Origin of the sequence: Leucobacter sp. USHLN153 (genome assembly GCF_037145615.1) — a bacterium.
GTDB lineage: Bacteria > Actinomycetota > Actinomycetes > Actinomycetales > Microbacteriaceae > Leucobacter.
Genome location: NZ_JBBCXE010000003.1, coordinates 229946 through 460631 on the forward strand (window position 1 = coordinate 229946; position 230686 = coordinate 460631).

The 230686-nt window shown below is 67.2% G+C and carries 207 protein-coding genes and 3 tRNA genes (2 of these 210 cut by a window edge); 92 read left to right on the top strand and 118 right to left on the bottom strand.

What is annotated here, in order from left to right:
* Nucleotides 1-261, top strand: partial view of an alpha/beta hydrolase gene (locus WFH00_RS06860; RefSeq protein WP_336659970.1) — the final stretch only. It extends 633 nt beyond the left edge of the window; 261 of the gene's 894 nt are visible here — the last part of the coding sequence; the start codon falls outside the window, past its left edge; its stop codon occupies nt 259-261.
* 31 nt (nt 262-292) lie between these two features.
* Nucleotides 293-1348: a lipoate--protein ligase family protein gene (locus tag WFH00_RS06865; RefSeq protein WP_336659971.1), complete on the top strand. Its 1056-nt coding sequence runs from the start codon at nt 293-295 to the stop codon at nt 1346-1348.
* A 124-nt stretch (nt 1349-1472) separates the two neighbouring features.
* On the opposite strand, the gene WFH00_RS06870 is transcribed toward WFH00_RS06865, so the two are convergent.
* The 4 genes from WFH00_RS06870 to WFH00_RS06885 form a co-directional block, all read right to left on the bottom strand.
* Nucleotides 1473-2444 (bottom strand): quinone oxidoreductase family protein, encoded by a 972-nt coding sequence (locus WFH00_RS06870; RefSeq protein WP_336659972.1) that lies wholly within the window; start codon nt 2442-2444, stop codon nt 1473-1475.
* A gap of 116 nt (nt 2445-2560) precedes the next feature.
* Entirely contained in the window at nt 2561-3532 is a 972-nt protein-coding gene (locus WFH00_RS06875) for a quinone oxidoreductase family protein (protein WP_336659973.1), read from the bottom strand.
* Between the two features lie 169 nt (nt 3533-3701).
* Nucleotides 3702-5924, bottom strand: coding sequence for a YhgE/Pip domain-containing protein (locus tag WFH00_RS06880; RefSeq protein ID WP_336659974.1), 2223 nt, complete (start codon nt 5922-5924; stop codon nt 3702-3704).
* Nucleotides 5921-8746, bottom strand: a complete 2826-nt coding sequence (locus WFH00_RS06885) for an MMPL family transporter (protein ID WP_336659975.1) — start codon at nt 8744-8746, stop codon at nt 5921-5923. The genes WFH00_RS06880 and WFH00_RS06885 overlap by 4 nt, the downstream gene beginning before the upstream one ends.
* A 389-nt stretch (nt 8747-9135) precedes the next feature.
* Between WFH00_RS06885 and WFH00_RS06890 the strand changes: the two genes are divergently transcribed.
* Nucleotides 9136-9870: a TetR/AcrR family transcriptional regulator gene (locus WFH00_RS06890; RefSeq protein WP_336659977.1), complete on the top strand. Its 735-nt coding sequence runs from the start codon at nt 9136-9138 to the stop codon at nt 9868-9870.
* A gap of 232 nt (nt 9871-10102) precedes the next feature.
* Entirely contained in the window at nt 10103-10708 is a 606-nt protein-coding gene (dcd, locus tag WFH00_RS06895; RefSeq protein WP_336659978.1) for a dCTP deaminase, read from the top strand.
* Nucleotides 10709-10844: 136 nt separating this feature from the next.
* On the opposite strand, the gene WFH00_RS06900 is transcribed toward dcd, so the two are convergent.
* From WFH00_RS06900 to WFH00_RS06940, 9 genes are all read right to left on the bottom strand, one after another.
* Nucleotides 10845-12845 (bottom strand): cytochrome c oxidase assembly protein, encoded by a 2001-nt coding sequence (locus WFH00_RS06900; RefSeq protein WP_336659979.1) that lies wholly within the window; start codon nt 12843-12845, stop codon nt 10845-10847.
* A gap of 119 nt (nt 12846-12964) precedes the next feature.
* Nucleotides 12965-13243 carry an HU family DNA-binding protein gene (locus WFH00_RS06905; RefSeq protein WP_053351518.1) on the bottom strand — a complete coding sequence of 93 codons (279 nt, stop codon included), beginning with the start codon at nt 13241-13243 and terminating at the stop codon, nt 12965-12967.
* Between the two features lie 307 nt (nt 13244-13550).
* Nucleotides 13551-13856, bottom strand: a complete 306-nt coding sequence (gene rpsN, locus WFH00_RS06910) for a 30S ribosomal protein S14 (protein ID WP_025134217.1) — start codon at nt 13854-13856, stop codon at nt 13551-13553.
* A 2-nt stretch (nt 13857-13858) separates the two neighbouring features.
* A complete protein-coding gene (gene rpmG / locus WFH00_RS06915) occupies nt 13859-14026 on the bottom strand; it encodes a 50S ribosomal protein L33 (RefSeq protein ID WP_017884003.1) in 168 nt (55 codons plus the stop codon).
* Nucleotides 14026-14262 (bottom strand): 50S ribosomal protein L28, encoded by a 237-nt coding sequence (gene rpmB / locus WFH00_RS06920; protein ID WP_141887184.1) that lies wholly within the window; start codon nt 14260-14262, stop codon nt 14026-14028. The genes rpmG and rpmB overlap by 1 nt, the downstream gene beginning before the upstream one ends.
* A 194-nt stretch (nt 14263-14456) precedes the next feature.
* Nucleotides 14457-15104 (bottom strand): variant leucine-rich repeat-containing protein, encoded by a 648-nt coding sequence (locus WFH00_RS06925; RefSeq protein ID WP_336659981.1) that lies wholly within the window; start codon nt 15102-15104, stop codon nt 14457-14459.
* Between the two features lie 2 nt (nt 15105-15106).
* The gene (locus tag WFH00_RS06930) at nt 15107-16669 is read right to left on the bottom strand and encodes a variant leucine-rich repeat-containing protein (RefSeq protein ID WP_336659982.1); all 1563 of its coding nucleotides are present in this window, start codon (nt 16667-16669) and stop codon (nt 15107-15109) included.
* A 15-nt stretch (nt 16670-16684) separates the two neighbouring features.
* Complete coding sequence (locus WFH00_RS06935) at nt 16685-17761, bottom strand: DivIVA domain-containing protein (protein WP_336659983.1); 1077 nt, start codon at nt 17759-17761, stop codon at nt 16685-16687.
* Nucleotides 17762-17813: 52 nt separating this feature from the next.
* On the bottom strand, nt 17814-19331 hold the full coding sequence (locus WFH00_RS06940; RefSeq protein ID WP_336659984.1) for a hypothetical protein: 1518 nt from the start codon (nt 19329-19331) through the stop codon (nt 17814-17816).
* Between the two features lie 22 nt (nt 19332-19353).
* Here WFH00_RS06940 and WFH00_RS06945 point away from each other — a divergent pair, with 22 nt between their 5' ends.
* Both WFH00_RS06945 and WFH00_RS06950 read left to right on the top strand, forming a co-directional pair.
* Nucleotides 19354-20004 (top strand): hypothetical protein, encoded by a 651-nt coding sequence (locus WFH00_RS06945; protein ID WP_336659985.1) that lies wholly within the window; start codon nt 19354-19356, stop codon nt 20002-20004.
* Entirely contained in the window at nt 19992-20159 is a 168-nt protein-coding gene (locus tag WFH00_RS06950; protein ID WP_336659986.1) for a hypothetical protein, read from the top strand. The genes WFH00_RS06945 and WFH00_RS06950 overlap by 13 nt, the downstream gene beginning before the upstream one ends.
* Nucleotides 20160-20487: 328 nt before the next feature.
* On the opposite strand, the gene WFH00_RS06955 is transcribed toward WFH00_RS06950, so the two are convergent.
* The 6 genes from WFH00_RS06955 to WFH00_RS06980 all read right to left on the bottom strand — a co-directional run bounded on the left by WFH00_RS06955 (nt 20488) and on the right by WFH00_RS06980 (nt 35534).
* The gene (locus tag WFH00_RS06955; RefSeq protein WP_336659988.1) at nt 20488-21366 is read right to left on the bottom strand and encodes a class C sortase; all 879 of its coding nucleotides are present in this window, start codon (nt 21364-21366) and stop codon (nt 20488-20490) included.
* Nucleotides 21367-21684: 318 nt separating this feature from the next.
* Nucleotides 21685-23160 carry a SpaH/EbpB family LPXTG-anchored major pilin gene (locus tag WFH00_RS06960; RefSeq protein WP_336659989.1) on the bottom strand — a complete coding sequence of 492 codons (1476 nt, stop codon included), beginning with the start codon at nt 23158-23160 and terminating at the stop codon, nt 21685-21687.
* 753 nt (nt 23161-23913) lie between these two features.
* Nucleotides 23914-30981: a DUF7927 domain-containing protein gene (locus WFH00_RS06965; protein ID WP_336659990.1), complete on the bottom strand. Its 7068-nt coding sequence runs from the start codon at nt 30979-30981 to the stop codon at nt 23914-23916.
* A gap of 1046 nt (nt 30982-32027) precedes the next feature.
* The gene (locus WFH00_RS06970) at nt 32028-32273 is read right to left on the bottom strand and encodes a hypothetical protein (RefSeq protein ID WP_336659991.1); all 246 of its coding nucleotides are present in this window, start codon (nt 32271-32273) and stop codon (nt 32028-32030) included.
* Between the two features lie 173 nt (nt 32274-32446).
* Nucleotides 32447-34108 carry a thiamine pyrophosphate-dependent enzyme gene (locus tag WFH00_RS06975; RefSeq protein ID WP_336659992.1) on the bottom strand — a complete coding sequence of 554 codons (1662 nt, stop codon included), beginning with the start codon at nt 34106-34108 and terminating at the stop codon, nt 32447-32449.
* Nucleotides 34109-34190: 82 nt separating this feature from the next.
* The gene (locus WFH00_RS06980) at nt 34191-35534 is read right to left on the bottom strand and encodes an MFS transporter (RefSeq protein WP_336659993.1); all 1344 of its coding nucleotides are present in this window, start codon (nt 35532-35534) and stop codon (nt 34191-34193) included.
* 281 nt (nt 35535-35815) lie between these two features.
* On the opposite strand from WFH00_RS06980, the gene gcvPA reads away from it, so the two are divergent.
* From gcvPA to WFH00_RS07015, 7 genes are all read left to right on the top strand, one after another.
* Nucleotides 35816-37225, top strand: coding sequence for an aminomethyl-transferring glycine dehydrogenase subunit GcvPA (gene gcvPA / locus WFH00_RS06985; protein WP_336659994.1), 1410 nt, complete (start codon nt 35816-35818; stop codon nt 37223-37225).
* Complete coding sequence (gene gcvPB, locus WFH00_RS06990; protein WP_336659995.1) at nt 37222-38856, top strand: aminomethyl-transferring glycine dehydrogenase subunit GcvPB; 1635 nt, start codon at nt 37222-37224, stop codon at nt 38854-38856. Before gcvPA ends, gcvPB begins: the two co-directional genes overlap by 4 nt.
* Nucleotides 38857-38926: 70 nt before the next feature.
* Nucleotides 38927-40564 carry an amidohydrolase gene (locus tag WFH00_RS06995; protein ID WP_336659996.1) on the top strand — a complete coding sequence of 546 codons (1638 nt, stop codon included), beginning with the start codon at nt 38927-38929 and terminating at the stop codon, nt 40562-40564.
* Between the two features lie 48 nt (nt 40565-40612).
* Nucleotides 40613-41440 carry a 3-hydroxyacyl-CoA dehydrogenase family protein gene (locus WFH00_RS07000; protein ID WP_336659997.1) on the top strand — a complete coding sequence of 276 codons (828 nt, stop codon included), beginning with the start codon at nt 40613-40615 and terminating at the stop codon, nt 41438-41440.
* Nucleotides 41441-41533: 93 nt separating this feature from the next.
* On the top strand, nt 41534-43060 hold the full coding sequence (locus tag WFH00_RS07005; protein ID WP_336659998.1) for a PucR family transcriptional regulator: 1527 nt from the start codon (nt 41534-41536) through the stop codon (nt 43058-43060).
* Nucleotides 43061-43195: 135 nt separating this feature from the next.
* Nucleotides 43196-44059: an SGNH/GDSL hydrolase family protein gene (locus WFH00_RS07010; protein ID WP_336660000.1), complete on the top strand. Its 864-nt coding sequence runs from the start codon at nt 43196-43198 to the stop codon at nt 44057-44059.
* Nucleotides 44056-45270 (top strand): MFS transporter, encoded by a 1215-nt coding sequence (locus WFH00_RS07015; RefSeq protein WP_336660002.1) that lies wholly within the window; start codon nt 44056-44058, stop codon nt 45268-45270. The genes WFH00_RS07010 and WFH00_RS07015 overlap by 4 nt, the downstream gene beginning before the upstream one ends.
* A 28-nt stretch (nt 45271-45298) precedes the next feature.
* Here the strand turns inward: WFH00_RS07015 and WFH00_RS07020 are convergent, their stop codons facing one another.
* The 7 genes from WFH00_RS07020 to WFH00_RS07050 form a co-directional block, all read right to left on the bottom strand.
* The gene (locus tag WFH00_RS07020) at nt 45299-46126 is read right to left on the bottom strand and encodes a metal ABC transporter permease (RefSeq protein ID WP_336660003.1); all 828 of its coding nucleotides are present in this window, start codon (nt 46124-46126) and stop codon (nt 45299-45301) included.
* Entirely contained in the window at nt 46123-47235 is a 1113-nt protein-coding gene (locus WFH00_RS07025) for a metal ABC transporter permease (protein WP_336660004.1), read from the bottom strand. The genes WFH00_RS07020 and WFH00_RS07025 overlap by 4 nt, the downstream gene beginning before the upstream one ends.
* Nucleotides 47232-48059 (bottom strand): metal ABC transporter ATP-binding protein, encoded by an 828-nt coding sequence (locus WFH00_RS07030; RefSeq protein ID WP_336660005.1) that lies wholly within the window; start codon nt 48057-48059, stop codon nt 47232-47234. The genes WFH00_RS07025 and WFH00_RS07030 overlap by 4 nt, the downstream gene beginning before the upstream one ends.
* Nucleotides 48059-49192 carry a metal ABC transporter substrate-binding protein gene (locus WFH00_RS07035; protein WP_336660006.1) on the bottom strand — a complete coding sequence of 378 codons (1134 nt, stop codon included), beginning with the start codon at nt 49190-49192 and terminating at the stop codon, nt 48059-48061. The genes WFH00_RS07030 and WFH00_RS07035 overlap by 1 nt, the downstream gene beginning before the upstream one ends.
* A 78-nt stretch (nt 49193-49270) precedes the next feature.
* Nucleotides 49271-50032: an SDR family NAD(P)-dependent oxidoreductase gene (locus tag WFH00_RS07040; protein WP_336660007.1), complete on the bottom strand. Its 762-nt coding sequence runs from the start codon at nt 50030-50032 to the stop codon at nt 49271-49273.
* A 59-nt stretch (nt 50033-50091) separates the two neighbouring features.
* On the bottom strand, nt 50092-50868 hold the full coding sequence (locus WFH00_RS07045) for an IclR family transcriptional regulator (protein WP_336660009.1): 777 nt from the start codon (nt 50866-50868) through the stop codon (nt 50092-50094).
* A gap of 35 nt (nt 50869-50903) precedes the next feature.
* Nucleotides 50904-51548: an isochorismatase family protein gene (locus WFH00_RS07050; protein ID WP_336660010.1), complete on the bottom strand. Its 645-nt coding sequence runs from the start codon at nt 51546-51548 to the stop codon at nt 50904-50906.
* Nucleotides 51549-51868: 320 nt separating this feature from the next.
* Here WFH00_RS07050 and WFH00_RS07055 point away from each other — a divergent pair, with 320 nt between their 5' ends.
* From WFH00_RS07055 to WFH00_RS07065, 3 genes are all read left to right on the top strand, one after another.
* Nucleotides 51869-52942 carry a sugar ABC transporter substrate-binding protein gene (locus WFH00_RS07055; RefSeq protein WP_336660011.1) on the top strand — a complete coding sequence of 358 codons (1074 nt, stop codon included), beginning with the start codon at nt 51869-51871 and terminating at the stop codon, nt 52940-52942.
* Nucleotides 52943-53010: 68 nt separating this feature from the next.
* Nucleotides 53011-54534 carry a sugar ABC transporter ATP-binding protein gene (locus tag WFH00_RS07060; RefSeq protein WP_336660232.1) on the top strand — a complete coding sequence of 508 codons (1524 nt, stop codon included), beginning with the start codon at nt 53011-53013 and terminating at the stop codon, nt 54532-54534.
* Entirely contained in the window at nt 54531-55538 is a 1008-nt protein-coding gene (locus WFH00_RS07065) for an ABC transporter permease (protein WP_336660012.1), read from the top strand. The genes WFH00_RS07060 and WFH00_RS07065 overlap by 4 nt, the downstream gene beginning before the upstream one ends.
* 206 nt (nt 55539-55744) lie before the next feature.
* Here the strand turns inward: WFH00_RS07065 and WFH00_RS07070 are convergent, their stop codons facing one another.
* The 3 genes from WFH00_RS07070 to WFH00_RS07080 form a co-directional block, all read right to left on the bottom strand.
* Nucleotides 55745-56434, bottom strand: coding sequence for a class II aldolase/adducin family protein (locus WFH00_RS07070; RefSeq protein ID WP_336660013.1), 690 nt, complete (start codon nt 56432-56434; stop codon nt 55745-55747).
* Nucleotides 56435-56472: 38 nt separating this feature from the next.
* The gene (locus WFH00_RS07075; RefSeq protein ID WP_336660014.1) at nt 56473-57420 is read right to left on the bottom strand and encodes a polysaccharide deacetylase family protein; all 948 of its coding nucleotides are present in this window, start codon (nt 57418-57420) and stop codon (nt 56473-56475) included.
* Nucleotides 57421-57559: 139 nt separating this feature from the next.
* Complete coding sequence (locus WFH00_RS07080; RefSeq protein ID WP_336660015.1) at nt 57560-58330, bottom strand: SDR family NAD(P)-dependent oxidoreductase; 771 nt, start codon at nt 58328-58330, stop codon at nt 57560-57562.
* A gap of 121 nt (nt 58331-58451) precedes the next feature.
* On the opposite strand from WFH00_RS07080, the gene WFH00_RS07085 reads away from it, so the two are divergent.
* Complete coding sequence (locus tag WFH00_RS07085) at nt 58452-59834, top strand: FAD-binding oxidoreductase (protein ID WP_336660016.1); 1383 nt, start codon at nt 58452-58454, stop codon at nt 59832-59834.
* 56 nt (nt 59835-59890) lie between these two features.
* On the opposite strand, the gene WFH00_RS07090 is transcribed toward WFH00_RS07085, so the two are convergent.
* Nucleotides 59891-60688, bottom strand: a complete 798-nt coding sequence (locus tag WFH00_RS07090; RefSeq protein WP_336660017.1) for an IclR family transcriptional regulator — start codon at nt 60686-60688, stop codon at nt 59891-59893.
* A gap of 92 nt (nt 60689-60780) precedes the next feature.
* Between WFH00_RS07090 and WFH00_RS07095 the strand changes: the two genes are divergently transcribed.
* The 3 genes from WFH00_RS07095 to WFH00_RS07105 are packed head-to-tail and all read left to right on the top strand — an operon-like array spanning nt 60781 to nt 64360.
* Nucleotides 60781-62610 carry an FAD-dependent oxidoreductase gene (locus WFH00_RS07095; protein ID WP_336660018.1) on the top strand — a complete coding sequence of 610 codons (1830 nt, stop codon included), beginning with the start codon at nt 60781-60783 and terminating at the stop codon, nt 62608-62610.
* The gene (locus tag WFH00_RS07100) at nt 62589-63536 is read left to right on the top strand and encodes a VOC family protein (protein WP_336660019.1); all 948 of its coding nucleotides are present in this window, start codon (nt 62589-62591) and stop codon (nt 63534-63536) included. Before WFH00_RS07095 ends, WFH00_RS07100 begins: the two co-directional genes overlap by 22 nt.
* The gene (locus WFH00_RS07105; RefSeq protein WP_336660020.1) at nt 63533-64360 is read left to right on the top strand and encodes a fumarylacetoacetate hydrolase family protein; all 828 of its coding nucleotides are present in this window, start codon (nt 63533-63535) and stop codon (nt 64358-64360) included. The genes WFH00_RS07100 and WFH00_RS07105 overlap by 4 nt, the downstream gene beginning before the upstream one ends.
* 102 nt (nt 64361-64462) lie before the next feature.
* On the opposite strand, the gene WFH00_RS07110 is transcribed toward WFH00_RS07105, so the two are convergent.
* From WFH00_RS07110 to WFH00_RS07165, 12 genes are all read right to left on the bottom strand, one after another.
* Nucleotides 64463-64984 (bottom strand): hypothetical protein, encoded by a 522-nt coding sequence (locus tag WFH00_RS07110; protein ID WP_336660021.1) that lies wholly within the window; start codon nt 64982-64984, stop codon nt 64463-64465.
* 148 nt (nt 64985-65132) lie between these two features.
* Nucleotides 65133-66836 (bottom strand): thiamine pyrophosphate-dependent enzyme, encoded by a 1704-nt coding sequence (locus WFH00_RS07115; RefSeq protein ID WP_336660022.1) that lies wholly within the window; start codon nt 66834-66836, stop codon nt 65133-65135.
* Nucleotides 66833-67633, bottom strand: coding sequence for an SDR family NAD(P)-dependent oxidoreductase (locus WFH00_RS07120; RefSeq protein WP_336660023.1), 801 nt, complete (start codon nt 67631-67633; stop codon nt 66833-66835). The genes WFH00_RS07115 and WFH00_RS07120 overlap by 4 nt, the downstream gene beginning before the upstream one ends.
* A complete protein-coding gene (locus tag WFH00_RS07125; RefSeq protein ID WP_336660024.1) occupies nt 67630-68484 on the bottom strand; it encodes an alpha/beta fold hydrolase in 855 nt (284 codons plus the stop codon). Before WFH00_RS07125 ends, WFH00_RS07120 begins: the two co-directional genes overlap by 4 nt.
* A complete protein-coding gene (locus tag WFH00_RS07130; protein WP_336660025.1) occupies nt 68471-69382 on the bottom strand; it encodes an alpha/beta fold hydrolase in 912 nt (303 codons plus the stop codon). Before WFH00_RS07130 ends, WFH00_RS07125 begins: the two co-directional genes overlap by 14 nt.
* Entirely contained in the window at nt 69379-70266 is an 888-nt protein-coding gene (locus tag WFH00_RS07135; protein ID WP_336660026.1) for a polysaccharide deacetylase family protein, read from the bottom strand. Before WFH00_RS07135 ends, WFH00_RS07130 begins: the two co-directional genes overlap by 4 nt.
* A complete protein-coding gene (locus tag WFH00_RS07140) occupies nt 70263-71597 on the bottom strand; it encodes an ABC transporter substrate-binding protein (RefSeq protein ID WP_336660028.1) in 1335 nt (444 codons plus the stop codon). The genes WFH00_RS07135 and WFH00_RS07140 overlap by 4 nt, the downstream gene beginning before the upstream one ends.
* 17 nt (nt 71598-71614) lie before the next feature.
* Nucleotides 71615-72769, bottom strand: a complete 1155-nt coding sequence (locus WFH00_RS07145; protein WP_336660030.1) for a branched-chain amino acid ABC transporter permease — start codon at nt 72767-72769, stop codon at nt 71615-71617.
* Nucleotides 72766-73650 (bottom strand): branched-chain amino acid ABC transporter permease, encoded by an 885-nt coding sequence (locus WFH00_RS07150; protein WP_336660031.1) that lies wholly within the window; start codon nt 73648-73650, stop codon nt 72766-72768. Before WFH00_RS07150 ends, WFH00_RS07145 begins: the two co-directional genes overlap by 4 nt.
* A gap of 29 nt (nt 73651-73679) precedes the next feature.
* Complete coding sequence (locus WFH00_RS07155) at nt 73680-74393, bottom strand: ABC transporter ATP-binding protein (RefSeq protein ID WP_336660033.1); 714 nt, start codon at nt 74391-74393, stop codon at nt 73680-73682.
* Nucleotides 74390-75169 (bottom strand): ABC transporter ATP-binding protein, encoded by a 780-nt coding sequence (locus WFH00_RS07160; RefSeq protein WP_336660034.1) that lies wholly within the window; start codon nt 75167-75169, stop codon nt 74390-74392. Before WFH00_RS07160 ends, WFH00_RS07155 begins: the two co-directional genes overlap by 4 nt.
* Nucleotides 75166-76338 carry an LLM class flavin-dependent oxidoreductase gene (locus tag WFH00_RS07165; RefSeq protein WP_336660035.1) on the bottom strand — a complete coding sequence of 391 codons (1173 nt, stop codon included), beginning with the start codon at nt 76336-76338 and terminating at the stop codon, nt 75166-75168. The genes WFH00_RS07160 and WFH00_RS07165 overlap by 4 nt, the downstream gene beginning before the upstream one ends.
* 214 nt (nt 76339-76552) lie before the next feature.
* Here WFH00_RS07165 and WFH00_RS07170 point away from each other — a divergent pair, with 214 nt between their 5' ends.
* On the top strand, nt 76553-77728 hold the full coding sequence (locus tag WFH00_RS07170) for a flavin reductase (protein WP_336660036.1): 1176 nt from the start codon (nt 76553-76555) through the stop codon (nt 77726-77728).
* A 31-nt stretch (nt 77729-77759) separates the two neighbouring features.
* On the opposite strand, the gene WFH00_RS07175 is transcribed toward WFH00_RS07170, so the two are convergent.
* The 12 genes from WFH00_RS07175 to WFH00_RS07230 all read right to left on the bottom strand — a co-directional run bounded on the left by WFH00_RS07175 (nt 77760) and on the right by WFH00_RS07230 (nt 88039).
* The gene (locus WFH00_RS07175) at nt 77760-78599 is read right to left on the bottom strand and encodes an IclR family transcriptional regulator (RefSeq protein WP_336660037.1); all 840 of its coding nucleotides are present in this window, start codon (nt 78597-78599) and stop codon (nt 77760-77762) included.
* Nucleotides 78600-78722: 123 nt separating this feature from the next.
* Nucleotides 78723-79520, bottom strand: a complete 798-nt coding sequence (locus WFH00_RS07180; protein ID WP_336660038.1) for an MBL fold metallo-hydrolase — start codon at nt 79518-79520, stop codon at nt 78723-78725.
* On the bottom strand, nt 79517-80530 hold the full coding sequence (gene dmpG / locus WFH00_RS07185) for a 4-hydroxy-2-oxovalerate aldolase (protein ID WP_336660039.1): 1014 nt from the start codon (nt 80528-80530) through the stop codon (nt 79517-79519). The genes WFH00_RS07180 and dmpG overlap by 4 nt, the downstream gene beginning before the upstream one ends.
* Nucleotides 80527-81489, bottom strand: coding sequence for an acetaldehyde dehydrogenase (acetylating) (locus tag WFH00_RS07190; RefSeq protein WP_336660040.1), 963 nt, complete (start codon nt 81487-81489; stop codon nt 80527-80529). Before WFH00_RS07190 ends, dmpG begins: the two co-directional genes overlap by 4 nt.
* 5 nt (nt 81490-81494) lie before the next feature.
* Nucleotides 81495-81911 carry a hypothetical protein gene (locus WFH00_RS07195; protein WP_336660041.1) on the bottom strand — a complete coding sequence of 139 codons (417 nt, stop codon included), beginning with the start codon at nt 81909-81911 and terminating at the stop codon, nt 81495-81497.
* Nucleotides 81908-82759 carry an SDR family NAD(P)-dependent oxidoreductase gene (locus WFH00_RS07200; protein ID WP_336660043.1) on the bottom strand — a complete coding sequence of 284 codons (852 nt, stop codon included), beginning with the start codon at nt 82757-82759 and terminating at the stop codon, nt 81908-81910. The genes WFH00_RS07195 and WFH00_RS07200 overlap by 4 nt, the downstream gene beginning before the upstream one ends.
* Nucleotides 82759-83619, bottom strand: a complete 861-nt coding sequence (locus tag WFH00_RS07205; RefSeq protein ID WP_336660045.1) for an alpha/beta fold hydrolase — start codon at nt 83617-83619, stop codon at nt 82759-82761. The genes WFH00_RS07200 and WFH00_RS07205 overlap by 1 nt, the downstream gene beginning before the upstream one ends.
* A 24-nt stretch (nt 83620-83643) precedes the next feature.
* Complete coding sequence (locus WFH00_RS07210; RefSeq protein WP_336660047.1) at nt 83644-84240, bottom strand: aromatic-ring-hydroxylating dioxygenase subunit beta; 597 nt, start codon at nt 84238-84240, stop codon at nt 83644-83646.
* A 32-nt stretch (nt 84241-84272) separates the two neighbouring features.
* Nucleotides 84273-85499, bottom strand: a complete 1227-nt coding sequence (locus WFH00_RS07215; RefSeq protein ID WP_336660050.1) for an NAD(P)/FAD-dependent oxidoreductase — start codon at nt 85497-85499, stop codon at nt 84273-84275.
* Entirely contained in the window at nt 85499-85840 is a 342-nt protein-coding gene (locus tag WFH00_RS07220; protein WP_336660052.1) for a non-heme iron oxygenase ferredoxin subunit, read from the bottom strand. Before WFH00_RS07220 ends, WFH00_RS07215 begins: the two co-directional genes overlap by 1 nt.
* On the bottom strand, nt 85837-87207 hold the full coding sequence (locus WFH00_RS07225; RefSeq protein WP_336660053.1) for an aromatic ring-hydroxylating oxygenase subunit alpha: 1371 nt from the start codon (nt 87205-87207) through the stop codon (nt 85837-85839). The genes WFH00_RS07220 and WFH00_RS07225 overlap by 4 nt, the downstream gene beginning before the upstream one ends.
* A gap of 16 nt (nt 87208-87223) precedes the next feature.
* Nucleotides 87224-88039, bottom strand: a complete 816-nt coding sequence (locus tag WFH00_RS07230) for a 2-keto-4-pentenoate hydratase (RefSeq protein ID WP_336660054.1) — start codon at nt 88037-88039, stop codon at nt 87224-87226.
* Nucleotides 88040-88467: 428 nt separating this feature from the next.
* On the opposite strand from WFH00_RS07230, the gene WFH00_RS07235 reads away from it, so the two are divergent.
* The 4 genes from WFH00_RS07235 to WFH00_RS07250 all read left to right on the top strand — a co-directional run bounded on the left by WFH00_RS07235 (nt 88468) and on the right by WFH00_RS07250 (nt 93162).
* The gene (locus WFH00_RS07235) at nt 88468-89295 is read left to right on the top strand and encodes an IclR family transcriptional regulator (RefSeq protein WP_336660055.1); all 828 of its coding nucleotides are present in this window, start codon (nt 88468-88470) and stop codon (nt 89293-89295) included.
* A 178-nt stretch (nt 89296-89473) separates the two neighbouring features.
* A complete protein-coding gene (locus WFH00_RS07240) occupies nt 89474-91138 on the top strand; it encodes an acyl-CoA synthetase (protein WP_336660057.1) in 1665 nt (554 codons plus the stop codon).
* Between the two features lie 75 nt (nt 91139-91213).
* Complete coding sequence (locus WFH00_RS07245) at nt 91214-92221, top strand: VOC family protein (protein WP_336660059.1); 1008 nt, start codon at nt 91214-91216, stop codon at nt 92219-92221.
* Nucleotides 92222-92517: 296 nt separating this feature from the next.
* Nucleotides 92518-93162 carry an MIP/aquaporin family protein gene (locus WFH00_RS07250; protein WP_336660234.1) on the top strand — a complete coding sequence of 215 codons (645 nt, stop codon included), beginning with the start codon at nt 92518-92520 and terminating at the stop codon, nt 93160-93162.
* An 85-nt stretch (nt 93163-93247) separates the two neighbouring features.
* On the opposite strand, the gene WFH00_RS07255 is transcribed toward WFH00_RS07250, so the two are convergent.
* The 5 genes from WFH00_RS07255 to WFH00_RS07275 all read right to left on the bottom strand — a co-directional run bounded on the left by WFH00_RS07255 (nt 93248) and on the right by WFH00_RS07275 (nt 100991).
* On the bottom strand, nt 93248-94678 hold the full coding sequence (locus WFH00_RS07255) for a dihydrolipoamide acetyltransferase family protein (protein WP_336660060.1): 1431 nt from the start codon (nt 94676-94678) through the stop codon (nt 93248-93250).
* Between the two features lie 88 nt (nt 94679-94766).
* Entirely contained in the window at nt 94767-95768 is a 1002-nt protein-coding gene (locus WFH00_RS07260) for an alpha-ketoacid dehydrogenase subunit beta (RefSeq protein WP_336660062.1), read from the bottom strand.
* Entirely contained in the window at nt 95765-96946 is a 1182-nt protein-coding gene (locus WFH00_RS07265) for a thiamine pyrophosphate-dependent enzyme (RefSeq protein WP_336660064.1), read from the bottom strand. The genes WFH00_RS07260 and WFH00_RS07265 overlap by 4 nt, the downstream gene beginning before the upstream one ends.
* Before the next feature lie 98 nt (nt 96947-97044).
* Nucleotides 97045-98202 carry a histidinol-phosphate transaminase gene (locus WFH00_RS07270; protein ID WP_336660066.1) on the bottom strand — a complete coding sequence of 386 codons (1158 nt, stop codon included), beginning with the start codon at nt 98200-98202 and terminating at the stop codon, nt 97045-97047.
* 38 nt (nt 98203-98240) lie between these two features.
* Nucleotides 98241-100991: a hypothetical protein gene (locus WFH00_RS07275; protein WP_336660068.1), complete on the bottom strand. Its 2751-nt coding sequence runs from the start codon at nt 100989-100991 to the stop codon at nt 98241-98243.
* Between the two features lie 151 nt (nt 100992-101142).
* Between WFH00_RS07275 and WFH00_RS07280 the strand changes: the two genes are divergently transcribed.
* From WFH00_RS07280 to WFH00_RS07295, 4 genes are all read left to right on the top strand, one after another.
* A complete protein-coding gene (locus WFH00_RS07280; RefSeq protein ID WP_336660070.1) occupies nt 101143-101550 on the top strand; it encodes a phage holin family protein in 408 nt (135 codons plus the stop codon).
* 66 nt (nt 101551-101616) lie between these two features.
* Nucleotides 101617-103002, top strand: coding sequence for an adenylosuccinate lyase (gene purB / locus WFH00_RS07285; RefSeq protein ID WP_336660071.1), 1386 nt, complete (start codon nt 101617-101619; stop codon nt 103000-103002).
* 263 nt (nt 103003-103265) lie between these two features.
* On the top strand, nt 103266-104099 hold the full coding sequence (locus WFH00_RS07290; RefSeq protein ID WP_336660072.1) for an LssY C-terminal domain-containing protein: 834 nt from the start codon (nt 103266-103268) through the stop codon (nt 104097-104099).
* A complete protein-coding gene (locus WFH00_RS07295) occupies nt 104096-104647 on the top strand; it encodes a hypothetical protein (RefSeq protein ID WP_336660073.1) in 552 nt (183 codons plus the stop codon). Before WFH00_RS07290 ends, WFH00_RS07295 begins: the two co-directional genes overlap by 4 nt.
* A gap of 15 nt (nt 104648-104662) precedes the next feature.
* Here WFH00_RS07295 and WFH00_RS07300 read toward each other — a convergent pair whose 3' ends face one another.
* The 7 genes from WFH00_RS07300 to rpsF form a co-directional block, all read right to left on the bottom strand.
* On the bottom strand, nt 104663-104953 hold the full coding sequence (locus WFH00_RS07300; RefSeq protein ID WP_336660075.1) for an ABC transporter ATP-binding protein: 291 nt from the start codon (nt 104951-104953) through the stop codon (nt 104663-104665).
* Nucleotides 104954-104987: 34 nt separating this feature from the next.
* Entirely contained in the window at nt 104988-105554 is a 567-nt protein-coding gene (locus tag WFH00_RS07305) for a hypothetical protein (RefSeq protein WP_336660076.1), read from the bottom strand.
* 115 nt (nt 105555-105669) lie between these two features.
* Nucleotides 105670-107043, bottom strand: a complete 1374-nt coding sequence (dnaB, locus tag WFH00_RS07310) for a replicative DNA helicase (RefSeq protein WP_336660077.1) — start codon at nt 107041-107043, stop codon at nt 105670-105672.
* A gap of 498 nt (nt 107044-107541) precedes the next feature.
* Nucleotides 107542-107991 carry a 50S ribosomal protein L9 gene (rplI, locus tag WFH00_RS07315; protein WP_336660078.1) on the bottom strand — a complete coding sequence of 150 codons (450 nt, stop codon included), beginning with the start codon at nt 107989-107991 and terminating at the stop codon, nt 107542-107544.
* Nucleotides 107992-108004: 13 nt separating this feature from the next.
* The gene (gene rpsR, locus WFH00_RS07320) at nt 108005-108265 is read right to left on the bottom strand and encodes a 30S ribosomal protein S18 (RefSeq protein ID WP_017884085.1); all 261 of its coding nucleotides are present in this window, start codon (nt 108263-108265) and stop codon (nt 108005-108007) included.
* Nucleotides 108266-108313: 48 nt separating this feature from the next.
* Entirely contained in the window at nt 108314-108856 is a 543-nt protein-coding gene (gene ssb / locus WFH00_RS07325; RefSeq protein ID WP_336660079.1) for a single-stranded DNA-binding protein, read from the bottom strand.
* A gap of 3 nt (nt 108857-108859) precedes the next feature.
* Entirely contained in the window at nt 108860-109219 is a 360-nt protein-coding gene (gene rpsF, locus WFH00_RS07330; RefSeq protein WP_336660080.1) for a 30S ribosomal protein S6, read from the bottom strand.
* Between the two features lie 170 nt (nt 109220-109389).
* Here rpsF and WFH00_RS07335 point away from each other — a divergent pair, with 170 nt between their 5' ends.
* Entirely contained in the window at nt 109390-110580 is a 1191-nt protein-coding gene (locus WFH00_RS07335; RefSeq protein ID WP_336660081.1) for a glycosyltransferase, read from the top strand.
* A 291-nt stretch (nt 110581-110871) separates the two neighbouring features.
* Here the strand turns inward: WFH00_RS07335 and WFH00_RS07340 are convergent, their stop codons facing one another.
* The 3 genes from WFH00_RS07340 to WFH00_RS07350 all read right to left on the bottom strand — a co-directional run bounded on the left by WFH00_RS07340 (nt 110872) and on the right by WFH00_RS07350 (nt 114463).
* On the bottom strand, nt 110872-111936 hold the full coding sequence (locus tag WFH00_RS07340) for an inositol-3-phosphate synthase (RefSeq protein WP_336660084.1): 1065 nt from the start codon (nt 111934-111936) through the stop codon (nt 110872-110874).
* A 125-nt stretch (nt 111937-112061) separates the two neighbouring features.
* Nucleotides 112062-112946, bottom strand: coding sequence for a PIG-L family deacetylase (locus WFH00_RS07345; protein WP_336660085.1), 885 nt, complete (start codon nt 112944-112946; stop codon nt 112062-112064).
* Entirely contained in the window at nt 112943-114463 is a 1521-nt protein-coding gene (locus WFH00_RS07350) for a CCA tRNA nucleotidyltransferase (protein WP_336660086.1), read from the bottom strand. Before WFH00_RS07350 ends, WFH00_RS07345 begins: the two co-directional genes overlap by 4 nt.
* Nucleotides 114464-114516: 53 nt before the next feature.
* Between WFH00_RS07350 and WFH00_RS07355 the strand changes: the two genes are divergently transcribed.
* From WFH00_RS07355 to trxA, 3 genes are all read left to right on the top strand, one after another.
* Nucleotides 114517-116811 (top strand): DUF6049 family protein, encoded by a 2295-nt coding sequence (locus tag WFH00_RS07355; protein WP_336660087.1) that lies wholly within the window; start codon nt 114517-114519, stop codon nt 116809-116811.
* A gap of 87 nt (nt 116812-116898) precedes the next feature.
* The gene (trxB, locus tag WFH00_RS07360; protein ID WP_336660089.1) at nt 116899-117858 is read left to right on the top strand and encodes a thioredoxin-disulfide reductase; all 960 of its coding nucleotides are present in this window, start codon (nt 116899-116901) and stop codon (nt 117856-117858) included.
* A gap of 41 nt (nt 117859-117899) precedes the next feature.
* A complete protein-coding gene (gene trxA, locus WFH00_RS07365; protein ID WP_336660091.1) occupies nt 117900-118223 on the top strand; it encodes a thioredoxin in 324 nt (107 codons plus the stop codon).
* A 145-nt stretch (nt 118224-118368) separates the two neighbouring features.
* Here the strand turns inward: trxA and WFH00_RS07370 are convergent, their stop codons facing one another.
* The 8 genes from WFH00_RS07370 to rpmH are packed head-to-tail and all read right to left on the bottom strand — an operon-like array spanning nt 118369 to nt 123294.
* On the bottom strand, nt 118369-119385 hold the full coding sequence (locus tag WFH00_RS07370) for a ParB/RepB/Spo0J family partition protein (protein WP_336660093.1): 1017 nt from the start codon (nt 119383-119385) through the stop codon (nt 118369-118371).
* A 2-nt stretch (nt 119386-119387) separates the two neighbouring features.
* The gene (locus WFH00_RS07375) at nt 119388-120305 is read right to left on the bottom strand and encodes a ParA family protein (RefSeq protein ID WP_336660095.1); all 918 of its coding nucleotides are present in this window, start codon (nt 120303-120305) and stop codon (nt 119388-119390) included.
* Nucleotides 120298-120945 carry a 16S rRNA (guanine(527)-N(7))-methyltransferase RsmG gene (rsmG, locus tag WFH00_RS07380; protein WP_336660097.1) on the bottom strand — a complete coding sequence of 216 codons (648 nt, stop codon included), beginning with the start codon at nt 120943-120945 and terminating at the stop codon, nt 120298-120300. Before rsmG ends, WFH00_RS07375 begins: the two co-directional genes overlap by 8 nt.
* A gap of 40 nt (nt 120946-120985) precedes the next feature.
* A complete protein-coding gene (locus tag WFH00_RS07385; protein ID WP_336660098.1) occupies nt 120986-121489 on the bottom strand; it encodes a Jag family protein in 504 nt (167 codons plus the stop codon).
* A gap of 2 nt (nt 121490-121491) precedes the next feature.
* Nucleotides 121492-122448 (bottom strand): membrane protein insertase YidC, encoded by a 957-nt coding sequence (yidC, locus tag WFH00_RS07390; RefSeq protein ID WP_336660100.1) that lies wholly within the window; start codon nt 122446-122448, stop codon nt 121492-121494.
* Nucleotides 122449-122452: 4 nt separating this feature from the next.
* Nucleotides 122453-122761 (bottom strand): membrane protein insertion efficiency factor YidD, encoded by a 309-nt coding sequence (gene yidD / locus WFH00_RS07395; protein WP_336660101.1) that lies wholly within the window; start codon nt 122759-122761, stop codon nt 122453-122455.
* A complete protein-coding gene (gene rnpA / locus WFH00_RS07400) occupies nt 122758-123132 on the bottom strand; it encodes a ribonuclease P protein component (protein ID WP_336660102.1) in 375 nt (124 codons plus the stop codon). The genes yidD and rnpA overlap by 4 nt, the downstream gene beginning before the upstream one ends.
* Before the next feature lie 24 nt (nt 123133-123156).
* Entirely contained in the window at nt 123157-123294 is a 138-nt protein-coding gene (rpmH, locus tag WFH00_RS07405; protein ID WP_010155609.1) for a 50S ribosomal protein L34, read from the bottom strand.
* 437 nt (nt 123295-123731) lie between these two features.
* On the opposite strand from rpmH, the gene dnaA reads away from it, so the two are divergent.
* From dnaA to WFH00_RS07450, 9 genes are all read left to right on the top strand, one after another.
* The gene (gene dnaA / locus WFH00_RS07410; protein WP_442918809.1) at nt 123732-125189 is read left to right on the top strand and encodes a chromosomal replication initiator protein DnaA; all 1458 of its coding nucleotides are present in this window, start codon (nt 123732-123734) and stop codon (nt 125187-125189) included.
* A 374-nt stretch (nt 125190-125563) separates the two neighbouring features.
* On the top strand, nt 125564-126706 hold the full coding sequence (gene dnaN / locus WFH00_RS07415) for a DNA polymerase III subunit beta (protein WP_336660103.1): 1143 nt from the start codon (nt 125564-125566) through the stop codon (nt 126704-126706).
* An 8-nt stretch (nt 126707-126714) separates the two neighbouring features.
* Nucleotides 126715-127896, top strand: a complete 1182-nt coding sequence (recF, locus tag WFH00_RS07420) for a DNA replication/repair protein RecF (RefSeq protein ID WP_336660104.1) — start codon at nt 126715-126717, stop codon at nt 127894-127896.
* Nucleotides 127893-128375 carry a DUF721 domain-containing protein gene (locus WFH00_RS07425; RefSeq protein ID WP_336660105.1) on the top strand — a complete coding sequence of 161 codons (483 nt, stop codon included), beginning with the start codon at nt 127893-127895 and terminating at the stop codon, nt 128373-128375. Before recF ends, WFH00_RS07425 begins: the two co-directional genes overlap by 4 nt.
* A 186-nt stretch (nt 128376-128561) precedes the next feature.
* Entirely contained in the window at nt 128562-130556 is a 1995-nt protein-coding gene (gene gyrB, locus WFH00_RS07430) for a DNA topoisomerase (ATP-hydrolyzing) subunit B (RefSeq protein WP_336660106.1), read from the top strand.
* A complete protein-coding gene (gene gyrA, locus WFH00_RS07435; protein ID WP_336660107.1) occupies nt 130546-133116 on the top strand; it encodes a DNA gyrase subunit A in 2571 nt (856 codons plus the stop codon). Before gyrB ends, gyrA begins: the two co-directional genes overlap by 11 nt.
* A complete protein-coding gene (locus WFH00_RS07440) occupies nt 133109-133516 on the top strand; it encodes a DUF3566 domain-containing protein (protein ID WP_336660108.1) in 408 nt (135 codons plus the stop codon). Before gyrA ends, WFH00_RS07440 begins: the two co-directional genes overlap by 8 nt.
* A gap of 97 nt (nt 133517-133613) precedes the next feature.
* Nucleotides 133614-133690: transfer RNA gene (locus WFH00_RS07445), tRNA-Ile, on the top strand.
* A gap of 281 nt (nt 133691-133971) precedes the next feature.
* A tRNA-Ala gene (locus tag WFH00_RS07450) sits at nt 133972-134044 on the top strand.
* 77 nt (nt 134045-134121) lie between these two features.
* Here WFH00_RS07450 and WFH00_RS07455 read toward each other — a convergent pair.
* A complete protein-coding gene (locus WFH00_RS07455; protein ID WP_336660109.1) occupies nt 134122-134859 on the bottom strand; it encodes a VIT1/CCC1 transporter family protein in 738 nt (245 codons plus the stop codon).
* A 57-nt stretch (nt 134860-134916) separates the two neighbouring features.
* Nucleotides 134917-135723 carry a TVP38/TMEM64 family protein gene (locus tag WFH00_RS07460; protein ID WP_336660110.1) on the bottom strand — a complete coding sequence of 269 codons (807 nt, stop codon included), beginning with the start codon at nt 135721-135723 and terminating at the stop codon, nt 134917-134919.
* 499 nt (nt 135724-136222) lie between these two features.
* Between WFH00_RS07460 and WFH00_RS07465 the strand changes: the two genes are divergently transcribed.
* The 5 genes from WFH00_RS07465 to WFH00_RS07485 are packed head-to-tail and all read left to right on the top strand — an operon-like array spanning nt 136223 to nt 140937.
* Complete coding sequence (locus tag WFH00_RS07465; protein ID WP_442918810.1) at nt 136223-137548, top strand: sensor histidine kinase; 1326 nt, start codon at nt 136223-136225, stop codon at nt 137546-137548.
* Complete coding sequence (locus WFH00_RS07470; protein WP_336660111.1) at nt 137536-138240, top strand: response regulator transcription factor; 705 nt, start codon at nt 137536-137538, stop codon at nt 138238-138240. Before WFH00_RS07465 ends, WFH00_RS07470 begins: the two co-directional genes overlap by 13 nt.
* Nucleotides 138237-139268 (top strand): hypothetical protein, encoded by a 1032-nt coding sequence (locus tag WFH00_RS07475; RefSeq protein ID WP_336660112.1) that lies wholly within the window; start codon nt 138237-138239, stop codon nt 139266-139268. Before WFH00_RS07470 ends, WFH00_RS07475 begins: the two co-directional genes overlap by 4 nt.
* A 28-nt stretch (nt 139269-139296) precedes the next feature.
* On the top strand, nt 139297-140445 hold the full coding sequence (locus WFH00_RS07480) for an alpha/beta hydrolase (protein ID WP_336660114.1): 1149 nt from the start codon (nt 139297-139299) through the stop codon (nt 140443-140445).
* A 9-nt stretch (nt 140446-140454) separates the two neighbouring features.
* The gene (locus WFH00_RS07485) at nt 140455-140937 is read left to right on the top strand and encodes an NUDIX hydrolase (RefSeq protein ID WP_336660115.1); all 483 of its coding nucleotides are present in this window, start codon (nt 140455-140457) and stop codon (nt 140935-140937) included.
* Nucleotides 140938-141079: 142 nt separating this feature from the next.
* Here the strand turns inward: WFH00_RS07485 and WFH00_RS07490 are convergent, their stop codons facing one another.
* Complete coding sequence (locus WFH00_RS07490; protein WP_336660116.1) at nt 141080-141589, bottom strand: DNA/RNA helicase; 510 nt, start codon at nt 141587-141589, stop codon at nt 141080-141082.
* A 185-nt stretch (nt 141590-141774) separates the two neighbouring features.
* Here WFH00_RS07490 and WFH00_RS07495 point away from each other — a divergent pair, with 185 nt between their 5' ends.
* Nucleotides 141775-142284 carry a peptidylprolyl isomerase gene (locus WFH00_RS07495; RefSeq protein WP_336660117.1) on the top strand — a complete coding sequence of 170 codons (510 nt, stop codon included), beginning with the start codon at nt 141775-141777 and terminating at the stop codon, nt 142282-142284.
* A gap of 12 nt (nt 142285-142296) precedes the next feature.
* Nucleotides 142297-143208: a rhomboid family intramembrane serine protease gene (locus WFH00_RS07500; RefSeq protein ID WP_336660119.1), complete on the top strand. Its 912-nt coding sequence runs from the start codon at nt 142297-142299 to the stop codon at nt 143206-143208.
* A 152-nt stretch (nt 143209-143360) separates the two neighbouring features.
* Here WFH00_RS07500 and WFH00_RS07505 read toward each other — a convergent pair whose 3' ends face one another.
* Nucleotides 143361-143636: a cell division protein CrgA gene (locus tag WFH00_RS07505; protein WP_336660120.1), complete on the bottom strand. Its 276-nt coding sequence runs from the start codon at nt 143634-143636 to the stop codon at nt 143361-143363.
* Nucleotides 143637-143694: 58 nt separating this feature from the next.
* On the opposite strand from WFH00_RS07505, the gene WFH00_RS07510 reads away from it, so the two are divergent.
* From WFH00_RS07510 to WFH00_RS07520, 3 genes are read left to right on the top strand one after another with little or no spacing between them, the layout of a single operon-like run.
* Nucleotides 143695-144474, top strand: a complete 780-nt coding sequence (locus WFH00_RS07510; RefSeq protein WP_336660121.1) for a class E sortase — start codon at nt 143695-143697, stop codon at nt 144472-144474.
* A complete protein-coding gene (locus WFH00_RS07515) occupies nt 144474-144632 on the top strand; it encodes a hypothetical protein (protein ID WP_336660123.1) in 159 nt (52 codons plus the stop codon). Before WFH00_RS07510 ends, WFH00_RS07515 begins: the two co-directional genes overlap by 1 nt.
* A complete protein-coding gene (locus WFH00_RS07520; RefSeq protein WP_336660124.1) occupies nt 144629-145264 on the top strand; it encodes an anthranilate synthase component II in 636 nt (211 codons plus the stop codon). The genes WFH00_RS07515 and WFH00_RS07520 overlap by 4 nt, the downstream gene beginning before the upstream one ends.
* A 93-nt stretch (nt 145265-145357) precedes the next feature.
* Here WFH00_RS07520 and pknB read toward each other — a convergent pair whose 3' ends face one another.
* From pknB to WFH00_RS07555, 7 genes are read right to left on the bottom strand one after another with little or no spacing between them, the layout of a single operon-like run.
* Nucleotides 145358-147073 carry a Stk1 family PASTA domain-containing Ser/Thr kinase gene (pknB, locus tag WFH00_RS07525; RefSeq protein WP_336660125.1) on the bottom strand — a complete coding sequence of 572 codons (1716 nt, stop codon included), beginning with the start codon at nt 147071-147073 and terminating at the stop codon, nt 145358-145360.
* Between the two features lie 49 nt (nt 147074-147122).
* Nucleotides 147123-148964, bottom strand: a complete 1842-nt coding sequence (locus tag WFH00_RS07530; protein ID WP_336660126.1) for a serine/threonine-protein kinase — start codon at nt 148962-148964, stop codon at nt 147123-147125.
* Nucleotides 148961-150442, bottom strand: coding sequence for a peptidoglycan D,D-transpeptidase FtsI family protein (locus WFH00_RS07535; RefSeq protein WP_336660127.1), 1482 nt, complete (start codon nt 150440-150442; stop codon nt 148961-148963). The genes WFH00_RS07530 and WFH00_RS07535 overlap by 4 nt, the downstream gene beginning before the upstream one ends.
* A complete protein-coding gene (locus tag WFH00_RS07540) occupies nt 150439-151833 on the bottom strand; it encodes an FtsW/RodA/SpoVE family cell cycle protein (protein WP_336660128.1) in 1395 nt (464 codons plus the stop codon). Before WFH00_RS07540 ends, WFH00_RS07535 begins: the two co-directional genes overlap by 4 nt.
* The gene (locus tag WFH00_RS07545) at nt 151826-153100 is read right to left on the bottom strand and encodes a PP2C family protein-serine/threonine phosphatase (RefSeq protein WP_336660130.1); all 1275 of its coding nucleotides are present in this window, start codon (nt 153098-153100) and stop codon (nt 151826-151828) included. Before WFH00_RS07545 ends, WFH00_RS07540 begins: the two co-directional genes overlap by 8 nt.
* Nucleotides 153101-153102: 2 nt before the next feature.
* On the bottom strand, nt 153103-153729 hold the full coding sequence (locus WFH00_RS07550) for an FHA domain-containing protein FhaB/FipA (RefSeq protein ID WP_336660131.1): 627 nt from the start codon (nt 153727-153729) through the stop codon (nt 153103-153105).
* Nucleotides 153726-154640: a DUF3662 and FHA domain-containing protein gene (locus WFH00_RS07555; protein WP_336660132.1), complete on the bottom strand. Its 915-nt coding sequence runs from the start codon at nt 154638-154640 to the stop codon at nt 153726-153728. Before WFH00_RS07555 ends, WFH00_RS07550 begins: the two co-directional genes overlap by 4 nt.
* A 105-nt stretch (nt 154641-154745) precedes the next feature.
* Between WFH00_RS07555 and WFH00_RS07560 the strand changes: the two genes are divergently transcribed.
* Nucleotides 154746-154828 (top strand) — tRNA-Leu (locus WFH00_RS07560).
* Nucleotides 154829-154991: 163 nt separating this feature from the next.
* Nucleotides 154992-155456 (top strand): SRPBCC family protein, encoded by a 465-nt coding sequence (locus WFH00_RS07565; RefSeq protein ID WP_336660133.1) that lies wholly within the window; start codon nt 154992-154994, stop codon nt 155454-155456.
* Here WFH00_RS07565 and WFH00_RS07570 read toward each other — a convergent pair.
* Nucleotides 155440-156171, bottom strand: coding sequence for an ABC transporter ATP-binding protein (locus WFH00_RS07570; RefSeq protein WP_336660134.1), 732 nt, complete (start codon nt 156169-156171; stop codon nt 155440-155442). The genes WFH00_RS07565 and WFH00_RS07570 overlap by 17 nt on opposite strands.
* A complete protein-coding gene (locus WFH00_RS07575; RefSeq protein ID WP_336660136.1) occupies nt 156168-157253 on the bottom strand; it encodes an ABC transporter permease in 1086 nt (361 codons plus the stop codon). Before WFH00_RS07575 ends, WFH00_RS07570 begins: the two co-directional genes overlap by 4 nt.
* Nucleotides 157254-157404: 151 nt before the next feature.
* On the opposite strand from WFH00_RS07575, the gene WFH00_RS07580 reads away from it, so the two are divergent.
* From WFH00_RS07580 to WFH00_RS07610, 7 genes are all read left to right on the top strand, one after another.
* Nucleotides 157405-158670, top strand: coding sequence for a sensor histidine kinase (locus tag WFH00_RS07580; protein ID WP_336660137.1), 1266 nt, complete (start codon nt 157405-157407; stop codon nt 158668-158670).
* Complete coding sequence (locus tag WFH00_RS07585) at nt 158667-159287, top strand: response regulator transcription factor (RefSeq protein WP_336660138.1); 621 nt, start codon at nt 158667-158669, stop codon at nt 159285-159287. The genes WFH00_RS07580 and WFH00_RS07585 overlap by 4 nt, the downstream gene beginning before the upstream one ends.
* 138 nt (nt 159288-159425) lie before the next feature.
* Nucleotides 159426-160490, top strand: coding sequence for a phosphodiester glycosidase family protein (locus WFH00_RS07590; RefSeq protein ID WP_336660139.1), 1065 nt, complete (start codon nt 159426-159428; stop codon nt 160488-160490).
* Nucleotides 160491-160493: 3 nt separating this feature from the next.
* A complete protein-coding gene (locus WFH00_RS07595; RefSeq protein ID WP_336660140.1) occupies nt 160494-161627 on the top strand; it encodes a bifunctional glycosyltransferase family 2/GtrA family protein in 1134 nt (377 codons plus the stop codon).
* A 58-nt stretch (nt 161628-161685) separates the two neighbouring features.
* Nucleotides 161686-162309 (top strand): DUF4956 domain-containing protein, encoded by a 624-nt coding sequence (locus WFH00_RS07600; protein WP_336660141.1) that lies wholly within the window; start codon nt 161686-161688, stop codon nt 162307-162309.
* Nucleotides 162306-163136 (top strand): polyphosphate polymerase domain-containing protein, encoded by an 831-nt coding sequence (locus WFH00_RS07605; protein ID WP_336660142.1) that lies wholly within the window; start codon nt 162306-162308, stop codon nt 163134-163136. Before WFH00_RS07600 ends, WFH00_RS07605 begins: the two co-directional genes overlap by 4 nt.
* A 10-nt stretch (nt 163137-163146) precedes the next feature.
* A complete protein-coding gene (locus WFH00_RS07610) occupies nt 163147-164607 on the top strand; it encodes a carbohydrate-binding domain-containing protein (protein ID WP_336660143.1) in 1461 nt (486 codons plus the stop codon).
* On the opposite strand, the gene WFH00_RS07615 is transcribed toward WFH00_RS07610, so the two are convergent.
* From WFH00_RS07615 to WFH00_RS07635, 5 genes are all read right to left on the bottom strand, one after another.
* The gene (locus WFH00_RS07615) at nt 164538-165242 is read right to left on the bottom strand and encodes a response regulator transcription factor (RefSeq protein WP_336660144.1); all 705 of its coding nucleotides are present in this window, start codon (nt 165240-165242) and stop codon (nt 164538-164540) included. The genes WFH00_RS07610 and WFH00_RS07615 overlap by 70 nt on opposite strands.
* Nucleotides 165239-166525 (bottom strand): ATP-binding protein, encoded by a 1287-nt coding sequence (locus WFH00_RS07620; protein ID WP_336660145.1) that lies wholly within the window; start codon nt 166523-166525, stop codon nt 165239-165241. Before WFH00_RS07620 ends, WFH00_RS07615 begins: the two co-directional genes overlap by 4 nt.
* Before the next feature lie 58 nt (nt 166526-166583).
* Entirely contained in the window at nt 166584-167765 is a 1182-nt protein-coding gene (locus WFH00_RS07625; protein WP_336660146.1) for a MarP family serine protease, read from the bottom strand.
* Between the two features lie 102 nt (nt 167766-167867).
* On the bottom strand, nt 167868-170141 hold the full coding sequence (locus tag WFH00_RS07630; protein WP_336660147.1) for a heavy metal translocating P-type ATPase: 2274 nt from the start codon (nt 170139-170141) through the stop codon (nt 167868-167870).
* 73 nt (nt 170142-170214) lie between these two features.
* A complete protein-coding gene (locus WFH00_RS07635) occupies nt 170215-170427 on the bottom strand; it encodes a heavy-metal-associated domain-containing protein (RefSeq protein WP_336660149.1) in 213 nt (70 codons plus the stop codon).
* Between the two features lie 258 nt (nt 170428-170685).
* Here WFH00_RS07635 and WFH00_RS07640 point away from each other — a divergent pair, with 258 nt between their 5' ends.
* Nucleotides 170686-171696 carry an NADP-dependent oxidoreductase gene (locus tag WFH00_RS07640; protein ID WP_336660151.1) on the top strand — a complete coding sequence of 337 codons (1011 nt, stop codon included), beginning with the start codon at nt 170686-170688 and terminating at the stop codon, nt 171694-171696.
* 198 nt (nt 171697-171894) lie between these two features.
* Here the strand turns inward: WFH00_RS07640 and WFH00_RS07645 are convergent, their stop codons facing one another.
* The gene (locus WFH00_RS07645; protein WP_336660152.1) at nt 171895-172584 is read right to left on the bottom strand and encodes a fasciclin domain-containing protein; all 690 of its coding nucleotides are present in this window, start codon (nt 172582-172584) and stop codon (nt 171895-171897) included.
* A 397-nt stretch (nt 172585-172981) separates the two neighbouring features.
* Between WFH00_RS07645 and WFH00_RS07650 the strand changes: the two genes are divergently transcribed.
* The 7 genes from WFH00_RS07650 to WFH00_RS07680 all read left to right on the top strand — a co-directional run bounded on the left by WFH00_RS07650 (nt 172982) and on the right by WFH00_RS07680 (nt 179988).
* Nucleotides 172982-174703: a cytochrome c biogenesis protein DipZ gene (locus tag WFH00_RS07650; RefSeq protein WP_336660153.1), complete on the top strand. Its 1722-nt coding sequence runs from the start codon at nt 172982-172984 to the stop codon at nt 174701-174703.
* 72 nt (nt 174704-174775) lie between these two features.
* Nucleotides 174776-175375: an ECF RNA polymerase sigma factor SigK gene (gene sigK / locus WFH00_RS07655; protein WP_336660239.1), complete on the top strand. Its 600-nt coding sequence runs from the start codon at nt 174776-174778 to the stop codon at nt 175373-175375.
* Nucleotides 175372-176250 (top strand): anti-sigma factor, encoded by an 879-nt coding sequence (locus tag WFH00_RS07660; RefSeq protein ID WP_336660154.1) that lies wholly within the window; start codon nt 175372-175374, stop codon nt 176248-176250. Before sigK ends, WFH00_RS07660 begins: the two co-directional genes overlap by 4 nt.
* A gap of 73 nt (nt 176251-176323) precedes the next feature.
* A complete protein-coding gene (locus tag WFH00_RS07665) occupies nt 176324-176974 on the top strand; it encodes a flavodoxin family protein (protein WP_336660155.1) in 651 nt (216 codons plus the stop codon).
* 216 nt (nt 176975-177190) lie between these two features.
* Entirely contained in the window at nt 177191-178567 is a 1377-nt protein-coding gene (locus WFH00_RS07670) for an NAD-dependent succinate-semialdehyde dehydrogenase (RefSeq protein ID WP_336660156.1), read from the top strand.
* A gap of 92 nt (nt 178568-178659) precedes the next feature.
* Nucleotides 178660-179190 (top strand): hypothetical protein, encoded by a 531-nt coding sequence (locus WFH00_RS07675; RefSeq protein ID WP_336660157.1) that lies wholly within the window; start codon nt 178660-178662, stop codon nt 179188-179190.
* A gap of 18 nt (nt 179191-179208) precedes the next feature.
* The gene (locus WFH00_RS07680; protein WP_336660159.1) at nt 179209-179988 is read left to right on the top strand and encodes an alpha/beta fold hydrolase; all 780 of its coding nucleotides are present in this window, start codon (nt 179209-179211) and stop codon (nt 179986-179988) included.
* Between the two features lie 11 nt (nt 179989-179999).
* Here WFH00_RS07680 and WFH00_RS07685 read toward each other — a convergent pair whose 3' ends face one another.
* The 5 genes from WFH00_RS07685 to WFH00_RS07705 form a co-directional block, all read right to left on the bottom strand.
* Nucleotides 180000-182099 carry an iron ABC transporter permease gene (locus WFH00_RS07685; protein WP_336660160.1) on the bottom strand — a complete coding sequence of 700 codons (2100 nt, stop codon included), beginning with the start codon at nt 182097-182099 and terminating at the stop codon, nt 180000-180002.
* Between the two features lie 15 nt (nt 182100-182114).
* A complete protein-coding gene (locus WFH00_RS07690) occupies nt 182115-183173 on the bottom strand; it encodes an iron-siderophore ABC transporter substrate-binding protein (protein WP_336660162.1) in 1059 nt (352 codons plus the stop codon).
* Nucleotides 183174-183231: 58 nt separating this feature from the next.
* Nucleotides 183232-184110 carry an ABC transporter ATP-binding protein gene (locus WFH00_RS07695; protein ID WP_336660164.1) on the bottom strand — a complete coding sequence of 293 codons (879 nt, stop codon included), beginning with the start codon at nt 184108-184110 and terminating at the stop codon, nt 183232-183234.
* A 147-nt stretch (nt 184111-184257) separates the two neighbouring features.
* A complete protein-coding gene (locus WFH00_RS07700; protein WP_336660165.1) occupies nt 184258-186459 on the bottom strand; it encodes an acyltransferase family protein in 2202 nt (733 codons plus the stop codon).
* A 114-nt stretch (nt 186460-186573) separates the two neighbouring features.
* Entirely contained in the window at nt 186574-189141 is a 2568-nt protein-coding gene (locus tag WFH00_RS07705; RefSeq protein WP_336660166.1) for a helix-turn-helix transcriptional regulator, read from the bottom strand.
* A 282-nt stretch (nt 189142-189423) separates the two neighbouring features.
* On the opposite strand from WFH00_RS07705, the gene WFH00_RS07710 reads away from it, so the two are divergent.
* Genes WFH00_RS07710 through WFH00_RS07720 form a run of 3 tightly spaced genes read left to right on the top strand, consistent with a single transcriptional unit; the run spans nt 189424 to nt 192142 of the window.
* Entirely contained in the window at nt 189424-190326 is a 903-nt protein-coding gene (locus tag WFH00_RS07710) for an ABC transporter substrate-binding protein (RefSeq protein WP_336660167.1), read from the top strand.
* An 11-nt stretch (nt 190327-190337) separates the two neighbouring features.
* A complete protein-coding gene (locus WFH00_RS07715) occupies nt 190338-191366 on the top strand; it encodes an amino acid ABC transporter permease (RefSeq protein ID WP_336660168.1) in 1029 nt (342 codons plus the stop codon).
* Nucleotides 191363-192142, top strand: coding sequence for an amino acid ABC transporter ATP-binding protein (locus WFH00_RS07720; protein ID WP_336660169.1), 780 nt, complete (start codon nt 191363-191365; stop codon nt 192140-192142). The genes WFH00_RS07715 and WFH00_RS07720 overlap by 4 nt, the downstream gene beginning before the upstream one ends.
* Before the next feature lie 130 nt (nt 192143-192272).
* Here the strand turns inward: WFH00_RS07720 and tagD are convergent, their stop codons facing one another.
* Nucleotides 192273-192671, bottom strand: a complete 399-nt coding sequence (tagD, locus tag WFH00_RS07725; protein ID WP_336660171.1) for a glycerol-3-phosphate cytidylyltransferase — start codon at nt 192669-192671, stop codon at nt 192273-192275.
* A gap of 49 nt (nt 192672-192720) precedes the next feature.
* Here tagD and WFH00_RS07730 point away from each other — a divergent pair, with 49 nt between their 5' ends.
* Complete coding sequence (locus WFH00_RS07730; RefSeq protein ID WP_336660172.1) at nt 192721-193119, top strand: acyl-CoA thioesterase; 399 nt, start codon at nt 192721-192723, stop codon at nt 193117-193119.
* Between the two features lie 48 nt (nt 193120-193167).
* Here WFH00_RS07730 and WFH00_RS07735 read toward each other — a convergent pair whose 3' ends face one another.
* From WFH00_RS07735 to WFH00_RS07745, 3 genes are read right to left on the bottom strand one after another with little or no spacing between them, the layout of a single operon-like run.
* Nucleotides 193168-193620, bottom strand: coding sequence for a GNAT family N-acetyltransferase (locus WFH00_RS07735; protein WP_336660173.1), 453 nt, complete (start codon nt 193618-193620; stop codon nt 193168-193170).
* The gene (locus WFH00_RS07740) at nt 193617-193907 is read right to left on the bottom strand and encodes a cupin domain-containing protein (RefSeq protein ID WP_336660174.1); all 291 of its coding nucleotides are present in this window, start codon (nt 193905-193907) and stop codon (nt 193617-193619) included. Before WFH00_RS07740 ends, WFH00_RS07735 begins: the two co-directional genes overlap by 4 nt.
* Before the next feature lie 60 nt (nt 193908-193967).
* Nucleotides 193968-195221, bottom strand: a complete 1254-nt coding sequence (locus tag WFH00_RS07745; RefSeq protein ID WP_336660175.1) for a PucR family transcriptional regulator — start codon at nt 195219-195221, stop codon at nt 193968-193970.
* 170 nt (nt 195222-195391) lie between these two features.
* Here WFH00_RS07745 and WFH00_RS07750 point away from each other — a divergent pair, with 170 nt between their 5' ends.
* The 3 genes from WFH00_RS07750 to WFH00_RS07760 all read left to right on the top strand — a co-directional run bounded on the left by WFH00_RS07750 (nt 195392) and on the right by WFH00_RS07760 (nt 201123).
* The gene (locus WFH00_RS07750) at nt 195392-197431 is read left to right on the top strand and encodes a hydantoinase/oxoprolinase family protein (protein WP_336660176.1); all 2040 of its coding nucleotides are present in this window, start codon (nt 195392-195394) and stop codon (nt 197429-197431) included.
* Nucleotides 197431-199419: a hydantoinase B/oxoprolinase family protein gene (locus WFH00_RS07755; protein ID WP_336660178.1), complete on the top strand. Its 1989-nt coding sequence runs from the start codon at nt 197431-197433 to the stop codon at nt 199417-199419. Before WFH00_RS07750 ends, WFH00_RS07755 begins: the two co-directional genes overlap by 1 nt.
* A 309-nt stretch (nt 199420-199728) precedes the next feature.
* Nucleotides 199729-201123 (top strand): purine-cytosine permease family protein, encoded by a 1395-nt coding sequence (locus tag WFH00_RS07760; RefSeq protein ID WP_336660179.1) that lies wholly within the window; start codon nt 199729-199731, stop codon nt 201121-201123.
* A gap of 74 nt (nt 201124-201197) precedes the next feature.
* Here the strand turns inward: WFH00_RS07760 and WFH00_RS07765 are convergent, their stop codons facing one another.
* Nucleotides 201198-202664: a helix-turn-helix domain-containing protein gene (locus WFH00_RS07765; RefSeq protein WP_336660180.1), complete on the bottom strand. Its 1467-nt coding sequence runs from the start codon at nt 202662-202664 to the stop codon at nt 201198-201200.
* A 93-nt stretch (nt 202665-202757) separates the two neighbouring features.
* Here WFH00_RS07765 and pxpA point away from each other — a divergent pair, with 93 nt between their 5' ends.
* The 6 genes from pxpA to WFH00_RS07795 all read left to right on the top strand — a co-directional run bounded on the left by pxpA (nt 202758) and on the right by WFH00_RS07795 (nt 207311).
* Complete coding sequence (pxpA, locus tag WFH00_RS07770) at nt 202758-203492, top strand: 5-oxoprolinase subunit PxpA (RefSeq protein ID WP_336660182.1); 735 nt, start codon at nt 202758-202760, stop codon at nt 203490-203492.
* A gap of 49 nt (nt 203493-203541) precedes the next feature.
* Nucleotides 203542-203778: an acetyl-CoA carboxylase gene (locus tag WFH00_RS07775; protein ID WP_336660183.1), complete on the top strand. Its 237-nt coding sequence runs from the start codon at nt 203542-203544 to the stop codon at nt 203776-203778.
* Between the two features lie 37 nt (nt 203779-203815).
* The gene (locus WFH00_RS07780) at nt 203816-205171 is read left to right on the top strand and encodes an acetyl-CoA carboxylase biotin carboxylase subunit (RefSeq protein WP_336660184.1); all 1356 of its coding nucleotides are present in this window, start codon (nt 203816-203818) and stop codon (nt 205169-205171) included.
* Nucleotides 205168-206061: a 5-oxoprolinase subunit B family protein gene (locus WFH00_RS07785; RefSeq protein WP_336660185.1), complete on the top strand. Its 894-nt coding sequence runs from the start codon at nt 205168-205170 to the stop codon at nt 206059-206061. Before WFH00_RS07780 ends, WFH00_RS07785 begins: the two co-directional genes overlap by 4 nt.
* On the top strand, nt 206051-207016 hold the full coding sequence (locus WFH00_RS07790) for a biotin-dependent carboxyltransferase family protein (protein WP_336660186.1): 966 nt from the start codon (nt 206051-206053) through the stop codon (nt 207014-207016). Before WFH00_RS07785 ends, WFH00_RS07790 begins: the two co-directional genes overlap by 11 nt.
* Before the next feature lie 100 nt (nt 207017-207116).
* Nucleotides 207117-207311: a tautomerase family protein gene (locus WFH00_RS07795; RefSeq protein WP_336660187.1), complete on the top strand. Its 195-nt coding sequence runs from the start codon at nt 207117-207119 to the stop codon at nt 207309-207311.
* A 134-nt stretch (nt 207312-207445) separates the two neighbouring features.
* On the opposite strand, the gene WFH00_RS07800 is transcribed toward WFH00_RS07795, so the two are convergent.
* The 4 genes from WFH00_RS07800 to WFH00_RS07815 are packed head-to-tail and all read right to left on the bottom strand — an operon-like array spanning nt 207446 to nt 210044.
* Nucleotides 207446-207907 carry an SseB family protein gene (locus WFH00_RS07800; RefSeq protein ID WP_336660188.1) on the bottom strand — a complete coding sequence of 154 codons (462 nt, stop codon included), beginning with the start codon at nt 207905-207907 and terminating at the stop codon, nt 207446-207448.
* 25 nt (nt 207908-207932) lie between these two features.
* Nucleotides 207933-208622, bottom strand: a complete 690-nt coding sequence (locus WFH00_RS07805) for an energy-coupling factor transporter transmembrane component T family protein (RefSeq protein ID WP_336660189.1) — start codon at nt 208620-208622, stop codon at nt 207933-207935.
* Nucleotides 208619-209356, bottom strand: coding sequence for an energy-coupling factor ABC transporter ATP-binding protein (locus WFH00_RS07810; RefSeq protein ID WP_336660190.1), 738 nt, complete (start codon nt 209354-209356; stop codon nt 208619-208621). The genes WFH00_RS07805 and WFH00_RS07810 overlap by 4 nt, the downstream gene beginning before the upstream one ends.
* Nucleotides 209357-209375: 19 nt before the next feature.
* Nucleotides 209376-210044, bottom strand: a complete 669-nt coding sequence (locus WFH00_RS07815) for a biotin transporter BioY (protein WP_336660192.1) — start codon at nt 210042-210044, stop codon at nt 209376-209378.
* 167 nt (nt 210045-210211) lie between these two features.
* Between WFH00_RS07815 and WFH00_RS07820 the strand changes: the two genes are divergently transcribed.
* The 3 genes from WFH00_RS07820 to WFH00_RS07830 all read left to right on the top strand — a co-directional run bounded on the left by WFH00_RS07820 (nt 210212) and on the right by WFH00_RS07830 (nt 212966).
* Nucleotides 210212-210895 (top strand): TetR/AcrR family transcriptional regulator, encoded by a 684-nt coding sequence (locus tag WFH00_RS07820; RefSeq protein ID WP_336660193.1) that lies wholly within the window; start codon nt 210212-210214, stop codon nt 210893-210895.
* A gap of 9 nt (nt 210896-210904) precedes the next feature.
* Nucleotides 210905-211663: an alpha/beta fold hydrolase gene (locus WFH00_RS07825; RefSeq protein WP_336660194.1), complete on the top strand. Its 759-nt coding sequence runs from the start codon at nt 210905-210907 to the stop codon at nt 211661-211663.
* Nucleotides 211664-211856: 193 nt separating this feature from the next.
* Entirely contained in the window at nt 211857-212966 is a 1110-nt protein-coding gene (locus WFH00_RS07830; protein WP_336660195.1) for a fatty acid desaturase family protein, read from the top strand.
* A 387-nt stretch (nt 212967-213353) separates the two neighbouring features.
* On the opposite strand, the gene WFH00_RS07835 is transcribed toward WFH00_RS07830, so the two are convergent.
* From WFH00_RS07835 to WFH00_RS07850, 4 genes are all read right to left on the bottom strand, one after another.
* Entirely contained in the window at nt 213354-213512 is a 159-nt protein-coding gene (locus WFH00_RS07835) for a hypothetical protein (RefSeq protein WP_336660196.1), read from the bottom strand.
* 80 nt (nt 213513-213592) lie between these two features.
* Nucleotides 213593-214285 (bottom strand): endonuclease NucS, encoded by a 693-nt coding sequence (gene nucS / locus WFH00_RS07840; RefSeq protein ID WP_336660198.1) that lies wholly within the window; start codon nt 214283-214285, stop codon nt 213593-213595.
* A gap of 10 nt (nt 214286-214295) precedes the next feature.
* Entirely contained in the window at nt 214296-215531 is a 1236-nt protein-coding gene (locus tag WFH00_RS07845; RefSeq protein WP_336660200.1) for an MFS transporter, read from the bottom strand.
* Between the two features lie 227 nt (nt 215532-215758).
* On the bottom strand, nt 215759-217099 hold the full coding sequence (locus WFH00_RS07850; RefSeq protein WP_336660202.1) for an MATE family efflux transporter: 1341 nt from the start codon (nt 217097-217099) through the stop codon (nt 215759-215761).
* 94 nt (nt 217100-217193) lie between these two features.
* Between WFH00_RS07850 and WFH00_RS07855 the strand changes: the two genes are divergently transcribed.
* Nucleotides 217194-219167 (top strand): M13 family metallopeptidase, encoded by a 1974-nt coding sequence (locus tag WFH00_RS07855; RefSeq protein ID WP_336660203.1) that lies wholly within the window; start codon nt 217194-217196, stop codon nt 219165-219167.
* Between the two features lie 86 nt (nt 219168-219253).
* Here WFH00_RS07855 and WFH00_RS07860 read toward each other — a convergent pair whose 3' ends face one another.
* Both WFH00_RS07860 and WFH00_RS07865 read right to left on the bottom strand, forming a co-directional pair.
* On the bottom strand, nt 219254-220192 hold the full coding sequence (locus tag WFH00_RS07860; protein ID WP_336660204.1) for a hypothetical protein: 939 nt from the start codon (nt 220190-220192) through the stop codon (nt 219254-219256).
* Between the two features lie 200 nt (nt 220193-220392).
* On the bottom strand, nt 220393-221322 hold the full coding sequence (locus WFH00_RS07865; protein ID WP_336660205.1) for a tRNA uridine(34) hydroxylase: 930 nt from the start codon (nt 221320-221322) through the stop codon (nt 220393-220395).
* Between the two features lie 342 nt (nt 221323-221664).
* On the opposite strand from WFH00_RS07865, the gene WFH00_RS07870 reads away from it, so the two are divergent.
* The gene (locus WFH00_RS07870) at nt 221665-222678 is read left to right on the top strand and encodes a MerR family transcriptional regulator (protein ID WP_336660206.1); all 1014 of its coding nucleotides are present in this window, start codon (nt 221665-221667) and stop codon (nt 222676-222678) included.
* Here the strand turns inward: WFH00_RS07870 and WFH00_RS07875 are convergent.
* On the bottom strand, nt 222645-224222 hold the full coding sequence (locus tag WFH00_RS07875; protein WP_336660209.1) for a carboxylesterase/lipase family protein: 1578 nt from the start codon (nt 224220-224222) through the stop codon (nt 222645-222647). The genes WFH00_RS07870 and WFH00_RS07875 overlap by 34 nt on opposite strands.
* 12 nt (nt 224223-224234) lie before the next feature.
* The gene (locus tag WFH00_RS07880; RefSeq protein WP_336660211.1) at nt 224235-225038 is read right to left on the bottom strand and encodes a FadR/GntR family transcriptional regulator; all 804 of its coding nucleotides are present in this window, start codon (nt 225036-225038) and stop codon (nt 224235-224237) included.
* Between the two features lie 151 nt (nt 225039-225189).
* On the opposite strand from WFH00_RS07880, the gene WFH00_RS07885 reads away from it, so the two are divergent.
* The 5 genes from WFH00_RS07885 to WFH00_RS07905 all read left to right on the top strand — a co-directional run.
* On the top strand, nt 225190-225759 hold the full coding sequence (locus WFH00_RS07885; protein WP_336660212.1) for a YbhB/YbcL family Raf kinase inhibitor-like protein: 570 nt from the start codon (nt 225190-225192) through the stop codon (nt 225757-225759).
* Between the two features lie 181 nt (nt 225760-225940).
* Nucleotides 225941-226954, top strand: a complete 1014-nt coding sequence (locus WFH00_RS07890; RefSeq protein ID WP_336660213.1) for an ABC transporter substrate-binding protein — start codon at nt 225941-225943, stop codon at nt 226952-226954.
* 45 nt (nt 226955-226999) lie between these two features.
* Nucleotides 227000-228016 carry an ABC transporter permease gene (locus tag WFH00_RS07895; protein WP_336660214.1) on the top strand — a complete coding sequence of 339 codons (1017 nt, stop codon included), beginning with the start codon at nt 227000-227002 and terminating at the stop codon, nt 228014-228016.
* A 4-nt stretch (nt 228017-228020) separates the two neighbouring features.
* Nucleotides 228021-228812 (top strand): ABC transporter ATP-binding protein, encoded by a 792-nt coding sequence (locus tag WFH00_RS07900; protein ID WP_336660215.1) that lies wholly within the window; start codon nt 228021-228023, stop codon nt 228810-228812.
* Between the two features lie 113 nt (nt 228813-228925).
* On the top strand, nt 228926-230686 hold the start of the coding sequence (locus WFH00_RS07905; RefSeq protein WP_336660216.1) for a proline dehydrogenase family protein. It continues 1962 nt past the right edge of the window; only the first 1761 of its 3723 coding nucleotides appear in the window; its start codon is at nt 228926-228928; its stop codon lies off the right edge, out of view.

Below are 230686 nucleotides of genomic sequence, written 5' to 3' on the forward strand. Positions count from 1 at the left end.
GACGGCCTGCGACTCTTCGGGAAGCCGGGCGCGGGATTGGCGCCGGAGGTGCCGATCCTCATCGCTTCCGGCTCCGACGACCCGCTAAGTCGTGGCAATGGCGTGCAGTTGCTCGCTGAGGCGTTCCGCGCGAAGGGCGTGCGCGACGTCACGGCGAAGGTGTATCCGGGCGCGCGTCACGAGATTCTGAACGAGGAGAACCGCGACGAGGTCTTCGCCGATGTGACGACCTGGATCCAGGAGCGGATCGCAAGCGATTGAGGCGGCGCTCCCGCGGGCGTACGCTGAACCCATGAGCACGCACGGCGAGTACAAGGTCCCGGGGGGCAAGCTGGTCGTCGTCGATTTCGACGTCGTCGATGACCAGATTCGCGATTTCCGGCTCTCGGGGGATTTCTTCCTCGAGCCCGACGACGCACTCGACTGCATCAATGAGGCGATCGAGGGCATGCACCCGAACGGCACGATCGAGGAGTTCTCGACCGCGATCTCGCAGAAGCTGCCGAAGGAGGTGCACCTGCTCGGCTTCACTCCCGATTCGGTGGGCGTCGCGATCCGCCGCGCTGTGACCGGGGCCGCGCACTGGCGCGACTACGACTGGCAGATTCTCCACGAGCCGCCCGTCGCACCCGTGCTCAACGCCGCGCTCGACGAGGTACTCACCGCAGCGGTTGGCGAAGGGCTGCGCGGCCCGACGCTGCGCATCTGGGAGTGGAACGCTCCCGCGGTGTTCATCGGCAGCTTCCAATCGGTGAAGAACGAGGTCGACGAGGAGCAGGCGGCAGCGCGGCACGCGCAGATCGTGCGACGCATCTCGGGCGGCGGTGCCATGTACATGGAGCCTGAAGCGTGCATCACCTACGCGCTCTATGTGCCGGGCGAGCTGGTGCGGGGCATGAGCTTCGCCGACTCGTACGCGTACCTCGACGAGTGGGTGCTCGAGGCGCTGAAGTCGCTCGGCATCGACGCGGTGTACAAGCCGCTGAACGACATCACGAGCCCGCACGGCAAGATCGGCGGGGCGGCGCAGAAGCGTCTCGGGTCGGGCGCGGTACTGCACCACGTGACCATGGCGTACGACATGGACCCCGAGGCGATGACCGAGGTGCTGCGGATCGGGCGCGAAAAGCTCTCGGACAAGGGCACGGCGAGCGCCCAGAAGCGCGTGGATCCGCTGCGCAGTCAGACCGGGCTCACGCGCGAGGAGATCATCGACCGCATGGTCGAGGTGTTCAAGCGTCGCCACGGCGGCACCGACGGCGAAGTCACCGAGGGTGAGTGGGATGCGGCGGAGCGCCTCGTCGAGAAGAAGTTCTTGACGGAGGAGTGGATCCGTCGCGTTCCGTAGCGGGTCGGCGCGGCGGGCGGCTGTGCGATGGGCGGCTGTGCGTTGGGCTGGCTGTGCGGCGGGCGGGCTGGCCGCTCGGCGGCGCGCCGCAGTCAGGGGGCGCGCTGCCAACCGGTCTGATGAACTAAGGTTCGAGGATCACCTTGCCCGTCGTCGCCCGCGACTCCAACTGTTCGTGAGCGTAACCCGCCTCAGCGAGCGGGAAGCGCGCGCCGATGCGGAAGTCGAGCGTTCCGTCCGCGATCGCATCGAAGATTTCGCCGTAGCGCCACGCGCGCTCTTCGGGCGAGAGTAAATAGTGCACCAAGCCCGGTCGAATGATCGACAGGGATCCGCCGACGAACAAGCGCTGCAGATCGAACGGCGGCACCGGCCCGCTCGCCGCGCCGAACAGCACGAGCTCGCCGCGGGTGCGCAACGAGGCGAGGGAAGCGTCGAACGTTCGCGCACCCACGCTGTCATAGACGACCGCGACTCCCCGACCGTCCGTGAGTTCGCGGGCACGGTCGGCGAAGTCGTCGTAGTCGAGTGCCTCGGTGGCTCCCGCCGCGAGGCTGAGTTCACGCTTCTCCTCCGTTGACGCCGTCGTCAGCACACGGACGCCGCGCGCAACGAGCACCTGTGTGAGGAGCAGGCCAACGCCGCCGGCGCCCGCGTGAATGACGACCGTCTCGCCCTCTCGGGGGTTCGCGGCGGAGTTCGCAAGGTAGTGGGCGCTGAGCCCCTGCAAAGGAATCGCTGCGGCCACGTCGTGCGGGATACCTTCCGGCACGTGCACGGCGCATTCTGCCGGAACGACGAATCGCTCGGCGTAGGTGCGCACGCCTTCGGAGGTGGTGACGACGTCGCCCGGCTCGAACCCCTCGACGCCCGCGCCCACCTCGAGCACAACGCCGGCGCCCTCAGTGCCAGGCGTGAACGGATAGTCGACGGCGTACTCGCCCGAGCGCTGATGGATTTCGAGGAAGTTGACGCCCGCGGCGCGCGTCTGCACGAGCAGTTCACCCGGGCCTGCCTCCGGGCTCTCGACCTCGGTGAACTGCAACAGCTCAGGGCCACCCGGGTGGGCAACCGTAATCGCATGCATCTTTGCCATGGCTGAGAGCCTACGCTGCGCTCCCTGTGGCCGCACCTGTTTCATCCGCCGTCTCGCGGCGCATGCTTTACGGGTTGCGTGCGGGAGCAATGGGCTCGAGCAAGCGCGCTGTGCGTCTAGGGTTCGAGGATCACCTTGCCCGTCGTCGCCCGCGACTCCAACTGTTCGTGAGCGTAACCTGCCTCAGCGAGCGGGAAGCGCGCCCCGATGCGGAAGTCGAGCCTTCCCGCCGCGATCGCGTCGAAGATCTCGGCGTAGCGCCACGCGCGCTCTTCGGGCGTGCGGAGGAAGTGACCGAGCGACGGGCGGGTGACCGAGAGGGATCCCCCGGCGTTCAAGCGCTGCAGATCGAACGGCGGCACCGGGCCACTCGCCGCGCCGAAGAGCACGAGCTCGCCGCGGACGCGCAGCGCGGTGAGGGAGTCGTCGAAGGTGCGGGCGCCGACGCCGTCGTACACCACCGCGACGCCCTCGCCGTTCGTCGCTTCGCGGGCTCGCTCGGCGAAGTCGTCGTAACCGAAGACCTCGGTCGCTCCAGCCGCCAGGCTCAGCTCGCGCTTCTCCTCGGTTGAGGTCGTCGTGAACACGCGCACTCCGCGAGCGACGAGCAGTTGGGTGAGGATCAGGCCGACTCCGCCAGCGCCCGCGTGCACGATCACGGTGTCGCCCTGCTGGGGCTGCGCCGCCGAGGTCGCGAGGTACTGCGCGGTGAGCCCCTGCAGCGGGATCGCGGCCGCGACATCGTGCGGGATGCCTCCGGGCACGTGCACCGCGGCCTCCGCCGGAACGACGAAGCGTTGAGCGTACGTGCGCGACCCTTCGGCCGTGGTCACGACGTCGCCGGGCGCGTAGCCCTCGACGCCTGGGCCGACCTCAAGGACGACGCCGGAGGCCTCTGCACCGGGGGTGAACGGGTAGTCGACCTGGTAAGCGCCCGAACGATGGTACGTGTCGATGAAGTTCACGCCCACCGCGCGCGTCTGCACGAGGAGTTCGCCGGGGCCGGCCGTCGGACTCTCGACCTCGATGAACTCCAGCAGCTCGGGGCCGCCGGCGTGGGGAACGGAGATCGCGCGCATCGTCGTCATGCGTTCGAGCCTACGCCGCGGCCCGCCGACCCGCACCTGCCGCCGTCGAGATGGGATCGGGGTAACTTGCGCAGCGTGTCGCGCCATCAGAAGGTGCGACACGCGTCGAAAGTTACCCCGATCGCAGGGGTTTGGGGCGGCGGCAGGCGCCGGGCAGGCGCGGGGCCGGTCAGCGGGTGCGGCGGGCGCGGGTCACGGCGAAGAGCGTGAGCGCGAGGCCCGCAAGCGCCCAGAGCACGAGCGAGATCGCGGCGCCGCCGGCCGATGTCGCACCGGTCGCGATCGCCTGGAACCCGGCGCTCGCGGCGCCGAGCGGGCTGAAGTCGCCGACTGCGGCGAGCGCTCCGGGCACCGTCGAGACGATCCCGACCGCAAACGCGACGACGAGCAGCGCGAACGCGATGAACTTGCCAAAACCACGAAGCAGCGCGGAGAGCCCCTGCACGACGAGCGCGAAAGCGACCCCTGCGAGCAGAGCGAAGCCGAAGAACTGCGCGCCCTGACCGAAGTCGTACCCGAGCGCGATGGGCAACACCGCGCCAGCGATCGCGCCCTGGGCGGCGCCGAGTGCCGCAGCCGGAAGCGCGCTGCGGACCGTGATGAACCCGACGCCTCGTGCCGCCTCGCGCGTACGCCGCCACAGCGGTGCGAGGGTCAGGAACGCGGCGAGCGCACCGGCCCAGAGCGCAACACCGGTGAAGAGCGGGACGCCGGACGCGTTGAAGAGTTCGTCGCTCCCGCCTTCTGCCAGGACGGGGGTCGCGGCGGTTCGGGCGAGCTGTGCGCGCTCGTCGTCGCTGGTCTGCGGCACCGACTGCGCGGCGCTGTTCAGGCCCGCTGCGAGGTCCTGCGCACCGGAAGCAGACTGCTCTGTGCCCTCGGCGAGCTGCGTCGCGCCTTCCGCGAGCTGCGGGGTCTGCTCGGCGAGCTGCGTCGTTCCGGATGCGAGCTCGGATGCGCCCGTCGAGAGCTGGGTGGTGCCCGAAGCGAGTTCGTTCGCGCCGCCCGCGAGCTGGGCGGCACCGTCCGAGACGCCGGCAGCGCCCGACGCGAGGTCCGACGCCCCCTGGGCGAGCTGGGCTCCCTGCTCGGCGAAGCCACTGAGTCCCGCCCCGAACTCGGCGAGACCGCTGTTCAGCTGGTCGAGCTGAGCGATGGGATCGCCACCCGTGCCGCCGTCACCGGCGACGCCCTGCAAGCCGGCCATCGCGTCGCCGAGCCCCGACGCACCCGACCCCGCGAGCCCGACACCCGTGCCGATCTCACCGGCGCGGTTCTGGAGCGTCGCCGCCATTTGATCGCAGAACGCGGGGTCAGCCCCCGACGCGGCGCACTCCGCGTAGAGCGTTGCGATATCGGCGCCGAGCCCCTCGGTGGCAGCGCCCGCGTCGGTCAAACCCTGCTGGAGCTGCTGCTGCGGCTCCGCCACTGCGACCTGCAAACCCGTGAGTGCGGTGACGAGCGACTGCAGCTGGGTCACAGCGCCCTGCGCCCCCGAGGAGAGCTGAGCGTACGAGTCCGACAGCTGCGACGCTCCCCCGACATAGGCGGCGACGCCCTCCGAAAGCGAAGCTGCGCCCTCTGACAGCTGCGAGGCGCCGCCCGCGAGCCCCCCGGCGCCGTCGGCCAGCTGGGTCGCACCGCCCGCGAGCGCTCCGGTGCCGTCGGCGAGTTGAGTCGCACCGCTCGCGAGTTCGCCTGTGCCATCAGCGAGCTGCTGCGTACCATCCGCGAGCTGCGATGCGCCCTCAGCGAGCTGGCCACCGCCGCGCGCGAGCTGGGCCGCACCGTCGGCGGCCTCACCGACCCCGTCGCCGAGTTCGTTGAATCCGACGTACACGCCGTCGACGAATTGCTCACCCAGCTGCTCGTTCATTACGCGCGTCGCTGTTTGCGTCACGATGCTCGACAGGGCGGTGTCGACGAGTCGGCCCCGGTCGCTCTCGGTGACGTCGATGCGAGCCTGCCGGGCCTCCGACGCGTCCCCCGACAGCGAGGTCGCATCTGCGGAGAAGGTCTTGGGGATCGTCACGACGGTCGCGTACCGACCATCATCGATTCCCGCCTGCGCGTCGTCGGCGTCGGTGAGCACCCAAGTGAAGTTCTGGCGTTCGCCGGAACCCGAAGCACCGGACTCACCGCCGTCCGCGCCCGCAGGGTCGCCGATCAGCTCACCCGCGAGCACGCGACCGAGCGGCACGGTCTGCCCATCGAGTTCGACCGCCTCATCGAGGTTGACCACGGCCGCCGTCACGTTGTGCAGACGCTCGGTGGGGTTCCACAGCCCCCAGAGGAGCACACCGGCGACCGTGAGCGGCACGAGCAGGATGCCGAGAATCGTGCTCCAGTGCGGGGTGCGCTGCGTCTTCTGTCGCGTGAGCGCGGCGGTCATCGTACGGCTCCTTCTGCCAGGTCATTCGGAATGTTCAGACGCGCGGTTGCGTCGGCGCCGAGCGCGTCCGCACGCAGGAGAGTGCCGCTCGGTCGCACCAGCACCGTGCTGTCAGGCAGGATCCGCTGCGCAAGCGCAGCCTCTCCGAGCACGATCACGGTCAACTCAGGTACGACCCCGCGCGCGGCCGAAGACTGCTGCGCGACGAGCGCCGAGCGCATGTCTTCCAGCACCGCGAGAGGAACCCCAGACGCACCGGCCGCACCCGCCTCCCGGAGGTCGAGCACGAGCACGGCTGGGCGATCCTGGAGGGCCTCGCGCAGCGACTCGGGGGTCGCCCACGCGGTTCGCGCACGCACAGTCGCCGCGCGCTCGGGCAACAGAAGACCCGCGACCTTCGCCGTGCCCGCGAGGAGCGGTCCGCGGCCGGTCAGCGCAGCGGCGAGCGGTGCGATGGAGGCCGACTGCGCAGAGTCGCGCGGGTCGAGCACCAGGGCCTCGCCCGGTGCGACCCGGGTCGCCGGCACGACGAGGCCACCAGGCAGTTCCGCGTCGTCGACGGCGATGCGCGCGTGCGGCATGTCGGCCGGCCACTCGGCGTGCGAGATCTCGCGAGCGAGCCCCTCGCCCTCGACATCGAACGACGGCAGCACGCGGTCGAGCCACCGAGGCATCCGCCAGGCGCGGTTACCAAGCAGGGCCAGCACTGCGGGAACCAGGGTCATGCGCACGATGAAGGCATCGACGAACACTCCCACGGCGAGACCGAGCGCGATGACCTTAATACTCGGGTCGCCTTCGGGAACGAACGCCGCGAAAACCGCGAACATGATGAGCGCGGCAGCGGTCACGACCTTCGCGCTGCCGACGAAGCCCCGGCGGATCGCGGTCTGCGCATCGGCACCGTGCACGTACTCCTCGCGAATGCGCGAGACGAGGAACACCTCGTAGTCCATCGCGAGCCCGAAGAGCACGCCCATCAAGATGATCGGCATGAAGCTCAGCACGGGCCCGGTCGAGGGAACGTTGAGCGCGTCGGCGAGCCAGCCCCACTGGAACACAGCGACTACCGCGCCGAAGGCGGCGCCCACGGAGAGCAGGTACCCGAGCGTCGCCTTGATCGGCACCCACACGGAGCGGAACACCATCGCGAGAAGGATAAGCGAGAGGCCCACGACCAGCACGCCGAACGGCAGCAGCGCCTCCCCCAGCAGGTTCGACACGTCGATACCCACGGCCGTAAAGCCAGTCACCGCGAGGCTGACGCCGTACCGATCGAGCCACTCATCGTGGTGCGCGCGCAGCTCCGCGACGAGCTCGGACGTGCTCTCCGCCTGCGGCCCCTCCTCGGGGACGACCTGGATGATGCCCGTGTCGGCGTTCTGGTTCGGGGTCGCAAGCGGCACGTCGTGCACGCCGGGGAGCGCGCGCACCTCGTCCGCGAGATCCTCCATGAGCCCCAGCGGGTCCTCGCTCGTGATGATCGACCCCGTGAGAATCAGCGGCCCGTTCGCACCCTCGCCGAAGTGCTCGCCGGTCAGCTCATAGGTCACGCGCGCGGGGTCCGTCTCCTCGAGCGTCTCCGCGCCCGGAAGCGCGAGGCGCAGCTGCGTCATCGGAATCGCCGCGACGCCCAGCACGACCAGCACCGCGAGGATGGTCGCGACCGGCTTCGCGGTCACGCCGCGCACCCATCCCGAGAAGAATCGATCGGCGCGGCTCGGGCCGTGAGAAGCGCGGGGCGGATCCGCCAGCCCCTCTGCACCCCCAACACCCTCGGCGAGCGCCGCGCGCTGCTTCTTGGGCAGGATCCGCATCCCCACCATCGCGAGGATCGCGGGTGTGAGCGTCACACCGATGAGCACCGCGACCGCGACGCCAGCCGCTGCTGCGACGCCCAGCGCCGTAAGGAACGGAACACCCGCGACCGACAGGCCGACCAGCGCAATGATGACGGTGAGCCCGGCGAAGACCACCGCGGAGCCACTCGTCGCCGTTGCTCGCGCGATCGACTCGGTGACGCCGAGTCCCGAACGCAACTGCTCCTGGTGCCGGCTCACGATGAAGAGGGTGTAGTCGATGCCGACGGCGAGGCCGAGCATCAGGGCGAGCATCGGGGTCGTAGACGTCATCTCGGCGAACGCGGTCGTCACGAACAGGCCCGCGATCGTGATGCCGACGCCGATGATCGCGATGATGAGCGGCATTCCAGCGGCGACGAGGGACCCGAGCGTGAACAGCAGCACGACGAACGCAATGACAACGCCGAGCGCCTCGGTGGCGGTGAACCCCGGGATCGAGGTAGAGAACACATCACCGCCGTACGAGACCTCGCTGCCCGAGGGGAGCTGATCCCGCAGCTGCTCTGTCACACGCTCGACGCCCTGAGTCGTCGCCTCGGACACGTCGCTCTGCCCGCCCGCGATCTGGATCGTAAGCAGGGCCGCCTGCTCGTCGTCGCTCATGCCGCTGGGCGCTTCCGCTGCGAACGGGAACGAGACCGCGTTCACGTCGTCGAGCTGCTCCAGATCGCTCGCGGCGTCGATGATGGCACCCCTATAGGGCTCCTGGTCGAGGCTCTCACCCTCGGGGGCAACCACGATGATCGTTGCGCTCGTTCCGCTCACCTCGGGGAAGGTGCGTGCGAGTGAGTCGATGGCCTCCTGGGACTCCGTGCCCGGGATCGAGATGGGCCCATCCGCGCCCTGCGAGAAGAGACCGGCGCCGATGCCCAGTACCGCGAGGATCGCGATCCACGTGGCGAGCACGAGCCACTTGGCGCGCGTCGCCCAGAGTCCGATGGCGTGCAGCAGAGTGGACATCTGGCCCTTTCAATGGAATGGTCGCGCGGCTCGCAGAGGCTCCGCCCGGGCTGGCCGCCGAGCGCAACATGTACGGTGCAGAGTTTCGGGCTCGATACACGAACGTATCGGGCGTAGATACATCAGTGTATCGTCGCGAATACACTGATGTATCGGAGAGTGCTGGGCAGACGGAAACTGTGGAGAAGTCGGGACCGCGGTAGGTTGTGGACAGTTCTTGTTTGTCGAGCGGGGCGGACCACGGAGTGCCCACTGAGCTTCGGGAGCACGACTCCCGAGGCGCGGGATGCACGTGGGTGGCGGCTAGCGGCCCGAGCAGGGTGAGTCCACAGGGGGTGTGCGCGGTGATGCGGAGGGATCCGCCGCCGCGAGAGTAGGGAGATTGCGACATGAAGCTGATTCAGAGCGAGGAAACGGAGGCGACTGCCGAAGCGACTGCCGAAGCGCGGCCCGAAGCCTCTGCGAATGCAGCGCCCGAGGCTCCGACTGCGCGCCGACTCGAAACCCGCACGCGACTGCTCGACGCAGCGACCGAGGTGTTCGCGGAGGAGGGCGTGCAGGCGGCGAGCGTCGAACACGTGTGCGCTCGGGCCGGCTTCTCCCGCGGAGCGTTCTACTCGAACTTCTCAACCAAGGAGGAGCTGTTTCTCGCGGTGCTCGAGCGCGAGTTCGACCGTCGCGCCCGGGAAACTGAGGAGTTGATCGCCGAACTGCGACCTGCGCTCCAGGAGTTGCAGGGGCGCATCGCTCCGGAGCAAGCGGCGCAGTACATCACGCGGTTCATCGCGCCGAAGGAGAGCGACCGCGGCTGGGCGATGCTCGAGACCGAGTTCACGCTGCTCGCGATGCGCGATCCCGAAATCGCGCCGGGGTACGTTTGGTTGGTCGAGCGCTCGATGTCGAACTACGCGGCGCTCATCGAGTCGGCGGTGACTGCGGCGGGGCGCCGCTTCACGCTGCCCGTGGACCGTGCCACCGAGCTCATCGCCGGGATGTGCGAGCGGGCGATCCGCGGAGCGGCGCTCGATGCGGGCGGAACGGGTGAGGGCGGTGCGGTCGATGCGCTCCCGCACCGCATCGGCGAGCTGCTGCTCGCGCTCACAATACCCAGCGGCACCGACTGAGCTTCAGAAATACAGTTCCCGCGGAAAGTGATCGCGGGACGCTGAATCGGTGCGTGAAGGTAAGAACGCTGCGCCGATCCGCCGCGGTCGGCCAGTAGTGGTGGGCAAGCCCCCGCATAACCACAACAACTGACCGGCCCAGGAATAGGGGCTGACCGCTAGGTACGTGACTGACCGGCCGATCACAAGGAGAGAACGCCCAGGTGGCACACGCTCCCCTAGAATCGAACACGTGCTGCTCTCCGATCGCGACATCAACGCCGAACTCGAGTCCGGACGCATCGGGCTCACCCCGAGCGAGCCGTCGATGGTGCAGCCGTCGAGCGTCGACGTGCGCCTCGACCGCTACTTCCGCCTCTTCGACAACCACAAGTACGCAGTCATCGACCCGGCCGAGGAGCAGCCCGAGCTCACCCGCCTCATCGAGGTCGACCCGGCCGAAGGCTTCATCCTGCACCCGGGCGAGTTCGTGCTCGGCTCGACGTTCGAGCAGGTCTCCCTCCCCGACGACATCGCCGCCCGCCTCGAGGGCAAGAGCTCGCTCGGCCGCCTGGGTCTCCTCACCCACTCGACCGCGGGCTTCATCGACCCCGGATTCACGGGCCACGTGACGCTCGAGCTGTCGAATGTGGCGACGCTTCCGATCCGCCTCTGGCCCGGCATGAAGATCGGCCAGCTGTGCTTCTTCAAGCTGTCGTCGCCCGCAGAACGGCCCTACGGATCGGGCGCGACCTTCTCGCGCTACCTCGGCCAACGCGGACCCACCGCCTCGCGCTCGCACCTGAACTTCCACCGCGCCGATGTCACGGCGACCGAGGCGGGCGCGGCCGGCGAATAGAGGGTCGGGGGGCGGATCGGCACCGCCGCCCACACACTTCCCGCCCTCAGCAGCACCGAGCTCAGCAGCACTGGTGTGCTCACACCAGAAAGTGTGCTGAAGGTGAAGGCCACCAGCAAGGCCAGCAGCGCGCACCCTACCGCCGGCGCGACCCCACTCGAGCGTCGCGCCCGGCCTGCTCGGCCAGCATCGCATTGTAAGCTTCCAGCTCGGCATCGCCGCTGCGATCCGCCGCCCGGTCTTTGCGCTTCTGCTCTCGCTCATCGCTGCGCGACCACTGCAACGCCACGACCAGCGCGAGCGCGAGCGTCGGCAGCTCGCCGATGCCCCACGCGATGCCGCCGCCCGTCGACTGATCCTCGAGCGGAGGCGCCCCCCACGTGCGCCCCATCGCGCCGTACCAGTCGGCGAGCAGCAGCCCGTCCCCGGTCATGAGTGTCACGCCGAAGAACGCGTGCGACGCCATTGTCGCGAACAACGTCACGATGCGCAGCGGGTACGGGAAGCGGTACGGCACCGGGTCGACGCCGATCATCGACAGGTTGAAGAGGTAGCCCGAGATCAAGAAGTGGATGATCATCCACTGGTGCCCGATGTGCTCCTCCGCGGCCCAACGGGCGACGGGCGTGAAGTAGAACACCCACAGCGATCCCGAGAACATGACGGCCGCGAAGGCCGGGTGCGTGACGACCTTCGAGAACGGGGTCTGCACGGCCCAGAGGATCCACTCGCGCGCGCCCCACGAACCGTCCGAGCGTTTGCGGGTCGCCCGCAGCGCGAGCGTCAGCGGGGCGCCGAGCACGAGGAAGAGCGGGATCAGCATCGTCAGCATCATGTGCCCGAGCATGTGCACGCTGAAGAGGTACTGCTCGTACGCGTTGAGCGCGCCGTTCGTCGTGTAACCGAGCATCAGAATGCCGAAGACCCAGGCGGTCGTGCGGCCCGCGGACCAGCGGTCGCCCCGGCGCGCGAGGCGGATCACGGCGAGCAAGTACATTCCGATGCCGAACACGCACACGAGCACCCACAGCAGGTCGAAGCGCCACTCGGTGAGGTACCGCAGCGGGGTCAGCTCGGGGGGCAGCGGATCGCCGGTAAGCCATTCCGCCGGGCTGATTCCGCCGGGCTGATCCCTCACTGGCTCGAGCGCGACGGGCGTCGCGGTGCGGCCCAGGGCCCCGGCGACGCCGCTCGCGATTCCGAGGACCGCCAGCTCACTCACGACGAACCAGACGAACGGCCGTAGCCCCTTCGCGGACTCGGCGATACGCGGGATCAGGCGCGTGCGCTGCAGCGCGCCGAACGCGCCGAGCACCACGAGCGCCCCCGTCTTCAGCAGCACGAGCTCACCGTAGCCGGTGCTGAAGAGCGCGTCCCAGCTGCCGAGCCGCAGCACGGCGCTCACCACACCCGACGCGGCGACGCCGATGAACGCGAGCAGCGCGAGGCTCGAGTAGCGCTCGGTGAGCGTCGCGAGGCGCCGGTGGTCGACGGATCGGGCGACGAATGCGAGCGTGAGCAGCCCGCCGAGCCACACCGCGGCGCCCACGATATGCACGAGCAGCGCATTGACGGCGGCAGCGTGCCCGGATGCGCCGGCGGCGTGGCCCTGCTGGGCGAGCGGGAGCGTTGTCGAGAGCGCGGCGACCAGCACGAGCAGCATGAGCTTGCGGCCGCGCACCGCGAAGGCGAGCACCGCGGTCACCGCGGCGAGCAGCAGCTCGAGCAGCCAGTACTGGCCGAGTTCGATCTCGGTGAGGAACTGGGCGAGCCCCGCGCCGAACGTGTCGTCGGTCGAGAACGCCTGTCCCGAGACGTCCATGTAGGTGAAGAGGGTCGCGGCGGCACTGCCGACGGTGAGCACGGCGGCGGATCCCGCAGCAAGGTCCATCGCCAGACGTGTCTCGGCGCGCTCGCTCGCGAACGCCCACACGGCCATCACAACGGAGCCGATGAGGCCCGCCATCGCGACGTTCACGATCGTGCGGCTGATCGGAACACCGTAGCGCACGATCGCGCCCGGGTCGGCCAACGTACGCTCTGCGGCTGCCCCGCCGATCGCGAGGCCCGCCCAGAGCGCCATGAGCGTCGCCGCGAGCAGCGCGGCAGGGGCGAGTACGCGGAGGTTTCGGGGCACCCGACTAGCCTACGCGCTGCCCGTTGGGAGCCCGGTGCGCGCCGGGCGCTGCCGTCCTTCGCCACAAACAACGAAACCCCCCGATCGCCAGGCGATCGAGGGGTTCGAAGAAAACTGAGTTACTTGACCGCAGCCTTGAGCTTCGAGCCAACCGAGACCTTCACGCGCTTGCCAGCGGGGATGTCGATGGTCTCGCCGGTGCGGGGGTTACGGCCGGTGCGAGCAGCGGTGGTCGCGGTCTCGAAGGAGATCCAGCCGGGGATCGAAACCTTGTCGCCCGAAGCAACCGTCTCGGAAACAGCGGAGAACAGTCCGTCGATCACGCTGGAGACGGCGGCCTGGCTCTGGCCGGTCTCGGCAGCGATCTTGGCGACGAGCTCGGTCTTGTTGAGTGCCATGTTGTTTCCTTCCAAGGCGCCTAGCCGGAGCGGCCTCGCCTCTAGATCTTGGTACTGGATTCCCCCCGGGTGAGGGGTCCGATCGAGTGATCGGTACGAATCTACCCCAATTTGGCGGAATGATGCGGAACTTCACTCGGAAATTCCCCAGGGAGAGCCCCCTGCAGCCTCGGATTTCGCTCTGAACGCAAATTGGGCGCGGATCCCGGAGGATCCACGCCCAAATTTCGCGAGTAGGTCAGCTCAAGAGCTAACCAGCATCAGCCATCGCGCTGTTACCAGCTCGACTGCGCCGATAATCGCGCTGTTACCAGCTCGACTTCGTGATGCCGGGGAGCTCGCCACGGTGGGCCATGTCGCGGAAGCGCACACGGGAGACACCGTACTTCGTGAGGACGCCACGGGGGCGGCCGTCGATGACGTCGCGGCTGCGCACGCGCACCGGCGATGCGTTGCGGGGCAGCTTCTGCAGACCCACGCGTGCAGCCTCGCGGCTCTCGTCGGTCCCGTTCGGGTCCACGAGGGCCTTCTTCAGCTCGAGGCGCTTCTCCGCGTAGCGGGCAACGATCGCCTGGCGCTGCTTGTTCTTCGCAATCATGCTCTTCTTCGCCATGATTAACGCTCCTCTCGGAACTCGACGTGCTTGCGGATGACCGGGTCGTACTTCTTGAGCACGAGGCGATCAGGGGTGTTGCGGCGGTTCTTCTTCGTCACGTAGGTGAACCCGGTGCCTGCCGTTGAGCGGAGCTTGATGATCGGACGTACGTCCTTGTCCTTCGCCATTAGAACTTCACCCCACGCTTCTGCAGATCAGCAACCACTGCCTCGATGCCGCGGGCATCGATGACCTTGATGCCCTTAGCCGACAGGGTGAGCGTCACCTTGCGGCCGAGTGAGGGCACGAAGTAGGTCTTCTTCTGGATGTTCGGATCGAACCGACGCTTGGTGCGACGGTGCGAGTGCGAAATGTTGTGTCCGAAGCCGGGAACGGCTCCAGTCACCTGGCACACTGCTGCCATGATGTTTCCTCTCATACCGTGAGACCGGACGGCCTCACCCAAGATTTCTTGTCTGCACGAGCCGGCCTCCGATCGAACTTCCGATCTCGGGGCGAACAGCTCACGCGGTCTGTGCACTGGGACGGCGCACAGCCAAACATCAAGCGTACGCTACGCACGGCGTGAGCGCAAACGCTGAGCGCGGCGGCGGATCACTACACCTGCTGCACCTCAAGTTTCAGGCGGGCGAGTCGGTTCTCGGCCTGGGCGTGCGCAAGTGTCTCTTGTTCGAGCACGTACTCGAGGTCAACCAGATTCGTGCGCAGGATCTTCACGACGTCGTCGAACTCGGCCCGTGCCGCCGCTTCCTCGCCGACCTGCCGCTCGGCTTCGCGCAGGCGCACCTGTTCAGCGGAGAGCGACTCGTTGACGCGGTGCAGGCTCTGGCGAATGATGTCGATCTCGGATTCGACTGCGCGCTTCTCGTGCACGACGGTCTTAAGGTCTTCTTCTGCTTCAATGCGCGCGAGCTGGAGCCGCTCCGCCTCTTTGTCGGCGAGGCGTCGCTCCCAGTCGAGGGCGGAGCTCCCTGCGCCTCCCGCACCGGCCGAGGAGTGCGGCCCAGCGCCGTCGCCCCCCTTCGGTGATTTCGGTTGGGGCAGTCGAATGCTGTCGCGGGCCGCACCGTAATGGGCGTCCTGCCGCTCGATCCATTCTTTGAGCACTGACGACGCGTTGGGGTGCTTCACGACATGTTCGCGGAGGTTCACGAACCGCGCGGCGATCTCCGCGAGTTGCGGTGACGGGGTGCTGGGGAGTTTCAGGAGGCCGAGCGCGGCCTCCTGCGTCATCTTGGCTGACATGGTTACTCCACCGACAACGTCTCTGCCGAGATCGTCGGCGTGCTCATGAGCGCGAGGCGCTCCTCGAGCTCGATGCGCAGCATGCGCTCCTTGCGCTCGTTTTCGGCAATCGCGACGCGGTTCTCGGTTTCGGCCTCGAGCCGCGTCTCGAGCTCCATGCGTGCCTGCGACTCGTTGAAGATCGACTGCTCGAGGTGACGGGTGCGGCCCTTCTCCTCCTTCAGTGCGTTCTCGAGCTCCGAGATACGGAGTTCGAGCTGCGCCTCGGTCGCGATGGTGACCGCGGAGCGCTCCTCGACCTCCCGTTCGAGTTCGGCGCGCAGCACCTCGAGGTCGTTCTGCACGGTCAGCAGCTCCTCGTTCAGCTCCTGCACCTGCGACTCAGCGGTCTTGCGCGCGCCGCGCTCGACCGCGAGCTGCGCCTCCATCTCGGTGCGCATCAGCGATTCGTTGCGTGCGCGCGACTCGGCCTCGGAGCGCGTGTCGGCCTCGGCTGCGAGGAGCGCCTCGGATTCGAACGCGAGCTGGGAGACGACCGCGAGTCGCTCCTCCATCGCCGCATGTTCCAGCTCGAGAGCGTGCAGTTCGCCGGCCGCCGCTTCGAGCTGACTCTCGGCGGTCTGGTGCTCCGACTGCTCTGCTGCGTAGGCTTCCTTCAACTGCTCGAGTTGGTTCTGCTCGTCGGCGAGCTGAGATTCGATGGCGCGGCGCGCCTCGCCCTCGGACTTCGCCTTCGCCTCCGCGAGCTCGCGGGCTTCGCTCTCGAGCTTGCACTGCGCCTCGGCGGAGGCGCGGGCACGAGTTTCAGCGAGAGTCTCCTCCTGCGAGCGATCGCGGGCCTCGTATGCGAGCTGCACCCGTGCTTCAGCTTCGAGGCGCGCCTTCACCTCGACATCGATCTGCGAGCGCATTTCCCGCAGGCGCGTCTCGGGGCTATCGCGCAGTTCGATCTCTCGGCCGATCGTCGATCGAGGCGGGTTCGAATCGTTGAACGTCGTTGCGAATCGCGCGCGGAACTTCTCGAGCGGGGTCTGAGTGACCTCACTCGCTGCGGGAGACGCTTCGGTCACCTCCGTGCTCTCCGGCGCGGTGTCGCCCTGAGCTGAGGTTTCGGCGGTGTTCACTCTCTCCGGCTCATCGTCCTGCTCGGTCTCCTCAGGCTCAGGTGCGGAAACCGTCGGAGCTACGGCGTCGCTACCGCCGGTCTCGTCACCCGAATCGACGGCTCTGTCGCTGCTCTCGCTTTCCGACCGCTGGCCTTCACCCTCTGTGTCCGCGGAGTGCGGCCGCCGCGGACGGGTGAGAGCGGCGGAGGGCGCCCCCTCGTCGTGCTTGCCGAGGAAATCGGGGATATTGAGCTCTTCGCCTTCTTCGAGCTCTCCGCTCGCTTCGCGCCGCTCCACCTCATCCATCCATTCGAGGAGGTCGGGGTACACGTTCGGGTGCTGGCGGATACGGTCGCGGAGCCCGGTCTGCTGTGCGGCGATCTCCGCGAGAATGCGTGCGGAAGTGCTCGGATCGGCGACGAGGATCTCAGCGGTTTGGTCGCTTATCTGCAGTTTCATGTCGGTTCTCTTCACCTATCCGTTGGTCTGTGCAGCGTTTGCCTGGCGCAGGTGCTCTTCGATCTGCGCGATGACGGTCTCGGTCTTACGGGAGACGCGTTGTTCTTCGATGAACGTGCGGATGAACTCAGATTCGTCTTGCAATGTTTCGAGTCGCGACTGCGCACGTGCGTGCACCTTGTCGGCGAACATCTCGACCTGGTTGACCAGGTTGTTGGCGTGGTTCCGAGCATGGTCGATGAGTTCGGCCGCGCGCCGACGTGATTCATCCTGCCGCTCCTGCACCTCGAGGCGGAGGCTCTCATGGAGAGCGTCGCTTTCCTGCCCGACGGTGTAGGCCCGCTCGTTGATTTCGGCCGCCTTCTGGTTCGCCTGATCGAGCACCGCCGCGGACCGTTCGGTCGCCTCGGCGAGGAGCCTGTCGCACTGGGCCTTTACCTCGGCCTGCCGCGCGAGCAGCGTGCGCTCGACCTCGATTGCGTGATGTTCGGTTTCTTCTCGGAGCCGATGGATTTCTTCGCGCTGCTGGTCGATGTGCGCCTGTGCCTCTTGTCGCGCCTGCATGATCTCTTTTTCAGCGTCGGAGCGGAGCGCGGCGGCTTCTCGCTTCGCCTGCGTGACGGCTTCGCTCGCTTCTCCGAGTCGCGCGTTGGCGATCGCGGAGAGCTCGACTGCGGCGGTTTCGCCCTGCAGCGTCGCGTCTTTCGCGCGTCGTTCGGCCTCGCTGATCAGCTGCGCAGCGCGCTCTTCGCTGCTCTGCAGGAGCCGCTGCGCGGTCGCCTCGGCTTCGACCGTGATCGTCTCGGCGTCGCGTTTCGCTTCTTCAACCATGTGCTCGGCCTGCTCTTCGGCGGTGCGCAACACTTCCTCGAACTTGGAACCGAGGTTGGCGAAGTTTGGCTTTCTCGATTGCGCCTTGTTGAGGTTCTTGTTCGCGATCTCGAGTTCGGTCTCAACGGAGCGGACGCGCTCGAGGAGCGCGTCGCGCTCGGTGCGCAGCTCCTCTGTCTTCGCATCCAGGCTTCGTAACAGTCGGTCAACCTGGCTGCGGGCATACCCTTTTCGCTCAGGAGAAATAGCGTAAGTGTGCATTCCCTCTACCCGTGTGTCTTTCGTGTCGATGCGCCGTGAACGTCTTGCCGGGTCATGTCGCAATCTCCTTGGTTGCGTCCCCAACCATGTAGTCGGGCAATGGGTCGTTGACGGGGTGCGTCACCCACACATTGCTGGGCGCGGTGTCGCCGGGCACCAACCAGTCGGGCGCATTATCCTTGAGCACCGGCCAGAAGAAGACGACCGCAATTGCGATCACCAGTGAGACCATGAGAGCCCCGAGCGCATAGTCGACGAAGCCCCACTTGCGCTTTTCCCCGGTGTCGAGGTCCTTCAATTCCTGCGCTGCGGGCTTGCGGTCGGCCTTCTTTCCGCCCTTCGCCTTCGACACCGCCCGCATCTGCTTCTTGCGATCCTTCGACCGCTGCTTCTCTTCGCGGGCTTCCTTTTTCAAGAATTTGCGCGCATCACGTTCGGCGTTTTTGCGCTGCTTCTTACCGGCCTTCTCGGCGTTCTCGGGGGCCTGGAAACCGGCCCGCTTGCGCGTCGGTACGCCATCGACCACGGCTCCCGCAGAGGGGCCGAACACCCAGCGTTTGCGCTCAGACGGGTCCGCTGAATCGGATTTCGCTCCGGCATCCTCGCGAGTGGCGCCATCGTCGGTGCTGGACGGAGCGGAAGAAGGCGCATCGGGGCCAGCAATGACCTCGTCGAACATCTTGTCGGGAAGTTTGCCGACGGAGGCGGCTGCGGCCTCAGCGTCCGCCGCGAGCTTCGGTGTGAGCGCCTGCAGTACGGCCTCGAGCTTGCCGCTGAGCTCCGCAAGCGTCGGCCCATCGTTGGTTTCCGAGATGGGCGATGAGTTGCCGGAGGCACCTGCAAGCTTCGCCTCCAGCTCTGCCGACTCGCTCGCCGCTGTTGCGGCAGGCGCTTTGTTCTCTGCCGAGGCAGGTGCTTCACCGTCGGACGTCGGCCCCGCGATGGCTTCGACCTGCTCGACAGCCGCAGGAACATGGGACACCCCCGGCGGCTGCGTACCTGTCACGGCAGCCGGCTTCACCGAGGCCTCGGGCGCGCCGACGACTGGCACGGTGGCTTCGGGCGTATCGGCCGCGGTACGGCTGTCAGCCGTGCCAGGGCACAGGACTGCGTCGGCGGTGGGCGCCGCACTCGGCGCTGGTGCCGTTTGGGGTGCCGCAACAGATTGTTCCGCGCCGGGGCTTAAGGTTGCGGGATCCGTGCTCTCGTTCGAGGGCCCATCGGGGTCCAGCGCCCCTTCTGGCTCCTGCTGCTCCATCGGACGGATCGGCGTCACTGGTGCAATGTGCTCGGAGGTCGCCGCGTCGGTCAGGGTAGTTACTTCGTCGGGAGTGAGCGCCACCTGAGGTGCGGCACCCGCGGCAACGCGCTCTCCGACCGCGATGAGTGCGGCGTCACCGGCCGGGGCTGGTGTGGGTGCGTGGGAGGCTTCGACCGCTGACGCGGCGGCGGTCGGCGGCGCAGCAGCCGTCGGTAGGGCTGCGGCTCCTGTCACAGGCGCGATTGTCGGCGCGCCCAGGGGCACCGCCGCTGCCGCGGGCACTGAGACCTGCGCGGGTGTTGCGGTCACGGAGGGCGCCGTAAAGGCGCCATTGAGCGCGCCCAGCGTTGCTGCGGCGGGCGCTCCCGTTGCTGGGCTTACGGGTGCCGCCGCCGGAATTCCGGCTGTAGGTGCCGAGCTCGGAGCTGCACCCGGACTCGTCGCTGGCGGCGGAGCCGTCGCACCTGTCGGTTCAGGGGCGGCGCTCGCGGCGGCAGGCGCAACTGCCGGCGTTGCAGCGGGCGGCGCCGAGGGGGCGACGGTCGGCGGGCTCGCGACGCTGGGGGCCGCTGTGCGGCCGGTTGACGCCGCCGGCGTGAGGCTCGGCGGAGCTGCCGGACCGGAATCAATAGTCGGAGCCCCGGTGGTGGTGGCGGGCGACTGGTGCGTCGCGGCGGCGGGTGCAACGGCGGGAGCGGAAGGGACGGCCGCAGGCGTTGCCGCGGGTGCCGCGACAGGCTGGGCTGCCGGTGCCGGAGTGGGCGTTGCTGCCGCGGCCGGCTTCATCGTACGGGTAGCAGGGGCCGCTGTCGCTTCGGCGGGAGCAGGAACCGCTACTGGGGCCGCTGTGTCGACCGAAGATGGCGGGGCGACGGGAACCGGCGCGGAGGCAGCAGCCTGGGCGGCCTGGGTCTTCTCGGTTTCGAGCCTCGCGGCGCGTCTGGTAATTTCGACGCGATTTTCGCGGAGGTGCGCAACCTGAGACTCGAGTGCCGTCTTGCTGGCGCGAAGCTCTTCGACGGTGGCGCGGGTGCGCTCGCGCGCGGCCCGCTCTTCGATGACGCACTGCTCGATGATGTGGCGCTTCTGCGCGGTACGGCGCAGCTCGTGCTGTGCGAGCACCAGTTCTTCTTGTAACTTGAGCAGGGTCGCCTCAGCGACGATCTTTTCGCGCAGCACGCGCATAGCTTCGCCGTCGATGCGGGCCCGCGAGTGGCCCTCGGCAAGAGCGCGTGCCTGGGACGCGGTGCGCCAGTGCTTGTCAGCGCTACTATCGCCCATCGCGACCTCCCCCCTCTTTCGCTCGCCGCTTCATGCGGGTTGCACAGTGTGTGACATTTGCTGCGGGCCCGCGGAGCGGCCCTGAGCGAGGTCGCCCGGCAGCGGGTTCTCACGCCGGGGCGAGAACCTGATTAGTTGAAACCTTAGGTTGAAGGTTTCGGCATTGAACGCGGCGTGTCGCGAATTACGCACCGACCAAATTTTCTTGCGCAGGAACTGACTCGGCGTCAGTAGATTCAGCATGTTCCTCGCGCAGTTTGCGTACTCGGCGCACTCCGGCCCAGACGTACCAGACCGAAAGGCCGAGTGCCGCTGGCAGATAGATCGTGAACCACGGGAAGCCTGGAATGGTCGGCGCCTCCGAATGAGCGCCCGCCGGCGTCGGCAGCTCTCGTTCCGCATGCACCAGGAGTCGGTGACTATTGATGCCGATGGGAGTGCACGTCACAAGCGTGATCATGTCTTTGCCCGGCGTCGGCTTGATCTTCGACGTGTCGCTCGGTTCGACGACGTCGAAGGAAGTCACGCGGTAACTGAATGTCTGGTCGTAGATATCGATAAAGATGCGGTCGCCACTCTTCAACTTGTTCAGGTCGGTGAAGAGCACCGCGTCTGCGAGACCGGAGTGTCCAGTGAGTACGGATCGCGTCCCTTCTCCGCCGACGGGCAGTTCGGAGCCGTACAGGTGGCCGACGCCTTCGTGCAGTACCTCATCGCTCGTGCCGTGCCGGATCGGGAGTTTCACCTTGATCTCCGGAATACGAATACGGCCCATGACGCCCTTCGTACCTTGATTCAGCTGATCGAGGTATTTCGCATAAGCTTCCTCGCTTCCGCCGGGTATCGCGCGTGCGAACGCGTCGCCGTCTGCGACCCCGGAGAGTGAGGCGTTGTACTCCCGTGCTCTCTCAATATCGGCGTCGAGTTCCTTTTTCTTCATCAAGTCGACGGTCTGACGATAGGAATCGCTCGCGGCAGCCTGATTCACCATTGAGAACCACGCGGCGATTTGCGGGTAGCTCAGCACCGCGATGCCAAGGAGCGCGAGAATGGACAGGATCACCCGACTGCTGACCACTCCGTCCCCGGGCCGTGGCGCGCGTCGGCTCACTTCCTCCTCCGTCCGCGAACGATAGAGCGGAGAACCATGAGCCCTGCGGCGACCGTGATGATACCGCCCAACACGTAATATGCAATGGCGGGAACACCAGCTGACTGGCCGAGTTCGGCGAACGAATTATCAACTTCGCTCAGGTACCACATCGTTTCTCCTGGGTGTACGAATGATGCGCAAACACTTGTTCACTAAAGCCGACAGCGCCCCCTGGGGTTCCGGCGTCAGCCGCGAACCCCAGGGGGAACTTACTCAAGCAATCTCTGCCTAGGCGAGCGCTGCAGCCTTGCGGCGGGAGCGCATCGCGACGAAGGTCGCGCCAGCGACGAGCACGAGGCCCGCACCGGTGATCAGCATCGTGCCCTGGCCACCCGTGAGGGGGAGGTTCGGGTAGATCGGCTTCTCATTGCTGAAGGGGGTGTACTTAGCCGCAAGCTCGAACTCAGCCACGCTGCCTGCCGTGACGGGCACCTTCACCGGCGTCGACCTGAGGAGGTAACCGGCGGGCGCTTCGACCTCAGCGATGTAGTAATCACGGCTGGTGGTCGTGCCGAGTGACAGGCCCGGAATCATCACATACCCGTTCTCGTCCGAGGTGAAGGTGGTCTTGCCGTCGACCGAGATCGGATTCTTGTTTGCCTTTGCGTCGTCTTCGCTCGCGTAAACGCTGAAGACCGCGCCCTGAAGCACCTTGGCCTCGTCCTCCAGGTCATACTTCTTGATGCCGATGACGCCCCAGTAGGAGTTCACGGGCGGGGGAGGGCCGGTCTTGCCCGTGTCGCCGTCGATCGTCCAGGTCGACTTGTATTCCTTATTCGGAATGATGCCGGTGTCGGGAACGCTGACGACAGTGGAGTCGATCGAGAATGTGAGCTCTCCACCGCCGGGGAGCAGCGAGGCCGGCACGAAGGTCACGGTCACGACCCCGTTGGACTCGGTAACGCTGTAGTCAGCGGGGGAGGTGAGCGGCGCGTCGTCGAGCTTCACGTCGCGAACCTTGTCGAAGGTCAGGCCCTCTTCGAGCCTATCGCTGATGCTGAACGCATCGAGTGTCTGGTTCGCAGCGAGCGTCGGGACTGCCGCCGTGATGTTCCAGCTGAGGGTTGAGCCCAGGCCCGCGAATCCGGGCTCGGTGACCGTCTTCTCGATGTCAGACGTGCCGCCCTTGGGGTAGGCGTAGACGTCATACATCCACTTATTCTTGTCACTCGGATCGTACGAGGGGAGTACGACGATGAAGGGCTTCGAAATCTGAACGGTGGTATCAACGCCGCCGACCTTCGCGGTGGTGCTGACCTTCTCCGTCACGAGGAACACGCCCGCGCCAGGAAAGTTGAACTTCGCGAGACCGTTCGAGTCCGTGGTTTCGCTCCATTTGGTGGTGGCGCTCTCGGGCTTCAGGGGGACGGTCTTCGGATCGAGCTGATCCAGCGTCTGCCAGACGTTCCAGTCGCTGAGGTCGATGTCGACCTGGTTCACAACGAACTCGACGCCCTCCACTCGCTTGATGTCCGCCGGCAAGTTGGTGATTTCCGTGCCATTGTTCGGCAGCGCGGTTGCGCTCCCCGGCTGAACGAGCTTGTACACCGAGAGTGTCGTAGCCTTGTCCAGCTGCGGGTTACCGACGCCGAGCGGGGCCGCGGAAGCCGCCGAGCTGGTCAGGCCCAGCCCAACCAGCGCCACCGCGGCCGCGGCGACACCCGCGAGAGCCGCTTTCACGCGACTCCGCTTCATGTGTGACATGATTTTCCTTTCATAACGACTTCCGTGGCGGAAGCGGTTTTTCCGAGGAGGCCACCTGCGGTGGCCATCCGGGTCTACACGGGAAGCGAAGGCGACGGACACGTTCGACACCGACCTCACCTGCGTAGCAAGCCTCTCCGCCGCCGATACACTGGTCGGAGGTGAGCCCCAGATGTTGCGATCTGAACCTCTATGACCCCCATCAGCCACCGTCTGGCTTTCCGACTTGCTGTCGGGTTCTCCCTGCATATAAAGGATCGGTTGAGGGTTTGTCTGGGCAGCGTGACGGCGCCCGTCTTACGCAGGCGCGTGCAGGCTTTTACGCAGCGACACGCAGAGGCTTGCGTAGCCCGCTTCCGAGCTTTCCTGCTCGCCTTGTGCAAGGGCTCCTCACTGAGGTGTACGCAGCGCAACCTCGCTCGAAGCGCCCACTCAGTTCTTCGACTCTCGAAGTTCGGGTGGCAGCGCAATTTCGATTCATGACACACGAAGATGCGCCACCGGAACCCCGCCAAGTTGTCACCTTTTGACGTCGGATAGCACTTCAGCTGAAGGAGAGAATCTCTGTCCTCATCGGTGCCCTGCGCAGTCGACCGAACCCAGAGTGTTGTCTACGGGTTCCGGCACCGCGCGAGGCCACGAGTACGTCTCTGAAGAATTCAGCGGCACAAGCAAGTCGTCGGGGTCACGCACACTGCGGCGACCCTGGTGTCCTCGGGGTTACCCGAGGACACCAGGGTCGCCGTCGAAGTACTACCCGGCGCGCCTTGTAAAACGACGCGCCACAATGAGAAGTAGCAGGACCCCGGCGCCACCAAGTAGGAGGAGGCGCAGCAGACCATCCGTACCGGTGAACGGGAGCGAGAGCGTGAACGTGGGCGGCGGAACCGGGTTCCACCAGCAGAACACTCCCTCAACGTCACAGTCCGTCGGGAGTTCCGGCGACGCGAGAAGCACGTTTAACAGCTCGTGATCGCCCTTCGCGTCTTTGTACTCTTTCACGGTTGCCGAATACTTCACCGTCACGGTCGCCCCGGGCGCCACCGACCCCTTGATCACCAGCCGCCCCTTCGCAGCGTCACCCTCGCGGGTCACTGTGAGGGCGCCACCGGCAACGCTCACGTCGCTGTTCACGACCGCGTCATCGAGGAGGCCATCGAGAACGTCGACGGAGTTCACCGTGGCGGGAGCTTTACCCGGGTTGAAGAAGCTCAGGGTGTATGACACGTTCTCGCCCGGAGAGACGTCCTTCTTTTGCTCGGGCACGCCCGTCTTCGAGACCGCAAGCCCGGCACGATTCACCGTGACCTGAGAACACCGGTCGCCCTTCACGAGCAGCGGGTCCGCCAAGCACGCCGTGTTATCGAGCACGTAGTCGCCGACCTTGCCCTTCACGACCTTCGCTTGATACGTCAGCTTCTTCGTTTCTCCGGCCTTCAACGCACCATTCCAGTACGCGGTGCCCGCCTCGGTGTAGAAGCCATCCCCGCCGTTCGCGGGAGCAGACGCCGTCCATACGATCTCCGCGTCATCGCTCACCTTCGAGAGCGCGTCTGTCACAACGGGGTTCTGTCCCTTGGTACCGGTGAACGTGAAGTCCTTCAGATCACCGGGACCCTCGTTCTTGACGTCGATCGTGAACGTCACGACCTCTCCCAAGCCGAACAACTCTGACTTATCCGCCGTTTTCTTGATGGAGAGGACCGGCTTCAGATCCGTCGTCCACGAGCACACACCCCACGCTGTCGAGCTCGGCGTCGTTTTCATCGTGGTCAACTTGTCATCACAGGTCGTGAACTTGCCTTCGATGGTGCTCGCTGCGATGTAATTCAACATCTGACCGTCACCCGTCGCGGGGTTATTCACCTTCACCGAGTACGTCGCCTTCGCCGCAGCGCCCGAGGCAAACGCCCCACCGCTTGCCAAAGGAATTTCGAACTTCAGATTCGGCGCCGTACCCGACGACTTCACCTGCACCCCAGTCACCAACGGCGCTACGAGCTTGACATCGTTCTGATACGTCGCATCATCGAGCACACCGCTTGGCGTGTCCGCAGCCAGAACCGGGATAACGCTCTGCTTCGCCGACCCGGCGCCCGTGTTACGCACGTTCAGGGAGTAGCTCACGACTCCAGTCTTCTGGTCGTACACCGAGGTCTTCGAGACCTCCAGCTTCGGCTGCATCGTGACCTTCACCTGCGAGCAGCGCTCGCCCTTCACCAGGACCGGGTTCGCCAAGCACGCCGTGTTATCGAGCACATTGTCACCCGTAGTGATGTTCGAAGCCTTCGCCTGATACGTCAGCTTCTTCGTCTCCCCGGCCTTCAACACGCCATTCCAGTACGCGATACCAGCATCATTGTAGAAACCATCACCACCGTTCGTGGGAGCAGGCGCCGTCCATACCAGCTGCGCGTCATCCGTGACTTTGGAGAGCACGTCAGTCACGATAGGGTTCTGGCCCTTCGTGCCCGTGAACGTGAACCCGTTCAAATCTCCCTTGCCCTCGTTCTTCACCTCAATCGTGTAGGTGACGACCTCTCCAGCGGCAGTCATGGTCGACTTGTCCGCCGATTTTTTGATCGATAGCACCGGCGTCAGGTCCGTGGTCCACGAGCACACGCCCCACGCCGTCGAGTTCGGGGTCGTGCTCATCTGCGCGAGCTTGTCGTCACACGTCGTGAGCTTGCCATCGAACGTGCTCGCTGCAATGTAGTTCAGCAACGTGCCGTTACCCGTCGCCGGGTTGTTCACCTTCACCGAGTACGTGGCCTTCGCCGTCGCACCCGGGGCGAAGGACGCCGACGCAGCGAGCTTCATCGCGAACGTCATGTTCGGTGCCGTACCACTCGCCGCGGCCTGCACACCCGTCACCAGCGGCGCGACAAGCACAAAGTCGTTCTGGTACGTCGCATCATCCAGCACACCACTGGCCGTATCGGAGGCGAGCGTCGGGATCACGCTCTGCTTCGCCGCACCCATGCCCGCGTTACGCACGTTCAGGGTGTACTTCACGATCCCAGTCGTCTGGTCATACGCCGACGTCTTCGAGACCTCCAGCTTCGGCAGCAGCGTGACCTTCACCTGCGAACACCGCTCGCCCTTAATCACGATCGGGTTTGCCAAACAAGCGGTGTTGTCCAGCACACCATCCCCGTACGTACCCGAGACCAACTTCGCCTGATAGGTGAACTTTTTCGTCTCGCCAGCCTTCAGCGTGCCGTTCCAGTATGCGGTGCCGGCCTCATTGTAGAAGCCGTCGCCGCCACTCACTGGAGCCGCAGCAGTCCACACCAGCTGCGCGTCATCCGTGACTTTAGAGAGCACGTCGGTCACGATTGGGTTCTGACCCTTCGTGCCCGTGAACGTGAACCCGTTCAGGTCTCCCCGGCCCTCGTTCTTCACCTCGATGCTGAACGTCACCACCTCACCAGCCGCAGTCATGGTGGACTTGTCCGCCGTCTTCTTGATCGACAGCACCGGCGTCAAATCAGTCGTCCAGGAACACACTCCCCAAGCCGTCGAGTTCAACGTGGTGTTCATCTGCACCAGTTTGTCGGCGCAGGTGGTGAGTTTGCCATCGACTGTGCTCGCTGCGATGTAGTTCAGCAGGGTGCCGTTGCCCGTTGCCGGGTTGTTCACCTTCACCGAGTAGGTCGCCTTGACAGTCGCGCTCGGCGCGAGCGACTTACCACTCGCCAGTGCGATCTGCAGCTTCGTGTTTGGGGCGGTGCCGACGACCTTTGCTTCCACTCCCGTGACGAGCGGTGCAACGAGCTTGAAATCATTCTGGTACGCCGCATCGTCCAAGATGCCACTCAACGTATCCTCGGCCAGCACGGGAATCACGCTCTGTTCCGCGTACCCCAGACCCGTGTTGCGCACGTTGAGCGTGTACGTGACGATTCCGGTCTTCTGGTCATAGGCCGACGTTTTTGACACCTCGAGCTTCGGCGGCAATCTCAGGGGCACCTGAACCTGCGAGCAGCGGTCTCCCTTCACTAGGATCGGGGCCGCCAAACACGCGGTGTTGTCGAGTACCCTGTCGCCGCCCGTGCTACTGACGATCTTCGCCTGGTACGTCAGCTTCTTCGTTTCGCCGGCCTTCAGTGTGCCATTCCAGTACGCAGTCCCGGCCTCGTTGTAGAAACCATCGCCGCCGTTCACCGGAGCCGGAGCCGTCCACACCAATTGGGCGTCATCGGAGACCTTCGAAAGAACATCAGTCACGACCGGGTTCTGGCCCTTCGTTCCCGTGAACGCGAAGCCATTCAGATCCCCAGGACCCTCGTTCTTGACATCGATCGTGAATGTCACGACTTCGTTCAGAGCGGTCAGCTGCGTTTTGTCCGCCGTCTTCTTGATGGACAGCACCGGCTTGAGGTCCGTCGTCCACGAGCACACACCCCACGCTGTCGAATTACGCGTGGTCTTCATCGTGGTCAGCTTGTCGTCGCACGTCGTGAGCTTCCCGTCGAACGTGCTCGCTGCAATGTAGTTCAGTATCGCGCCGTCACCCGTCGCGGGGTTATTCACCTTCACCGAGTACGTCGCCTTCGCCGCAGCGCCCGAGGCAAACGCCCCGCCGCTTGCCAAAGGAATTTCGAACTTCAGATTCGGCGCCGTACCCGACGACTTCACCTGCACCCCAGTCACCAACGGCGCAACAAGCTTGAGATCGTTCTGATACGTCGCATCATCGAGCACACCGCTTGACGTGTCCGCAGCCAAAACCGGGATAACGCTCTGCTTCGCCGACCCGGCGCCCGTGTTACGGACGTTCAGGGTATAGCTCACAATGCCGGTCTTCTGATCATAAGAAGAAGTTTTCGACACCTCGAGCTTCGGTTGCAAGGTCACCTTCACCTGCGAACACCGCGCTCCCTTGATAACGATCGGAGCCGCCAAACACGCCGTATTGTCCAGGATGTTATCGCCGGTCGTCGTGGTCAACGCCTTCGCCTGATACGTCAACGTCTTCGTCGCACCAGCCGCCAACGAACCATTCCAGTAGGCGGTGCCCGCGTTCTCGTAGAACCCATCACCACCAGTGACGGGCGCAGCTGCGGTCCATACCAACTGCGCGTCATCGGTCACCTTCGAAAGAACGTCAGTCACGATCGGGTTCTGACCCTTCGTGCCCGTGTAGGTAAAGCCGTTCAACGCACCGGGACCCTCGTTCTTCACCGTGATCGTGTAGGTCACCACCTCACCCGCGGCGGTCATGACCGACTTATTGGCGGTCTTCGCGATCGTCAACACGGGCACCAGATCCGTGGTCCACGAACACACACCCCACGCCGTCGAGTTCGGCGTCGTGGTCATAGTGGTCAACTTGTCCGCACAGGTCGTGAGCTTGCCATCGACCGTGCTCGCCGCGATGTAGTTCAGCAGCCTGCTGTTACCCGTCGCGGGGTTATTCACCTTCACGGAATACGTGGCCTTCGCCGACGCGCCCGAGGCAAACGCCCCCGAGGCAGCGAGCTTGATCGCGAACGTCGTGTTCGGTGCTGTACCACTCGCGGCGGCCTGCACACCCGTCACCAGCGGTGCGACCATGGCGAAGTCATTTTGGTACGTCGCATCATCGAGCACTCCGCTCGCGGTATCGGAGGCAAGCGTCGGGATCACGCTCTGCTTCGCCGACCCCGCACCCGTATTGCGCACGTTCAGCGTGTACTTCACAATGCCGGTCTTCTGGTCGTAGGCCGACGTCTTCGACACCTCAAGCTTCGGCTGCATGGTCACCTTCACCTGCGAGCACCGATCACCCTTAATGACGATGGGAGCCGCCAAGCACGCCGTATTGTCCAAGATGTTGTCGCCGGTCGTCGTGGTCAACGCCTTCGCCTGATAGGTCAGCGTCTTCGTCGCGCCAGCCGCCAACGAACCATTCCAGTACGCCGTTCCCGCCTCGTTATAGAAACCATCACCGCCATTCACGGGAGCCGCAGCCGTCCACACGATCTGAGCATCGTCGGAGACCTTGTTCAAGGCGTCGGTGACGATCGGGTTCTGCCCCCGAGTGCCATTGAATGTGAACCCGCTCAGCGCGCCCTTACCCTCGTTCTTTACGGTGATCGTGAACGTCACGACCTCGCCCGCCGACGTCATCACTGACTTATCCGCGGTCTTCTTGATGGTCAGCACCGGGACGCGATCCGTCGTCCAGGAGCAGAGAGCAAACGCGGTCTGATTCAACGTCGTCTTCATCAACACCAGATCAGCAGCGGTGCAACCGGTAGCTGCGCCCCCGGCCCCGTCTGTTGCCGCGATGTAGTTCAGCAGGTCGCCGTCGCCCGTGGCCGGGTTGTTCACCTTCACCGTGTACGTCGCCGTCGCCGTCGCGCCCGGCGCAAGGAACTGTCCGGAGGCCGCGGCTATTGTTGCTGTGATATTGGGTGCTGTGCCGCTGACGCTCACGCCGATACCCGTGAGCGCCGGGTTCATCTTGATGTTGCTCTGGTACGTCGCGGAGTCGAGCGCACCGCTCATCGTATCCACCGCGAGCGTGCCTCTCGCATGGCCCGAGCCTGTGTTGCGAACCTTGATCGTGTAAGTGACGATCCCGGTCTTCTGGTCGTATGCCGAGGTCTTCGACACCTCGAGCTTCGGGAGCAGAAGCTCATAGGTCACACAGGAGACCTGCGGATTGTTCTTCCCGCATTCGCCGACCGGCGTCGTTGGCGGTGTCGTCGTGGAGGAACCGGCTGGCGGTACGAAGGCTACGTTCTTGACCTGACGATCGCCCCCTTTCTTCAACTTCACCTGGTAGGTGATGACCACCTTTTTGCCTGACCCTAGCGCCCCTTTCCACAGAAGGGCATTCGCGATACGCGTTGGCACGGCGACCGCTGCACCATCGATTTTCGCGGCAGGAGAGCCCGCGACGAGGTCACCATCATCGATGACACCGACGAGGTCGTCCCAGACGACCGCATTGTTCGATGTCGTGAACGGACCATTGCCGACGTTCGTGGCTTCCACCGTGTAGGTGACCGTGTCCCCGGCGGCGGTCGTGGCAGAAGCGTTCGAGCTCTTCTTCACCTCCAGGCGTGGCGTTGAGTAGAACTCGACCGAGGCCGTGTTGGGAGGGACCAAGCCGATCAGGGTGGTCATATTGCTCGGCCCGTTCTGAAACACCACTGAGGGATTTTCAGTCGGCAGAGGACGGTTCGAGGTCACATCGACCTGGATCGTGCACGAAGTCACGTTCGCCGCCAGCTTGCCGGCCGTCACCGTGATCTGAGTTCCGCCATTGGGCGCAGTGACTGTCGCGTCGCAAGTTTTGGCGAGATTCGCGGGCGACGCGAGTGTCAGCCCGCTCGGGAGCGTATCGGTGAAGGCCCAGCCGTTCTTGGCACCGAGTTCGTTGGTGTTCGTCACCGTCAGCGTGAGCCGGGATTTTCCGCCCACAGCGACGCGCGTCGGGTTGAACGACTTATCCAAGTTCGGGGAGACATCAAGCACACGGATGTTATCGAAGGCACTGTCGTTACCGGACTCGTTCCCTTCCGCGTTCTTGAGCACCACGTTGTAGCTCGTTCCCATGACGAGGATGCTTCCACCCGACTTGTAGGAACCGTACTTGACTTGAGGAAGATAATTGCGGGGTCCATTGACGGTCGAGGTTCGCGAGTCGGTACAGGGAGAAATCGGGGTATCGCCGACCGGGGTCTGCTTCTTGGCACTGTCCTCGAGATAAAAGCGGAGCTTCGCAGGATAACGTCCGTTACCGCACGCCGTCTCTGCCGCATCAACCGAGAACGAAACGAAGCGGTTGGGGTGGTTGGGCATATTCAGGCCATTCGTCCTGAACATGACCTGATTCGGCGCAAGGGTTCCTTGGTACGTCGTATTTGACGACACCGCGCGATTGGTGGTGGGGTTCTTGGGATTGTTCAGTTGTCCGAGCGCCCAGACCTTGTTTTGTACTGCCATCCAGGCTTGTGCGCGGCCTTGCACGGACGTACCGCAGTAGTTAGCCGGATTCGCCGAATCGTATCTCAGAATAAAGCCGTTACAGTTCGCCGCGGCCAGCCAATAGGCATCGGCGGTGTAGGTCGGCGCTGTCGTCCGGTACTTCTCGATCTCTGTCACCGCCGTGCCGCCTACCTGGAAGTCCTCCTGATAGATGACTTCAGGCGCACGGGGGACTCCCGGGGCGTTGAGCCGCTGAAAGCTGGGCGGTTTGAAGAGCGGGTTCTGCAACAGCTCCGGAGCCGGCTTATTTTGCGGCTCCGGAGTGGACTTTTCTAGCGGATCCGGAGCCGACTTCTCGTCGCGGCCTCCATCTGCTTTATCTTCCAGAGACGCGTTCTCGTCCTCGTGAGCTGCGTCCGGGTCTGCGTCAGGTTCGTCGTCTTTGTACGGGTCGGGAGAGCGAGGATCAGACGTAAGAGGTTCCTGTTCAGGTTCAATCGATGGCGCTTCGTCCGCGTCATCTTGAGGAGTTGGCTGCTCACCTTCCGGCTTTACTTCCTCCGTGTCGTGCTGTAATTGTGTGACTTTGCCTGTGGACGAGGGTTCCTCATCGGTCGCCGACGCCGCCGTGCTCACGGACAACGCTGCCGGCACGGCTAATGCAGCCGCCAATAACATCGCTAGTGGAATACTCAGAGCACGCTTCGACCAGACACGATTGGTCAACGCCATTACTCCCCCTCACACAATCAACAGACTCGTCCGCGCCCTGCGGACAGATGTAAATAAGCGTCAATTGAGTGACGAGTAGCGCAGCATGAGCGATCCACCCTTACGCAGGACGGTCTTTAGAGTTGAGTGCAGAATTCCTAGGCTTACGTAGGTTGCTTCCCGCGTTTGATGACGTGTCTATGTGATAGAGGCCGGATGCTCTGTCGCTCGCGCTATGCGGCGCGTTTCGTGAGGCGCCGTGCGACCACGAGGAGCACGACCACGACTCCTCCACCGAGGACGAGAAGACGCATCAGGCCGTCCGTACCCGTGAACGGGAGGTGCGGGGTGACGGCGAGCGAGCCATGCCAGTACAGCCTGCCGCTGTCCTCGTAGAACTTGTTCTCCGGGACCGTCCCCGCAGTGTCGGTCCAGACGAGTTGGGCGTCATCGGTGACCTTCGACAGGTCGTCCGTCATGACCAGGTTCGCACCCTTAGTGTCAGGTCGTAGTGTGGTTCCGCGGTTCGTGCGCGGGTCTGTGCAATGGGGCCGGCGTGGAGACGCACCATCGGCATGCTGACATAGCAACGGGCGGGGCAGGCTCATTGCCTGCCCCGCCCGTGATCCGCCGCCGCTTCTCCCTGGGCCGCCTACGCCCAAGCAACCTCGGGCTTCGGAGAACGTACCTCCGGGTCAGAGAACACATGGACCAGCTTCACGCCCTCGGTCGCGAGGGCCCGCTGCACCACCTCGCGCGCCTGCTCCGGCTGCTCGATCGTAAATCCGGTCGCACCGAACGACTCGGCAAACTGGGCGAAATCGGGGTTCTGCAACCGCGTGCCGCTCACGCGGCCCGGGTACTCGCGCTCCTGATGCACGCGAATGGTGCCGTAGATACCGTTGTCGAACACGAAGAACGTGACATTCGTGCCCTCTGCGACCGCCGTAGCGATCTCCTGCCCGTTCATCAAGAAGCAACCGTCGCCCGCGAACGTGAGCACCTGGCGCTCCGGGCTCACCAGAGCCGCCGCGACACCCGAGGGCACGCTCAACCCCATCGCACCATTCTTCGGCGCGACGAGCGAGGGGTAGACGTGCGACGTCAGGTAGCGCTGCGGCCACACCGCGTAGTTGCCGGCGCCGTACGTGACGATTGCGTCGGGCTCGCGCAACTCCGCGATCGCCTGCATCACCACGCCGAGGTCGGCGCGCTCCGCACCGTCGGCAGTGGGAGTCGAGAAAGCTTCGAAAGCGCGGCGGGCGCGGCCGAGGCGTTCGGCGCGGGCAGCCGAATCGTGTGCGGCCTCGGCCCCTCGGGTGGCGAGGCGTTCGCTCAGCGCGACGACGAAATTCGCAGGGCTCAGCGTGAACGAGCGATCGACGCGCCCGTAGTGGCCCTGGTGCTCGGCATCGGTCGAGGAGATGATCGTCGTCGCGTCGTTGCCGATCGTGTAGCCCTCGCTCAGCACGTCGGTGCGACCGCACCCGAGGAAAAGGAGAAGATCTGACTCGCCGACAAACGCCGCCAGGCCGGGATCGCGCCCGTAACCGAGCATGCCGACGTACGCCTCGCTCGCGTTGTCCACGAGGTCGGCCGCGCGGAAGTCCGCTGCAATCGGCACCTGAAGCTGCTCGCCGATGCGCGCCACGGCGGCGGCGGCCTCGGCCGACCAGACCTCGCCGCCGATGATGATGGTCGGCGCGTTCGCCGCCTGCAGCTGGTCGATGACCTCGTCGAGATCAGACTCGAGCGGCATCACCCGCTGCGAGGCGACCGGCACCTCAGTCGACGCCTCGACTCGGTGACGCAGAATGTCCTCCGGCACACCGATGACGACCGGGCCGGGCTTGCCCGACTCCGCGACGGCGAACGCGTGAGCGACGACGCGAGCCGCCTCCCGGGGGTTGTCGAGCGTGACGACCCACTTCGCGGTCGAGCCGAACCAGCCCTCGAGCGAGAAATCTTGGAACGCCTCCCGGCCGCGCTCGCGGCTGTCGATGAGGCCGACGAACAGCACCAGCGGAGTGCCGTCTTGCCACGCGTTATGCAGTGCGATCATCGCGTTCGCCGCGCCGGGGCCGCGCGTCACCATCGCGACACCAGCACGGCCGGTGAGTCGCGCCTCCGACATCGCCATCATCCCCGCGCCGCCCTCCTGGCGGCACACGACCGTGCGGATCTTCGAGTCGTAGAGCCCGTCGAGCACGTCGAGGTAGCTCTCGCCGGGCACGCAGTACACGCGCTCGACGCCCTGCTCCTCGAGCTGACGCACCATGAGGTGGCCGGCGCTGATGTCGGAGAAGCTTTCCATATTCCTTTTGCTCTTTCTATCAAACGTGCCGGGCCGCTGGAGGGCGACCCGGCACGTGTGCTTCACGTTATGCGGTGTGCGGTTAGACCGACTTCGCGAGCTCGAGCTCGCGCTCCTCGGCGTCCTCAGCCGCGCGGCGACGGCGCACGATCGACGAGCCGGCGCCGATCGCACCGACGGTCGTCGCGAGCGCGACCGCGATGAGCAGCAGCGCCACGCCCCAGCTCTTCATGTCAGCGCCGATGAGCAGCGTCTGCGAAAGCACGGGGAGGAATCCCCCGACCAGGCCGAACACGTTGTACGAGACAGCCATCGCGCTGTAGCGGTACTTCGCGGGGAACAGCCCCGACATCATCGCGCCGATCGGACCGTAAGGAATCGTCAGCGACGCCATGCCCATGATGATGCCCAGCGTCATCAGACCGACATTGCCGGAGTCGATGAGCGCGAAGATCGGGAAGGCGAGAATCATCGTGATGATGCCGCCGGCAGCGACGATCTTCCACGCGCCGAAGCGGTCGGCGAGGCGGCCGCCGATGAGGCAGACGATGAACTGAGCGAGCGCGCCCCACAGGGTCGCGTTCAGCATTTCCTGGCGCTCGTAGCCGATCTGATCGACGCCGTAGCCGACGCCGAAGGTCGTGATCATGAAGAAGCCGGAGCCACCGAGCAGCGCTGCCATGCCACCGAGGATCATGCGGCCACCGGTGTGACGGATCGCGCTGGCGACGGGAACCTTGACGATCTCCTCGTTCGCCTGGAGCTTCTTGAACTCCGGGGACTCCTCAACCCGCGAGCGCAGGTACAGGCCGATGCCGAGGAACGGGAAGGCGAGGAGGAACGGAATGCGCCAGCCCCACGAGAAGAACAGGTCGTCGGGCATCAGCGAGACGATCGAGAGCACACCGGTCGAGAGCAGCGTCGCGGCGGGCGAACCCATCTGCGGAATCGCCGACATGAAGCCCTGCTTCGCCTTCGGGGTGTGCTCGAGCACCAGCGTCATCGCGCCGCTCCACTCGCCGCCGGCCGAAACGCCCTGGCAGAGGCGGAGCAGCACGAGGCACAGCGGGGCGAGGATGCCCGCGGTCGCGTAGCCCGGCAGGAGGCCGATGATGCCGGTCGCGATACCCATGAGAAAGATGGAGCCCACGGTCGCGGTGCGGCGGCCGAGACGGTCACCGATCTGGCCGAAGATGAGGGCGCCGAGCGGGCGGGCGACGAAGCCTGCAGCGAAGGTCAGGAGCGACAGGAGCGTCGCGACAGCCGGATCTCCCTCCGCGAAGAACAGCTTGCCGAAGACCAACGCCGACGCGGTGCCGTAGACGAAGTAGTCGTACCATTCCATTGCCGTGCCGGCGAAGGCCGAGGCGACGACCTTTCCGACGCCGCTGCTCGCCTTCGAGGGCTCAGTGCTCGTCGATGTCATTGACATCCTCCTTGATAGATCAATGCGGTCGCCGGGCTGTCTCCCCGGCTGATTGTCGCTAGCAAGGTTACGAATTGGCGAACACGATGCCTGCGTACATGATGCCCAAGATCATTCGATGCGCTATCCACCCTGTATAGCTGGGACACGTTGGAGTTTCTCACCGAGACGACTATACAGACTGTCACCCCATTTGCCGCGCGCAGATTCCTAGGGTGGTGAGCATCACGATCGGCTGGGCGGATGCGCCCGCCCCCGAGGTCTTTCGAAGGAGAAGCCCCTTGCTGCAGCGAACACCCGAGCCCAAGCAGGCGCCCCAGGCGACCGCCACGGCTCCCGACACCCGCACGCACCCCTACCTCCCGCACACCGCGGGTGCCGCCACCGAAGACATGCTGCGACACATCGGCGCGGACAGCCTCGAGTCACTCTTCGTCGACGTGCCCGCAGCGCTGCGCCAGCCCCAGCCCTTCGGCCTCCCAGCCGCTCTCCGCAGCGAAGCCGACCTCGCCCGCTACGTGCGCCGCCGCCTGAACCGCAACACCCCGGCCACGCGCGCCCTCAACTTCTGCGGCGCCGGCGTCTACCAGCACGACGTACCGGCCGTGTGCGTCGAGGTCGCGGGCCGCGCCGAATTCGTCAGCGCCTACGCCGGCGAGCCATACGAAGATCACGGCAAGCACCAAGCGCTCTTCGAATACCAGTGCGTCATGGCCGAACTGCTCGAGATGGATGTCGTCAGCATCCCGACCTACGACGGCTACCAGGCGGCAGGCACAGCGCTGCGCATGGCCGGGCGGATCACGGGGCGCCGACGGGCCCTGACAGTCGGGTCCCTTCTCGACGACAAGCGAAGCCGCATCACCGAGTACGTTGCCCCCACGATCAACGAGATCGCGCAGTCCACCGCGGATATCGCGGCCGTGCGCGACGCGCTGGATGAGACAACCGCCGCGGTGCTCCTCGAGATCCCCGACGCCGAGGGGCTCGTCGACGCCGATATCCGCGCGATCGCCGACGCGGCCCACGCCGTCGGCGCCATCTTCGTGGTCTCCGTCGACCCGATCGCGCTCGGGCTGCTCGCAGCACCCGCCACACTCGGCGCCGACATCGTGTGCGGCGACCTGCAGTCGCTCGGCAACGGCATGCACTTCGGGGGCGCACACGCCGGGTTCCTCGCCGTGCACGACGACCCCCGCTTCGTCTACGAACTGCCGACTCGCCTCTTCGGCGCGGCTCCCACCCAGGTCGAGGGCGAACTCGGCTTCACCGACCTCGCATACGAGCGCACCTCGCTCGCCGCACGTGAGAACGGCGTCGAGTGGATCGGCACGGCCTCCTCCCTCTCAGCGATCGTGGCCAGCGTCTTCCTGTCGCTGCACGGGCCGCACGGCATGCGGGAGCTCGGGGACGCGATCCTCGACCGCACCAGCTACGCCATCGAAGCCATTTCCGAACGCACCGAATTGCAGGTCCGCGACGCAGAGCGGCCGCACTTCCGCGAATTCGTCATCGAGCTCCCCGAGACCGCCCCCACGGCGAGCGTCTTGCTCGAACGGCTCGTCGCCCACGACGTCTTCGGCGGAGTCGCCCTCTCCGATCGGGAAGTGCTCGTTTCGGTCACCGAGGTGCACACCCGCGACGACATCGACCACTACATCAACGCACTCGCCCAGGAGGTGGCGGCATGATCTCCTTCCCGACGCGAGCCACGCAACCGTTCAACTATCACGGTGCGAAGTGGAACGAACCCCTCATCACCGACATCGGCGCACCCGGCGAGCGCGGTTTGCTGCCACCCGCCTCGGACACCGACATGCGCGAAAGCGGCTCACGCGCCCGAGCCGGGATCCCCTCCGTTCGCCAGGACGCCGCGCGCCTCCCCGAAGTCGGACAGGCCCAGGTGCTGCGGCACATGCTGCGCCTCTCGCAGGAGACGCTCGGCTCGCACCTCAACGTCGACATCGGGCAGGGCACCTGCACCATCAAGTACAACCCGATGATCAACGACGACCTCGCACTCTCCGACGAGGTCGCCCAGCTGCACCCGCTGCAGCCCGAAAGCACCGTGCAGGGCATGCTGCAGATCTTCGCCGAGATGGAGGAGTTCCTCTGCAAGGTCTCCGGCCTCTCCGCCTGCAGCCTGCAGCCCGGCAGCGGTTCGGCGGCGATCTACACCAACATCCGCATGGTGCAGGCCTACCACCGCTCGCGCGGCGAAGAGCACCGCAACATCGTCATCACGACGAGCTTCTCGCACCCCTCGAACGCCGCGACCGCGCGCTCGGCCGGTTACGAGGTCGTCACGATCGAGTCGACTGAAGACGGGTACCCGTCGGTCGAGTCGCTGCGCGAGGTACTCACCGAGAATGTCGCGGCTCTCATGATCACGAACCCCGAAGACATCGGCGTGTACAACCCGCACATCAAGGAGTTCGTCGACCTCGTGCACGAGCACGGCGGCCTCGCGATCTACGATCAGGCCAACGCGAACGCGCTGCTCGGGATCACCCGCGCGGCCGACGCCGGCTTCGACGCGTGTCAGTTCAACCTGCACAAGACCTTCGGTGCCCCCCACTTCTCGGGCGGACCCGCCTCCGGCGCCTGCCTCGTCGCCGAGAAGCTCGAGCCCTTCCTCCCCGCACCCGTCGTCGTGAAGCGCGACGGTGTCTACGCGCTCGACCACGACCGACCGCTCTCCATCGGCAAAGTGCGCCCCTTCTACGGCGTCACCGGCCAGATCGTTCGGGCGTACGCCTGGATCCTCGCGCTCGGCGACGAAGGACTCGAGCAGGTGACCCAGGGCGCCGTGCTCAACAACAACTACCTGCTGCACGAGCTGCTGCAGATCGAGGGCATCGAGGCGCCGCTCGCGCCGAACGGCCACCGTCTCGAGCAGGTGCGCTTCAGCCTCAAGCAGCTCGCCGACCGCACCGGGGTCCGCTCCGCGGAGCTCGCCGTGCGCATGGCCGACTTCGGGTTCCACTACTGGACCAGCCACCACCCGTACGTGGTGCCCGAGCCCGCGACCTTCGAAACGACCGAGTCGTACTCTCGCTCCGAGCTCGACCAGTTCATCGCGTCGCTCAAGGCCGTGGTCGCCGAAGCCGAAGCCGATCCCGAGCTCGTGCAAAGCGCCCCGCACCGGGTCGCCGTCTCACGCATCGATGACAGCGCCGTGAACACGCCCGAGACGTGGATCCCGTCCATGCGCTCCTACCGCTCGAAGTACCTGGGCGAAGCAGCCGCGGAAGTGCCGCGCTGGGAGCCGTTCGAGGGCCTGCCCGAGCCGCGGCGCAACGCGCCGGCCGCGCACCGCTAAGCGCGCTACCACCCGAACCGCGGGCGGCCAAACCCAGGCCCCCGCGGTTCTCCGGATCTACCATGGAGCAGTGAACTTGGACCTCCTCATTTCCAACGCCCGCATCATCACGATGGATCCCCGGCGCCCACGCGCTGAGCGAATCGGCATCTGGAACGGGCTCGTCGTCGGTCTCGACGAAGAACTCGCGGGCCTGCGGTTCACGCGCACCATCGACGCGGGCGGCAAGACGCTGCTGCCCGGGTTCCACGACTCCCACAACCACATGTCGACCTTCGGGCGCAGCCTCATCAACATCGACGCGGCCGGGCTCACCTCGCTCGACGAGCTCTACGCCGCGATCCGTGAGCGGCACGAATGCGTGCCCGAGGGCGAGTGGATCGTCGCCGACGCCTACAACCAGCACCGCCTCGGCGGGCACCCCACGCGGCAAGCGCTCGACGCGGTCGCGCCCGGGCGATCCGTCATCGTCAACCACAACACCACCCACCTGCTCGTCGCAAGCACTCCCGTGTTCGAGCGCGTTGGCGCGCTCTCGGCCGACTGGCCCGTGCCGTCGGGCGGCTTCATCGAGCGCGACGAGCACGGGGAAGCGACCGGGCTCGTCGGCGAACAGGCGATGGGCCCGTTCCGCGACCTGACGCGGCCGCACTCCGTGGAGGCCCTCGCCGCCGCGATTGGCCGGGCCAGCGACTTCTATCTGGCCGAGGGCATCACCTCCGTGGTCGAGGCCGGCATCGGCAACTCCCCCGTCGTGGGGTCGAGCCCCATCGAGCTCGCGCCCTATCAGCTCGCCTCCGAAGACGGACGCCTCGGCGTGCGGGCGCAGCTCATGGTCTCAATGGAGAACCTCCACGAGGTGACCGCCTCGCCAGAGGACGGCATCGACCTGGGTGTCGACCTCGGTCTCCGCACCGGGCTCGGTGACGACAAGCTCAGCATCGGCGCCCTCAAAATGTTTACCGACGGCGCCATCGGGAGCCGCACCGCAGCACTCACCGCGCCCTTCTGCGACCACGACACCACCGGCGTCATGCAGTTCGGTGAGGAAGAGCTGCAGCGCCTCGCACGCTCCGCCGCGCGCGCCGGATGGCAGCTCGCGGTACACGCAATCGGCGACCACGCAGTGGACGTCGCACTCAACATGATCGCGGGCGCGCGCGAGGCCGCCCCCGCCAACACCAAGCGGCACCGTATCGAACACGCCTCGATCGTGCGCGACGACCAGCTCCCCCGCATGGCGGAACTCGGCGTCATCGCCTCGACGCAGCCGCAGTTCGTGAGCTCCCTCGGCGACGCCGTGCTCGCAGGGGTAGGCGACCGCGAGGACTGGACGTACCGGCACCGCTCCATCATGGACGCCGGGGTGCGCCTTGCCTGCGGCAGTGACCGCCCAGTCGTCTCAGGAAACCCACTCACCGCGATCCGCGATATGGTCGTGCGCCGCACATCGAGCGGGCGCGCCTTCAGCACGGACGAGCGCGTCGACGTGCACACCGCGCTCGCCGGGTACACGCGCGAATCAGCCTTCGCGGCGCACCGAGAGGACCGACTCGGACAACTCAGCGCCGGGTATCACGCTGACTTCGTGCTGCTCGACGGAGATCCGCTCACCTCCGCGCCCGACGCGATTCCGAGCATCCCCATCGCGGCGACCGCCGTCGGCGGAGAATTCCTCTACGACCCCAGCGGGATCGGCGGGCGCTGACGCCCCGCCCCGCAGTAAGCCGACCAGCGCCCCACCGAAAGGACCATCATGAGCACCAGATCCGAGTTCACCGTCATCGGCGGGGGCACCATGGGGCGCGGCATCGCGGTCGCAGCCCTCATCAAGACTGCCGCCGCGGTCACCGTCGTCGAGACGGACGCTGAGCGCGCCGAGGCGCTCATCGGAGACATCGCCGACGACGTGCGCTCGCGCGAGGGCGGCGACGTATCGTCGCGCCTGCGGGTCGTCAGCAGCGTTGAAGAAGCGCCCGAATCAGACCTCATCGTCGAGGCCATCCCCGAGATCCCCGACCTCAAGAAGCGGGTACTCGCCGCGGCGGAGCAGCGCCTCAACGCCAGCGGGATCCTCGCCTCGAACACCAGCTCGCTCAGCGTCACCTCGCTCGCCGAAGCACTGACGCAACCCGAGCGGTTCCTCGGCATGCACTTCTTCCAGCCAGTACCCGACACCGTGCTCACCGAACTGATCCTGCACGAAGGCGTCGCCGATGAGACCGTCGACGCTGCGCAGCGTTGGACCCAGCAACTCGGTCGCACCCCCATCTCGGCCACCGACACCGCCGGCTTCGCCACGACACGGCTCGGCCTCGCCATCGGCCTCGAGGCCATGCGCATGGTCGAAGAAGGCGTCGCGACCCCCGAAGACATCGACCTCGGCATGAACCTCGGGTACCAGCACGCCGTCGGGCCGCTGCACATGACTGACATGGTCGGGCTCGACGTGCGCCTCGCTATCGCCGAGCACATGGAGCAGGAGCTCGGACCGCGCTTCGCCCCGCCGCAGATCCTGCGCGACATGGTGAAGGCTGGGAAGCTCGGGCGGAAGAGTGGGGAAGGGTTCTTTATCTGGGAGTGAGTGGTGGTTCAGCTATACATTTAGTCGTATGGAGAATCGTGGAAAGTACTCGTCGTACATGCGGGAGCGTGGGCGATGATTCGGCTGCATGATGTGTTTCGCATCTCAGCGCTCGGCCTGACCCCGGTCCACGCGCCACGCGGCCCCTCACCCGAGATTCGCTGGGCGCACGTCACCGAACTCATCGACCCGTCGCCCTGGTTGCTCGGCAACGAACTGCTGCTCACGACCGGCATCTCTCTCGTCGACGTGCCCGACCCCGCCAACGCCTGGGACGGGTACTGCCGGCGCCTCCGCGACGCGGGCGTCGCCGCGATCGGGCTGAGCACCGGGCCCAGCCTTCCCCACCGCACCATTCCCGAAGAGCTCATCGCGGCCGCCCAGAGGCATGAGATCGCGCTCGTACACGTCCCGCACGACACGCTCATGCAGCAGGTCGTGCAGGAGGTCTCAAACGCGCTGCATCAGGCGCAGAATAACGACCTGATGCGCTCACTCTCACTGCAGCGGCAGCTCAGCGAAGCGGCATCAAGCCCGGACGGCGCACAACGCATCATCGACGTACTCGGTCAGGTGCTGCGCTACCAGGTAGTCGTACTCGACGACCGGCTGCGCACCATCGCCCGGAGCGACAGCACCGCCGAAGCGCGCATCGAGCCGATCCGAGGCCAGCTCAAGAGCCGCCTGCGCGACGGGCTGCGCTGGTCGATCTCAGAGGGCGGTGAGCACGAGACGCTCGTCGTGCTCCCACTCGGCACCGCGGGTCGGCTCTCGGGGATCCTGACCGTCGTCTCCCCCGGCGCCATCACCGTGCACGGTCGCGCCACCCTCGGCCTCGTCGCATCTCTTCTCGGTATCTTGCTCGAGCGCCGCTACGCTTCGCAGGAGCACCGCCGCATGCGCGAGACACAGCTCCTCGAGAGGCTGCTCGACGACCCCACCACACTGCCCGAGGCGGTCGAGTACTTCGCCGACGCAGGCGTCGACATCGCGCACTCGCACGTGCTCTGCACCTCCGAACCACCGGATCAGGCGACGCTCGACGGATTTATCATCGAGGCCCTCGAGTTGTGCGAAGAGGTGGTGGTGGCCGGCAGCGGAAGCGACCGAATCTTCATGCTGCTCGGTACGCCGCCGCGCGTGATCGACGCGCTGACGCCCCTCATCGTGGCCGGAGGGCTCGGCCCCGCGGGCCTCAGCGAACGACGTCCGCTCGCTAACGCTCAAGAGAGCGTGGCGCAGGCCCGCTTCGTGCGCTCTGTCGCCGCGTCGCGCGACGTCCCCGTGCTCGAACGGATCGACACCGGCGGATACCGAGCCCTCATGATGCTCGGCACCGCGGAAGTGCGCCATCAGTTTGCCGACGCCGTGCTCAGCCCGATCGACGCCGCGGACGCGGCGAACGGCACGGAGCTCTTCGCAACCGTGCGCGCGTACGTCTCGGCCCTCGGCAACCACGCGGCCACGGCGGAAGCGCTCGGTGTGCATCGCCACACCGTGCGCTCCCGCCTCGCGCGCATCACCCAGCTCACCGGGCGCGACCTCACGCTGCCCGAGAATTTTCTGGAGCTGTGGATGGCCATCGAATTTCGAACGAGCAGCAGAGAGGACGTGCATTAGGAGGCGGTGCGGCCAGCGTTGTGCCGCGTCGCATCGGTGACAGTGGTGCCGCGTCGCTTCAGTGTCGGAGGTGCCCGCGGTGTCGGTCCACACGAGGCGGCAGTCAATGTCGGTGGTGCCGCGTAGGCTGAACTCGTGACCTCGCAGCAACCTCTCCCCTCGCGCATCCGCTACGTCGCCATCGGTGACAGCTTTACTGAGGGTGTCGGCGACGAGCAGGCTGACGGCTCGGTGCGAGGGTGGGCCGACCTCGTGGCGCAGGGGCTCGCGGACGCGACGGGCGCTGCCATTGACTACGCGAACCTGGCGATTCGCGGACGGTTGCTCGGCCCGATCCTCGCCGAACAGCTCGAGCCCGCGCTGGCGCTCGGGCCGACGCTCGTGACCTTCAACGGGGGCGGCAACGACATGCTGCGCCCGCGCACCGACATCGCGTGGATCGCGCGCGAGACCGAGCGGGCGATGCTGCGGATACGCGAGTCGGGGGCCGAGCCCGTGCTGCTCGCCGGGGCCAACCCGACCGCGGGGTTGCCGGGTGGCGCGCGGGTGCGCCTGAAGGGCGACGAGCTGGTGCGGGCAGCTCGTGGCATCGCCGAGCGCGTGGGCGTTCGCTTCGTCGACAACTGGAGCGACCCGGACCTCGCGGGGCGGCAGTACTGGTCGGCGGATCGCCTGCACCTCGCGCCCGTCGGTCACCGCCGGGTGGCGGCGAACGTGCTGCGCGCACTCGGGTACGGGCCGCCGGAGGATTGGGTGCTCGAGGCTCCAGCGATCCCTCGCCCGAGCCGGTTGGATCAACTGCGCTACACGCGCGAACACGTGGTGCCGTGGGTGCAGCGACGGTTGACCGGGCGCTCGAGCGGCGACGGGCGCGCGCCCAAGTTCGCGGGCTGGGTGCGTGTTGAGCCGCGGGGCACCGCGTGGGCGGCTGACGGGGAAGACTCGGATCGGTCGGGCTCGGGGCAGGGGCCAGCACGCTCTGAAGGGCGCGCCGAATGACGCGTGCCCGCGCGGCAGCCGAACGCGGTCTTCCGTTCGGCCTCGCGCTCGCCGGACTGCTCCTCACGAGCGCGAACCTGCGCGCGTCGCTCACATCGGTCGGCCCGATCCTCGACCTGCTGCGCAGCGAGCTCGGCCTCACATCGGTCGCATCGTCGATGCTCATCAGCCTGCCGCTCCTCGCGTTCGCCGGTGTCTCGCCGATCGTGCCGGCGGTCGCCGCACGCGTCGGGCTCGAGCGGCTCCTCGGCGGGAGCCTCGTGTTTCTCGCCGTCGGTATCGCGGTGCGCTCCATCGGCGGTGTCTGGCTGTGGGTCGGCACCATCGTGCTCGGCGTCGCGATCGCCGCGATCAATGTCGCGCTGCCCGGGCTCGTGAAGCGCGACTTTCCGCTGCGGATCGGGCAGATCACCGGCGCCTACACGGTCGTGCAATCATCGGTCGCAGCGATTGCCGCGGGGGTGTCAGTGCCACTCGCCGGGTCGCCGCTCGGATGGCGGCTGTCGCTGGGCATATGGGCGGGCTTCGCCCTCGTCGCGCTGGCGGTACTCATGCCGCGGATCCTGCGCGCCGGTTCGCCCCGAGATACACCCGCAAGCGCACCGATCACGCTGCCGGGCGGTCGCTCGTCGCGCGACCGCTTCTCGCCGTGGCGGTCCCCGCTCGCATGGCAGATCACCGCGTTCATGGGGATGCAGTCGGTCGCGTACTACGTGATCATTCTGTGGCTGCCGTCCATCGAGGTGGCGTCCGGCATTACGCCTGAAGCGGCCGGCGTACACCTCTTCCTCATGAACGCCATCTCGATCGCGGGCAGCCTTTTGAGCACCGCGCTCATTCCGCGGCTGCGCGACCAGCGAGTGCTCGGGGCAATGTCAGGATCCCTCTTCGTAGTCACCGCGATCGGCCTCGCGTTCGCACCCGAATGGAGCGCGCTCTGGGCCTCCCTCAGCGGGGTGTCAGGCGGCATGACGATCGTGCTCGCGCTCTCGCTCTTCGGGCTCCGCACCCACCACCACCGGCACGCCGCCGCGGTCTCAGGCATGGCGCAGTCGATCGGGTACCTGTCGTCTGCTGTGGGCACACCGGTCATCGGCCTGCTGCACGACGTGACCGGCTCGTGGGCGCCCGCGCTCTGGACCATCGGCGTCATCGGCGTCTTGCTCATGGGGCTCGGCATCCTCGTCGGCCGCAATCGATACGTGGAGTAGCGGGCGGCCGCCTCTCACCGTAAGGGCGCTAGGAGGGGTGCGGGGCGGAGGCGGCGCGGCCGCGGGCCCGCGGGCGTAGGAGGGGGCGCGCGAGCGTGCTTAGCAGGAAGATCGCCGTGAGTACGAGGCCGACCGATCCACCGGCGGCGACCGAGAACTCGCGGGAGATCCAGAGGCCCACCGCGCCTCCCGCGACGCCGAGCACCGCGGCGAGCGGGGGGATCCACTCGACCCGATCAACCAGCGCCCGCGCCGCCGCCGCCGGCGCGATCAGCACCGCCACCCCGAGGATCGCGCCAACCGCGGGCATTGCGACAACGACCGAGGCGGCGATCACGCCCGTCACTACGAGCTCGACCGGCCAGGTGCGGAAGCCCGCCGCGGCGAAGCCCACCGGGTCGAAGGTGTGGAAGAGCACTCGTCGCCCGAAGACGAGCGCGAGGGCGAGGGACGCGAGCAGCACCGCGGCGGTCGCCGTGACGTCAGTAGCGGTCACTCCGAGCGGCGACCCCACGAGGAGCGCCTCGACCGGCACTCCGAGGCCCGGGTTGAGCGCGGCGAGGAGAGTGCCGAGTGCGAATCCAAAGGAGAGCACCACCCCGCTCGTCACCTGCCGCCCCTGCCCCGGCACGCGCGAGAGCAGGGTCATCAGGAGCACCAGCACCGCGGCGAAGAGCGCCTGGCCGATCAGCAGGTTCCATCCGAGAATCGCGAAGACGACCCCTCCCGGGAACGTCGCGTGGCTCAGCGCCACCGCGAAGAACGAACGCCGACGCAGCACGATGAGCGTGCCCGCGACGCCGGAGAGGAGGCCGAGCAGGGCAAGCTCGAGGGACGCGAGTGCGAAGTAGGTCATCGGGCGCCCCGCGATCCGCCGCCATCGGACGGAGCACTCGAACCGTCAGCGTCGCCCGGGTGCGGCGCTGCCTCTGGGGCGCACGCGGCGGGGGCTGCGGTTGGCGAGCTCGCGCCGCTGTTGCCAACGGTGGTGCCAGCGCCTGCGCGGCGCCGGGCAAGTGCACCCGCGGCGAGGCGAGCGAGCGCCGCGACGAGGTAGGCACCCACGAGCAGCAGCACGACCACCGCGCCGGGCGACACGGTCGCGCCGCCCGCGACCGACCACTCGAAGGACAACCACAGCCCGGCGATCCCCGTCGCGAGCGGCAGCAGGATCGCGATCGGGATCAAGAGCGGGAAGCGGCGCGTGACGAGTCGGGACGCTGCCATCGGCACGGTGAGCAGTGCGATCACCATGAGCACGCCGAGCGCCTGCACGCCCGCCACCACGAGGAGTGCCACCGCGACGCCGAGCGCGAGATCGGCACCCAGCAGCCGGAAGCCGGCCGCCTCCGCCCCCGCGGAATCGAACGCGCGGAACAGCTGCGCCCGCCAGGTGAGCGCCACGATTGCGAGCGCGACGACCGCGACGACGACGATCTGCCAGAGCTGCGTCTGCGTCACCGTCAACAGCCGCCCGAAGAGCAGCTCCTGCAGTTGCGACACGTACCCCTCCTGCCGCGACACGAGCACGACGCCGAGGCTGAACAGCCCGGTCAGCACGACGGCGATCGCCGCGTCGGCACCCACTCCCCCGCGGTGCTCGATGAGCGTGAAGAGCAGGGCCGCGAGGATCGCCGCGACGACGGCACCCGGGAGCAGGCCGGCGGATCCGCCGATCATCGCGCCCACCACGAGCCCGGGGAACACCGAGTGCACCAGCCCATCGCTCACGAACTCGAGCTCGCGGAAGCTGATGAACAGGCCGATGACACCGGCGGCGAGCGCGAGCACGCCGACCGTCAGCAGCGCGCGCCACATGAACGGGAGCGTGAAGATTTCGAGGAGGCCGGGCTGGGCAAGATGGCCGATGGGCGAGAGTTGCGAGTGGGCAAGCTGCGCGAGCTGCGCCGACCCCGCCCCCGCCACATCTGCGAGCGACACCGCCAGCACTGCGAACGACGTCACTCCGTCTCCCGCGTCGTCGTCACCGTGTGGCTGTCGAGCTCGACCGTCGTGTCCTGGAACGCGTGCTGCACCGCGTCGAGCGTGAGCGCGTCGGCGACCGAACCGAACGCGGCCGGGTGGCCGGGCTGGTGCGGATGGTGCCCGCTCGCCAGCAGCAGCACGTGCGTGCAGGCCTCCTGAGCGATTTCGAGGTCGTGCGTCGACACGATGATCGTGCGGCCCTCGACCTGCAGATCGCGCACAAGTTGCAGCAGCACATCACGGTTCTCGCGATCGAGACCGTTGAACGGCTCATCGAGCAGCAGGAGTTCGGGATCCGACACGAGCGCACGCGCGAGTATGCCGCGCTGTTGCTGGCCGCCCGACAGCTCGCCGAAGCGGCGCGCTGCGTACGCCCCGAGCCCGACGCGCTCGAGGGCCGCGGTGACCGCGAGGCGACCCTGTCGTCCGATCGGGCGGATCGGCCCGCGGGAGCGGTAGAGGCCCATCGTCACGACCTGGCGGAGACTCAAGGGCAGGGAGGCATCGCGGGCATCCGCCTGCGGGAGGGAGCCGATGCGGCGCCGGGCGCGATCCGGAGCCTCACCGAGCACCCGCACCGTGCCCGCCGTCAGCTCAGCGAGCCCCAGCACGCCGCGCAGCAGCGTCGACTTGCCCGAACCGTTCGGTCCGATGAGCGCCACCGCGGAGCCTTCGGGCACCTCGAGCGTCAGCCGCTCGACCTGCGCCGTGCCGTCGTACCCGAACGCCGCATCGCCGAGCTCAAGCGCGATGCCGCGCCCCCGAGAGGACGCGGCATCGGAGCGAGCGGGGTCGATGGTCATCACTGCAGAATATCGGGCGCTGCGTCGACGCGCGCGCCCCAGGCGTCGAGGATCACCTTCGTGTTATGCACCGTGGCGCCGATGTAGGTGGCGCCGTCGCTGTCGGGGGCGCCCAGGGAATCGGCATAGAGGGTCTCGGCGTCCACGACCGTGACACCCGCCTCCTTCGCGATCGTCTCCGCGAGCTTCGGGCTCATCGACGACTCCACGAAGACGGCCTGCACATTGTGCTCCTTGATCGACGCGACCAGGGCGTCGATGTCGGCGGCGCTCGGCTCGGCGTTGTCTTCGAAGCTCGGCAGGATCGAGCCGGCGAACGCGATGTCGTAGTCGTGGAGGAAGTAGCGGAGCGAGTCGTGGCCGCTCACGAGCACGCGCTGCTCCTCGGGCACGCGGGCGAACTGGGTCTTGACCCAGTCGTCGAGCTGCTCCAGCTTGCCCACGTATGCGTCGGCGCGCAGCTCGAAGTCGTTCGCGCTGGCCGGATCCGCTGCGGCGAAGCCCTCTGCAATCTCTTCGACCATCCCCTCGGCGTTGTTCGGGGAGGTCCAGATGTGCGGGTTGAGGTCGCCGTGGTCGTGGTCGTGTTCCTCTTCGTGGTCGGCCTCGTCGGCTTCGTCGCCGTGGTCGTGGTCGTGGTCGTGGTCGGCTTCGTCGGCGTGGTCGGCCTCGTCGGCGTGATCGTGATCGTGCCCGGCCTCGCTCGCCCCCTCGGCCGTGATGTGCTTCGCCTCGTCGAGATCGATGCCGTCGGCGGCCGTGATGACCGTGCCGGAGAAGCCGGAGGCGTCGATCGCGTCGTCGATGAAGCCTTCGAGGCCGGCGCCGTTGACCACCAGCACGTCGGCCTCGCCAAGCGCGAGCAGGTCGGCGGGGCTGGGGTCGAAGTGGTGGGCCGAGGAGTTCGGAGCGAGCAGCCCGGTGAGCTCGATGTCGTCGCCGCCGACCTCGTCTGCGAAGTCGGTGAGCTGCGTGGTCGTCGCAACAACTTGGAGTTTGTCGCCGGCTTCGTCGGCCTCGGCGGCGCTTCCGCTGCACGCGGTGAGCGCGAGAAGCGAGGCGAGTGCGGCGGACGCCAACAGGACGGGAGGAACGGAATGAACGGTTCGATGGTTCGTGCGGTTGCGGTTCATGTGACACTTTCTAAATGAGAACGAGTATCACTATACGTGTTGTTGAGAATCATTCGCAACAATCGGGCAGCAACAGGGCTATGCGTGCGCCCAACCACCATCGACCAGGAGCGTTTGCCCCGTCACGAACGCCGCGGCGTCCGAGGTGAGGAACGCCAGCGCGCCCACGAGATCCGCCGGCGACTCCGTCCTCTTGATGGCCTGGCGATCCGCCGCCATCTCGAACTGACCCTGCGCGTCTTGCGGCCCGCCGCTCGTTCCCGGAGTGCGGGTGAGGCTCGGCGCGATCGCGTTCACCGTGACGCCGTCGACCCCGACCTCTCCCGCGAGCGAGCGCACAAACCCCTGCACCGCACCCTTGCTCGCAACGTAGTGCGACGCGCCGGGCATACCGAGGTGGAAGGTGTTCGACGACATCGCAACAATGCGCCCCCAACCGCGTTCACGCATATCAGGGAGCAGCGCTTGAGCGAGATGGAACAGCGCATCGACGTTCACCGACATGATGCGGCGCCACTGGGCGAAGTTCATGTGCTCGAAGGGCACGAACTCCTGGATCGCAGCGTTCGAGACGAGGATGTCGGCCCCGCCCCAGGCTCTTGCGGCCGCGAGAATCCTCGGCATCGCCCCGGGGTCACTGACATCGGCGCGGATCGCGACGGCGTTCGTGCCCTCCACGCGCTCCAAGCGCTCGATGCGCTGGACGGTCTCATCGCAGTCCGCGAGGTCGACCGCCACGACGCGCGCCCCGCGCTCGGCGAGAGCGACGGCGAACGCCTGGCCGATTCCCTGCGCAGCCCCAGTCACCACAGCGGTCTTTCCCTCGTGGGTCTGAGTCACTGGGTTCACTGCCGCGGCGCCACTCACGCCGTTTCGGGAGCCACGCATACGGTCCTCGCTCACTCGACCGCGTCCGGAAGCACCTCGGACGCGATGCTCGCCGCGTGCCCCTGCAGTGCCTCGACTACCTGGGGTACCCGGTCGAGAGGCATTCGGCTCGTAGGGGCGGAAAGGGAGACCGCGAAGTTTCCCAGCGTGCTCGGGATCGGAATGACGACCGCAATGGAAGCCAGGTCGGTCTCGAACTCGCCGAAACTCGTCGCGTACCCCTGCTGCCTGACCAGCTTCAAGAGCCCCAGCATTTCGGCGCGCGACCCGATCGCGTCGGGGTGCAGCGCCTCGAAGTGTTCCGGCACATGACGCTCCACGAACTCGGCCGTCTGGCCCGCGAGCAATGCCCGCCCGCTCGCCGTGCTCCAGAGCGACATCTCGATGCCGACGCGCGAGCCCACGCGCACCGGCTGCCGGGACTCGAGCGAATCCACGACCAGCGCCGTGCCCCCGTCGAGGACGGTCAGGTGCGGCGTCTCCTCGAACTGATCGCGCAGCGCCTCGAGATGAGGCCGAGCCACCCCACGAATGTCGAGGTCCCGCACCGCGGCAAGGCCCACGCGCAGTGTCTGCGCACCCACGCCGTAGACCTTCGATAGCGGATCCTGCCGCACGTAGCCGTGGTGCTCGAGCATGGCGAGAAGCCGGTGGGCAGTCGAGCGCGCCACCCCGAGCTCCTCGGCGACCGCAGAGACCGTCAGCGCCTTACCGTTCGCGAAGATCGTCAGGAGACGCAGGGTCCGGTCGACCGATTCGATCGGATATGTGGGGGCTGTGGTCGTCACGTACTCACCATAAGTTACTGTTCGCACCTTGTCCGCTAGCGCGCGGCCGGCAGGCCGTTCAGGAATTCGAGTACCTCGTCGAGCGGCACGACGTCGGCGTACTTCTGCTCGAGGTCGAAGAGCGCCTGCGTGTGCGCTTGCGGCGATCGATCACCGACGGCCTCGGTCACCACGATCGGGCGGAAGCCGTTCTGCACGGCGTCGACCGCGCTCGCCCGGACGCAACCGCTCGTCGTGCAGCCGAGGATGATCACGGTGTCGATACCTTTGCTCACGAGGCGCGCGACGAGGTCGGTGCCGAAGAATGCGGAGGCGTACTTCTTCACGAGCAGCTGTTCGCCCGGGAGGGCCCCGATCCGCTCATCGACCTCGACCGCGTGCGTGCCCGCTCGGAGCGTCGTCGCGCCCGCCTGCTTCAGCCCCCAGACCCCCGCATCGGCAAGGCCGTCATCGTCGTACGCGACCGTCGTGTGGATTACCGGGGCGCCGATCTCCCGCGCTGCGTCAAGCACCCGGCGTGCGGCCGTGATCTCATCGGTGAGATCGGACCCGAGGGGCATCGCGGCGTCGGTGAAACCGTTGATGAAGTCGACGGATAGGACGGCTGGGCGCTCGCCGAATCCGATTTTCAGCCCGAAGCCGCGATTGCGGAAGAACTCTTCACCGTCGCGCTCATCCATGCGTATCTCTCAATTCTCTTGACCGCATTCCAGTTCTTTAGAACAGAATCTGATTCTGAAGAGTAGCTCGTGCCGCAACGGGCGTCAATCACCTCCGCCGCGGTCGTGGCACGCCGCCGCGCTTGACCGCTGCTGAGAGCCGGGTCAGTTTCGTTGTGAGGTAACGGAACGATATCCATCAGTGGGGGCCCTACCGCATACTTGACGCGCAGTTCGTTGCGCCGTAGCATCCTTCACATCAGAACGTGATTCTGATGGTCAGAACATTACTTCGGTGCCGCAGTTGTGCTGACACCGCGCGACCCAGTAAAGGAGCTGCAATGTCGCGATTCACCCCCATGCTTCGGACGGGCGCCGCAGTCGGCGCCATCGCACTGCTCGCCTCCCTCGCCGCGTGCTCAAGCGACTCGGAAGGCACCGATGACGCGCCCCAGGGCGGCGACGAGCAGGTCACCGCCCTCCAGTACGACGGACCAGAAGCCGAGTTCCCCGCGGCGTTCGATGAGCCAGAGCAGCAAGACGGCTTCGAGTTCACCGTCGGCTGGCTGTCGCCGATGACCGCGAACAACTTCGTCAATGCGATCGCGAAAGCCGGCGAAGCGCGCACGGAAGCGCTCGGCGGAAAATTCATCTTGAAAGACGCGAACAACGACGTCAACACGCAGGTCGACCAGTGCAACGAACTCATCGCGCAGAATGTCGACGCGATGGCGGTTTACGCAGTTGACCCGTCGTCGCTCGGGCCGTGCCTCGACGAGGCCGCAAGCAAGGGCATCGAGATCATCGGGCAGGATACGCCTCCGTTCGCAGGAGAGGATCTGTTCCCGCACTTCCTCTCCAACGTGAGCCAGGGGCCCGATCGTTCAGCTTTCGAAGTTGCTACGCTCGCCGCCCAGCAGGTCGAGCCGGGGGCATCATTCGCCACGATCGGCGTTGCGATCCCCGTGCCGCTCCTCAAGTACTACACCGAGCGACTCGGTTACTGGGCCGAGAAGTACGGACTGGAGTTCCTCGGCAACGTCGACGCGGCATCCGACACCTCCCAGGACTCCGCGACCGCGATGAACGACATTCTGACCCGCTGGCCGGACGTAAGCGCCGTGCTGACCTACAACGGCCCCGCAGCGCTCGCAGCATCAACTACCGCGCGGGCGTCGGGTGCCACCGACGTCAAGGTATTCGGCGCCTACACGGAGAAAGCGGTCACCGAGAAGATCGCCGCGGGCGAGATCGCGGGCACGAGCTGGGTCGATACCGAGGGCATCGGCACGCAGATGATCAACGGCCTCTACAACGCGATGACCGATCAGAACATGCCGCTCCCGGAGCAGCTCGTCGTCGTGCCGAAGGGCATCACCGCTGACAACGTCGACAGCATCACCCCGATTCAGTAAACCGCGCGAATGCACGGGCCATGCCGTTCACGCGGCATGGCCCGGATTGGTGGAACCCCGTGACTCAGATGCCTCCCGCACCTCCGCTCCTCGAGCTCACCGGCATCGCGAAGCGCTACGGCGGTGTACGCGCGCTGAAGCGCGGCACCCTCGTGATCAGCGCTCCAGGAGTCGTACACGGTCTCATCGGCGAGAACGGCTCAGGCAAGTCGACGATCCTCGGGATCATGTCGGGTCAGGTGCGACCCGACGAGGGATCCATACGCCTGAACGGCGAGGCGATGCAGTTCGTGAAGCCGCTCGACGCGATCGGCCACGGCATTGCGATGGTGTCGCAGGAGACCGCGCTCGCGCCCGACCTCTCGGTCGCTGAGAACATCCTTCTCGGCCATCGCGCCGAGCGCGGCCCCGGCGGCATCGACTGGCCCGCCACGCGTCGAAAGGCCGCGGAAGTGCTCGCGCGGCTCGATCTCGACATCGACCCCGAGCAACTCGCCGGCACGCTCTCGCCGGACCGCCAGCAGATGATCGAGATCGCTCGCGCGATCAGCATGGACGCTCGCATCCTGATCCTCGACGAGCCGACCAGCTCTCTGACCGACGATCAGGTGCGGGTGCTCTTCAAGACCATCGCTGTGCTCAAGGCGCAGGGTGTTTCGGTGGTCTTCGTATCGCACCGCCTCGCCGAGATGTTCGAGATCGTCGACGAACTGACTGTGCTCCGCGACGGTGAGACCGCGGCTTCGGGCCCCATGTCGGAGTTCGACGTGCAGCGCATCGTGGACGAGATGGTCGGACGGGCGGGCGCCTGGGAGGAGGTCGGCGTTCCCGAGCGCCGTGCCCGCGTTTCGCACAACGCGGCGCCTGTGCTCGAAGTCTCGGAGTTAAACGTCGAGGGCATCGTGCGCGACGCGAGCCTCACCGTTGCGCCCGGAGAGATCGTCGGCGTCGCGGGGCTCGTCGGCTCAGGTCGACGCGAACTCCTCGAGGCGCTGTTCGGCGCGCGAAGCGTCTCGAGCGGGGAGCTCGCGCTCCAGGGCAAGCCCTACACGCCGTCGAATCCTCGGAGCGCCATTGCTCGAGGCATGGGATATTTGCCGCCAGACCGCAAACTGCGGGGGCTCGTACTCGGCCGGTCGATCCGCGACAACCTCACCATGTCGGTCACGGCGTTTCTTCCGCGCCTCCGCTCGCATTCTCGAGCTCAGACGGAAGACGTCGTGCAGCGCGTGATGAGCGGGATGCGGGTGCGCGCCGAGTCTCCCGAGGTCGCTGTCGGCACGCTGAGCGGTGGCAACCAGCAGAAAGTCGCACTCGGCAAATGGTTGGCCGCAGGGTCCACGGTTCTGCTGCTCGACGAGCCCACTCGAGGCGTGGATGTCGCTGCGAAGGCCGAGATCCACAGCCTCCTGAGAGAGGCCGCCGAAAGCAACGCGGCGCTGCTGGTGAGCTCGTCGGAGAACGAAGAGCTCATCGCGCTGTGCGACCGGATTCTCGTCATGTTCAGAGGGGCGATCATCGCCTCGGTTCCGTCGGCCGATGCGAGCGAAGCGCTCCTCAGCCGCTACACAGGAGGGCACCTTTCCGAATGAGCAACGTACTCGGACATGCTTGGGCTTCCACGCGGCGCTTCCGGCCCGCGCTGGCGCTCGTGATCGCGCTGTTCATCGTTTTCGCGGCGACGCAGAGCACCTTCCTCGGGCCACGAAACCTGCAGAATCTACTGACCGCGGTTGCCGTGCTGTGGATCGTGAGCATGGGCATGACGTTCGTCACGATCGTCGGGGGTATCGATCTTTCAGCCGGCGCGACCGTCGCGTTCATCGGGATCTTCATCGGGAAGATGGTGAACTACACGCCGATCCCCTCGTGGGTCGTCATCATTCTGGCGATACTCATCGGCATCGCCGTCGGCTGCTTCATCAACGGCGCGCTCATCGGCAAGCTCGGAATGTCGTTCTTCGTCGTCACGCTCGCAACGATGACCGCACTCACCGGCACGGTGAACCTGTGGTCGAACAACACCACCGAGGTGATCACCGACCGCGCGATTTCGTGGATCGGCGTCGAACGCGTATTCGGCATGCCGACCCCGATCTGGATCATGATCGTCATCTTCCTGCTCGCCCTGTTCGTGCAGAACCGCACCTACTTCGGCCGCGATCTCTACGCGGTCGGCGGCTCAATCGCTGCGGCAAAGCTCTCCGGCATCCGCGTCGAGCGCACCGTGATGGCCGCGTACGCCATCGTCGGCGGTTGCGCGGGGCTCGCGAGCGTCATTGCTGTGGGGCGGATCGGCGCAGCGTCGCCCCAGGTGGAAGTCGATCTCCCGCTGCAGGCAGCCGCAGCAGTGCTGCTCGGAGGCACAGCGCTCGCTGGCGGATCGGGCGGGGTCGGCGGGACAGCCGTCGGCGTGCTCTTCATCGGACTCCTGCAGAACGGACTCAGCATCTCCGGCGTGCAGAGCTACTGGCAGCAGGTGGTCACCGGCGTGATTCTCGTCGCCGCCGTACTCGGGGAGCGGGTGACCGGGGGTCGAGTGCGCAAGGGCCGCCTGTTCGGCGAGCTCGCGAAGCAGCGGAAGGCCGGCCTGTAGCGGAAGCGGGAGCGGGCTCGAGCTCGGGAGCCAGGCGAGATCGGTCAGTTGTTGTGGTTAAGTCGCGGGATAGCCACAACAACTGACCGGCCCAGAGATGGCGCGGGGGCGCGAGGGCCGCCGTGGGGGCGGACTTGCACGGCGGCTCGCGCTGATCCGCCCCCGAAGATCGGCCCCGTAGCCGCAACCCAGGTGCTGCAGCGACGCTACCGCTGCAGTCGGCGCACAAGATACTCCCAGAGTGCGTCGATGTGCGAGGGCGGCCAGACCGTGCCGCGCTTCTCCAAGGATTCTTCCGCGCTCGGGAAGGAGGGGGTCACACCAGGCGAAGTGATCTTGAGTTGCTGGTCGCACGCCTTTTCGAGGAGCACCGCGCGAGCTACGGCTTCCTGCACGCTGCCCCCCGCGGCGACGATCCCGTGGTTCACCATGAAGGCGACGCGGGCCTCCCCGACCGTGGCGGCGAGCGCGCGCCCGAGCTCCGGCGTGAGAATCAGGTTGGCGGTGAGGTCGAAGCGCGGCACCGAAGGAGGCGTGAACAGCGTGCCGGCGTGGGAGACGGGGAGCAGTTCCTCACCTCGGGCTGCCAACGCGATCGCATGCGGCGGGTGCGTGTGCACGACGGAATTGATACTCGGGTCCTTGAGCATCAGCTCAGCGTGAATCGGCCACTCCGAGTGACGCTTGCGATCACCCTCGATGACGGTGCCGTCGAAGTCCACGAGGATGACGTCTTCGGGGCCCACCTCGTCGAAGCCGAATCCCGCGGGCTTCATCCAGAAGCCGCGATTCTCCTCGTCGCGAAGGCTGACGTGCCCCCAGACGTAGTCGGCGTGGCCGTTGGCCTCAAGTACGCGGCAGGCGGTTGCCACGAGTTCACGAGCTGCTTCGCTCACGAGTTCTCCTTATATATAGAGGTGTGGGGTCGGTGCCTTCAGCGCTGCGACCAGCGCTGCTCGTACGCGTCGATCGAAGCCTGGGCCGCGGTGTGACGCTCGGCGAGGAACCAGTCCGCGATCTCGTCGGAGTTCGCGTACCAGACGTCGTCGTGGCCGCTCACCGCCTCGAGCGCGGCGAGCAGGTGCTTGTGGCGGAACGCCTGGCCGACGAGGAAGGGATGCAGCGAGATCGCGAGCACCGCGCCGGGGCGACGCTGCGATTCCTCGTGCAGCACCTCGAATTGGTCGACGATCATGTCGGTGAAGTCCGCCGGCGTCAGAGACTGATCGACGAAGACGGGGATGTCGTTGATCTCGATCGAGTACGGCACGCTCGCGAACGGCGCGCCACCAGCGTCGATCGGGACCGGCTGATCGTCGGCGACCCAGCCGAGAGAATACGTGAAGCCGTGCTCGGCGAGCAGCGGGATCGTGTGCTCCGTCTCGGTGAGCGCCGGGCCGAGCCAACCCTTCGGGCGGGACCCCGTGGTCGCTTCGAGCACCTCCACGATGCGCTGCAGCCCAGCGCGCTCGGCTGCCTCATCGAAGCCGGTCCACATCTCGCTGTTGCTGCGGCCGTGGCCGAGAAATGCCCAGCCGCGGTCTCGGCCCTCTGCGACGATTTCGGGATAGGCGAGGGCGGCGTCCGAGTTGAGCAGCGTCGAAACCGGCAGCTGGAAACGGTCGATCGCCTCGAGCATGCGCCAGAACCCGACGCGGGCGCCATAGTCGCGCCAACCGTGATTCAGCGGGTCGACGGGGAGGTGCGCGGTGACCCCCGTGCGACTCGTCGAGCGTCGGCCGAGGTCGAAGTGCTCGATGTTTACGGCAAGATACACGGCCATCTTCTTGCCACCCGGGTATTCAAGCCGGGGGCGCCCCTCGAGCGGCCAGTGCCGGTAGGGTTCGCGTGCGAGCGGGGCTCCACTGCCGGTCGTGCTCATGCTGGCTCCTGTTCTTGGTAGGCGACTGAAGGGTTGAGTTGCTTCGGGGCTTCTGTTCGGGGGGCTTCGTTCGGCGGGGGTGCTGTTCGGGGGCTTCGTTCGGGCGGGGTGCTGTCGGCGCTCCATTCGGTGAGCAGGATCAGACGGCCTTGCGTGTGCCTCCGTCGATCACGAGCTCCGTCCCGGTCATCGGAGCTGACGCTGGGGAGGCGAGGAATGCAGCCGCGCGAGCTACCTCCTCGGGGAGCGCGAGGCGCTCGCTCGCCATACGGCGCTCTTCGCGCACGTAGCGATCCATCGCTTCTTCACCGCTGACTCCCCACGCCGGGCCGACGACCTCGGTGAAGTCCCGAACCAGGCCGGGGGTGCGCGTGGGGCCGGGAGCGCACACGTTCGAGCGAATCCTCGGTCCGAGCTCTTGCGACAAGCTCTTCGAAAGGCTGAGTAGCGCGGCCTTCATGGCGGCGTACTCGATGAACTTGGGGTCGGGCTGTCGACCGAGATCTGAACCGGTGTGCACGATGCTGGCGCACTCTGATCGCTCGAGAAACGGCAAGCACGAGCGGATCGTGCGGATCCCGCTCTGGAGGTTGAACTCGAAGGCGTGTTGCCAGCGGGCATCATCACGTTCGGCGAACGACTTATCGCTCGCGTCAGGGCCGCCGAGCACGGTGATGAGGGCGGCGATTCGGTCGGTGCGTTTCGCCACCTCTCGGGCGACAGCCTCGCCGGCGTCAGGATCGAGCAGATCAATAGCGACGGTGTCGAGTCGCCGAGCGGGCGGCGCCTGATGCGCGCTGATGGCGAGCACCTCCGCGCCCTCGGTCGCGAGGAACTCGGCGATTGCGCGGCCGATGCCGCTGCCTGCGGCCGTGACCACGACGTGTTCGCCTGCCAGTCCGAGATCCATCCATGCACCCCCTCCGGTCGGGCCACACCAGCGTGAACCTCGGCCGATTCCTTGACAGGAAATCACACTAGCACTATGTTCTGCGGATTAGAACACTTGTTCTGCAGAAAGGGACGCCCTGGTGAATGCAATCGAGTTAGATGTCATCCTCCCGGAGGACGAGCGCTACGAGACGTGTCGCCGCGCGGCGATCTGGAACGGGCGGGTGCCCGAGGCTCGGCCGGCCGCAATCGTATTCGCACACAATGACGACGAGATCGCCGCAGCACTCGAGCTCGCCAAGGAAAAAGGCCTGCGCGTCTCCGTGCGATCCGGCGGGCACAACTTCGTCGGCAACTCGATCCGCGACGGAGGGCTGCTGCTCGATCTCTCGCGCATGACGGCCGTACAGATCGACGCCGAAGCCCGCACCGCGATCGTCGAGCCGGCCGCGGATAACGAGGCCTTCATCGCCGAGCTCGAACCGCTCGGGCTCACCTTCAGCGTCGGCCACTGCCCGTCCGTCTGCCTCGGCGGCTTTCTGCTCGGCGGCGGCCTCGGCTTCAACACCGGCGCATGGGGCTATGCGAACGAGAGTGTCATCGGCATCGACGTGATCACGGCAGACGGCCGCCGAGTGCACGCGAGTGAAACAGAGAACTCCGATCTCTTCTGGGCGGCACGTGGGTCAGGGCCGGGCTTCTTCGGCGTCGTGACGCGATTCCATTTGCGCCTCGGCACTCATCCACGTGGGCTCTGGAGCGACTCGCTCGTGCTCCCGCTGTCGATGCTCGACGAGGTCGCCACCTGGCTCGATGAGACGACCCCGCTACTGGATCCGCGCATCGAACCCATGGGATGGATCGGCTTTCTCGACGGCCACGAAGTCGGTGCCGAGGCGGGCGGAACACACTCCGCCGAACGCGTCGTGCTGCTCAACTCACTCATCTACGCGGACTCGGACGAGGAAGCGCAGGAGCTGTTGAAGCCGCTGCTCGAGGCGCCGTTCGCCGACCGCATGATCTCGCGTACCACCGTGAAGACCAGCTTCACCGAACTCTTCGACTTCCAGCGAGTGCTCTACCACCACGGGCGTCGCTACGCGGTCGATTGCCACTGGACCGACACCCCTCCTGCAGAGCAGCCGCTCGCCGAACTCGTCGCCGCGATGGAGAGCGCGCCCAGCACCCGGACGCACGTGCTATGGCAGCTGCCCTTCGGTAACTACCGCAAGGAACAGCCCGACATGGCCGCCTCGATTCTCGGGCGCTACTTCGTGTCGATCTATGCGGTGTGGGAAGATCCCGAAGCTGATGAGGCGAATATCGGTTGGCTTCGCGAGACGCTCGCGCCGTTCGAGGAAATCAGCACCGGGCACTACGCGGGAGACGTCGACCTGACCGCGCGACCGACGCGGCCGGCTCGCACGCTCTCAGACGAGCGTTGGCAGCGTTACCTTGCGCTCAAGTCCGAGTGGGACCCGGAGAACCTGTTCCAACGCCACCTCAACGCGCCCGAGGCCTGAGGCGGGGCGGTCGCGTGCGTCGGGTCGGTCAGCTTGTGGAATCGGCCGGCCCGCGGTCACTGAGCGCTCAGCGCGATCCGCTCGGAGATCTGGTTCGCCACGTCGCGCACCCGCTCAGCGAGCGCGTCGACGCCCTCAGCCCCGTTCTCGAGTCGACGCGCGAACGACACCACGCTCGCGCCCGCGACGACGCGGCCGGCATCATCGCGGATCGGCGCGGCAATGCCGACGACATGCGGATCGAGCTCACCCTGAGAGACGGCGTACCCTGCCTCGCGAATTTCGCTCAAGCGCTCGCGGATGCGCGCCGGGTCGGTGAGGGAGTTCGGGGTCGGCGACGCGAACGTCGAGCGCGCGAGCAGCTCGTCGACGACGGCCGGATCCTCCCACGCGAGCAGCACCCAGGCGGAGGCGCCCGAGTTCAACGGGAGCACGCTGCCGCGCTCGTAGCTCAGCCGCACGTGGTGCGCCTCGTCGTCGATCTTCTCAAGGCAGACGATGCGGTCGTCGAAGCGCCGCGTGAGCAGGGCGGTTTCCCCCGTCTCGACAGCGACCTCCCGCAGCAGCGGAATCGCGACCTCGGAGAGCCCGTAGGCGCGTCGGGCGATGCGGGCGAGCTCGAAGACGCGCAGCCCGAGCCGGAAGCCGCCGCTCGGATCCTCCTCGAGGTAGCCCGAGGCCGTCAGCGTCTGAATGTAGCGGTACGCCGTCGAACGCGCGACGCCCAGTTCGCTGGCGAGATCCGCCCCCGTAATGCGCATTCGCTGCTCGGTGAACAAACCCAGGATGTCGAGGGCTCGGTCGGCCGTCGAGTTGCGCTCTCGGTAGGCGCTCTTCTTGCCCTCTGTTGGCATGGGGCCATCTTATGCGACTTCTCGGACCCTGTTGCTTGCGAGTTCTAAAAAACAGACCTAGTATCCTTAAATACAGGACAGAAGGGATGTCGATGACGAGGTCAATGACGACGCACACCGACGCCATCGTTGTCGGCGCTGGGCCAGTCGGGATGACCGCGGCGCTCGCGCTCGCAGCTCGCGGCCTGCGGGTCACCATCGTCGAGCGCGAGCACGCGACGAGCAACGCGCCGAAGGCGATCAGCCTCGACGACGAGTCGCTGCGGCTCTTCCAGGCCATCGGGATCGCCGACGAGGTGCTGCACATCATCGTGCCCGGCACCGGCACGGCCTACTACGGGGCCGACGACGAGTGGCTCTTCGCCGCGCGCGCCGCGACCCCCTACCGCCTCGGGTTCCCCTTCAAGAACCCCTTCGCTCAACCCGACCTCGAGCGCGTGCTGCTCGAGGCGATGCAGCGCTCGCCCCAGATCGACGTGCGCTTCGGCGCCGAGGTGACCGGCATTGCGCAGGATCCCGAATCGATCACCGCGACCGTCAGCGACGCGAGCGGGCGAACGCTCCTCACCGGGAAGTACCTCATCGGTGCCGACGGCGGCCGCTCGACCGTGCGCCGCGAGCTCGGCGTCCGCATGATCGGCGAGAGCTTCGACGACGTGTGGCTGGTCGCGGACACGACCGGCGATCGGCGGCGCGAGCGCTACGGCATGCATCACGGGAATCCGGATCGGCCGCACGTGATCGTGCCCGGCCTCGAGGGGCGCTGCCGCTACGAATTCCGCATCTCGGCAGAGGAGGCCGCGAGCTTCACGGGCGAGCCGCCGTTCGAACTCATCCGCGAGCTGGTTGCGCCCTACCGGGACATCGAACCCTCCGAGGTTGAGCGCGCGGTCGCGTACACGTTCCACGCTCTGAGCGCGGAACGCTGGCGGGTTGGGCGCGCGTTCCTCGCCGGCGACGCGGCGCACATGATGCCGCCGTTCGCGGGGCAGGGTCTCAACTCGGGCATGCGCGACGTCGCGAACCTCGCCTGGAAGATCGCGCGGGCGTGCGGCGCGGGGGCTGGTGCGGAGGCTGGTCGCATCGGGGCTGGTCGTGCCGGCTTTGGCGGCGGATCCGGGGAGCACGACACCCTGCTCGACTCTTACGAGATTGAGCGCCGACCCCACGCTGAAGCGGTGATCCGCAGCTCCGTCAAGCTGGGTCGCGTCGTCATGACGACGAACCGTCGCCTCGCCGAATTCCGCGATCGGGTCGTGCGCGAGGCGCTCGAGACGCCCGACGGCTGCGCGTTCTTCGAGGAGATGCGGTACCGGCCGCAGAATCGCCTCGACGCGGGGCTCGTTGAGCCACGGGTTGCGGGCGCGGCTGGCCTGGGTCGAAGCGGCGCTGAGGGCGGTGCTGATCCTGCCCCCGCCGGTGCGGCCGCGGTTTCTCAGGACTCAGACGCCGTCGCTGCGGCCGTCGGCGCCCAGATTGCGCAACCGCAGGCGTTCGACTTCGACCGCCACGAGGTCGTGCCGCTCGACGAGCTGCTCGGGAACGGCTGGGCCGCGATCGCGGTCGGAGTGCGCCCGGCCGATGTGGCAGCTGCCGCCCGAGCGCTGACAGGGTTCGTCGACACCTTCGTCGCCGTGCCGCTCGACGACCTCATCGACGACTATTCGGGATCCGCGCGCACCGCCATCGACGTCGACGGAAAGCTCTACGACGAGTTCTCGCCGCATCGAGGCCGCTTCCTCCTCGTGCGCCCCGATCGCTTCGCCGCGATCAGCTGGGCGCCTGGCGAAGAACCGCGCGTCGCAACTCTGCTGAGCGACTGGCTCAGTTCGCCCTCGATCGACACCGAAGCCAGCGGCGCCGGGGCCGAAGAGAACACCCCCTCACGAAAGGAATCGCTATGGACCGCCCCAATCGCATAACCATCGAGGAGGGGCCGCAGGCCGGCACGCTCCGCCACACCGCCGTCTCGCACATCGGCTTCTCCGTGCCCGACGTCGCCGCCGCCGAGGACTTCTACGGACGCGTACTCGGGCTCGTGCGCCAGGGAGAGCTCGCCGACGGTGGCGTGCGCCTCGGCTGGGGCACCGGCCACCACGTCATCGACCTGATCCCGGGAGAACAGGGTCTCGCGCACTACGGTTTCGAGGTGCGCGACGCCGACGGCATCGCCGGCATTCGTGCGCGGCTGGTCGCGGCAGGCTACGAGGTGGCCGACCTCGATCCCTCATATATTGATGCCCCTCGCGGCGAAGCGACCGGCATCGTGGTGATCGACCCCGACGGCACCCCCGCGCACTTCCACAGCGCCGTGCAGCGACAGGGTGAGAACGCCACCGACACCGGGCGTCGGCCCATCAAGTTCCAGCACACGACGCTCGGCACCTCCGATGTGCAGCCGATGATCGAGTTCTTCGTGAACACGATCGGGTTCCGCATCTCGGACCAGCTCGCCGACGGCCGCTTCTGCTGGCTGCGCAGCGACAAGGATCACCACACCGTCGCCATCGTCAACGTCGGCAAGGGCGGCGACATCGACCACTACTCGTACGACCTCGCCGAGTGGGCCGACTTCAAGGCGTGGTGCGACCGCCTCACCGAGCTCGACGTCGACGTGCAGTGGGGGCCGGGCCGCCACGGTCCGGGGAACAACCTGTTCGTGTTCTTCGATGATCCGGCGGGCAACCACATCGAGCTCTCTGCGGAGATGGAGAAGTTCTACGACGAGGCCGTTACCTATGTGCCGAGGCGCTGGGAGCCGGTGCCGCAGAGCGTGAACCTGTGGGGCGGGCAGACGCCCGTGTGGCGTAAGACGAGCGAGCAGCGATCGGTAGGAGCAACCGCATGAAGTACGTCAGCTACCAGCAGGGCGGCGCCGAGCGCGTGGGCGTGCTCGAGGGCGAGGGCGTGGTGCCGCTCACCGGCGTCTCGTCGGTCTCGGAGGGCGCTAAGGCTCTCGCGGCAGCGGCTCGCGATGAGGCCGGTGCGTTCGCCTATGCTGATGCGCAGCTCCTGCCCGCGAGCCCGCACCCGCACCGCGTCTTCTGCGTCGGACTGAACTACCACGCCCACATCGCAGAGACGAAGCGTGACCTCCCCACGTACCCCGTGCTCTTCCCCAAGTTCGAGACGAGCCTCATCGGCGCGCACGACGACATCCTCGCCCCGCCCGAGTCGGAGCAGGTCGACTACGAAGCGGAGCTCGCGGTCATCATCGGTCGCGGGGGGCGGCGGATCGCCGAAGCCGATGCGCTGTCGCACGTGCTGGGCTACACCGTTGCCAACGACATCACGATGCGCGACTACCAGTACAAGACGCACCAGTGGATGCAGGGCAAGGCGTGGGACGACTCCACCCCGCTCGGGCCCGTGATCGTCACTCCCGACGAGGTCGACCTCGCGGCGGCCGGCATCCGCACGATCGTCAACGGAGAGACGGTGCAGGATTCAACGCTCGATCGCCTGATCTTCAGCATCGAAAATCTGATCGCGACGGTGTCTGAGTTCACGACGCTGTCGCCCGGCGACGTGATTCTGACGGGCACGCCGGGCGGTGTCGGGTTCCGGCGCGATCCGCAGCTGTTCTTGCACGACGGCGATACCGTGACGGTCGAGGTCGACGGCGTCGGTCGCATCGACAGCAGGGTCGTCGCGGAGGCGCCCCGCGCGTAGGGCCGCGCGCGCGTTCCTTTGCTGGGCCGCGCCGCCCGCGAACCGCGCCGCTCCTTTCCTGGGCCGGTCAGTAGTTGTGGTTATTCGGCGACCTACCCACAACTACTGACCAGGCCAGATTGGTTCTCCGCGCCAGACGCGCTCGAAGAGGGCCTCGCTGACCCTGGTCACGAGTCGCTCGGGCTCGCGCAGCAGCGCTGACGTCACCTGGATCACCCACCAGCCGTGCGCGCGGAGACGTTCGATGCGCTCGACATCCTTCGCGTATTGACGCGCATGAAGTGCGCTCTGGTACTCGATCGCAATCTTGAAGTCGAGGTACGCGAGATCCACGCACGCGAGGAACTCGCCGTTCGCGGCGGTCAGGTCGACGTTCAGCTCGGGTTCGGGGAGCCCGCCCCGAACGATGACGACCCGCGTGTGCGACTCGGCGGGCGACCAGGAATCCTCGCGGATGAGTTGCAGCGCTTCGGCGAGGCGCGATCCGCCCCGCCAACGACGCAGCTCGAGGCGCGCGCGATGTGTATGGGCCTCTGCGCGGGTGCGGTCTGCCGTAGCCAGCGCGATGCACGCGGACCAGGTAGTCGCCCGCCGCGACGAGTTCCGCAACCGAGAGAGTTCCAAGTGAAGCCCAGGTCGACGCTGCCGTAGTGCACGGAATCCCGCGCCGATGCGAGACGTGGAAGCGTCGCGGGCTCAGCGTGTGCCCGGTGACACCGTCGACGCGCGGTGCGCGTTGCGGGCGGGGCGCGTTGCGGGCGGGGCGCTCGAGCTAGGCGACGTCCGTTTCCTCGATGAGGACGTGGAGCGCCGCGACGCCCCCGGCTCGCACCGCGGCGATCGCGCCGTCGACGGCGCCGTCCGCATCGCCCGAGCGCTCGACTCGAAAGCCTGTGCCGCCGAAGGAGGTCACCATCGCTGCGAAATCGGGGTTCTGCAGGTCGACGGCGAAACGCGCCCCGGGGAACATGCGCTGCTGATGATCGCGGATCGTCCCGTAGCAAGAGTCGTCGATCACGAGCAGCAGCATTCGCGCCCCGTGCTGGATCGCGGTCGCGAGCTCCTGCCCGTTCATGAGCAGCTCCCCGTCGCCCGCGACGCACACCACGATGCGCTCCGGCTGGCGCAGCGACGCGGCGATCGCGGCCGGCACGCTGAAGCCCATCGAACCGTTCTGCAGCCCGAGCTCGGAGGGGTACTCGGCCTTGCGGAGATAGCGCTGCGGCCAGGCGCAGTGACGCCCAGCACCGTACGCGAGCGTCACGGAGTCACCAGAGAGACGCTCGTTGAGCCGCGCAACCACCTCGGCAGCGCGCACGCGATCGCGCGCACCACGTTCGGTGAGCCCAGGCCCAGACCCAGACCCGGGCACCGGCACCGGCACCGGCACCTCGATCGACCGGAGATAGGCCGCGTGCGCTTCACCAGCGCGCGCCTCCCAGCCCGCCCCAACCGCAATGGAGAGCTCGGCCAGCGCGGCAACCGCCGCCTCGACCTCCGCGACGACGTGCACGAGCGGCGGAGAGATATGACCGCGCAGCTCGGGATCGGGGTTGATGACGGCGGTGCGCTCGGGCGCCGGCTGCGTCCACCCGCGCGTGATCACATCACCGAGCGTGGTGCCGATGACGAGCAGCGCATCAGCCGCGGCAAGCAGCGCCCACGCCTCGGGGTGAGCGCCGTAGCCGACCCATCCGGCGTTGACCGCGCTGTCGACCGCGAGCCTGTCGCCGACGTGCCAACCGCCCAGCACGGGGATCGAGTGCCGCTCAGCAAAGCTCGCAAGCTGCGAGCTGGCGGCGCCCGACCAGGGGTGGCCGCCGACGAGAATCACCGGCCGCTCCGCCCCCTCGAGCACAGCGGCAGCGGCTGCCACGTCGTCGGGGTGCGCCCGGTTCACGAGCGCGGGCGCAGCCATGGCGGGCCGGCTCGGCACCTCATGGCTGAGCACGTCTTCGGGCAGTCCAATCACGACAGGCCCGGGGCGCCCGGTCGTCGCGATGCGGATCGCCTCCTCCACGACCGTGTGCGCGCGATCGGCACTATCGAGCACGAACACCCGCTTCGCCGTCGTGCCGTACCAAGCTCGTAGATCGAACTCCTGAAATGAATCCCGGTCGCGCTCGTCGAGCGTCACGAGACCGACGAACAGGATCAGCGGTGCGCCCTCCTGGTAAGCCGCACTGACGCCGACCATCGCGTTCGAAGCGCCCGGCGCGCGCGTCACCATCACCACACCGGGCCGGCCGGTGACCATGGCGTCGCCGAGCGCCATGTAGGCCGCGCCGCCCTCGTTGCGGCACACGACCGGCTCGATCGCGTGCTCCCGCATGCCCTCGAGAAGCGGCAGGTAGCTCTCCCCCGGCACGATGAACGCGCGGTTCAGTCCGGCGTGTGCAAGCGCTGCGGCGAGCGCACCACCTGCAGATGTCGTAGCAGTCGAGGTGGTCTTAGCGGCTTCGATCGACGCGCTCATGCGCCCTCCTTGTTCCAGGCGGATCCGTACTGCCCGACGCTCGCTGCGCCGTCGATGCGCAGCGATGCCCCCGTGATGTGCGCCGCACGCTCCGAGCACAAGAACTCGATCGCGTCGACGATGTCGTCGGCGGATCCGCGGTGGTCGAGCGGGGTCAGCCGCGCGGCGCGATCCACGTAGTCAGCGGGCGCAAAGTCGCCGAGCCCCTCGCGGTAGCCGTGGTCGATGAACCCCGGCGCCACGGAGTTGACACGGATGCCGTGCGGGCCGGCCTCGACCGCGAGCACATTCGCCATCATCAACGCCCCCGCCTTGGAAGCGCTGTAGGGTCCGCCGCCTACGCGCCCCTGGAACGCCGCCCCCGATGAGGTGACGCAGAGCGCACCGCGCACACCCGCATCGATCATTGCGCGAATCACGGCCTGCATGAAGACGAACGAGCCCGTCATGTTGATGTCGATGACGCGCTGCCACTCCGCGACATCGCAGCCGATCAGTTCGACGTACGGCGCGACGCCGGCGTTGCTGACGCCGATCACCGGGGCGCCGAACGCCGCGATCGCGCGCTCGACGGCGGCCTGCACGGCGATCGGATCCGCCAGGTCAGCGACCTCACCGCGCACCGTGCACCCCTCGGCCGTGAGCGCGTCGACACGAGCAGACAGTCGGTCGGCGGCGATGTCGATGAGCGTGACGCGGTGCCCCGCCCGCGCGTACCGCGCCGCGGCCGCGTGACCGATGCCATCAGCGGCACCGGTCACGAGGACGTGATCGACGTGGTCGACGTTATCGCTCACTGGGCGCTGCTCCGCGCGAGGAAGCCGAGCAGCAGGCGCTCGAACTCGTCGGCCCGTTCCCGGTGCACGAAGTGCCCGGCGCAATCAACGAGATTGAGTTCGAGGTGGGCCGTGGTCGAGGCCAGCACCTTCATGAACTCGACCGCGCGCGGCGTCTCGCTCAGCGGATCCTCCATGCCCCACGTGAGCGAGATCGGCACATCGTAGCCGCGGTCCCGCGCCCACGCGAAGATGCTGCTCTTCGCGCGGAGCAGGAAGCCCGCGACTCGAGCTGAGTTTCCTCGCTCCTCGAGCAGTGCGGCGGCGGCGCGCGAGCTCTCACCCGCACGCGCGTCGTCGTAGCGTTCGCCCGCGGTGTCTCCGGCGTGGGTGAGACGGCGCACGGCCCAGCGCTGCGACGCCGCCGACCATGCTTCGACGGGCGGATCGCTGAGGATCACGCGCTCCGGACCATCGGCGGTCGGCTCTGCGCCGTACCCGCCGACGACAGTGGCCGAGAGCACCTCGATGCCGAGCTTCTTCTGACGGTCGCGCTGCGCGAGCAGCAGCGCCGTGATCCCAGCCTCGGCGTGTCCGACGACGTGCGCACGCCCACCCGCCGCCGCGATCGCTTCGGCGACTACTGAGCACTCGTGCTCGAAGCTGAGGTCGTCGATCGCGGTCGCTGGCGAAGCGCCATGCCCCGGTCGATCAGGCGCGACCACCGTGTATCCCGCGCCTTCAAGGCGCGCGGCCGTGTCGGCCCACGTGTTGCCGGTATCCGACCACGGGCTCTGCCCGGCGCTGCCTCCGTGCAACAGGACGACGACCTCGCCGCCGCCGGTCGTTGCGCTCAGATCACGCCCACTCATGATCAACCTCCTGGATGAATCGTCCGACGGTTTCGATGAACCACTCCGCGTGCTCGAGGTACGGGAAGTGCCCGCACTTGTCGACCACTGAAAAGCGCGTCTCCGGATTGGTGCTGCGCAGGAGGTCGAATAGCTCAAGACCCCGGTAGAGGAGCGCCGTGCGGTCGTCGCGTCCCCACACGATCTGCGTCGGACGCTGCAGTCGTCCGTCAGCGAGCCACTGCAGCGTCTCGCGCTTGTCGCGTGCAAGCTGCGGCAGGAATTGCCCCGCCATCAGGCCGTGTTCGCGAATTTCGGCAAGCGCCGCCTGGTAGTTCTCGCTCTGCAGCACCGCCCAGCTCTCAGCGATGAACTCCTCGCTCACACCGTCGAAGTCGTGGAAGTAGTTGCCGTAGTTCCAGTGGATGCTCTTCGGCGACGCCGGGAACGGGCAGTTCGCCAGCACGACTTCGTTCGTACCGATTCCGGGGCTCAGGGTGCCGCTGTTGACGAGCGTCACCGAGCGCACCAGGTCCGGGCGCAGCAGCGTCGTGCGGCAGGCGATGTACCCGCCGCGCGAGTGACCGACGAGGTGCACGGGCTCACCGAGATCCAGCGCCTCGATGAGACCGATGACGTGGTTCACGACGAACTCCATCGTGTAATCCTCGGGTCGCGGCGGCTTCGACGACCATCCCTGGCCGGGCTTGTCGAAGGCGATAACCCGGTGATCCTCACCGAACGCCTCGAAGGGCGGGACCCAGGCGAAGGCCCCGCTCGCGGCCTCCCCGCCGCCGAAGCTGCCTCCGTAGATGAAGAGCACGGGGGTGCCAGCGCCCTTCTCGGTCACCCAGGTCTGCACTCCGTTGACGTCGATGAAGCGACCGTCCGGGAGGGTCTGATACTGCGGCGTGGTCACTGTGTCACTCCTTGCTCTCGAACCCACTGCGCGAGGTCGGTCTTCGTCGTGTGCCAGACGTTCTCCTGTTCCGAGAGGAACTTGAAGATGCGCTCCATGGTCGGAATGAAGACGGGCCGACCGGCCATGTGGCAGTGCAGCACGATGTCGCTCCACTGCGGGCGCCCGTGTCGTCCCTCGCGGTAGATCGTGTCGAACGTGTCCATGAAGCCCTCTTCGAACACCTTCGTGCTGTTCGTCGGCAGGATCCAGTGGATGAGGTCGTTCGCCGCGAGGTTCACCTTGGGCAGGATCACGATCTCTTCGGAAGTGCCCGCGTTCTCGACGTACGGCAGGTCGTCGCTCGCGTCATCACCCGTCCACCACACGCCCTCCTCGAGGAGGATCGAGTTGGTGCGCGCGTTACTCGAGTTGGCCGGGCTCGCCCAGCCGGCGGGGCGCACCCCCGACGCGCGTTCGATCGCGTCGAGGGTGTCCCTGATCATCTTGCGCTCGTCCTCTTCAGTCGCGCCGAGGAGGAAGAGATCGTTGGCCCACCCGTGGCCCACCACGTCGTGGCCGGCGCGCACGATCGCGTCGACGACATCGGGGTGCTGCTCCGCCAAGAGGCCGGAGATGGAGAAGTTCCCGGGCAGACCGTATGCGTCGAGCAGCTCCAGGATGCGCCACACACCGACCTTCACGCCGTACTCGCCGTACGACAAGGAGAACTCGTTGCGCTCTCCCGGTTTGCCCGACAGACGGTACTGCGATTGATTGATGAATGATTCCAGGGCGATGCCGATCGTTGAGGCGACTACCGCGCCGTTCGGCCACTCGACCTGGCGACGCGACTCCGCCATGATGTCGCGCCAGGTGCGTTCCGTTTGCTGCTTCTCGTTCACTTGTCCGTCTTCTCCAATACGCCGTTCAGATCCACGAGCGAGTTCTCGTCATCGTTGAACGACCAGCTCATGCTGTCGCTGTCGAACGTGGTCATCTGCACCGTCTCCATGGCCGTGGTGTCGTCCGCGGAGGTGTTGAGCAGCACGCCGTCGGCGGCCATCGGGATCTCCACGTCCTTCAGGTTCAGGGCGGAGTTGATGACGTCGAGGCGGGTGAGTGCCGGAGCCTGCTTGAGGATCTCGGCGATGACCTCGCCCTGCGCCCAACCGGTCGCGACGTTCTCGCTGCCCGCGTTCAGATTCGGGTCGAACTTCTTCACGGCCGCGAAGTAGGCGTCGGACTCGGCATCGCCCTCCTCGCGAAGCTGCAGCCAGGTGTCGCTGACGACGCCGTCGACGGCGCTCGGCGAGGCGAGGCCCATCAGTGTCGTGTTGCTGCAGGTGAAGGTGGTGGCGATGTGCGGATCCCACCCCGCGGCCTCCACCGCGTCGAAGATCTGCGGGCACTTCGTACCGGCTGCGACGACGATCAGGGTGTCGGCGTCCGATGCCTTGAGGTTCGTGACCTGCGCGGTGACCGTCGGGTCGGTGACCTGGTAGGTCTCCGAGGCCACGATGTCCATGCCCTTCTCCTCGGCGATCGTGTCGATGCCGCGGAGGAAGCTCTCGCCGAAGATGCCGCTCTGCGCGATCACGGCGACCTTCTTCGACTTCCACTCGTCGGCCGCGTACTGCCCGAGCGCGTAAGCCTCGGCGGCGTAGGGAATCAGGCCGTCGATCGTGTTCGGGTGAGCCAGCCGCTCATCGAGCGGCGATCCCGAAACCGTGGACATGAGCAGCGGGATGCACTGATCGAGCAGGTCGTCCCAGACGCTCGTCGCGCCCACCGAGCTCTGCACGCCGGCGATTGCGAAGACGCCCTCCTTCTGCAGCAGCTCGTCGACGTTCGCGACGGCCTTCGTCGCGTCGTACTGATCGTCGCGCGGCACGAGGGTGACCTTGCGCCCGTCGATGCCGCCTTCGGTCTCGTTGAGGTAGTCGAAGTACGCCATCATGCCCGAGTTCGCCTCGCCGATCGACGCGAGGGGGCCGCTGCCCGGGAACGTCGAGCCGAGCTTGATCTCGTCGTCGGTGATGCCGGGCGACGCCTGGTAGTCCATGCAATCGTCCTCGGTGAGCACCTGCTCCACGTCCGACGCAGCATCGTTCGTGACGTTGCCCGCGTCGGATCCGCCGCCGCGCCCCGAACAGGCGGAGAGCGTGAGTGCGGCGATCGCGGCGATCGCGCCCGCCTGGGTCAGGCGCTTGAGCGCGGTGTTCTTGAGTGTCATGTGAATGCTCCTTCGCATTACTGGGGGGTGTTCATGGGGAGGATCGGAGATCCGGGGGTGATATCGGGTTCAGGGTTCTGGGGGCTCGCCGCGTCCGAGGGGGCGACTGGGCCGGCCTGCGGCGAGGGGGTGGCGGTTCGCGCCTCGGGCGGCAGGGCCCCCGCCTTCTTGGCGTCCCGCTGCTTCAGCAGCCGCAGCATGAGGCGGCCGCATGCTCCGGCGATCCCGTCCTTGAAGGCGAGGATCACCACGATCAGCAGCACGCCGTAGAGCACGTGCGCGAGTACGGGATCGATGCCCGAAAGGAGCGGAGGCAGGCGCTCGGCGAGGACCGTGCCGATGAGCGGCCCCAGCACGCTGCTCGCGCCGCCGATGAGCATCGCCGCCAGGAACTGGATCGAGCCGGTGAGCGTGACGTAGAGGTTCTCGGAGGAGATGATGCCCTGCGTGAGCACGAAGAGCGAGCCGCCGAGACCGGCGAACACCGCGCTCACGCCGAACGCGAGCACCTTGGTGCGCGCCACGCGCACGCCCATCGCGACCGCCGCGGTTTCCTGATCTCGGATCGACATCAGCGCGCGCCCGAACCGCCCGTGGGTCAGGTTGTAGAGGGCGAGCATGCACGCGAGCAGCACGACCAGGCAGACGAGGTACGACCATTGGTCGCTCATCATCCCGCTCCACTCCGGGGCGCGGAGCCGGTCGATCTTCTTCCCCATGTTGCCGCCGGTGATGAACTCGAGGCGATGGATGATCGCGGGGAACATCGCCCCGAGCGCCATCGTCACGATCGCGAGGAAGAGCCCCTTGATGCGGGACGAGGGGGTGCCGACGACCACGCCGGTGAGGAACACCGTCAGGATGCTGAACGGCATCGTCAGCCACCACGGCCAGCCGGCATCGGAGGCGAGGATCGCCGTCGTGTACGCGCCCACACCGAACAGGGCGTTGTGACCGATCGAGGTCAGCCCGCCGAAGCCGGTGAGGAGACTCATGCCGAGCACCGGGAGCGTCGCGATGAAGATGCGGGTCACGTTGCCGACGAAGTACGGAGGATTCGTGAACGGAATGATGATCGCGATGACCAGCAGCACCGCGAACAGGATGCGGAAGGCGAGCACGTACCTGGGGTCGCGGGCGCCGGTGCGGCGGCGCGCGTTCTGTGCACTCATACTCGAACCACCTTCTTCGAACCGAACAGTCCATTGGGCTTGACCAGCATCACGACCACCATGACGACGAAGGGCACGAGCAGCGCGAGCTCGGAACCGATGAATGAGATGTAGCCGATAGCGAGGCTTTCGACCACGCCGAGGGCGAGACCCGCGACGACGGCGCCGACCGGGGAGTCCATGCCGCCGAGGATGGCGGCCGACATCGCGTAGACGAGCACCGGCAGCATCATCGTCGGCTCGAGGAAGAGGCCCAGGCTGATCATCAGCGAGCCCGCGATCGCGCCCATGCAGGCGGCGAGGCCCCAGCCGATCGAGAGCAGGCGCCCGGTGCGGAGGCCGGCGAGCGCCGCCGACTCCTCGTTCTGAGCGACGGCCCGCAGCGCGAGCCCGGTGCGGGTGAAGCGGAACACTGCCCACAGAAGGCCGCTCGAGACCAGCAGCACGAGGATCGAACCGAGTGTGGTGAAGGGGATCACCACGCCGCCGAGCGTGATGCCGCCTGCCGGGAACAGGGAGTCGACGGGCTTCCCCTCCGTTCCGAAGATGAACAGGGCGAGGGCGCCGAACAGCGTGTACAGGCCGATCATCACGAGGATCATCACTTGGTGATCGTCCTTCGGGATGATTCTGATCAGCGTCCGCTCGAGCACGGCGCCGAACACGAATGATGCGGCGATCGCAATGACGAGCGCGATCCACACATTCAGTCCGAGCAGCGTGAGCAACCACACGAGGTAGGTCGAGAGCATCGCCATCTCGCCCTGGGCGAAGTTGACGACTCCCGTGCTGCGGAAGACCAGCACGAGCGCGAGCGCGAGAGCCGCGTAGATCGCACCATTGCCGAGTCCGTCAATAATGCGTTGCAAGAACAATTCCATGAGTCCGTCTTTTCCGTCGGTTCAGCTGCTCACGCGCCGAGATAGGCTTCGCGGAGCACTTCGGCGTCGTTCAGCTCTGAGGCTTGGCGAGCGGGGAGCAATTCTCCGGAGCGGAGGATGTGAGCGCGATCCGCAATCGCGAGGGCGAGCTCCGCCGTCTGCTCGACGATGACCATCGAGATCTCCTCGTCGCGCTTGAGCCGCCCGAGGTGCCCGAAGAGCTCCTCGGTGATCAGCGGGGACAGGCCGAGCGACGGCTCGTCGAGGAGCAGCAGCCGGGGTCGGCTCATCATCGCGCGTGCGATCGCGAGCATCTGCTGCTCGCCGCCGCTGAGCCCGCCGGCGACCTGGTTTCGACGCTCCGCGAGCCTCGGGTAGACCTCGAACCAGCGGTCGAGACCCTCCTGCACCGCCGTCTTCGACTTCAGCACCAACCCGCCGGCCCGGAGATTCTCCTCGACCGTGAGCTCGGTGAACGTGCCGCGCCCCTGGGGTACGTGGGCGATGCCGCGCTGCGTGAGCAGGTCCGTGCGGGTGCGGCGCGTCTCCACCCCGTCGAGCTCGACCGAGCCCGTCCACGGGATGAGATTGGTCAGCGCGCGCATCAGCGTCGTCTTGCCAGCGCCGTTCGCGCCGAGCAGCACGACGACCTCGTTCACGTCGATGTCGAAGTCGATGTCGCGGAGCACCTTCACCGCACCGTAGCCGGCGTGCAGCCCGCGGACTTTCAAGAGTTGGCTCATGCGGCAGCACTCCCCAGGTAGGCCTTGATCACTCGCGGGTCATTCGTAACCTCGTCGGCGGTGCCCTGCGCGAGCACTTCGCCGGCGTCGAGCACGACCACGTGGTCCGAGATCGCGCGCACCATGCCGATGTGGTGCTCGACGATCAGCACCGTGATGCTGCGGCGCGCAGCGAACTCGCGGATGAACTCGGCCAGCGACTCGACCTCCCCGTGCGCGAGCCCGTTCGCGGGCTCGTCGAGCAGCAGCAGCTTCGGATCGCTCATGAGGGCTCGCGCGAGCTCGACGCGCTTCTGGGTGCCGAACGGAAGGTCGGACACCTTGGCGTCCGCGAACTCGATGAGTTCGGTGTCTTCGAGCATGGCCCAGGCCCGCTCCTCGGTCTCGCGCTCTTCGCGTCGCTCTCCCGGCAACCTGAATAGCGAGGACCACGGCGACGCCTTCGTCACGGGGTAGGCGCCGACCATCACGTTCTCGAACACCGTCTGCGCGCCAAAGAGCGCGAGATTCTGGAAGGTGCGCGCGATCCCTCGCCGAGGGACGTCGTGCGCCGGGCCCTCCAAGAGGTTGTGCCCGGCCATCTCGATGCGGCCGCTGCTCGGCTGGTAGAAGCGGCTGACGCAGTTGAAGATCGACGTCTTGCCCGCGCCGTTCGGCCCGATCAGCGCGCAGATCTGGCCCTCCGCGACCTCGAACGACACGTCCTTGAGCACCTTCAGCCCGCCGAAGTTCAGCGAAACTCCGTCGACGCGCAGCATCGCCCCGTTCGTATTCACCAGCTCCACCCCCGCTCGGACGGATGCACCCAGTCGCCGCTGCCGCGGAGTGACTCGAAGACGTCGCCCATCGCGGTGAACTCATCGGCGCCCCAGCGGAACGGGACCATGAGGAACTGGCGAACGGCGGTCGCCCTGCGGATCTCCGCGAAGCGAGCGGCGACCTGCTCCGGCGTGCCGACCAGCACTGTGCTTCCGGCGCCCGCTCCGATGCGGCGCACGAGCTCGTCGTGCGGCACGTCCTTGAAGAGCTCCTGATACGTCGAACTCGACTGCAGGAAGAACTTCGCGAAACCCTCGGCTGCGTCAAGGTCGACCGAGTCGACGTACTCGCGATAGTTGCGCTGCGCCTCCTCCTCAGTGCTGCCGAGCACCACGCCGATCGAGCCGGCGATTTCCACCGACGCGGGGTCGCGGCCGGCCTCGACCGCGCGATCCGCTAGCCGCCGTGCGGTCGCCGCAACCTCGTCGAGATCATCGACGATCGCCGTGAATCCGTAGTCGGCCTCCGCAACGATGAGGTCGATCGCGGCGGGCGAGACACCCGGATTGAAAATCGGGGGGAAGGGCTGCTGCACCGGGCGGGGCCCTGCCATCGCGCCCTGCGAGCGGAAGAACTCGCCCTCGAAGTCGACGCGCTCGCCGATTCCGGCGGCCCAGTGCTCCTTGACGAGGCGGATCGCCTCCGCCGACATGCGGTAGCGGGCGTCGTAATCGGCGTACTCGGGGAGGCCGAAGAGGTCGCGCTCGCCCGCCTTCGCGCCGGGCACCGCGTTCCACGCCCAGCGTCCGCCACCGAGCGCGTCGAGGTTCGCACCCATGCGCGCAATGACGACCGGCGGGAGGTAGCCCATGTGCAGGGTCGAGACCACGCCGATGTGCTCGGTCGCTGCGAGCAGCGCCGCAGCCCAGATCGGCGCGTACAGGCGAGGTTCTCCGTGGCCCGACGCGATATTGGCCGGGGCGTTCGCCGTGTAGCTGTCGGCGAGGAAAAGGTAGTCGAAGCCCGCTGCTTCGGCTGCCCGCGCGGCGACCGTGTGCTCGCGAATATCGAGAACGTCGGGGTTGGCCTCGGCCACCGCGCGCGACATGATGTTCTGCGACTTCGTGTTCGGCCACATGATCCCGAATCGGAGGTAATCGTCCGATCCGCGTTGTCTACTCGTCAACTCTGCACCTTTCAACGTCTTCGTTGTGCACTCGCGCCATGACTCGGCGACTTCTCAGAGCGTAGAAAGCGTAGCGGGCTCGTGCGGAAACTATTCTGCATGACAGAACAAGTGTTTCGAATTGTAATAAACACGGGCGACACTGCTCAGAGAAGAGCAGCGTGGCTTCGTCTCCATGCCGCGCCGAGCACGTCGAGAAAGGCGAGGCAGACCCATGCCCGAACACGAAGAACTCGTGATCAACCCTGAAATGTACCGGGCCGTACTCGGTCAGTACCCCACCGGTGTGGCCGCAATCACCGGGATCGACCCCGACGGAGCACCGATCGCAATGATCGTCGGCTCATTCAGTTCGGTCTCGCTCGACCCCCCGCTCGTCAGCTTCATGCCGATGCAGACCTCCGGGTCGTACGCCCGTCTGCGCACGGCGAAGGTGCTCTGCGCCAACGTGTTATCGATGGCGCAGCAAGACGTGTGCCGAGCGCTCGCCAGTCGCGGCGAGGATAAGTTCCAGGGAGTCGCGTGGACGCTTTCGCCGGGTGGGGCTCCCATCATCGACGGTGCCTCCGCCTGGATCGAGTTCGCGGTCGAACAGACGGTCGAGGCGGGAGACCACGACATCGTCATCGGTCGCGTCTCCGAGCTCGGCGTCGGCGACGGGGGCCTCCCGCTGCTGTTTCTCGGCGGAGGCTACGGACGCTACTCGGCGAACTCGCGGATCATGCCCGCCACCGTCGACAGCGTCGACTTCATCCGGTGGGCGGAGGCCGTGAAGCCCGAACTCGAGCAGCTCAGCCGCGAACTCGGTCTCGAGGCCGTCTTCGTCTCCCTCATCGACGACGCCATCGTGCAGGTGGCGACCTACGGCGCGGCGGCAGCGGGAGCCCGCCCGCACCCGCTCGGGGTGAGACTGCCCTTCGGCGCCCCGATGGGAGCGCTGTTCGCCGCATCCGCGTCTGAACGCGCCCGCAGCGGCTGGTTGCAACGCTCGCTGCCGGGCATTGAGCAGGATGCGATCGACCGCCATGCGGCCGCGCTGGACCGCGTGCGCGACCGCGGTTGGAGCATCAGTTTGCGAACGGAGAGCCTGCAGGAGACCGATCGAACGCTGCGCGCGCGTGACGACGGCCAGCTCACCTGGGGGCAGGTGCCCCTCGCGCCAGAACTGGTCGAGCCCGATGCCTACGGCGCCGAGATTCCGGAGGACGCTGACGCGGCACTCGCGATCCGCAATCTCTCGAGCGCTGTGCACGGCCCGGACGGCCTGCCGCTCTTCTACGTGACCCTGTTCGGCTTCGGCGAGACGACGAGTGCCGCTGAGCTCGCGCGGATTCTCGAGCGGCTGCAGCGGGCCACCGGCGAGGCCGGGCGGATCGTCGCGGGGTCGTAGGGGGCGGCGGGTCCGGCAGCTCCCCGTGCCCTCACTCCGGCCGCGCGGCGCCGACAGAGCGCATCCCCGCCTCGCCCTCAGCGTCGATACCCAGCGTGCGAATCTCCTCGTTGATCTGCGCCACCGTCGACCGGCATGCGGCGATCGATGCGGGAGAGAGGAGCCGGCTCAAACGCATGACCGGCGACGCGACCGCGATCGCCGCCCGGGTCGTGCTCGAGGGCAAGTGCAGTGCGAACCCCGCCGAGCCGACTCCCTCCTCCGCGAGCCCCCGGTTGGTCGCGTACCCGTTCTGACGCGCTTCGGAGATGCCCTGCATCAGTGCGGTGAGCTCGGGATACGACAGCCGGGATGCCCGCCGGTTCGTCTTCGAGCGGTACATGAGTGCCACCTGTTCGTCGTGCAGGCCCGCAAGCAGCGACATCCCGGCGGCCGTCTGATGCGCGGGGAGCACGGCGCCTCGCAGGTCTCCGACCCGCAGCGACGCCTGCGACTCGATCGTGAGGAGGAACCGCACCTTGTCACCGACCCGAACCACGAGGTGCACGGTCTCACCGATCGTGTCGCGCAGTTGCTCCAAGTGCGGGGCGGAGGCTGCGCGGAGGGCGCTCGTCCACGAGACCGAGACGGGCGCGGCACCGATGCCGAGGCCCGGGAGGTATCTCCGCGACTCGTCTTGCACCGCGAAGCCGCGGTACACGAGCATTGCGAGGAGACGATGAGCGGTGGAGGGCGCGATGCCGAGTTCCGCCGCGGCGTCGCGGACGCGGATCGCGTTCTCGTCCCGCAGCAGTTGCAACAGCCGAAGCGCGTTATCGACGGATTCGATGGCGTACGACGGTCGCTGCTGAATCACCTTTTTCTGCACCACGGGGGTCCCCTTCGACCTGAAGTAGCGCGCGAGTTCGAGTCGTCTCGTCCGCCGCGCCAGCGAGCTGCCGATGCGAACGGCAGTGTTTTGACGCTCGAAATGCTACCAAGCGCGACGCCCCTTCTACTCCGAACGCAGATGCGCGAGCTCGACCTCGAGCATGCGCAGCGAGGCCTGCTGGCGGGCCTCATCGCCGGGGTAACGCATCGCCGCGACCTCGCCCGGCGACACCCTCGGATTCTTCGCGAGTGCGGCGCGCAGCTCGTCGAGGCGGCTGCGTCGGTGGCGGATCGCGCCCAGCGCATGCGACACCAGATCGTCAATCGGAGCACCGTGACCCGGCGCACCGCGCCACCCCTCGAGCTCGGCGACGCGTTCGAGCGACGCGAGGTAGTCGCCGAGATCCCCGCCGTCGGAGGCGACGAGCAGCGTCGAGTTCATGCCGCCGAGCAGGGTGTCGCCTGTGAACAGGAGCGGCGTCTCACCATCGGGGCGGTACGTGAAGCCGAACGAGTCGGCGGTGTGGCCCGGCAGCGCCATCGCGCCGAACTCGAGACCCCCGACGCGCACGGTCTCGCCGTCGCGCAGCGGCGCGGTACCGCGGGCGAGCAGCTCGAACGCGGCGTAGACCGGCACGCGCGGCGAGATCCGCGCGACCGCGGCACTGTGGTCGAGGTGCCGGTGCGTGAGCAGCACCGCGGCAATCGCGCCCTGCTGCTCGATCGCCGCGAGGTGCGAGGCGTCGGCGGGGCCGGGGTCGATGACGGCGATGCCGCCCTCGGGGCACGGGATCACCCAGGTGTTCGTGCCATCGAGCGTCATGAGCCCCGGGTTCGGGGCCTGCACGAGAATCGGTTCGGGAAGCCGCGCCCGGCGGCGCCTGGCGCGCGCGGGCGGCTCCCCGAACTGATCCGCGGTCACTTCCGAGCTTCAACCATGTCGAGAGCGATATCGACGATCATGTCCTCCTGGCCGCCGATGTAGCGACGGCGACCGACCTCGACGAGGATGTCGCGAGCGTCCAGCCCGTAGATCTCGGCCGCGCGCTCCGCGTGACGCAGGAAGCTCGAGTAGGCGCCGGCGTAGCCCACGGTGAGGGTCTCGCGGTCGACCTGTACCGGGCGATCATGCAGCGGGCGCACGAGATCGTCGGCGGCGTCCTGCAGCTTGAACAGATCCGCCTTCACATCCCAGCCCTGCAGCTGCGCGACCGCGACGAAGGGCTCGATCGGCGTGTTGCCGGCACCGGCGCCGTGCCCCGCGAGCGACGCGTCCACGCGGAACGCACCCTCCTCGACCGCGACGATCGAGTTCGCGACGGCGAGCGAGAGGTTCTGGTGAGCGTGCACACCGATCTCCGTTCCCTCGTCGAGCACCTCGCGGTACGCGCGGATCCGATCCCGCACCTCATCCATCGTAAGCCGCCCGGCCGAATCGGTGACGTAGACGCAGTTCGCGCCGTACGACTCCATCAGCTTCGCCTGCTGCGCGAGCGACGCGGGGTGGTTCAGGTGCGCCATCATTAGGAAGCCCGAGACGTCCATTCCGAGCTCGCGCGCCGCCGCGATCTGCTGCGCCGACACGTCGGCCTCGGTGCAGTGCGTGGCAATGCGCACGGAGCGCACCCCGCGGTCGTATGCCTCCTTCAGCATCTCGATCGTGCCGATGCCGGGCAGCAGCAGCGTGGTCAGGCGCGCGTTCTTCACGACGGACGCCGCGGCCTCGATCCACTCCCAGTCGGTGTGGGATCCCGCGCCGTAGTTCAGCGAAGAGCCTCCGAGGCCGTCGCCGTGGGTCACCTCGATGGCGTCGACACCGGCCTCGTCGAGCGCGCGAGCGATCTCGGCGACCCGCGCCGGCTCGATGCGGTGACGGATGGCGTGCATCCCATCACGCAGGGTCACATCCTGCAGAAATACGTGCTTGCTCACGCTGCCGCCTCCTTGTTCTGACGCGACGCAAGCACCATTTGCTCGGCTGCTCGCACCGCGGCGCTGGTCATGATGTCGAGGTTCCCGGCATAGCTCGGCAGATACATCGCGGCACCCTCGACCTCGAGGAACACCGTGACGTGCGTGTAGCCGCCCGACTGGCGGCGATCCGCCGGTACCAGCCCGTCGACCTCGGCGTCGACGTCGCGGAACTGCACCTGCTGCTTCAGCCGGTACCCCGGGACGTACTGCTGCACCTCGGAGACGCGGCGCTCGACCGCGGCGATGATGTCGGCGCGACCCGTCTCGCTCAGGTGACTCACGAGCACCTGCACGGTGTCACGCATGATCATCGGGGGCTCGGCGGGGTTCAGGATGATGATAGCTTTGCCGCGCGCGGCGCCGCCGACCTGCTCGAGGCCCGCTGCCGTCGTCTCGGTGAACTCGTCGATGTTCGCGCGGGTACCCGGGCCGGCCGATTTCGAAGCGATCGACGCCACGATCTCCGCGTAGTGCACCGGAGTCTCCTGGCTGATGGCGTGCACGATCGGGATCGTCGCCTGCCCGCCGCACGTCACCATGTTGACGTTGTCGGCGCCGCTGTGCTCGGCGAGGTTCACCGCGGGTACGACGTAGGGCCCGATCGCCGCGGGGGTGAGGTCGACCAGCTTCTTGCCGTAGGGCGCGAGCTTCTCCGCGTTGAAGCGGTGCGCGCCCGCGCTCGTCGCGTCGAACACGATCTCGATGTCGTCGAACTGAGGGCTCGCGATCAGCCCGTCGACGCCCTCGTGGGTCGCCTCGAACCCGAGCCGCTGCGCCCGCGCGAGACCGTCGGAGGTGGGGTCGATGCCCACCATCACCCCCATCTCGAGCACCTCCGAGAGGCGCAGCACCTTGAACATGAGGTCCGAGCCGATGTTGCCCGGCCCGATGATGGCGACTTTCGCCTTTGCTGTCATACTTTTCACTCCTTCAGAGGGATGTCTTCGAGAATCGCGGGCTGATCCAGCACCCACTGCGGCTCCGTCACCAGCAGCGAATGGCCACCGCTCGCCGTCTCGACGTCGATCACATAGCGGTACCCGGCGTCCTCGGCCCACCCGATGCCGGCGAGGTCGAGCTCGGGCACGGCGAGCACGACGCGGCGGCAGCGCTCGTCGTCTCGCAGCAACTGGGCCGTGTACTCCGCCACGGCCAAGGCCTCTGGCGCGCCGCTGTAGCCGAGCTCGATATCGTGCGTGCCCGACGGGTAGGCGTCGCGGAGGTGCCCGGCGCGAGCGCGGCGGTGCCCGATGGCGGATCCGACTCCGTCGATACCCGCGACCTCTCGCACGTCAGCGAAGTCGGGCGTGAGCGGTGCGCCGTTCACGGGAGTGCTCACAGATCATCACCTCCTGCGGCAGTTGCGAAGCCCCGCACGCCGATGCCGCCATCGGCGTTGAAGATGGCGCCGGTCACGACGCCGGAGTTCTTGCGCGACGCGAGGAGCACGTACGGCCCGGTCGAATCGCTCGGATCCACGCTCGCGTCGTGCAGCGGTATCCACTCGTTGTGCGACGTGTCGTCGCCCTTGGACTCGCGCTTCGCGAAGCCGGCCTCGATAGACCGCTCCTGCATGCCCATCGAAGACGGGCCGCGGAGGTCCGTGCGCAAGCCGCCGATCGCGACGCCGTTGACGCGCACTTTCGGGGCGAGCTCGTAGGCCAGCTGCGTCACGAGGCCGCGCGCCGCGTGCTTCGCCGCCGTGTACACCGGGCCGCCGCCCGCCGAGTAGAACGACGAATTCGACAGCGTCATCACGATGCTGCCGCGGGTCTTCACCAGCTCCGGCCACGCGACCGAGCAGGCAAGCAGATATCCCTTGACGTTGATGTCGAAGAGCTCGTTGTAGATGCCCTCGATCTCCTCCGGCGAGGTGCGGGTCAGGGACTTGTTGAAGTCCCAGATCCCGGCGTTCGGCACGAGCACATCCAGCTTGCCGAAACGCTCGACCGTCTCGGCAACGGCGCGGCGCAGGTCGCCGGCCGACCGCACGTCCGCCACGATCGGCAGCACCCGATCCGCAAGCTCACCCGCAGCGTCGACCGTGCTCTGCAGGCTCTCGATCGAGCGGCCGATGACCGCGACGCCAGCCGCGCCCTCCTCGAGAAAGCGGAGCGCGACAGCGCGCCCGATCCCCGACCCACCGCCGGTGATGAGCGCGACGTCGCCGTCGAGCCAGGCCTGCATCAGGCCTCCTCGGGCGCGAGGAAGTCTGCGACCAGGCGCTCGAAGTCCGCCTTGCGTTCGACCTGCACCCAGTGACCGCAGCCGCCGAACACGTGCATCTGCACCTTCCGGATGTGCTTCAGCATGAGCCCCGCGCCGTCGAGCGTGATCGTGCGATCATCGCGGCCCCAGAGCAGCAGCGTGTCCGCCTTGATGCGGTCGAGATCCTTCCACAGCGGGTCCATACCGCCGCGCTTCGCGAACGCCGCGTTGTAGCGGTGGTAGAACTCGATGTGGCCTTCGTCGAGCGACGCCTCGTAGCGCGCCTGCACCTCGGCGTCGTCGAACTGCTTCGGGTTCGCGACCATGACACGGATGAAGTTCTTCATCTTCTTCACCGTCGGGCCCTCGCCGTTGTAATAACGGAACATCTCCTTCTGACCCTCGGTGGGCAGCGGAGTGTTGATCGGCGCCCAACCACCGCCCGGAGCCATCAGCACCAGCTTCGTCACGCGATCCGGCTGCGCGATCGCCATGCCGAGCGCCGCCGCGCCGCCGAGCGAGTTGCCGAGCAGATGGTACGTGTCGACCGCGAGCTCGTCGAGCGTCTGGATCATCGCGTCGACCGTGATCTCGGTGATCGATCGCTCGGCGAGATCGGCCTCGGTCGGGCGGTAGCTGCCGCCGAAGCCGGGCTGATCGGGGAGAATCACGCGGTAACCGGCGAACGCCGGCAGGTTGGCGCGGTAGTTCGCAAGCGCGCTCGCGCCGGGGCCGCCCCCGTGCATGAGCACGAGCGGCACGCCCTCCCCCACCTCGCTGACGTGGATCGGGCCGAGCGTGGTTTCGATCACGCGACTGCGCGGTTCGATGCTGGTCATGGTGTTCGCTCCTCGGATCCGGGTTTAGAAGAAGGTGCTGATGTTTTTCATGAGCAGGACGTTCTGCTCGAACAGCAGCGTGCGCTTGACGACCTCGAAGCCGTGCGGGCCCCCGCGGCGGATCACGTCATTCCGACCGCCCGCGTAAATGTCGACCTCGGTCTGCAGGCGGTTGCGGTACACGAGGAACGCGCTACGCACCTGCAGGAGGCCGTCTTCGCGCTCGCGCGCCGACACGTTCGAGACGATGTGTCGGGTGCGGCTGGGCGGATCCTCAGCCCAGGCCATCCCCGAGTCGAATCGGCGGATGCGCCACGCGAGCGACTCCTTGGTCTCGTCGTAGAAGGCGGCCTCGCCCGGCGCCGAGACCGACAGGGCCTGCTGACGGCGAAGCCGGTTGGTGCGCGTGGGCGCCCAGTAGTGCAGATCGTCGGCGAGCATCTCGAGCCAGTCGGCGAAGCGTCCGTCGTCGAGGAACTCGGCCTCGAGGATGTAGAACTGGCCCAGCTCGAAGTGCGTCTGCATGTCGGCGAGCTTCAGCCCGTCGATCTCGTCCTCGAGGATCGAGGTCGACGCCGAGGTCGCCCCGTTCAGGGTGTACGGGTTCAGAAAGTCCGTCATGGTGTCGTTCCTGTCTCTTGTCCCGAGGCCGCTCAGCGCTTGGCCTTGAGCAGCGATTTGAGCGAGATGCTCGCGTCGACGAGTTCGTCGACCGCGACCGGGATCCGCTGGTCGATAATGCGGCGCGCAGCCCTCACGAGCTGCGTGTCGTCGATGGCTGCCGCGCCCCGCAGCAGCCCGTCCTCGATGAGAAACACCGCCGGGTGGGGGTCGCCGGTGCGCACAACGATTTCGCCGGACCCGTGCAGACGCCCCGTCGCTTCGAGGTGGATGCCGTGCCGGTCCGACCAGAACCACGAGGTGCCGCGCCGAGGCAGCTCCTTGCCGAGAATCGCGTAGGGCGCGCGGGTTCCGCTGACCTGCGCCGCGTCCCAGTGCTCCTCGCGTCGCTCGAGCTCGCCGTTCTCGAGACGCGTGCGCGCGACGTCGCCGACGGCGTATACGCGCTCGGCGCTCGTGCGGTAGTGCTCGTCGACGATGATGCCGTTGTCGACCTCGAGACCGGCGGCCTCGGCTATCCCGACATTCGGAATGAGTCCGACGCCAACGACCACGCGATCGACGAGGATCGGCGACTCTCCGTCGACCAGGACCTCGATCGCCCCATCGGCCGCGACGAGTTCCTTCGTGAGCCCGGTGACGACGCGAATGCCGCGCGGCTCGTGCATCGCGTGCAGGCGCGCGGCGAGGATCGCGCCGACCGCGGGAACCAGCGGCGTTTCAGCGGGGTCGATGAGCGTCACCTCCGCTCCCGCATCCAGCAGCGCAGATGCGAGCTCCGCTCCGATCAGGCCGGCGCCGACCACGGCGACTCGGGTGCCGCTTCGCACGTTCTCGCGCAACGTGGTGGCGTCGGCAAAGGTGCGGAGCACACTCACGCCGGGCAGATCCGCCCCCGGAATCGGGAGCTGGCGCGCGCTGCCGCCGGTCGCGATGAGCACCGTGTCGGCCTGGAGCGACGTGCCGTCAGCGAGCGACACCTCGCCGGACTCGGCATCGAGCGCCACCACCTCCGCGCCGAAGCGCGTCGCGATGTGCTTCGCCGCGAGCTCGGCGGCTGAGGCGAACTCCAGGCGCTCGAGCGAGAAGTCCTCGTCGAAGAGGCTCTTGCTCAGCGGCGGCCGGTCGTAGCAGCCCGGCTCGGCATCGACGAGGGTGATGTCGCCCTCGTGGCCGAGCGAGCGCAGCTGCATAGCGGCCGTGTAGCCGGCGAGGCCGGCCCCGACGATGACAATGGACCCCGCGTCACGCGCCGTCATCAGCTCGCCAACCTCTCGGGATTCGGCACAACGCGAATGTCGTCGCCGTCGACGACGACCTGATGCGCGAACACATCGACCGTCGCGGGCATGGACTGCACCTTGCCGTCACCGAGGCAGAACTTCGCGGCGTGCAGCGGGCACTCGACGCACCCGTCCTCGACCCAGCCTTCAGCGAGCGACGCGGTCTCGTGCGTGCACGTGTCGTCGAGCGCGAAGTATTCGCCGTCATCATGGAACACCGCGACGTTGTCGACCGTTCCGAGCACGGACGCGACGACCTGGATGCCCTCGCCGTCGTCGATGTCGCCGACCTGGGCGACGACGATTCCCGCGCTCACTGCTCCGCTTCCTTTTCATGCCAAGCCGGAGTGTTCATGAGCTCAGCCCAGCGCGAGTAGAACCGGCGGCCCGCAGCGTCGCTGTAGAGCTCGCTCGTCTCGCCCGGGTACACGCCGTCTTCGCGCTCGGTACCCATGCCCATCTGGTAGTTCAGGGGCACGGTGTTCGTGCGCCAGCCGTGCGAAATGGCCTGGATCTCGCTCCAGTTCTCTCCGTCGTCCTGCTCGAAGATGCCCGACGGGCCGAAGGTGCGGAGGTTGTAGAGGCGCTGCGCCTCGCGCACTTCCTCGGGCATGCCCTTGTCGAGCACGGTCCACGACCAGATCTCCATCTCCTCGGTACCCTTCGGATGCCAGACGCGGATGCTGCCATTCACCGGGAGGTACGAGAAGTTCGGGAAGACAGTCGCGTGGCCGGTCGTCAGCGGCCCCTCGACGGCGGCCTTGCCGAGGCGCTCGCGCAGTTCGTCGTAGTCGTAGTACTCGTGCACGGGCTGCGCATCGAAGCGGCTCTTCGGGTGCGTCGGGAAGCCGGTGCCATTGCCGCGTTCGTCGGAGTATTGACGCCCCGGCGTGTTCGCGATGTCGGATTTCGGGCCCTTGCCGGTCGGCGACATCACCATGAGCGCCGACGCGTGCGACATGTTCACGTGGTACCAGTCGGTGCCGAACTGCTCGGCCGCGAGCTTCCAGTTGCCCTTCAGTACCCACTTCGTGATGCCGCCGACGACCGTCGTTCCGTCGGGGTCACGGCCGAGGAAAGCCTCCATGTAGTACTTCATGTCGCCGAGCTGCTCGTCGAGCGGCACCGCCTCGGGGTTCCAGGTCGCGAAGATCAGGCCGAACACGGTCTCGAGCTGCGCGACCTCGACGAGGCCCCACTTCTCGCGATCCCAATCGGCGTTCGCGTAGCCGTCTTCGTTCGGCACGCTGATGAGCTTGCCCTCGAGATCGAACGCCCAGCCGTGATACGTGCAGGTGAACGCCCGGGCCGCGCCGTAGTCGGCGCGCAGAACGCGCGCCCCGCGGTGACGGCATGAGTTCAGGAACGCGCGGATCCGCCCCTGCTTGTCCTTCGTGACGATCACCGGGTCCTCGCCCATGAACGTCGTGAAGAAGTCGCCGGTCTTCTTCAGGTGCTCCACGTGCCCGAGGAACAGCCAGCTCGTCGCGAAGACGCGCGCGAGCTCTTGCTCGTAGAGCGCGCGATCCGTGAAGATCGCCCGGTCGACCAGGCCGTTCTTACGGTCGACGAGCCCCGAGACGTCGACGTTGCGCGCGAGCTCCTGGGGTCGGCAGATATCGCCGCACTCAAGGTGCTCGGGCGGTGCACCCTCAAGGGTGCTCGGCAGTTGATTGATCGTCATGAACTTCTCCGTCCTGCTACGAGTGATCGGAAGCGGTTGAGGTGAGCGTGGCGGAGGGCAGGCCGTCGGCCGAGGCCGCCCAGCTCGCGCCTGGCACGAAGTCGGTTGCCGCGGCGACCGCGCCGGCGAGCACGCGGTCGCCGGCCCCGAAGCTGTCGCCCTGTGCGCCGAGCGCGCCGGCGAGCCAGTGCAGGGAGGTGAGCGGGTGGCCCAGCACGGCGGATCCCGGGCCGGAGGAGACGACCTCGCCGTCTCGCGTCAGCGTCGCGACCGCGTCGGGAAGCCCGGCCAGTAACTCTGGGGTCGCCGGCACGAACTCGCCCCACACGACACAGGCCATCGAGGCGTTATCGGCGACGGTGTCGGGAAGCTTGATGCGCCAGTCGACAACGCGCGAGTCGATAATCTCGATCGCGACCGCGACTCCGCTCACGGCCGCGACCAGCTCGTCGTAGTTCGGGGAGATGGGCACGTCGGCGCCGATCTCGAAGGCGAATTCGACCTCGAGGCGGGGCTGCAGCAGGAGCGCGGGATCGAACTCAGCGCCGTTCGCGATCTCCATTGCATCGGTGATCGCGCCGTAGTCCGGCTCGTCCACACCGAGCTGCTGCTGCATCGCGAGAGAGGTGAGGCCGATCTTGCGGCCGGTCAGCCGCTCGCCCCGCGAGAGACGATCCTGCAGGTTCGCCCGCTGAATCGCGTAGGCCTCATTGATCGTGAGCTCGGGGAAGCGCTCGGTCAGCGGCTTGACGCCCTTGCGGGTCGCCTCCGCCCACCGGAGTTCGAGCGCGGCGGAATCGATGTCGATCGCCTGCAACGCTGGGTTAGTCATGGTGGTTATCGTGCGCCGATTCATCCGCACACGCAGCGCGGTGTGCCGAACCTTGGAACAGCTCCATCTGTCAAGTTCGCGCGTCGAGCAGCATTAGGTTGGGGCAGAAGAATTCCTGTGTCGCGCCTCGCGCTCTGCTTCAAGCGACGCCCCTCACTACTGAGTGACGGCGGGCGTGCACTCAAATGAGGTGGGAATTTGGCGGAGCTTCTGCTGAAACGTGCGCGAATTGTGGGCCGCTATTTACGAGCGCACCACCGAACTACCGCATTTCGGTCAGTTCGGTGCTGATGACCGTGTTCGACTTGCTCCAACTATTCGGCGAGTCGCCGCCGATCAGCAGCCTGTCTGGCTCTCGCAGCCGCCCGCATCTTCGCAGCGGCTACGCCTCTCATCTTTGACGACGGAATCGAACCCCGGAGCGCACCATGGAGATCACCGAACTCACTCTCGCACCACAACCGCGACGCGCCGCTGCAGACGCGGTGAACAAAGACCGTCGCACCTCGGTCGACAAGGCGATGTGCGTGCTCAAGGCGTTCGGTGACGAGGCCAATGCCGGGGTCGGGGTAAGCGAGCTCAGCCGGCGCGCGGGGCTCAGCAAGTCGACGACGTTCCGGCTGCTCGGCATGCTCGAGCGGAGCGAAATGGTCGAGCGGATCGGCACGGCGTATCGTTTCGGTCGCGCGATCCAGACGCTCGGCGCGCAGAGCGATGCTTCGCGACGCCACGACCAGGCTCGCGACCTACTGACCCCGTTCCTCGCGGATCTCTTCGTGGCGACGGGCCGTACGGTGCAGCTCGCGGTGCTCGATGGACAGCACGTGGTCTATCTGAACAAGCTCGAGGGGCATCAGCGATTGCGCACGCCCAGCCGGATCGGCGGCCGGATGCCCGCCTACTGCACTGCCGTCGGCAAGCTCTTCATGGCGTATGACCCGGTCGGTGCTCGCGACGCTCTCGAGGCCGAGCGCCACGCCTGGACGCCGAACACCATTGTCGACGAGTCGTCGCTGCGCGTCGAGCTCGCCCGCGTGCGGCGTGAGGGAATCTCGCACGACCAGGGAGAGACGCTCGAGACGCTCAACTGCGTCGCCGCTCCCGTCATGAGCCGTCGCGGGCTGCCCATCGCCGCGCTCTCGGTCTCGGGCACGGCGAGCACGTTCCGCGCACAGGAGTACGCGCACACGTTGCGACAGGTCGCGCTCGCGGCGTCGCGCACGATGACGCGATTCGAGGAGCGCCTCGTCGCATAGCCCTGCGATGACTCCGCCCCAAACCGCTGCGCCCGTGGGCGGCGGTGGGGCGGTGGCGACCCCGAAAAGTGCGCCGATCGAGGGCCGCTCGGAGCGCCTCCCAGCGGTCCATCCACGCGCGAATCGTTCGCGTGCCAAGCGACGGAACAGGCCCGAGCAGGAGGTCGAAATTCGCTGCATGCTCAACTCAGCGGACAACGAGGTCTCCGGAAAGGAGTCACGCAACATGCAGGTCGATATCAGCCCGATCAAGCAAATCGCCCGCCACTCGCGCGAGCACGGCGATATGATCGCCGCCGTCTACGAGGACCGGTCGATCGACTTTACCCAGTTCGCCGACGAGGTCGGACGCCTCGCGGCGGGCCTCCAGGCTGACGGTGTCGGGCTCGGGGATCGCGTCGCTTATGCGGGGCACAACAGCCTCACCTTCCTCATCGTCAACTTCGCAGCGGTCTCGATCGGAGCCGTGTTCCTCCCCCTCAACTTCCGCCTCGCCGGCCCCGAGATCCGGTTTGTGCTCGAAGACTCTCGCCCCGATGTGCTGATCTCGGAGCCGACGCAGGCCTCCATCATCCAGGAGTTCCTCGAGGAGCTCTCGGTGCGCCGCGCGCTCGTCGTCGACGACGATCCGAACTTCGATACTCCCGACGTCAAGGCGCCCTGGGGCTCCTATCATGCGTTCCGTACCGCGCATGAGCCGCTCGAGACCCACGTTCCGCAGTACGAGGGCGACCTCGCGGCGCTGCTCTACACCTCCGGCACCACCGGACGCGCGAAGGGCGTCAAGCTCACGCACGGAAACCTCTGGTGGGGGCAGGTGAACGTCGATTCTGCGCTTGATACGCGATTCGGTGACGTGTCGCTCGCAGTCGCGCCGCTCTTCCACATCGGCGGATACAACGCGTTCACCCTTCGCACGCTGACCCGGGGCGGCACCGTGGTGATCCGCCGCCAATTTGACCCGGCCCAGGCGCTCGCCGACCTGGAACGCTACCGCGTGAACAGCATGTTCCTCGTGCCCGCGATGCTCGCGGCGATCCAGCGGCAGGAGGGCTTCGACCCGGCGGATCTCTCCAGCCTTCGAGCGACCACGGTTGCCGGCGCGCCCGTTCCTCCCGCGCTTATCGATCAGTACGCGCGCAAGGGCGTGCTGCTGCTCCAGGCTTGGGGGCTCACCGAGACCGCGCCCTTCGCAACGCAGCTCGAGTCGGCGATGACCACGGCCAAGCTCGGCTCGTGCGGCGTGCCGATGCCTTACGGGCAGGTCAAGATCGTGGATCCCGAGTCGCTCACGGAGATCACCGAGCCCTGCGCAACCGGAGAGATGTGGGTCACCGGCCCCAACGTCTCAACCGGCTACTGGAACAACCCCGACGCAACGGCGACGGCGTTCACGTCGGACGGCTGGTTCCGCACGGGCGACATCGGATACGTCGATGAGGACGGCTACTTCTTCATCGTCGACCGCCTGAAAGACATGATCATCTCGGGCGGCGAGAACATCTACCCCGCTGAGATCGAAAATGCGCTCAACGCGCACCCCTCGATCGCCGACGTCGCCGTCGTCGGTGTTCCCCACGAGAAGTGGGGCGAGAGCGTCTGCGCCGTCGTCGCGTTCGCGCCCGGAACAGAACTCTCACTCGAGGGCGTGCGCGACTACCTCGGCTCACGGATCGCGCGCTACAAGTTGCCCTCCCGACTCGTCACAGTCGACGCGGTACCCCGCAACGCTGCGGGCAAGCTCGACAAGGTGCTCATTCGCAAGCAGGTCACTGCAACCGATGAGGCGCAGACCGCACCCGCGGCGGCCCCCTACACCGAGGCCGTTCGCATTCCGCGGTAGCTGACCCTTGTCCCCCTCCGGTGCCGTCGCAGCGGCTTCGGAGGGACCGCACCCGTCCCACGAAAGGAACACACTATGGCACGTCTGCTCGACAACTACGATCCCGGCCCCTCCGTCGCTCAGTGCGGCGCGATCAATGTCGGCACCAAGGACCTGGAGAAGTCGCTCCACTTCTTCCGCGACCTGCTCGGCATGGAAGAGGTCGCGCGCGTTGGCAACACCGCGTACCTGCGCGGCTTCATGGAGCTCACCCACCACTCCCTCGTGCTCACGCAGCAGGACGAGAACGTCGTGAACTCTTACAGCTTCCGCATGCGACGCCCCGAGGACGTCGAGATCATGTACAACGAGCTGCAGAAGCAGGAAATCGAAGCGGTCGAGGTTGCCGCCGGTGCCGAGTTGGGCCGCGGCACTGCTGTGCGCTTCCTCGTTCCCGGCAGTGAGCACCCGTTCGAGCTCTACTACGACATCGAGAAGCCCGAGGCTCCCGAGGAGCTTCGCTCCAAGCTGCCGAGCAACAGCTCGAAGCGCCGCGGCATTGGCGTGCGCCGCGTCGATCACTTCAACGTGCAGACCTCGCGCGAGACGATCAACCAGGCCGAGCAGTGGGTGCGCGACAACCTCGGCTTCAATCGCCGCGAGTACCAGCTCCACCGCGACGACGAGACGGTGCTCGCGTCGTGGATGTCGGTCACCCCGCAGGTGCACGACCTCGCGATGGTCGCGAACTCCGAGGGCAAGAAGGCGCAGCTGCACCACATGGCCTTTAACCTCGAGAACATGTCGGACGTGCTCACCGCAGCCGACATCCTCGCCGACTACGACGTGCACTTCGACCTCGGCCCTGGCAAGCACGGCATCGGCCAGGCCATGTACCTCTACGTCATGGACCCGGGTTCGGGCCACCGCGTCGAAATCTACGCCGGCGGCTACCTGATCTTCGACCCGGACTGGGTGCCGATCAAGTGGGAGCGCGAGAAGTTCAAGGACGGGCTGACCTGGTACGGCGACCCCTTCGTCATCGAGGGCGCCATGCGCAGCCTCGCGACCACGCCCTCGGCGGGTCTCGAACTCACGCGCTAAACCGCACGCACTGACAGAGGCGGCCCCGGAGCACCATTCGCTTCGGGGCCGCCACTGCGTTTGTGCGTGTCGCGCGCGCGGCTCGGGATGCGTGCGCGTTCGATCTCGCGACGCGGGGCTGCTCTGCCGATCCGCCGCCTCAAAAATCCTTTCAGTAGCTCGGGCGCATCCACGGCGCCGTTCCGCCTCGCAGTACACTGACTCATTTGCTTGCGGGTCGTGACTCCGCTTCGTCCATACGCGATAATGAGCCTGGTCTGTGTATTTACTGAATGTTTTGGAAAGTGAGCTTAATGATGACCGGTACTGTGCGGAACTCGTTGGCAGAAGGCCTCGCAACACTGCTCTTCGTGTTCTCGATCGTGGCGGCCATCAACAATGCGGGTGACTTCGCCCCGCTCGCGATCGGCTTCACCCTGATGGTGCTCATCTACGCAACGGGGCACCTCTCGGGCGCGCACCTCAACCCCGCCGTGTCCCTCGGAGCGCTGATCCGCGGAGCGCTCAGCGCCCGTGACTTCGTGGCCTACCTCATCGCGCAGCTCGTCGGCGGCGTGCTCGGCGCGCTCCTCGCGGGCGCGATCTTCGGGGCGCCGGAAGCCGCGGTCGCGATCGAGACCGCCCCCGCGTTCCTCGTCGAGGCGGTCTTCACCTTCATCCTCGTCTACGTCGTGCTGAACGTCGCCACCTCGAAGGACACCGAGGGCAACTCGTTCTACGGTCTCGCGATCGGCTCCGTCGTGGTCGTCGGCGCGTTCGCGGTCGGGCCGATCTCGGGCGGCGGCTTCAACCCCGCGGTGGCACTCGGCCTCGCCGTGCACGGCGACTTCGACTGGGCCAACATCTGGCTGTACTTCGTCGCGCCGCTCGTCGGTGGCGCGCTCGCGGGCTTCGCGTTCCGCGCGTTCAATGCGCACGACCTCGCGAAGGTCACGGCGTAACGCCGCACCGCAGAAACGCCGAGTCCCTCCCCAGTCACACGACCGGGGAGGGACTCGCTGCGTTACGAGCTGCGTCGCGGCCGCTTTAGTCGAGCAGCAGCGCGGGCTCCTCGAGCACCGAGGCGACGTCAGCGACGAAGCGCGAGATCACGTCGCCGTCGACGATGCGGTGGTCGAACGAGCCGCCCACGGTGGTGACCATGCGCGGGCGCACTTCACCGTCGACGACCCACGGCTTCTCGCGGATCGTGCCCATCGCCATGATGCCGCATTCGCCGGGGTTCAGGATCGGCGTGCCGAAGTCCATGCCGAAGACCCCGATGTTCGTGATCGTCATCGTGCCGTTCGCCATCTCTGACGGCTGCGTGCGCCCGTCGCGGGCGGTGATCGTGAGCTGCTCGATAGCCCGCGCGAGGTCGATGAGGCTCAGATCCTGCGCGTCCTTGATGTTCGGCACGACCAGGCCGCGCGGCGTCGCCGCCGCGATCCCGAGATTGACGAAGTTATGGCGAATGATCTCGGTGTCCGTGAAGGTCGAGTTCACCTCGGGGCTCCGGCGGATCGCCCACAGCATCGCCTTCGCGAAGATCAGGAGCGGTGATACCTTCACGCCCGCGAAGTCGGGCGACTGCTTGAGCCGCTTCACGAACTCCATCGTGCGCGTCGCGTCTACGTCGGTGAACACGCTCACGTGTGGCGCCTCGAACGCGCTCTCGACCATCGCCTTCGCGATCTGCTTGCGCATGCCCTTCAGCGGGATCCGCTCCTCGCGGGCACCAGAGGGCTCGGGCGTCGACAGGTTGCGGAACAGACTCGCCTGCGATGCCTGTCGCACCACATCGTCGCGGAGCACCTCTCCCGCGATACCCGTGCCCTGCACCTCGGCGAGGTCGACGCCGAGGTCCTTCGCGAGCTTGCGGATCGGCGGCTTGGCAAGCACGGGGGCCGCCTCGGCGACGGGAATGGGGGCATGAGCGGCGGCGGATCCTTCGCCCCGCGCGCCCGCGCCCCGAGCACCTGCTGGGCCCGATGCGGCCGCGCCCGCGGCGCGAAGCGGCGGTTCCCCGCCGCGCCGCCGCCGCGACTGCACCGCGCCGCCCGTTCCGTAGCCCACGAGCACCGCGCCGCCCTCTGCGTCCGCCGCGTTGTTCTCGTGCGCGACGCTCGCGGTGGCGTCGGCGACGGCCTCGCGGGTCTCCTCGGTGTCGACGGGCCCGGTCGCGCCAGCGGCCGCGCCCGGATCCGCCCCCTCACCGGTCGCATCGTCGGCGCCGCCAGCGATCGTGACGCGCAGAATGGGCTCGCCCACCGGCACCGTCTGTCCGACCTCCACGAGCAGCTCGGACACGACGCCGGTGAACGGCGACGGCAGCTCGACGAGCGACTTCGCCGTCTCGATCTCGCAGATGACCTGATTCAGCGCGACACTGTCGCCGGGGGCGACGTGCCACGTGACGATCTCGGCCTCGGTCAGGCCCTCACCAACGTCGGGGAGGGGGAACGTCATCTCGCTCATGGTGACTCCTGGGGTCTGCGCGTTCGGTGGGTCGGTGCGGTCGGTTCGGTCGGTGCGTCGCGCGGTCTCTCGGCGGGATCGCGATGACTTAATACTGCATCGTGCGGTCCACGGCCTCGAGCACGCGATCCGCATCGGGCAGGAAGAGCGACTCGATCGCGGCCGCCGGGAAGGGCACGTCGTAGGCGGAGACGCGCAGCACCGGGGCCTGCAGCGAGTAGAACGCGCGTTCGGCGACGGTCGCGGCGATCTCGCTGCCCACACTCGCGTTACCCGAGGCCTCCTGCGCGACGACGAGGCGCCCCGTCTTCCGCACGGACTCGAGCACCGGCTCATAGTCGATCGGCGAGACGGTGCGGAGGTCGATCACCTCGAGGCTCGTGCCCTCCGACTGCGCGATCTCGGCCGCCTGCAACAGCGTCGTCACCATCGCGCCGAAGCCGACGACCGTGCAGTCGGTGCCCGGGCGCGCAATGCGGCTCTGGTGCAGCTCGCCCGCGGGCGCCGTGGGATCCACCTCGCCCTTCTGCCAGTACTTCGCCTTCGGTTCGAAGAAGAGCACGGGATCGTTCGAGGCGATGGCCTGCTGGATCATCCAGTAGGCGTCGTTCGCGGTCGACGGCGCCACGACCCGGAGACCCGCCGTGTGGGCGAAGTACGCCTCCGGGCTCTCCTCGTGGTGCTCGATCGAGTTGATGTGCCCGCCGTAGGGCACGCGGATCACGATCGACATGTCCACCTTGCCGTCGTGCCGGGCCCGGATCTTCGCGAGCTGCGTCGTGATCTGGTTGAAGGCCGGGAAGATGAAGCCGTCGAACTGGATCTCGACGACGGGGCGGTACCCGCGGAGTGCGAGGCCGATGGCACTTCCGACGATGCCGGCCTCGGCGAGCGGGGTGTCGAGCACGCGGGCGGATCCGAATTCCGCCTGCAGCTTGTCGGTCACGCGGAAGACGCCGCCGAGCGGCCCGATGTCCTCGCCCATGAGCAGCACGCGGTCGTCGGTCGCCATCGCGGTGCGGAGGCCCTCGTTGATCGCCTTGGCGATCGGCAGCGTCGTGCGCTCGGCGAGCGTCGCGATCTCGGTCATGCGGGGTCCCCCTCGAACGACGACTCGTACTGCTCGAACCAGGCCCGCTGCTCGTCGATGCGCGGGTGCGGCTCGGCGTAGACGTGCGCGAACATCGATTCCGGCTCGGGCTTCGGCAGCGTCAGGATCTGATCGCGCACGACCTTCGCGTGGCGGTCGGCAGTCTCGGCGACCTCGGCGAAGAATGCGTCGTCGACGCCGAGCGAGCGCAGGTGCGCCTCGAGGCGGGCGATCGGGTCGCGCTGCTGCCAGGCGTCGAGCTCGCCCTCGGGCCGGTACCGCGTGGGGTCGTCGGCGGTCGTGTGCGCGCCGATGCGATAGGTCAGCGCCTCGATGTAGCCGGGGCCCGCGCCCTCCCGCGCGAGGCGCATGAAGCGACGCCCAACGGCGAAGGCCGCGAGCGGATCATTCCCGTCGATCTGCACCCCACGCATGCCGAAGCCCAAGGCGCGCCGGTAGAGCGGAGTGCGCGACTGCCGGGTCACCGGCACCGAGATGGCCCAGCCGTTGTTCTGCACCACGAAGACCTCGGGCGTCTGGTAGCTCGCGGCGAAGATCATCGCCTCGTTCGGGTCGCCCTGGCTCGACGTGCCGTCGCCGTAGAAGACCATCGTGGCCTCCCCCGTCGCGGTACCGGCTTCGCCCGCGTCGAGGGTCGTGCTGCCCTCGCGGCGCTTCGCGTCGAGCACCTGCGCGAGCGCGTGCCCCGTCGCGTGCTGCGTCTGCGAGCCGAGCACCAGCGTGTAGAGGTGCACGTTGCCGTTGGCCGGGTCGGTGATGTCCCAGCCGCCATGCGTCACGCCGCGGAACTGCGCCGCGATGTCGAGGAAGTCGACGCCGCGGACGTGGGCGACGAGGTGCTCGCGGTAGGCCGGGAAGACGTGATCCTGCGGCTCGGTGGCGCGCACGAGGCCGACCTGGCAGCCCTCCTGGCCGACGCTCGGCACCCACAGCCCGAGCTGCCCCTGGCGCTGGAGGTGCGTGCACTCGGTGTCGAAGGCCCGTGTCTCCACCATGTCGCAGTACCACTGCTGGAACTCTTCGACGCCCACGCCCTCGAGCTCAGCCGCGTACTCGGCAGCGGTGTCTGAGGGCGCGTATCCGCCCTGGTCGTCGAGAAAGCGCACCGGCTCGGGATCGTCGCCGCGCAGCAGGCGCTCTGTGATCTGTTCGCTCATCTCGACTCAGTGTAATGAGTGAGGGTGCCGCGCGCGGGATATGGCCCGGAGCAGTTCGCGCGGGCGTGCAGGTGGCTGGGCCGTCTGGCCCGAGCTATTCAGTCGACGGCGGTCGCGGACGCTGGCTCAGGCGCAGGATCGGCCACCGGTACTCCGAGGGCGACCAGGTGCTCGCGGATCACGCGCAGCACCTCGGCCGTGCTCTCGGGCTCCCCCACCGATATGCGCACGCCGGAGCCCGCAAAGGGGCGCACGAGCGTGCCCGAGTCGGCGAAGCTCGCCGCGAGGGCGAGCGCGTCGGGCACGCCGCCCTCACTGATCAACGCCTCCGGCACCCACACGAAGTTGCCCTGCGCCTCAGGAATCGCAAGACCGAGGGCGCGCAGCGCGGCGGCGAGCGCGTCGCGTCTCGCGGCGAGCTCGGCGACGCGCTCGGCGTTCACTGCGCGGGCAGCGGGAGTGAGGGAGGCGCGCGCGGCGATCTCCGCGATCCCGGTCACCGACAGGGGAATCGCGACGCTCGCTGCCGCCGCGAAGATCGCAGGATCACCGACGCCGTAGCCGATCCGCAGCCCCGCGAGGCCGTACGCTTTCGAGAACGTGCGCAGTACGACGAGATTCGGGTGGTCCCCCAGCACATCCTCGCCGCGCACCGCCTCCGGGTCCGTCACGAACTCTCGGTACGCCTCATCGAGCACCACGAGGGTGTCTGCCGGCACCCGGGCCATGAAGCGGTCGAAGTCGCTGCGGCGGATCGCGGGTCCGGTGGGGTTGTTCGGCGAGCAGAGCAGAACGACGCGCGCGCTCTCGGTGATGGCGTCGGCCATCGCGTCGAGGTCGTGCTCCGCGGTAGCGGTGAGGGGCACGCGTACGCCCTCCGCGCCCGAGGCGAGACCGAGTGCGGGATAGGCCTCGAAGCTCGGCCAGGCGTGCAGGTAGGCGTCTCCGGCACCCGCCGCGGCCTGCACGAGCTGGTACAGAATCGCGACGGAGCCGGCGGCGAGATGGACGTGGCTGCCCGGCACCCCGAACTCGGCGCCGATCGTTTCGCGTAGCTCGGGCATGGCGACGGCCGCGTAGCGATTGACGCCGGTGTGGGCCGCGATCGCCTCGAGCACCTCGGGAAGCGGCGCGAACGGATTCTCGTTGCTCGACAGCTTGAAGCCGGGTTTCGTGGGCGCAGCCCCCTGCCGATACGGCGGCACCGCGAGCACATCGGGCCGGAATCGAACGGTAGAAGATGCCTGGTCACTCACGCCGTCCAGTGTAGTGACGGGGCGGGAGTTGACAGCGGTCACCATCCGCTCATTCTGACGTTCTCGATGACGGGTTTGCCCTTCGCGAAGGTGATGTCGCCGGAGACGGTGATCGTGGTGTCGCGCAGGCGGGGCGATGCGATGAGTGCGCTCGGATTGGACCGCACCGCGAGCTTTCCCTTCCGGGAAGTGAAGTACCCGAGGCCCAACTCGTCGAAACCCGCTACTTGGGAGACAACCTTCAGCTCGGAGAGGTTCGAATCCTGGGTGAGGAACGGGCACACCTTATCGAGGTTCGTCGGCTGCACCGCGCACGCGGTGACGCGCTGCTGCACCTGCCGCAGCACTTCCTGCTCGAACCGCGAGTTCGGTGTCGACCCGACCGTGACACCGAGTCCCTCGCTGAGTTCCGAGGGCGCAGCGCGCAGCGTCTCCGTGGTGTGATCGACGTACTTGCCGTCCTCTCCCGTGACCTCGTACACGGCGGGATAGACGGAGAACTCGCGAGAGACGATGGGCCCGGACTTCTCGCCGTCGTCGGCGCCGTCAGCGTCTGCATCGCCGCGCAGATCAACCTCGACATCGCCGATCAGCACGGTGTCCGCGTGTTCAGCCGTCAGAGTTACCGGCACGAGCAGCGGCTCCGTGAGCGTCCAGGTATCGAGCAGCAGGAACTCCTTCGGCCCGGCCTCGACGAGGAACTCCTGTTCGAATCGCTGACCGGCGAGCGAGAGAGTCGCGTGCACGGTCGCTCCATCGCTCGTTCGCTTCGCGGTCACCACGTCGATGACCTCGATGCGCTGCACCGCGGAGCCGAGCACCTCGTCGCTCAGTAACTCGCGCTCCGCATCTTCAACCTCGAGACCGACCGCACGATTCGCCTCCTCGGCCCTGCCATCGGCGATAAGGTCCAGGTAATCGTGCACGAGCCGCGAGGGATCGCGCTGCTGGTTGAGCGCCGACACGATCAGAGCGGCTCCCCCGCCGACCCCGATGACGACGAACAGCGAGATGAGCGCCACCACAAGTCGCCTGCGATGGCGCGGCATGCGCGTGCGACGGGCGCGCAGCAAGCGCGGTGTCCTCGGGGGGCGCGGGTGGTCAGTGGCCGGAGCCAGAGGCTCTGCTGGCGTCGGAGTTGCCGGGTCCACCTGCGGGGCCTCAGCCACGGGGTGCGCTTCGGGAACGGCGGTGGTTTGATCCGCCGTCATGTGTTCTTTCGCCTGCGCGCCCGCCACAGCTCCGAGATTCTCGGTTTGCGGCCGCGGTTCTGCGCTTTCGGAATCGAGGATCCGCCGCGTGCCTTCCTTCCCCGCCAGCCAGTCGCGAGCCGCGCGACGCCCGAAGACTGCGAGGAGGCGCGGCGACACCCGGGAAATGATCGCGGGAAGGTATTCGGCGAGCACCGAGGCAAGCAACGCGCCGATCCCGACCGCCACTGGAGCGGACCACGAGAGACTCAGACGCGCGCTCGACTGATCGGCGGTGAACATCTCGGCGTCCCCAGTCGCGGCGACCCCCGCAAGACCGAGGGTGCACGCGGCCCACACGACCGCCACGAGCAGCGGCATCTGCCAGACACGCCGCCACACCGTCACCTGCGCCCTGGGGCGCCGCACCCCGATGACTCCGGAAGCTGCCACGAGCGCGAGCAACGCGACCAGCAAGAACCACGCCCCATACGCACGCGGCAGGTCGAAGACCGTGCCGTTACCGTTCATGAGACTGCCGAGCGCGACGTCGATGTGACCCAGGTGGCCGACGCTCATCGCCGCAATCGCGAGATTGCCGAGCAGCGGGAGCCCCGTGAAGAGCACCGCGGGGTTCTGCGCATCGAGTGCGAGCACCACGAGCCCGACGATCGCGAGTACCCCGAAGGCGGAGGCCTGCACGAGCAGGTAGCGGCCTCCCTCGGTCAGCATCGTGAGCCAGGCGCGCGTCGGCCGTCCGGTCGAACGGTCGCCGATGGCCGTGCGTGCCACGAAGAGCGTCACGAACATCACCACGAGCATCGCCGCGAACACCACAACGCTTTGGGTTCGCAGGGTCGTGCCCTCGAATTCGAACGCCTCCACCGTGAAGGCGCCGAGTTCAAACGTCGTCAGCAACTGCGCTACCGCTGCGAGGCCCGCGAGCACCGCGGCGATGATGACGGACTCGGTGAGCGCGCGCAATGCCTCCGCCCCGAGCGAGGGCGCGGTCGTCGGCTCCCACCGCGCGCGGCGGCGGAGTACGAGCACCACAGCGACGATGATGAGCGCGTAGACGCCGAGCGGCAGGGCGAACAGCGTGCCGAACCCCTCGGCGCTGAACGGACCCGCCTGAATGACGCCGTGGGCCACGATCCCGCCGCCGAGAGCAGCCCCCAGGCCGAAGAGGAGGCCGCACGCGATCGTGACGAACGTGGGGATCAACGCGTCGGTGCCGCTCGCGATCGCGAAGAGGACGCTGGTCGCGCCGAGCAGGGCGGGCACCAGCGCCGTGACCAGAAGCGCTGCGAGAGTGACGATGCCCGAGCGGGTGAATGCGGAGCGCAGATAGGCGCCCGCGGTCGGCGTTTGCTGGTCCACCGCGGAGGGTGGCGACACCTCCGCCGCTGGCTGAGGGTCATCAGACCGGTGTTTTAGCGTGGGTTGGTAACCCGCCTCTTGCACCCGAACGCTGTTCGCAGTGTCGTCCAGCGTCACTCGGGCACCGGAAGTTTGCGGCGCTTCAGGCGATACGGGCTCCGCAAGCACGGCCATGCGGCCGGGGTCGCTCTTCTCCTCGAGTCCCGTCGGGGTGGTCACTTCGGCTCCAATTCATCTGGCGCCCCTCCCACCCCCAAGTGAGAACGCAGTAAACATCCACAGCGATTCCCGAGTTTACCAACGAGATCGCATCCCCCGCGACGCGTCTTTCCCCGTACACGGTTCGCGCGAGCGGTGCGAGAATGGGGCCATGCGATCCCTTATCCGCGTGCTCGTGAACGCCTTCGCGCTGTGGCTCACCACCCTCATCGTGGGCGGGAACGGAGATCACGGCGTCTGGATCGTGCCGATCAGCGATGACAACGGTGGGCGGATCCTCACCCTCGTGCTCGTGGCGCTGCTCTTCGGGCTCGTCAACGGCACGCTCGGTCGCGTCGTGCGATTCGTGTCGATCCCGCTCTACGTGCTCACGATCGGTCTCTTCGGTCTCATTGTGAACGGACTCATGCTCTGGATCGTCGCGGGCCTGTCGGATCTCGCGGGTTTCGGCCTGCGCCTCGGCGGGTTCTGGTGGGGCGTGCTCGCGGCCCTCGTGCTGTCGGTGCTGTCGGGCGTGCTGAACGGGCTTCTCGGTACATCGAAGAAGCGGGATCGCTAGCCGCGAGCCCGCACTCGGCGTGGGAGAATGGTCGGCGGACCGCGATCCCGAACCCGAGAGGCTCACATGACCCCGCTTCCCCCGCAGCCCATCAGCCCGCTCGACGGACGCTACCGCGCTGCAGTCGCAGATCTCGGCGACACGCTCTCGGAAGCGGGTCTCAACAAGGCTCGCGTGCACGTGGAGGTCGAGTGGCTCGCGTACCTCACGGAGCACTCCCTGCTCGGTGGCGCTCCCTTGGAGGCCGAGCAGCTCGCGTCGCTGCGGGAGTGGGCCACTGGGTTCGGCCAGGCGGAGATCGACGAGCTCGCGGAAACCGAGCGCACGACGCAGCACGACGTGAAGGCGGTCGAGTACCTCGTGCGGGCGCGCCTAGAGAGCCAGGGCCTCGGGCACCTGGCCGAGCTCACCCACGTGTGCTGCACGAGCGAGGACATCAACAACCTCTCGTATGCGCTCACCGTGAAGCAGGCGGTGGCCGATGTGTGGCGCCCGCGCTTCGAGCGCGTCATCACGGAGATCGCGCGTCAGGCTGAGCTGTATCGCGAGCTTCCCATGATGAGCCGCACGCACGGTCAGCCTGCAACGCCCACGACACTCGGCAAGGAGCTCGCGGTCTTCGTGCACCGTCTCGAGCGCCAGCTCAACCAGATCGACGACATCGAGTACCTCGGTAAGTTCTCGGGGGCGACGGGCACGTTCGCGGCGCACCTCGCGGCCGACCCGTCCGTCGACTGGGCACAGGTGTCGCAGGAGTTCGTCGAGGGGCTCGGCCTCGACTGGAACCCGCTGACCACGCAGATCGAGTCGCACGACTGGCAGGCGGAGCTCTACACGCGAATCGCCCACGCGAACCGCATTCTCCACAACCTCGCGACCGACATCTGGAGCTACATCTCGATCGGGTACTTCCGTCAGATCCCGGTCGCCGGGGCCACCGGATCCTCCACGATGCCGCACAAGGTCAACCCGATCCGCTTCGAGAACGCCGAGGCGAACCTCGAACTCTCGAACGCGCTGCTCGACTCGCTCGCGGCGACGCTCGTGACCAGCCGCTGGCAGCGCGACCTCACCGACTCGTCGGCGCAGCGCAACATCGGCGTCGCGCTGGGCCACTCGGTACTCGCGCTCGACAACATCCTCAAGGGGCTCGGGCAGATCGACGCGGCGCCCGAAGCGTTGGCGGCGGATCTCGACGCGAACTGGGAGGTGCTCGGTGAGGCGATCCAGACCGTGATCCGCGCCGAAGTGACCGCCGGGCGCTCGACGATCAGCGACCCGTACGCGGCGCTGAAAGAGCTGACTCGGGGACGGCGGATCGGCCAGGCCGAGCTCGTCGAGTTCGTCGAGGGGCTCGAGATCGGGGATGAGGCGAAGCAGCGCCTGCTCGCGCTCACGCCCGCGAACTACATCGGCGACGCCGTGCGGCTCGTCGACTTCTTGCAGCGGTAGTCCCGCGGCGGCCGGCTGTCAGCGGCGGGGCGCGTCCGTCTGCCGCACCCGTCCGCTGCTCCGTTGCGCGCCCATCCGCCTCTCCGCCCGCACCCATCCGTCGCCGCTCCGCGCCGTGCCCATCAGACAGTGGAAAGCCGGTCAGGCGGGTCGAATCTCCGGAAACCGGCCCGCGCGACGAGCTTTCCACTGCTTGACGGGCCCGCGCTGGCTACGATGACCTCATGGGTGGAGCGGGAAGGGCCGTGCGACGGCGCCGACGCGTGTCACTGACCGCGCTGCTCGACGAGTTCTTCTTCATCTACGCGGGGGCCGCGGCCATTTGGCTCGCCTGGTTGGTGCTGACGGAGAGTTTCCACTTCGGTTGGTTCGGAATACTCTTCTTCGTCGTCTTCTGGGGGCTGCTCGCGTACCTCGCGCTCCCCCGGCTGCATCGCATACTGACGACGATCTACGTGCCCGACTACTTCATCGGGCGTACGCGAACCAGCGATGGGCTGCTCGGCGACCCGATCAACCTCGCGGTGCGCGGCGACGCCGCCGCACTCTGCTCAGTGATGGAGCGCGCAGGGTGGACGCAGGCGGACCCGGTCACGCTTCGCTCCTCCTGGCGGATCGTCACCACGACTCTCAGCCGCCGCAGTTACGATCGCGCCCCCGTGAGTCCCCTGTTCCTCTTCGGCCGGATGCAGGATCTCGCGTTTCAGCAGGAGGTCGAGGGCAACCCCGCGCGGCGTCATCACATTCGCTTCTGGCGCACGCCTGACGGCTGGCTGCTCCCCGGCGGCGCGCGCGTCGACTGGCTGGCCGCCGGTACCTTCGACCGGGCTGTGGGGTTCTCTCTGTTCACGCTTCAGATCACGCACAAGATCGACGCGGACACCGACGTGGAACGCGATTACGTGATCTCGACGGTGCGGGAGGCTGATTCCGCTGTCGAACTCGAGGTGCTCAAGGACTTTTCCACGGGCTACCACTCTCGCAATGGAGGTGGCGACAGCATCAGCACCGATGGCGACCTGCCGATCATCGACCTGCGTGCCCTCGACCTGCGCGCCGACGACCTCTCGACTCCCCGGGACAGGGGCTCGGCGTGAGCGCCCGCGAACCGCGGAAGCGCCTGGCGGTGGAGCCGCCGACCGCGCTGCTGCGCCAGGAGCCCGCCGCGGCGCCGGATGCGAAGCGCCCTCCCGCGATCGCGGGCGGTGCGGCCCTGGTGCTGCTGCGAAGCGTCGGCGGCATCGTCTGGCTCTTCGGTCTCCTGCGCTCGTGGCCCGAGGTGCGCACGGAACTCGATCTCGACGCATCCCAGTCGGCCGTTCTCCTGGGCGTCATCATCGGTTTCGAGGTGTTATGGCTTGCCGTTTTGGCGGCCTTCGCCTGGCTGATCTGGCGGGGCAGCGGCGTCGCACGGATGCTCGCGATGTTCTGGTCAACCGTAAGCATTACCGCCTCGGCCGTGACCTACTTCACCTCGGGTCAGGACATCACGATTCGCACGACGCTCCTGACACTCGCGCTCGACATCCTGCTGCTCCTGGCACTCTCGAGCCGCGAGGCCCGGCGTTGGACACGCGGACGCCTCGACGTGCGAGCCGCAAGCGCGCTGAGACGTCGGCTGGCCCGTCACCGCGACCGCGGCTAAAGCGCCACGGGTGTGTCAGTGCCAGTTGGGCTTGTCGTCCGGCTTCTGCAGGTCCTTGCGGGCGTCGAGGTCTTCCTGGCTCGGCTTGCCGCCCAGGCCGACGAGCGCGACCATCATGATCGAGACGATAAAGCCGACCCCCAGGAACACCAGCGCGAGCACGATCTCGCGAGTCGCGCCCAGCACGATCAACCCGGCGAAGATACCGAGGATCGCCGAGAAGCCGATCAGCTCGAGCGGCTTCAGGCGGTCTCGACGCGTCGGGGTCACGCGATCCTGCGGAGCGGGATCAGAAGGCTGGGTCATCGCTTGCTTTCGACGGGGTGGATAACAGTCACGGTCACTGAGTGGGGGCGGACGCCGAGCGTCGCGGGTCGAACGCCGAGATACCGAGGAACACCCCGGCGAGCACGGCGTACGCACCCAAGAACCCCAGAACGGCGACCTGATCCTCGCGAACGAGAATCACGAGGAGCGCGAGCAGGATCCCGATCGCGCCGAGGAAGACCGCGTCCTGGCGACTCCCCGGGTGCACGGTCATACCGACGAACTCGAGCAGTGCGCTGATGAGGGCCCAGGCAGCAACGGTGAAGGCGAACGCGATCGGCGTGTCGACGCGCAGCGCGACGACAGCCGAGCCGGCGGACACGATCGCGAGGAGCAGCGGAACTGCACCGCCGCCCACTGCGCGCCGAGCGCGCCAATCCGCGAGATGAGCGACGGCGATCGCGACGAGTGTCGCGGCCGTCACACTCACGTCGAACCCGAGTTGTTCGTGCAGGGGGGCGGTGAACGCGATGGCGAAGCCGGCGAGCAGGAGCACCACGACTCTGACGAGGCGCACTGCGCGAGACACCGGTGGTTCAGGAGTCGACGAACCCGCAGTTGACGCTACTGCAGTCGGCATGGGACCCCTTTCTCAATTCGCATCAAGTCTACCGCGCCGGAGCAGGGAGGATCCGGAGCGCGGTTCGCACTTCGGCCACACGCGCTTCTCGGTCACCGCCGCACCGGCGAGGCGATCACATCTGCGGCATGTCTTGGAAGCGCGAGTAGTGGCCCTGAAACGCCACCGTGACGGTGCCCGTGGGTCCGTTACGCTGCTTCGCGAGAATGAAGTCGGCCTCGCCCGCGCGCGGGCTGTCGCGGTCCCCCACAGCCTCGCGGTGCAGCAGGATCACCATGTCGGCGTCCTGCTCCAGCGAGCCCGACTCGCGCAAGTCGCTGATCGCGGGCATCTTGTCGGCTCGCTGCTCCGACGCACGGTTGAGCTGCGAGAGCGCGATCACCGGCACATCGAGCTCCTTCGAGAGCAGCTTGAGCGCGCGAGAGAACTCAGAGACCTCCTGCTGACGGCTTTCAGATTTCTTGCCGCTCGACAGCAGCTGGAGGTAGTCGATGACCACCATGCGCAGGCCGTGCTGCTGCTTCAGACGGCGGCACTTCGCACGGATCTCGACCAGTGTGAGGTTCGGGCTGTCGTCGATGAACAACGGCGCCTCGGCGACGCGCGCCTGCGTCGCGGCGAGCTTCTGGAAGTCACGGTTGTCGAGCGCACCCTTACGGAGGGTCTGCATCGGAATGCTGGCCTCCGCGGCGAGCAGACGCATCGCGATCTCGGCGCGACCCATCTCGAGCGAGAAGAAGACGGTGGGCGCATTCGCGTGAACCGACGCGTTGCGCGCCACGTCCATGGCGAGTGTCGACTTACCCATGGCGGGTCGGGCGGCGATGATGATCATCTGTCCCCCGGCGAAGCCGTTCGTCATCGCGTCGAGCTCGCTGAAGCCCGTCGGCACACCGAGCATGCCGTCGGCCGCGCCATTCGCCTTGTTGATCTCCTCCAGAGCCGCGTCCACCGCGAGCGAGAGGGGCACGTAGTCTTCGCCCTGACTCTCACCGGTCACGCCGTAGATCTCGGACTGCGCGACGTTGACGAGGTCGATCGCCTCGCCCTCGCCGGCGTACCCCATCTGCACGATGCGAGTTCCCGCCTCAACGAGACGCCGGAGCAGGGCCTTCTCGGCCACGATTTCGGCGTAGAAGCTCGCATTCGCGGCCGTCGGCACGATGCTGGTGACCGTGTGCAGGTACTCGGCACCGCCAGCGCGCTGCAACTCCCCCGTCTTGGTCAGTTCATCGGTGACCGTGATCACGTCGGTGGGTTCGCCGCGGGAGTAGAGCGACAGCACCGCTTCGTAGATCACCTCGTGCTTGGGCACGTAGAAATCAGGACCCTTCAGCAGGCCCGTGACGTCAGCAACCGCGTCCTTCGAGAGCAACATACCGCCGAGCGCGCTCTGCTCCGCGAGGAGGTCGTACGGCGGAGTGCGCTCGTGCCCCCGAGGCTCGTCTTCGAGGAACGGATCCGAGATTCCGAGGTGTGCGATAGACACGCGGACACTTCCTTTCGATGCGATGGGAGCGGTCACTCATCGATCAGACACCAGACCCCGGACATTCACGTTAGGGGTGCGGATCGCGCCGCCTCAAGCGACCGAAAAGTGACACGCCAGGAGCCTGTGGATAACTAGGTGAATAACTCACCGCGAAGAGCCACATGTTGTCCACATTCTTGGGGACAACTTGTGGATGGCTTGTGGAGTTACTACGCGAAACACCACTTGATCAGGCCTTTCCAGTTTCCACAGTCGAAAAGTTATTCAAGTTTCAACTCCACGTTTAACGTTGACAAGAGGCGCAATATGTGGAGAACTTGTGCGCGATTGGGAGTGGAAACCGGGGAAGCGCGCGGGGATTCGCCACCCTCGTGTTCAGGAGCGGTTCAGCCGCCAGCAAGACGTCGGCACCACTCGTCCCACGGGTCCGCACACAACAAAAACGGGGTGCCGATCCGATCACCGGATCAGCACCCCGCCGTTGTCAGAAAGCGCTTAGCGCTCCGCGATCACCTGCAGCGTGATCTTCGCGTCGACACCCTCGTGAAGGTGCACGATCGCCTGGTACTCGCCCGTCGTCTTGATCGAGGGGACGGTGATCTTGCGCTTGTCGACCTCGCCGATGCCGGCAGCCGAGATTGCGGAGGCGACCGAAGCCGGCTTCACCGAACCGAACAGGCGTCCGCCCGTGCCGGTCTTGGCGAGCAGGCGAACCTTGCCCTCCTGCAGCTTGGCCTTGAGCGCCTGCGCGTCCTCAACCGAAGCGAGTGCGCGAGCGTCACGAGCCGCACGGAGCTGCGCGACCTGAGCCTCGCCACCGCGGGTCCAGTGCATCGCGAACCCCTGGGGTACGAGATAGTTGCGGGCGTAGCCGTTCTTGACCTCAACGACGTCGCCTGCTGAACCGAGGCCCTGGACCTCGTTCGTCAGAATTACCTTTGACATTGTGCTCTACTCCTTAGCGGCCGGAACCGGCGTAGGGGAGGAGAGCCATCTCGCGGGCGTTCTTCACGGCCTTTGCGATGAGACGCTGCTCCTGAACGGACACGCCGGTGATGCGGCGGGCGCGGATCTTGCCGCGCTCAGAGATGAACTTGCGGAGCGTTGCGACATCCTTGTAGTCGATGACGCCGACGGTCTGCTTCTTCGCGGGTGCGAGGGTCTTGGCGTTCTTACCGCGACCCGGCTTGCGGCCTGCGCCGCTGGACTTGCCTGCCATAATTGGTCTCTTTTCGTGATGCGTTCCGGCTGGGCCGGATCAAGAAGTTTAGAAGGGTTGCTCGTCGTCGAAACCGCCGCCGAAGCCGCCGCCGGAATCGCCCTGGCCCGAGTTGGTCCAGGGGTTGTCCTGCTGCTGCTGCGGAGCAGCGGGCTGACCCCAGCTGCTCTGCCCGGCGGGCTGATTGCCACCGCCACCGCCCCCGAAGCCACCGACCTGGCCACGCGCCTGGCCGCGAGCGACCTGAGCTGTAGCGAAGCGGAGCGACGGACCGACCTCTTCGACCTCGAGGTCGAGAGAGGTGCGCTGCTGCCCCTGGTTATCGGTGTAGCTGCGCTGAGTGAGGCGGCCCTGCACGATGACGCGCATGCCCTTCGTGAGCGATGCGGCGATGTTGTCGGCGTACTCTCCGTACGCGCGGCAACCGAGCCACAGCGGTTCGCCGTCCGACCAGTCACCCGACTGACGGTCGCGCACACGCGGCGTCGAGGCGATCCGGAAGGTCACCCACGACTTACCCGCCTGGCTGACACGCGGCTCCGGGTCGGCAACGAGGTTACCGACGACTGTGATCAGCGGCTCACCGGCCATGAGCTACGCGCCGACCTTCGCAGCGCGAGCGGCCTTGGCCTGGTCGCGCTTGGCCTGAGCTGCGCGCTGAGCGATGAGCTCGTCTGCACGGAGCACCTTGGTGCGGAGCACGGCCTCGGAGAGACCGAGCTGACGATCGAGCTCAGCGGTCGCCTCGGGCGTAGCGGTGAAGTTCACCACGACGTAGATGCCTTCGGACTGCTTCTTGATCTCGTAGGCCAGACGGCGCTTGCCCCAGATATCGGTGTTCTCGATTTCGCCGCCCGCATTGCGGATGACGCCGAGGAACTTCTCAATGCTGGGGGCCACGGTGCGCTCGTCGATACCCGGATCGAGGATCACCATCAGTTCGTACGGATGCATTATTGACCCACCTCCTTCGGACTTCACGGCCACAGGATTTCTGTGACAGGAGGGTGTTTTGCATCGTGCCTGCGTGCCGGGCAGATTGCACCGCACGTAGACAACCCCAATAGCTTAGCACCTTGCGGCCGCGCGAGCACCCGCGTCTTCGCCGACCCTAGGCTGTCTGCATGCGCATCGCCCTGGTCTCCCTCCACACGTCACCGGGAGCCGTGGCGGGGCGGGGCGACGGGGGCGGCATGAACGTCGTGGTGGCGGCGGCCGCCCGGGCGCTCGCGCGGCGCGGTCACGAGGTCGTGGCGATCACGCGCGCGAGCGCGGAAGCGCCACCGGGGGAGCGGCCGCTCGACGCAGCGGATCCGCATGGCGCTCAACTCCGCGCGCTCGAAGTCGGCCCGCCGACGGCACGCAAAGAAGAGCTCCCGAGCCTGCTCCCCAAGTTCTCGCGCGACCTCGAGCGCCTCGGCCGCTTCGACGCGGTGCACGCGCACTACTGGTTGAGCGGCCTCGCGGCGGGGCCGCTGGCGGCACGTTGCGGCGTCACTCCCGCGATCACCTTTCACACACTCGCCGCCCTGAAGAACGAGCGCCTCGCCCCCGGGGACCGCCCCGAGCCACCGTCCCGCCTCGCGGCGGAGCAGTTCCTCGCCCGCCACAGCGAGACCATCGCCGTGAGTCGGAACGAGCGCGACGCGGTCCTCCGCGCCCTCGGCGATCAGAACCGGCGCATCGAGATCGTGCCTCCGGGGGTCGACACCACACTGTTTCGCCCCGATCCGGCGCGCACCTCCGATCGTCTCCGCATCGTGGTGCTAGGCCGAGTGCAACCCCTCAAGGGCCAGGATCTCGCCGTGCGCGCCGCGGCGGAGATCGCGCGGCAGGATCCCGAACTCTGGAGCCGCTGCGAGCTCGTCGTCGCGGGCGAGCCGACCCCCGGTGCGGAGGAGTATGCGGCTTCGCTCCGGGATATCGCGGAGCGCGCCGGCATCGCGGGCCAGGTGCGCTTTCTCCCGGCGCAGGATCGCGAGGCCGCCGCCCAGCTCCTCGCCTCGAGCAGTGTCGCGCTCGTGCCCTCGCACTCGGAGAGCTTCGGGCTCGTCGCGCTCGAGTCGGCGGCGTGCGGCACGCCCGTGGTCGCCGGGGCGCACTCCGGGCTCCTTGAAGCCGCGCCCGCGGGGGTCGCCGGGGTGCACGTCGAGGGGCGCGATCCCGCGCAGTGGGCGGGTGCGGTCGCGCGGTTGCTCCGAGACACCGCTGCCCGTGCGCGCCTCGCGGAGAGTGCGCGGAAGCACGCGCTCGCGCACAACTGGGATGCGCACGCCTCGCAGCTCGAGCGGATCTACGCGCGGCTACGGGCCTGACCGGCTCGCCGCTGCGGGGTCGCGCGCCCGTCAAGCAGTGGAAAACCCCACAGACGGGCCGAAACCCCGGAATCTGTACCGCGCGACGAGCTATCCACTGTCTGATCGGACAGGGAGCAGGTCCGGTGCGGGCGCGGAAGCAGGTGGGGGCGAAAGCAGGAGCAGCAGCAGGAGCAAGGGCAGCAGAAGCAACAGCAGCAGGAGCAGGAGCAGAAACTGGGACCGCAGGAGTACCAGGAAGCACGAAGCCCCGACCTGCAAACGCAGATCGGGGCCCGTGTGCACACAGCACTACTCGCCCAGGAACTCCTCGAGCTCGGTGCGCGCCGCGTGATCCGGCTTCTGCACCGGCGGCGACTTCATGAAGTACGCGGAGGCGGACTCGACGGGACCGGCGAGGCCGCGATCCAGCGCCACCTTCGCGCTGCGGATCGCATCGATCATCGTGCCGGCCGAGTTGGGGGAGTCCCACACCTCGAGCTTGTACTCGATGCTCATCGGCACGTCGCCGAAGCCGCGGCCCTCGAGGCGCACGAAGGCGAACTTGCGGTCTTCGAGCCACGGCACGTGGTCGCTCGGGCCGATGTGCACGTCGTCGGCGGGGAGGTCGACGTCGATGTTCGAGGTGACCGCCTGCGTCTTCGAGATCTTCTTCGACTTGAGGCGGCTGCGCTCGAGCATGTTCTTGAAGTCCATGTTGCCGCCGACGTTGAGCTGGTACGTGTGGTCGAGCGCGACGCCGCGGCTCTCCATGAGGCGAGCGAGCACGCGGTGCGTGATGGTCGCGCCGACCTGGCTCTTGATGTCGTCGCCCACGATCGGCAGGCCCGCGTCGACGAACTTCGCCGCCCACTCGGGGTCGCTCGCCACGAACACCGGCACCGCGTTGACGAACGCGACGCCCGCGTCGAGCGCCGCCTGCGCGTAGGCCTTCACCGCGTCGTCGCTGCCGACCGGGAGGTAGCACGCGAGCACCTCGGCGCCCGAGTCGCGCAGCACCTGCGCCACGTCGACCGGGTCGACCGACGACTCCTCGACCGCGTCGCGGTAGTACTCGCCGAGCCCGTCGTGCGTCGGCCCGCGCAGCACCTTCACGCCGAGCTCCGGCACGTCCGAGAACTTGATCGTGTTGTTGTGGCCCGCCCAGATCGCCTCACTCAGGTCGAGGCCGACCTTCGCCGCGTCGACCTCGAACGCCGCTACGAACTCCAGATCGGAGACGTGGTAGCCGCCGAGCCGCACGTGCATGAGGCCCGGAACCTGCTCGTCGTCGGAGACGCCACGGTAGTACTCGACGCCCTGCACCAGCGAACTTACGCAGTTCCCGACACCCGCAAGGGCTACTTTCACACTCATGGCACCTCTGTTCTCCGTGGGTTTCGAGCGCAGGAGCGCCCAACCCGGTAGTTTAGCCTCCGCAAGTCAGAGCGCCGCTCAGGCGGATGCTCCGCGTGCTGCTCGGCGCCCCGATGGCCGCTCGCCTACGCCGCGGCCGGGGGAGTGACGCGGCGGAACATCTCGACGGCTCGCACCGGTTCGCGCTGCCCGCCGACATGCACGATCTCCTCACCATCGAGTGTGAGCTGTGTGGCGTATCCACGGAGAGCCGCAAGCTTTCGGGGGAGCCACGGCGTGACGTCGTGCGCATCGAGCGCGTCGCCGGGCTCATCAGACTCAGGTGCAGGATCGGCCGCGCCTCGATCCACCGCCCCAGCACGCTCATGCGCGCCGATCGTGCTCTCGGACGCGTGGTCCCCGCTTTCATAGGCATCGACCGCGATCTCCCAGAACGGCAGGTCGAGCGCCTGGGCGACCGCGCGAGAGATGCGGTGGGCGAAGACGTGATCGGGGTGGCCGTAGCCGCCACCGTCGTCGTAGCTCACGATGGCCTGCGCGCCGGAGCGGTAGGCGGCGGCGAGGAGGTCGTTCAGCGCCTCGACCGCGGGTGCGGAGGTGAGCGCGTCGGGCCCCGCCTCGGGTGCCGCGGTGGCGCGGCCGTCCGGGCCCCAGACCATACCCGAATCCTCGTAGATCACCGGAGGAGCGCCCTCGGCCCGCGCCGGCTCGACCCCGAGGAAGGCGTGCCGCTCGACGCCGAGCATGCCGAGCGCGGTCTTCAGCTCGTTCTGGCGGGCGACCGCAAGCCCGTGCGCTGCGACGAGCGCCTCGAGCGGCCCGGCCACCACCTCGCCCTGCTCACCGCGGGTCAGCGTGACGAGCAGCGGCTCCCGGCCGGCCTCGGCGAGCGCCGCGAGGGTTCCGCCCGTCGTGATCGTCTCGTCGTCGGGGTGCGCGTGCACGAACATCACGCGTGCGCGCCCGTCGAACCACGTCGTGGGATCCTGATTCGCTTCGGTCGTGCTCACGATGTCTCCGATGGGTTTTCTGGCGTTGCTCGCACCGTGGGCTGTGTTGTTGTCGAGGGCTGCGCTGTCTCCGCCGGCCCTGCAGCGGTCTCCTGCTGCGCGAACCACTCGCGCAGGCGAGCCTCCGCTGCCTCTTCGCCGATGGGCCCCTCATCGAGCCGCACCTCGAGCAGGTACTTGTAGGCACGCCCCACGAGACGCCCCGGAGGGATGCCGAGAATCGCCATGATCTGCTCGCCGTCGAGCTCGGGTCGCACCGCCGCGAGCTCCTCAGCCTCCGCAAGCTCCCCGATCCGCCGCTCGATGTCGTCGTAGGCGTGCTCGAGCCGCTCGGCCTTGCGGCGATTGCGCGTGGTCACGTCGGCGCGGGTCAGGATGTGCAGACGGTCCAACTCCTCGCCCGCATCGCGCACGTAGCGCCGCACCGCGGAATCGGTCCACTGCTGGTCGCTGTACCCGAAGAAGCGCAGGTGCAGTTCGACGAGCCGCGCCACCCGCTTCACCGTGTCGTTGTCGAAGCGCAGCTCGCGCAGCCGCTTCTTCGCGAGCTTCGCCCCCACGACGTCGTGGTGGTGGAAGGTCACCCCGCTCCGCTCGAAGCGTCGCGTCGCCGGCTTGCCGATGTCGTGCAGCAGCGCCGCGATGCGCAGCACGATGTCGGGCGCGGCGGTTTCGTCGTCGCGGCGCGCGATCTCGAGCTCGATCGCCTGGCGCAGCACCGTGAGGCTGTGCTCGTACACATCCTTGTGGCGACCGTGGTCGTCCTGCGTCGTGACGAGGGCGGTGAGCTCGGGCAGGAAGCGGTCGGCGAGACCGGTGTCGACCAGCAGACGGATGCCGGGCGCCGGGTCGCCCGCCGAGAGCAGCTTCACGAACTCGTCTCGGATCCGCTCGGCCGAGATGATGTCGAGCCGCTCGGCCAGCTCGTACATCGACGTCTGCGTCTCGGGCGTGACCTCGAAGCCGAGCTGCGCTGCGAAGCGGGCCGCGCGCAGCATGCGCAGCGGGTCGTCGGTGAATGACGCCTCGGGAGCGCCCGGGGTGCGGATCTTCCCGGCCAGCAGATCCTCGACGCCGCCCGAGACGTCCACGAGTCGCATCTCGGGGAGCATCAGCGCGAGCGCGTTGATCGTGAAGTCGCGGCGCACCAGGTCGCCCTCGATCGTGTCGCCGAAGTTCACCTCGGGCTTTCGCGAGTCCTCGCGATATATCTCCGCGCGATACGTGGTGATCTCGACCGTCTCGCCGTGCACGCGCGCCGCGATCGTGCCGAAGTCGCGGCCCACGTCCCACACATTGCCGGTGATCCCGTCGAGGATCCGACGCGTCTCGTCGGGCCGCGCCGACGTCGTGAAGTCGAGATCGGTGACCGCGCGACCGAGCAGCGCGTCGCGCACGGGGCCGCCGACGAGCGCGAACTCGTGGCCGCTCTCCGCGAAGGCGGTAGCGAGCACCTTGACCGGCGCCGAAGCAGCGATGGCGCGCAGGGCGTCCATGGATGCAGCGAGGGAGGGCATCCACATAGGGTACCCGGAACCCCCTCCCATTCCTGATCTCTAGACTTGACAGCATGCCCCTCCGTCCCGGTCTTCGCGCGCGATCGCTGGGTGCATGGGTACTCGCGGCCGGGCTCGCGATTTCGGGGCAGGTGGGCGCGCTCGCTGTGTCAGGTGATGCCGGTCAGTCAGCGGTTTCGGGGCGCGCTGTCCCAGCTGCGAACGACGAGGCGGCGGATCGGCCAGCCCCCGACGCGCAGCTCGTGCTGGCGCCGAGCGAACCCGTGATCGAGGTCGGCGCAGACGAGGTGCAGTTCAGCGTGCTGCTGCGTAATACCGGCGATGCGGACCTCCCCGCCGGTACGGTGTCGCTCGAGCTCGGCTCGCGGCCGGTCACCGATGACGACGAGTGGAGCGCTCAGTCGGAGGAGCCGCGCGGCGCTGGGGCGGATCCGCTGCCCGGAACCGCGCTTCCCGTCGCGACCGCGGAACTCGGTGCGACCGCCGCGGGGGAGGAACAGGCGCTCACGGTGACGGTGGCGCGTCGGGACCTGCCGCTCGACCTCGGTGCTGTGGCAGGTGCGTATGTGGTGCGGGCGACGGTCACCTTTGGTTCGGACGCTGACGCAGGTGCCGACGCCGCCGCAGACGCCGCCGCTGATGCCAGTCGTCCCGGGGACCTCGTCACGACCTCGCCGCTCGTCTGGAAGGGCGCAGGTATGCAGAGCGTGCCGGCGAGCGTCATCGTTCCGTTCGTGCTGCCCTCCGACATCCACACGCTTCCGACGCGGCCGCAGCTCGAGGAGCTCGCCCCGCGATGGGACCGCCTGCTCACGGCCGCGAGGAAGGCGGAGGCGACGCTCGCCATCGACCCACGCGTGGTCATCGGGATCCGCGCATATGGTGAAGAGGCGCCGGCAGCCGCGCGGGAGGTGCTCGAGCGCCTGGAGACCACGACGTTGCCCTCATTCCTACTGCAGTTCGCCGACGCCGACCCTTCGGCGCAGGCGGCACTCGGCTTCACGACGTTGCTCGGGCCGACCAGCGTCGATTTCATCACGCGGTTCGGCAGCTGGCCAGCGGACGGCGGCACCTCCACGGGCGGCAGCAATGTTGGCGCGGATCAGGACAGTGAAGCGGACGCGGGAGAGCGCGCTGCCGATAGCGCCACGCACGCAAGCGGCGGGGGCACCGACCAATCCGCTGAAACCGACGACTCATCGGAGCCCACCGAAACCCCCGGCGACGCCCCGGCGAACGCCCCGGATCTCGAAGAGCTCAGCGCCTGGCCCGCCGAGAGCGCTCCGACGGCCTGGCCCGCCGGCGGGCGCGCCGACGCTGCGACGATCGACCTGCTCGACACCGCGAACATCGACCGACTCGTGCTCAGCTCCGACGGTGTGACGCTCGCCGGCGGCCCGCGCGCGAAGCTCGGAGAGGACCGCGCGACCGTCACCGATGCGGCTTTGAGCGACGCGTCACGAGTCGCTCTGAGCGCTGCGAGCGAAACGGAGCGCGCTTCAGGGCTCGCGGATCTCGCCGCCCGCCTCGTCGTCGATGCGCAGAGCGAGTCGCGCGGCGTCGTTATCGGCCTTGATCGCGGAGCAGTCGCAGACTCTGCCGATCCTGCCGCCCTTCTCGATGAGTTGGCTGATTTCGCCTGGGCCGAGCCCACCGCGATCGACGATCAGCGAGCCGGCAAGGCGACGCTGCAGCCCTCGGGCACCTCGGAGCAGCGCCTCGAACTGCTGCGCGCCGCATCGAACCGGGAGGGTTCGGTCGCCGAGGTCGGGGCCGTGCTGGTGCACCCCGAATACCTCGGCGGCTACCAGCGCACCCGCTTGCTCGAGCTCTTCGCGACGCGATACGCCGAAGACGAGGCCCGCTTCGCCGACGTCGCAGCCAGCTTCCGGGCGCGCGACGCCGAACTCCTCGGCGGCGTGCAAGCGCTCAGCACCGAGCACATCCAGCTCGTCGGGAGTTCCACGCGCGTGCCGGTACAAGTGCGTAATGCTCTCCCGTTCGACGCGCTCGTGACCGTTGAAGTTCAGCCCGCATCGGCCGCCCTCGCCATCTCCGAGCGCACCTTTCCTCAACTGCTCGTGCCTGCCGAGGCCAACGAGGCCGTCATGGTGCCCGTGCACACGCGTGTCTCGTCCGGGGAATCGGGGCTCGTGATCGGCGTGACAGCGGCCGACGGCGTCCACACCGTCTTCACGGGCACACTGCCGATCACGATTCGCAGCGGCGTCGAAACCGTCGCCTTCTGGGTGCTCGGAGGGCTCGCGGTTGCCCTCCTCGGCTTCGGCATCGTGCGCAGTGTGCACCGGCGACGCCGGCTCAGGGCAGCTGGCCGCCTCGCACACTGAGTGCGCAGGAATAGGCCGCGCTTAGGATGGGTTATACCCCCCGAGCGGCAAAGGCCGCGCTGTCACCCCAGGTGTGCGAGGAGCCACATGCACGAGATCATCATCATCGGATCCGGTCCGGCCGGCTTCACCGCCGCGATTTACGCTGCGCGCGCCGGCCTCGAGCCGATCCTCTTCGCGAGTTCCGTCGGAATCGGCGGCGAACTCATGAACACCACCGAGGTCGAGAACTTCCCGGGCTTCCCCGAGGGCGTGCAGGGGCCCGACCTCATGCAGAAGATGCAGGAGCAAGCCGAGAAATTCGGCACCGAGGTCATCTACGACGACATCACCGAGGTCGACTTCTCGGGTGAGATCAAGCGCGTGACCGCCGGCGACGGCTCAGTGCACGAGGCGCACACCGTCATCTATGCGACGGGATCCGCCTACCGCAAGCTCGGCATTTCCGACGAGGATCGCCTCTCCGGTCACGGCGTCTCGTGGTGCGCCACGTGCGACGGTTTCTTCTTCCGCGAGAAGACGATCGCGGTCGTGGGCGGTGGCGACTCCGCGATGGAGGAGGCGACCTTCCTGACGCGCTTCGCTGACAAGGTCTACGTGATCCACCGTCGCGAGGAGCTCAAGGCGTCGAAGATCATGCAGCAGCGTGCCTTCGACAACGAGAAGATCGAGTTCGTTTGGAACTCCGAGGTCGCGGCCATCCACGGTGACGCTCAGGTGACCGGTGTCACGCTTCGCGACACGACGGACGGCACCGAGCGCGAGCTCGCTCTCGAGGGCCTGTTCATCGCGATCGGCAATGATCCGCGCACCCACCTCGTGCACGGCAAGCTCGACCTGACCGACGACGGCACGATCGCCGTTGAGGGACGCAGCTCGCGCACTTCGGTGCCGGGCGTATTCGCGGCGGGCGACGTCATCGACCCCTCGTACCGTCAGGCCATCACCGCCGCGGCATCGGGCACGGTCGCTGCCCTCGATGCCGAGCACTACCTGGCGGATCGCGAACAGGCCGAGCAGATCGCTCTCGCCACGGCTTCCGCGTAATCGCAGCAGTTTCCACGCAGCAACTTTCAGAAGGAGTCATCGTGTCACAAGCCATCACCGTCGACGAGAAGAATTTCGCAGAGGCCGTGCTTCAGAGCGACGTGCCCGTGCTGGTCGATTTTTGGGCAGCCTGGTGCGGCCCGTGCCGCGCCGTCGCGCCCGTGCTCGATCAGATCGCGGCCGAGAACGAGGGCAAGATCGTCATCGCGAAGCTCAATGTTGACGAGAACCCGAACCTCGCAGCGCAGTACCGGATCACCTCGATTCCCGCGATGAAGGTGTTCCGCGGCGGCGAAGAGGTTCGCGAGATCATCGGCGCAATGCCGAAGCCCATGATCGAGCAGCAGCTCGAGGGCATCCTCTAAGAGGTTTCAACGCTCGTTTCGCGCTACCGCGATTTCGAGCGAACTGAGAACGGCCGGGGGGGGGCGCCGGTCGACCCCCCCCCCCCCGGCCGTTCTCTATTGTTCTTGCTTCAGGCCCAGAGCGTGGCTTCACGCTTTGGGAGGCTCAGGCGCCGAAGCCGGGATCGCCGAGGTCTGAGAGAATCCGCTTCAGGTCCGCGATCGTCGCGAAATCGATCACGATCTGGCCCTTCTTCGCGCCGAGCTTGACGGCGACGCGGGTGTTGAAGCGATCGCCGAGCCGATCCGCAATCTCGCCCAACTGCGCCTGCACACCGCCCGCACGCGCCTTCGGAGCGCGGCGCTTCGGCTCATCGGAGGCCACCGCCTCGGCCGCACGCACCGAGAGTCCCTCGTTGACGACCTTGTCCGCAAGGCGTTGCATCGCCTCTGCGTCTCCGTCGAGCGAGAGGATCGCGCGCGCGTGACCGGCTGAAAGCACACCCGCGGCAACGCGCGCCTGCACAGGCTCGGGGAGACGCAGCAGGCGAATCGTGTTCGAGATCTGCGGGCGCGATCGACCGATACGCTCAGCAAGCTGCTCCTGCGTGATGCCGAAATCGGAGAGGAGCTGCTGGTACGCCGACGCCTCTTCGAGCGGGTTGAGCTGTGCGCGGTGCAGGTTCTCGAGCAGCGCGTCACGGAGCATGTGTTCGTCAGCGGTGCTCCGCACGATCGCGGGGATCGTCTCGAGGCCCGCGCGCTTCGACGCGCGAAGACGGCGCTCACCCATAATGAGCTCGTAGCGCGGACCATCCGCCGGCTGGGGTTCGATCGCGCGAACCACGATCGGTTGGAAGACGCCGAACTCTCGCACGCTGTGCGTCAGCTCATCGAGCGCTTCCTCGTCGAACTCGGTGCGCGGCTGCGAGCGGTTGGGTACGACGTCCGCCACATCGAGGCGTGTGAGGCGCGCTCCGGGAACCTCCTGCAGCGAGGCGTCTTCGCTCGCTTCAGTCGCCTGCGGCGCTGACTCCGGCCTCGCGGCGGAGTCAGCAAACGCTGCGGCCGATCCGCCGCTCGACGGGAAAAACACGTCGACAGGCCGTTCAGCACCCTCCGCGGATTGCGGAATGAGCGCGCCGATTCCCCGCCCGAGGCCGCTCCGCTTTTTCGTGGCCATGCTTATGCCTTTCCGTCTTCATCGCTGTCTGTGCTCGCTGCCTTCCGAGCGCCCCGATCGGCCATCTCAGCCGCCGCCTCCAAGTAGGCGAGCGCACCGATCGAGGGTGCGTCGTAGGCGTGCACGGTCTGCCCATAGCTCGGTGCCTCAGAGATGCGTACTGAGCGAGGAATAACCGATGTTAATACCTGATCAGGGAAGTGATTGCGAACTTCCCCAGCGACCTCTTGTGAAAGCTTCGTGCGAGAGTCGTACATTGTCAGCAGGATCGTCGAAATACGAAGCGTCGGGTTCAGATGCTTCTGAATGAGTTCGATGTTGCCGAGCAGCTGGCTCAGACCCTCGAGCGCGTAGTACTCGGTCTGAATCGGGATCAGCACTTCATCCGCGGCGACGAAGGCGTTGACCGTCAGCAAGCCGAGTGACGGCGGGCAATCGATGAAGACGTAGTGGAAACGTCTCTCGGACGACTCGAGGAAGTCATTGAGCGCGGTGCGGAGCCGCTGCTCCCTGGCGACGAGCGAGACCAGTTCGATCTCCGCTCCCGCGAGGTTGATCGTGGAGGGTACGCACCAGAGATTTTCGTGGTCACTCGTGGGTTGGATGGCATCCGGGATGTCATCGTCACCGAGAAGCACGTCGTAGATGCTCGTGATCTCAGGGCGGTGCGGCACGCCCAGTGCGGTCGAGGCATTGCCCTGCGGGTCCAGGTCGATGACGAGAACATTTGCGCCGCGCCGTGCCAAAGCGGCGGCGAGATTCACCGTCGTCGTGGTCTTACCAACGCCGCCTTTTTGGTTCGACACCGTGATGATCCGCGGATAATCCGGCAGCGGAGACACGATTTCCGCGAGTCTGCGCCGTCGCTGCATCTTGTCGACGAGGTGATCGCCAACGGGCAACTTATCCGTATCAGCCATGTCTCACGAGTTTAGCTCGAAACACTCGCGTGGTTTCGGCGAGGAGGTCCGTTCCGAGTTCCTCCACCGTTACGTCGCGAACGCGGTGCTTTTGCAGCACCTTTTTCGCGCCGTCGATCTCCTGTTCGACCGAAGCCCCCTTGAGGAACAGCATCTCGCCCCCATCGCGAAGGAGGGGAGCGGTGAGGGGAATCAACTTGCGGAGGGCCGTCACCGCGCGAGCGGTGACCTGATCCACCTCGAAGGCACCGTGGAACTCCTCAGCACGTCCACGTCGAACTTCGGCGTTCTCGATCCCGAGGAGATCGATCTGCTCCTGCAGCCACACGCACCGTCGCTCCATCGGCTCGACGAAGAGGAATCGTGCGTCGGGCCGAATGATGGCGAGCACGAGCCCCGGCATCCCCCCGCCGGTGCCGATGTCGGCCACCCGTGCGCCGTGCGAAACGAGCGGAGCGAGTACGGCGCTGTTGAGCAGGTGCCTGGTCCAGAGGCGGGGGGCCTCAAGCGGGCCGATGAGACCCAGCTCTTCGCCGCGTTCGCCGAGCTGCTTCGCGAACGCCCGCAGCACGTCGACCCGCTCACCCGCGAGGGTCACCGCAGCAGCGGGCTCCGTCTCGATCAGCGATGCTTCAGGCATCGCGTTGCCTCCGCCGTTTCACGTGGAACACTCGCCGCCCTTAGGCCGCGCTAATGACGAGACGGCGCTCCCGGCCTTCGCCGCGCGACTCGGAGTGGTACCCGCGATCCGCCACCGTGTCATGCACAAGCTTGCGCTCGTACGAAGACATCGGCTCGAGCTCAACCTCGCTGCGTCCCGCAGCGATCTGCGCGACCGCCGCGTCGACCATGCGCTTGAGCTCGTTCGCCCGCGCATCTCGAGAGCCTCCGACGTCCACGATGATGCGCGAGAATCGGCCGGTCTTCGCCTGAACAGCCAGGCGAGTCAGGTCCTGCAGCGCCTGGACGGCGTCCGGGGTCGCGAGGCGATCGAGGTCGACGCCGCCACCCGAGACTGAAACGTACGCACGGCCGTTGGCGACGTCGATATCGAGGTCGCCGTCAAGATCGACGATGTCGAGCAGGCCTTCGATGTAGTCCGCAGCGAGGTCGCCCTCGGCCTCGAGCTCTTCGAGGCTCAGCGTTTCAGGTGCAGCCTCCGCTGCCGTGTTCTCAAGGCTCACGCTTACTTGCCCTTCTTCTTCGCGCGCTTGGCGCCCATCGGCTGCTGGCGCTGTCCCGCCTGCGGGGGAGCGATCTCTTCCCCGCGAGCCTGCGCACGCTTCTCATCGTCGGTCAGCTTGCCCTTGGCCTTCAGACGGGCCTGCCGCGCACGCCACGCATCGCTTCCCGGGGTCGGCATGTTGCGGATAACGATGAACTGCTGGCCCATTGTCCAGAGGTTCGAGCTGAACCAGTAGACGTTGAGTGCGAGCGGGAAGGTGAAGCCCGAGAACAGGAACGCGAACGGGATGACGTAGAGCAGAATCTTCTGCTGGCGGTACATCGGCGAGTTCTTGGTCTCGTCCGAGACGTTCTTCGACATGATCTGCAGCTGCGTGAAGAACTGCGACGCGATCATCAGGATCATGATGAGCCCGAGGATGATGATGACGGTCCAGTTCTGCTGGGCCCATGCGTCGCCGAAGTTGAGGCGAAGGGGCGCGACGCCGAAGAGGCTGGCGTTGTAGAAGTTGTCCGTGAGTTCCTGGTTCATGAAGCCGATACCCGCGGTGCGCGACGCTGCGTGGCGCAGCACGTAGAACAGCGAGAAGAAGACCGGCATCTGAATCAGGATGGGCAGGCACGAGGAGAACGGGTTGGTTCCGTGCTTCTTGTAGAGCGCCATCGTCTCGCGGCTCATGGCCTCGCGCGAGAACTGATCCTTCTTGCCCTTGTACTTGTCCTGGATCTTCTTCATCTCTGGAGCGAGATCCATCATGCGACGCTGCGACTTGATCTGTCGGACCGTCACAGGGATGAGCGCGGAACGCACCACCACGACGAGTCCGATGATCGACAGCACCCAGGTGAGGCCCGAAGCCGGGTCCATCCCGATCCACGTGAAGGCCTGATGCCAGACGGCGAGCACGAGCTCGACCAGCCAGCGGAGTGGCCACAGGATTGTTTCGAAGAAGTCCACCGGGTTAAGCCTTTCGCTCGATGGGGCGGATGAAGCCGCGGGAGTTGATCACGAAGGGGGAGTGCGCCCTTGGCGGGACATCATCGACGCCACCCGGCGTGAACGGATTGCAGCGCAGCAATCGCCACGCGGTGAGCGCCGTGCCGACAACGAAACCACGAAGTTGATACGCGTCAACAGCGTAGCGGGAACACGATGGGTAATACCTGCAGACTTCCCCGTACAGGGGGGAGACGATGCGGCGGTACAGGTGCATGATCGCGAGTGCAGCATTCCGTGGGAGCAGCCACAATTCGGTGAGCGGGCGGATCATGCGCTGACCGCTTCGCTCTCGCGCTGCCGGCGCGCATCGCGTTCGACGCGGTCGAGCGCTCGCTCCATTTCGCGCCGCAACTCGCCGAAGGTGGCCTCAGCGACGGCGGGAAGAGCTCGGAACACGATGTCGACCGACGATACGCCGCTGTGAAGCCGCGATTCGATGACGGCCTTCATGCGTCGACGCACCCGATTACGCGTGACCGCGTTGCCGACCGCTTTGGAGATGATGAACCCGAAGCGCGCCGGTTCGCCCGGAGAACGCAAAACCGCGTGGGTGATGCACAATGCACCACCCACGCGGCGTCCGGCGCGAACGATCTGCCGGTAGTCCTGTCCCCGGGTAATTCGATGGTGCCGTGCAGGCATGACCGGTCCCGGGAGGAAAAAGTATTACGCGGTGAGCTTCGAGCGGCCCTTGCCGCGTCGCGCAGCGACGATGGCACGGCCGGCACGCGTACGCATGCGGGCGCGGAAGCCGTGCACCTTGGCGCGGCGGCGGTTATTGGGCTGGAAGGTACGCTTGCTCATAGTTGAAGACTCCGTGACTTATGGAACAGATCCCCGGGCCTCTGGGGGCTTCGAGGAAGTCGGATGTTGGTGGCCCGGGGCTCGTGTCGAACCTCACGCTCGAACATCCGAGCTTTCGGTCAGCCACTCACGTTGCGCAAGCCACCCATACAAGGTATTTACTCTACGCGCTTTCCTTCGCCCCGTCAAAGCTGCCTGCTTTCTCGATTCTGGCTCCGCGCCGCGTCTTGGTGTGCACACGTGCTGCTGTCCCCTCACTGACACCCGTGTACTCAACACGGACTTGCCTGTGGACAAGTCTGTGACTAACGTGGGCTCAGGGTTGGCTCTTCTCGACCAGTGAGCCGTTTTCGTACGTTTTTCCGCGGCTTTGCTTGTGGATAACGTTGGGAGTAACCTTGCGTCGAATTTTCTAGAGCTGACTGGGCGGGAGCCACGTGACCGAGGATGAACTGCAGGAGGTCTGGGATCGCGTGACCCAGGCGGTGATGAGCGATCCTGCCGTCGGCCCCGCGGTCGGAGCGCAGCTCGCACTCGCCCTGCCCCGGGGTATTGCTGCGGGCACCCTCTATCTTGCTGTGCAACTCGACTTCACATTGAAGCTCCTCGAGAACCGTCTGCGACCCGCGATCATGTCGGCGATCGCGAACATTCCGGAGGCTCGAGAGATCGAGAACTTCATTGTCATCGTCGATGAGGATGCGCATCCGGATATCGATCCTGATCCGACGCCTGAACCGTCCCATGTGTCCACGCCGACACCGGATTTCGACGGTGGTTTCGGCGGTTTCGAGCCGAGTAGGGCTGAATCCGCACGTCCGGTTATGGAGCCTCGTCGTCGCCATGGAGCTGACGAGGCCGTTGATAGCCGACTGAATGACAAGTATCGCTTTGATAGCTTCGTGATCGGGCAGTCGAACCGGTTCGCTCACGCCGCCGCGGTCGCTGTTGCGGAGGCCCCCGCCCGCGCGTACAACCCGCTGTTCATCTACGGCGACTCAGGGCTCGGAAAGACGCACCTTCTCCACGCGATCGGACACTACGCTCGAGAACTCTTCCCGGACGTGCGCGTGCGATACGTCAGCTCCGAGGACTTCACGAACGACTTCATCAACTCCATCGCGAATAACCAGGGCGCCGCATTTCACGCGCGGTATCGCAGCGTCGACATTCTGCTCGTTGACGATATCCAGTTCCTTGAGGACAAGGTGGAGACGCAGGAGGCGTTCTTCCACACCTTCAACACGCTGCACGACCACAACAAGCAGGTGGTGATTACCAGCGACGTTCAGCCGAAGCAGCTTCGAGGCTTCGAGGAGCGCATGCTGTCCCGGTTCGAGTGGGGCCTCCTGACGGACATTCAGGTTCCCGACCTCGAGACGCGTATCGCCATCCTTCGCAAGAAGGCGGAGCGAGAGAATCTCGAGATCGATTACAGCATTCTCGAGTTCATCGCGAGCAAGTTCTCCTCGAACATTCGTGAGCTCGAAGGCACCCTTATTCGCGTAACGGCGTATGCGAGCCTCAACCAGCAGCGCATCGATATGCAGCTCGTGCACACGGTGTTGAAGGATCTCATCACCCTCGACGCCGACAATGAGGTCCAGCCCTCAGACATCATCAGTAAGACCGCCGAGTACTTCGACCTCTCCGTCGATGATCTGTACGGTCCCACTCGTGCGCAGCAGATCGCCACCTCGCGCCAGATCGCGATGTACTTGTGCCGCGAGCTGACGCCGCTTTCCCTGCCGAAGATCGGTCAGCTCTTCGGCGGGCGCGACCACACAACGGTGATGTACGCGCACAAGAAGATCTCTCAGCTCATCGCGGAGCGACGCTCGATCTACAACCAGGTAACGGAGCTCACCACTCGCATCAAGCAGGGTTCTCGGTAGCGAGTTATCAACAGCGCAACATCGCCTTGTGGATAGCTGGGGAGAATTCGGGCGATTCTGTGTATGAAATGGAGCGCCCTGTGAGCAGGCGCAGTGACGTGGCGTTCCGCATGATGCTGCGGGAGCCGAGCCGTCCACCGCGCTTGCACAACTCACATAGTTGTAGTTCCCTTGTGGTTCGTGGCCTCGATGAAGTTATCCACAAAATCCACAGCCGTTAACACTGTTAACACTTATCTTTCTTTAACGGGCACTCGATCACGCTGTGCGGCGATGCAGGCGCGAATGACAGGAATGACGACCGTCCCCCGAGTATGCAAAGATTGTGAACCGGAGAAGAGACGCGACCCAGCACGCGTTCGGAGGGAAACCAAATGCGATTTACCGTCAATCGTGACGTGTTCAGTGACGCGGTGTCCTTCGCGGTGAAGCTTCTCCCACAGCGTCCCACGCAGCCACTTCTGAGTGGCGCCCTGATCGAGGCTGACGGTGACCGTCTGACGGTGTCGTCGTTCGATTACGAGGTTTCTGCTCGCACGTCGATAGATGCCATTGTGGCTGAAGCCGGCCGGGCGCTCGTCTCGGGTCGGCTCCTTGGCGAAATCGCTCAGCGCCTCCCTCATTCCGACGTCGAGGTTTCTCTGCTCGAGAGCCGCGTCGAGGTGCGATGCGGCTCAGCTTCCTTCAGCCTCCCGGCGATGCCTGTCGAAGAATATCCGCAGGTGCCCACGATCGACTCCGTATCAGGATCCGTGCCAGCCGACGCGTTCTCAGATGCGGTTGCCCAGGTGTCGCTTGCTGCTTCGAAGGACGACGTCACGCCAGTGATTACGGGCGTGCAGTTCCAGGTGCTCGAGAACTCCCTCACCCTTACCGCTACCGACCGTTACCGCGTTGCAACTCGCAGCATCAATTGGCAGGATCGGGGCGCGGGCGAGTCGCTGACGGCCCTCGTGCCTTCGAAGATCGTGACGGAAGTCGGCAAGACTTTCTCCGGTGACGGGGAGGTGCAGGTCACGATCGTCAATGATGGCGAGCGTGAGCTCATTGCCTTTACCGGCGGTACGAAGACCGTGACGTCCCTCCTGATCAAGGGAAACTACCCCCCTGTTGGTCGTCTCTTTCCCGAGAGCGTCGACAACTACGCTGTGATGAACACGGCCGAGCTGGTTGAGGCAGTTGGGCGTGTGGGTTTGGTGCTCGAGCGCGAGGCAGCGCTTCGCTTTTCCTTCAGTGAGGGCCTCGTCATGCTCGAGGCGGCGGGCACAGAATCCGCTCAGGCAGTGGAAACAGTGGATGCTCACCTCGTCGGCGACGACATGGTGGTATCGCTGAAGCCCCAATTTCTCTTGGACGGGCTCCGCGCAACGCACTCGGAGTTCGCGCGAATCGCCTTCACGCGAACTGACAACCCGGGAAAGCCGGGTCCGGTGCTCATCACGAGTCAGCGGAGCAAGGAAGACGCTGACGATGAGAGCTTCCGGTATTTGCTGCAGCCCAATCTTCTCCTGCGGTAGGCGATGAGATGCGGGTAGCGCATCTATCTCTCGCTGACTTCCGCAATTATGCAGTCGCGGAGCTCGGTCTCGAGCCCGGACCCAATCTTCTCCTCGGGCGGAACGGACAGGGGAAGACGAACCTCGTTGAGGCCATCGCGTTCTTCTCCAGTTTGCGTTCGCACCGAGTTACGGGAGACAGCGCGCTGATCCGTGCCGGAGCGACCGCTGCAATTGCACGCATGCGGATCGAAGCGGGGGAGCGGCGCGTGGTGTTGGAACTACAGATCAACTCTGACCGCGCCAACAGAGCCCAGGTGAACGGCAATACCGTTCGGCCACGCGAGGTGACTCGGTGGTTCGCCTCGGTAGCGTTCATGCCCGAGGACCTGATGATCGTGCGGGGCGAACCGTCGGTCCGACGTCGCTTTGTCGACGATGCCCTCATAGCTCGACACCCTTCCGCAGCCGGCGTCCTCGCTGATTACGAGCGTGTCGTACGGCAACGCACGGCTCTCTTGAAGTCAGGTCGGCGTCAGGGGGCTTCTCTAGAGAACACGCTAGGGCTGTGGGATGAGCAATTGGTTCGCTACGGTGCGCAGATCATGCTCGCTCGCCGTGAACTCGTGCACGATCTTCAGGACCCCTTGAAGACGGCCTACGAATCACTGGTGGGCGAGGACCACAGACCCGGGCTGGATCTCGCCGAGACCGTCGCGACTGCTCTGACGAGCGTTTCACGTGAAACGCTCGTCGAAATGGCGCCCGGCGTGCGAACCTCGAACGGCGTTTCACGTGAAACACTCGAGGATGAGTTCCGCGCCGCCCTCGTTGAGGTGCGTGGAAAGGAGTTGGAACGCGGTGTCACGCTCGTCGGCCCGCACCGTGACGAGCTGCTCCTCAGGCTCAACGAACTTCCGGTCAAGGGATATGCGAGTCATGGCGAGTCCTGGTCATTCGCCCTATCAATAAAGCTCGCCCTTGCCGCCTTGCTTCGAAACGAGTCACCGGCCGGCGATCCGGTCATCATCCTCGATGACGTCTTCGCCGAACTCGACGCCTTTCGTCGGGGCCGCCTGATGGCCGCCGTGGCTGACTACGAACAGGTGATCGTGACAGCGGCCGTGGAGGCAGACGTGCCCTCTGAGCTCGATTGGCATCGCGTCCAAGTCGCTGGAGGCAAGATACTGGACGACGGTGGACTCCCATGAGCGAGTTGCATGAGAACTTCGCTACGGAGTCGTATTTGCGTGCGAAGTCGGCATGGCGCGGCGCGCCTCAACGGCGACGCCGTCGCAAGAATGACGTCGCGGAAGGATCAGCGTTCGGAACCGGACGTGATCCGCGCCCGCTCGCGGACGTGCTTACCGGTGTATCCATCGATATGGGGTGGAGCGCGGAGATTGAACAAGCGCGGGTTCTCGGTGAGTGGGCGGAGTTCGCCGGGGGAGCGACCGCCGAGCACACCGAGGTCATCGGCATCAGCAACGGAGTGCTGCAGATCCAGTGTGATTCCACAACCTGGGCCACGGAACTTCGTCGGCTTCGGGGTGAGATGTTGACACGCTTGCTTAAGGAATATCCCGACGCGGAAATTCGGGACCTGAGATTCCTCGCTCCCGGTGCGCCTTCGTGGCGTCACGGGCTGCGCAGCGTGCCGGGGCGCGGCCCGCGCGACACCTACGGGTAGCGCATCCAACGTTGATTTTGTTGCGAAAAGGAGTGACTTCGTCAGCCCTGGGTGGATCCCTGCGAAAAATAGCCTCCAGCTGCCCCGTGAAGGCCCGCCTCGACACCGAATCTTGGTAGGCTGGTGTTCGGAAGTATCCGGGGCTCGAACGCGCCCTGAGACGCCCAGAGAAGGATCATTCACGGTATGAATTCAGAGCAGGCCACCGAGCACGACGACTACGGGGCCGGGGCTATTCAGGTGCTCGAAGGGCTGGAAGCTGTTCGGAAGCGCCCGGGCATGTACATCGGTTCGACCGGGCCGCGCGGTTTGCACCACTTGGTGTACGAGATCGTTGACAACTCTGTCGATGAGGCCCTCGCGGGATTCTGCGACGTAATCGACGTTACTATTCTGCCAGACGGCGGTGTCCGGGTGATCGATAACGGCCGCGGTATTCCGGTCGATCCTCACCCCACGGAGGGCCGCTCTACGGTTGAGGTGGTCCTCACAGTGCTGCACGCCGGGGGTAAGTTCGGCGGCGGGGGCTATGCCGTGTCGGGCGGTTTGCACGGCGTGGGCTCGTCGGTCGTGAACGCGCTCTCGAGTCGCTTCGAGGTCTCTGTCAAGCGACAAGGTTTCACGTGGAACATGTCGTTCACGGGCAGTGTGCCGGACGCGCCGCTGGCGCAAGGCGAGCCCACCGATGAGACCGGAACGACGATTACATTCTGGCCGAGCGACGAGATCTTTGAGACCGTCGAGTTCGATTACCAGACTCTTCGCACGCGCTTCCAGCAGATGGCCTTCCTGAACAAGGGGCTGCGAATCAAGCTGACAGACCTGCGTGAGCAAGAAGCGGTGGAGAATGACGAGGGGCAGCTGGTTGCGCCTCCGGCGCCGCATGATGAGTTCCTCTATGAGAACGGCATCAAGGATTATGTACAGCACCTCAATGCTGCGAAGCGCGCTGAGCTGGTGAATGAAGAGATCATCGCCTTCGAATCCGAGGATCCCGACCGTCAGATCGCCGCGGAGATCGCCATGCAGTGGACTACGGCGTACACCGAAAGCGTTCATACATACGCGAACACGATTAATACGCACGAGGGTGGCACCCACGAAGAGGGCTTCCGTGCCGCGCTCACCACGCTCGTGAATCGCTACGCACGCGAGAAGAACATCCTTCGAGAGAAGGATGACAACCTTTCAGGCGATGATGTTCGCGAGGGTCTCACCGCGGTGATCTCGGTCAAGCTCGGTGAACCGCAGTTTGAGGGCCAGACCAAGACAAAGCTCGGCAACACGGAAGCGAAGGCCTTCGTCCAGAAAGTCGTCGGCGACCAGCTCGGGGATTGGTTCGAGCGGAATCCGGGGCCGGCGAAGGACATCATTCGTAAGTCCATCCAGGCGGCTACCGCTCGTCTTGCTGCGCGCAAGGCTCGCGAGACCGCGCGTCGTAAGGGGCTGCTCGAATCGGGTGGAATGCCCGGTAAGCTTGCGGATTGCTCGAGCAAAGATCCCACGATCTCCGAGATCTTCATTGTGGAGGGTGACTCGGCTGGCGGATCCGCCAAGACGGGGAGGAACCCGCACACGCAGGCGATCCTGCCTCTTCGAGGAAAGATCTTGAACGTGGAGAAGGCCCGTCTCGATCGCGCGCTCAATAACGCAGAGGTCCAGGCGATGATCACCGCTTTCGGCGCTGGCATCGGTGAAGAATTTACGCCCGAGAAGGCGCGTTATCACAAGATCGTGCTGATGGCAGACGCGGATGTCGACGGGCAGCACATTACGACGCTGCTGCTCACGCTGCTGTTCCGCTACATGCGTCCGCTCATCGACTTGGGTTACGTGTACCTCGCGCAGCCTCCGCTCTACCGAATCAAGTGGGCGAATGCTGAGCATGAGTATGTGTACAGCGATGCGGAGCGAGATCAGCGCCTCGCGGCCGGCACCGAAAGCGGTCGACGCCTCATGAAGGAGAGCGGTGTGCAGCGCTACAAGGGCCTTGGTGAGATGAACCACGAAGAGCTGTGGGAGACCACGATGAACCCCGAGACCCGCACACTGCTGCAGGTCACGATGGAAGACGCGGCAACGGCCGATGAGATCTTCTCGACCCTGATGGGCGAAGATGTCGAGGCGCGTCGTAACTTTATTCAGCAGAACGCGAAGGACGTGCGGTTCCTTGACATCTGAAAATCAGACTCCGGACACCGAGGCAGAGCTGGCGGACGGGGAGAACCTGGCCGTGCACGGCAGGATCGACCAGGTCGATCTGCAGCTCGAGATGCAGCGCTCGTATCTCGACTACGCCATGAGCGTCATCGTCGGGCGCGCGCTGCCTGACGTTCGCGACGGCCTGAAGCCGGTGCACCGCCGTGTCATCTACACCATGTATGACGGGGGATACCGCCCTGACAAGGCATTCTCGAAGTGCACCCGTGTCATCGGCGATGTCATGGGTCAGTTCCACCCGCACGGCGACGGCGCGGTATACGACTCGCTCGTGCGACTCGTGCAGCCGTGGACGATGCGTTATCCGCTGGCGCTCGGTCAAGGCAACTTCGGCTCGCCCGGTAATGATGGTGCTGCAGCCCACCGATACACCGAGACGAAGATGTCCGCGCTTGCCATGGAGATGGTGCGCGACATCGACGAAGAAACCGTCGACTTCCAGGACAACTACGACGGTCGCACCCAGGAACCGACGGTACTGACAGCACGGTTCCCGAACCTTCTCGTCAATGGGTCCGTCGGCATCGCCGTCGGCATGGCGACGAACATTCCCCCGCACAATCTCCGCGAGGTCTCTGAGGCCGCCATCTGGCACCTCGAGCATCCGGAGGCGAGCCGTGAGGAACTGCTCGAGGCACTCATCGAGCGGGTGCACGGGCCCGACTTCCCCACGGGCGCGCAGATTCTGGGAACGAAGGGGATCCGCGAGGCGTATCGCACCGGTCGCGGCTCGATCACCATGCGCGCCGTCGTCAACATCGAGGAGATCCAGGGCCGCACCTGCCTCGTCGTGACTGAGCTGCCCTACCAGGTCAATCCCGACAACTTGGCCGTGAAGATCGCCGACCTCGTCAAGGAGAACAAGGTCCAGGGGATCGCGGACATTCGCGATGAGTCCAGCGGTCGTACGGGACAGCGGCTTGTCGTCGTGCTGAAGCGCGACGCGATCGCAAAGGTCGTGCTGAACAACCTCTACAAGCACACTCAGCTGCAGGAGAACTTCGGCGCGAACATGCTCGCGATCGTCGACGGTGTGCCGCGCACGCTCGCACTCGACGGCTTCATCTCGGCCTGGGCGAAGCACCAGATCGAGGTCATCGTTCGCCGCACGGAATACCGCCTGAAGAAGGCCGAGGCGGAAGCGCACATTCAGCGCGGATACCTGAAAGCGCTGGATGCTCTCGACGAGGTCATCGCGCTCATCCGTCGTTCGCCGACCGTCGATGAGGCGCGCACGGGCCTGATGGAGCTTCTCGGCGTCGATCAGCTCCAGGCCGACGCGATCCTCGGTCTCCAGTTGCGTCGACTGGCCGCACTCGAGCGACAGAAGATCCTCGACCTCGCTGCAAAGCTCGAGGCGCAGATCGCCGAGTACCAGGGGATCCTCGCATCGGAGTCGGCTCAGCGCGGCATCGTGATCGACGAACTGGGGGAGTTGGTCACGAAGTACGGTGACGAGCGCCGCACCACCATCATGCACGGGTATGACGGCGACATGTCGATGGAGGATCTGATCCCCGAGGAGGAGATGGTCGTCACCGTCACCCGGGGTGGATACGTCAAGCGCACCCGCATCGACAACTACCGCTCTCAGCATCGTGGCGGCAAGGGCGTTCGGGGCGCACAGCTCCGCGCCGACGACATCATCGAGCACTTCTTTGTCACGACGACGCATCACTGGCTTCTCTTCTTCACGAACACCGGTCGTGTCTACCGGGCGAAGACGTACGAGGTGCCCGAGGGCGGCCGCGACTCGAAGGGTCAGCATCTCGCGAACCTGCTCGCTCTCGCGCCGGACGAGTCGGTTACGCAGATCCTCGACGTACGCGATTTCGATGCCGCGGGATACCTCGTGCTCGCAACCCGGGATGGCCTCGTCAAGAAGACGGCCCTCACGGAGTACGACACGAACCGCACCGGAGGCATCATTGCGATCAAGCTGCGAGAGGGAGACGAGCTCGTTTCCGCATTGATCGCTGAATCTCGCGACGACGTCCTGCTCGTCTCGCGCCACGGTATGTCCGTGCGCTTTACCGCTTCTGATCAGGCACTTCGCCCGATGGGTCGCTCGACGAGCGGTGTGCGCGGCATGAACTTCCGCGAGGGCGATTCGTTGCTCGCAGCGTCACGCATCGATGGTAGTGACGGCTTCGTCTTCGTGGTGACCGAGGGCGGGTACGCAAAGCGCACTGCCGTCGATGAGTACCGCGTACAACAGCGCGGCGGATACGGCATCAAGGTTGCGAAGCTCGACGAGGGTCGAGGCGTACTGGTTGGTTCCTTGATCGTCGACGAGACAGACGAGGTACTCGCGGTCCTTGCAAGCGGTAAAGTGGTGCGTTCGAGCGTTGCGGAAGTGCCGGCGAAGGGTCGGAACACCATGGGCGTCGTCTTTGCGCGTTTCCCAGAGCAGGACCGTATCATTGGCATCGCGCGCAATTCGGAGCGTGGGCTCGACGACGAGGAGTCCGGGGCCCCCGGGGCCGTTATCGCGGAAAACGAGGAAGACCTGAATGAGTAACACTGTCGCCGACAAGCTGGCCAAGAAGACCCGTAAGAAGGCGCCGACGAAGCAGGTTCGTCTCAAGCTGGTCTACATCGACTTCTGGTCGGCCGTGAAGTTCTCGTTCCTCGTTGCGATCTGCTTCGCCATCGTGAGCGTCGTCGCAACTGTACTGATCTACACAGTTCTCCTGCAGACGGGCGTGTTCGCGCAAGTCGACGAGCTCTTCATGGACATCGTCGGCGAGGAAAATAGTCTCATGCGGATCATCGGCTTCCCGCAGGTGCTCGGCTTCTCGGTCGTCGTGGGGATCCTGAACATCATCGTGGGCACGGCTCTGGGTGCCATCGGGGCCCTCGTGTACAACCTGCTTGTGCGAGTGCTGGGTGGGTTCCAGCTCGGGTTCACGAGCAACTGATTCGGGTGGCCCGGCTTCTCCGGTGGCCGGGCCACGCCCGATCTTCCGCCTGGATTTCGGAATTGCTCGGAGTTCAGGTAGAGTCATTGCTTGGTCGGGGGCTATAGCTCAGGTGGTTAGAGCGCTTCACTGATAATGAAGAGGTCCCAGGTTCAAGTCCTGGTAGCCCCACCACAAGATCCCCCTACTTCCGCGGTATTCGCGGGGAGTAGGGGGATTGTTTTGTTTCTGCGCTGGGCGCGACGTCACCTCGGCCAGCGGCGTCCCGAGCGTTCGTCACTCGATGTAGTGCTCGCGGTGTGCGCCGTAAAACTCCGCGGCGAGCACGGGTGCGGATCGCACTCAGCGTCGTCCGCCGCGCCGTGTGCCGCGCTTTTGCGCGTGGAGCCCGAGACCGGTAAAGTAGTTCGAGTCGCCACGGCCGAAACGTCAAGGCGACGAGCGGTACACCGCTCGGGTCCTTAGCTCAGTTGGTAGAGCGCCTGCTTTGCAAGCAGGATGTCGGGAGTTCGATTCTCCCAGGATCCACGGACTGAAAGACCCTGACTTCCCTGCGAAGTCGGGGCCTTTCTCGTTTCCGGCGTCGGCGCGGCGACAGGATCGCGTTACGAGACGACACCGCTCGTGCCGAGCAGCGTACCGATCGCGAATGTCGCTGCCAGCGCGAGCGCCCCGCCGCACACCACGCGGATCATCGGGCGGAGCACGGGATTGCCGCCGATCTTGGCGCTGATGTACCCGGTCAGCGCGAGGGCCAGCAAGACGACGACAAACGTGATCGGCACGCGCACCTCTGGCGGGGGAAGCAAGATCGCGAGCAAGGGGAGCACGGCGCCGATCGCGAACGCGAGAGCCGAGGCACCAGCGGCGACCCACGGGCTCACGACATCACGCTCGGTGATCCCCAGTTCGGCCTCGAGGTGTGCGGCAAGCGGGTCATGCGCCGTGAGCTCCTTCGCGACCTGGCGCGCAGTCTGAGGGTCGAGTCCCTTGGCCTCATAGATGCCGGCCAGCTCCGTGAGTTCTGCCGCAGGATCGCTCTTCAGCTCATGTCGCTCCTTCGTGATGAGCGCGCGCTGGCTATCCCGCTGACTGCTGACCGAGACGTACTCTCCCAGCGCCATAGAGATCGCCCCACCAACCAGTCCTGCGACGGCGGCGGTGAGGATCGGCCCCGTACTGCTCGTGACGCCTGCGACGCCGACGACGAGCGCGGCAAGCGAGACGATGCCGTCGTTGGCGCCCAGCACGCCCGCTCGAAGCCAATTCAGGCGGCTCGCATAGTTGTCCCCGTGCGGTTCATCGGGGTGACCGCCAGCGGCAACTCCGTGCACATGAGTCATAGCTGCATCAAAGCACGTTTTCGCCGCGTTTGGCAGAGCGGGGGCGGATCCGCGAGGTCACTGCACCGGGGGCACGAACGCGGCCCAGAACAGAAAAGCGCTCAGTGCGACGAGCCCAAGAATCACCCAGGCGCTATGGCGGGCGGGCAGAGACCACGACGTCCTGAGGAACGCAGCGCGCTGCTCGGCTGCGACGAAGTCGTGGATCCACTTTCGCTTCCACACCGCCAGGATCGCCGCGGCCAGTACCACCGTGCCGCCGACGACCATCGGGTTCATGTTCTCGCCGGTCAGCCCGTCGCCCGCAAAGCTCAACACCAGATAGCCCGGCAACCGACCCGCGACCGACACGAGGAGCAGCGTACGTATCGGAATTCTGGTGAGACCGGCGACGACTGAGATCACGTCGTCGGGGAAGGCGGGGAGCAGATAGATGAGAAACAGCACGAACGGTCCCTGCCGCGTGAGTAACCGGTCGAATTTCTCGAGCGTTTCGGGCCGAACGAATCGCTCCACGAACGGCCGGCCGAGCTTGCGAGCAGCCACGAAGACGATCCAGAACCCGATGAAGGAACCCACCACGGTATAGAGCAGACCGAACCAAGGACCGAACAGAAAGCCGCCGATGAGCCCGCTGACCTGGCCCGGGAGGGGAGCGATGACCACCTGCACGATCTGCATCAGTAGGAAGGCGAACGGTGCCCAGAATCCGAGGCCGTCAATCGTTTCTCGCGCTGTTTCGGGGTCGCTGAACAACGGCAGCAGCGGGCGCCCGAAGAACAAGAGCGCAGCAATGACCGCCGCGCACAGGAGGGCGACGCCGACAAGGGGCCAGAGCCGAGTGCGCTGGCTAGTTTCGGACACGGTTCGTCGGCCTCCTTCAACGTGGGGGAGCCATGCGGGAGAGACGCGCACCAGTGGAGAAGACGAGCATGTCGACGCGTGATCGGGCGCGCTCGGCCAGGACGGCGCACTCAGCGACAACTCCGGACGTTTCGCCATCGTACGGCGCGGCAGGCTTGCCGACGAGTAGGGAAAACCCGAAGGATGGTCTCCGGATCTCTCGGTGCCGCGCGCAGCCCGGTGCACATAGCGTAGGAGCATGATCAACACGACCGCGCACCCCGGTGCAGCGCCGGGCAGTGCCGCTGCAGCCCGCACGCCGTTCGAACCGTCTCGCTCTTCGGGCGTGGGCTCGGCGGCTTCTCCGGGCACCTCTTACTCCCGCACCGCACCGACCACGCCGTTGTCCTCCAGCACGGCACCAACGACACCGCTGCCATCCAGCACCGCTGCCACTACGCCGCTACCCTCGAGCAGCCACGTCGCTGCCGCTGGGGCATACACAGCGAGTGCTGCCGGTGTGAGCGCTGCGCCCGGCGCCGCCCCGACCGGCAACGCTGCGCCCGGCACGAGCAGCGCAAGCGGCGCGACTGCGCCCCCCGCGGCCCCGAACGGCGCCGCGCGATCCGCCACTTCCGCTGAGCTCGCCGCTCGCCAGCGTCCGCCATTCCGCCTCGCGCTCACGATCCTGCACCTCGCGGCGCTCGGGCTCGTCGGATTCACGCTGACGGTCATCCTCTTGACGATGCTCGGCACGGGGATCGGCATGCTCATCATCGGGATCGGCGCGGTCTTGCTGATCGGTCTGGTGTACGCGCTGTTCGGGATCGCCTGGTTCGAGACGCTGCGCGTGGGAGGCCTGTACCGCATCCCTGTCGGGATTCCGCGTTGGCAGCCCGCTCGCGGGCAGGGCTTCGGGGCCTGGTTCGGCTCAGTGCTGCGCCAGTCGGTTGACGGCCGAATGTGGCGCGCCGTTGCGAACTTCGCTATCTCGAGCGCCATGGGTCTCGCAGTGCTGAGCCTGGCGCAAGGCTTTGTGCACGCACTCTTCTCTGTGGTGCGCACGTTCTCGATCTGGTGGCAGCCCGGGATCCTCGGCATGCTCCTCTCCGCTGCCGGCATTGTCGGTCTGGCGCTGCTGCATCGCGTCGTCGCCGTCGCGATCGTGGGATCGGGTGCAGCCGACGAGCAGCTCGTCGAGCAGGCGCGGGTCTCGCAGCAGCAGCGCCAGGGTGCGGTCCGCGCGGCCGATGTGGAGCGCACGCGCATCGAGCGCGACCTGCATGACGGTGTGCAGCCCCGCTTGGTCTCCGTCGGCATGACGCTGGGCCTGGCCCAGGAGAAGATCGATTCGGATCCCGCGGCGGCCAAGCTGCTCGTCGCTGAGGCGCACACCTCGACGAAGGCGGCGATCACGGAACTGCGCCAACTCGCTCGCGGCATCTATGCGTCGGTGCTCGACGACCGCGGGCTCGATGCGGCGCTCTCGGCACTCGCGGCGCGATCCCACATCCCCGTGCAGCTCGACGTGCGGATCGCGGATCGTTACAGCCGCGACGCCGAAGCCGCCGTGTACTTCGCGATCGCCGAATCGCTCACGAACGCGGCGAAGCACTCCCGCGCCAGTGAAGCACGCGTCACCGTGCGCGTGCGCTCGGACGCTGATGGCACACCGATGCTGTGGGCACGCGTCGAAGACAATGGCATCGGGGGAGCGCGGGTCACCCCGGGCGGAGGGCTCGACGGCGTCATGAACCGCGTGCTCGCCGCGGGCGGCACCTCCCGCCTCGACAGTCCTCAGGGCGGGCCGACCGCGTTGGAGGTGAGCGTGCCATGCGCATCTTGATCTGTGAAGACTCCGTGCTCCTGCGCGAAGGACTCGTTCGCCTCCTCGAGCACGGCGGCCACACGGTCGTCGCGGCACTGCCCGATACCAGCGAACTCGAGCGGACGGTGGAGGCGAAGGATCCCGAGCTCTGCATTCTCGATGTGCGCCTCCCGCCGACGTTCACGGACGAGGGGATTCTTGCGGCTCTCGAGCTCCGCCGCACACGCCCGCGTCTTCCGGTGCTCGTGCTCTCGCAGTACGTGGAGGAGCGCTATGCGAGTGAGCTCATCGCCGCGCAGGGCGGTGCGTTCGGCTACCTGCTGAAGGATCGAGTTGCCGATGTGGGGGAGTTCATCGATTCGGTGCAACGCATCGCCGAGGGTGCAACGGTGCTGGACCCCGAGGTCGTCGCGCAGCTCCTCACCCGGCGGTCCCGCGACGACCGCATGCGCGCTCTCACGGAGCGCGAGCGGACCGTGCTCGCCGCACTCGCCGAGGGCCGTTCGAATCAGGCGATCGCGGCACTGCTGTTTCTCTCGGAGGCGAGCGTTGAGAAGCACATCACGTCGATATTCCAGAAGCTCGGGCTTGAGCAGGACGAGGGCGGCAACCGCCGCGTGCTCGCAGCAATCGCCCACTTTGAGAGTCGCGGCCCGACCGGCGCCACCTCATCAGAACCTCAGCATCCTCAGACTGGAGCCTCGTCATGAACACCCCGATTCATCCCGTGCAGCAGCCTTCCGGCGACCAGCCATCTTCAGCATCGCGCGACCAAGCGAACGGTGCGCCGGGCCCGGCAGAGGGGGCCGGCATACCGCGGCACCACGGACCCAACGCAGCGGGCAAGACGGCGACAGCGACCACGGCGATTCTTGCGGTGACGGCGTCGATCGGTGGCCTCGCGCTGGTCGCGGTCTTCGCGTCGAGCTCCTTCGCCGCGCTCAGCTCCCAGCGGTTGGACGTGCTCGACACCGTTGTGGGTAGCGTCGCTTCGGGCGTCACACCGGGCGATAGTCAGATGCCTGATAACGCCATCGTCGACGCCGACGGCGAGGCGGTGCAGACCATCGACGTCACCGATGTCACGTCGCTCGACCTCGAACTCGAAGCGGCGGCGCTCCGCGTGAAGTTCGGGGATGTTGTCGATGCCGAACTCGTGAGTTCGGGCCCCAGCGCGGCCGAGTGGACGTTCGCGACCGAGCAGGGCGAACTTCAGGTCGCCTCGCCGAACCGCGGCTTCGGCTCGGGCTGCCTCTTCAACTGCGGCGCCGGTGAGTTCGGTGGTGCCACGGCGACGCTCACCCTGCCTCAGAGCTTGAGCGAGGAAGGTCGCCTCGACGCCGAGGTGTCAGTTGAAGGCGGATCCTTCGCCGGTTCTGGCGACTTCCGCACGCTCGATCTCTCGGTCGAGGCGGGCACGGCACGCATCACGGGATCCGCCGCCTCATCGTCGTTCGACGTCGAGGCGGGCGACCTGACAGCCACGCTGGCCGACGCGGAGCGGGTCGAGTTGGGGCTCGACATGGGGTCGGCGCGGCTCGAGCTCACCGGGGAGGCTCCGGATCGCGTGGACATCGAAGCCAGCGCCGGAGATGCCGACGTGCGCCTGCCGCGCGGCAAGTACCGCGTCGACGATAGCTCGGAGCTCGGGGACATCGACAACGCCGTCACCGTCGACGATGCGTCGAAGCATCGAGTTTCGGTGAGCGTCGAGGCGGCGCGCGTCAGCCTGCGCTAGCGCCTCGGGGCCGCTCTACACTGGCGGTATGGAGGCGTCGGTGGAGTCGAGCGGGTGGCGTCCCGATGTGCTCGGTCCGGGATTCGAGTGCCGTGACCTCCCGCTCGGGCGCGACGAGGAGGGTGATCTCGTGGCCACGCTCGTGCGGGCCCGCCCGCCGTCGCGCGAGCGTGCCGATGAGCCGGTGGCGGGGTTCTGGCGCCGGCTCTTCGGGCGGGCGACGCACCTCGGTGGCGAGCTGCCGGGCGCTGACGACGCGCAGCCAGTGCTCGACGACGTCGACGTGCTGTACGTGCACGGATGGTCCGACTACTTCTTCCAGCGCTCGCTCGCCAACTTCTGGACGGACCGCGGCGCTCGCTTCTTCGCCCTCGACCTGCGAAAGTACGGTCGGAGCCTCCGGGAGGGGCAGACGCCCGGATACATCGAAGACCTCGCGGACTACGACCAGGAGATCGGGCTCGCGCTGGAGACCATGGGGCACGGAGACCGCCCCGCCCAATCGGACCCGCACCCGCAGCGCAGGCTCGTCCTCCTCGGACACTCGACCGGGGGCCTCGTACTGAGCCTTTGGGCGGCGTCGCATCCGGGCCGGGCCGACGCGCTCGTGCTCAACAGCCCGTGGCTCGAGTTCCAGCTCTCGGCCGCCGGACGACAGCTCATCGCGCCGCTTATCAATCTCCGTGCGCGTTTCAATCTCCGGGAGGCCGCTCCGCAGTTCGACGCCGGTCTCTACACTCGGGCGCAGCTCGAAGTGGGTCCGCTCGACGAACTCGAGACCGTCGACCCGCGCTGGCGCCCCGAGCGCAGTCATCCGGTGATGAACGGGTGGCTGCGCGCGATTTTGGCGGGACACGGGCAGGTTGCGCGCGGCCTGCACCTCGACGTGCCGATCCTCCTGCTGCTCTCGGAGCGATCTGCGCTGCCGCTGCGGTGGGAGCCCGCGCTCACGAGCGCCGATTCGGTGCTCGACGTCGAGGCCGTGGCGAAGGCGGCGCTGCGCCTGGGCAGGTCAGTGATGATCGACCGGATCGACGGCGCGCTGCACGACGTCTTTCTCTCCCGCAGCGAGGTTCGCGCGGATGCTTACAATCGCATCGACCGGTGGCTCACCGGTTGGGCACGGAGCCGGCCCGCTCCGGCGCGGTCCGAGCTCGATGAGGCGGCGACGCACTAGGCTCAGATCATGGATCTTCGAGTGGCTGCCTACGCGGTGGTGGAGCGGCGCGGCAAGATCCTGCTCACCCACTGGCGACGCGGTCACTTGCACGGTTGGACGCTCCCGGGCGGGGGCATTGAAAGCGGTGAGGATCCCCGCGACGCCGTCGTGCGCGAGGTCGCTGAGGAGACGGGCCTCGAAGCACGGGTCGGCAAACTGCTCGGCGTCGACTCCCGGGTGATGGTGCGCGAAGAAGTGCCGGAGGGCGACGAGCCCGAGCTGCACACGATCCGAATCGTGTATCGGGCCACCGTCACCGACGGCCCGCTCCGTAATGAGGTCGGCGGCTCATCGGACGAAGCGCGCTGGGTACCGCTCCGTGAGCTTGGCTCGCTGCGCACGCTCTCGCTGGTGCAAACCGGGCTCCGCATGGCCGGCATCAATCGCCGCCCCGCTGCGAAGAACGGCAAGGGCGGCCGACAGAATCGCTCGGCGAAGCCGCGCAAGTAGCGACGCCCGAGGCCCTCGAGGTTCCGCTCATCGGCGGTTTCACGGGCGGGAGGAGCTTTTCACCCATGAACAGAGAAACGGCGCCCCGGCTCGAAAGCCGGAACGCCGTTCCTCATCGGCGGTGACGCGCACCGCGCGCACTCTACTCGACGGTGGTATCGCTCTCCGGAGCCACCCACAGCTCGTCGTCGGTGCGGAATGCCTGCCAGAGGGCATACCCGACGCCCGCCGCGGCGGCGATTCCGACGCCGAGCGCCACGATTCCGCCCTTGCTCTTCTTCTCGGGGCGCAAGTATCCCGAGCGCTTCCCGAAGTCGCGCACCTGCTTCGCGGCCTTGTGGTTGTCGAGCTCATCGAGCGTGTGGATCGTGCGAGCGAGGGCGCTCGCGACGATCGGGGTCGTCGCGCGTCGCACCGAGTCTGCGGCGCGTCGAGCTGATGCGACGCCGCGATCGATCTTCGGGCGCACAACTTCGAGTGCGTCATCGATGCGAGGGGCGAGGTGTTCATCGCTCAGACGACGGGCCTGGCCACCGGCCTGCCCGAGCACCTCGCCGGCGTGACTGAGCACGACGCGCTGCTGATCGAGCAGCTCCTGGGCGTTCTTCCGCAGCTTGCGGAGTTCGCGGCGGCGCTTACGTGAGAGATTCATTCGTATCCTCCTAGCTCGACGAGGCAATCCTGTCGGTGTTGTCACCCGTTGCAACCACGCTACACCGAACCCGGCGGCTGGAGCGGGTGAAAGCTGCACGAACCCTAGTGTTTCCAGGCTTTCGGGGGCCTACGAGGGGGTTGACAGCCAGCTAGATGTCGAAGGCGCAGCTTAGACTGTGGGGCATGACGATTCACACTTCCGTAGCTACTATTCACACGAATCACGGCGACATCGTGATCAACCTCTTCGGCGATCACGCGCCGAAGACCGTCAAGAACTTCGTCGACCTCGCCGAGAAGGGGTTCTATGACGGTGTGATTTTTCACCGCATCATTCCGAACTTCATGATCCAGGGCGGCGACCCCACCGGCACCGGCACCGGTGGCCCGGGATACACCTTCGATGACGAGATTCACCCGGAGCTCCGCTTCACCGAGCCCTACCAGCTCGCGATGGCCAATGCGGGCAAGCGCCCCGATATGACCGGTCGGCTCGCGGGTACCAACGGCTCGCAGTTCTTCATCACCACGACGGCGCCGGACTGGTTGAACGGCAACCACACCATCTTCGGCGTTGTCGCTGACGACGACTCGAAGGCCGTCGTGGACGCGATTTCGAGCGTTCCCACCGGCGCGCAGGATCGTCCGGTCGAGGATGTCGTCATCGCGGGTGTCGACGTCGTCGCTGCGTAGAAAAGCCCGGAAGTGACCGCGGGATCGGGGCCGGTGTTCGGCGTGCGCGCCGAGTACGGCCCCGAAGACGTCTGTTATCGGCACCCGAAGGTGCATAGCTTCACGCTGTGCCAGCGCTGCGGCCGCACCGTGTGCGGTGAGTGCCAGGTAACGTCGCCTGTCGGCGTGCTGTGCCCGGAGTGCACGAAGCAGATGCAGGCTCCGCCTGCGCGTCGAGCCGGACGCTCGGGTCGAGTGCTGGGACGGCGCATCGCAGCTCTCGATGCACCGGTGACCTACGGGATCATGGCGCTCTGCGTGCTGGTCTTCATCGCTCAGTGGATCGGCTCTGCGTTCGCCGGCAACTCCGTGACGGCTGCACTCTGGTACGCCCCGGTCTACTCAGTGCCGGGAGTCTTCGAGCCCTGGCGCATGGTCACCGCGATGTTCACGCACTCGACCGGGTTCATCTTCCACATTCTGTTCAACCTCTACACGCTCTGGTTGTTCGGGCGGAACCTGGAACAGACGATCGGCAAGGCCGCGTACGCCCTCTTGTACGTGTTCGCGGGAATCGGTGGATCGCTCGGCGTGATGCTGTGGGCGTATGCCGATCCGCAGACGGTGATCGTTCCCACCGTGGGCGCGTCGGGCGCGATCTTCGGCGTGCTCGCCGCGACTCTTGTCGCCATGCGGTCGGCTCGCGTGAACATCACGTCGCTCGCCGTGCTGATCGCGCTGAACTTCGCGATCGGGCTCGTGCCGGGCACGTCGATCTCCTGGCAAGCGCATCTCGGCGGAATGGTGGTCGGCGCACTGACCATGTGGGTGATGGTCGCGCTTCGCGGCCCTCGTCGCCGGAGCCAGCGGGTCTGGGCTCTTGTTGTCGTGGGTGCAGGGCTTGTCGCCCTCTCGTGCGCATACTTCGTGGCGGTTCCGGGCTGATCCCCGCTCATCGAGACACGGTATGAAGTAAGAAAGCCCCCGAGTAATCGGGGGCTTTCTTACTTATCCACAGGTTCATCCCCAGCTGGGGAGGAATTACACCGGTGTGATTCGGGCGCGACCGCACACGGAATGCCGCGTGGTGAGTGGGACTACTTCCACCACGGGGTCATGAGGAACCCGATGATGACGAGCGCGAAGCCCACGAGAATGTTGCTGTTGCCGAATGCGGGCACCGGAAGCTGCAGCGTCGTGCTCGTGACGTAGTACAGCACGATCCAGAGGAGCCCGAGCAGCATGAAGCCGAACATCACCGGCTTGAACCACACGGGATTGGGTGCATCCTTACGAGCCGCAGCGAGCTCGGCACGCTTATTCGCGACCTCGCCTGACTGACGCTTGCTCAAATTCTTACCAGCTGCTGCCATAGGCTCATTGTAGCCCGATCACGGTGAGTGCCCAGTGAGCCGCATTTACAATGTGGGGGTGAATCAGTACTCCCGGCCCCGTCGCCGCCGTCGTGCACGCCTGAGCGTGCTCACGGTCGTCGGTGAGCTGCTGCTGACCGTCGGCCTTATTGTCTTCGGCTATATGGTCTGGCAGCCCTGGCATACGGCAGTAGGGGTAACGGCAAAGCAGGAAGAACTGAGCGCGGAAGACTCGGCTGCTTGGGACGAGCAGGCTCCCGAGGACGCTCCGTGGGACGGTGTCGTGCCTGTCGTCGACAAGCCGGCCGACTTTGAGGTCTTCGCAGTGCTGCGCGTTCCGTCCTTCGGAACGACTTACGCGAATCGCGTCGCAGAGAAGACGGACTGGGAGACGGTGCTCAACCTCGACGACAAGGGCATTGGTCACTACGAGACCACGCAGATGCCCGGCGAGCCCGGCAACTTCGCCCTCGCGGGTCACCGGTCGGGGCCGCTCATCAATGCGTTCCGCGAGGTCATGAACCTGCGCGTGGGCGATCCGCTCTTCCTCGAGACCCCGGAGGGTTGGTACACCTACCGCTTCCGCTCCATCGAGTACGTGTTGCCCGACGAGACGGATGTGCTGCGCCCGTTCCCGCGACTTGATGGGAGCATCGGGGAGGATCAGATCCTCACACTCACGACGTGCCACCCGAAGCTCGCCGGCAGCGACGAGCGTGCAATCGCCTACTCGGTATTCGAGGGGTACCAGCCTCGAAGTGAGGGCCCGCCCGCTGAACTCCTGAAGCTGAACCCGTCAATGGAAGCGACGCAGGCTCTGAGAGGAGACCAGGAATAGTGTTCTCGATACTCTGGCGTTTCTTCCCCGGCCCGGCGTGGCTTCGCGTCATCGTGTTGCTGCTTGTCGCGGCGGCTGTCGTCTACGCGCTCATCACCTATTTGTACCCCTGGGTCGCGTTGCACATGCCCGGCGAAGATGTGACAGTTGGAACATGAGCCGCATTCTCGTCATCGACAATTACGACAGCTTCGTTTACACGCTGAACGGATACCTGCAGCAGCTCGGTGCTGAAACGCATGTGATCCGGAATGACGAGGTCAGCCCCGGCGCGCTCGAAGCTCTGGTATCGGAGTACGACGGAGTTCTCATTTCTCCCGGTCCCGGCACCCCCGCGGAAGCTGGAATCTCGATTGCGATGGTCGATCTCGCCCTCCGGGCCGACGTACCCGTACTGGGCGTATGCCTGGGGCACCAGGCGATCGCCGAAGCGCTTGGCGCGACCGTGACGCACGCCGAGGAGCTGATGCACGGCAAGGTGTCGCGGGTGCGTCACGGCGGAGATGCGTTCTTCGACGGCGTCGCCTCGGAATTCGACGCCACGCGTTACCACTCGCTCGCGGTCGTGCGGGATACCGTGCCCGACGAGCTGATCGTTACGGCTGAAACGGCGAGCGGTATTGTCATGGCGTTGCGCCACCGGGATAGGCCGATCTATGGAGTTCAGTACCACCCTGAATCGGTGCTTACCGAGGGCGGATACCAGCAGCTCGGTAACTGGCTTGGAGTTGTGGGAATGCCGAACGCTGCGGAAATCGCTCGCTCGCTCTCGCCGCTCCTCGCGAGCTGACACCGCGCGGTCGCGGGGCGCAAGGGCCGAGGGGTGAATTCCGTCAGCGGGCGCACCTCGGCAAGCTGGCGTATTTCAGCCGCCGCGGTTCACCTAGCCGGTGCAGTACTTGAGCTCGAGCGGTGAGCGCTGCGGCTGGGAACCGACGGTCGACTGCTCGATGATGGGATAACCCTCGATCGTCGGGCAGGAGGGCTCGGGCGTGTAGGTGACGTTGAGGCCGAGGCTCTCGACCTGCGACTTCGCCACCTCCATGGGTGCCTCGAGCACGTTCGGAATCTGGACGTTGCCGCTTGACACGACCATCTCGACGCCCGCGCCCGAGGGCAGTTCGGTTCCCGGCTGAGGGCTCACGCTGAGCACGCGGCCCGCAGCCTCGCTGGGATCGTCTCGTTTGCTGATGATCCCGACGGTCAAGCCGAGATCCTCGAGCTCCTGCCGGTACTCTTCCTCGGACATACGCCCGACTGACGGAACCTCGGCGGTTTCCGGTCCGGTCGAAACGTACACGGTGATGCGGTCGCCCGTCGTGAGTACCGTGCCTGCCTCGGGGTCCGTCGAGATGACGTGCTCGTTGGCGATCTCTTCGCTGGTCTGCTCGACACTCGTCACGTCGAGCTCGAGCTCTCGGAGAGCGTCGATGGCATCGCCGCGCTCCATGTCTACGAGATCGGGAACTGTTCTCGACGTGTTGGGCGTGAATTCCTGCGGAGCGAGAGTCATAAGCCAGAACACGACGGCCGCGATGACGGCACCGATAGTGAGGATCGCAGCCCAGGTCCACATGACCGGCGGGCGACTCTGGGTTCGCGCAGCACCGCCACCCTCGGAGAGCTGTCGAAGTGCGAGATCGGACTCAGACGCCTCTTCCCCGCCAGAGAACAGAACGCCGTCCTGCTGCTGCAGCGCGAGCTTCGGCATCTTGCCGTCCGCTGCGATGCGGAGGGCCTCCCGAAACTCGGAGGCCGACTGGAAACGTCGCGCACGGTCCTTCGCCAGCCCGTAGAGCACGACGCGATCGAGCGCCGGAGTCACCGAGGGGTCGCGGTCACTCGGCGGCTTCGGGCGTTCGCTCACGTGCTGGTATGCGACTGCGACGGCCGTGTCGCCGCGGAAGGGGACGTCTCCGGTGAGGAGTTCGTAGAGCATGACCGCCGTGGAGTACAGGTCGGTACGCGCGTCGATCGACTCGCCCTTTGCCTGTTCCGGCGAGAAGTATGCGGCGGTGCCGAGAATCGATGTCGTTTCCTGAAGCGTCGATGACGTGTCGGAGACCGCGCGGGCGATGCCGAAATCCATCACCTTCACCTGACCGCTCTTGCTGATCATGATGTTGGCGGGCTTAATGTCGCGGTGCACGATGCCAGCGCGGTGCGAGTACTCGAGAGCCGTGAGCACCGAGTCGACGACTCGGCACGCCTCGGCCTGAGAAAGACGCCCCTGCGTCTCGAGCTGGCGCAGGTTCGTGCCTTCGACGTACTCCATGACGATGAACGGGAGGCGCTTCGGGCCGTCGGCGGTCTGAATCAGATCATCGCCCGCGTCGAACACCCGGACCACGGTCGGATGCGCCATTCGCGAAGCCGACTGGGCCTCCTGCCGGAAGCGGGAACGGAACTGCTCGTCACCCGCGAGATCGGCCTTCATCACCTTGATCGCCACCTGGCGTCCGAGCTTCATGTCCGTTCCACGGTAGACGGTGGCCATGCCGCCTTGGCCGACGAACTCCCCGATCGCGTACCGACCGGCGAGAATTCGCTGTTCGCCGACATCGGTCGATTCGGGCATGTTCACCTCTTCCGTGCTCATAGGATGCCTCTCAGTTTAGCCGGGCTTCGGCCGAGATTTCGCCGAGGGATCAGCCCTGCGTGAGGCTCCCGTTCGCCGCCGCAGTCCCGCTCACCCCTGCATTGCCTCGACCGCCGGAATTCGAGTTGCCGGCATTCGCACCGTTGCTGTTCCCGTCATCGTCGCTGTCACTGGGCTCTTCCGGCGCCTCGACCGTGATCGTCGCGGGCGCTGAGTCGGCGGAGACCTTCTCTGCTCCGCTACCCGAGCACGTGACGGTGTACGTGACGGTCATGGTCGCGTCGTCGTCGCCCGGCTCCAGGGTCGGCGCGACGAGGTTTGCCGTGTTTTGCGACACGCTCGAGAGGCTGCCGGTGCTCGGCGTGACCGTGAAGCCCTGCGCCGAGAGACCGGTCGGGCAGACGTTCGTCGATGACAGGGTCAGAGCAAACGACTCGCCGGACTGCACGGTCTTGGTGTTGGGGTTGGGGGCAGACGGGGCATTCGGATCCGCAAACGCAACGTTGTACGTGAGCGTGATCGGCTCGTCGAACGGCACGCGGCTTCCCGTCGGGTTCACGTCGGTCACCAGGCCGACCTGATCGTCGGGTGCCGCGTTCCCCTCAGTCGGTACGACGTTGGTGAACCCGAGCTCATTGAGGTAGGCGGTCGCCTCCTCGACGCTCTTCCCGACCACCTGACCGGGATCGATCTCGCCGGTAGTGGGCGCCGGCGGTTCCGTCGTCTTGGTCGGCTTCGGCGACTTGGTCGTGGTGGTCGTCGTGGGCGTCGGGTCCGGATCGCCCTTCGCGCCGTTCAACAGCGCGATTGCCGTGCCGCCGCCGATCAGGAGCAGCAGTACGAGCAGGGTGATGAGCGGCCACGTCCACCGGCTGCGCTTCTTCTTCCGTTCCTCCGGCGCTTCGGCGTTCTCCTCATCGTCGCCAGTGGGAACGGCTGCGGCTCCGGCGAGCGCCGCGGTCTGCGGCAGAGCGGTCGTAGCGGCATCCGAAACGGTGGTCTGCGGCAGCGCCATCGTCGCCGGTGCGGCATCGCCGAGGACCTGCGGAACGTAGCTCGCCGCGAGCTGCACGTCTCCGCGATGCAGCGCCGTCGCCGCCTGGGCGAGCTTCGCTGCGGTCAGCGGCCGGCCAGCGGCATCCTTCGCGAGGCACGCCATGACGAGATTGCGTACAGGTTCGGGGATGTCACGGGGGAGATCCGGCGGGGTGTCATTGATCTGCGCCATCGCGATGGCGACCTGCGACTCGCCGGTGAACGGGCGCTTGCCCGCGAGGCACTCGTACGCGACGACGCCGAGCGAGTAGATGTCGGTCGCCGGAGTGGCGGTGTGGCCGCTCGCCTGCTCCGGAGCGAGGTACTGGACCGTGCCCATGACCTGGCCGGTCGCGGTGAGTGGCACCTGATCCGCAATCCGCGCGATGCCGAAGTCGGTAATCTTCACCCGACCCTCGGGTGTGATGAGCAGGTTGCCCGGCTTGATATCGCGGTGCACGAGCCCGGCGTCGTGGGCAGCCTGGAGCGAGGTCGCGGTCTGCGCGACGATCCCGAGCACGCGATTGGCCGGCAGGCGCCCCTCGCGCTCGATGATCGCGGAGAGCGGCTCACCCGGAACGAGCTCCATGACGATGTAAGCGGAGCCCTGCTCCTCGCCGTAATCGAAGACATTGGCGATGCCCTCGTGGTTCACGAGTGCGGCGTGACGGGCCTCGGCGCGGAAGCGCTCCAGGAAGCCCGGATCCCCCATGTACTCGTCCTTGAGGATCTTGATGGCGACGGTGCGGCCGATAATGCTATCGGTCGCCTTCCACACTTCACCCATGCCACCGACGGCGATCCTCGAGCTGAGCTCGTAGCGTCCGCCGAATGTGATCCCTGCCGCTGGTCTCATTCGCTCAACACCGCTTCCATTACTTGTTTTGCCACAGCTGTCGGGAGTTCGTACGAGCCCCCGTCGTATCCATACGCTTCGCCGCCACCGTTCGCAATGGCGACCGCGACTGCCACTTGCGGATCATCCACCGGAGCGAAGCCAGTGAACCACAGCGTATAGGGCAGCTGATTCCCGTCAGCGTCCGTGCCGTTCTCCGCCGTTCCGGTCTTGCCCGCAACGCGCACGCCGTCGATCGCGGCCTTCTGCGCGAGCCCTTCTTCGACCCCGCGCTCCATCATCTCCGTGATGTCCTCCGCCGTATCCTTCGAGATCGGCCGGCTGAACTCCTCCGGCGCGAACTCCTTCTCGACGTTGAGATCGGGGGTAATGACCTTGTCCACGAGCATCGGCTGCATCACGGTGCCCTTGTTCGCGATGCCCGCCGAGACCATCGCGATCTGCAGCGGGGTCGCGCGTACGTCCTGCTGCCCGATCGATGCGAGGGCCACCTGGGCTTTACTCTCGGGTACTGGCGACTGGCTCGGAGTGACCGGCGTCGGGATCGAGAGATCCTGCCCGAACCCGAACTTCTCCGCCATCTTCGGCACCGCGTCGGCATCGAGCTTCGTCGTCATCTCCGCGATCGGAATATTGCAGGAGAGCACGATCGCCTGCTCAAGCGTGGTCTTCTCGCCCGAGCCGCACGACGTGCGCGACGCGTTCTGCAGAATCGAGCTCGACTGCGGCAGCTTCCACTGCGCGGGGTTGTCGAACTCCGTCGACGGAGTGGCCTCTCCCGCCTCGATCGCGGCTGCGGATGAGACCAGCTTGTACACCGACCCCGGATGATAGAGGTCGCCCGCGATCGCGCGGTTTTGCAGCGGCTGCGTCGGATCCTCATTCAATTGCCGGTAGTTCGTGATGATGTCGGCATCGCTGTTGCTCGAGAGCACGCTCGGATCGAATCCGGGGGTCGACGTCATCGCGAGGATCCGGCCGGTCTTGGGATCGAGGGCCACGACGCCGCCCTCGAAACCGTTCTGGGTCATTGCGGTGTAGGCGGCCTGCTGCGCGGCCGGATCGATGGTCGTCTCGACCGAGCTGCCCTGGGGGTCAACGCCGTTCAGCGTGTTCATGATCCGCGTGAAGAACTGCGCGTTCCCGCTGCCCGAGAGGTCCTGGTTCATCGCCGCCTCGAGGCCCGTCATGCCCTGCGTCCGCGAGAAATACCCGGTGATCGGGGCGTAGAGGGGCCCGTCCGAGTACTGCCGCACGAAGCGGAAGTCATCGTCGGTCGGAGTCGAGAACGCGATGGGATCGCCATCGACGAGGATCGACCCGCGCTCGACCTTGTAGCTGTTCATGAGCGTCCGCGAGTTCAGCGCGTTGGCGCGCAGGTCGTCGGACTGCACGAACTGGATCATCGTGACCGAGAAGAACAGCACGATGAACATCGCGAAGACGGCACGGGTGATGAATTTGAGCGGCTTGTTCATGCTCGGATCACCAGCTTCGGTCGGTTACGCACGGAATTGGAGAGCAGGATCAGCAGCGCGATGATGATCCAGTTCGACACGAGCGACGAACCGCCTGCCGCCAAGAACGGGGCCGTGAGGCCGGTCAGCGGGATCACCCGCGTCACGCCGCCCACGACGATGAAGACCTGGAACGCGAGCGTGAAAGCGAAGCCGGCGGCGAGAAGCTTGCCGAATTCGTCGTGACCGGCGAAGCCGATCCGCAGCCCGCGACCCACGAGCAGCATGTACGCCGCCAGGATCACGAAGAGCCCGATGAGCCCGAGCTCTTCGCCGAGGCTCGGGATGATGTAATCGCTGAACGACAGCGGGGTCACGGCGGGATAGCCCTGACCGAGGCCCGTGCCCGTCATTCCGCCGTTCGCCATGCCGAAGAGGCCCTGGACCATCTGGTAGCTCGCGCCGTTCGGGTCCGCGAAGGGGTCGAGCCAGTTCGCGAATCGATTGCCGACATAGCTGAGCGTCTGGCTCGCGATGAGGCCACCCGCGAGGAAGAGGCCGAGCCCGAGGATGATCCAGCCGATCCGGCCCGTTGCGATGTAGAGCATCGACAGGAAGAGGCCGAAGTAGAGCAGCGAGGTGCCGAGGTCGCGCTGAAAGACGAGCACCGACATCGCGGCAAGCCAGAAGACGATGAGGGGGCCGAGATCCCTCGCCCGAGGAAAGCGGATCCCGAGGATCTTCTTGCCCGCCATCGCGAGCGAGTCGCGGCTGCGCACGAGGTAGCCGGCGAAGAAGACCGCGAGCAGGATCTTCGCGATCTCACCCGGCTGGAAGGAGAAGCCGCCGATGTTGATCCACACCCGCGCGCCGTTGATCGTCTGCCCGATGCCCGGAAGCATCGGGAGCAGGAGCAGGATCACGGCCGCGAGCCCGGTGAGATAGGTGTAGCGGAACAGCACCATGTGGTTGCGGATCAGCCAGAGGATCACAATCGCAGCGACCACGGCGACGGTCGACCACAGGAGCTGGCGCACGGCGTTCGCCTCGGGCTCGTCGAGCGAGATCCGGTAGATCATCGCGATGCCGACCATGTTCAACATCGCCGCGATCGGCATGATGAGCGGGTCGGCGTCGGGCGCGATTTTGCGGATGGTGAAGTGCAGACCGAAGAGCGCGACGACATACGCGATGCCCATGGGGAGGAGAGTCGAGGTCAACGAGCCGTTCACGGTGAGGTCGATGATGACCACCGCGCCCGCGCCGATCGCGATCGCGAAAACGAGGAGCGACAGCTCGAGACCGAGCAGCTTGCGGGGCGCGCGCAACGCCGTGATGCGCTGCAGCACCGTCTCGCTCGTGCGGGCCTTTTCGAAGGTGCGCGGCTCGCGGGCGGACTGGGCGTTACTCATCCTCGTCCCCCAAACGCAGCACGATGTCGCGTGCTTCCTCGAGCGAGCCGGCCGAAAGCGTGCGCTTCACCTGGCGCTGCTCGAGGCCGTCGAGGTCGTCGAGCGGGATCTCGGTGTCTTCGGCGACCGAGGACAGCGAGAGCGAGCCGATGTTCTGCTGCACGCCCTGGTAGATGATGACCGTCGAGCCGTCGGTGCCCACGAAGTAGCGCGACTGCGTCCACTGGTATCCCACGAGCACAGCGCCCGCGATCGCCGCGAGGAGCGCGACGCCACCGAATGCCCACAGGAGGCGCCGGCGACGGTTGCGGCGGCGAGTCTCGGCCATGAGCTCGGCGAGGTACTCGTCGACGCGCGACTCGAAGTGGCTCTCTTCGATGACCGGCGGCTTGCGCACGGGGCGCTTGCGGCTCAGGAGGCGGTTGCGGCCCGTCGATGTGGTGCCGTCGATATCGGACTCCGTGGTGGCCGCGGAGCCGACGAAGCGCGGGCCCTGACGCTTGAGTTCGAGGGTCTCGCGGGGGTCGGTGACGGCCGGCGCGTCGAGTGTCTCGACCAGCACCACCGTGACGTTGTCGGGAGCGCCGTGCGAGAGACTCTTGTCGATGAGCGCGTCGACCGCGCCCTGGAGCGACGAACGTCGGCGCAGAATCTTCTCGATGTCTTCGTCATCCACGTAGCCGCAGAGGCCGTCCGAGCAGAGGAGCCAGACGTCGCCTGGCAGGGTGTCGACCACCTGGGTGTCGACCTGCGGAGAGGCGTCGACGTCGCCGAGCACGCGCATGAGCACCGAGCGGCGGGGGTGTGTCTTCGCCTCTTCCTCCGTGATCTTGCCGCTGTCGACGAGGCGCTGCACGAAGGTGTGGTCCTTGGTGACCTGGCTGAGCTTGTCGTCTCGCAGCAGGTACAGGCGGCTGTCGCCGATGTGCCCGAGGGCGAGCTGGTCCGCCACCGGAATGATGCCGGTGAAGGTTGTACCCATGCCTGCGAGCTCGGGTCGGTCGCGCACGGTTGAGCGGAGGGCCGCGTTCGCATCGAGGATCGCAGTCCGCAGCACATTGGTCATCGCCTCAGGGCTGCCCGTCGCGGGCACGTCGAGCTTTGCGAGCGCCCTGGCGGTGATCGCCGATGCGACGTCGCCACCGGCGTGGCCGCCCATGCCGTCGGCGACCAGATAGATATGGTCGCCCGCGAAACCGGAATCCTGATTGTTCGAGCGCACCATCCCGACGTGGGAACCGATTGCGCTGTCGTACGAGACCGTCACGCTCAGGGCCTCAGCTCGAAGGTGGTCGTGCCGATGGTGACGGGGGTGAACGGGGGTACGGGTACGGACTTCGTCACTCGGGTGCCGTCGAGGCGGGTGCCGTTGGTCGAGTCGAGGTCGGTGAGGATCCACTCGTCGCCCGTGCGGGCCAGACGAGCATGGTAGGTCGAGGTGTACTCGTCGACGATGACGAGGGTCGAGTCGCTGCTGCGGCCGATGGTGACGATGTCTTCGTCGAGCTCGATCGAGGTGCCGGAGGCGACGCCGGAGGTGATGACGAGGTGGCGGGGGGCGCCGGCGGAACCTGCTGAGGGGAGGTCGATGCCGGTCGAGTCGGCACCGCCTGCGGCGCCTGCCGAGGGGAGGCCGCCGCCGAGGGGGAGGGCGTCGGTCATAGCTGCAGCGGCCGGCGACGGTGCCGGGCTTGCCGCTGCGGCCGCCGGAACGACGGGCGATGGTGCGACGTTCTGCGGCGTGACATTCTGCGGGTTATGCGCGCCGTCGCCCTTCGTGCGGCGCACCGGCGCTCCGAAGAGGTCGCTGCGCAGGGCGTAAACGATCGCGAATATGAAGATCCACAGCACCAGCAGGAAGCCGATGCGGAGAATCAGGAGGGTGAGTTCGCTCACAGGCCTCTCCAGAAGTCTTCGTCAATGCCCGGCGTGGTGCCTCGGGCGTCGTCCGTGTTCCGTGCGGTGTGTCGTTTCGGGGGAGCTGGTTGTGCCGGTGCCTCGGCCCCGGCCGGTTTGGCGGGCTTCGCCGCAGCGGTGGATCGCCGCAGGGGTGGCGGGTTGTGCGGCTCCGCCGAGCGCTGCGGCGCCGAACGCTGGGGCAGTGACTGGCTCGTGCTCCGCCCCGGCACGAGCTGGAACTGCAGGCTCGTCTGACCGATCGTGATGATCGTGCCGGGGGAGAGGGCCGCCTCACGGAATCGCTGCCCATTGATCTTCGAGCCGTTCGTCGAACCCAGGTCGCGCGCGATCCCGGCAGAGCCGTCCCAGATCAGCTCGAGATGCTTACGCGAGGCGGCGTTGTCGCCGATGCGGATCCCGCAGTCTGTGCCGCGCCCCACCGTCGTGGTGCCGCGTCGCAGTTCGTGCCGCGCGCCGTCGACGTCGATCGCAGCGACCCAGTCGACAGCACCCTCGACGCGAGATGCGTCGATCTCGAGCACGCCCGGGGTGATCGATCGGTCTTCGCGGATCTCGACGTCAGGCTCGCCGAGCAGCTGGTAGCTCTGGCGCTTCGCGTGCTTCAGTACTACTCCGCGCAATTCCTCCTCGAGTGTGCCGCCGAGCTGCTGCAGCCGGCTCGCGTCTTTCTCGGAGACGCGCACGATGAAGCGATTGGGGGCGAGAACGCGGTCGCGGTCGACGATCACGGCGCCGATGTCGAGCTCACGCTTCAGCGCGGAGGCGATCTCGACGGGCTGCACGCCGGAGCGGAACGTCCGAGCGAACGCGCCATTGACGGCACGCTCGAGCCCGCGCTCTACGCTGTCCAGAATGCCCACGTGCGGCCAGTTCCCTTCATCAGCCACGAGCGACGCCGCGGCGGTTTGGTTTAGTTTAGCCCGCTTTGGTGCGCTGGGCTCCGGGTGCTAAGCTAGGGGAGTTGTCTGAGTGGTGACGCTCAGGAACATCTCGCGCGAGTGGCGGAATGGCAGACGCGCTGGCTTCAGGTGCCAGTGCCCGCAAGGGCGTGGGGGTTCAAGTCCCCCCTCGCGCACGATTGGAGAGCGACCCCATCTTTGGTGGGGTCGCTTTTTTATTGGTGCGCACTCCAACCGAAGTCATGGGTTGAAGCTGAGAAGTTAGGTCGGTGGGAATCGCCACGAATTTCCCGCCGCGGAACCGAATCCAGAGCGAGCGCTGCGTGCTTGAATGTGGGGATGAGCCAATCACTGAGTTTTTCCGACTCGATCCTCATCGCCGCGGAGCCCGAGACCGTGTACGACATAGTGAGTGACGTGACGCGCACCGGTGAGTGGTCGCCGATCTGCCGGGAGTGCTGGTGGGACGAGGGAGACGGGCCGCGAGCCGGCGCATGGTTCACCGGGCGAAACGTCAAGCCGGATCGCGAGTGGGAAACCCGCAGCCTGGTGCAAGTCGCTGACGGGCGGGAGTTCACGTGGAGCGTGGGCCCGGGCCGCGTGCTGTGGTCCTATCGAGTCGAGGCCGAAGACGGGGGAACCCGGCTGACGGAGTCGTGGGAGGTGCTCCCCGCTGGCCACGAGTTCTTCTCTGAGAAATACGGTGACGAGGCGCCCGCCCAGTTGGCGCAGCGGGAGCAGGACGCCCGAACGGGCATTCCTGAAACGCTCGCAGCGATCAAACGGATCATCGAACAGCGCTAGAGGCCGCAGACGGCGTAAATTCCCGGATCCGCCCGTCGACCACGGTGACGAGCGAATCGAGGCTGTCGCGATGCACGAGGTCGTGGGTGACCAACAGTGTGGCGGTGCCGAATTCGTGCGTGAGCCGAGCGATGAGTTCCATGATCTCGGCACCCTTCTCCTGGTCGAGCGCGCTGGTCGGCTCGTCGACGAGCAGCACCTCGGGGCTGTGCACGAGCCCGCGAGCGATCGCCACGCGCTGGCGCTGCCCGCCCGAGAGCTGATGCGGGCGCTTATTGGCATGCGCGATGAGGCCGACTGCTTCGAGGAGCTCATCGATCCGGGCATCTTCGGCGAGCTTCCCTGACGAGCCTCGCTGCCGACGCCCACCGAGACGCGACATCACCCGCAGCTGCTCTCGCACGGTGAGGGCGGGGATCAGGTTCGACTGCTGGAAGACGATCCCGATGCGGTCCCGTCGCAGCCGGGCGGCCTCCGTCCGCGAGAGCTGCGCCGCGTCGATGACGCCGTTGTCCCCATCGGTGATGAGCACACCACCTGAGTCCGGGCGAATGAGCGTCGCTGCGACCGCGAGGATGCTGGACTTCCCCGAGCCCGACGGCCCCGTAATGCCCGTCACGAAGCCGTCCTCGCCCCGCAGACTGACGTCGTCGATCGCGGTGATGCGACGGTCTCCATCGGGAAAGGTCAGGGTGACCTTCTGCAGTTCGATCATCGGTGGCTCCCCAGGGCGGTCAGTGGATCGGCGGAAGTAACAGAGCGGAGCGCGAACGCGGCCCCCGCGAGTCCGAGCACCGCCATGACGGCGACCGGGGCGAGGGTCGTGAGTGGGCTGATCACGAACGGCAGTGCGCGCCCGGCGAGCGAGCCGAGCCCGAGTACGGCGATGAGCCCGGCGCCGATGCCCGCGGCGAGCACGATGAGGGCCTGCCCCAGGGCGTCGCGCATCAGCGACCCGGTGGTCGCGCCGAGCGCCTTGAGCACCGCGATGTCGCCCGCGCGCTGCATCGTCCAGACCGTGAAGAAGGCGCCGACGACGAGGGCCGAGATGCCGAAGAGCATTGCGATCATCATGCCGAGCGATCCGATCTCGGAGCGAAAGGCTTCGAGCGCCAAGAGGCTGGTGAGCGGGGTTTCCGCGGCGGTCCCCGTGCGGGCTTCTACGGATTCCCAATCAGGCGAGCCGGTCACCGCGAGTACCGTCGCATCTGCGGTGCCGCCGATCCGCTCGGAAGCGGCGCTCCACGCGTCCGGCGTCATGATCACCACGGGCGTGTGGCTGTACCAGAGGTCACCCCCGACCTCGGAGACGGTGAAGTCAGCGCCGGTGATGGTGATCGTGTCGCCGGCTCGCGCGTCGAGCGCTTCCGCGGCGCTCTCGGACAGGGCGACCTCGGTCGCGGCGGTGGGAGCGAGCTCGAGCAGCGGCGTGGAACCCGCTGCGCTCTCGGGGATGCCGAACAGTGCGACCCCGGTCGGGTCCGTCACGGCGGAGCTGGACGCGCGCGACTGCGCGATTCCGATCGGGACGACCGAGTCCACGCGATCCGCCGCCTGCCAAGCCTCGACCGTGCTCGAGTCAATCGACGAGGCACCGAAGCTCGGGTCCCCACTCTCGGGGTCCTGCAGAACGAGGCGATCGCCCGGAAGCTGCAGCACCGCGGAAACGTTCTGGGCCGCGAGCCCGCCGGTGAGACCGGCGAGGAAACCGACGAGCAGGGTGATGAGGGCGACGACCGCCCCGATCAGGAGGAAGCGGCCGCGGGCGAACCGCAGCTCTCTCCAGGCGACGAACACGAGTGAGATCCTTTCCGCAAGCACGCCGGGCGCGAGCCGCAATACCAGGCTCCTGTGAAACGCATGCGCGGGCATCGCCCGAAACGTCGGACTCGGGATCAATCTTTTGGTTGATGAGGTGCCGCCGCCGCGTGCATAAGCTGGGGGCGTCATGACGCACTCCTCCCTCGCTCCGGTGTTCGCGGGGCTCCGTATCGGCTTGCATGTGCTCCTCGTCGGGCTCGCGGGCTTCGCGACCGTGCGCGCGTTGGCGGTGCCATCCGGCGCGACCGTGTGGAAGGTGACCGTCGGCATCGCCTTCGTCGCGGTGTACGTTGCGGGAGCGTGGGCGGCGAGGCGCGGTGCGGCGGCGAGGCGCGGTGCTGCGGCCAGGGGAGATGCTGCGCGCGAGAGCGCGGCCGGTCGGGATGTCGCTCCCGTGCGCGCGGCCCGGCGAGCGCGCACGCTGGGCTGGCTCGCCGCGCTGACCTTGCTCTGGGCTGCGCTCACGTGGCTCAGCCCGGAGGGGGCCTACCTCGTCTTCCCGCTGTTCTTCCTCTACTTCCATCTCCTGCCCGGTAACAGTGGGATCCTCGTGATCCTCATCACGACCGCGTTCGCGATCGTCGCGCTTGGCTTGCACCTGGGATTCACCGTGGGAGGAGTGGTCGGCCCGCTCATCGGCGCTGGCGTCGCAGTGCTGATCGGGCTCGCGTACCGCGCACTCGCGCGCGAAGCGGAGGAGCGCGAGCGCTTGCTGGCCGAGCTGATCCGCACCCGGGAGCAGCTCGCAGAAACCGAGCGCGAGCAGGGGGCGCTCGCGGAACGCGCGAGGCTCGCCCGCGAGATTCACGACACGGTTGCCCAGGGGCTCTCGAGCATTCAGATGCTGCTTCATGCGGCCGAGCGCGATGCTCCGGATCCGGGCGCGGGCTACGTGAGGCTGGCGCGAGAGACCGCGGCGGAGAGCCTCGCCGAGGCGCGACAGATCATCCGCGAGCTGACTCCGGTTCGCCTCGAGAACGGCCTGGCCGCAGCGCTGCGCCGGCTCGGCGACGACTTCGCGGAGCGCTCCGGACTCCCCATCGAGGTCAGGGCCGCGGAGTCCGAGCTGCCGATGAGCACGCAGACCGCGTTGCTGCGCATTGCGCAGGGTGCTCTCTCGAACGCGATCCGCCACTCGCGAGCCGGGCAGATCTCGCTCGAGCTCGCCGTCGACAGTGCATCGGCGACGCTCACGGTGCGCGACGACGGTATCGGCTTCGACGCGGCAACGGCGGAGGCCGGAGTACACGCCGCCGATTCGTTCGGGCTGCGCGCGATGCGGGAGCGCGTGGACCAGTTCGACGGCACGCTCGAGATCGACTCGGAGCGCGGGCGCGGAACCGTGGTCGTCGCGAGGTTGCCGATCGACGCTGACGCGGGGGAGGCGCGGTGATCCGCCTGCTGCTCGCCGATGACCATCCCGTCGTGCGCGCCGGTCTCGCCGCCATGCTCTCCGGCACCGACGACCTCGAGATCGTGGGAGAGGCGGGCACTCCGGGGGCGGCGGTCGCGCTCGCCGCCGAACTGCGCCCGAATGTCGTGCTCATGGACCTGCGGTTCGGTACCGAGCTGACCGGTGCGGACGCGACCAGGCAGCTGCGCGCGCTCAATACGCCGCCCGCCGTGCTGGTGTTGACGAACTACGACACCGATGGCGACATCCTCGGTGCCGTCGAGGCGGGTGCGAGCGGCTACCTCCTCAAGGACGCGCCTCCCGAGGAGCTCATCCCAGCGATTCGCGCCGCTGCTGCGGGGGAGACGGCGCTCGCTCCGGCCATCGCGGGGCGGCTTCTCGCGCGCATGCGGGAGCCGCGCCCGACCCTCAGCTCGCGCGAGGTCGAGGTGTTGCGGCTTGTCGCGGAGGGCACCACGAACAGCGCGGTCGCGTCGCGGCTGCACATCAGCGAGGCGACCGTGAAGTCTCACCTGGTGCACATCTTCACGAAGCTCGGAGTCGCGTCGCGGACCGCGGCCGTCGCTGCCGCGCGGGAGCTCGGCCTGCTGGGGTGATGCTGACCGGCGGCGTACCGCGATCGCGGTAGGGGGCGGTGCAGGCGCCTACCGCATGCGCGTACATCTCGCGTCGACACGAAGCGATCCGAGCGGAACCCCGGGTGATCTCATAGCTGTCGCGCCTTCTCTGGGGCCATGTCCACTCAACATGATCCCCACGCTCCGAGTTCGCACCACAGCGAAATTCCCGCGCGCGAGAGCCGCCCGACAACCGAGGCGGCACACCGACCGAGGCGTCGCCGGAGAAGCATCGTCCTGCTCGCGTCCGCCCTCGCCCTCGCCCTGACGGCCGTCGGCGGAGCTACGTGGGCGGCTGATCGATTTCTTGTTCCCAAGGTTGAGATCGCCGATGTCACCGCATACGAGGCGTCGACAGACTCGACGGGGTCCGACACCGCGAGTAAGACGTCCGAGTCGGGCGACGACCAGACGGCGACGACCGCTACGGATACCTCCGCTGACAGCAGCACCGCGAGTGCAGACGCGGCGATATCCGTGCGCACGGAGACTACAGGTTCTGGGGACAACACCGTCACCTATTACGTCGCGGATGTGCAACTTGGTGATGCCACCGAACTGCGGTCCGCTTTTGCGAACAACCAATTCGGCGAGAACATCACTGAGAAAACGAGCGAGATCGCGGCAGAGAACGGTGCGACGTTCGCTATCAATGGTGACTACTACGGCTTCCGGGACACGGGCATCGTAATCCGAAACGGTGTGATCTACCGCGACGAGCCGGCTCGCACGGGGATCGCTTTCACCAGAGACGGTGAAGCGAAAATTTTCGACGAGACCCAGACGAGTGCCGAAGAACTGCTTGCTCAGGGCGTGTGGAACACCATGAGCTTCGGGCCCGCCCTCGTCGATGAAGGTGCGATCGTGAGCGGAATCGACGACGTCGAAGTCGACACCAACTTCGGTAACCACTCGATCCAAGGAGCGCAACCGCGCACCGCAGTCGGCGTGATCGATGAAAACCACCTCGTGTTCGTGGTGGTCGACGGGCGCGACTCGGGATACAGCCGCGGGGTCACGATGACTGAGCTTGCAGAAATCATGCAGGGCCTCGGCGCCGAGACGGCCTACAACCTCGACGGGGGTGGCTCCTCGACGATGTACTACAACGGTGAGGTCGTAAACCAACCGTCGAACGGCGGCGAGCGGGCGACAAGCGACATCTTCTACGTGGCGGGCTGAGCGATGCGCGTTCTCATCCCGGCGTACGAACCAGCCGAGCACTTGCCGGCGCTGGTAGCGGCGCTCCGCGCCGCCGATCCCGAACTCTCCGTGCTTATCGTCGACGACGGTTCCGGGACCGAGTACGGTCAGATCTTCGAACGTGCGGCATCTGCCGGAGCGGAAGTACTGCGGCACGGCCGCAACCGGGGAAAGGGCGCTGCCCTGCGGACGGGGCTCGCGCACGCGCAGAAGGCCCACCCTGGAGAGGGCGTTGTCGCCGCCGACGCGGACGGACAGCACACTGTCGCGGATATTCTCGCGGTCGTAGCTCGCACCCGAGCTCTGGGGGAGTCGACGGGCGGGACGATGGTGCTCGGGTGCCGTGCGTTCGAGGGATCGGTTCCGCGACGCAGTCGCCTCGGTAACGCGGTGGCGCGTCGGCTCTTTCGTATTGCAGCGGGCTGGTCGCTCTCCGACACCCAGACCGGGTTGCGAGGCATTCCAGCGGCGATGATTCCCTGGCTCGTGGCGATGCCGGGTGACCGATTCGAATACGAGCAACGCGTGCTGCTCGGTCTCCGAAGCGCGGGATACGCCGCGGAGGAGATGCCGATCGAGACCGTATATCTCGCGGGCAACGCGTCAAGTCACTTCCGACCCGTCGCCGACTCGGTTCGCGTAATGCTTCCCGCGCTCGTGTTCACCGCGTCGTCGCTGATCGGGTTTCTCATCGATGCCGTCGTGCTGTTCGCGATGGTCGCGTGGACAGGATCGCTCGTGCCGTCCATTGTCACGGCACGTATCGTGAGTGCGAGCGCGAACTTCGTCGTCAATCGCAGAGTCGTGTTTCTGCATCGTGGGCGGGCCGGACTCCTTCGCCAGGCGGGTCGCTACGTGCTGTTGGCCGCCGTCTTGCTTGCGTCCAACATCGCCTGGATGGCCGCGCTGACGGGTGTCGGCACGCCTGTCTGGGCCGCGAAGAGCGCGACCGAAATCATGCTGTTCATTCTGAGTTACCGCACGCAGCGCAACGGCGTTTTCGCGACCCCAAGCGGCACGGGCCTCGGTGCCGAGGAATACCACGAACGCAGTACGTCGCCTACCGCGCCGGCGGACACATCCACAAGAATCGCCGCCACGCACGCGGAATCATAGCTCGCCCATAAGCGGTCGCGCTGTGCTGGAAACACGTCAACCTCAGGGAGCTCTCATCGTGACTATCGACAGTCTCATTCTTATTGCCGCCGATCTCGCCGCCGCCGCGGTCCTCGTCTTTGGCATCTACTATCCACGCCACCGACGACGTGACCTCGTTGTTGCCTTCCTCGGAGTGAACATCGGTGTGCTCGCGGTAGCGACAGTGCTCGCGACGACACAGATCGCGGCCGGGCTCGGGCTCGGGCTCTTCGGCGTGCTCTCGATCATCCGACTGCGCTCGTCCGAAATCTCACAGCGAGAGGTCGCCTACTACTTTGCCGCGCTCGCTATCGGGCTCATCAGCGGACTCGGCTCGGGGCCGATCGTCGTGCCGATCGCGCTTCTGGCCCTCATTCTCACGGTGCTGTGGGTGGCGGATCACCCGGCACTCCTCTCGCGCAGCCGTCAACAGGTCGTGCGCCTCGACCAAGCGATCGCCGACGAGACGGAGCTGCGGGCAGAACTCGAGGCTCGCCTGGGCGCCTCGGTCACCGCCCTCGCGGTGCAGCAACTCGATCTCGTGAACGACTCGACCCTTGTGGACGTGCGCTACCGGACCGCGATCCCGAGCGCGGCCGTCGCCCGGCGAAATGCCTCCGCCGGCCTGCGGCGCGCCCAGGTGACCGGAGCCGCGCGATGAACGACGCGCTTAACTGCGATGCGCTCAGACCCGTGTCACTCGAGGAGCTCGTAGCCGAGGCCGCCCTGCTCACGCGCGTGGACCGGAAGTACCTTCTCCCGCTCGGCGCGGCCGCACGCGTGCTCGCTGAGCTCGACGAGAGCACGCGGGTGCTCGAGATCGATGGCCGACGCTCCTTCGCATATGACTCGGTGTACTTCGATACCTCCGAACGGACCAGCTACCGGCTCACGGCGCAGCGGCGACGGCGTCGCTTCAAGCTTCGTACACGCAGCTATCTGGATACCGGAGGGGCGTATCTCGAACTCAAGACGAAAAGCGGTCGCGGTGCGACGGTCAAGGAGCGCTTTCCTTGCACGGCCGATGCGCGCGCGAGGCTCGATCGCCAGCAACGGTCGCGAGTCGAGATGATGCTTGCGGAACGCGGGCACGATCCTGAACTTGTTCCACGTCTGCAACCCGCGCTTGTGAGTCGCTACCGCCGAACCACGCTGCTGCTGGGCGACGGCAGTCGCGCCACCATCGACGCTGAATTGCAGTGGTCGGATCCTGCGGGCCGTGCAATCGCTCTTCCGAGCTACGCGATTATCGAGTCGAAGTCCACGGGTGGTCCGAGCCCGCTTGATCGATCACTGTGGCGTTCCGGGCAACGACCGAGCGGCATCAGCAAATTCGGGACAGGCACTGCCGCCCTCTACCCAGAGCTGCCGGGGAACAAGTGGGCCCGCGCACTGCGTGGTCCGTTCTCGTCCAGCATCTCGATTCCACCCCTCGCCATCGCCGCTGCGATCTCACCCGCGCAAGACAGCACGTCCATCACGTCATAAGGAGCCGACCATGAAACGATCTTTCCTCACTATTACCTCGATCGCGGCAGCTGGCCTGCTGCTCGCGGGCTGTTCGGCGCTGCCGGCAGCGACCGCGTCGGGCTCGGGTTCGGGCGAAGCGTCTCAAACGCAGTCTCAGGGCGCTGGCCAGGACGGCACAACCTCGGAAGCTGTCGCCCTCACCGCGTTCGACGGTGAGCTCGATCCGGAATCGGTGATCGCCGAAAACTCGGACGTCGCGACGGTGAACGACGACGAATGGTCGGCGTCCGAAGCCATAGACATTGCGCTGCAGGGCTCGTCCGCCCGCGTGGACGGATCCGGCGTAGAGGTCGCCGGATCCACCATCACCATCTCTGACGCAGGGGTCTACCGCCTCAGCGGGTCCCTCGACGGCGGAGTCGTCGTCGCGGCGCCTGACGATGCGCAGGTCGTGCTGATTCTGGACGATGCCGAGATCGCGAACGCGGATGGTTCCGGGATCGAGGTGCAGAGCGCCGACGATGTCGTAATTTCACTCGCCAAGGGCAGCGAGAACGCGGTTTCGGACGCGTCGAGCTACGCCGACGACGCCACCGCCAATGCCGCGATACATGCTCGGAGTGACCTCACGATCTCAGGCGACGGCTCGCTTTCCGTGAAGGGCAACGGAAACGACGGTATCTCGAGCACCGATGACCTTATCGTGCTCTCCGGGTCACTCACGGTCGACGCCGCAGATGACGCCCTGCGAGGGAAGGACGCGCTTGTCGTACAGGGCGGCTCACTCGACTTGACAGCGACGGGCGGCGACGGGCTACGGAGCGACCAGGACGATGACGCGACGAAGGGCGTCGTGCTCCTGAGGGGTGGAACAATCGACATCACCGCGGGCGATGACGGCGTGCAGGCGGCGACCGACGTGGTGATGACGGGCGGAGACCTCAGCGTGAGCGCGGCCGATCACGGGGTGCAAGGAGGTCAGATCGTCTCCGTTGGCGGAGGCACGATTACGGTGCGCGATTCGAACGAGGGCGTGCAAGCAGTTGATGTCGGCATCTTCGGCGGCAGCCTCGATCTCACGGCGACGGATGACGGGATCAACGCCGCGGGGCTCAACGCTGGCGGGCAGGATCGCGAGAGCGACACTGGCGAACGGCTCGAGGTGTCGGACGGCGTCGTCACCGTGCAGGCGGGCAAAGATGGATTCGACTCCAACGGCACGATCGCTGTTTCAGGAGGGAGCATCACCATCACGAGTGCGGCGAACGGGGGCGACGGTCCGCTCGATGGGAACGGCAGCGTGACCCTGGCGGAGGGAACCGTCGTGGCCAACGGTAACGAGGTTGACCCGGATACCGCGGGTCAGACGACGGGGGGTCCCGGGGCGGGCGGCGGTATGGGAGGCCCTGGCGCGGGCGGTCAGCCTCCGGCCGGCGCTCCTGGTGCGGACGGTTCATCGGCGCCCGGAACGAGCAACCCGCTTTCGTAGGCGAGGATCACGAGCTGCGCACGGTCGTGTGCGGCCACCTTCACCATGATTCGGTTCACGTGCGTCTTTGCCGTGTGAGGTGAGATGAACAGCTCGTCGGCGATCTCCTGATTGGAGCGACCGCGAGCAACCAAGCGCAGCACTTCGTGTTCGCGATCAGTGAGGGCGGCCAGCTCGGGGCGCATCGACGGTTGTGCAACCCGCGGCAATTCGGGGAGGGCGACGAACTTGGCGATCAGGCCGCGAGTGGCCGCGGGAGAAAGGAGTGCGTCGCCCGCATGCACCGCCCGCACCGCCCGCACGATCTCCTCCGGCTCTGCGCCCTTCCCGAGGAACCCGCTCGCACCCGCCCGGAGCGCAGCGACGACGTTCTCATCCTCCTCGAAGGTGGTGAGGATCAGCACGCGCGTCGCGCGGTGCTCGGAGCAGATTGCGGCGGTTGCGGCGATCCCGTCGAGGATCGGCATGCGGATATCCATCAGCACGATATCCGGACGCAGCACCTCGACGGCCTGGACCGCCGCAGCGCCATTCGTCGCCTCTCCGACGACCGTGATATTTGGTTCTCCAGCGAGAATATCGACGACCGCCTGTCGAATGAGCGGCTGGTCGTCGGCCACGACGACGTTGATCATCTAGATTCCTCCCGGTTGAACGGCAGTCGCGCCTCAATGAAGAACTGTGCACCGGTCGAGGTGCGTATGCTGCCTCCGAGTGCCGCAACGCGCTCGCTGAGCCCGATAAGGCCGAGTCCAGCACCCGTAGCCTCGGTGCGTCTGCGTGGTCCCGGGGACACCGGGTTCATGATCGATACCACGATCTCAGCGCCGTCGACGGAAATGTCGACCGCGGCCTCGCCTCCAGCGCCGTGCTTATGGGCGTTAGTCAGCCCTTCTTGCACCACCCGATAGAGCGCAGCCGCGGTCGTGCCTCGTGCGCCCCGCCACTCGCCGAACTCGGTAACGGACACGTTGAGACCGGCATCCCGCATGCGTGAAATGAGCGTGGCAACGTCGTCGGTGCCGGGTCCCGGCGCCAGCTCCGGAGCACCGTCGGCGCGAAGGTATTCCAATAGACCACCGATCTCGGTCAGCACTGAGCGTGCGGAGTCGCGGATCGCGTGCAGCGACCGTCGGGCCCGCTCAGGATTCGATTCGAGGGCGCTTGAAGCCGCCCCGGCGCTCAGGCTGATCACGGAGATTTGGTGCGCGACGGTGTCGTGCAGATCCTGCGCGATCCGCAGACGTTCCTCAGCTACGCGCTGCTGCGCGATGGCTTCGCGCGCTTGTTCGGCGCGTTCGGCGCGTTCGGTCGCGGCAAAGACGACCTCGCGGTGTGAACGAGCGCTATCGCCGAGTGCTGAGGCTACCGCGAGAGCGGCTGCGATTTGGAACACGCGGACATCGACGACCCCAAACTCCGAGCTCGCGAAGCTCAACGCAGCGACGAGCACAGTTGCGGCGACACCCGAGATAATCGTCGTGCGCCGAGAGGTGCGCGCGCCGACGCGATATGCCGCGAGGACCGCAGTGATGCCGACCCCGAGGGAGGGCTCTCGCAGCAGTACCGCGGCGAAGTAGAGCGCAAGACTCGCGCCGAGCACGGGAATCGGCCATCGTCGGCGCAGCAGGACGAGCGCGCATGCCGCGAGCACAATGGTGAGCGGTATAACGATGCCCCAGAGTGGAAGTAGGTTCTCGGCGGATCCACTCGGACCGCCAGGATTGCCGGGCACCGCCCGCCCGTCCGGCGCGGCAGGGGCCCCAGCTCGCGGGCCGCCGAATCCGAGAGGGCCATCGAGAAGGGTCGCGATGAGGACGACGGTGATCGCGAGCGCGTCCACAGCCCAGACCGGGAATGCAAGTTGCCCGTTCAGGAGGCGAGATCGCTCACGGGATCGAACTCCAGCGGCTGGCATGGCCCTATTCTGCCGCAGGTATCTGTGCCACTGGCGGGTCAGATACCGGTATCGACACTTACGAGATGCAGGCGCCCGTGTCGACCGGGTCGACCGCCTGGTCGAGGGTCGCGAGCACGGGCAGGAGCTCCGCGACCGTCATCGCGTAGCCGACGTTGTCGCGCGCCGTGTCCCGCGCGAAGATCACACCCGCGACACCGCCCTCAGCGGTGAGCAGCGGTCCGCCCGAGTTGCCAGGTCGCACCTTGCCCGACAGCACGTGGATCGAGCGCGGCGCGGTGGACGAGCGATAGATGTCGTCGATCGGCGTGGTGCGGGTCGCGAGCACCCCCGCCGCGACCGTCGAGAACGGCCCGCCGTACGGATACCCCTGCACGGCGCCTGCGCTCCCCGGCGTCAGCGAATCGTCGATCGGCAGAGGAGGGGCGTCGACGTCGACGGCGATCACCGCGAGATCGTCGACGGGGTCGAAGTACACGATCCGCCCATCGCGCGCGGGCTCCCCGGGAAGCTCGACGAGCGGAGTTGAAACGCCCGCGACCACGTGAGCGTTCGTGACGATGCGATCCTCGGCCGCGACGAACCCCGTGCCCGTCGGCATCGTTGAGCACCCGGCGGCAATTCCCGAGATGCGGGCGACCGACTGCGCTGCCCGCGCGAGCGCCGGGTCGTCGGTGTCAATTGCGGAGACGTCGGGATCGACGCTGAGGTCTCCCTCGAGCAGCGCATCGACGGTCGGGATCACGGTCTCGTCGAGCACCGCAGCCTGCAGACGGGCGGCCGCGTCGGAGATGACCGGCGGAGTCCACTGCTGCAGCGTGCGCAGCACCGTGGACGAGGCGACGGCAGACGACACCACCGGCACCCCCGCTGAGATGATGCCGGCCCCGATCAGCGAGACCGCGGTCACGGAGGCGACGAGCCCGAGCGCCCCGCCGAGGAGGCGCTCCACGAACCGCAGCTTCAGCCGGTCGGCGCCTCGACGGAGCACCGCGCCGATGAGCGAGCCCAGCCCCGCACCGACCGCGAGCAGGAGGACCGCCGAACCGATCACCGCGGCGCTCCGCCAAGCATTCTCCGGGAGTTCGCGCGCAACGACGGGCAGCACCCACGGCGAAACAGCGGCCCCGACCACGAGACCGGCGAGTGCGCCGAGCACCGAGAAGAATCCGGAGCGGAAGCCCGAGATCGTGGCGCCGAGGAGCAGCGCGACAACGATGATGTCTACGATCGGAAGCATCGGACCTCTGTCGATGGTGGGCGGTCGGCTGGTCTTTCAGGAACCGTAGCGGTCGGGACTGGGAGCTTCTCGCGTGAGCCCCGGCGCACGGGGCCGGAGCCGTCAGCGCCTGAAGGAGCGGAGCCGCAGGCTGTTGCCCACCACGAAGACGCTGGAGAACGCCATCGCGGCACCCGCGAGCATCGGGTTGAGGAGGCCCAGCGCGGCCAGAGGGATTGCGGCCACGTTGTACGCGAACGCCCAGAAGAGGTTGCCCTTGATCGTGCTGAGCGTTCGCCGAGCGAGACGGATCGCGTCCGCCGCGCTCGTGAGGTCGCCGCGCACCAGAGTGATGTCGGAGGCTTCGATCGCCGCATCGGTGCCGGTGCCCATCGCGAGCCCGAGATCGGCCTGCGCGAGCGCGGCAGCGTCATTCACCCCGTCGCCGACCATCGCGACAGCGCGGCCCTCCCGCTGCAGTCGCGACACCACTTCGGCCTTGTCTCGGGGGAGCACCTCCGCGATCACCTCATCGATGCCGACCTCCTCGGCAACGCGCTCGGCGACCGCGCGTTGATCGCCCGTCAGGAGGATCGGCCGGAGCCCGAGCGCGCGCAACTGACGGACCGCGTCCGCGCTCGTCGCCTTCACCGCGTCGGCGACGGTGAGTACGCCGCGCAGTGCCCCGTCCCACGCAACGAGTACGGCGGTGCTTCCGCTGGACTCTGCCGCTGCCAGGGCGTCGGTGAGCTCAGGTGCGTCGGGGATCGCCCACTCGTCGAGCAGGGCGCGCTTGCCGACAATCACGGCGTGCCCCTCCACCACTCCCGTGACGCCGAGCCCCTCAGAGTTCCGGAAGCTCTCGACCTCGGGCAGGCCGGCATTCGCGCCCGGTGTTCGGCCGAGCTCCGCGATCGCCCCAGCGGCGACGGCGCGCGCGATCGGGTGCTCCGACGCCTGTTCGAGGGCACCCGCGAGGCGCAGCAGCTCGAGGCGGTCCACACCATCGGCCAGCTCGGCCCCCGTGAGGGTCATGCGGCCGGTGGTCACGGTACCGGTCTTGTCGAGAACGATCGTGTCGATCCGCCGCGTCGACTCGAGTACCTCGGGGCCCCGAATCAGCAGGCCGAGCTGCGCTCCGCGTCCGGTGCCGACGAGCAACGCCGTGGGCGTCGCGAGTCCGAGTGCGCACGGGCACGCAATGATGAGTACGGCGACGGCAGCGGTAAACGCGCTCGCGACGGGGAACCCGGCGATGAGCCATACGGCCAGGGTGAGGATCGCGATGCCGATCACGATCGGCACGAACACGGCGGATACGCGATCAGCGAGTCGCTGCACCTCCGCCTTGCCGGACTGCGCCTCCTCGACGAGCCGTGCCATCTGCGCGAGCTGGGTGTCCGCACCGACCCGCGTTGCCCGCACGATCAATCGACCGCTCGTGTTGACGGTGGCGCCCGTCACGGCATCGCCGGGGCCGACCTCGACGGGAACCGACTCCCCGGTCAGCATGGAGGCGTCGACGGCCGAGTGGCCGGTCTCGACCACGCCGTCCGCCGCGATCTTCTCGCCGGGACGTACCACGAAGAGTTGGCCCGCAGTGAGTTCCTCTGCCGGAGCCTGAACCTCCACGCCGTCGCGCAGCAGCGTGACCTCCTTCGCGCCGAGCTCGAGCAGCGTACGAAGGGCGGCGCCCGCCTGCCGCTTCGAGCGCTTCTCGAAGTACCGGCCCGCGAGGAGAAACATGGTGACGCCCGAAGCCACCTCCAGATAAATATTGCCCGCCCCATCGCTCGGGGCCACGGTCAACTCGAACGCGTGGCGCATGCCGATCTCCCCGGCCATGCCGAAGAAGAGGGCATAGAGCGACCAGAGGTAGGCCGCGCCGGTGCCCACCGACACGAGCGTGTCCATCGTCGCGGTGCCGTGGCGCAGGTTGATCCAGGCGGCTCGGTGGAATGGCCACGCTGCCCAGACGACCACGGGTGAGGCCAGCGCCAGGGAGGCCCATTGCCAGGCGGGGAACTGCAGCGCCGGAATCATGGCGAGGAGGATCACCGGGACGGAGAGCACGATCGAGCCGATGAGCCGCTGGCGCAGTGCGCGCAGCTCGGGGTCGGCATCGGCATCGGGCTCGGTGTCGTCCGCCGCGCTCGCCGCGGGCGGGATCGGCAGCTTTGCGGAGTATCCGGTCTTCTCGACCTCTGCGATCAGAGTTTCGGGTTCGACGCCCTCCGCCGCTCGCACGGTTGCCTTCTCGGTCGCGTAGTTGACGCTCGCCGCGACGCCGTCCAGGCGATTCAGCTTCTTCTCGATGCGCATCGCGCACGAGGCGCAGGTCATCCCGCCGATTTCGAATTCGTAGCTGCGCTCGGCGGCGCCGCTCGATGCGGTCATGAGGTGTCCTTTCACGCGGGAAATCTAGTTGGAACGCGGCGGGTGCGTCGGTGCGGGGTCGAACCGGAAGTGCTCAGGCGGGCTGTGCGGTGTACCCCGCCTCGTCGACCGCCGCGAGCACGGCAGCCGCGTCCACGGCCTCGCCCTCAGTGGTGACGCGCAGCTGGCCCGACTCGGCGCTCACCGCGACGTCGATGACGCCGGGAATGGCGGTGACTTCGCTTCGCACGGCGCGCTCGCAGTGTTCGCAGGTCATACCGGTGACGGTGAATTCGGAGATGCTCATGGCGATCCTTTCGTAGCTGAGTCGGCAACGCAGGGTACTGGCGGATCCGCTATCAGCGATCTTGCGGGCGCGCCGGGGCCTTTCCTGTGCACTGCCTCCACGATATACCCACGGGGGGTATACCGCAAGGTTGCGAGTTGGGGCGTTGGCGCGATTGCATTGTTGCAGCGGCCGCCGACATTCGCCTGCATCCTGGCTTCGCGCGACCGCCGCTCAGGACGATCATTTCCGAGCACGTATCCAGATCCGGAGGCTTTCATGTCCGCTCACACGAGCACTCAGATTCATCTCGCATCGCGCCCCAGCGGTTGGCCGTCGCACGACGACTTCCGCACGGTGCAGGTCGAACTCGGCGAGCTGCAGCCGGGCGAGGTGCGCGTGAGCAATCTGTTCGTCTCGGTCGATCCCTACATGCGCGGTCGCATGAACGACGTGCGCAGCTACGTCCCGCCGTACGCGCTGGGCGAGCAGATCCAGGGTGGCTCTGTCGGCCGCGTCGTCGCTTCCGCCTCCGATGACATCGAGGAGGGCGCGGTCGTCCTGCACCAGCACGGCTGGTCCGACCTCGTGCAGGCGGACGCCGGTACCTTCCGAGTGATTCCCGAGGTCGAGGGCGTTCCGCTCTCCCTCCGCCTGCACATCATGGGAATGACGGGGCTCACGGCCTACGTCGGGCTCTCCGCGGTCGCGGAGCTGAAGCCCGGTGAGACAGTGTTCGTCTCGGGAGCCGCGGGCGCAGTCGGCACAGCGGTCGGGCAGATCGCGCAACTCCTCGGGGCGAGCCGGGTGATCGGCGCCGCGGGATCCGCCGAGAAAGTGCAGCTCTTGACGGAGAAGTACGGCTTCGACGCCGCCTTCAACTACAAGGACGGCGACGTGCGCGGGCAGCTCGCGGCCGCGGCACCCGACGGCATCGACGTGTTCTTCGACAACGTCGGCGGTGACCATCTCGAAGCCGCGCTCGACGCCTTCAACGACGGCGGGCGCGCAGCACTCTGCGGCGCGATCGTCGGGTACAACAGCGAAGAGCCCGTGCCCGGGCCCGACAACATGGCGAACATCATCACGCGGTCGCTGCGGCTGCAGGGTTTCACAGTGGGCAACTACCTGCAGCACTCGGCGGAGTTCCAGCAGCGGATCGGCGAATGGTTCGCCGCCGGCAAAATCGCGTACGACGAGACGATCGTCGACGGGATCGAGCACACGGTCGACGCGTTCCTCGACATGATGCGGGGCGCGAATACCGGCAAAATGCTCGTGCGTATCTGAGTTCGCGAGCGGGGCGGATCGCGATCCCCCGCAGACCGAGCTCGCAATTGGCCGTCCGCCCCGAGCCCCGTACCGCCGCCCGCACACAGAGCAGCGTGCCCGCCTCTCCGAGTGGAGTGACGGGCACGCTGGTCTTTCACCGCTCGGCCTGGGCCCCGCGATCCGCGAGCAGCTCAGGCCGAGTGAACTGGGGCGCTGTTACTTGGCGGGCGGCATCAGCACGCTGTCGAGCAGGTATACGGTCGCGTTCGCGGTCTGCACGCCGCCGCAGATGACGTTCGCGTCGTTGACCATGAGCTCGTCGCCCGAGCCGGTCACGTCAACGTCCTCGCCCTGAACGGTGGTGTGCATCCCCGCGATGTCAGCCGGCTCGATCTGGCCGGGCACCACGTGGTAGGTGAGGATGCTCGTGAGGAGGTCGCTGTCGGTCTTCAGCGTGTCGATCGTCGCGGTGTCGATCTTGCCGAACGCGTCATCGACCGGGGCGAAGACGGTGAACTCGTCACCGTTCAGCGTGTCGACGAGGTTGACGTCGGGGTTGAGCTCGCCGCTGACGGCCGAGACGAGCGTCTTCAGCATCGGGTTGTTCGACGCGGCGACCGCTACGGGATCCTGCGACATGCCCTGGACTGAACCGGGGCCGTCCGGCACCTCTTCTGCATAGGCTGCGCAGCCGGGGCCGACGAGGTTCGCCGCGGGATCCATCTCGTCCATCGACGAATCGCTCGAGTCCGTCGATTCCTCAGTCGGCATCGACTCCTGCGTCTGCTCCGTCGACTGATCCTCGGCCGCCTCGTCCGATGCGCCCATCGAGCATCCGGTCAGCATTGCGGCACCGGCCAGCGTCAGTGCGAACGCGGCGCCGAGGGTCTTCTTCTTGGTGAACATGGTTCCTCCTCAGATGATGATCCGCAGAAATCCGCGGCTTGTGAACGTCTTCGGAGCCCTCCCGCCCCCGGATTGGAAATTTCTCGAGAAAGTTTTCGGGCGCGCTCCGCGGCGCCTGTCCGCTCCGCCCTTCACCGAAACTGAGCGTCTTTGTTGAGAACGAGTGTCTTTGACGCGTAAAGAGGCTCGGTCTCGGCAAAGACACTCGGTTTCGGCGTGGTGGGTAGGGGCTGGGCGGGGTAGGGGAGCGGTGGATCGCGAGGCGCGGGCGCGGGCGGGGGCGAGCGTGGGGGCGGTGGATCGCGGGGCGTGGGCCGGCTCCGCAATCCGCCGCGGGCGGCCCCGACCCATCCGGAACCGCGACCGCTCCGAAGACCTCGTAACAGAGAGGCTTCACATGGATATCGTGCTCATCGGTCTGCTCGGCGGACTCATCACCGGCATTTCGCCGTGCATCCTGCCCGTTCTGCCCGTCATCTTCTTGACCGCGGGCGCGCAGCCCGCGAGCGCGGGCAAGCTCCCCGAGGTGATTCCGGCCAAGCGCAGCCGACCGTACTGGATCATCGCGGGCCTCGTGCTCAGCTTCTCCGCGGTCACGCTCCTCGGCTCGGTGCTGCTCGGCCTGCTCGACATTCCGCAGAGCGCGATCCGCTGGGCGGGCGTCGCGGTGCTCCTCATCATCGGCGTCGGGATGCTCGTTCCGGGCTTCGAGCAGCTTCTCGAGAAGCCGTTCCAGCGTCTCCCGCGTCGCAAGGTCGGCGAGGGCGGCAACGGATTCGGCATGGGCCTCGCGCTCGGCACCGTCTTCGTGCCCTGCGCGGGCCCGGTGCTCGCGGCGATCATCGTGGCGGGCGCGACGGGCCAAGTGGGTCCGGGGACCGTGCTGCTCACCGTCTCGTTCGCGATCGGCGTCGCGATCCCGCTGCTCGTCTTCGCGCTCGCGGGCCGCAGCGTCGGCGACCGCATCCGCGGCTTCCGCAAGCGGGAGCGCACGATCCGCATCGTCGGCGGCGTCGCACTCATCGCGCTCGCCGTCGGGCTCGCCTTCAACGTGCCCCAGGCCCTCCAGCGTCTCCTGCCCGACTACACGGCGGGGCTGCAGAAGGACCTCGCCGAGAGCGAGGCCGGCTCGAACGCGCTGAACCTCGGCGGCCTCGTCACCGACGAGAACCGCGATCTCGACCAGTGCACGAATGACGCAACCGAGCTCGAGGAGTGCGGCACCGCGCCCTCCATCAAGGGCATCGAGAGCTGGTTCAACACGCCGAACGACGAGGGCATCAAGCTCGACGAACTCAAGGGCAAGGTAGTGCTCATCGACTTCTGGGCGTACTCCTGCATCAACTGCCAGCGTTCGATCCCGCACGTGGTGGCCTGGGACGAGGCCTACCGCGACGCCGGCCTCGAGGTGATCGGCGTGCACTCGCCCGAGTACGCGTTCGAGAAGGAGCGCGCGAACGTGATTGCGGGCGCGAAGGACTTCGGCATCACCTACCCGGTCGCGCTCGATAACAACCTCTCGACCTGGACGAACTACCGCAACCGCTACTGGCCGGCGCACTACCTCATCGACGCCGAGGGCACGGTTCGGCACATCTCGTTCGGTGAGGGCAACTACGAGACGACCGAGAAGTTGATCCGCGAGCTCCTCGCCGACGCGCAGCCCGACGCTGAGCTTCCCGACGAGACCGACGTCACCGACGAGACGCCCGAACTCGGCACTACGACGCCGGAGACGTTCCTTGGCTCCTCGAAGGATCGGAACTTCGCGGGCCCGGGCCCCTACGGTGCCGGCGAGAGCGAATTTTCGTTTGCGGATCAGCAGAAGCCTGACACCTTCGCGCTGCAGGGCACCTGGAACGTTGACACCCAGTTCGCGACGCCGACGAGCGAAGCAGGCGGCGACGTGCGCCTCGAGTACCGGGGGCAGGAGGTGCGGGCGGTGCTCGCGGGGAGCGGGACGATCGAGGCGTCTGTCGAGGGCGGCGACGCGAAGGCGACGGATGTCGATGGCACCCCGCGCTCGTACCGGCTGGTGGCGGAGGAGGACCCGGATTCGGGGACGCTCGAGCTGCACGTGCCCCAGGGTGTGCAGGTCTACTCGTTCACGTTCGGGTAAATCGGAACACCGGGCACTGAGAAGGAGAACGGCGCGCTCATGAAACGAAGGCGGATCGGAGGTGGATACGGCATGCTTGACGCGATGGTGATCGATGGAATCGAGATTGCGGACGACGGCCCGGGCGTCGAGCCGGCCGACGTGGCGCTCGCGCGCGCGGCGGCGGGGGATCAGCGGGCCTTCGCCGACCTCTACGATCTGCTCTCGGCGCGGGTGTTCGGCCTGATCCTCCGGGTGCTCGTCGACCGGGCGCAGAGCGAAGAGGTGCTGCAGGAGGTCTTTCTAGAGGCCTGGCAGACGGCGAGCTCGTACGATCCCGATCGCGGGGGAGCTCGCGCTTGGATCCTCACGATCGCCCACCGACGCGCGGTCGACCGCGTGCGGTCCTCGCAGGCGGCCCGCCGCCGCGATCTCGCGGTGGGCGCGCGCGACCACGGCGTCTCGCACCCGGGTGTCGAAGACGAGGTGGCGCTGCTGATCGACGGGTCGCGAGCGACGCAGTGCCTGCAGGCGCTCCCGGAACCGCAACGCAGAGCGATCGTGCTCGCCTACTTCGGCGGGTACACGCAGAGTGAGGTCGCGGTGCTCGTCGGGGCGCCGCTCGGCACGATCAAGACAAGAATTCGAGACGGGCTCACCCGGCTCAGGAAAGAATTGGAGGCGACGCGATGAATGAGCAACAGTTCCGCGAGCTCTCCGCCGCCCGCGCGCTGCACGCGCTCGTCCCTGACGAGGAGCAGGCGTTCTCACGAGCGCTCGCTGCGCACCCGGAGTGGCAGTCCATCGTCGATGTGGATCGCGACACGGCCGCGGCCCTCGGCGCCACTGCCCCCGAGATCGCCCCGCCGGCGGCGGCGCGCGGCGCGATCCTCGCCATGATCTCGAGCACGACGCAGTTCGAGGCGCCGCTTCGCCCGGAAGCGACCGCCCAGCAGGCGCAGCCGGCCCCGCAACTCGAGGCGTCGCCGCAGCTGGAGCAGCAGAAGCAGGCTGAGCAGCCGGCCCAGCCCGAGCGCGCCCGGAACCTCCCGCCCGAGCTCGCCGGAGCGGACGACGACGTGGATGACGCGGAGCAGACGTTCTCGCGTCCGCGCCGCCGCGCCGCGTGGTTCGCGCTCGCCGCATCGGTCGCGGTGCTCCTCGTGATCGCCCTCGCGCTGCCCATCGGCGGGATGCGCGCTCCCCGCGACCCGGTCTCGCTCGCCCTGCAGCAGGTGGGGTCCGCGAACGACGCGCGCACCGTCTCGGCAGAGATGCCGGGCGGCGGGGAGGCGACGCTGCACTGGGCGGACTCGGTCGATGAGGCCGTGTTCGTGGCCGAGGATATGCCGGCGGCGCCCGAGGCGCACGATTTCGAGCTGTGGATCGTTCGCGGCGAGCAGCCGATCTCCCTCGGCGTGGTGCGCGCCAATAACGACGGGGGCGCGGCGGTCGTCGCCGAGGGCTTCGAGCCGGGTGATGCGCTCGCGGTCACGGTGGAGGAGGCCGGCGGGTCGCCGACCGGGCTTCCGACGACGGACCCCGTGGTCGTCGTCGCCTCGACCTGAGCGACATCCACGTCCTCCGGGAAGTCTGCAACCCCCTGCCGCGCGCCCGTGACTCGCGCGTAGTCTTCCCGGCATGTCAGGCTACGAAACGACTTTCACGGATCACGACGAAGCTGCGATCGCGGCGCCCCGAGCGCTCCTCATCAACTGCACGCTGAAGCCCTCGCCGCAACCGTCGAGCGGCGATGTGCTCGGCGAGCAGGTACTCGGAGCTCTGCGGGAGCACGGCGTGCATGGCGCGTCGCTCCGCGCAGTGGATCACCGGATCATGCCCGGCGTCGAAGCGGACATGGGCGAGGGCGACGCGTGGCCCGAGATTCGAGAGGCCGTGATGCAGGCGAGCATCCTGGTGTTCGTGACGCCCACCTGGCTCGGTCAGCACTCGAGCGTCGCGCAGCGCGTGCTCGAACGGCTCGACGCCGAGATCAGCGAGACCGACGAGGCCGGCCGCCCCACCATGTTCGGGAAGGTGGCGGTCCCGGTCGTCGTGGGCAACGAAGACGGCGCGCACCACATCTGCGGCATCCTGGCGCAGAGCCTCAGCGATGTCGGCTTCACGATCCCGGCGCAGGCATCCGTCTACTGGAACGGCCGGGCGATGGAAGGGGTCGACTACCGCGATCTCGACGAGACGCCCGAGCCCGTCGCGTCCGCCATTTCGACGGCGGCCGTGAACGCCGCGCACCTGGCCTCTCTCCTGCAGCGCGAGCCTTTCCCGGCCTGACCCGCTTTCGGGCGCGAGCAAGCCGTTCGGGATCGGCGCAGCCTCCTTCGCTCTCGACCGTCCTGCCGCGGCGCGCACCCTTTCCGGCGCACAGCCCCCATCGCTACAGTGGATTGCGGTGGGGTGCGCGTGCGCTCTGCTTGGCGCGCTGAAGCGCCGCTCTAGTGGCGCCTCTCTCAGAACTGAGGCGCCGCTCTACATGGAGGATGGATAAGGATGTCGAAGTACCGGGTGCAGAATCCTGCGACCGGGGCGGTTCTCGAGTCGTTCGAGGGCGCTACCGACACGCAGATTGAAGAGGCGCTTTCGAGTGCTGACGCGGTATATCGCCAGTGGCGTGAGCAGAGCGTGCAGGAGCGTGCTCTGGTCGTGAAGCGGGTCGCGGAACTCTTTCTCGAGCGCAAGGACGAGCTCGCTCGTTTGATCGCGCTCGAGATGGGGAAGTCGTTTCAGGAGTCGGTCGATGAGGTCGAGTTCGCGGCGCAGATCATTGATTATTACGCGGTGCATGGGCCGTCGTTGATCACGGAGTACGAGATCCCGTCCACCATCCCGGGGAAGGCGGTCATCCAGCAGCTGCCCGTGGGGGTGCTCCTCGGGGTGATGCCGTGGAACTTCCCCTACTATCAGGTGGCCCGCTTCGCGGCCCCGAATCTGGTGTTGGGGAACACGATCCTCTTGAAGCATGCGGATGTGTGCGGACGGTCGGCGCTCACGATCCAGGAGATCATGGAAGAGGCCGGGGTGCCCGTGGGCGGGTATCAGAACGTGTTCGCGTCACATGATCAGATCGCGACGATGATCGCGGACCCCCGCGTGCAGGGCGTGTCATTGACGGGGTCGGAGCGTGCGGGAGCGATCATCGGGGCGCAGGCGGGCACGCACTTGAAGAAGTGCGTGCTCGAGCTCGGCGGGATCGACCCGATGGTGGTGCTGGATTCCTCGGACGTTGCCGCGGTCGCGAAAGAGGCGTGGGATTTCCGCGTGTATAACGCGGGGCAGGTGTGCAACTCGAACAAGCGCCTGATCGTGATGGACGATATTTATGACGAGTTCGTCGCGGAGCTCGTGAAACTCGCGGACGGGCTCACGCCGGGGGATCCGTTGGATCTTCAGGAGGGCGAGTTCGTGCCGCTGTCCTCGCGCGCTGCTGCGGAGACTCTCGATGCGCAGGTCAAGCATGCGGTGTCTCAGGGGGCGCGCCTCCTTGCGGGCGGCGTGCTGTCCGAGGGACCCGCGGCGTACTACTCGCCGGCGGTGCTGGTGGACGTGCCCCGGGATTCCGAGTCGTACAACGTCGAGATGTTCGGTCCGGTCGCGACCGTGTATCGGGTGTCGAGCGACGCGGAAGCGTTGGAGCTCGCCAACGATTGCGCGCTGGGCCTGGGTGGTTCGGTGTTCTCCGAGGACGAGGCGCGCGCGACGCGGGTCGCGTCGCGGCTGGAGACGGGGATGGCGCACGTGAACACGATCGCGGCGGAGTCTGCTGAGATCCCGTTTGGTGGGGTGAAGCGGTCCGGGTTTGGTCGTGAGATGGGTCCGGTGGGGATCGGGGAATTCGCGAACAAGCGCCTCTTCTTCACCGCCAAGTAACGCGAAACGGCCAGGCCGAATATCGCCTGACGTGCACGGCCCCGCTCCCGCAACCCCTCGACGCGGGAGCGGGGCCTCGTCACACTGAAACCATGCGCATTCGTACCGAATTCGAGGCCCTGTGCACCGCCGAGCAGGCGTGGCGGGCCCTGCACGATCCCGCGGTCGCCGCCGAGCTCTACGCGCCGCTCCTCGTCATGCGACCGGAGGGCGGCTTCCCGACAGAGCTCGCCACGGGGAGCGAGGTGCGTGTGCGCCTCATGGCCTTCGGCGCGGTGCCGGTCGGCGCGCAGCTGATCAGCATCACCGATCTCGAACCGTCACCGCCCTCAGCCTGGCCCAAGACCATGCGCGACCACGGGGAGCCCGCGGCGGGACCACTCGCCCTGCTCACCGAGTGGCGGCACGAGATCACGATCTCGCGATCCCTCGCCTCTGCGAACCGCGCCGTGTGGACCGACGAGCTCCACATCGGCGGCGCGATCGCCCCGCTCTTCCGCCCCGTGCTCGCGCTCATGTGGCGGTGGCGCGGCCGCAAGCTGCGCAGGCTTGCGGCGGAGTGGGGAGCGACCGGCCCAGTGGCGGCCGCCAGACACGCACACCCGAGCCCCTCGGCTCAGTGAGATCGGACACGTGAACTCATGCCCTACCTTCGCATCGGCGACTCGGACCTGTACGAGGAGATCGAGGGTACCGGCGAACCGATCGTCGTGCTGCACGGCGGCTTCTGCTCGCTCGAGTCGCTCGCACCGATCGCGACCACTCTTGCCGCGTCGCACCGCATCTACGCATACGAGCGGCCGGGCCATGGGAGGAGCGCGGACACCACCGGCGAGTACTCCTACGACGGCGGTGTCGCCGAGGCGCTGCAGTACCTCGACGCGCACGGGCTCGCGGACGCGCACATCGTCGGGTACAGCGACGGCGCGATCATCGGCCTGCTGCTCGCGACGGCGCATCCCGAACGCGTGCGCTCGCTGGTTGCAATCAGCGGGAACCTCGACCCGACGGCGTTCTCGGGCGATCCGGGAGCCGACGGACCGTCGATTCCTCCGCTTCCGACGGATGAAACCGGGCTCGAGGAGGGCGACGTGAGCCCCGAGCGACTCGCGTTCGCGCGCCTGTCACCCGACGGGCCAGAGCACGCCGACGTCGTCTTCGACAAGTGCATGCGCCTGTGGACCACCGAACCCCATATCGGGGCGGCGGATCTTGCGCGTGCGACGTCTCCGGTCCTCGTGCTCGGCGGCGATCGCGACTCGGTGCCCCCGGGTCACAGCCTGAAGATCGCCTCGCACCTGCCGAACGCGCGCCTCGGCATCGTGCCAGGAACGTCGCACGGCCTCGTCAACGAGAAGCCCGAGCTCGTCGTGGCCCTGATCCTCGACTTCCTCACCGAGATCGCACCGCCGCGCCCCTGATCAGGCAGCAGTCACGATCGGCGCAGCAACCACACGAAGTAGGGCGCCCCGATGAGCGCGAGCATGAGGCCCGCTGGCAGCTGCGTCGGGGCGATCAGGGTACGCCCGAGCGTGTCGGCCACGCAGACGAGCAGCGCGCCAAGCAGCATTGAGACGGGGATCACGCGGGAGCTGCGGGAGCCGACGATGGTCCGCGCCAGATGGGGCGCGACGAGTCCGACAAAGCCGATGACCCCCACCGCGACCACGCTCACCGCCGCGAGCACCGCAGCGACGGCGAGCAGCGAGAAGCGGGTTCGCTGGAGCGCGACCCCGAGCATCCGCGGCGTATCGTCGTCGATGGCGAGGAGATCGAGGTGCCGGCGGAGCCCGACGAGGATCGGCACGGCGATCAGCAGCGCGATCGTCACGGGCAGCACATCGGGGAGCGACCGCCCGTAGGTCGTGCCCGAAAGCCAGGTGAGGATCCTCGGAGCGTTCCACGGGTCAGCCCGGAGAAGGAGGAACGTCGTGAGCGCGGTGAGGCCGTAGCCGCAGCCGATCCCGATGAGTACGAAGCGGTCGGGAAGCATCCCCCCGCGCCAGGAGAGCAGCGCGATGAGCGCGAACGTGGCGAGCCCGCCGACGACGGCGAGCAGTACGAGCTGCGGCCGCCCGCCTCCGCCCGTCACCGCGATCACCGCGCCGAGGCCGGCGCCGGCGGTGATGCCGAGCAGCCCGGGTTCCGCGAGCGGATTGCGCACGGTCGACTGCACGACGGAGCCCGAGAGCGCGAGCGCGGCGCCCGCGAGCAGGGCTGCGAGGACGCGCGGGATGCGCTCATCGATCGCGCGCGTCACGAGGTCGGGGGCGAGGCCCTGCGCCCACAGTGCGAGGTCGCCGGTGCGCAGCCAGAGGCTCCCGGCGAGGAGGCCGACGACCACCGCGACGACCAGCAGCACGGCGGCGACCGTCAAGACAAGACCGAGGCGACGGCGGGAGCGTCGAGGTGCGCTCGCCCGGGGCGGGGTGCGCACGGCCCCGGAGTCGCGCATGCGGAGTGCGAGCACCACGATGACCGCGGCGCCGAGGAGTGCGGTCGGAATGCCCGTCGGCACCGCCGTCGCCCCTTCGGCGCCGAGGAGCGCTCGCAACCCAGCATCGGCGAGCAGAATGAGTAGCGCACCGAGCAGACCCGAAACGGGGATGAGCAGGGCGTGCCGGCCGATCTGGTGCACCCGGGCGGCGATGAGGCGAGTGAGCACCGGCGCGCCGAGCCCGACGAACGCGATCGGGCCGGCGAGCATGACGGCCGTGCTCGTGAGCAGTACGCCGCAGATCACGGCTGCCAGCCGAGTGGCGCGGACCGGCACGCCGAACGCCGATGCGGTGTCGTCACCGAGGCCCAGCACGTCGAGGCGCCGGGCGAGCAGCAGTGCCACGACGAGCGCGACGACGAGAATCGGGAGCGATCTGAGCGACGCGTCGATGTTGAGCTGAGCCAGTGAGCCGCTGCCCCACGCGAACAGGCCGGTGGTGTTCTCCTTGAACAGGATCAGGAGCATTGCCGTACCCGCGTCGAGCGCCATCGCGAGCGCCGAGCCGGCGAGAATCAGGCGGGTCGTGCCCGTCGCCGTCGCGCTTCCGGCGAGGGCGAGCACGAGCCCGGCTGCCGCGAGCCCACCGACGAAGGCGACGCCGCCCGACGCCCACAGGGGGAGTGAGAGGCCGAGCGCGGCGACCGCTGAGAGGGCGAAGTACGACCCCGCGGTCACGGCGAGCGTGTCGGGCGAAGCGAGCTGGTTGCGCGTCACCGATTGGAGCAGGGCGCCCGCCGCCCCCAGCGCGAAGCCGACGGCCACGCCCGCGGCGAGGCGCGGAAGGCGGGAGCCGGTCAGCACATCTCCGACGGGTACGCCGTCAACCGTCTCACGTGCGCCGCCGACGAAGCGGATCACATCCCAGACGCCCACGCCCGAGGTTCCCTGCGTGAGGTGCCACGCACCCACCAAGATGATGCCGACGACCAGCGCCGCGAGCACGGCGATGCCGCCCGCTCCGCCGCGCACGCCGAGATCTCGGGTCGCGAGATCCCGCGCTGCAGCGGCCGGAGGGGCGGCGCTCGACGTCATGAGAGAGATTGGCCCTTACTTCGCGAGGATCACGTCGACGAACGCGTCGACGGCCTGCTCGCCCGAGAGCGGTCCGCCCGCTCCCCAGACACCCGCCGGGAATGCGTGCGCGCGCCCCTCCTTGACCGCGGGGAGCGATGTCCAGATCGAACTCTGGTCGAGCTCGTCGGTGTACCCGCCCTCCTCGTCCTTCGAGTAGAAGAGGTTGGCGTCGCCGACGGCCGTGAGGCCCTCCAGATCGGTCTGGGCCAGACCGTAAGCGGGATCCACACCCCCGCTGCCGTACGCCTTGTCGATGTCGTCGGTCCAGGCAGCGGTAAGACCGAGCTCCTCGCCGAAGGCGGTGAAGAGCGCGCCCTTTCCGTAGGGGCGGATCACGAGGTTGCTGCCCTCGATCCAGCCGTCGAAGAAGACGAAGTCGGTCGTGGGCAGGCTCGCCGAGGCGACCTTCGACTTGGCGTCGGCGAGGTGCTGATCGAAGTCGGCCAGCACGGCTTCGGCGCGCTCAGTGCGTCCCGTCGCCTCCGCGATGAGCGTGAACACGTTCTTCATGTTGCCGATCGGATCGCTCGTGTCGGCGCCGACCGTCACGAGCACCGGCACGTCGCTCTCCTTCTCGAGATTCTTCACGATCTCGGCGTCCGCATCGAACGCCTCGACGATGATGAGGTCCGGGTCGGCACCGTAGAGCGCGTCGAGGTCCGGCTCGCCGCGGGTGCCGAGATCGATCACGTCTTCGGGAAGCTGCTCCGCGCTCACCCAGGTGGCGTATCCCTTCGGGTCGGAGACCGCTACGGGTGCGACGCAGAGCGTCATCGCGTCTTCGGCCTGCTGCCACTCGAGCACGGCGATGCGCTCAGCGGGAGCGTCGAGATGCACCTTCCGGCCGACGCCATCGGTGATGTCGACGGCGCCGCTCGATGTCGACGTGGTGTCGTTCTGGCACGCCTCCGACGTCGCATCGGGCGCGTCTTCTGCGCCGGCTTCGACAGAGGTGGTGCCGCAGCCCACGGCGAAGAAGGCGACGGCTGTCAGGATCGCGGTTGCGGCTGCAACGCGGAAGGGGCGGGTCATACGGGTCCTTTCAGAAGGGCATGGGGGAACGAAACGGAAACGTGGAAGCGCGGATCGGTTACGCGCGGGCCGCGACGAGCGGAGCGCGGTGCTCGCGGCGCGCGGGATGCCGGCTGATGGCATCGACACGAACGCGACCCGTGCGGTCGTCGATCTCGACGTGCACCGGGACCTCGTACACGTCGCTGATGTGCTCGGAGGTGAGCACGTCGACCGGCGCCCCCTCGGCGTGAACGCGACCGCGATTCATGAGGATGAGGTGGTCTGACACCCGCGCCGCGTGGTCGAGGTCGTGCAGCACGATGCCGACGGCAACGCCCAGGTCTTCGACGAGATCGCGGACGAGGTCGAGAATCTCGATTTGATAGCGCAGGTCGAGGTGGTTCGTCGGCTCGTCGAGCAGTACCACTCCCGTCTCCTGTGCGATGCACGCGGCCAGCCACACGCGCTGCATCTCACCGCCCGAAAGCTCGCCGACGGCTCGCGCTTGCATGTCGCGCGTGCCCGTCGCGCGCAGTGCGCGATCGATCGCGAGGCGGTCGTGCTCGGTGAGTCCGGCGAAGCGTCGCCGATGCGGGTGCCGGCCGAACGCGACGACCTCGCCGACCGTGAGCCCTGCCGGGGTGGGGCGCGACTGGGAGAAGAGCGTGACCTCGTGGGCGAATTCGCGCGAGCTCAGGAGCGACACGGGGCGTTCGACACCGTTCGGTCCGCTGAGCGTCGTCGTGCCGGCCGAAACGGGGTGCAGACGCGCGAGCGCCCGCAGCAGCGTCGACTTGCCGCTTCCGTTCGGCCCGATGAGGCCGGTCACGAGCCCGGGTGCGAGCGTGATCGACACGTCATGCACGACGGGAAGCCTGTCGTACTGCAGCTCGAGGTGTGCACCTCGCAACGCCGCGGGAGCGGAGCCGGAGCCATTCGCGGCATCTGCGGGCATTGCGACTTCCTCCGAGGGCGAGCGGGCTGAGCAGGACCGAAGGCTCACGCCCGGTCAGTTGAAGGTAAGGCTTACCTTGCCTCGATCAGACTAGCGGCGCGAGGCGTGCGTCCGCAACGCGCGCCGGCGGATCCGCCTCAGCAGCCCCTAGCTCGCGAGCGCTCGCTCGACGCGATCCGCGAGCGGCTCTGCGAGCTGCTCCGCGTATGCCCAGCTCACGTGGTGCGAGTCCCGGAAGGCGAGCACGCCACCGATCACGGGCGGGCACCGGCCCTCGACCTCGAAGTATCGCGTGAGATCGACGACCGACACTTCAGGCCCATTGCGATCTGCCGCGAGCGCATGGGCGGCCTCGGCGAGCGGATCGGTGCCGAGCGCCTCGGAGGCGGGGCTCGCGCACTCATTGGCCGCGAGCGCGCCGTTGTCGGAGACGCACTGCAGCACCTCGGGGCGGAGCTCGGGTGTATCGCGGATCGCGACGACGCGCTGCACCGACTCCGGCAGCTCCCGCCACCGCGCCTCGTATCCGCGGGTCGCCGCCTGCTCCGCGTTCGCACCCGACTCCGCCCGCATCTCGGTGCTCGCCTTCGCCGCGGTGACGACGGTGTCGATCGACGGGTCATCCTCGAGGGCTCGCAGCACGCCGCTATTCCAGGCGGCGCAGTCCTCGCTGAGCGCGTCCCCCTCGGCGCCCGGCATGCTCGTGAAGTTTCGCTCGGCAGCGGTGAATGGGCACGAGGCCTTCGCGAGCACGACGAGGCGCCATCCCTCGTCACCCGCCTGGCGCGCGAGCGCGGGCAGCCACTGCTCGGCGTGCGAATCGCCGACGAGGGCGATCGTGTGGTCGGCCGTCTCCGCCTTCGCGCCGTACTCGCAGCGCTTCACCTCGGTGCCAGCCCGTGACGCGATGCATCGTTCCGGAGCGGTATCGGCGAGCGCCGGTTCGGGCATCGGCAGCTTCTCGGGCAACGGTTCGCAGCCCGAACCTGGTGCCAGTGCCGCGGCGCCCAGGCAGGGTTCTTCGCTCTCGAGCGCGGCGATGACCCGAGCCCGCTCCGCCTCCACCTGCTGATCGGCGGGCCCGATGCCACCGAGTGCAATGCCAAGGAGGCCGGCCATTGCCGCAGCGGTGACAACGAGGGAGCGGCGGTTCGACCACGACCGCGAGAACCCCGTGCGAATCGGATCCTCCACCCACACCTTCGAGGCCCACGCGAGCAGCAGCGTCGCCGCGATGACCGCAATGCCTCCCGCAACGCCGAGCGGGCGGGCGAGCGCAAACGGCAGCAGCACGATGAGTGGGAAGTGCCAGAGGTACGCGCCGTACGAGACGTCCCCGAGCCACTGCATCGGCCGCGCGGCGAGCCACGAGCTGGGGGAGCCGGGCCCACCCGGCTCCTGGGCAGCGATGACGAGCACGGTCGCAATGACCGGAAGGAGCGCCGCCGTGCCGGGGAAAGATGTAGCGTCGGAGTAAACGAGCGCCGAAGCGACGATGCCGATGAGCCCGGTCCACAGCATGACGAGTCGGGGCATGCGCGGGATGCGGTCGAGCGGCGCCGAGGGAGCAGTGGCGAGCCAAGCGAGCAGTGCGCCCGCTGCGAACTCCCACGCGCGGGTCGTGGTAACGAAGTACGCGCGAGAGGGGTCGGTCGCAGTGAGCATCACGGATGCCATGAGCGATGCCGCGGCGACGGCGGCGATGAGAAGTGCGAAGACGGTGCGGAAGCTTCGGTGGGTCCGTGCGAGCGAGGTGCCGCGAGCGGCGGGGCCTGTGAATTCGGCGGCGGATCGCTGCGCCCGTCGGCCCATCCACGCCGCGATCATCGCAGCCAATGCCGCTACGACCGGCCACACGATGTAGAACTGCTCCTCCACCGAGAGGGACCAGTAGTGCTGCACCGGTGACACCTGCGCCTCCGCCGCCATGTAGTCGACCGACTGCTCAGCGAGCACCCAGTTCTGCACGTAGCCAGCAGAGGCTGCGACCTGCTGGAGGAAGCCCGGGAGGAATCCGCGCGGAGCGACGAGCCACACCGCGCCGAGCGTCACGGCGAGCACGAGCAGCGCGGCCGGGAGTAGCCGGCGAGCGCGTCGGGCCCAGAAGCGGACGAGGTCGATCCGCCCCGAGGCTTCGCTCTCGCGGAGCAGCTGCCCCGTGATGAGAAAGCCGGAGATGACGAAGAAGACGTCGACGCCGACGTAGCCGCCGGTGAGGGCATCGGGAGCGAGATGGTAGAGCACCACGAGTGCCACCGCGATCGCGCGCAGGCCTTGAATGTCCCGCCGGACCGCGTGCGGGCGCGACGCGGAGGGGGCGGGCTGCTCGCCCGATCCCCACCTCTTCATCGCGGCTGCATGCCGCGTCACCGCGTCCGCCATCACTCGCCTTCCCGAAACGTCCTTCTACCGTAAGCAACGATTCGGTCACGATTCAAGGGCTTGCGAGTGCGGAAGGCGGTCTTATAGGAGCCCCATCTGCCGCGCGCGCTCGAGCGCCTCCGAGCGGCTGGAGACCTTGAGCTTGCGATAGATACTGCGTGTCTGAGTCTTGATGGTGTTCGACGAGACGTGCAGCTCGCCCGCGATTTCGTCGATCGATCCGCCCCGCGCGAGCTCGATGAGCACGAGCGCCTCCCGCTTGGAGAGCTCTTCGAGCAACACCTCCTCGCCGACGAAGGGCATGCCCGGAGGCGTGCGCCAAATGTCCTCGGGCACGAGCGAGCGGATCACCGCGAGGTCGCCTCGGGGAATCCACGAGAGCGGGAGGCGGTTGTCGAGCCGATCGAGTGCTACGAGAGCCTGTGTGGCGAGTGAGGTCGCCAGATCGCGGCTGCCGAGTCGTGCGTGGGCCGCTGCTCGGAGCAGCTGACACTGCACCCTCTGACCCTTGAGGAGTTGGGACTCGTCGATCAGGTCGATGTGCGCGAGCGCATCGGAGGGTTGGGACGAGAGCAGCGCCAGACGGGCGCGGGCGAGGTGCGACGCCGGATCCGCCCCGCTGTGTGCCAGGGCGATCCGCGCGTGGATCAGGTCACGGGAGGCCATGAGGAACTCGCCGCGCAGCGTGCGCAGCTGCTCCGCCCAGCCGTCGCTGATGGGGTACTGCTCCCGCCCCGCGAGCGTTGCGTCGATCTCGTGGAGGCCGCGCGTCGACTGGTCGGCCATGAGCCGCGTCACGCCGCGCGCCCAGACGATCAAGGGCCACATCTCGAAGTCGTCGATGCGCGCGAGGATCGGTTCGAGTGCGGCGAACGCTTCCTCGTGCTTTCCCAGGCTCGATGCTCGCAGCGCGGCGGCCAGGTGCCAACCGATGCTCTCATGCGAACCGCGCCACTCTCTCGGCGCGGCAGCGACGGCTCCGAGGTCGCGCTTCACAGCGCGCAGATCCCCCGTGCGCGCGTGGATGAAGGCGAGGATCGAGTGCAGGTGCGCGCTCCGCCCGGGGTGAATCTTGTCGCTCAGTCCGTCAGCGAGTTCGAGTGCCTCGACGACGCGACCCGCGAGTACTTCGGTGATGATCACCTGGACGTGCGCAGCGTGCATCCCCGAGCGCCAACTCGGTGAGGTGATCTCGCCGCGGGCGAGAAACGCCTCGCCGGCCTCGGCTGCCTCGCCGTATTCTCGTAGCGCGCGCAGTCCTCCGAATCGCGCGAGCAGCAACAGGCGGCCGGCGGCTCCCTGGGCTTGCGGGAGGCGCGCGGTGATCGACGGCATCCCGAGGTCGAGGAGCTCGCGAATCCTGGGCGTGGGGATCACCGTGGTTTCGCTCAGCACGATGGCGATCATCACCGGGATCGTTCCCTCGTTCGCCATTCGCTGCCGCGGGAGCGACGCGACGACGGAGAGCAGCTCCTCGCTGCGCCGCAAACTGATCTCCGAGAAGTTCCGCACGTAGTGGGGAAATATCGCGCGATCCATCTCGGCTTCGACGAGCAGTTCGAGGATCTCGATGGGGTCCGACAGCTCGTACAGCGCCTCGAACGCGGCGCGGCGAATCTCGGCGAGCTGCTCACGGGTGAAGTGGCGCAGCGCGCGAGGCTTCAGCACCGCGCGTACGAGGGTGTGCAGGCGGAACGTCTTGCGGCCGTGCAGGAGCGCGATCCTGCCGTAATTCAGGGCCGCGAATTGCTCGCAGAGCCGCCAGGCGGCGCCGCCAGCGCCCGCTTGGTTCGCGGTGTCAGTACTGCGGGTGAGTCGCTCCGCGAGGCTCTCATCCAGCTCGGGCACGAGCGAGGCTGCGAGGGCGAGCTGCTCCGCTTCAGGGCTGTCGAAGGTCGGCACGACATCGTCGAGCATCGCTTCGAGCCCCCGCGAAACATCGCCCGGTTCGGGGCGGAGCATGCCGTCACGTGACAGGTCTCGCATGACCGACAGGGCAAGACGCGTGGCGAGCACATGGCCGTTCGTTGCTCGTCGCAGGGTCACGAGTTCCCCGTCGTCGAGCGGGTACGACAGCAGCGCGGCCAGTTCGGCCGTCTCGGCGCGAGTCAAGGCGAGCTGCTCTGAGCCGAGCACGGTGACGTCGAGCGTCGCCGCGGTGAGCGGTACCTCGAAGCGCGTCGTGGAGCGCGTGGTCGCGAGAAGCCGCAGCTGCGGGGATCGGTGCAGCAGGGCGGCGAGACCGTCCTGCGACTCCCTGGAGGCGAAGTGGATGTCGTCAATGACCAGGGTCAAGGGAGTCGTATCGCGCATGGTGGCGGTCGTCACGAGCGAGAGCGCCTCAGCCGGCTGCACTCGACCGCTCACGAAGTCTTCCGCGAGTTGACCGAACGCGTGGGGTCGTGCCCCGGTGAGCGCCTGGAGCGCCCGGAGCCAAAAGCTCCGGGGATCCGCCGCCCCTTCATCGAGCGCCACCCAAGCGCACATCGAGCCGGTCTGCGCACCGAGCCACTGCGAGAGCAGTTCGGTCTTGCCTGATCCGCGCTCGGCGTGGAGCACGACCACGCGTCCACCTTGAGCAATGCGGTCGATGAGCTGGGGGCGGCTCAGCGTGCGCGTCGAGACACGAGAGAAGGAATCGACGGGCATGACATCTTCCCGCACCGCTCACCTCTCCCCGTTCGAACCGAGCAACCTGCACGCTTCGTGCACTTATATGGACCCTGTGCAGCCCCCCGCGTTTAGCTTAACCGGAATGTTATGTCCTGCACGGGAGCGGAATTGCGGCGTATTCCTCACGACGCGCTGCCGAGCAGCAGAGAGCGTATGTAGCGGGGGAGAGACTCTGCCGTAGAGTCGCAATACGAGAGCAGTAAGCTCGATTTCACGACATCGCCGTGTGAACGGCGACACTCAGCCTGGGAGAAATCAATGAAGATTCGTTACGCCGTCCCCGCTTTGGCCGCAGCAGCACTGCTCACGCTGACGGGTTGCGTCAATAACGCGGAGTCCGAGAATGGCGGGGGAGAGGGCGGCGATTCCGCGCCCTCGGCAGAGATCACCGCGGACGACGCGGCCGTTGCGCTCCTGCCTCAGGAGCTGAAGGACTCGGGCGAGCTGAACATCGGTACTGACGCCGAGTACCCGCCTAACGAGTACAAGGATGCTGACGGCAACCCGACCGGTTGGGGCGTGACGCTCGCGGAGGCCGTCTCGGCGAAGCTCGGGCTCGAGCCGAAATGGGAGATCCTCGGCTTCGACAGCATCATTCCGCGTATCCAGGAGGGTGCCCTCGACATGGGCTCTTCCTCGTTCACCGACAACGTCGAGCGTCAGAAGTCCGTTGACTTCGTCGACTTCTTGAACGCCGGCACGCAGTGGGCGGCCGCGAAGGATTCCGACGTCGACCCCGACGACGCGTGCGGCCTGACCGTCGCCGTCCAGGCGACGACGGTGCAGGACACGGATGAACTGCCAGCGAAGTCGAAGGCCTGCACCGACGCCGGCAAGGACGCCATCGAGGTGCTGCGCTTCGACGGTCAGCCCGAGGTGACGCAGGCGGTCGTCGACGGCCGTGCCGACGCGTTCTCCGCTGACCTCCCTGTGACGGGCGACGCGGTCGCGAAGCTCAGTGATCAGCTGCAGACCGTGGGAGACGTCTTCGACGCCGCTCCGTACGGCTTCGCCACTCAGAAGGGCAGCGACACCACGAAGGCTGTGCAGGCCGCACTCCAGTCGCTCATCGACGACGGCACGTACCTCGAGATCCTCACCGACGCGGGCATCGAGGCCGGCGCCGTCGAGAGCGCCGAGATCAACGCCGGCACCGAATAGCCTCCTCAGCTATGTCGCAACACAACACTCCGAGGGCGGGGCACGACGCCCCGCCCCAGGAGTCGGCGCCGATTGAGGCGATCCGGCTCCGCCACCCGTGGCGCGCGGTGTTCGCCGTCGTGCTCATTCTGATCGCAGCCCTCTTCATCTACGACACGGCGTTCAACCGCCCCGTCTACAACTGGGGCGAGGTCGGCAAGTACCTTTTCGATGTGCGTATCGTCGAGGGCGCCTGGTACACGCTGCAGCTGACGGTGTACTCGATGATCATCGCGGTGATCATCGGCGTGACCGTGGCCGTGATGCGGCAGTCCCCGAACCCGGTCGTCAAGTCGGTCGCCTGGGTGTTCCTGTGGCTGTTCCGCGGCACCCCCGTGTACGTGCAACTGGTCTTCTGGGGCCTGATCCCGACCATCTACAAATCGATCGAACTCGGCATCCCGTTCACCGACGCGGTGACCTCGTTGAACACGAAGGATCTGCTGAGCTACTTCACGCTCGCCATCATCGGCCTCGCGCTGAACGAGGCGGCGTACATGGCAGAGATCGTGCGAGCGGGTCTGCTCTCCGTGGACAAGGGTCAGGAGGAGGCGGCGACCGCGCTCGGCCTCGGCTGGTGGCACACAATGAGCCGCGTGATCCTTCCCCAGGCGATGCGCGTCATCATCCCGCCGACGGGCAACGAGGTCATCTCGATGCTGAAGACCACGTCGCTCGTGACGGCCGTTCCGTTCACGCTCGACCTCTACGGCCGTGCGCGTGACATCTCGGCCGTTACCTATCAGCCGGTGCCGATGCTGATCTGCGCCTCGATCTGGTACCTCGCGGTGACCTCGATCCTCATGGTCGGTCAGTACTTCCTCGAGAAGAAGTTCGCGAAGGGTGTCTCCCAGAGGCCCGACGTGATGAAGCCCAGCGTCGACACGCAGTCGGTGCGCGTGGCGGGGATCCCCGACGAGGGATATCCCACGTATCCCAGCTCCGCCGGAGGAGAGAACATCGTGCCGCCGCACGAGCGACCCGGAGGGGGAGGGGCATGAACAGCCACGTAACGGACACGCCCATGGTTCGCGCCGAGGGAGTGTCGAAGGCTTACGGCTCGAACCTCGTGCTCAAGTCGATATCGCTCGAGGTGCAGCGCGGCGAAGTGCTCTGTTTGGTCGGGCCTTCGGGCTCAGGCAAGTCGACGTTCCTCCGCTGCATCAACCATCTCGAGACCGTGAGCGCTGGCCGCTTGGCGGTCGACGGGGTGCTCGTGGGGTACCGCGAGAAAGACGGCAAGCTCTACGAGATGCATCCGCGGGAGGCGGCGACGCAGCGTCGCGACATCGGAATGGTGTTCCAGCGCTTCAACCTCTTCCCGCACATGACGGCGCTGCAGAACGTCATGATCGCGCCGTCGCTCCTGAAGAAGGGTGACTCCGCGAAGCTCAAGGCCCGCGCCATGGAGCTCCTCGCGCGGGTCGGCCTGGCCGACCGCCACGACTACTACCCGGCGCACCTCTCCGGTGGTCAGCAGCAGCGCGTGGCGATCGCCCGGGCGCTCGCCATGGAGCCGAAGCTGATGCTGTTCGACGAGCCCACGTCAGCGCTCGATCCCGAGCTCGTCGGCGAAGTGCTCGACGTGATGCAGGGCCTGGCCGAGAGCGGCATGACCATGATCGTGGTCACGCACGAGATGGGTTTCGCACGCGAGGTCGCAGACAAGCTCGTCTTCATGGACGGCGGAGTCGTCGTCGAAGCGGGCGATCCCGAGCAGGTGCTCACGAACCCGCAGCGCGAGCGCACCAAGGCGTTCCTGTCGAAGGTGCTGTAGGCGCGCGACGGTTGGGCGGCGGCGCCGGTCGGCGCGCCGCGATCCGCCACCCCTGCACCTTTTGGGCGTCGGACTATCAGAATCCCTGGAAACCGATAGTCCGACGCTCAATCGGTGCGCGGGGTAACTCCTACGCGCCCTCGCCCAGGTCGTTCTTGATCTTCGTGGTCGAGACGCCCTCGGTGCGGTCCAGGTAGATGACTTCGCAGTAGTCGCGGAGCACCTCGAACCGCGGGTCGCCCTCCCAGTCGCCGCCCATCACGACCGCGTCGATCTCGTACTTCTGCACGTCGCGAATCTTCTGATCCCACGACTCCTCGGGAATCACGAGATCGACGTAGCGCACGGCCTCGAGCATGTTCTTGCGCGTCTCGAAGTCGTGATACGTCTGCTTGCCTTTGCCGGCGTTGAAGGCCTCGGTCGACGCTGCGACGACGAGGTAGTCACCGAGCGCGCGGGCGCGGCGCAGCAGCCGAATGTGGCCCCAGTGCAGGAGATCGAAGGTGCCGTAGGTCAGGATCCGCTTCACGCCCACCAGTGTACGGTTCAGGCGTGACCCGCGCCGTTAGGCTGGCGATATGAGTGAGTATCGGCACATCGTGCGTAAGTGGGTCAAACCCGAGGACCTGAATCAGCACGGTGCGCTGTTCGGCGGTCGACTGCTGCAGTGGGTCGACGAAGAGGCGGCGATTGTGTCGGTCGCGCAGCTCGGCACGATCGACGTGGTCACGCGGCACATGTCGGCGATCGACTTCTCAGCGCGCGCCGATCGCGGCGACCTGCTCGAGCTCGAGTACCGCATCATCAAGTTCGGTCGCACGTCGATCACGATGAGCTGTCGCGTCGAGAATGCCGCGACGGGGGCGACGATCCTCACCCTCGAAAGCATCGTCTTCGTCGCGGTCGACGCGGCGGGTGACCCCGTCGTGCACGGCCGAACCGAGGCGACGGCGGGAACGGAACGACTGCGCAGCTAGTGCGCGGGGTGACGATCCGTCGCCTGCCTCAGGGGCGTCTCAGACGCCTCAGCTCGCCGGGGCCAGATCGTACGTCACCCAGCCACCGTTGCGAGCGACGCGATCGTAGAGCCGGCGCGCGGTCGTATTGTCCTCGGCCGTGATCCAACGCACGAGCGATGCGCCCTCGTCGCGGGCGATCTCGGAGAGGCGCTGCAGGAGTGCGGAGGCCGCACCCGACCCGCGTGATTCCGGCGAGGTGAACAGGTCGTCGAGGTACAGCCCGGTGCCGCCGTCGATCGGGCGGGCGAAGGTGCGGTAGTGCGCGATCCCGACCGGAGCCCCGTCCAGCTCGGCAACGAGGCCGCGGGTCTCATGGGCAGGGTCGAGCAGCCAGGCCCAGACCGTCTCGAAAACCGCGTCATCGTGAGGCTTGCCGTAGAAGTCGCGATAGCCGCGGTAGAGCGTGGTCCAGGCCTCCCGATCGGATTCCGAGACCGGGCGAACGACGACCTCGCTCACGAGAGCCGCTCCGTCTCGACGAAGACGATATCTCCCTCGGAACCGCGGTTCTCAACGCGGTGCACGGCGCCGGCGGGGCGCGTGTAGCTGACGCCGAACTCGAGATTCGCCTCGATTTCACTGCCGTCGGCGTTGACCACGTACATCGTGCCGGTCACGAGCGGCACCACGACGTAGGGGTACTCGTGCTCGTGCTCCGGGATCGCGCCGCCGGGCTCGATCGTCCATTTCGTCACGCGAAACAGCTCGGTCTCGAGCTGCACGTCACCCTGCGATCCGGTGCTCATGATCCTCCTTGGTCGGCGAGCGGAAGGGAAGCTCGCGCGGAGTTCCCCGTGGTCCACGGCTCAGCCTAGACCACTCGATCCGGCGTCGCCCAGTCTCGATTCGCGGGGGAGAATCCCGTGAGCGAGCTCCGCCCGTCGCCCGATGAGTCGGGGATAGAGCGCCAAGATGACGTTGGCTGCGGCGAAGGAGGAGGCGAGCGGTTCACCGAGCGCCTCCTCGATGCGGGCGAGCCGATAGCGGATCGTGTTGGGGTGCACGTACATCGCCTCCGCCGTCCGAGCGATGTTCTGTTCGGCGGCAAGATAGGTCGTGAGCGTGTCGCGCAGCTGCCCCTCGGGAATCGCCTCGAGCGTTCGTGCGATCCTCTCCTCGAGCTGGCGGGGGTCGACGTGCGAGAGCAGCCACGTGGAAAGATCGATGCGGTCCATCAGTACGGGGCCGAGGGCCTCGGGGGCGATGGCGGCGGCGGCCCACTCGCGCGCGATGCCCAGCGCGGTCTCTGCTTCCCGCACTGCCTCGCCGACCCGGGACAGCGCGGAGAACGGAGCAGAGGCACCGATGAGGAACTGATCGGAGGCGCGAGCGCACCAGGACTCAGCTGCTTCCGACGCCGGGATGATCGCGGCGAGCGTCGACGGCGCGCTGATGTCGACGCGGCGCACCATTACGAGCAGCGGCAGGCCGTCGGAACGGGCACGCGCCGCGAGGAGCGCGAGGTGAGCCTCCGTCGCGGAGGTGCCATCGAGAGGGGCGATGTCGATGGCGCGGATCGGGGCGTATGCGGCGAATCGGAACTCGGCCAATCGGCTCCAGAACCGGTGCTCCCGGGAGGGAAGCACGCCGTCGTGCAGCGATGCGATGAGCTGCTCGTTGTCGCGCCGATCCCGTTGTGTGGCGCCGTACTGGATCCCGTGCACCGCGCTCAGCAGCCGCTCGGAGGTGTCGAGCAGGAGGGCGCTGAGCCGTTCGATCGTCTCCGCCCCGCGGCTCGCGATGGCGATGACGTGCACACCGTCGCGCAGGGCCACGCGGCGCGTGCGTACTCGCCACCGCCCGACCTCGAAGTCGAGGTCCCTGCGCAGGGTCGCGGCGACCTCGTTCCAGATGAGCTGCAGCGGCGCCTCCCCCGAACTCGCGACCACTGTGCCTTCAGCGTCGTACACCGCCGCGGTGCCCCTGCAGAGTGCGCTGATCCGCGCCGTGAGCGACCGCACGGGGTCGGTGGACGAGACCGCCGTGAGCAGTGTGTTCGTGATCTCGAGGGTGACGCGGAGGTCCTCGAGTTCGGTCGGCGCAGCGCGGTCGTCGCTCACGGGCACTCCCCAAATTGTGGAATCGGGCGAAAACGGCGACGGCATCGACGCCATTCTTGGAGATTCTACAGACGAGCGTCTTGAAAGCTTCGAAATTTCTAGTGACCTCACCCGCGGCGACCTGCATCGTTGAGGCATCCGGAATCAACGATGAACATCCAGGAGGATCCATGAGCAGTATTCGCGTAGCGGTCGATGTGGGAGGCACGTTCACCGACGTCTGCATCTTCGACGACGACACCCAGCAGATGCGCGTGACGAAGGTCCCGTCGACTCCTCACGACCCGATGGTCGCCGTGATGAACGGCGTGAAGCGCGGAGAGATCGACCTGAGCGAGGTGGTGCTCTTCTCCCACGGCACCACCGTCGCGACGAACGCCCTCATCACGCGCAAGTTCCCCCAGGCGGCACTCGTCACGACGCGGGGCTTTCGCGACGTCCTCGAGATCCGCGACGGCACCAAAGACGATCTGTGGGACGCGTACAACGACGTCTCCGCGCCCTACATCCGGCGGCGGGACCGCTTCGAGGTGAGTGAGCGCGTGGACTTCCAGGGCAACACCGTTACTCCCCTCGACGAGGATGAAGCGCGCGAGCTCGCCCACCTGCTGCGCCGCCGCGGCGTGAAGACGATCGCCGTCTGCTTCCTGAACTCCTACGCCAACGCGGCTCACGAGACGCGGATGCGCGAGATCCTCGAGGAGGTCATCCCCGAGGCCACGGTGTCCACGTCAGCGGAGGTGCTGCCCGAGATCTTCGAGTACCCGCGATTCAACACCGCCGTCGCCAACGCCGTGCTCGCCCCGCTCGTGTCAGGGTACGTGAATCGCCTCGCCGATGAGCTCCGTGACGGCGGATACGGCGGCGACCTCCTGCTCCTCCACTCGGGCGGCGGATCGATGACTCCGCGTCTGGTGGAAAAGTTCCCCGTGCGCCTCGCAGCGTCGGGCATTGCGGCGGGCGCGATCTCCGCGAAACACATCGCGCAGCAGTGCGGGTACGAGAACGCGGTGAGTCTCGACATGGGAGGCACGTCGACCGACATCGCCCTCGTCGCGGGCGGCGAACTCCGCGTCGCGCAGGAGTGGCAGGTCGAGTACGGCCACCCGATCATCTTCCCGTCGATCGAGGTGCTCACGATCGGTGCTGGCGGCGGGTCGCTCGCCCACATCGATATCGCCGGCTCCCTGCGGAACGGCCCGCAGTCCGCGGGCGCTGACCCCGGCCCCGCCTGCTACAGCACGGGCGGCGACCAGCCGACGAACACCGATGCGAACGTCGTGCTCGGCCGTCTCGGCACCTCGCTCGCCGGCGGCGTCAAGCAGCTGGATCGTTCGCTCGCCGAAGATGCAATCCGCCGAGTGATTGCGGAGCCGCTGGGGATGGACCTCGAGACGGCAGCACAGGCCGTGGTCTCCGTCGCGAACGCGAACATGGCGGACGCCGTGCGCCTCGTCTCGATCCGCCGCGGCTACGATCCGCGCGATTTCGCCCTCCTCGCCTTCGGCGGCGCGGGTGCGCTGCATGGCGCCGAGGTCGCGCGCGAGCTCGGGATCCCGACTGTCGTCGTGCCGCCCAGCCCCGGAGTGACCTCCGCGATGGGCTGCCTCCTCGTCGACATCCAGCACGACTTCGCGCTGATGTACGCCGGCCTGGCCTCGGCGGCTGATGAGGACAGCATCGAGGAGGCGTTCGTCGGACTCGAGACCGAGGCGAACGCACGGCTGCGGCACGAGGGCGTCTCGCAGGAGAACGGCCTGCTGCAGCGCAAGATCTCGATGCGCTACCGTGGCCAGTGGCGCTCGCTGCAGGTGCCGATGGGGTCGGGTCCGGGTGCTCTCGCGCAGGCGATCCGCACTTTCCATGAGCAGTACGAGCGAGAGTTCGCTTTCCGCCAGGATGATGCGCCCGTCGAGGTGTATCAGCTGCATCTCACTGCGATCGGCAAGATTCCGAAGCCGTCGTTCCGCCCCGCGCCCGTGACTCGGCAGGACCCGGGCGAGGCCGTCGAGCGTCGGTCGGTGTACTTCGGTGGCGACGGCTGGGTGGACACGCCCGTCTACGATCGCGAGGCGCTCGCCGCGGGCACCGCTTTCCCAGGCCCCGCAATCATCAATCAGCTCGATTCGACCACCGTGGTGCCGCCGCACACGAACGCGGAAATCGACGAGTGGCTCAACATTCGCATTCACCTCGAGGAGGTCAACTGATGACTGACACCCTGACTCACGGGACTCAGGCCCCGGCCCAGTCCACGCTCGACCCGGTCACGTTCGAAGTGTTGAAGAACGCCTTCGCGACGAGCGTTGACCTGATGAGCGAGCAGATTCTGCGCACCTGCTACTCGTTCGTGATCTACTCGCGCGACTTCTCCTCGGCGCTCTGCGACGCTCGCGGCAACACCGTCATGCAGGGCTCGGGCGACATCGCGGTCCACGTCGGCACGCTGCACTTCCAGTGCAAGTCCGTGCTCGAGGAGTTCGGGGACGACATCCATCCCGGCGACGTGTTCGCGGTCAACGACCCCTACCGCGGTGGCACGCACCTCAACGATGTGTCGTTCATTCGGCCGATTTTCTCAGAGGGGCGGATCCTCGCATTCGCTCAGAACAAGGGGCACTGGGCGGATATCGGTGGTCCCGTGCCCGGCTCGTTCAACGTCTCCGCGACGGAGCACTTCGGCGAGGGCCTGCGCATCACCCCCGTGCGGCTCTGGTCGAAGGGGGTCTACCTGCACGATGTCGCGAACCTGCTCGTCGGCAACACCCGGGCGCCGGAGCAGGCGATGGGTGATCTCCACGCGCAGTCCGAGGCCACCGCGGTGTGCGAGCGGGAGGTGCTTCGGCTCGTCGACCGCTACGGCACGGAGACCGTGGAGCACGCGATGCAGGAGACGCAGGATTACGTCGAGCGCACGGTGCTGCGGCGCCTCGAGGAGCTTCCGAAGGGCACCTGGAGCACGACCGACTTCCTCGACCTCGATCCGGGTGCTGACGAAGCGCTCGTGCCGGTCAAGATCACGATGACGCTCGATGGCAAGGGGATCCACTACTCGCTCGAGGGCGGCCCGGCCATCAAGGCCTTCTTGAACTCCGGGTACGGCACGACCTTCTCCGCGATCTACGCCGGCACCAAGACGTTCTTCCCGGACGTGCCGCTGAACTCGGGCTTTTACGCCGCGGTGACCGCGGAGATCGGCCCGGAGGGCACCGTCATTAACGCCGGTTGGCCGCTCGCGGTGACGGGAACCGTGTCGGGGCCGTACGAGAAGATCATGAACGGCATCTTCGAAATCTGGTCGTCGATCATGCCGGATCGGGCGATGGCCTGCGCGTTCAACCTCGAGTACCTTCTGGTCGGTGGCAGGGACGCGCGCATCGAAGAGAAGCCGTACTTCATGTGGTACGACTGGATGGCCGGTGGCTGGGGCGGCCGCGCGACGAAGGACGGCTCGAGCGCCACGGCGCCCGTGTTCGGTGTCGGTCTCGCGGTGCAGGCCTGCGAGGGACAGGAGCGTCTCACCCCCGTGCTGACGTCCATGCACCAGATCGGCATGGATTCCGGCGGACCGGGGCGCTTCCGGGGCGGTTGCGGAGTCGAGAAGGGCGGGACCCTGACCGACGCCGATGCCTCGGTGATGAGCTACTGCTGCGATCGCGCCCGCTCTATCACCTGGGGCATCGAGGGCGGGCTGCCGTCGATCCCACACGGCGTGTGGCTCAACCGCGGAACCGACGAGGAGCAGTTCCTCGGCTCGATCTTCTCCTCGGTGCCGGTGCAGCCGGGTGACACCTTCTACCGCCCCTCCGCGGGCGGCGGAGGACTCGGCGATCCGCTCGAGCGGACCCCGGAGGAGGTGCTCGAAGACGTGATCGACGAGTACGTCTCGGTCGGACGCGCTGCTGAGGATTACGGCGTCGTGATCACCCCGATCGATCCCGACCTCGACCAGTACGAGATCGACTTCGATGCAACCGCCGAGAAGCGCACCTGGATCCGGCAGCACCGCGCGGAGTGGCTGGCATCCGACCCCGAGGAGGTCGCCGAGCAGTACCGAGCAGGGACGCTCGACATGCTCGACGTGATCCGCCGTCACGGTGTCATCCTCGACTGGGGCACGGGCGAGCTGTTCGCTGAAACCACGCGTCAGCATCGCGAGCAGATGCAGCGTCGCTCCGCGTCGCACTGGAGCGCGTAGCTCCCCAGTGAACCGGGTCGGATCGTGGCGAAGATCCGGCCCGGTTTCCCACCCGAGCCCGCTCGCTCCGCGAATCGGCTCTCCGACTTATTGTGCAGGTGCCATACGGGCTGCCGCTACTTCCGGCTTCTGCACAATACTCTTCCTTCGTGCGTGCGCACACAATAAGGGGGTCGGTGACCCCCTGCACCGGCGCCGGGGGTGGATCCGGCTCAGCCAGTGCGGCTGCGCAGACCGCTCGTGCGATGCAGCACGAGCTCGCGCCGTGCGACACATCCTCAGCTCCTCATACCAATGGAGGTATTGACCGTGAGTATCAATCTCACCGGAAGCAACGACGACGTCGAAGCGACCGATGCACTGGCCCGAGAGGGCAATGACGACGACCAGATGAAGAAGGGCCCGCTCGCTCTCGCGTGGTACGGCGTAGCGAGCGCGTTCTTCTTCGTCTACATCGGCGCCGCTATGGCGTCCGCCTACGGCACGGTCCAGGCGCTCATCGGCCTCGTGCTCGTGATCATCGTCTACGGACTGATCAACGCCGTGCTCTCCAAGTACGCGATCGAGAACCGCACGACCGTCGCGCAGTTCTCGCGCACGATCCTCGGCAAAACCGGATCGTCGATCGCCACGATCATCTTCGCCCTCATCGCGATCTACTACGCGGTGTTCGAGGGTTCGATCGTGGTCTACGCGTTCATGGCCGCCTTCGGCGGGCCGTTCTGGCTGTGGAGCCTCGTGGTCGTGGTGTACTCGACGCCGCTCATCATCGGCGGCGTGCGCCGCTTCCTCGATAAGCTCAACGGCTGGCTCATGCCGCTCTACTTCTTCGGACTCGTGGCAGCGGTGATCTGGGCCGGCGTGGTCTACGGCTTCAGCGACGCGTGGTTCACGCACGCTCCGCCCGCGCCCGTCACGGTGGCGCTCGGCGGACCCGGCTGGCTCGCGACGTTCTCCGGGTACATGGGCATCTGGATCATGATGATGTTCACGATGGATTACGCGGCGCTCGGTCGTCGCAAGGACGTGAAGTTCCACCAGCGCTACACCTTCGGCTCCCTGTTCTACGTGCTCGCCTACGGGTTCGCAGCGTTCGTCGGAATCTTCCTGACCTTCACGATCCCGGGCCTCGAAGTTTCGGAGACCGGGCTCGCGGGCGGCATCGTCGGCCTGATGGGGGTGCTCGGCCTGATCGTGATCATCGCGTCGCAGACCCGCATCAACACCGCGAACTACTACCTCGGGGCCGCGAACCTGCGCGCCTTCGGTGAGCGCGTGCTGCACCTCCGGATGCCGAATATCGTGTGGGTGCTGATCTCCTCGGTGATCATCTACCTCCTCATGCTGCTCCCGATCGTCGAGTATCTGCTGCTCGCGCTCGCGTGGCAGGGCGTGCTCGTCACGGCGTGGGTCGGCATCGCGCTGACGCACATCCTGCTCGACAAGGGTGAGCACCAGGAGCATTCGGCGATCGACGACCGTCACTACCGAGCGTTCAACACGAACGGCCTCATCGCGTGGGTGGTTGCGACCGTCGTGGGCCTCGTGATGCTGCAGCTCGGCTCGATCGACCCGTCACTCGCGGGCATCGGCTCGACGTGGGGCCCGATCCTCACGGCCGTTCTGAGCTCGGTGATCTACGCGATCCTATGGAAGACGCACCCGACGAGCCGCACCGGCCTCGTGAAGGTGATCGGCTCCTAGCCGCACTCGCGCGGAAGCGAGCACGGGTCTGTTCGACCGTGCTCGCTTCCGTGTTCGGGCGACGGATCCCCGGGCTAGTACGGCTCGATGTCGACGAGTCTCAGCGCCATGAGGCACGTCGACTTGCCCTCGAGCGTGTCGAGCGAGAGTCCGAGGATCTCCTCGATGCGCCTGAGGCGGTATCCGAGCGAATTGCGGTGGATGAAGAGCTCCTCGCAGGTGCGAGAGGGCTGGGCGTCGTTGCGAATCCAGGCCCGGAGGGTGGGAATGAGCTCCGCGCTGCGCTGCTCGTCGTACTCGAGGAGAGGCGCGAGAAAGCGTTCCGCCGACTCGCGCGCGCCGCGTCCGGCGGCCGCGGCGACGACCGCGCTGAGCCCGAGCGCCGGGGCAACGACGGGAACTGCGGTGTGCTGTACGAGGTCGAGCGCGTGCACGAGGGAGATCCGCAGCTCGTCGATCGTGCGCAGGCCACCGCGGTAGACCAGCGGCAGCGGAGGTTGCATGTGCATGAGCGAGTCGCCCGCGTTCTCGAAACTCTCGCGGGGGAACTGGGCGAGCGCGATGAGGCGCTCGTCGATCTCCGCGACGCGCACGTCGTGGAAGGCGGCGTGCAGGGCGACCCGCAGCTTCCAAGCGGCAGCGGCGTGCTCGCCGCTCATGTCCGCGACGGCGAGCGCGGAATGGGCTCGTCGGTTGAGCCCGAGTTCGTGAAACGCATTTGCGACGTCGCTGCGCGTCGATTCCGACCACGCGATGCAGCGGTTGACGAAACGGAGCATGTCCTGATGGCTGCTCGCGTCCACCCCGACCGCACGGTTCAGCTGCAGCGCGAGGATCGACGAGACGGGCGCGAGTAGGGTCGCGATCTCATTGGCCGAGCGCAGCAGGCGCACCGCGAGGCGGCACGGATTGCTGAGGCCCATCGGCAGCGGAACGCTCAGCACGTCCGGTGAGTCGGCGTGCTGCGCGCCCGTGCGCCAGGTCGCCGTCTCGGGGTACTGCGCGATCACGGAATCGAAGGCGTCGTACACGGCGACGGGCTGTTCTATGACCGCGTGGATCGCGGTCAGGAGCGTGGTGATCTCCGCCCCCTGGCTCGCGAGCCTGGCGCACTCGTCGGCGAGCGCCCACCCTCGGTCGAAACGTCGGATGCGCTCTGCCTGCAGCCACTCCTCGACGTACTGGTCGATCTTGTGCAGCGGAACCGTCGTCGGCACCCGGAGAAGCGGCACGTCTTGAGCCGTGCACGCCGCCACCAGGCCGGGGGGAATTTCGCGGTGCGCCGGGCCGACGGCGAAGGCGACGGCCGATACGGATACGCGGGTGAGTCGCTCGACGTAACCGTCCCAGATGCTCTGGGCCGAGAAGTTCATGCCGATCCCCGAAGTCAGGAGCAGCTGGTTGTCGTCCATGAACGGCGTCGGGTCGAGGTGCTCCATCGGCGCGCAGCGAATGATCTCCCGATCGAGTCGCTTCGCGCTCGAGGGCGTTTCGAGCCCGAGTTCAAGGGATGGATCGGCGAGGAGGTCGGTGATGCGCACTCCGTAACCTCCTTGGCGGTTGCACAAAACAAGACGTAAGTTTCTTGCAGATGCATAATAACGTCGTTTCGTGTCTCCGCGTACCTTGGGGGCATGGCATCACACAGTCGTGAAGAGATTCTTGTCAACTCGGATATGGGCGAGGCCCTGGGGCTGCACACGTTCGGAAACGATCCCGCGCTCATGGCCATCATTGACGTGGCGAACGTCGCATGCGGCTTCCACGCCGGCGATCCGCAGGTCATGGAGCAGACGGTCGCGCTCGCGCAGCAGCACGACGTCCGGGTGGGAGCGCACCCCGGGCTCCCCGACATCGTCGGGTTCGGTCGGCGCGAGATGAAGCTGACTCAGGACGAGGTCGAGAACCTGATCCGCTATCAGGTCGGAGCGCTCGCGGGCTTCCTGCGGAAGTACGACATGCCGCTCAACCACATCAAGGCGCACGGCTCCCTCTACGGGATGCTCGCGCGCGACGAAGAGCTGATGCTCGGCGCGGTGCGCGTCGCGAAGGACTTCGGAGTCCCCGTCTACGGCATCGCGGGCTCGGCGCACCAGGTTGTCGCCGAGCGTGAGGGCGTCGAGTTCGTCGGCGAGCTCTACGTCGACCTCGATTACAACGCGGACGGCGGCCTCATCATCCTGCGGCAGCCGCATCGCACCGATCCGCACGCCGCCGCGGAGCGCACCCGCAGCGCCATCGAGACGGGTTCGATCCTCTCAACCGCCGGCACCTCGATCCCGATGTCCTTCGGCAGCATCTGCGTGCACTCCGATACGCCGAACGCGGTCGAGGTCGCCGAAGCCGTTCGCGCAGAGCTCGCCAACTGAACCCCGGGCTTTCCCGGTACCACCCAACTACCCATTGGAGAGAACACCCATGAGTGCACAGGTCATCGCCCCGCTTCCAGGCATCTTCTACCGTCGGCCCGCCCCCGACAAGGAGCCGTTCGTGGAGGTCGGGGACTCGGTGGAGGCCGGGCAGACCATCGGCATCATCGAGATCATGAAGCAGTTCACCGAGGTCAAGGTCGAGGCCGCCGGCGTCATCTCCTCCTTCGCCGTTGACGACAACGGCACGGTCGGGCCCGGCGACGTCATCGCCACCGTCGACTGAGTCATTCTCACCAGCCAGTAGCAAAGGAGCACCTGTCTTGAAGAAACTGCTCGTCGCCAACCGCGGCGAAATCGCGGTCCGCATCATCCGCACGGCTCAGGAGATGGGACTTGCAACGGTCGCGGTGGTGAGCGAGGCCGATCGGGGCTCGAACGCCGAGCGGATCGCTGACGAAACCCACGTCATCGGCCCGGCCCCTGCGGGTCTCAGCTACCTGAATCATGACGCGGTGATCGCAGCGGCCGAGGCCAGCGGTGCCGACGCCATTCACCCGGGCTACGGGTTCTTGTCCGAGAACGCGGCGTTCGCGCGGCGCGTTCTCGAAGCCGGGCTGATCTGGGTGGGGCCGGATCCCGACGCGATCGATCTGATGGGCGACAAAGCGCGCGCGCGGCAAGCGGCGATCGACGCGGGGGTGCCCGTGCTCGCCGGAACCGAGGGCGTGCTCGACACCTCGGCTGACATCGAGAGCATCGCCGACGAGATCGGCTATCCGCTCGTCGTGAAGGCGTCGGCCGGAGGCGGCGGGCGAGGCATTCGACGGATCAACTCCCGCGCGGACGTGCGCGGCACGGTCGAGGTGGCGCAGGCCGAGGCGCTCGCCGCATTCGGCTCGAACGAGGTGTATTTCGAGCGCTTCGTCACGCGCGCTCGACACGTCGAGGTGCAGGTATTCGGTGACGGCGAGTCCTGGGTGCACCTCGGCGACCGCGACTGCTCCATGCAGCGTCGTCAGCAGAAGGTCATCGAGGAGGCGCCGGCCCCCGGTCTGCCCGTCGACCTCCGCCAGCGGATGCGCGACACCTCGGTCGAGCTCGCGCGCCAATCGAAGTACATCGGCGCGGGCACGGTCGAGTTCCTCTACGACCCCGAGCGCCAGGAGGTCGCGTTCATCGAGATGAACACCCGCCTGCAGGTTGAGCACCCGATCAGCGAGGCCATCACCGGCATCGATCTCGTGCGCGAGCAGCTCCGCGTCGCCGCGGGCGAGAAGCTCGGCTACACGCAGGAGGACATCCGCTTCGATGGTCACGCCTTCGAATTCCGCATCAACGCGGAGGACCCGGACAACAGCTTCATGCCGAGCCCCGGCAAGATCGAGACGCTCGAGCTCTCGGGAGGCCCCGGCGTTCGCGCGGACTTCGGCTTCTCCGCGGGGCAGACCGTCATGCCGTTCTACGACTCGCTGCTCGGCAAGGTGGTCGTCTGGGCCGCCGATCGCGAGCAGGCTCGTGCGCGCGCGATCCGCGTGCTGCGCGAGACCGAGATCAGCGGGATCAAGACCACCGTCCCACTGATGCGCCGCCTGATCGAGCTCGACGATTTCGCTGCGGCCGAGCACTACACCACCTACATCGAATCAGTTCCAGGCCTGTTGGGAGAATCCGCATGACTCTGCCAGAGAACGCCCGTTACAGCTGGGGCGGCGACGAGTTCTTGCTCGTCGAAATCGCCCCCGACATGTCGCTCGAGGCGAACTTCGTCTCCAACTCGATCGCCGTGGGCCTCGAAGAGCGGAAGCTCGGCGGCATCGTCGACATCTGCCCGGCGAACGCGTCGCTGCTGATCCGCTTCGACCCCGATGTGCTCGAGCACACCGAGCTCGAGCGGAACGTGCGCGAGCTCGAGGCCGAGGTGCGGAAGGCGACGGTGCAGCAGCTCGAGACCCGCATCGTCGAGGTGCCGGTGTGGTACGGCGACCCCTACACGCGCGAGGTGGAGGCCCGCTTCCGGGAGGGCTACCATCAGCGCCCCGAGGGCACCGACCTCGACTACGCCGCCGAGGTCAACGGGCTCTCCTCGGCGGAAGAGCTCGTGCAGCGCCACCACGAGACGCCCTGGATCGTCTCGATGGTCGGCTTCGTCGCGGGCCTGCCGTTCCTGTTCCAGCTCACGCCGCGTGAGCGCCAGCTCGAGGTGCCGAAGTACCTGAGCCCCCGCACGGACACCCCTGCGCACACAATCGGATACGGCGGGTGCTTCACCGCCCACTACTCGGTGCGCGGTGCGGGCGGGTATCAGATGTTCGGGATCACGCCGACGCCGATCTACGATCCCGAGCAGAAGCTCGCGGACTTCGAGGACTTCATGGTGCTCTTCCGCACGGGCGACATTGTGAAGTACCGCCCCGTCGAGGAGGCCGAGTACCGGGAGATCGAGGCCGCCGTCGCCGCGGGAACGTACCGCTACAAGCAGGCGCCCGTGACGTTCACCCTGTCGGACGCCCTCGCCGATCCTGATGGCTACAATCGCTCACTTCTGGAGGTCCTCGATGCCGCTTGAGATTCAGAGCCCAGGGCTCGCGACGACCGTGCAGGATCGCGGTCGCTTTGGTTACTACCGCTTCGGTATTCCGCAGGGCGGCGCGATGGATCAGTACTCCGCGGCGCTCGGAAACCGCCTCGTTGGTAACTCTGCCGACGCCGCCGTGCTCGAATGCACCTACATGGGGCCGAAACTGCGCACCGATGCGCCGGTCACCGTCGCTGTGACGGGCGCTCCGGTGGACGTGCTCGTCAATGGCGAAGCGGTGCAGCAGCACGCGCGCGTCGACCTTGCGGCGGGGGATGAGCTGTCGTTCGGAGTAATCCGCGGCGGAACGAAGTTCTTCATCGCGGTTTCTGGAGGCATCGACGTGCCCGAGGTGCTGGGGTCGCGATCCACCTATCCCATCGGTCGAATCGGCGGTTTCGAGGGCCGCGCGCTGCAGGCTGGCGACGTCTTGCCGGTCGGCGCTGTCGAGACCTCAGAGCTGCCGCGTCTCGATGTCATTCCCGATGACCTCATTCCGACGTTCGAGCGCGAGATGAACGTCCGCATCATGTTCGGGCTCTACGACCACAAGCTCACGGACGAGGGTCGCGCGAACCTGAGCGATGAGGAATGGACGCTCTCGCCGGTGGCGGATCGCATGGGCCTGCGCTTCGACGGGCCCGGCGCGCCGTGGAAGGAAGAGGAGCAGCCGTTCGGCGCCGGGCAGGATCCCTCGAACATCACCGACGCGGGGTACGCGGTGGGGTCCATTCAGATCCCGGGCGGAACGCAGCCCATCGTGCTGCACTGCGATGCGGTCTCGGGTGGCGGTTACGCTCAGGCCGGGACCGTGATCAGCGCGGATATGGACCTCTTCGCCCGCATGGCGCCGGGAACGAAGGTGCGCTTCGTGCCGGTCACCATGGAGGAAGCGCTCGCGGCTCGTGCTGAGCGTCGAGACCGCCTCGCTCGCGTCTGGTCGTAAGCGCCCGGTGATCCTGCGCTTTCCGTTCGGTCCGCAGCCGTCCATTCAATCCGCGCCCCGCTGATAGCGGGCGCCGATACGTCACCTCGAAGGAGTCCACATGCCACTCGTGTCTGTCAAAATGTTCGAGCATCGCCTGCAGCAAGATCCGGAGCTGGCGAAGCGGCTCGCGGTCGCGATCGACGAGGTCGTGGCCGAGCACTGCTCCGGCCCGAACGGCGCCCGGCCCGACACGTGGGTCACCGTCGAGGGCGTGCCGCGGGAGCAGTGGACGTTCAACGGGGAGACCCGCTAAGTCCTCGCGGCGTGAGGCGTGTGGTTCGCTGCGGTTCCTGGTTCCTGGTTCCTGGTTCCTGGTTCCTGGTTCCTGGTTCCTAATTCCTGGTTCCGCTGCGCCCGGCACTCGTCGTGCGAGGCGGCCGCTCCCGGTTAGCGCATGCCCTCCAGCACGGCCGCGGTGATCTCGTCGCCCCCCGCCGCGAGCGCGACGTATTTGCGCAGCATCACGAGCGAGGCTGAAGCCTTATCGAACTCGGCCGCGACGAAGCGGTCGGTGCTGATGAGCGCGAGCGCGGCCTGGGCGGGCATGACGGCACCGCGAAGTTCCTCGGAGCGGCTCGCCGGCGCCATCGCGCGCAGCTCCGCCATCGAGGTGAAGATGGGGAGCACGGGCTGCCCGGTTGTCGAGCGGATCATCCGCACCCGGTGCCCTTTCTTCTTGGACGAGGCGCCGGTCACGTCAACAACGAGGTAACCCTCGCGCAGCGCGTTCAGAAACGCCGCGAGATGCTCGTAGTCCGGCGTCGCCTGGAACGTATCGAGGGCCTCTCTCGCCGCCGCGTTCGCGTAATCGGCGTGCACGTCTTCAGGGATCGGCGGCTGCTCGGTCATGCCCTCCAGCCTACGCGTCGCGGGGTCAGTCGCGACCCGCCGCCTCATCATCTCCGATGCCCCGCGCGGCGAGCGCTTCACCGGTTGCGTGCGCCTGGGCGACCGTACGGATAACGAGCGGGACGACGCGGGCACGCGGGCTGCGCTCGAGCCCGCGTGCGCGGGCCGCGTCCCGGGTCTCTCGAGCGATGCCGATCGTCGTCGGGATCGCGCGGATCACCAGGGAGAACGCGAGCGCCACTCGCTCGGGCTGCGCGCCGAAGCGCCGCAGAGGGCCGATCGCCCAGGTCACGGTATCGGTCATGTCTTCGATCGCGGTGCTCGCGGTCACGGCGCTTGCGGCGAGGATCAGCGCGAACAGGCTTCCCACCACCCCGTAACCGCGCAGGGCACCCGCGGCCCATGCGTCCGCGGGCGGAAACGAGCCCCAGCCGCCCGCCTCCGAGATCGCTGCGCTCGCCGCAGTGAAGACGAAGAGCAGCACCGCGACGATGCCGAAGCTCCGCGCGACGCGCACGAAGTCGCGCCAGCCCATGCCTGCGAGCCCGATGAGCGCGGCCGCGATTCCGAGCCACAGCGTGGTCCACCCCGGCCCGCGCAACGCGACCGCGAGCACCGCGAAGACGAAAAGCATGAGCAGTTTTGCACCCGGGAGCAGCGCGTGGAGCGGGCCGCGCCGCGACGAGTAGGCGCCGAGCGGTGACGGCTCGCTCACCGGAGCGCCCGTTCGCGGTAGTGGGCGATCGCGTCGGCGGGGGTGCCGTCGAACACGACGCGGCCGGCCTCGACCACGAGGGTGCGATCCGCGCGCGCGGCGAGATCGAGGTCGTGCGTCACGGTGAGCACCTGCTGGGGGAGCGACATGAGCAGGTCTCCGATGCGGCGGGCGTTGCGAAGGTCGAGCAGGGTCGTCGGTTCGTCGGCGACGAGGATCGCGGGGTCGCTCGCGAGCACCGTCGCGATGGCGAGGAGCTGCTTCTGGCCGCCGGAGAGGGTGTGGACGCTGCGGTCCGCGAGTGCTGCGAGCCCGAAGCGCCCGAGCACCTCGAGAGCCGCGGCCTGGCGTTCGCTCTTGACCCGGTGCGTGCGGCGGAGCGAAAGCGCGACATCCTCGATAACGGTCGGCATGATGAGCTGCGCGGCCGGGTCGGTGAAGACGAAGCCGACGGTGCGGCGTACCGCGGGCCCGTCTTGGCGAGTGTCGAGGAGTTGGTCGGGCGTGGCCGCGGCCGGTGCTGCCCCCGCCCCCGCGCTCCCCCCGACGCGCACCGCCCCAGCCGTCGGCTCGACGAGGCCGTTGATGAGGCGCGCGAGGGTCGACTTGCCTGATCCGTTGCCCCCGATCACCGAAACCCGCTGCTCGCGCAGCGTGAGGATGGTGGGGTGGAGGATCGTCGTGTCACCGTCGAGGCCGGGTGCGACGACGGTGGCGTCGCGGAATTCGATCATGCGGGTTCAGCGAGCGGGTTCAGCGAGCGGAAGCGGGGGTGGCGGTCGTGCCGCTCGCACCGGCGCGCGTCTTCCGGCGCGCAGGCAGCAGCGCCGGGAAAGCGCGGTGCACGGCGGTAGCAACGAGCGCCATCAGAATGTTCTTCGCGATGTCACCCGGAATGAACGCGAGGTCGAAGAGGAAGGCCTCGCCGATCCCCATGCCGCCGCGCCACGCCAGCCCGAGCGCCCCGAGCGGGTGGATCAGCGCGAGGCTGCTTGCGAACCCGGCGACGAAGATGAGCGGGATGCTCGTCGCGACCTTGCGGCGGGGGAGCCGCTGCACGATGAGGCCGGTGAGCGCCGCCGCGAACGGGAAGGCGACAAGGTAGCCGGCAGTCGGCCCGGCGAACGGCGCCAGCCCCGCCGCACCGCCCGAGAACACGGGGAGCCCGATTGCGCCGACGGCGAGGTAGAGCAGCACGGCGAGAAAGCCGCGACGCGCCCCGAGCACGGCGCCGGCGAGCAGCACGCCGAAGGTCTGCAGCGTGATCGGCACGAGGCCGCCGATGCTGATCGCGGGCAGCAGCGCGCACGCCGCGATGAGCGCCGCGAACGCCGCGATGAGCGCGAGGTCGGTGGCGGCGCGGGTACCGCTGCGCGTGTGTGCTGCGCGGGCCTCGGGGGCGGGTGTCGCATCGATGGTCACGGTGGTCTCCTCGGAAGATCGGGTGAGTTGCCGCGCATAAGCGGGCGGTGCGGTCTGTCGGGCAATGCCGCGACACGGGTGCAGGTGCGCGGGCTGAGGTGCTCCAGCGGCGCTCGCCTGAATGGTGTTCAGGTGAACGGTGTTCAGGTTAGCGGTAGGCTTGCGGAATGCGCAACACACTCGCCGACGTGATCTCGACAGCCGTGCGCGTGCTCGACGCCCAGGGCCTCGAGGGCTGCTCAATGCGCCGGGTCGCGGCCGAGCTCGACGTGCAGCCGAGCGCGTTGTACCACCACGTGCCAAATAAGCAGAGCCTGCTCGCGCTCATGGCCGACGCGATCGTTGCTGGGGTGCTGCCGCCATCGCGGGGAGGAGAGGCACCGGCTGGAGAAGGCGAGCCCGAAGGCGAGCGTGAGGGCCAAGCCGGGGCGGGAGCTCCTGCTGCCGACGCAGCGGCGCCTCCCGCTGAGCGCGCTCGCCACCTCTGCCTCGCGCTCCGGGGCGCCATGCTCGCGGTGCGCGACGGCGCCGAGGTCGTCGCCACCGCTGCGGCGTTCCGGCTCGGCGACTCCCTGATCGAGAGCCGGCTCGCGGCGCTCGTGGGTGGCGACGGCGCCCGCACGCTGCTGCTCTTCACGTGCGCGCACGCGCAGTCGACGCAGACGCACCGCCAAGCGGCGGCGATCGGCGCGCTTGGTTCGCTCGTCGCTGCGCCGGTCGGGTCGCCCTCCGCACCGGGCGCGAGCCCGGCGCGAGGCGACGGTGCACCGGCGGCGGCGGATCCCGCGGCCGATCTCGACGCGTCGTTCGAGCGGGGTCTCGACATCATCATCGCGGGTCTCACCCGCTAACCTTCTGGGATGGAAGCGCGTGATCTGAGCTACACGAACGGCCGGGTCACGATGGCGTACACCGAGACGCCCGGGCCTGCAGTACCCGACAGCCGCACGTACCTGCTCGTCCACGGCATCGGCATGGGGCGCGTCGTCTTCGCTGGCGTCGCGGAGAAACTCCGCGGGTCCGGGCGGGTACTCGCGATAGACCTCCCCGGTTTCGGCGATTCGCCGGAGCCGGGATCCGCCACCAGTCTCGAGCACACGGCCGACGTTGTTGCGCAGTTTCTCCGCGACCGCGCGCCGGGCCGCTCCGTGCTCGTCGGTCACTCGATGGGAACGCAGATCGTCGCGGAAATCGCAGCGCGGTGGCCGGAGCTGGCCGAGGCCGTCGTGATGATCGCGCCCACGGTGAATCGGCGCGAGCGCAGTGCCGCGCGGCAGGGACTGCGGATGGTGCAAGATCTCTTCGGTGAGACGCCGAAGGTGCTGCTGCTCGGCATCTGGGAGTACGCGAAGACCAGTCCGCTCTGGTACTGGCGCAAGCTGCAGTTCATGCTCGCGCACCGCATCGAGCACGTCTGCCCGAAGATCGGGGTGCCGACGCTCGTGCTCAGCGGCGAGGAGGATCGCGTCTGCCCGCCGGAATGGAACGCGGAGGTGGCGGCAGCGGTGCCCGAGAGCGTGTCGCAGCTGATCCCGGGTCGCGGGCACGAGGCGATCATCCGCAGCGCCGAACCGGTCGCGTCGATGATCCTGTCGTTCCTCGGTTCGCGGCGCCTGTAGCTGCCGAGCGCCCGGTGCCCGTGGCGCCGACCGCTTCGAGCGGTGCTGCGCGAACCTGAGGGACTCCACCGAATCTCGTCGTGTGCAGCCTGCTGCATGGTGCGCCAAGTAGCGTGGCCCTTAGCGATCGGCAAACGCCTGTGGCTCGACCAGGACCCCGAGGGGGCGTCCGCAACGGAAGCAGGTGCCGCTCATGTCGGTGACTCCTACTCTGGAACTCAGCGGGCTCGGTCCGCTTCGCCCGACGCGGGCCCGGGCCGAGGATTTCCCGCCCGTCGCGAAGGCTTACTCCCGCGTGTCCGAGGTTGTTCGGGAATCCGGGCTGCTGCGGCGCGCGCACGGCTTCTACGCGACCGTCGGTGTCGCGATCGCGCTGGCGCTGGGAGGCGCCATCACCGGTTTCGTGCTGCTGGGGGACAGCTGGTTTCAGCTGCTCATTGCAGCTGCGCTCGGGATCATCTTCACGCAGACCGCCTTCCTCGCTCATGAGGCGGCGCACCGTCAGATCCTCTCGCTCGGGCCCGCGAATGATCGGCTCGCTCGCGTGCTCGCGGGGTCGATCGGTATGAGCTACTCCTGGTGGGACTCGAAGCACTCGCGGCACCACTCGAACCCGAACCGCGTCGGGAAGGATCCCGACATCGAGGTCGACACCATCTCATTCATCGAGGAGGACGCCGTCGAGGCGCGGGGCCTGCGACGCGCGATCACGCGCCGACAGGGCTGGTTCTTCTTTCCGCTGCTGATGCTCGAGGGGCTGAACCTGCACTTCCACAGCTTCCGTCACCTGTTCGGTCGTGAGCCCGTCAAGGGTCGCTGGACCGAGCTCGCGATCATCTTCGGGCGGTTCGCCGCGCTGCTCGTGCCCGTGTTTCTCCTGCTGCCCGTAGGCATGGCGTTCGCGTTCCTCGGTGTGCAGCTCGCCGTGTTCGGCGTCTACATGGGGGCCTCGTTCGCGCCGAACCACAAGGGCATGCCCGTGATCGCGCACGACGCCAAGCTGGACTTCTTCAGCAAGCAGGTACGCACCTCGCGCAACATCCGCGGCGGCTGGTGGGCGACGTTGCTCATGGGCGGACTCAACTACCAGGTCGAGCACCACCTCTTCCCGAGCATGTCGCGGCCGTTCCTCTCAAAGGCTCGGGTCATCGTGCGCGAGCACTGCGACAACCTGGGCGTGCCCTACACGGAGACCTCGCTGATCCGCTCCTACGGCATCGTGATCGAGTACCTCAACCGCGTCGGCCTCGCCGCGCGCGACCCCTTCGACTGCCCCATCTCGGCGCAGTACCGCCGCGCGTAGGTCGGCGTCACCCCGCGGCACGCGCGGCGTCCTGCGCGTTCGGCCGATCCGCCGCCCTCGGCGCGCGTGGACTCGCGCGCGCTGGCCGATCCGCCGCCCTACCCCTACCCGAGCGTCTTTGCTGTGCCCGAGCGTCTTTCTGCCCCAAAGACGCTCGGGCACCGCAAAGATCCTCATTCTCGCGGCCTCGGTTGCGGGCTCGCACATAGTTGATCGAGGCGGGAGAGGTCAACCGCCTATCCGGCAGCGAGTGCACGGGGCAGACTGAGCGGGTCGCTCCGGGTCAGCGTGTACCCCATATACCGTCACCGCAGCGGCGCCGCGCCCCTCCGCAGATTTTTCGGAGGGGCGCTTCTCGTTTCCGGGGCGAGGGCGCCCAGCGCCCGGTCAGGCCTTCGGTGTGCGCTGGAAGAGCAGGCCGAACAGCAGGGTCGCGCAGAAGAGGATCGCGGCGACGATCCCCAGCCACAGCAGCGCCTTCACCACGAACCCGATGATCGACAGCACGAGCCAGATCCCGAGCAAGATACCGAGTATTTTCCACATGCAGCCACGATAGGCGGATCGGCCGCGCGCCGACACCCGCTTGCGCTCCGCGGAATCCGCGTTTATCGCGCTTCGCCCGTTTAGAAGAGCGTGTTGTGGTCTTCCATGCCGCGCATCGCGTCGTAGTCGAGCAGCAGGCAGCGGATCCCCCGATCCTCTGCCAGGGTGCGCGCCTGCGGCTTGATCTCCTGTGCCGCGAAGATGCCCGTCACCGGCGCGAGCTTGGGGTCGCGGTTCATGAGTTCGAGGTATCGCGTGAGCTGCTCGACGCCGTCGATGCCTCCGCGGCGCTTGATTTCGATGGCGACGGATCCGCCACTCGCGTCCTTTGCCAGGATGTCGACCGGGCCGATCGCGGTCATGTATTCGCGTCGCACGAGGGTGTGCCCCTCGCCCGCGAGTTCGATCTGCTCCGCGAGGAGCTCCTGCAGGTGAGCCTCGACGCCGTCCTTGATGAGCCCCGGGTCAACACCGAGGTCGTGCGAGGAGTCATGGAAAAATTCGAAGATCGAGACGACGAGCTTGTCGGCGGTCTTCTTGTGAGTCACCTGCCACGCTTCGACGATGCCGGCGTTCGTCTGCTCCTCGTCGAGCTCGAGCGTGGCGTGGGAGCAGGGCGGGCTCATCCAGTTCAGCGGCTTGTAGGAGCCGCCGTCGGAGTGGACGAGGATGCTGCCGTCGTTCTTGAGCATGAGCACCCGCTTGGCGCGCGGCAGGTGCGCCGACAAGCGTCCCGCGTAGTCAACGGAGCAGTCTGCAACAACGATTCGCACCCGCAGGAGTTTACCGGCTCATCGCGGGCGCTGCCTCCGGCTCGCGCGCCACCCGCGCCGTCAGCCCGACGATTGCGGCGAAGACCGCCAGCGACCAGAAGGCTTGCAGCAGCCCGATGTGCTCCCCGAGAAAGCCGAAGCTCATCGGCCCGAGCAGAAATGCGGTGTACGCGATCGCAGACACGGCCGCGACATCGCGGGTCGCCGTCTCGGGGTTGTCAGCGGCGGCGGAGATGCCGATCGGGAATCCGAAGGCGCACCCTACGCCCCAGAGGATCGCCCCGACCGCTGCCGCCCACGAGAACGGGATGGCGATCACGGACACGAGCCCGAGGATCACGAGTACCGCGCCGGCTCGAAGCACGAGCACGCGGCCGAACCTTGCGAGGATCATCGAGCCTGACAGACGCGTCACCGTCATCGAGACGAAGAATGCGCCGAGCACGAGCGCTCCTGTCTCGTTCGTAAAGCCGCGGCCGTCGATGAGGGCGAGGGGCAACCAATCGCTCGCTGCGCCCTCGGCCAGCGACATGGACATCGCAATCAGGCCGATGACCAGGATGCGCGGGTGCCGCCAGGGGGAGTAGGTCCGCAGGGAAGGTGCGTGCGAGGTGTCGGCCTGCGCCACTACTGGGACCGGGCCCGTGTGAGTGGTCGGGCCCGTGTGCGCACTCGGCGCGGCCTCGCCCTCGAGAGCGCCATCGCCGCCGGTGTTGCCTACGGGCAACGCGCGCAGTGCGAAGAGCGCGACGACAAGAATCACCGCGTAGGTGACTCCGACGTGGACGGGCACGATGATCCCGGCGGACTCAGCGAGGGCCGAGAGCCCCATAGCGCTGACGGACCCGAGGCTGTATGCGCCATGCAGTTGGGGCATGCGCGGCTTGCCGAGGGCGCGCTCGGCCGATGCTCCGCTGACGTTCATCGCGACGTCCGAGGTGCCGAAGTTGAGGCCGTAGAGCACGAGGCAGATGACCCCCGGCACCGTCAGGCCGAACCAGAGCAGGATCATGGCCGCGGGGAGCGCGATCGCCTGACCAGTGATGCCGATCGTGAGGGTTCGGCGAGGCCCGAGCCACGACACCGTGCGCCCTGCGAAAACCAGACCGGTGAGCGAACCGAGCGCGAGCGCGAGACCGAGCCAGCTCATCTGCAGGGTCGAGGCACCGAGGTGATCACGCAGGCCGGGGAGCCTGCCGAGCCAACTGCCGAATCCGACACCGAGTAGTGCGAAAATAACCAGCACCCCTCGGGTCCAGCGGACGGCGAATCGCGGGGCGATCGAGCGGGGCACAGTGCTCCTGACCGGGTTCATGGGACCGAAAGTTTCAGCGTAGCAAGCGTCAGATCGGAGCGCTATGCGCCGCGAAACTGCGCTTCGCGCGCCGCGCCACTCAGGTCGCGAACCGCGCGCTTCACGGGCCACGCTGCGTCGTCGCCTGCGCGCCCGCACTCGATTGCGTGTCTGCCGTCTCAGACCCCCAATCTCACCCAGCGGTCGCCTCGCGCGCGGAGCCCGAGCGCGACCGCCCGCGCGGCCATGTAGATGAACGAGAAGCTGGCCGTTAGCGCTACGAGGCTCGATGCACCCGGAGCGACGAGCGCAGTGGCCGCCCAGAGCAGCGGAAGGTAGACGGCGACGCCCGCGAGGCTGGTCCACGCCAGATAGCGAGCATCACCCGCCCCCATCAGCACCCCATCAAGCACGAAGACGAAGCCCCCGAGCGGTAACGAAGCGCCGAGCACGACGAGCGCGGCGGGGAGCAGCGCGAGCACATCGCCGTCGGACGTGAAGGCACGGCCGACGAGCGGGCTCGCGAGGATCAGCGCGGCGCCGACCACAACCCCGCTCCCGACGCCCCACAGCATCGTGCGCCGCACCACGGCCTTCGCGCGCGCTGCATCTCGCGAACCGAGCGCATCACCGATCAGCGCTTGTGCGGCGATGGCGAGCGCGTCGAGAGCGAATGCCGCGGTCGTAAAAATTGTGAACACGACCTGGTAGCCGGCAGTAACAGTGGTGCCGTGCGATGCGGCGGCAAGAACGGTCGCAAGAAAAGCCGCGCGCAGTCCGAGCGTGCGAACAAAGAGCCAGCCTCCGCTGCGCCCGACGCTCGCGAGGCCACCGTGGTGGGGGAGTGGCCCCACGCCAGCCCGCCGCGCGTGACGCGCCACCACGACGAGGTAGGCCCCCACCATCGCCCACTGCGCCAGAACGGTGCCCCAAGCGCTTCCCGCGATTCCGAGCCCCAGGCCGTAGATGAACCAGGCGTTGAGCACTGCGTTCAGTGCGAAACCGATTGTCGCCACCACGAGCGGGGTCTTCGTGTCTTGCAATCCGCGCAGCAGCCCGCTCGCCGCGTAGACGACGAGCATCGCGGGAATGCCGAGGCACGAGATGGTGAGGTACGTCGTCGCCTGAGCGGACGCGCCCGACCCGGCGCCGAATGCCTCGACCAGCGGGCGACTCGCGGCCCACATCGCGCCGCCGACCGCGACGCCGATGCCGAGCGCGAGCCATAACCCATCAACGCCGGCCTGCACGGCGCCGCGAAGGTCGCCCGCGCCGCGCCGCCGCGCGACGAGCGGGGTCGTCGCGTACGCGAGGAACACCATGAGTCCCACGGCGGTCTGCAGGATCGAGCCGGCAATCGCGAGGCCCGCCAATGGCTCCGCGCCGAGATGACCGATGAGGGCGGAGTCGACGATGAGGAAGAGCGGCTCGGCAATGAGCGCGCCCAGCGCCGGAATCGCGAGGTTCGCGATGCTCCGGTCGATGGCGCGTCGCTCTGCGCGGGCTGCGGTGAGGGGCATGCGTCAACGCTATCCGGTGGCTCCGACATTGACCGACGACATCGACTGGCACCCTCCCGCGTCAGTGTCGGAGGCCCCCAGTAGGGTTGAACGTATGAGCAACGCAGCAGTCTCCGGAATCGATCTCGCCGAACTCGATCCTGCGGTGCGGCCGCAAGACGACCTGTATCGCCACGTCAACGGGAAGTGGATCGATCGCACCGAAATCCCCTCCGATAAGGCGCGCTACGGCTCGTTCGCGGTCCTCGCGGAAAATGCGGAGGAGGCGGTGCGCGACATCATCACGGGCACCGAAGCACCCGCGGCCGGCTCCGGCGCTGAAACCGAAGCAGATAAGGTCGCAGCGCTGTACGCGAGCTTCATGGACGTTGAGCGCGTCGATCGGCTGGGTGCCGAGCCGATCGCCGGCGATCTCGAACGGGCGCGATCGATCTCTTCGATCGGCGAGCTGCTCAATGAAATCGCGAGCCTCGAACGCCAGGGGCTCGCCGGGCTGTACGGCATGTACATCGACAACGACCCGGGCAACCCCGAGCGGTACATCGCGTTCGTGATGCAGGGCGGGCTCGGGCTCCCCGATGAGTCGTACTACCGCGAGGAGCAGTTCGCGCAGATCCGAGAGCAGTACCGCGCGCACATCTCGCGCATGCTGACGCTCGCTGGTGTCGAGGCGGCGGATCGACTCGCCGAACTCACCTACGAACTTGAGCGCCGCATGGCCGCGTGCCACTGGGACAACGTGGTGAGCCGCGACATTCAGAAGATGTACAACCTGCGCTCGCTCGCCGAGCTGCAGCAGCTCACGCCCCAGTTCGACTGGTCGGCGTATCTCGATGCGCTCGGCGCACCCGAGTCCGCCTTCGCCGAGGTCGTTGCCGCGCAGCCCGACGCGCTCGAGGGCATGGCGGAATTGCTCGTCGACGACGAGCTCGAAGCTTGGAAGGCGTGGCTCGTCTGGAATATCGTGCGCTCCTCGGCTGCGCTCCTCTCGCAGGAGATGTCGCGAGCGAACTTCGATTTCTACGGCACCGCACTCACCGGCGCACCCGAGCAGCGCGAGCGCTGGCGGCGCGGCGTCTCCTTCGTCGAAGGCTCGATGGGTGAGGCCGTGGGCCGCCTCTACGTCGAGCGGCATTTCGACGAGAGCGCGAAGTCGGAGATGGACGAGCTCGTGGGCCACCTCATCGAGGCGTACCGTGACTCGATCGAGCAGCTCGAGTGGATGAGCCCGGAGACTCGCAAGCGGGCCCTCGACAAGCTCGAGCGCTTCACCCCGAAGATCGGGTACCCCGTGAAGTGGCGCGACTACTCGGCGCTCCAGGTGGATTCCGGCGACCTGCTCGGCAACTCGCGCCGCGTTGCCGAGTTCGAGTTCGAGCGCGAGGTGGGCAAGCTCGGCCGGCCGATCGACCGCGACGAGTGGTTCATGACTCCGCAGACGGTCAACGCCTACTACAACCCCGGCTTCAACGAGATCGTTTTTCCCGCAGCCATTCTGCAGCCGCCGTTCTTCGATGTGACTTGGGACGCGGCCGCGAACTTCGGCGCGATCGGCGCGGTCATCGGTCACGAGATCGGGCACGGGTTCGACGACCAGGGCTCGCGCTACGACGGCGACGGCCGGCTCACCGACTGGTGGACGGAAGAGGATCGCGAGGCGTTCGAGCGCCTCACCGGTGCGCTGATCGGCCAGTACAACGAGCTCTCTCCCGAGGGCGCTGACGGCAAAACGGTGAACGGCGAGCTGACGATCGGCGAGAACATCGGCGATCTTTCGGGCCTCGAGATCGCTTGGAAGGCGTATCTGCACTCGCTCGGCGGCGAAGAGCCGCCCGTGATCGACGGCCTCACCGGGGCGCAGCGCTTCTTCCTCTCCTGGGCGCAGGCCTGGCAGCAGAAGTCGCGTCCGGAAGAAATCGTGCGACTGCTGACGATCGATCCGCACTCGCCGAACGAGTTCCGCTGCAATCAGATCGTGCGCAACCTTGCCCCGTTCCATGCGGCGTTCGATACGAAGCCCGGTGACAAGCTGTGGCTCGACCCGGCCGAGCGCGTTTCGATCTGGTAGGTGCGAGTCGGGTGGCGACCCTCCCGCGGATCGCCACCCGCTGCTTCCGCTGAGCCGTTTCCGGCGGCAGAGCCACTAGTGGCCGATCAGGCCGCTGAGCCGCCTTCGCGCTCCGAGGGGTCACCGGCGGTCGGCGACGCGTAGCGCGGCGGTGCGTACTGCGGCGGTGCATACTGCGGCGGTGCGTACTGCGGCGGTGCGTACTGCGGGAGCTCATACTGCGACGGTGCGTACCGCTGCGATGTGTACTGCTGCGGAGCGAGTCCCCCATCGATCACCGGCTCGAGCGCGGTCGGGAGCACGGACGGCGCGGGGCCGAACGCCTCCTGCGCGGCGCGGATGACGCGGCGGGCCAGGAGGTGGTTTCCGGTGCCACCGACCATGGCCCCGATCCCGAACGGAAGCACCTTACCCACGACGGACGCACCTCCGATGCCCGCCAGCCGATGCATGAACGTCTTCTTGAGACGGTCGAGTAGGGGCCCGACGGCGTAGCGGGGAAGCGCCGAGGTGACCATTTTTCCCCAGTAGTCCCGGCGCGTGCCGCCCCCGCCGACCGCCTGCAGCGTGACCTGTCGCACGAGGTCGGCGCCCTCCCGGCCGAGCATGAGCGCGAGCACGAGGGCGCGAGTGCGCTCCGGATCCGTGCTCGCGATGCCGTGCACCTCGGCGACCGAGTGCGCGAAGAGTGCCGTCGCCTCGACGAATCCGACCGTCTCCGCGCTCGCCAGCCCGAGCGCGATGCCAGTGCCGACAGCGGGAATCACGGCGGCGGCCCCGACGCCCGCGCCGCCGGCCGTCACGGTGGCGAGGTAGCGCACCTCGAGCACGTGCACGATTTGATCGGGCGTCGCGGTCGGGTACTTCTTCCGGATGCGCCGCAGGTGCGCGAGCACCGGAGGACGCTGCACGGCGAGGAGTCGATCGAGCGAACGTTCGACAACGGGGCGGGGCTCGCCAGCCTTCTGCTTGCGGGGCTGCACGATGCGGGCGGCGAGGCGCTCGCGGCGGGACAGTTTCGGCATGCGGTCAGCGTAGGGCACGCGCCTGCGAGCGAACGCCCCCTTGCGGCGCCGTCGCGCGCCTGGCACGGCGGCACCGCATCGACCCCGCCGGGTCGTGGGATCGAGGTAACTTTCGACGCGTGTCGCTTACTGCGCGGCCGAAACACGCGTCGAAAGTTACCCCGGCCGCAGGGTGGGGAGGAGTGGGCGCGGAGCGCTCGCTACGCGTGGGCCGCGCAGCGGGCGCCAGCGTGCTCGGCGCACACGACGAAGCGGCTCTTGCATGCGGGGTCGGCGCAGTTGACGATGCTGCGCGACGGCGCCTCGCACATGCGGCACCGGCCGATCACCTCGGCGCCCGGGGCGAAGTCGATCGACTCGCGCCCGTCGAAGACGGCGAGCGATCCCTCCCACAGTCCGTCGTTGCCGAAGGCCTCGCCGTACTTCATGATGCCGCCGTCGACCTGATACACCTCGCCGAAGCCGCGATCCCGCATGGCCGCCGAGAGGATCTCGCAGCGGATCCCTCCCGTGCAGTAGGTCACGACGGGCCGGCCCTTCAGCTCGTCAAAGGCGCCCGAGTCGATCTGCTCGATGAAGTCGTGAGTCGTTCGAGTCTCCGGCACGACAGCGCCGCGGAAGCGCCCGATCTCCGCCTCCCACGCGTTTCGCCCGTCGAAAAACACGACGTCATCACCGCGCTCCGCAACGAGCTCGTTGACCTCCTGCGGCGACAGGTGCCGCCCGCCACCCACGACGCCATCGGCATCGACGCGGGTCTCCTCGGGGATACCGAAGGCCACGAGCTCGTCGCGAACCTTCACGCTGAGTCGGGGGAAGTCGGTGATCCGCTTCCAACGCGGCGCGCGATCCACGCCGTGCAGCGGCTCAGCGGGCCCGTCGACCAGGGCCGTTCCCTCGCTCCACTTCGCCTCGAGGCCCCCGAACGGGCCGTACTCGCGCGTGCGCCGGAGGTATTGCTTGCAGGCGTCGAGCTCGCCACCGACGGTGCCATTGATGCCATGGGGCGAAACGATGATGCGGCCCCGGAGTCCCAGCGATTCGCAAAGTTCCCGCTGCCAGAGGCGCACGGCCTCGGGATCGGCGACGGGGGCGAACACGTAATACAGCAGTATCTTCGGCTCACTCACCCATTCATCGTACGCGCGCCGCTGCGTGCGGCCCTGCGTGCGCGGCTCGGCCCGCGCCTCGGCCCCGTCCGCGCCCCGGCCCCCTCCCTCCTGCCCCCGAGCCCCGGGCATCCTCACCGAAGAGACGCGAACGGCCGCTTCGTTCGACGCGAACCGGCCACTCGCGTCTCATGGCAGAGAGAGTAGGCGGGACGAGAGCGTCAGGCGGGCCGATCGTGGTCCGATTGCGGACGGTTGGGAACACCCGCTTGACCTTCACGCGGCGTCAACCTTTACCTTGGGACTGCAGGCACGGAGAACGCGTCGAGCACAACAGCGATGAGCCAGGAGAGGACGGAAGCGATGGGAAAGAGCGCTGGCGCAGCGAGCGGATCGGGCGCGCGCAGAACACCGAACTCGTCGGGCTCTCCGATCACGCCGACCACGCCGGGCACGCCGGCCGCGACATCCAAACGGGCCGCGCCGGCCGCACCGAAACTCCGCAGCGTCCAGGAGGTCGCGCGAGCGTCGGGCACCACCTCGCGCACGCTCCGGCACTACGACGAGATCGGGCTCGTGCCGCCCACGCGCATCGGGTCGAACGGCTATCGCTACTACGACGACCGGGCGCTCGTCCGCCTCCAGCGCGTGCTGCTGCTCCGGGAGCTCGGCCTCGGGCTCGACGCGATCGCCCGCGTGATCGCGGCACAAGACGAACAAGCGGAGCAACCGGCGCACGTCACTCCGGCGTCGCCACGGCAGAACGCACGAGGGGCGGCGGATCGCGTGGCGTCGACCACCGAGGCCGAAATCCTGCAGTCTCACCTCGACATCCTGCGCCGCGAACGCGCTCGCATCACCACCCAGATCGGCGCTGTGCAGCGCACCATCGATGCGCTCACGCGGACGACAAACCCCGACCACGAAGGAGACCTCATGACCGAGAACATGTTCGAAGGATTCGACCACACCGTCCACCGTGAGGAGGTGGAGCGCCGCTGGGGTTCGGAGGCCTACGCGTCGGGCGATCGCTGGTGGCGCCGCATGAGCGAAGCGGAGCGCGCCGGTTGGCAGGAGCGGAGCGCGCGGCTCGGTGCCGACTGGATCGCCGCCGCGGAACGCGGCACCGACCCCGCCTCGCCCGAGGCGCAGGAGCTGGCCGACCGCCACGTGGACTGGCTGCGCAGCATCCCGGGCACGCCCGCCGCGCGTCCGGGCGCCACGGATGAGGAGCTCGCCGCATACGTGTGCGGCCTCGGCGACATGTACGTCGCCGACGAGCGCTTCGCGGCGAACTACGGCGGCACGAGGGGCGCAGTGTTCGTGCGCGACGCGCTGCGAAGCTACACCGAGAGCAACTTGCGGGCCGACGCGTAGGCGTCGAGCTCATCGCGCACCGGAGCGTCGAAAATGCGGCTCGGCCCGGTTCCGCCATCGTCGGCCGCCCAGCCAGGGTCGCCTGACTCCGCGAACGCGACGAGCGTCCCGTGCACGGCGTCCGCGAGCGCCTGCGGCGGGCGGGCACCCGCGACGCGCTCCACCCCCGCCGCGTCGAGCCGGTCGAACACGAACGGCACATCGACGCAGTGGCCCGCGTGGTGCGGTGCGCCCAACTCCGACTCGGGGGCGTGCCACGCAAAGCGATAACTCCAGGTCGCGCCCGAGGCAGGCGACGCCGAGCGAGCCCCCGCAACCCGGGGCACCCAGCTACGGAACACCGCGTCGGTGGCGTACCGACCGACGAGCACGACGCTGCTCTCGGTGGCGATCGCTTCGGGATCCGCGAGCCAGCGATCCGCCGCCGCGCCGTCCGCCCCGAGCGCGCGCAGGACCCCGCGACGCGGCAGGTGATCGAGCAGCGGCCTCGGCGGGAACATGCCGACCAGCTCGTCGTCGGCGCTCCCGAGCACGAGGGGGACGCCGGCGTTCGGTCCGTGAGCGACCGACGCGAGTGTGTCGCCCGGCACCACGTCCCCGTCGGCGATGGGGCCGATCATGAGCCCGCTGCGGAGCATGCCGTGCAGGTCGCGGAGGAGGTGCGGTGCTGCGGGGGCCGTGATCCGCCGCTCGAGTTCGAGGAGTCGCGCCTCGGGGATCGTCGACAGTCCGTCGACATCGCCGATGACGCGGGCGACCCGCGCGAGAGCCCGCGTGCGCTCGGCGGCAGCGGCGACGGATGGATCCGCAATCGCCGCCGACATCGCGTAACCGCCGCAGAAGAGGCCCCGCGCAGCCGGCACGCCGAGCAGGGTGAGCACTGCGCCGCCCCCGGCGGATTGGCCGGCAATGGTCACGCGATCCGCATCGCCACCGAACGCAGCGATGTTGCGCTGCACCCACTCGAGCGCCGCCACCCAGTCGAGCACGCCGCGGTTCGCAGTGGTGCCCTCGATCCAACCGAAGCCGGTGAAGCCGAGCCGGTATGACAGTGAGACGAACACGACCCCGTCGCGCGCGAACGTGCAGCCGTCGTACCAGGGGCTCGCGGGCGAGCCGGAGATGTATCCGCCGCCGTGGATCCACACGACGACCGGAAGCCGCGCTGCGGGCGAGGGATCGGGCGTCCAGACATTGACGCTCAGCGTGTCGTCGCCCGGAATCGAGTGCTCGGGGATCAGTGTGATGCCGCGCTCGCCGCGCTGCGGCGTGGGGCCGAACTCCACAGTCTCGCGCACGCCATCCCAAGCGCGGGGTGCGCTGGGAGCAGCGAAGCGGCGCGCACCGACCGGGGGAGCGGCGTACGGGATCCCGCGGAAGACCGCGACCGCGCCCGCAGCGACACCAGCGCCAGCGTCGGGACCAGCACCAGCACCAGCGCCGCTACCCCGCCAGCCACCTACCGCTTCCCACGCGCCGCGCACGCTCCCGCGCTCCGTGCGAACCTCGGGAGGTCGCATCCCATCAGCGCTCGGTGCCACCACGCCAGGCGCCGCTCAGACCCGCGCCTGGTCCTCGACCCGCGCCTGCGAGAAGTCCTGCGCGCGTTGCGCCTCGTCGATGCGATGCTGCTGCTCAGGGGTGCGAGCGAGGGGAGGAATCACCTCGTGCTGGTCGTTCACGATGACGACGTCGTGGTCGACGTGGTTGACCATCGCGTGAACGGCGTCGATGAAATCTTGACGGCGGATCGCGTCGAGCACCCGCGCGTGGTCGCGCTCCATCTCGGCGCCAGTTGCCACGTTCGCAAGACGACCGCGGTGCTCGGGCGTGCGCAGCCGATCGTTGATGCCCGCGTAGAGCGCCGCGAGGAGGCGGTTCTTCGCCGCGTCGAACACGAGGCGGTGGAATCGGCTGTCGAAGGCCGTATCGGCGTCGCCCGCGAAGCCGAGCACGGGGCAGCGCGTGCACCCGACCTCCTCGACCGCGGCGCGTTCGAGCGCGGCGACGTCTTCCTCGGTGCGGTGCAATGCGGCCTGCTGCGCCGCCTCGACCTCAAGCGCGCGGCGGTAGCTCAGGATCTCCTCCAGCGTGAAGTCGCTGAGGAACTCGTTGAGCAGCGTGCTCGTCGGGGCGGCCGAGCGCACGAAGGTGCCGCGTCCGGGCAGCGTCTCGAGCATGCCGATGCTCGCGAGCGAGCGCACGGCCTCGCGAACCGTCGAGCGACCCACTCCGGTCTGCTCCGCGAGCTCCGGCTCGATCGGGATGCGACCGCCGACCGGCCACTCGCCGGTGGTGATCTTGCGACGCAGGTAGGCGAGCGTCGCGCGTGCTCGATCTGACCCAGTGGTCGCTGCCATGGCCGCTCCGATTCTTCGGGCGCGAGATGCGCCGGTGCTGAGCACCCAGTATAACGAGCGGGATCCGCGCTCTCGTGCCGCAAACCCTGGTCTCGGCGGCCCGCGGAGCAATAGGCTGTGACCAGCAATGCAGAGCGAACGAGGGGGCGCGATGACGCAGGAACAGCAGGGTCGAGGGGCGATCAATCCGTACGCGGGGATGCGCCAGGTGCCGAGCTTCACGCTCGCGAGCGACGACATTCAAGACGGCGAACCGCTGCCCGCGGAGGTCTACGCAGACGCGGCCGGCGGCTCCAACCGCTCGCCGCATCTGCGGTGGTCGGGCTTCCCTGAGGGCACGAAGAGCTTCGCGATCACGTGCTTCGACCCGGATGCCCCGACAGGATCCGGCTTTTGGCACTGGGCCGTCGCGAACATTCCGGCGAGCGTGACCGAGATCGCCGCGGGCGCGGGCTCCCTCGCGGGCGCGCCGGGAAGCGAGCTGCTGCCCGAGGGCGCGCTCACGATCCCGAACGAGATGCGCGAACCCGCGTTCACCGGCGCAGCGCCGCCCGAGGGCACGGGCGTCCATCACTACTGGTTCGTGGTGCACGCGCTCAGCGAGGAGCGACTCGATCTCGACCCGGGCATGACGCCGGCCGCGATGGGCTTCACCATGCGAGAGGCCGTGCTCGCTCGCGCGATCATCGTCGCAACGGGAGAATACGGCGGGGCCGCGTAGAGCCGCGAAGGGCTGCGGCCGCGGGCAGGATCCGCGCAACGTGTCGATCACAAATACTGTGACCGGCGCGTGCGGCGTGCGCGCGACCGTCTACGATGATTGAATCGGCAATTTTCTGCCGATGTTCTCAGTCCGCCGGCGCGCTGATGCGGCGACGTTCCATCCGAAGGATTCGATACTCATGCGACAGACCTCGTTCCGCCGCCGTGCGCTCACCGTTGCCGGCCTCACCGCTGTGGCCGCGCTCACGCTGAGCGCCTGCTCCTCCGACGACGCGGGGAGCGGCGGAGACGCCGATGCGCCCCAGAGCGTCAAGATCGGCATCAGCCAGTTCGTGCAGCACCCCGCGCTCGACTCCGCGACGGAGGGGTTCAAGCAGGCCTTCATCGACGCGGGATACGTCGAGGGTGAAACGGTCGAGTTCGATGAGCAGAACGCGAACGCCGAGCAGGCGACCGCGGTCACCATCGCGCAGAGCTTCGCGACCTCCGACAACGATCTGATCCTCGCGGTCGCCACGCCGGCAGCGCAGGCAGCGGCGCAGGCGATCACCGACAAGCCGATCCTCTTCACCGCCGTCACTGACGCGGTCTCTGCTGAACTGGTCGATTCCAATGAGGCCCCCGGCGGTAACGTCACGGGCACGAGCGACCTCGCACCGCTCAACGAGCAGCTGAAGATGCTGCAGGAGATCGTGCCGGACGCGTCGAAGGTCGGCATCGTGTACGCCTCGGGCGAGGTGAACTCGGAGGTGCAGGTCAAGGCAGCCGAGGACGCCGCGAAGGATCTCGACCTCGAGATCGTCACCAAGACCGTCACGACGGCGAACGACATCGCGCAGGCGACCGAGGCCCTCGGCGACGTCGACGCGATCTACGTGCCCACCGACAACCTGGTCGTTTCGGGCATTGCATCGCTGGTGCAGGTGGCCGAAGAGAAGCAGATCCCCGTGATCGCCGCCGAGGCGGGAACCGTCGAGGGCGGCGCGGTCGCGACGCTCGGGATCGACTACACGGAGCTGGGCCACCAGACAGGCGAGCTCGCGATCAAGATTCTCGAGGACGATGCCGATCCGGCCGAGATGCCCGTCGAGGTCTCGAAGAGCTTCACCTACGTCGTGAACCCGGGCGCGGCAGAGCGCATGGGCGTCGAGATTCCGCAGGAGATCCTCGACCAGGCGGAGACCGTCGAGTAGTTCGGGCCTCCCCGAACACCTGTACACGAATCGAAGGATCACGCAATGATCGGCGCGCTCGAACTCGGCCTCATCTACGGGGTGATGGCACTCGGCGTCTACCTCACCTTCCGGGTGCTCAACTTCCCGGACCTGACGGTTGATGGGAGCTTCACGAGCGGCGCCGCCGTTGCCGCAGCGCTGATCACGAACGGTCACAGTCCCGTCCTCGCCACCCTCGCGGGCGCGGGGGCGGGGCTCGTCGCCGGCTTCATCACAGGGCTGCTGCACACGAAGGGCCGCATCGACGGCCTGCTCTCCGGAATCCTCACGATGATCGCGCTGTGGTCGATCAACCTGAGGATCATGGGAACGGCGAAGGAGGGGACCGCGGTCGCGGCGAACCTCCCGCTGCTCCGCGCGGAAACCGCGTTCACGCCGCTCCGCGACGCGGATCTGCTCGGCACGTGGGGCGGCGTCGCGGTCATCCTCGTCGCGGTGCTCGTGCTGAAGTTCATCGTCGACTGGTTCCTCTCGACGAACCTCGGCCTCGCCATTCAGGCGACGGGCGATAACGGGCCGATGATCCGCAGCTTCGGCGTCAGCACCGACCGCACGAAGATCCTCACGCTCGCACTCTCCAACGGCCTCGTGGGCCTCTGCGGGGCGCTGGTCGCGCAGTACCAGGGATTCGCCGACATCAGCATGGGCGTCGGCCTGATCCTCGTCGGCCTCGCCTCGGTCATTCTGGGACAGGCCATCTTCGGGCAGCGCTTCATCTGGCTCGCGAGTCTCGCGGTCGTGCTCGGGGCGGTCATCTACCGCCTCATCATTTTCTTCGCACTGCGCGCGGGCCTCGACCCGAACGACATGAAGCTCATCACCGCGGTGCTCGTGATCATCGCGCTGCTCCTGCCGCGATGGGGCTTCCTGCGGCGGATTCCGGCGCTGCGACGCAAGAACGGCAGTATCGCGCTCGAGAATCCGGGCGCTCCCGCGATGGCGGATCCCGCCCCGTCCGCCCCCGTGCCGGCCAGCGCCGGCGCCCCCGCGTCCAAGCCCGACACCACCGCTGGGAAGTAGTCGCATGCTCAACATCGACCGCATCGAGAAGACATTCTTCGCCGGCACCGTGAATGAGCGGCGAGCGCTCTCGGGCCTCAGCCTGCGCCTCGAAGAGGGCGACTTCGTCACCGTGATCGGCTCGAACGGGGCGGGCAAGTCAACGCTGCTCAATGCGATCTCGGGCCGCTACACCGTCGACTCCGGCAGCATCGAGATCGATGGCCGCCGCGTCAACAAGCTCAAGGAATATCAGCGAGCCAAGTACATCGGGCGCGTGTTCCAGGATCCGATGGCGGGTACGGCGCCAGACCTCACGATCGAACAGAATCTCGCGCTCGCCGTGCGCCGCGGGCAGGGCCGTGGCCTCGGGCTCGCGCTGAGTAAGTCACTGCGCGAGCGCTTCCGCGAGGAGCTGCGGTCGCTCGAGCTGGGCCTCGAATCGCGTTTGACCGCGAAGGTCGGGCTGCTCTCGGGCGGCCAGCGCCAGGCGCTCTCCCTGCTGATGGCCGGCTTCACTCATCCGAGCATCCTCCTGCTCGATGAGCACACGGCCGCGCTCGATCCGCAGCGTGCGGCGCTCGTCACGGAGCTCACGGGACGCATCGTGTCCCAGGGCAACCTCACCACGCTGATGGTGACGCACAACATGGAGCAGGCGCTGAAGCTCGGCAACCGGCTCATTATGATGCACGACGGCAATATCGTCTTCGAGGCGACCGCCGAGCAGAAGCGGAAGCTCACGGTGCCCGGTCTCCTCGAGGAGTTCGCGAAGATCAAGGGTGCGCAGCTCGACGATCGCGCGCTCCTCGCGTAGCGGCTGAGACTGAGACCGCCGGGCAGAGGTCGCTGGGCTGAAGCTGCGCGAGACGGTGAGCGCACCCGGCGTGCGCTCCCGAAATTCGGACGTGACCGCCTTACAGTGGGCGCATGGCACGTGAAGCGGTCGAGACGGCAACGTCGATCTGGAGCGCCGAGTCGGGGCGCACCGAGGAGCTCGTCGCCCAGTGGCTGGAAGCGGTGCGACAGGGCAGCGGCGCTGCTGAGTCGCGGGGGAGCGGCCACCTGCTCGACGGCCTTCGGCGTGATCCCGAAAGCTTCGAGTTCACCCGACGGCTCCTCGAGTTTGTAGCCGGCACCGATGACGCTTTCGCGTCGGCAATCGCGCTGCATGCGATGGCGCGCGAGGCCCCGGAATCGATGCCCTCGCGCGACCGACTTGCCGTTCGCGCCGGCGGTGCCGCCTCGCTCGGGCTGCCCTGGGCCGTGATGCCCGTGGCGCGAAAGTGGCTGCGAGACCGGGTGTCGGGTCTGGTGCTCGCGGCGAAGTTCCCGGACCCGGCGGGGCGCAGGATCGCCTCGGCCGGTCGGCTCTCCGCCCTCAATGAGGCGCTCCGGCGATTCACCGAGCTCGGCGTGAAACCGGTACTCGTTCCGCTCGGCGATGAGCCGCACGGTTCCCGCGCGGCCGCGGTCGAGGTCGCACGTCTCGCCGCGCTTGCCCGGCTTCCCCAGGTGACGCACCTCGTCGTCGACCTCGCTCGAATCGCGCCGGGCGGCAGCGACTGGTCGTTCGACTCGGACGTCACGCGCGCCGCTGCCGCCCTCGAACCCGTCCTGCGCGCCGCCGCGGAGCACTCCACGACGGTACATCTCGAGGCCCGGAGCGTGCGTTGGGCGCGGATGCTTCCGGACGTGACGATCCGCGCGCTCGTGGATCCCGAGTTCGATCGCGCCCGCGTCGGGGTGCGTCTGCTCGCTGAGCTTCCCGAATCGCGCGAGTTCTACGGCCGCTTGAGCCGGTGGGCCCAGCGGCGCGTGGCTGACGGCGGCGCTCCCGCCGAGGTTGTCATCGGTGTCGGGGGTGTTGCGGGCGCAGAGCGTATCGCGTCGATCGAGTCGGGACTGCCGGTGCCGGTGCTCGAAGACCCGATCGAGGTGACGGCGCAGCTCCTCCGGCTCGCCGAACTCGCGTTGCACCCGGCACGCGCGGCGGTGCTGCGACCCGTCATCGCGACGGAAGACGTCCACGTACTCGCGGGGGTCGTCGCCTGTGCGGAGGCCCTCGGCTCGGCGGAACTCTACGCACTGCAGCTCCGCAGCGGTGTCGCGCCCGGTCTCGCGGAAGCCCTGCGGAAGTCCGCGCGCGAGGTGCGCGTCTCGGTACCGGCGGTGCCTCCGAAGGAGTTCGGCGGCGCGCTCGATTTCCTCGTCTCGATCGCTGCGGAAGCTGCTGACCATGCATCAGCGATTTCGCGCCTGGAGGCGCTGGTGGCCTCGGGGGAGCAACCCGACGCCACCCTCGAGGACGCGACTCGCGCCTTCAGCATCGCATGTGCACGCGCGGCGGATCCGCCACCCTCGTCCCACCGCACGCAGCACCGAGCCCGCGAGTGGGATCCGAGCGAGCGCGATAGCGGGCTCTTCTATCGAGCGCCGGATGAGCCCACGCGCTTTGACACCGGCGGTCTCACCGCCGCGGTACTCGGCCTCACCCGCGGCTCCGAGGGAGAGTTCACGCTCGAACCCGTGGCACCGCCGCGCGCGATTCCGGTCGTGTCGGAATCCGGGTTTGCGAATGAGCCAAGCACCGATGCGACCGTCGCTGCCAACCGCGACTGGGTGCGCGAACTGCTGACCCGTGCGGCTGAGGACGCGCGTGAGGTCGATGAGCGGAACGCGACCGTCGCA

What these genes read in the sequence shown, in the direction of transcription:
- WFH00_RS07340 (WP_336660084.1), bottom strand. Translation starts at nt 111,936, where the DNA reads ATGAGTGTGAAAGTAGCCCTTGCGGGTGTCGGGAACTGCGTAAGTTCG.
- ssb (WP_336660079.1), bottom strand. Translation starts at nt 108,856, where the DNA reads ATGGCCGGTGAGCCGCTGATCACAGTCGTCGGTAACCTCGTTGCCGAC.
- WFH00_RS06965 (WP_336659990.1), bottom strand. Translation starts at nt 30,981, where the DNA reads ATGTTCAGGACGAATGGCCTGAATATGCCCAACCACCCCAACCGCTTC.
- WFH00_RS07255 (WP_336660060.1), bottom strand. Translation starts at nt 94,678, where the DNA reads ATGAGCGAGATGACGTTCCCCCTCCCCGACGTTGGTGAGGGCCTGACC.
- WFH00_RS07890 (WP_336660213.1), top strand. Translation starts at nt 225,941, where the DNA reads ATGCGACAGACCTCGTTCCGCCGCCGTGCGCTCACCGTTGCCGGCCTC.
- WFH00_RS07060 (WP_336660232.1), top strand. Translation starts at nt 53,011, where the DNA reads ATGCCTCCCGCACCTCCGCTCCTCGAGCTCACCGGCATCGCGAAGCGC.
- WFH00_RS07150 (WP_336660031.1), bottom strand. Translation starts at nt 73,650, where the DNA reads ATGGAATTGTTCTTGCAACGCATTATTGACGGACTCGGCAATGGTGCG.
- WFH00_RS07720 (WP_336660169.1), top strand. Translation starts at nt 191,363, where the DNA reads ATGAACAGCCACGTAACGGACACGCCCATGGTTCGCGCCGAGGGAGTG.
- WFH00_RS07715 (WP_336660168.1), top strand. Translation starts at nt 190,338, where the DNA reads ATGTCGCAACACAACACTCCGAGGGCGGGGCACGACGCCCCGCCCCAG.
- WFH00_RS07880 (WP_336660211.1), bottom strand. Translation starts at nt 225,038, where the DNA reads ATGGCAGCGACCACTGGGTCAGATCGAGCACGCGCGACGCTCGCCTAC.
- WFH00_RS06880 (WP_336659974.1), bottom strand. Translation starts at nt 5,924, where the DNA reads ATGACCGCCGCGCTCACGCGACAGAAGACGCAGCGCACCCCGCACTGG.
- rpsF (WP_336660080.1), bottom strand. Translation starts at nt 109,219, where the DNA reads ATGCATCCGTACGAACTGATGGTGATCCTCGATCCGGGTATCGACGAG.
- WFH00_RS06935 (WP_336659983.1), bottom strand. Translation starts at nt 17,761, where the DNA reads ATGCACACTTACGCTATTTCTCCTGAGCGAAAAGGGTATGCCCGCAGC.
- WFH00_RS07855 (WP_336660203.1), top strand. Translation starts at nt 217,194, where the DNA reads ATGAGCAACGCAGCAGTCTCCGGAATCGATCTCGCCGAACTCGATCCT.
- pknB (WP_336660125.1), bottom strand. Translation starts at nt 147,073, where the DNA reads ATGAGCACGGAAGAGGTGAACATGCCCGAATCGACCGATGTCGGCGAA.
- WFH00_RS06885 (WP_336659975.1), bottom strand. Translation starts at nt 8,746, where the DNA reads ATGTCCACTCTGCTGCACGCCATCGGACTCTGGGCGACGCGCGCCAAG.
- WFH00_RS07635 (WP_336660149.1), bottom strand. Translation starts at nt 170,427, where the DNA reads ATGAGCATCTCCGAATTCACCGTCACCGGTATGACCTGCGAACACTGC.
- WFH00_RS07565 (WP_336660133.1), top strand. Translation starts at nt 154,992, where the DNA reads ATGAGCCAATCACTGAGTTTTTCCGACTCGATCCTCATCGCCGCGGAG.
- WFH00_RS07260 (WP_336660062.1), bottom strand. Translation starts at nt 95,768, where the DNA reads ATGACCGAGATCGCGACGCTCGCCGAGCGCACGACGCTGCCGATCGCC.
- WFH00_RS07530 (WP_336660126.1), bottom strand. Translation starts at nt 148,964, where the DNA reads ATGAGACCAGCGGCAGGGATCACATTCGGCGGACGCTACGAGCTCAGC.
- rpsR (WP_017884085.1), bottom strand. Translation starts at nt 108,265, where the DNA reads ATGGCAGGCAAGTCCAGCGGCGCAGGCCGCAAGCCGGGTCGCGGTAAG.
- WFH00_RS07155 (WP_336660033.1), bottom strand. Translation starts at nt 74,393, where the DNA reads ATGAGCCAACTCTTGAAAGTCCGCGGGCTGCACGCCGGCTACGGTGCG.
- WFH00_RS07670 (WP_336660156.1), top strand. Translation starts at nt 177,191, where the DNA reads ATGTCGAAGTACCGGGTGCAGAATCCTGCGACCGGGGCGGTTCTCGAG.
- WFH00_RS07440 (WP_336660108.1), top strand. Translation starts at nt 133,109, where the DNA reads ATGAGTAACACTGTCGCCGACAAGCTGGCCAAGAAGACCCGTAAGAAG.
- WFH00_RS07885 (WP_336660212.1), top strand. Translation starts at nt 225,190, where the DNA reads ATGACGCAGGAACAGCAGGGTCGAGGGGCGATCAATCCGTACGCGGGG.
- WFH00_RS07710 (WP_336660167.1), top strand. Translation starts at nt 189,424, where the DNA reads ATGAAGATTCGTTACGCCGTCCCCGCTTTGGCCGCAGCAGCACTGCTC.
- WFH00_RS07900 (WP_336660215.1), top strand. Translation starts at nt 228,021, where the DNA reads ATGCTCAACATCGACCGCATCGAGAAGACATTCTTCGCCGGCACCGTG.
- WFH00_RS07730 (WP_336660172.1), top strand. Translation starts at nt 192,721, where the DNA reads ATGAGTGAGTATCGGCACATCGTGCGTAAGTGGGTCAAACCCGAGGAC.
- WFH00_RS07870 (WP_336660206.1), top strand. Translation starts at nt 221,665, where the DNA reads ATGGGAAAGAGCGCTGGCGCAGCGAGCGGATCGGGCGCGCGCAGAACA.
- WFH00_RS07810 (WP_336660190.1), bottom strand. Translation starts at nt 209,356, where the DNA reads ATGATCGAATTCCGCGACGCCACCGTCGTCGCACCCGGCCTCGACGGT.
- gcvPB (WP_336659995.1), top strand. Translation starts at nt 37,222, where the DNA reads ATGATCTCCTTCCCGACGCGAGCCACGCAACCGTTCAACTATCACGGT.
- WFH00_RS07695 (WP_336660164.1), bottom strand. Translation starts at nt 184,110, where the DNA reads ATGCCCGCAGATGCCGCGAATGGCTCCGGCTCCGCTCCCGCGGCGTTG.
- yidD (WP_336660101.1), bottom strand. Translation starts at nt 122,761, where the DNA reads ATGATCCGCCCGCTCACCGAATTGTGGCTGCTCCCACGGAATGCTGCA.
- sigK (WP_336660239.1), top strand. Translation starts at nt 174,776, where the DNA reads ATGCTTGACGCGATGGTGATCGATGGAATCGAGATTGCGGACGACGGC.
- WFH00_RS07480 (WP_336660114.1), top strand. Translation starts at nt 139,297, where the DNA reads ATGGAGGCGTCGGTGGAGTCGAGCGGGTGGCGTCCCGATGTGCTCGGT.
- WFH00_RS07350 (WP_336660086.1), bottom strand. Translation starts at nt 114,463, where the DNA reads ATGCCCTCCCTCGCTGCATCCATGGACGCCCTGCGCGCCATCGCTGCT.
- WFH00_RS07680 (WP_336660159.1), top strand. Translation starts at nt 179,209, where the DNA reads ATGCCCTACCTTCGCATCGGCGACTCGGACCTGTACGAGGAGATCGAG.
- WFH00_RS07490 (WP_336660116.1), bottom strand. Translation starts at nt 141,589, where the DNA reads ATGAATCTCTCACGTAAGCGCCGCCGCGAACTCCGCAAGCTGCGGAAG.
- WFH00_RS07590 (WP_336660139.1), top strand. Translation starts at nt 159,426, where the DNA reads ATGTCCACTCAACATGATCCCCACGCTCCGAGTTCGCACCACAGCGAA.
- purB (WP_336660071.1), top strand. Translation starts at nt 101,617, where the DNA reads ATGACCCCGCTTCCCCCGCAGCCCATCAGCCCGCTCGACGGACGCTAC.
- WFH00_RS07105 (WP_336660020.1), top strand. Translation starts at nt 63,533, where the DNA reads ATGAAGTACGTCAGCTACCAGCAGGGCGGCGCCGAGCGCGTGGGCGTG.
- WFH00_RS07640 (WP_336660151.1), top strand. Translation starts at nt 170,686, where the DNA reads ATGTCCGCTCACACGAGCACTCAGATTCATCTCGCATCGCGCCCCAGC.
- WFH00_RS07790 (WP_336660186.1), top strand. Translation starts at nt 206,051, where the DNA reads ATGCCGCTTGAGATTCAGAGCCCAGGGCTCGCGACGACCGTGCAGGAT.
- WFH00_RS07610 (WP_336660143.1), top strand. Translation starts at nt 163,147, where the DNA reads ATGAAACGATCTTTCCTCACTATTACCTCGATCGCGGCAGCTGGCCTG.
- WFH00_RS07625 (WP_336660146.1), bottom strand. Translation starts at nt 167,765, where the DNA reads ATGCTTCCGATCGTAGACATCATCGTTGTCGCGCTGCTCCTCGGCGCC.
- WFH00_RS06970 (WP_336659991.1), bottom strand. Translation starts at nt 32,273, where the DNA reads ATGACGGACGACCTGTCGAAGGTCACCGATGACGCCCAACTCGTCTGG.
- WFH00_RS07030 (WP_336660005.1), bottom strand. Translation starts at nt 48,059, where the DNA reads ATGACCATCGACCCCGCTCGCTCCGATGCCGCGTCCTCTCGGGGGCGC.
- WFH00_RS07300 (WP_336660075.1), bottom strand. Translation starts at nt 104,953, where the DNA reads ATGACCCAGCCTTCTGATCCCGCTCCGCAGGATCGCGTGACCCCGACG.
- WFH00_RS07645 (WP_336660152.1), bottom strand. Translation starts at nt 172,584, where the DNA reads ATGTTCACCAAGAAGAAGACCCTCGGCGCCGCGTTCGCACTGACGCTG.
- WFH00_RS06890 (WP_336659977.1), top strand. Translation starts at nt 9,136, where the DNA reads ATGAAGCTGATTCAGAGCGAGGAAACGGAGGCGACTGCCGAAGCGACT.
- WFH00_RS07205 (WP_336660045.1), bottom strand. Translation starts at nt 83,619, where the DNA reads ATGACCAGCATCGAACCGCGCAGTCGCGTGATCGAAACCACGCTCGGC.
- dnaN (WP_336660103.1), top strand. Translation starts at nt 125,564, where the DNA reads ATGCGATTTACCGTCAATCGTGACGTGTTCAGTGACGCGGTGTCCTTC.
- WFH00_RS07755 (WP_336660178.1), top strand. Translation starts at nt 197,431, where the DNA reads ATGACTGACACCCTGACTCACGGGACTCAGGCCCCGGCCCAGTCCACG.
- WFH00_RS07615 (WP_336660144.1), bottom strand. Translation starts at nt 165,242, where the DNA reads ATGATCAACGTCGTCGTGGCCGACGACCAGCCGCTCATTCGACAGGCG.
- WFH00_RS07595 (WP_336660140.1), top strand. Translation starts at nt 160,494, where the DNA reads ATGCGCGTTCTCATCCCGGCGTACGAACCAGCCGAGCACTTGCCGGCG.
- WFH00_RS07675 (WP_336660157.1), top strand. Translation starts at nt 178,660, where the DNA reads ATGCGCATTCGTACCGAATTCGAGGCCCTGTGCACCGCCGAGCAGGCG.
- WFH00_RS07665 (WP_336660155.1), top strand. Translation starts at nt 176,324, where the DNA reads ATGTCAGGCTACGAAACGACTTTCACGGATCACGACGAAGCTGCGATC.
- rpmH (WP_010155609.1), bottom strand. Translation starts at nt 123,294, where the DNA reads ATGAGCAAGCGTACCTTCCAGCCCAATAACCGCCGCCGCGCCAAGGTG.
- WFH00_RS07215 (WP_336660050.1), bottom strand. Translation starts at nt 85,499, where the DNA reads ATGACGGCGCGTGACGCGGGGTCCATTGTCATCGTCGGGGCCGGCCTC.
- WFH00_RS07250 (WP_336660234.1), top strand. Translation starts at nt 92,518, where the DNA reads ATGACCGGTACTGTGCGGAACTCGTTGGCAGAAGGCCTCGCAACACTG.
- WFH00_RS06980 (WP_336659993.1), bottom strand. Translation starts at nt 35,534, where the DNA reads ATGACATCGACGAGCACTGAGCCCTCGAAGGCGAGCAGCGGCGTCGGA.
- WFH00_RS07015 (WP_336660002.1), top strand. Translation starts at nt 44,056, where the DNA reads ATGACGCGTGCCCGCGCGGCAGCCGAACGCGGTCTTCCGTTCGGCCTC.
- WFH00_RS07690 (WP_336660162.1), bottom strand. Translation starts at nt 183,173, where the DNA reads ATGACCCGCCCCTTCCGCGTTGCAGCCGCAACCGCGATCCTGACAGCC.
- WFH00_RS06870 (WP_336659972.1), bottom strand. Translation starts at nt 2,444, where the DNA reads ATGGCAAAGATGCATGCGATTACGGTTGCCCACCCGGGTGGCCCTGAG.
- WFH00_RS07540 (WP_336660128.1), bottom strand. Translation starts at nt 151,833, where the DNA reads ATGAGTAACGCCCAGTCCGCCCGCGAGCCGCGCACCTTCGAAAAGGCC.
- WFH00_RS07000 (WP_336659997.1), top strand. Translation starts at nt 40,613, where the DNA reads ATGAGCACCAGATCCGAGTTCACCGTCATCGGCGGGGGCACCATGGGG.
- WFH00_RS07355 (WP_336660087.1), top strand. Translation starts at nt 114,517, where the DNA reads ATGCCCCTCCGTCCCGGTCTTCGCGCGCGATCGCTGGGTGCATGGGTA.
- WFH00_RS07620 (WP_336660145.1), bottom strand. Translation starts at nt 166,525, where the DNA reads ATGCCAGCCGCTGGAGTTCGATCCCGTGAGCGATCTCGCCTCCTGAAC.
- WFH00_RS07825 (WP_336660194.1), top strand. Translation starts at nt 210,905, where the DNA reads ATGGAAGCGCGTGATCTGAGCTACACGAACGGCCGGGTCACGATGGCG.
- WFH00_RS06875 (WP_336659973.1), bottom strand. Translation starts at nt 3,532, where the DNA reads ATGACGACGATGCGCGCGATCTCCGTTCCCCACGCCGGCGGCCCCGAG.
- WFH00_RS07335 (WP_336660081.1), top strand. Translation starts at nt 109,390, where the DNA reads ATGCGCATCGCCCTGGTCTCCCTCCACACGTCACCGGGAGCCGTGGCG.
- WFH00_RS07630 (WP_336660147.1), bottom strand. Translation starts at nt 170,141, where the DNA reads ATGACCGCATCGAGCGGCGCCGCCGAGCGCAGCTACGAATTCGAAATC.
- WFH00_RS07425 (WP_336660105.1), top strand. Translation starts at nt 127,893, where the DNA reads ATGAGCGAGTTGCATGAGAACTTCGCTACGGAGTCGTATTTGCGTGCG.
- WFH00_RS07830 (WP_336660195.1), top strand. Translation starts at nt 211,857, where the DNA reads ATGTCGGTGACTCCTACTCTGGAACTCAGCGGGCTCGGTCCGCTTCGC.
- WFH00_RS07115 (WP_336660022.1), bottom strand. Translation starts at nt 66,836, where the DNA reads ATGAGCGCGTCGATCGAAGCCGCTAAGACCACCTCGACTGCTACGACA.
- gyrB (WP_336660106.1), top strand. Translation starts at nt 128,562, where the DNA reads ATGAATTCAGAGCAGGCCACCGAGCACGACGACTACGGGGCCGGGGCT.
- WFH00_RS07170 (WP_336660036.1), top strand. Translation starts at nt 76,553, where the DNA reads ATGCCCGAACACGAAGAACTCGTGATCAACCCTGAAATGTACCGGGCC.
- WFH00_RS07895 (WP_336660214.1), top strand. Translation starts at nt 227,000, where the DNA reads ATGATCGGCGCGCTCGAACTCGGCCTCATCTACGGGGTGATGGCACTC.
- WFH00_RS07050 (WP_336660010.1), bottom strand. Translation starts at nt 51,548, where the DNA reads ATGGATGAGCGCGACGGTGAAGAGTTCTTCCGCAATCGCGGCTTCGGG.
- WFH00_RS07740 (WP_336660174.1), bottom strand. Translation starts at nt 193,907, where the DNA reads ATGAGCACCGGATCGCAGGGTGACGTGCAGCTCGAGACCGAGCTGTTT.
- WFH00_RS07750 (WP_336660176.1), top strand. Translation starts at nt 195,392, where the DNA reads ATGAGCAGTATTCGCGTAGCGGTCGATGTGGGAGGCACGTTCACCGAC.
- WFH00_RS07850 (WP_336660202.1), bottom strand. Translation starts at nt 217,099, where the DNA reads ATGCCCCTCACCGCAGCCCGCGCAGAGCGACGCGCCATCGACCGGAGC.
- WFH00_RS06865 (WP_336659971.1), top strand. Translation starts at nt 293, where the DNA reads ATGAGCACGCACGGCGAGTACAAGGTCCCGGGGGGCAAGCTGGTCGTC.
- WFH00_RS07095 (WP_336660018.1), top strand. Translation starts at nt 60,781, where the DNA reads ATGACGAGGTCAATGACGACGCACACCGACGCCATCGTTGTCGGCGCT.
- WFH00_RS07200 (WP_336660043.1), bottom strand. Translation starts at nt 82,759, where the DNA reads ATGCAGGCCTGGCTCGACGGCGACGTCGCGCTCATCACCGGCGGTGGG.
- WFH00_RS06905 (WP_053351518.1), bottom strand. Translation starts at nt 13,243, where the DNA reads ATGGCACTCAACAAGACCGAGCTCGTCGCCAAGATCGCTGCCGAGACC.
- WFH00_RS07535 (WP_336660127.1), bottom strand. Translation starts at nt 150,442, where the DNA reads ATGAACAAGCCGCTCAAATTCATCACCCGTGCCGTCTTCGCGATGTTC.
- WFH00_RS07065 (WP_336660012.1), top strand. Translation starts at nt 54,531, where the DNA reads ATGAGCAACGTACTCGGACATGCTTGGGCTTCCACGCGGCGCTTCCGG.
- WFH00_RS07280 (WP_336660070.1), top strand. Translation starts at nt 101,143, where the DNA reads ATGCGATCCCTTATCCGCGTGCTCGTGAACGCCTTCGCGCTGTGGCTC.
- WFH00_RS07140 (WP_336660028.1), bottom strand. Translation starts at nt 71,597, where the DNA reads ATGACACTCAAGAACACCGCGCTCAAGCGCCTGACCCAGGCGGGCGCG.
- rpmB (WP_141887184.1), bottom strand. Translation starts at nt 14,262, where the DNA reads ATGGCAGCAGTGTGCCAGGTGACTGGAGCCGTTCCCGGCTTCGGACAC.
- WFH00_RS06960 (WP_336659989.1), bottom strand. Translation starts at nt 23,160, where the DNA reads ATGTCACACATGAAGCGGAGTCGCGTGAAAGCGGCTCTCGCGGGTGTC.
- WFH00_RS07235 (WP_336660055.1), top strand. Translation starts at nt 88,468, where the DNA reads ATGGAGATCACCGAACTCACTCTCGCACCACAACCGCGACGCGCCGCT.
- WFH00_RS07035 (WP_336660006.1), bottom strand. Translation starts at nt 49,192, where the DNA reads ATGAACCGCAACCGCACGAACCATCGAACCGTTCATTCCGTTCCTCCC.
- WFH00_RS06925 (WP_336659981.1), bottom strand. Translation starts at nt 15,104, where the DNA reads ATGTCAGCCAAGATGACGCAGGAGGCCGCGCTCGGCCTCCTGAAACTC.
- WFH00_RS06975 (WP_336659992.1), bottom strand. Translation starts at nt 34,108, where the DNA reads ATGGAAAGCTTCTCCGACATCAGCGCCGGCCACCTCATGGTGCGTCAG.
- WFH00_RS07785 (WP_336660185.1), top strand. Translation starts at nt 205,168, where the DNA reads ATGACTCTGCCAGAGAACGCCCGTTACAGCTGGGGCGGCGACGAGTTC.
- WFH00_RS07470 (WP_336660111.1), top strand. Translation starts at nt 137,536, where the DNA reads ATGCGCATCTTGATCTGTGAAGACTCCGTGCTCCTGCGCGAAGGACTC.
- WFH00_RS07190 (WP_336660040.1), bottom strand. Translation starts at nt 81,489, where the DNA reads ATGACAGCAAAGGCGAAAGTCGCCATCATCGGGCCGGGCAACATCGGC.
- rplI (WP_336660078.1), bottom strand. Translation starts at nt 107,991, where the DNA reads ATGTCAAAGGTAATTCTGACGAACGAGGTCCAGGGCCTCGGTTCAGCA.
- WFH00_RS07240 (WP_336660057.1), top strand. Translation starts at nt 89,474, where the DNA reads ATGCTCAACTCAGCGGACAACGAGGTCTCCGGAAAGGAGTCACGCAAC.
- WFH00_RS07125 (WP_336660024.1), bottom strand. Translation starts at nt 68,484, where the DNA reads ATGAGTGGGCGTGATCTGAGCGCAACGACCGGCGGCGGCGAGGTCGTC.
- rnpA (WP_336660102.1), bottom strand. Translation starts at nt 123,132, where the DNA reads ATGCCTGCACGGCACCATCGAATTACCCGGGGACAGGACTACCGGCAG.
- WFH00_RS07520 (WP_336660124.1), top strand. Translation starts at nt 144,629, where the DNA reads ATGAGCCGCATTCTCGTCATCGACAATTACGACAGCTTCGTTTACACG.
- WFH00_RS07580 (WP_336660137.1), top strand. Translation starts at nt 157,405, where the DNA reads ATGACGCACTCCTCCCTCGCTCCGGTGTTCGCGGGGCTCCGTATCGGC.
- WFH00_RS07090 (WP_336660017.1), bottom strand. Translation starts at nt 60,688, where the DNA reads ATGCCAACAGAGGGCAAGAAGAGCGCCTACCGAGAGCGCAACTCGACG.
- WFH00_RS07800 (WP_336660188.1), bottom strand. Translation starts at nt 207,907, where the DNA reads ATGACCGAGCAGCCGCCGATCCCTGAAGACGTGCACGCCGATTACGCG.
- WFH00_RS07370 (WP_336660093.1), bottom strand. Translation starts at nt 119,385, where the DNA reads ATGGCCACGAAAAAGCGGAGCGGCCTCGGGCGGGGAATCGGCGCGCTC.
- WFH00_RS07835 (WP_336660196.1), bottom strand. Translation starts at nt 213,512, where the DNA reads ATGTGGAAAATACTCGGTATCTTGCTCGGGATCTGGCTCGTGCTGTCG.
- WFH00_RS07505 (WP_336660120.1), bottom strand. Translation starts at nt 143,636, where the DNA reads ATGGCAGCAGCTGGTAAGAATTTGAGCAAGCGTCAGTCAGGCGAGGTC.
- rpmG (WP_017884003.1), bottom strand. Translation starts at nt 14,026, where the DNA reads ATGGCGAAGGACAAGGACGTACGTCCGATCATCAAGCTCCGCTCAACG.
- WFH00_RS07305 (WP_336660076.1), bottom strand. Translation starts at nt 105,554, where the DNA reads ATGCCGACTGCAGTAGCGTCAACTGCGGGTTCGTCGACTCCTGAACCA.
- WFH00_RS07100 (WP_336660019.1), top strand. Translation starts at nt 62,589, where the DNA reads ATGGACCGCCCCAATCGCATAACCATCGAGGAGGGGCCGCAGGCCGGC.
- WFH00_RS07485 (WP_336660115.1), top strand. Translation starts at nt 140,455, where the DNA reads ATGGATCTTCGAGTGGCTGCCTACGCGGTGGTGGAGCGGCGCGGCAAG.
- pxpA (WP_336660182.1), top strand. Translation starts at nt 202,758, where the DNA reads ATGGCATCACACAGTCGTGAAGAGATTCTTGTCAACTCGGATATGGGC.
- WFH00_RS07265 (WP_336660064.1), bottom strand. Translation starts at nt 96,946, where the DNA reads ATGAGCGAACAGATCACAGAGCGCCTGCTGCGCGGCGACGATCCCGAG.
- recF (WP_336660104.1), top strand. Translation starts at nt 126,715, where the DNA reads ATGCGGGTAGCGCATCTATCTCTCGCTGACTTCCGCAATTATGCAGTC.
- WFH00_RS07650 (WP_336660153.1), top strand. Translation starts at nt 172,982, where the DNA reads ATGGATATCGTGCTCATCGGTCTGCTCGGCGGACTCATCACCGGCATT.
- WFH00_RS07245 (WP_336660059.1), top strand. Translation starts at nt 91,214, where the DNA reads ATGGCACGTCTGCTCGACAACTACGATCCCGGCCCCTCCGTCGCTCAG.
- WFH00_RS07055 (WP_336660011.1), top strand. Translation starts at nt 51,869, where the DNA reads ATGTCGCGATTCACCCCCATGCTTCGGACGGGCGCCGCAGTCGGCGCC.
- WFH00_RS07775 (WP_336660183.1), top strand. Translation starts at nt 203,542, where the DNA reads ATGAGTGCACAGGTCATCGCCCCGCTTCCAGGCATCTTCTACCGTCGG.
- WFH00_RS07795 (WP_336660187.1), top strand. Translation starts at nt 207,117, where the DNA reads ATGCCACTCGTGTCTGTCAAAATGTTCGAGCATCGCCTGCAGCAAGAT.
- WFH00_RS07860 (WP_336660204.1), bottom strand. Translation starts at nt 220,192, where the DNA reads ATGCCGAAACTGTCCCGCCGCGAGCGCCTCGCCGCCCGCATCGTGCAG.
- WFH00_RS06930 (WP_336659982.1), bottom strand. Translation starts at nt 16,669, where the DNA reads ATGAAACTGCAGATAAGCGACCAAACCGCTGAGATCCTCGTCGCCGAT.
- WFH00_RS07700 (WP_336660165.1), bottom strand. Translation starts at nt 186,459, where the DNA reads ATGAAGAGGTGGGGATCGGGCGAGCAGCCCGCCCCCTCCGCGTCGCGC.
- WFH00_RS07075 (WP_336660014.1), bottom strand. Translation starts at nt 57,420, where the DNA reads ATGAGCACGACCGGCAGTGGAGCCCCGCTCGCACGCGAACCCTACCGG.
- WFH00_RS07570 (WP_336660134.1), bottom strand. Translation starts at nt 156,171, where the DNA reads ATGATCGAACTGCAGAAGGTCACCCTGACCTTTCCCGATGGAGACCGT.
- WFH00_RS07705 (WP_336660166.1), bottom strand. Translation starts at nt 189,141, where the DNA reads ATGCCCGTCGATTCCTTCTCTCGTGTCTCGACGCGCACGCTGAGCCGC.
- trxB (WP_336660089.1), top strand. Translation starts at nt 116,899, where the DNA reads ATGCACGAGATCATCATCATCGGATCCGGTCCGGCCGGCTTCACCGCC.
- WFH00_RS07475 (WP_336660112.1), top strand. Translation starts at nt 138,237, where the DNA reads ATGAACACCCCGATTCATCCCGTGCAGCAGCCTTCCGGCGACCAGCCA.
- WFH00_RS07210 (WP_336660047.1), bottom strand. Translation starts at nt 84,240, where the DNA reads ATGACGGACTTTCTGAACCCGTACACCCTGAACGGGGCGACCTCGGCG.
- WFH00_RS07495 (WP_336660117.1), top strand. Translation starts at nt 141,775, where the DNA reads ATGACGATTCACACTTCCGTAGCTACTATTCACACGAATCACGGCGAC.
- WFH00_RS07020 (WP_336660003.1), bottom strand. Translation starts at nt 46,126, where the DNA reads ATGACCTACTTCGCACTCGCGTCCCTCGAGCTTGCCCTGCTCGGCCTC.
- WFH00_RS07375 (WP_336660095.1), bottom strand. Translation starts at nt 120,305, where the DNA reads ATGGCTGATACGGATAAGTTGCCCGTTGGCGATCACCTCGTCGACAAG.
- WFH00_RS07145 (WP_336660030.1), bottom strand. Translation starts at nt 72,769, where the DNA reads ATGAGTGCACAGAACGCGCGCCGCCGCACCGGCGCCCGCGACCCCAGG.
- WFH00_RS07605 (WP_336660142.1), top strand. Translation starts at nt 162,306, where the DNA reads ATGAACGACGCGCTTAACTGCGATGCGCTCAGACCCGTGTCACTCGAG.
- WFH00_RS07080 (WP_336660015.1), bottom strand. Translation starts at nt 58,330, where the DNA reads ATGGATCTCGGACTGGCAGGCGAACACGTCGTGGTCACGGCCGCAGGC.
- rsmG (WP_336660097.1), bottom strand. Translation starts at nt 120,945, where the DNA reads ATGCCTGAAGCATCGCTGATCGAGACGGAGCCCGCTGCTGCGGTGACC.
- WFH00_RS07455 (WP_336660109.1), bottom strand. Translation starts at nt 134,859, where the DNA reads ATGACTCATGTGCACGGAGTTGCCGCTGGCGGTCACCCCGATGAACCG.
- WFH00_RS07820 (WP_336660193.1), top strand. Translation starts at nt 210,212, where the DNA reads ATGCGCAACACACTCGCCGACGTGATCTCGACAGCCGTGCGCGTGCTC.
- WFH00_RS07685 (WP_336660160.1), bottom strand. Translation starts at nt 182,099, where the DNA reads ATGACGTCGAGCGCCGCCCCTCCGGCCGCTGCAGCGCGGGATCTCGCG.
- WFH00_RS07225 (WP_336660053.1), bottom strand. Translation starts at nt 87,207, where the DNA reads ATGACGATCAATCAACTGCCGAGCACCCTTGAGGGTGCACCGCCCGAG.
- WFH00_RS07660 (WP_336660154.1), top strand. Translation starts at nt 175,372, where the DNA reads ATGAATGAGCAACAGTTCCGCGAGCTCTCCGCCGCCCGCGCGCTGCAC.
- rpsN (WP_025134217.1), bottom strand. Translation starts at nt 13,856, where the DNA reads ATGGCGAAGAAGAGCATGATTGCGAAGAACAAGCAGCGCCAGGCGATC.
- WFH00_RS07230 (WP_336660054.1), bottom strand. Translation starts at nt 88,039, where the DNA reads ATGACTAACCCAGCGTTGCAGGCGATCGACATCGATTCCGCCGCGCTC.